General features: G+C 68.9%; 203 protein-coding genes, 3 tRNA genes, 1 pseudogene and 2 riboswitches (2 of these 209 only partly in view). Of the genes and pseudogenes, 107 read left to right on the top strand and 100 right to left on the bottom strand.

Annotated elements, in window-relative coordinates; all coding sequences use genetic code 11:
• Positions 1-2985: the 5' portion of a chromosome segregation protein SMC gene (gene smc, locus ACQY9S_RS06020; RefSeq protein WP_428423886.1), read on the bottom strand. The gene continues 543 nt to the left of window position 1, outside the view; the window shows 2985 of its 3528 coding nt (coding positions 1-2985); its start codon is at positions 2983-2985; its stop codon lies off the left edge, out of view.
• 240 nt (positions 2986-3225) lie between these two features.
• Here smc and queF point away from each other — a divergent pair, with 240 nt between their 5' ends.
• Positions 3226-3657 carry a preQ(1) synthase gene (gene queF / locus ACQY9S_RS06015; protein ID WP_428425600.1) on the top strand — a complete coding sequence of 144 codons (432 nt, stop codon included), beginning with the start codon at positions 3226-3228 and terminating at the stop codon, positions 3655-3657.
• A gap of 159 nt (positions 3658-3816) precedes the next feature.
• Here queF and ACQY9S_RS06010 read toward each other — a convergent pair whose 3' ends face one another.
• A complete protein-coding gene (locus tag ACQY9S_RS06010; RefSeq protein WP_428423884.1) occupies positions 3817-4296 on the bottom strand; it encodes a MarR family winged helix-turn-helix transcriptional regulator in 480 nt (159 codons plus the stop codon).
• 83 nt (positions 4297-4379) lie between these two features.
• Here ACQY9S_RS06010 and dapC point away from each other — a divergent pair, with 83 nt between their 5' ends.
• The 6 genes from dapC to ACQY9S_RS05980 are packed head-to-tail and all read left to right on the top strand — an operon-like array spanning position 4380 to position 11735.
• Positions 4380-5582: a succinyldiaminopimelate transaminase gene (gene dapC, locus ACQY9S_RS06005; RefSeq protein ID WP_428423883.1), complete on the top strand. Its 1203-nt coding sequence runs from the start codon at positions 4380-4382 to the stop codon at positions 5580-5582.
• Positions 5583-5587: 5 nt separating this feature from the next.
• Positions 5588-6415, top strand: coding sequence for a 2,3,4,5-tetrahydropyridine-2,6-dicarboxylate N-succinyltransferase (gene dapD / locus ACQY9S_RS06000; RefSeq protein WP_428423881.1), 828 nt, complete (start codon positions 5588-5590; stop codon positions 6413-6415).
• A 50-nt stretch (positions 6416-6465) separates the two neighbouring features.
• Entirely contained in the window at positions 6466-7644 is a 1179-nt protein-coding gene (locus ACQY9S_RS05995) for a PilT/PilU family type 4a pilus ATPase (protein ID WP_428423879.1), read from the top strand.
• A gap of 13 nt (positions 7645-7657) precedes the next feature.
• The gene (dapE, locus tag ACQY9S_RS05990) at positions 7658-8818 is read left to right on the top strand and encodes a succinyl-diaminopimelate desuccinylase (RefSeq protein WP_428423877.1); all 1161 of its coding nucleotides are present in this window, start codon (positions 7658-7660) and stop codon (positions 8816-8818) included.
• Positions 8815-9678, top strand: coding sequence for a 50S ribosomal protein L3 N(5)-glutamine methyltransferase (prmB, locus tag ACQY9S_RS05985; protein WP_428423875.1), 864 nt, complete (start codon positions 8815-8817; stop codon positions 9676-9678). The genes dapE and prmB overlap by 4 nt, the downstream gene beginning before the upstream one ends.
• Entirely contained in the window at positions 9675-11735 is a 2061-nt protein-coding gene (locus tag ACQY9S_RS05980) for an ABC-F family ATP-binding cassette domain-containing protein (RefSeq protein ID WP_428423873.1), read from the top strand. The genes prmB and ACQY9S_RS05980 overlap by 4 nt, the downstream gene beginning before the upstream one ends.
• A 41-nt stretch (positions 11736-11776) precedes the next feature.
• Here ACQY9S_RS05980 and ACQY9S_RS05975 read toward each other — a convergent pair whose 3' ends face one another.
• The 6 genes from ACQY9S_RS05975 to ACQY9S_RS05950 all read right to left on the bottom strand — a co-directional run bounded on the left by ACQY9S_RS05975 (position 11777) and on the right by ACQY9S_RS05950 (position 16017).
• On the bottom strand, positions 11777-12283 hold the full coding sequence (locus ACQY9S_RS05975; protein WP_428423871.1) for a RidA family protein: 507 nt from the start codon (positions 12281-12283) through the stop codon (positions 11777-11779).
• A gap of 75 nt (positions 12284-12358) precedes the next feature.
• Positions 12359-13222, bottom strand: a complete 864-nt coding sequence (locus ACQY9S_RS05970) for a YbgC/FadM family acyl-CoA thioesterase (protein WP_428423869.1) — start codon at positions 13220-13222, stop codon at positions 12359-12361.
• Complete coding sequence (locus ACQY9S_RS05965) at positions 13219-14133, bottom strand: alpha/beta hydrolase (RefSeq protein WP_428423867.1); 915 nt, start codon at positions 14131-14133, stop codon at positions 13219-13221. Before ACQY9S_RS05965 ends, ACQY9S_RS05970 begins: the two co-directional genes overlap by 4 nt.
• Before the next feature lie 75 nt (positions 14134-14208).
• Entirely contained in the window at positions 14209-14475 is a 267-nt protein-coding gene (locus ACQY9S_RS05960) for a hypothetical protein (protein ID WP_428423865.1), read from the bottom strand.
• Between the two features lie 141 nt (positions 14476-14616).
• Complete coding sequence (locus ACQY9S_RS05955) at positions 14617-14874, bottom strand: DUF1653 domain-containing protein (RefSeq protein ID WP_428423863.1); 258 nt, start codon at positions 14872-14874, stop codon at positions 14617-14619.
• Between the two features lie 33 nt (positions 14875-14907).
• Complete coding sequence (locus ACQY9S_RS05950) at positions 14908-16017, bottom strand: phospholipase (protein WP_428423862.1); 1110 nt, start codon at positions 16015-16017, stop codon at positions 14908-14910.
• Positions 16018-16212: 195 nt separating this feature from the next.
• On the opposite strand from ACQY9S_RS05950, the gene ACQY9S_RS05945 reads away from it, so the two are divergent.
• Positions 16213-17784: a glucan biosynthesis protein G gene (locus ACQY9S_RS05945; protein ID WP_428423860.1), complete on the top strand. Its 1572-nt coding sequence runs from the start codon at positions 16213-16215 to the stop codon at positions 17782-17784.
• 77 nt (positions 17785-17861) lie between these two features.
• Positions 17862-20012: a glucans biosynthesis glucosyltransferase MdoH gene (mdoH, locus tag ACQY9S_RS05940; RefSeq protein ID WP_428423858.1), complete on the top strand. Its 2151-nt coding sequence runs from the start codon at positions 17862-17864 to the stop codon at positions 20010-20012.
• A gap of 27 nt (positions 20013-20039) precedes the next feature.
• On the opposite strand, the gene ACQY9S_RS05935 is transcribed toward mdoH, so the two are convergent.
• Both ACQY9S_RS05935 and ACQY9S_RS05930 read right to left on the bottom strand, forming a co-directional pair.
• A complete protein-coding gene (locus tag ACQY9S_RS05935; RefSeq protein WP_428423856.1) occupies positions 20040-22433 on the bottom strand; it encodes a Tex family protein in 2394 nt (797 codons plus the stop codon).
• 87 nt (positions 22434-22520) lie between these two features.
• A complete protein-coding gene (locus ACQY9S_RS05930) occupies positions 22521-24098 on the bottom strand; it encodes a glucan biosynthesis protein (RefSeq protein ID WP_428423854.1) in 1578 nt (525 codons plus the stop codon).
• Positions 24099-24337: 239 nt separating this feature from the next.
• Here ACQY9S_RS05930 and ACQY9S_RS05925 point away from each other — a divergent pair, with 239 nt between their 5' ends.
• The gene (locus tag ACQY9S_RS05925) at positions 24338-24628 is read left to right on the top strand and encodes a GYD domain-containing protein (RefSeq protein WP_428423853.1); all 291 of its coding nucleotides are present in this window, start codon (positions 24338-24340) and stop codon (positions 24626-24628) included.
• 29 nt (positions 24629-24657) lie between these two features.
• On the opposite strand, the gene bioB is transcribed toward ACQY9S_RS05925, so the two are convergent.
• The 3 genes from bioB to ACQY9S_RS05910 are packed head-to-tail and all read right to left on the bottom strand — an operon-like array spanning position 24658 to position 28481.
• The gene (gene bioB, locus ACQY9S_RS05920; RefSeq protein WP_428423851.1) at positions 24658-25650 is read right to left on the bottom strand and encodes a biotin synthase BioB; all 993 of its coding nucleotides are present in this window, start codon (positions 25648-25650) and stop codon (positions 24658-24660) included.
• A gap of 35 nt (positions 25651-25685) precedes the next feature.
• Positions 25686-26954, bottom strand: a complete 1269-nt coding sequence (locus ACQY9S_RS05915; RefSeq protein WP_428423849.1) for a TIGR03862 family flavoprotein — start codon at positions 26952-26954, stop codon at positions 25686-25688.
• 27 nt (positions 26955-26981) lie between these two features.
• A complete protein-coding gene (locus ACQY9S_RS05910) occupies positions 26982-28481 on the bottom strand; it encodes a hypothetical protein (protein WP_428423847.1) in 1500 nt (499 codons plus the stop codon).
• A 208-nt stretch (positions 28482-28689) separates the two neighbouring features.
• On the opposite strand from ACQY9S_RS05910, the gene ACQY9S_RS05905 reads away from it, so the two are divergent.
• Positions 28690-29406 (top strand): DUF1223 domain-containing protein, encoded by a 717-nt coding sequence (locus ACQY9S_RS05905; RefSeq protein WP_428423845.1) that lies wholly within the window; start codon positions 28690-28692, stop codon positions 29404-29406.
• Between the two features lie 156 nt (positions 29407-29562).
• Here the strand turns inward: ACQY9S_RS05905 and ACQY9S_RS05900 are convergent, their stop codons facing one another.
• The 8 genes from ACQY9S_RS05900 to ACQY9S_RS05865 form a co-directional block, all read right to left on the bottom strand.
• Entirely contained in the window at positions 29563-30471 is a 909-nt protein-coding gene (locus tag ACQY9S_RS05900; RefSeq protein ID WP_428423843.1) for an SDR family oxidoreductase, read from the bottom strand.
• 26 nt (positions 30472-30497) lie between these two features.
• Positions 30498-32183, bottom strand: coding sequence for an isovaleryl-CoA dehydrogenase (locus ACQY9S_RS05895; protein ID WP_428423842.1), 1686 nt, complete (start codon positions 32181-32183; stop codon positions 30498-30500).
• Positions 32184-32196: 13 nt separating this feature from the next.
• Entirely contained in the window at positions 32197-33216 is a 1020-nt protein-coding gene (locus ACQY9S_RS05890; RefSeq protein ID WP_428423840.1) for an NADP-dependent oxidoreductase, read from the bottom strand.
• 27 nt (positions 33217-33243) lie between these two features.
• Positions 33244-33699, bottom strand: coding sequence for a PaaI family thioesterase (locus tag ACQY9S_RS05885; RefSeq protein ID WP_428423838.1), 456 nt, complete (start codon positions 33697-33699; stop codon positions 33244-33246).
• Between the two features lie 15 nt (positions 33700-33714).
• Entirely contained in the window at positions 33715-35694 is a 1980-nt protein-coding gene (locus ACQY9S_RS05880) for a M3 family metallopeptidase (protein WP_428423836.1), read from the bottom strand.
• Positions 35695-35776: 82 nt separating this feature from the next.
• Positions 35777-36061, bottom strand: coding sequence for a Dabb family protein (locus tag ACQY9S_RS05875; RefSeq protein WP_428423834.1), 285 nt, complete (start codon positions 36059-36061; stop codon positions 35777-35779).
• Positions 36058-36273: a hypothetical protein gene (locus ACQY9S_RS05870; RefSeq protein ID WP_428423832.1), complete on the bottom strand. Its 216-nt coding sequence runs from the start codon at positions 36271-36273 to the stop codon at positions 36058-36060. The genes ACQY9S_RS05875 and ACQY9S_RS05870 overlap by 4 nt, the downstream gene beginning before the upstream one ends.
• Positions 36274-36426: 153 nt before the next feature.
• The gene (locus ACQY9S_RS05865) at positions 36427-38061 is read right to left on the bottom strand and encodes a 3-(methylthio)propionyl-CoA ligase (RefSeq protein ID WP_428423831.1); all 1635 of its coding nucleotides are present in this window, start codon (positions 38059-38061) and stop codon (positions 36427-36429) included.
• Positions 38062-38181: 120 nt separating this feature from the next.
• Here ACQY9S_RS05865 and ACQY9S_RS05860 point away from each other — a divergent pair, with 120 nt between their 5' ends.
• The 5 genes from ACQY9S_RS05860 (at position 38182) to ACQY9S_RS05840 (ending at position 41988) form a co-directional block, all read left to right on the top strand.
• Complete coding sequence (locus ACQY9S_RS05860; protein WP_428423829.1) at positions 38182-39705, top strand: protein adenylyltransferase SelO; 1524 nt, start codon at positions 38182-38184, stop codon at positions 39703-39705.
• Complete coding sequence (gene msrB, locus ACQY9S_RS05855) at positions 39702-40118, top strand: peptide-methionine (R)-S-oxide reductase MsrB (protein WP_428423827.1); 417 nt, start codon at positions 39702-39704, stop codon at positions 40116-40118. The genes ACQY9S_RS05860 and msrB overlap by 4 nt, the downstream gene beginning before the upstream one ends.
• A gap of 67 nt (positions 40119-40185) precedes the next feature.
• Positions 40186-40809 (top strand): septation protein A, encoded by a 624-nt coding sequence (locus ACQY9S_RS05850; RefSeq protein WP_428423825.1) that lies wholly within the window; start codon positions 40186-40188, stop codon positions 40807-40809.
• Positions 40802-41113, top strand: a complete 312-nt coding sequence (locus ACQY9S_RS05845; RefSeq protein ID WP_428423823.1) for a BolA family protein — start codon at positions 40802-40804, stop codon at positions 41111-41113. Before ACQY9S_RS05850 ends, ACQY9S_RS05845 begins: the two co-directional genes overlap by 8 nt.
• 56 nt (positions 41114-41169) lie before the next feature.
• Positions 41170-41988 (top strand): peptidylprolyl isomerase, encoded by an 819-nt coding sequence (locus tag ACQY9S_RS05840; RefSeq protein ID WP_428423822.1) that lies wholly within the window; start codon positions 41170-41172, stop codon positions 41986-41988.
• Positions 41989-42064: 76 nt separating this feature from the next.
• Here the strand turns inward: ACQY9S_RS05840 and mdtD are convergent, their stop codons facing one another.
• From mdtD to purL, 3 genes are read right to left on the bottom strand one after another with little or no spacing between them, the layout of a single operon-like run.
• Entirely contained in the window at positions 42065-43486 is a 1422-nt protein-coding gene (mdtD, locus tag ACQY9S_RS05835) for a multidrug transporter subunit MdtD (RefSeq protein ID WP_428423820.1), read from the bottom strand.
• 13 nt (positions 43487-43499) lie between these two features.
• Complete coding sequence (locus ACQY9S_RS05830; RefSeq protein ID WP_428425598.1) at positions 43500-44231, bottom strand: DUF1624 domain-containing protein; 732 nt, start codon at positions 44229-44231, stop codon at positions 43500-43502.
• On the bottom strand, positions 44228-48241 hold the full coding sequence (gene purL / locus ACQY9S_RS05825; protein ID WP_428423818.1) for a phosphoribosylformylglycinamidine synthase: 4014 nt from the start codon (positions 48239-48241) through the stop codon (positions 44228-44230). The genes ACQY9S_RS05830 and purL overlap by 4 nt, the downstream gene beginning before the upstream one ends.
• Positions 48242-48342: 101 nt before the next feature.
• Between purL and map the strand changes: the two genes are divergently transcribed.
• The 7 genes from map (at position 48343) to ACQY9S_RS05790 (ending at position 54468) form a co-directional block, all read left to right on the top strand.
• Positions 48343-49146 (top strand): type I methionyl aminopeptidase, encoded by an 804-nt coding sequence (gene map, locus ACQY9S_RS05820; protein WP_428423816.1) that lies wholly within the window; start codon positions 48343-48345, stop codon positions 49144-49146.
• A 23-nt stretch (positions 49147-49169) separates the two neighbouring features.
• Positions 49170-51785 (top strand): [protein-PII] uridylyltransferase, encoded by a 2616-nt coding sequence (locus tag ACQY9S_RS05815; protein WP_428425596.1) that lies wholly within the window; start codon positions 49170-49172, stop codon positions 51783-51785.
• Positions 51786-51922: 137 nt separating this feature from the next.
• Positions 51923-52246: an ArsR/SmtB family transcription factor gene (locus ACQY9S_RS05810; protein ID WP_428423814.1), complete on the top strand. Its 324-nt coding sequence runs from the start codon at positions 51923-51925 to the stop codon at positions 52244-52246.
• A 14-nt stretch (positions 52247-52260) separates the two neighbouring features.
• Positions 52261-52740 (top strand): ArsI/CadI family heavy metal resistance metalloenzyme, encoded by a 480-nt coding sequence (locus ACQY9S_RS05805; protein ID WP_428423812.1) that lies wholly within the window; start codon positions 52261-52263, stop codon positions 52738-52740.
• Between the two features lie 7 nt (positions 52741-52747).
• Positions 52748-53245, top strand: a complete 498-nt coding sequence (locus ACQY9S_RS05800) for an arsenate reductase ArsC (RefSeq protein ID WP_428425594.1) — start codon at positions 52748-52750, stop codon at positions 53243-53245.
• A gap of 3 nt (positions 53246-53248) precedes the next feature.
• Positions 53249-53746, top strand: coding sequence for an arsenate reductase ArsC (locus ACQY9S_RS05795; protein WP_428423810.1), 498 nt, complete (start codon positions 53249-53251; stop codon positions 53744-53746).
• Positions 53743-54468 (top strand): aquaporin, encoded by a 726-nt coding sequence (locus ACQY9S_RS05790; protein WP_428423808.1) that lies wholly within the window; start codon positions 53743-53745, stop codon positions 54466-54468. The genes ACQY9S_RS05795 and ACQY9S_RS05790 overlap by 4 nt, the downstream gene beginning before the upstream one ends.
• Positions 54469-54476: 8 nt before the next feature.
• Here ACQY9S_RS05790 and ACQY9S_RS05785 read toward each other — a convergent pair whose 3' ends face one another.
• From ACQY9S_RS05785 to ACQY9S_RS05720, 14 genes are all read right to left on the bottom strand, one after another.
• Complete coding sequence (locus tag ACQY9S_RS05785; RefSeq protein WP_428423806.1) at positions 54477-55124, bottom strand: energy transducer TonB; 648 nt, start codon at positions 55122-55124, stop codon at positions 54477-54479.
• 57 nt (positions 55125-55181) lie between these two features.
• The gene (locus ACQY9S_RS05780; RefSeq protein ID WP_428423804.1) at positions 55182-55619 is read right to left on the bottom strand and encodes an ExbD/TolR family protein; all 438 of its coding nucleotides are present in this window, start codon (positions 55617-55619) and stop codon (positions 55182-55184) included.
• An 11-nt stretch (positions 55620-55630) separates the two neighbouring features.
• The gene (locus tag ACQY9S_RS05775; protein WP_428423802.1) at positions 55631-56062 is read right to left on the bottom strand and encodes an ExbD/TolR family protein; all 432 of its coding nucleotides are present in this window, start codon (positions 56060-56062) and stop codon (positions 55631-55633) included.
• A 3-nt stretch (positions 56063-56065) separates the two neighbouring features.
• Positions 56066-56917, bottom strand: coding sequence for a MotA/TolQ/ExbB proton channel family protein (locus tag ACQY9S_RS05770; protein ID WP_428423800.1), 852 nt, complete (start codon positions 56915-56917; stop codon positions 56066-56068).
• 244 nt (positions 56918-57161) lie between these two features.
• Positions 57162-59675 (bottom strand): TonB-dependent receptor plug domain-containing protein, encoded by a 2514-nt coding sequence (locus ACQY9S_RS05765; protein WP_428423798.1) that lies wholly within the window; start codon positions 59673-59675, stop codon positions 57162-57164.
• Between the two features lie 359 nt (positions 59676-60034).
• Positions 60035-61885, bottom strand: coding sequence for a dipeptide ABC transporter ATP-binding protein (locus tag ACQY9S_RS05760; RefSeq protein WP_428423796.1), 1851 nt, complete (start codon positions 61883-61885; stop codon positions 60035-60037).
• Positions 61882-63321: an ABC transporter permease gene (locus tag ACQY9S_RS05755; RefSeq protein ID WP_428423794.1), complete on the bottom strand. Its 1440-nt coding sequence runs from the start codon at positions 63319-63321 to the stop codon at positions 61882-61884. The genes ACQY9S_RS05760 and ACQY9S_RS05755 overlap by 4 nt, the downstream gene beginning before the upstream one ends.
• A 10-nt stretch (positions 63322-63331) precedes the next feature.
• Positions 63332-64315, bottom strand: a complete 984-nt coding sequence (locus ACQY9S_RS05750; RefSeq protein WP_428425592.1) for an ABC transporter permease — start codon at positions 64313-64315, stop codon at positions 63332-63334.
• A complete protein-coding gene (locus ACQY9S_RS05745) occupies positions 64315-66579 on the bottom strand; it encodes an ABC transporter substrate-binding protein (RefSeq protein ID WP_428423793.1) in 2265 nt (754 codons plus the stop codon). The genes ACQY9S_RS05750 and ACQY9S_RS05745 overlap by 1 nt, the downstream gene beginning before the upstream one ends.
• A gap of 63 nt (positions 66580-66642) precedes the next feature.
• Positions 66643-67608: an LD-carboxypeptidase gene (locus ACQY9S_RS05740; protein ID WP_428423791.1), complete on the bottom strand. Its 966-nt coding sequence runs from the start codon at positions 67606-67608 to the stop codon at positions 66643-66645.
• Entirely contained in the window at positions 67608-68231 is a 624-nt protein-coding gene (gene tadA, locus ACQY9S_RS05735) for a tRNA adenosine(34) deaminase TadA (RefSeq protein ID WP_428423789.1), read from the bottom strand. Before tadA ends, ACQY9S_RS05740 begins: the two co-directional genes overlap by 1 nt.
• A 31-nt stretch (positions 68232-68262) precedes the next feature.
• Entirely contained in the window at positions 68263-68511 is a 249-nt protein-coding gene (locus tag ACQY9S_RS05730) for a hypothetical protein (protein ID WP_428423787.1), read from the bottom strand.
• Between the two features lie 36 nt (positions 68512-68547).
• On the bottom strand, positions 68548-69531 hold the full coding sequence (locus ACQY9S_RS05725; protein ID WP_428423785.1) for an aldo/keto reductase: 984 nt from the start codon (positions 69529-69531) through the stop codon (positions 68548-68550).
• 230 nt (positions 69532-69761) lie between these two features.
• Positions 69762-71099 (bottom strand): MFS transporter, encoded by a 1338-nt coding sequence (locus tag ACQY9S_RS05720; RefSeq protein WP_428423783.1) that lies wholly within the window; start codon positions 71097-71099, stop codon positions 69762-69764.
• 188 nt (positions 71100-71287) lie between these two features.
• Between ACQY9S_RS05720 and cyoA the strand changes: the two genes are divergently transcribed.
• From cyoA to ACQY9S_RS05685, 7 genes are all read left to right on the top strand, one after another.
• Entirely contained in the window at positions 71288-72313 is a 1026-nt protein-coding gene (gene cyoA, locus ACQY9S_RS05715; RefSeq protein WP_428423781.1) for a ubiquinol oxidase subunit II, read from the top strand.
• A 75-nt stretch (positions 72314-72388) separates the two neighbouring features.
• On the top strand, positions 72389-74392 hold the full coding sequence (cyoB, locus tag ACQY9S_RS05710; protein WP_428423779.1) for a cytochrome o ubiquinol oxidase subunit I: 2004 nt from the start codon (positions 72389-72391) through the stop codon (positions 74390-74392).
• Positions 74385-75032: a cytochrome o ubiquinol oxidase subunit III gene (gene cyoC / locus ACQY9S_RS05705; RefSeq protein ID WP_428423777.1), complete on the top strand. Its 648-nt coding sequence runs from the start codon at positions 74385-74387 to the stop codon at positions 75030-75032. Before cyoB ends, cyoC begins: the two co-directional genes overlap by 8 nt.
• 56 nt (positions 75033-75088) lie before the next feature.
• Entirely contained in the window at positions 75089-75472 is a 384-nt protein-coding gene (gene cyoD / locus ACQY9S_RS05700) for a cytochrome o ubiquinol oxidase subunit IV (RefSeq protein ID WP_428425590.1), read from the top strand.
• Positions 75473-75495: 23 nt separating this feature from the next.
• Positions 75496-76341 (top strand): SURF1 family protein, encoded by an 846-nt coding sequence (locus ACQY9S_RS05695; protein WP_428423775.1) that lies wholly within the window; start codon positions 75496-75498, stop codon positions 76339-76341.
• 25 nt (positions 76342-76366) lie between these two features.
• Complete coding sequence (locus ACQY9S_RS05690; RefSeq protein WP_428425588.1) at positions 76367-77671, top strand: ATP-binding protein; 1305 nt, start codon at positions 76367-76369, stop codon at positions 77669-77671.
• Positions 77661-78197: a response regulator transcription factor gene (locus tag ACQY9S_RS05685; protein ID WP_428425586.1), complete on the top strand. Its 537-nt coding sequence runs from the start codon at positions 77661-77663 to the stop codon at positions 78195-78197. The genes ACQY9S_RS05690 and ACQY9S_RS05685 overlap by 11 nt, the downstream gene beginning before the upstream one ends.
• Here the strand turns inward: ACQY9S_RS05685 and ACQY9S_RS05680 are convergent.
• The gene (locus tag ACQY9S_RS05680; protein WP_428423773.1) at positions 78190-78807 is read right to left on the bottom strand and encodes a 2'-5' RNA ligase family protein; all 618 of its coding nucleotides are present in this window, start codon (positions 78805-78807) and stop codon (positions 78190-78192) included. The genes ACQY9S_RS05685 and ACQY9S_RS05680 overlap by 8 nt on opposite strands.
• A gap of 302 nt (positions 78808-79109) precedes the next feature.
• Here ACQY9S_RS05680 and ACQY9S_RS05675 point away from each other — a divergent pair.
• The 5 genes from ACQY9S_RS05675 (at position 79110) to ACQY9S_RS05655 (ending at position 83428) form a co-directional block, all read left to right on the top strand.
• A tRNA-Asn gene (locus ACQY9S_RS05675) sits at positions 79110-79214 on the top strand.
• A gap of 441 nt (positions 79215-79655) precedes the next feature.
• The gene (locus tag ACQY9S_RS05670) at positions 79656-81482 is read left to right on the top strand and encodes a carbamoyltransferase family protein (protein ID WP_428423771.1); all 1827 of its coding nucleotides are present in this window, start codon (positions 79656-79658) and stop codon (positions 81480-81482) included.
• A 10-nt stretch (positions 81483-81492) separates the two neighbouring features.
• Positions 81493-81828 (top strand): hypothetical protein, encoded by a 336-nt coding sequence (locus ACQY9S_RS05665; RefSeq protein ID WP_428423769.1) that lies wholly within the window; start codon positions 81493-81495, stop codon positions 81826-81828.
• 15 nt (positions 81829-81843) lie between these two features.
• Positions 81844-82395: a hypothetical protein gene (locus ACQY9S_RS05660; RefSeq protein WP_428423767.1), complete on the top strand. Its 552-nt coding sequence runs from the start codon at positions 81844-81846 to the stop codon at positions 82393-82395.
• 7 nt (positions 82396-82402) lie between these two features.
• Complete coding sequence (locus tag ACQY9S_RS05655) at positions 82403-83428, top strand: SGNH/GDSL hydrolase family protein (RefSeq protein ID WP_428423765.1); 1026 nt, start codon at positions 82403-82405, stop codon at positions 83426-83428.
• Between the two features lie 1044 nt (positions 83429-84472).
• On the opposite strand, the gene guaA is transcribed toward ACQY9S_RS05655, so the two are convergent.
• The 3 genes from guaA to guaB all read right to left on the bottom strand — a co-directional run bounded on the left by guaA (position 84473) and on the right by guaB (position 88875).
• Positions 84473-86053 carry a glutamine-hydrolyzing GMP synthase gene (guaA, locus tag ACQY9S_RS05650; RefSeq protein ID WP_428423763.1) on the bottom strand — a complete coding sequence of 527 codons (1581 nt, stop codon included), beginning with the start codon at positions 86051-86053 and terminating at the stop codon, positions 84473-84475.
• A gap of 20 nt (positions 86054-86073) precedes the next feature.
• Entirely contained in the window at positions 86074-87330 is a 1257-nt protein-coding gene (locus ACQY9S_RS05645; RefSeq protein ID WP_428423761.1) for an MFS transporter, read from the bottom strand.
• A 75-nt stretch (positions 87331-87405) separates the two neighbouring features.
• On the bottom strand, positions 87406-88875 hold the full coding sequence (guaB, locus tag ACQY9S_RS05640) for an IMP dehydrogenase (protein ID WP_428423759.1): 1470 nt from the start codon (positions 88873-88875) through the stop codon (positions 87406-87408).
• A 146-nt stretch (positions 88876-89021) separates the two neighbouring features.
• Here guaB and ACQY9S_RS05635 point away from each other — a divergent pair, with 146 nt between their 5' ends.
• Complete coding sequence (locus tag ACQY9S_RS05635; protein WP_428423757.1) at positions 89022-89516, top strand: DUF4124 domain-containing protein; 495 nt, start codon at positions 89022-89024, stop codon at positions 89514-89516.
• Between the two features lie 13 nt (positions 89517-89529).
• Here ACQY9S_RS05635 and ACQY9S_RS05630 read toward each other — a convergent pair whose 3' ends face one another.
• Together ACQY9S_RS05630 and ACQY9S_RS05625 are read right to left on the bottom strand one after the other, a co-directional pair.
• A complete protein-coding gene (locus ACQY9S_RS05630; RefSeq protein WP_428423755.1) occupies positions 89530-89859 on the bottom strand; it encodes an RnfH family protein in 330 nt (109 codons plus the stop codon).
• Complete coding sequence (locus ACQY9S_RS05625) at positions 89846-90307, bottom strand: type II toxin-antitoxin system RatA family toxin (protein ID WP_428423753.1); 462 nt, start codon at positions 90305-90307, stop codon at positions 89846-89848. The genes ACQY9S_RS05630 and ACQY9S_RS05625 overlap by 14 nt, the downstream gene beginning before the upstream one ends.
• Positions 90308-90336: 29 nt before the next feature.
• Between ACQY9S_RS05625 and smpB the strand changes: the two genes are divergently transcribed.
• A complete protein-coding gene (gene smpB / locus ACQY9S_RS05620) occupies positions 90337-90804 on the top strand; it encodes an SsrA-binding protein SmpB (protein WP_428423751.1) in 468 nt (155 codons plus the stop codon).
• 21 nt (positions 90805-90825) lie between these two features.
• Here the strand turns inward: smpB and ACQY9S_RS05615 are convergent, their stop codons facing one another.
• The 4 genes from ACQY9S_RS05615 to ACQY9S_RS05600 form a co-directional block, all read right to left on the bottom strand.
• Positions 90826-92013, bottom strand: a complete 1188-nt coding sequence (locus ACQY9S_RS05615; RefSeq protein WP_428423749.1) for a cystathionine beta-lyase — start codon at positions 92011-92013, stop codon at positions 90826-90828.
• 7 nt (positions 92014-92020) lie between these two features.
• Positions 92021-93436, bottom strand: a complete 1416-nt coding sequence (gene rimO, locus ACQY9S_RS05610; protein ID WP_428423747.1) for a 30S ribosomal protein S12 methylthiotransferase RimO — start codon at positions 93434-93436, stop codon at positions 92021-92023.
• Between the two features lie 64 nt (positions 93437-93500).
• Positions 93501-94091 carry a polyhydroxyalkanoate synthesis repressor PhaR gene (gene phaR, locus ACQY9S_RS05605; RefSeq protein WP_428423745.1) on the bottom strand — a complete coding sequence of 197 codons (591 nt, stop codon included), beginning with the start codon at positions 94089-94091 and terminating at the stop codon, positions 93501-93503.
• A gap of 93 nt (positions 94092-94184) precedes the next feature.
• Positions 94185-96185 (bottom strand): sigma-54-dependent Fis family transcriptional regulator, encoded by a 2001-nt coding sequence (locus ACQY9S_RS05600; protein ID WP_428423743.1) that lies wholly within the window; start codon positions 96183-96185, stop codon positions 94185-94187.
• A gap of 581 nt (positions 96186-96766) precedes the next feature.
• A riboswitch (TPP riboswitch) is annotated at positions 96767-96871 on the top strand.
• 73 nt (positions 96872-96944) lie between these two features.
• Between ACQY9S_RS05600 and thiC the strand changes: the two genes are divergently transcribed.
• From thiC to thiL, 14 genes are all read left to right on the top strand, one after another.
• The gene (thiC, locus tag ACQY9S_RS05595) at positions 96945-98831 is read left to right on the top strand and encodes a phosphomethylpyrimidine synthase ThiC (RefSeq protein ID WP_428423741.1); all 1887 of its coding nucleotides are present in this window, start codon (positions 96945-96947) and stop codon (positions 98829-98831) included.
• A 3-nt stretch (positions 98832-98834) separates the two neighbouring features.
• Positions 98835-99935 (top strand): FAD-dependent oxidoreductase, encoded by a 1101-nt coding sequence (locus ACQY9S_RS05590; RefSeq protein WP_428423739.1) that lies wholly within the window; start codon positions 98835-98837, stop codon positions 99933-99935.
• Positions 99932-100159 (top strand): sulfur carrier protein ThiS, encoded by a 228-nt coding sequence (gene thiS / locus ACQY9S_RS05585; protein WP_428423737.1) that lies wholly within the window; start codon positions 99932-99934, stop codon positions 100157-100159. Before ACQY9S_RS05590 ends, thiS begins: the two co-directional genes overlap by 4 nt.
• Before the next feature lie 33 nt (positions 100160-100192).
• Positions 100193-101083: a thiazole synthase gene (locus ACQY9S_RS05580; protein ID WP_428423735.1), complete on the top strand. Its 891-nt coding sequence runs from the start codon at positions 100193-100195 to the stop codon at positions 101081-101083.
• On the top strand, positions 101080-102669 hold the full coding sequence (gene thiD, locus ACQY9S_RS05575; protein WP_428423733.1) for a bifunctional hydroxymethylpyrimidine kinase/phosphomethylpyrimidine kinase: 1590 nt from the start codon (positions 101080-101082) through the stop codon (positions 102667-102669). Before ACQY9S_RS05580 ends, thiD begins: the two co-directional genes overlap by 4 nt.
• 711 nt (positions 102670-103380) lie before the next feature.
• Positions 103381-103869 (top strand): DUF1097 domain-containing protein, encoded by a 489-nt coding sequence (locus tag ACQY9S_RS05570; protein ID WP_428423731.1) that lies wholly within the window; start codon positions 103381-103383, stop codon positions 103867-103869.
• Positions 103870-103961: 92 nt separating this feature from the next.
• Entirely contained in the window at positions 103962-104471 is a 510-nt protein-coding gene (tpx, locus tag ACQY9S_RS05565; protein WP_428423729.1) for a thiol peroxidase, read from the top strand.
• 212 nt (positions 104472-104683) lie between these two features.
• Positions 104684-105739, top strand: coding sequence for an ATP-NAD kinase family protein (locus ACQY9S_RS05560; RefSeq protein ID WP_428423727.1), 1056 nt, complete (start codon positions 104684-104686; stop codon positions 105737-105739).
• 15 nt (positions 105740-105754) lie between these two features.
• A complete protein-coding gene (locus tag ACQY9S_RS05555) occupies positions 105755-106741 on the top strand; it encodes a thiamine pyrophosphate-dependent dehydrogenase E1 component subunit alpha (RefSeq protein ID WP_428423725.1) in 987 nt (328 codons plus the stop codon).
• Positions 106742-106788: 47 nt separating this feature from the next.
• Positions 106789-107802 (top strand): alpha-ketoacid dehydrogenase subunit beta, encoded by a 1014-nt coding sequence (locus tag ACQY9S_RS05550; RefSeq protein WP_428423723.1) that lies wholly within the window; start codon positions 106789-106791, stop codon positions 107800-107802.
• Positions 107802-108917 (top strand): acetoin dehydrogenase dihydrolipoyllysine-residue acetyltransferase subunit, encoded by a 1116-nt coding sequence (locus ACQY9S_RS05545; protein WP_428423721.1) that lies wholly within the window; start codon positions 107802-107804, stop codon positions 108915-108917. Before ACQY9S_RS05550 ends, ACQY9S_RS05545 begins: the two co-directional genes overlap by 1 nt.
• 19 nt (positions 108918-108936) lie before the next feature.
• Positions 108937-109680 (top strand): lipoyl protein ligase domain-containing protein, encoded by a 744-nt coding sequence (locus tag ACQY9S_RS05540; protein ID WP_428423719.1) that lies wholly within the window; start codon positions 108937-108939, stop codon positions 109678-109680.
• An 11-nt stretch (positions 109681-109691) separates the two neighbouring features.
• Entirely contained in the window at positions 109692-110681 is a 990-nt protein-coding gene (lipA, locus tag ACQY9S_RS05535) for a lipoyl synthase (RefSeq protein ID WP_428423717.1), read from the top strand.
• A 22-nt stretch (positions 110682-110703) separates the two neighbouring features.
• Positions 110704-111663 carry a thiamine-phosphate kinase gene (gene thiL / locus ACQY9S_RS05530; RefSeq protein WP_428423715.1) on the top strand — a complete coding sequence of 320 codons (960 nt, stop codon included), beginning with the start codon at positions 110704-110706 and terminating at the stop codon, positions 111661-111663.
• Here thiL and ACQY9S_RS05525 read toward each other — a convergent pair whose 3' ends face one another.
• Positions 111664-112077, bottom strand: coding sequence for a c-type cytochrome (locus tag ACQY9S_RS05525; protein WP_428423713.1), 414 nt, complete (start codon positions 112075-112077; stop codon positions 111664-111666).
• Between the two features lie 103 nt (positions 112078-112180).
• Complete coding sequence (locus tag ACQY9S_RS05520; protein WP_428423711.1) at positions 112181-113866, bottom strand: pyrroloquinoline quinone-dependent dehydrogenase; 1686 nt, start codon at positions 113864-113866, stop codon at positions 112181-112183.
• A gap of 725 nt (positions 113867-114591) precedes the next feature.
• Here ACQY9S_RS05520 and ACQY9S_RS05515 point away from each other — a divergent pair.
• From ACQY9S_RS05515 to ACQY9S_RS05500, 4 genes are all read left to right on the top strand, one after another.
• Complete coding sequence (locus tag ACQY9S_RS05515) at positions 114592-115743, top strand: porin (RefSeq protein ID WP_428423709.1); 1152 nt, start codon at positions 114592-114594, stop codon at positions 115741-115743.
• 137 nt (positions 115744-115880) lie between these two features.
• Positions 115881-117635, top strand: coding sequence for a methanol/ethanol family PQQ-dependent dehydrogenase (locus ACQY9S_RS05510; RefSeq protein WP_428423707.1), 1755 nt, complete (start codon positions 115881-115883; stop codon positions 117633-117635).
• A gap of 61 nt (positions 117636-117696) precedes the next feature.
• Positions 117697-118485, top strand: coding sequence for a substrate-binding periplasmic protein (locus tag ACQY9S_RS05505; RefSeq protein WP_428423705.1), 789 nt, complete (start codon positions 117697-117699; stop codon positions 118483-118485).
• 22 nt (positions 118486-118507) lie between these two features.
• On the top strand, positions 118508-118990 hold the full coding sequence (locus ACQY9S_RS05500; RefSeq protein WP_428423703.1) for a c-type cytochrome: 483 nt from the start codon (positions 118508-118510) through the stop codon (positions 118988-118990).
• 39 nt (positions 118991-119029) lie between these two features.
• Here the strand turns inward: ACQY9S_RS05500 and ACQY9S_RS05495 are convergent, their stop codons facing one another.
• Positions 119030-119533, bottom strand: a complete 504-nt coding sequence (locus ACQY9S_RS05495; RefSeq protein ID WP_428423701.1) for a GlcG/HbpS family heme-binding protein — start codon at positions 119531-119533, stop codon at positions 119030-119032.
• 360 nt (positions 119534-119893) lie between these two features.
• Here ACQY9S_RS05495 and ACQY9S_RS05490 point away from each other — a divergent pair, with 360 nt between their 5' ends.
• Both ACQY9S_RS05490 and ACQY9S_RS05485 read left to right on the top strand, forming a co-directional pair.
• On the top strand, positions 119894-121663 hold the full coding sequence (locus tag ACQY9S_RS05490; RefSeq protein ID WP_428423699.1) for an acetate/propionate family kinase: 1770 nt from the start codon (positions 119894-119896) through the stop codon (positions 121661-121663).
• Between the two features lie 45 nt (positions 121664-121708).
• Positions 121709-122580 (top strand): annotated as a pseudogene (locus ACQY9S_RS05485) (zinc-dependent alcohol dehydrogenase).
• A gap of 15 nt (positions 122581-122595) precedes the next feature.
• On the opposite strand, the gene ACQY9S_RS05480 reads toward ACQY9S_RS05485, so the two are convergent.
• The 6 genes from ACQY9S_RS05480 to ACQY9S_RS05455 all read right to left on the bottom strand — a co-directional run bounded on the left by ACQY9S_RS05480 (position 122596) and on the right by ACQY9S_RS05455 (position 130136).
• Positions 122596-124359, bottom strand: a complete 1764-nt coding sequence (locus ACQY9S_RS05480; RefSeq protein WP_428425585.1) for a PHA/PHB synthase family protein — start codon at positions 124357-124359, stop codon at positions 122596-122598.
• Positions 124360-124482: 123 nt separating this feature from the next.
• Positions 124483-125040, bottom strand: a complete 558-nt coding sequence (locus tag ACQY9S_RS05475; protein WP_428423697.1) for a YcbK family protein — start codon at positions 125038-125040, stop codon at positions 124483-124485.
• A 6-nt stretch (positions 125041-125046) separates the two neighbouring features.
• A complete protein-coding gene (locus ACQY9S_RS05470; RefSeq protein WP_428423695.1) occupies positions 125047-126624 on the bottom strand; it encodes a L,D-transpeptidase family protein in 1578 nt (525 codons plus the stop codon).
• 190 nt (positions 126625-126814) lie between these two features.
• A tRNA-Val gene (locus ACQY9S_RS05465) sits at positions 126815-126891 on the bottom strand.
• A 78-nt stretch (positions 126892-126969) separates the two neighbouring features.
• Positions 126970-129249, bottom strand: coding sequence for a RelA/SpoT family protein (locus ACQY9S_RS05460; protein WP_428423691.1), 2280 nt, complete (start codon positions 129247-129249; stop codon positions 126970-126972).
• Complete coding sequence (locus ACQY9S_RS05455; RefSeq protein ID WP_428423689.1) at positions 129246-130136, bottom strand: alpha/beta fold hydrolase; 891 nt, start codon at positions 130134-130136, stop codon at positions 129246-129248. Before ACQY9S_RS05455 ends, ACQY9S_RS05460 begins: the two co-directional genes overlap by 4 nt.
• A 50-nt stretch (positions 130137-130186) precedes the next feature.
• On the opposite strand from ACQY9S_RS05455, the gene ACQY9S_RS05450 reads away from it, so the two are divergent.
• Positions 130187-130969, top strand: coding sequence for a 3-hydroxybutyrate dehydrogenase (locus ACQY9S_RS05450; RefSeq protein WP_428423687.1), 783 nt, complete (start codon positions 130187-130189; stop codon positions 130967-130969).
• A gap of 90 nt (positions 130970-131059) precedes the next feature.
• Here ACQY9S_RS05450 and ACQY9S_RS05445 read toward each other — a convergent pair whose 3' ends face one another.
• On the bottom strand, positions 131060-131785 hold the full coding sequence (locus ACQY9S_RS05445; RefSeq protein ID WP_428423685.1) for an SIMPL domain-containing protein: 726 nt from the start codon (positions 131783-131785) through the stop codon (positions 131060-131062).
• A gap of 233 nt (positions 131786-132018) precedes the next feature.
• Between ACQY9S_RS05445 and ompR the strand changes: the two genes are divergently transcribed.
• The 3 genes from ompR (at position 132019) to ppk2 (ending at position 135299) form a co-directional block, all read left to right on the top strand.
• Positions 132019-132756 (top strand): two-component system response regulator OmpR, encoded by a 738-nt coding sequence (gene ompR / locus ACQY9S_RS05440; RefSeq protein WP_428423683.1) that lies wholly within the window; start codon positions 132019-132021, stop codon positions 132754-132756.
• 189 nt (positions 132757-132945) lie between these two features.
• Positions 132946-134250 (top strand): ATP-binding protein, encoded by a 1305-nt coding sequence (locus tag ACQY9S_RS05435; protein ID WP_428425584.1) that lies wholly within the window; start codon positions 132946-132948, stop codon positions 134248-134250.
• A 119-nt stretch (positions 134251-134369) separates the two neighbouring features.
• Positions 134370-135299 carry a polyphosphate kinase 2 gene (gene ppk2, locus ACQY9S_RS05430; RefSeq protein WP_428423681.1) on the top strand — a complete coding sequence of 310 codons (930 nt, stop codon included), beginning with the start codon at positions 134370-134372 and terminating at the stop codon, positions 135297-135299.
• A gap of 16 nt (positions 135300-135315) precedes the next feature.
• Here the strand turns inward: ppk2 and ispF are convergent, their stop codons facing one another.
• Together ispF and ispD are read right to left on the bottom strand one after the other, a co-directional pair.
• A complete protein-coding gene (ispF, locus tag ACQY9S_RS05425) occupies positions 135316-135804 on the bottom strand; it encodes a 2-C-methyl-D-erythritol 2,4-cyclodiphosphate synthase (RefSeq protein WP_428423679.1) in 489 nt (162 codons plus the stop codon).
• Positions 135801-136505 carry a 2-C-methyl-D-erythritol 4-phosphate cytidylyltransferase gene (ispD, locus tag ACQY9S_RS05420; protein ID WP_428423677.1) on the bottom strand — a complete coding sequence of 235 codons (705 nt, stop codon included), beginning with the start codon at positions 136503-136505 and terminating at the stop codon, positions 135801-135803. Before ispD ends, ispF begins: the two co-directional genes overlap by 4 nt.
• Positions 136506-136586: 81 nt before the next feature.
• On the opposite strand from ispD, the gene mfd reads away from it, so the two are divergent.
• The 3 genes from mfd (at position 136587) to ACQY9S_RS05405 (ending at position 141307) form a co-directional block, all read left to right on the top strand.
• Positions 136587-140063 carry a transcription-repair coupling factor gene (gene mfd, locus ACQY9S_RS05415; protein ID WP_428423675.1) on the top strand — a complete coding sequence of 1159 codons (3477 nt, stop codon included), beginning with the start codon at positions 136587-136589 and terminating at the stop codon, positions 140061-140063.
• On the top strand, positions 140060-140788 hold the full coding sequence (serB, locus tag ACQY9S_RS05410; RefSeq protein WP_428423673.1) for a phosphoserine phosphatase SerB: 729 nt from the start codon (positions 140060-140062) through the stop codon (positions 140786-140788). The genes mfd and serB overlap by 4 nt, the downstream gene beginning before the upstream one ends.
• A gap of 96 nt (positions 140789-140884) precedes the next feature.
• Positions 140885-141307 (top strand): cupin domain-containing protein, encoded by a 423-nt coding sequence (locus tag ACQY9S_RS05405; protein ID WP_428423671.1) that lies wholly within the window; start codon positions 140885-140887, stop codon positions 141305-141307.
• A gap of 55 nt (positions 141308-141362) precedes the next feature.
• Here ACQY9S_RS05405 and ACQY9S_RS05400 read toward each other — a convergent pair whose 3' ends face one another.
• The gene (locus ACQY9S_RS05400) at positions 141363-142019 is read right to left on the bottom strand and encodes a glutathione S-transferase family protein (RefSeq protein WP_428423669.1); all 657 of its coding nucleotides are present in this window, start codon (positions 142017-142019) and stop codon (positions 141363-141365) included.
• Between the two features lie 134 nt (positions 142020-142153).
• Here ACQY9S_RS05400 and ACQY9S_RS05395 point away from each other — a divergent pair, with 134 nt between their 5' ends.
• Positions 142154-143374, top strand: a complete 1221-nt coding sequence (locus ACQY9S_RS05395) for a polyhydroxyalkanoate depolymerase (RefSeq protein ID WP_428423667.1) — start codon at positions 142154-142156, stop codon at positions 143372-143374.
• 81 nt (positions 143375-143455) lie between these two features.
• Here the strand turns inward: ACQY9S_RS05395 and ACQY9S_RS05390 are convergent, their stop codons facing one another.
• On the bottom strand, positions 143456-144274 hold the full coding sequence (locus ACQY9S_RS05390; RefSeq protein ID WP_428423665.1) for a hypothetical protein: 819 nt from the start codon (positions 144272-144274) through the stop codon (positions 143456-143458).
• A 188-nt stretch (positions 144275-144462) separates the two neighbouring features.
• On the opposite strand from ACQY9S_RS05390, the gene ACQY9S_RS05385 reads away from it, so the two are divergent.
• The 15 genes from ACQY9S_RS05385 to ACQY9S_RS05315 all read left to right on the top strand — a co-directional run bounded on the left by ACQY9S_RS05385 (position 144463) and on the right by ACQY9S_RS05315 (position 159717).
• Positions 144463-145218, top strand: coding sequence for a LytTR family transcriptional regulator DNA-binding domain-containing protein (locus tag ACQY9S_RS05385; protein WP_428423663.1), 756 nt, complete (start codon positions 144463-144465; stop codon positions 145216-145218).
• Positions 145219-145433: 215 nt separating this feature from the next.
• Positions 145434-146036 carry an OmpW/AlkL family protein gene (locus tag ACQY9S_RS05380; protein WP_428423661.1) on the top strand — a complete coding sequence of 201 codons (603 nt, stop codon included), beginning with the start codon at positions 145434-145436 and terminating at the stop codon, positions 146034-146036.
• Positions 146037-146339: 303 nt separating this feature from the next.
• Positions 146340-147203, top strand: coding sequence for an FAD binding domain-containing protein (locus tag ACQY9S_RS05375; RefSeq protein WP_428423659.1), 864 nt, complete (start codon positions 146340-146342; stop codon positions 147201-147203).
• A gap of 22 nt (positions 147204-147225) precedes the next feature.
• Positions 147226-147717 carry a (2Fe-2S)-binding protein gene (locus ACQY9S_RS05370; protein ID WP_428423657.1) on the top strand — a complete coding sequence of 164 codons (492 nt, stop codon included), beginning with the start codon at positions 147226-147228 and terminating at the stop codon, positions 147715-147717.
• Positions 147714-150128: an aerobic carbon-monoxide dehydrogenase large subunit gene (locus ACQY9S_RS05365; protein ID WP_428423655.1), complete on the top strand. Its 2415-nt coding sequence runs from the start codon at positions 147714-147716 to the stop codon at positions 150126-150128. The genes ACQY9S_RS05370 and ACQY9S_RS05365 overlap by 4 nt, the downstream gene beginning before the upstream one ends.
• Positions 150128-150742 carry an SRPBCC family protein gene (locus ACQY9S_RS05360; RefSeq protein ID WP_428423653.1) on the top strand — a complete coding sequence of 205 codons (615 nt, stop codon included), beginning with the start codon at positions 150128-150130 and terminating at the stop codon, positions 150740-150742. The genes ACQY9S_RS05365 and ACQY9S_RS05360 overlap by 1 nt, the downstream gene beginning before the upstream one ends.
• A gap of 4 nt (positions 150743-150746) precedes the next feature.
• Entirely contained in the window at positions 150747-151652 is a 906-nt protein-coding gene (locus ACQY9S_RS05355; protein ID WP_428423651.1) for an AAA family ATPase, read from the top strand.
• Positions 151653-151747: 95 nt separating this feature from the next.
• Positions 151748-152899, top strand: coding sequence for a VWA domain-containing protein (locus ACQY9S_RS05350; RefSeq protein WP_428423649.1), 1152 nt, complete (start codon positions 151748-151750; stop codon positions 152897-152899).
• Between the two features lie 23 nt (positions 152900-152922).
• Positions 152923-153852: an XdhC family protein gene (locus ACQY9S_RS05345; RefSeq protein WP_428423647.1), complete on the top strand. Its 930-nt coding sequence runs from the start codon at positions 152923-152925 to the stop codon at positions 153850-153852.
• A 1-nt stretch (position 153853) separates the two neighbouring features.
• Positions 153854-154525 carry a nucleotidyltransferase family protein gene (locus tag ACQY9S_RS05340; protein ID WP_428423645.1) on the top strand — a complete coding sequence of 224 codons (672 nt, stop codon included), beginning with the start codon at positions 153854-153856 and terminating at the stop codon, positions 154523-154525.
• A 7-nt stretch (positions 154526-154532) separates the two neighbouring features.
• Positions 154533-155234, top strand: coding sequence for a putative 2OG-Fe(II) oxygenase (locus tag ACQY9S_RS05335; protein ID WP_428423643.1), 702 nt, complete (start codon positions 154533-154535; stop codon positions 155232-155234).
• Between the two features lie 43 nt (positions 155235-155277).
• Complete coding sequence (locus ACQY9S_RS05330) at positions 155278-156342, top strand: hypothetical protein (protein WP_428423641.1); 1065 nt, start codon at positions 155278-155280, stop codon at positions 156340-156342.
• Complete coding sequence (locus ACQY9S_RS05325) at positions 156339-157343, top strand: XdhC family protein (RefSeq protein WP_428423639.1); 1005 nt, start codon at positions 156339-156341, stop codon at positions 157341-157343. Before ACQY9S_RS05330 ends, ACQY9S_RS05325 begins: the two co-directional genes overlap by 4 nt.
• 206 nt (positions 157344-157549) lie before the next feature.
• Positions 157550-158284, top strand: a complete 735-nt coding sequence (locus ACQY9S_RS05320; RefSeq protein ID WP_428423637.1) for an MHYT domain-containing protein — start codon at positions 157550-157552, stop codon at positions 158282-158284.
• Positions 158281-159717, top strand: coding sequence for a methyl-accepting chemotaxis protein (locus ACQY9S_RS05315; RefSeq protein WP_428423635.1), 1437 nt, complete (start codon positions 158281-158283; stop codon positions 159715-159717). Before ACQY9S_RS05320 ends, ACQY9S_RS05315 begins: the two co-directional genes overlap by 4 nt.
• 96 nt (positions 159718-159813) lie before the next feature.
• Here the strand turns inward: ACQY9S_RS05315 and rraA are convergent, their stop codons facing one another.
• Positions 159814-160317: a ribonuclease E activity regulator RraA gene (rraA, locus tag ACQY9S_RS05310; RefSeq protein WP_428423633.1), complete on the bottom strand. Its 504-nt coding sequence runs from the start codon at positions 160315-160317 to the stop codon at positions 159814-159816.
• On the bottom strand, positions 160314-160805 hold the full coding sequence (locus tag ACQY9S_RS05305; protein ID WP_428423631.1) for an Lrp/AsnC family transcriptional regulator: 492 nt from the start codon (positions 160803-160805) through the stop codon (positions 160314-160316). Before ACQY9S_RS05305 ends, rraA begins: the two co-directional genes overlap by 4 nt.
• A gap of 103 nt (positions 160806-160908) precedes the next feature.
• Between ACQY9S_RS05305 and ACQY9S_RS05300 the strand changes: the two genes are divergently transcribed.
• Positions 160909-161829, top strand: coding sequence for an EamA family transporter (locus tag ACQY9S_RS05300; RefSeq protein WP_428423629.1), 921 nt, complete (start codon positions 160909-160911; stop codon positions 161827-161829).
• A gap of 16 nt (positions 161830-161845) precedes the next feature.
• Here the strand turns inward: ACQY9S_RS05300 and ACQY9S_RS05295 are convergent, their stop codons facing one another.
• The 3 genes from ACQY9S_RS05295 to ACQY9S_RS05285 all read right to left on the bottom strand — a co-directional run bounded on the left by ACQY9S_RS05295 (position 161846) and on the right by ACQY9S_RS05285 (position 165434).
• Positions 161846-162358, bottom strand: coding sequence for an META domain-containing protein (locus tag ACQY9S_RS05295; protein WP_428423627.1), 513 nt, complete (start codon positions 162356-162358; stop codon positions 161846-161848).
• Between the two features lie 22 nt (positions 162359-162380).
• A complete protein-coding gene (locus ACQY9S_RS05290) occupies positions 162381-164075 on the bottom strand; it encodes a thiamine pyrophosphate-binding protein (RefSeq protein WP_428423625.1) in 1695 nt (564 codons plus the stop codon).
• Positions 164076-164171: 96 nt separating this feature from the next.
• A complete protein-coding gene (locus tag ACQY9S_RS05285) occupies positions 164172-165434 on the bottom strand; it encodes an MFS transporter (RefSeq protein WP_428423623.1) in 1263 nt (420 codons plus the stop codon).
• Positions 165435-165498: 64 nt separating this feature from the next.
• On the opposite strand from ACQY9S_RS05285, the gene ACQY9S_RS05280 reads away from it, so the two are divergent.
• From ACQY9S_RS05280 to ACQY9S_RS05265, 4 genes are all read left to right on the top strand, one after another.
• A complete protein-coding gene (locus ACQY9S_RS05280) occupies positions 165499-166374 on the top strand; it encodes an AraC family transcriptional regulator (protein WP_428423621.1) in 876 nt (291 codons plus the stop codon).
• 67 nt (positions 166375-166441) lie between these two features.
• Positions 166442-167554 carry a quinolinate synthase NadA gene (gene nadA / locus ACQY9S_RS05275; protein WP_428423619.1) on the top strand — a complete coding sequence of 371 codons (1113 nt, stop codon included), beginning with the start codon at positions 166442-166444 and terminating at the stop codon, positions 167552-167554.
• 169 nt (positions 167555-167723) lie between these two features.
• The gene (gene nadC, locus ACQY9S_RS05270) at positions 167724-168596 is read left to right on the top strand and encodes a carboxylating nicotinate-nucleotide diphosphorylase (RefSeq protein WP_428423617.1); all 873 of its coding nucleotides are present in this window, start codon (positions 167724-167726) and stop codon (positions 168594-168596) included.
• A gap of 86 nt (positions 168597-168682) precedes the next feature.
• Entirely contained in the window at positions 168683-168967 is a 285-nt protein-coding gene (locus tag ACQY9S_RS05265) for a late competence development ComFB family protein (protein WP_428423615.1), read from the top strand.
• A gap of 19 nt (positions 168968-168986) precedes the next feature.
• Here ACQY9S_RS05265 and nadB read toward each other — a convergent pair whose 3' ends face one another.
• Positions 168987-170636, bottom strand: coding sequence for an L-aspartate oxidase (gene nadB / locus ACQY9S_RS05260; RefSeq protein WP_428423613.1), 1650 nt, complete (start codon positions 170634-170636; stop codon positions 168987-168989).
• Positions 170637-170805: 169 nt separating this feature from the next.
• Between nadB and ACQY9S_RS05255 the strand changes: the two genes are divergently transcribed.
• A complete protein-coding gene (locus tag ACQY9S_RS05255; RefSeq protein WP_428423611.1) occupies positions 170806-172098 on the top strand; it encodes a hypothetical protein in 1293 nt (430 codons plus the stop codon).
• A gap of 57 nt (positions 172099-172155) precedes the next feature.
• Here the strand turns inward: ACQY9S_RS05255 and clpB are convergent, their stop codons facing one another.
• The 10 genes from clpB to ACQY9S_RS05205 form a co-directional block, all read right to left on the bottom strand.
• Complete coding sequence (clpB, locus tag ACQY9S_RS05250) at positions 172156-174756, bottom strand: ATP-dependent chaperone ClpB (protein WP_428423609.1); 2601 nt, start codon at positions 174754-174756, stop codon at positions 172156-172158.
• 91 nt (positions 174757-174847) lie between these two features.
• The gene (crcB, locus tag ACQY9S_RS05245; RefSeq protein ID WP_428423607.1) at positions 174848-175237 is read right to left on the bottom strand and encodes a fluoride efflux transporter CrcB; all 390 of its coding nucleotides are present in this window, start codon (positions 175235-175237) and stop codon (positions 174848-174850) included.
• Positions 175238-175245: 8 nt separating this feature from the next.
• Positions 175246-175722 carry a molybdenum cofactor biosynthesis protein MoaE gene (locus ACQY9S_RS05240; protein ID WP_428425583.1) on the bottom strand — a complete coding sequence of 159 codons (477 nt, stop codon included), beginning with the start codon at positions 175720-175722 and terminating at the stop codon, positions 175246-175248.
• 52 nt (positions 175723-175774) lie between these two features.
• Positions 175775-177466 carry a serine/threonine protein kinase gene (locus ACQY9S_RS05235; protein WP_428423605.1) on the bottom strand — a complete coding sequence of 564 codons (1692 nt, stop codon included), beginning with the start codon at positions 177464-177466 and terminating at the stop codon, positions 175775-175777.
• A 130-nt stretch (positions 177467-177596) separates the two neighbouring features.
• The gene (locus ACQY9S_RS05230) at positions 177597-177851 is read right to left on the bottom strand and encodes a MoaD/ThiS family protein (protein WP_428423603.1); all 255 of its coding nucleotides are present in this window, start codon (positions 177849-177851) and stop codon (positions 177597-177599) included.
• Positions 177848-179059, bottom strand: coding sequence for a molybdopterin molybdotransferase MoeA (locus tag ACQY9S_RS05225; RefSeq protein ID WP_428423601.1), 1212 nt, complete (start codon positions 179057-179059; stop codon positions 177848-177850). The genes ACQY9S_RS05230 and ACQY9S_RS05225 overlap by 4 nt, the downstream gene beginning before the upstream one ends.
• Positions 179001-179663, bottom strand: a complete 663-nt coding sequence (mobB, locus tag ACQY9S_RS05220) for a molybdopterin-guanine dinucleotide biosynthesis protein B (protein WP_428423599.1) — start codon at positions 179661-179663, stop codon at positions 179001-179003. Before mobB ends, ACQY9S_RS05225 begins: the two co-directional genes overlap by 59 nt.
• Positions 179650-181071, bottom strand: coding sequence for a threonine synthase (gene thrC / locus ACQY9S_RS05215; RefSeq protein WP_428423597.1), 1422 nt, complete (start codon positions 181069-181071; stop codon positions 179650-179652). Before thrC ends, mobB begins: the two co-directional genes overlap by 14 nt.
• 129 nt (positions 181072-181200) lie before the next feature.
• Positions 181201-182517, bottom strand: a complete 1317-nt coding sequence (locus tag ACQY9S_RS05210) for a homoserine dehydrogenase (protein ID WP_428423595.1) — start codon at positions 182515-182517, stop codon at positions 181201-181203.
• Between the two features lie 19 nt (positions 182518-182536).
• Positions 182537-183808, bottom strand: coding sequence for a pyridoxal phosphate-dependent aminotransferase (locus ACQY9S_RS05205; protein ID WP_428423593.1), 1272 nt, complete (start codon positions 183806-183808; stop codon positions 182537-182539).
• Between the two features lie 70 nt (positions 183809-183878).
• Between ACQY9S_RS05205 and ACQY9S_RS05200 the strand changes: the two genes are divergently transcribed.
• The 4 genes from ACQY9S_RS05200 to ACQY9S_RS05185 all read left to right on the top strand — a co-directional run bounded on the left by ACQY9S_RS05200 (position 183879) and on the right by ACQY9S_RS05185 (position 187954).
• Complete coding sequence (locus ACQY9S_RS05200) at positions 183879-184256, top strand: Mth938-like domain-containing protein (protein ID WP_428423591.1); 378 nt, start codon at positions 183879-183881, stop codon at positions 184254-184256.
• A gap of 115 nt (positions 184257-184371) precedes the next feature.
• A complete protein-coding gene (locus ACQY9S_RS05195) occupies positions 184372-184848 on the top strand; it encodes a peroxiredoxin (protein WP_428423589.1) in 477 nt (158 codons plus the stop codon).
• A gap of 149 nt (positions 184849-184997) precedes the next feature.
• The gene (locus tag ACQY9S_RS05190; protein ID WP_428423587.1) at positions 184998-186689 is read left to right on the top strand and encodes a PhoH family protein; all 1692 of its coding nucleotides are present in this window, start codon (positions 184998-185000) and stop codon (positions 186687-186689) included.
• Between the two features lie 74 nt (positions 186690-186763).
• Complete coding sequence (locus ACQY9S_RS05185; protein ID WP_428423585.1) at positions 186764-187954, top strand: acetyl-CoA C-acyltransferase family protein; 1191 nt, start codon at positions 186764-186766, stop codon at positions 187952-187954.
• A gap of 103 nt (positions 187955-188057) precedes the next feature.
• Here ACQY9S_RS05185 and ACQY9S_RS05180 read toward each other — a convergent pair whose 3' ends face one another.
• On the bottom strand, positions 188058-188534 hold the full coding sequence (locus ACQY9S_RS05180) for a putative quinol monooxygenase (protein ID WP_428423584.1): 477 nt from the start codon (positions 188532-188534) through the stop codon (positions 188058-188060).
• 109 nt (positions 188535-188643) lie between these two features.
• Here ACQY9S_RS05180 and imuA point away from each other — a divergent pair, with 109 nt between their 5' ends.
• The 3 genes from imuA (at position 188644) to ACQY9S_RS05165 (ending at position 194262) form a co-directional block, all read left to right on the top strand.
• On the top strand, positions 188644-189441 hold the full coding sequence (gene imuA / locus ACQY9S_RS05175) for a translesion DNA synthesis-associated protein ImuA (protein ID WP_428423582.1): 798 nt from the start codon (positions 188644-188646) through the stop codon (positions 189439-189441).
• Positions 189371-190879 (top strand): Y-family DNA polymerase, encoded by a 1509-nt coding sequence (locus tag ACQY9S_RS05170; RefSeq protein WP_428423580.1) that lies wholly within the window; start codon positions 189371-189373, stop codon positions 190877-190879. Before imuA ends, ACQY9S_RS05170 begins: the two co-directional genes overlap by 71 nt.
• A 149-nt stretch (positions 190880-191028) precedes the next feature.
• Complete coding sequence (locus ACQY9S_RS05165; protein WP_428423578.1) at positions 191029-194262, top strand: error-prone DNA polymerase; 3234 nt, start codon at positions 191029-191031, stop codon at positions 194260-194262.
• Between the two features lie 29 nt (positions 194263-194291).
• On the opposite strand, the gene ACQY9S_RS05160 is transcribed toward ACQY9S_RS05165, so the two are convergent.
• The 12 genes from ACQY9S_RS05160 to ppsA all read right to left on the bottom strand — a co-directional run bounded on the left by ACQY9S_RS05160 (position 194292) and on the right by ppsA (position 204046).
• Positions 194292-194486: a hypothetical protein gene (locus tag ACQY9S_RS05160; RefSeq protein WP_428423576.1), complete on the bottom strand. Its 195-nt coding sequence runs from the start codon at positions 194484-194486 to the stop codon at positions 194292-194294.
• On the bottom strand, positions 194486-194806 hold the full coding sequence (locus ACQY9S_RS05155) for a hypothetical protein (RefSeq protein ID WP_428423574.1): 321 nt from the start codon (positions 194804-194806) through the stop codon (positions 194486-194488). Before ACQY9S_RS05155 ends, ACQY9S_RS05160 begins: the two co-directional genes overlap by 1 nt.
• Before the next feature lie 95 nt (positions 194807-194901).
• Positions 194902-196317: a replicative DNA helicase gene (gene dnaB, locus ACQY9S_RS05150; RefSeq protein WP_428423572.1), complete on the bottom strand. Its 1416-nt coding sequence runs from the start codon at positions 196315-196317 to the stop codon at positions 194902-194904.
• Positions 196318-196462: 145 nt separating this feature from the next.
• A complete protein-coding gene (rplI, locus tag ACQY9S_RS05145; protein ID WP_428423571.1) occupies positions 196463-196915 on the bottom strand; it encodes a 50S ribosomal protein L9 in 453 nt (150 codons plus the stop codon).
• Between the two features lie 10 nt (positions 196916-196925).
• Positions 196926-197216, bottom strand: a complete 291-nt coding sequence (gene rpsR / locus ACQY9S_RS05140; protein WP_428423569.1) for a 30S ribosomal protein S18 — start codon at positions 197214-197216, stop codon at positions 196926-196928.
• A 30-nt stretch (positions 197217-197246) separates the two neighbouring features.
• Positions 197247-197549 carry a primosomal replication protein N gene (priB, locus tag ACQY9S_RS05135; RefSeq protein ID WP_428423567.1) on the bottom strand — a complete coding sequence of 101 codons (303 nt, stop codon included), beginning with the start codon at positions 197547-197549 and terminating at the stop codon, positions 197247-197249.
• A gap of 33 nt (positions 197550-197582) precedes the next feature.
• Positions 197583-197951, bottom strand: a complete 369-nt coding sequence (gene rpsF / locus ACQY9S_RS05130) for a 30S ribosomal protein S6 (RefSeq protein ID WP_428423565.1) — start codon at positions 197949-197951, stop codon at positions 197583-197585.
• Positions 197952-198160: 209 nt separating this feature from the next.
• Positions 198161-200293 (bottom strand): sodium:solute symporter family protein, encoded by a 2133-nt coding sequence (locus tag ACQY9S_RS05125; protein WP_428423563.1) that lies wholly within the window; start codon positions 200291-200293, stop codon positions 198161-198163.
• A 1-nt stretch (position 200294) separates the two neighbouring features.
• Positions 200295-200552 carry a DUF4212 domain-containing protein gene (locus ACQY9S_RS05120; RefSeq protein WP_428423561.1) on the bottom strand — a complete coding sequence of 86 codons (258 nt, stop codon included), beginning with the start codon at positions 200550-200552 and terminating at the stop codon, positions 200295-200297.
• Positions 200553-200564: 12 nt separating this feature from the next.
• Complete coding sequence (locus tag ACQY9S_RS05115) at positions 200565-201176, bottom strand: tetratricopeptide repeat protein (RefSeq protein ID WP_428423559.1); 612 nt, start codon at positions 201174-201176, stop codon at positions 200565-200567.
• On the bottom strand, positions 201173-201472 hold the full coding sequence (locus tag ACQY9S_RS05110) for a hypothetical protein (protein ID WP_428423557.1): 300 nt from the start codon (positions 201470-201472) through the stop codon (positions 201173-201175). The genes ACQY9S_RS05115 and ACQY9S_RS05110 overlap by 4 nt, the downstream gene beginning before the upstream one ends.
• A gap of 168 nt (positions 201473-201640) precedes the next feature.
• Positions 201641-204046: a phosphoenolpyruvate synthase gene (ppsA, locus tag ACQY9S_RS05105; RefSeq protein WP_428423555.1), complete on the bottom strand. Its 2406-nt coding sequence runs from the start codon at positions 204044-204046 to the stop codon at positions 201641-201643.
• Between the two features lie 222 nt (positions 204047-204268).
• Between ppsA and ppsR the strand changes: the two genes are divergently transcribed.
• Positions 204269-205087: a posphoenolpyruvate synthetase regulatory kinase/phosphorylase PpsR gene (ppsR, locus tag ACQY9S_RS05100; protein ID WP_428423553.1), complete on the top strand. Its 819-nt coding sequence runs from the start codon at positions 204269-204271 to the stop codon at positions 205085-205087.
• Between the two features lie 49 nt (positions 205088-205136).
• On the opposite strand, the gene ACQY9S_RS05095 is transcribed toward ppsR, so the two are convergent.
• Genes ACQY9S_RS05095 through ACQY9S_RS05070 form a run of 6 tightly spaced genes read right to left on the bottom strand, consistent with a single transcriptional unit; the run spans position 205137 to position 212238 of the window.
• Positions 205137-206342 carry an MFS transporter gene (locus ACQY9S_RS05095; protein ID WP_428423551.1) on the bottom strand — a complete coding sequence of 402 codons (1206 nt, stop codon included), beginning with the start codon at positions 206340-206342 and terminating at the stop codon, positions 205137-205139.
• Positions 206329-207813, bottom strand: a complete 1485-nt coding sequence (rmuC, locus tag ACQY9S_RS05090) for a DNA recombination protein RmuC (RefSeq protein WP_428423550.1) — start codon at positions 207811-207813, stop codon at positions 206329-206331. Before rmuC ends, ACQY9S_RS05095 begins: the two co-directional genes overlap by 14 nt.
• Before the next feature lie 55 nt (positions 207814-207868).
• On the bottom strand, positions 207869-208858 hold the full coding sequence (locus ACQY9S_RS05085; RefSeq protein WP_428423548.1) for a 2-hydroxyacid dehydrogenase: 990 nt from the start codon (positions 208856-208858) through the stop codon (positions 207869-207871).
• A gap of 13 nt (positions 208859-208871) precedes the next feature.
• On the bottom strand, positions 208872-210311 hold the full coding sequence (locus tag ACQY9S_RS05080) for a sodium:proton antiporter (protein ID WP_428423546.1): 1440 nt from the start codon (positions 210309-210311) through the stop codon (positions 208872-208874).
• Positions 210308-211261 carry a delta(1)-pyrroline-2-carboxylate reductase family protein gene (locus ACQY9S_RS05075; protein ID WP_428423544.1) on the bottom strand — a complete coding sequence of 318 codons (954 nt, stop codon included), beginning with the start codon at positions 211259-211261 and terminating at the stop codon, positions 210308-210310. Before ACQY9S_RS05075 ends, ACQY9S_RS05080 begins: the two co-directional genes overlap by 4 nt.
• Positions 211262-211269: 8 nt before the next feature.
• Entirely contained in the window at positions 211270-212238 is a 969-nt protein-coding gene (locus tag ACQY9S_RS05070; protein ID WP_428423542.1) for a histone deacetylase family protein, read from the bottom strand.
• Positions 212239-212467: 229 nt separating this feature from the next.
• Here ACQY9S_RS05070 and phaP point away from each other — a divergent pair, with 229 nt between their 5' ends.
• Positions 212468-213013 carry a TIGR01841 family phasin gene (phaP, locus tag ACQY9S_RS05065; RefSeq protein WP_428423540.1) on the top strand — a complete coding sequence of 182 codons (546 nt, stop codon included), beginning with the start codon at positions 212468-212470 and terminating at the stop codon, positions 213011-213013.
• 230 nt (positions 213014-213243) lie between these two features.
• On the opposite strand, the gene ACQY9S_RS05060 is transcribed toward phaP, so the two are convergent.
• Positions 213244-214167, bottom strand: coding sequence for a patatin-like phospholipase family protein (locus tag ACQY9S_RS05060; protein WP_428423538.1), 924 nt, complete (start codon positions 214165-214167; stop codon positions 213244-213246).
• A gap of 131 nt (positions 214168-214298) precedes the next feature.
• Between ACQY9S_RS05060 and ACQY9S_RS05055 the strand changes: the two genes are divergently transcribed.
• From ACQY9S_RS05055 to ACQY9S_RS05005, 11 genes are all read left to right on the top strand, one after another.
• A complete protein-coding gene (locus tag ACQY9S_RS05055; RefSeq protein ID WP_428423536.1) occupies positions 214299-215066 on the top strand; it encodes a sulfite exporter TauE/SafE family protein in 768 nt (255 codons plus the stop codon).
• A gap of 22 nt (positions 215067-215088) precedes the next feature.
• Entirely contained in the window at positions 215089-216798 is a 1710-nt protein-coding gene (locus ACQY9S_RS05050) for a nitrite/sulfite reductase (protein ID WP_428423534.1), read from the top strand.
• Complete coding sequence (locus ACQY9S_RS05045) at positions 216795-217343, top strand: DUF934 domain-containing protein (protein WP_428423532.1); 549 nt, start codon at positions 216795-216797, stop codon at positions 217341-217343. Before ACQY9S_RS05050 ends, ACQY9S_RS05045 begins: the two co-directional genes overlap by 4 nt.
• On the top strand, positions 217340-218089 hold the full coding sequence (locus ACQY9S_RS05040) for a phosphoadenylyl-sulfate reductase (RefSeq protein ID WP_428423530.1): 750 nt from the start codon (positions 217340-217342) through the stop codon (positions 218087-218089). Before ACQY9S_RS05045 ends, ACQY9S_RS05040 begins: the two co-directional genes overlap by 4 nt.
• Positions 218086-219057 (top strand): sulfate adenylyltransferase subunit CysD, encoded by a 972-nt coding sequence (gene cysD, locus ACQY9S_RS05035; protein WP_428423528.1) that lies wholly within the window; start codon positions 218086-218088, stop codon positions 219055-219057. The genes ACQY9S_RS05040 and cysD overlap by 4 nt, the downstream gene beginning before the upstream one ends.
• 103 nt (positions 219058-219160) lie before the next feature.
• Complete coding sequence (locus ACQY9S_RS05030) at positions 219161-220447, top strand: sulfate adenylyltransferase subunit 1 (protein WP_428423526.1); 1287 nt, start codon at positions 219161-219163, stop codon at positions 220445-220447.
• A 13-nt stretch (positions 220448-220460) separates the two neighbouring features.
• Complete coding sequence (gene cobA / locus ACQY9S_RS05025) at positions 220461-221243, top strand: uroporphyrinogen-III C-methyltransferase (RefSeq protein WP_428423524.1); 783 nt, start codon at positions 220461-220463, stop codon at positions 221241-221243.
• A gap of 53 nt (positions 221244-221296) precedes the next feature.
• A complete protein-coding gene (fdxA, locus tag ACQY9S_RS05020; RefSeq protein WP_428423522.1) occupies positions 221297-221620 on the top strand; it encodes a ferredoxin FdxA in 324 nt (107 codons plus the stop codon).
• A gap of 20 nt (positions 221621-221640) precedes the next feature.
• Positions 221641-222741 carry an NAD(P)/FAD-dependent oxidoreductase gene (locus ACQY9S_RS05015; RefSeq protein WP_428423520.1) on the top strand — a complete coding sequence of 367 codons (1101 nt, stop codon included), beginning with the start codon at positions 221641-221643 and terminating at the stop codon, positions 222739-222741.
• Between the two features lie 104 nt (positions 222742-222845).
• Positions 222846-222959: riboswitch (TPP riboswitch) on the top strand.
• 66 nt (positions 222960-223025) lie between these two features.
• On the top strand, positions 223026-225191 hold the full coding sequence (locus ACQY9S_RS05010; protein ID WP_428423518.1) for a TonB-dependent siderophore receptor: 2166 nt from the start codon (positions 223026-223028) through the stop codon (positions 225189-225191).
• A gap of 36 nt (positions 225192-225227) precedes the next feature.
• Positions 225228-225303: transfer RNA gene (locus ACQY9S_RS05005), tRNA-Asn, on the top strand.
• Between the two features lie 425 nt (positions 225304-225728).
• Here ACQY9S_RS05005 and ACQY9S_RS05000 read toward each other — a convergent pair.
• Positions 225729-225881, bottom strand: coding sequence for a hypothetical protein (locus ACQY9S_RS05000; protein ID WP_428423516.1), 153 nt, complete (start codon positions 225879-225881; stop codon positions 225729-225731).
• A gap of 259 nt (positions 225882-226140) precedes the next feature.
• On the bottom strand, positions 226141-226338 hold the full coding sequence (locus ACQY9S_RS04995) for a ribbon-helix-helix protein, CopG family (protein ID WP_428423515.1): 198 nt from the start codon (positions 226336-226338) through the stop codon (positions 226141-226143).
• A 218-nt stretch (positions 226339-226556) separates the two neighbouring features.
• Here ACQY9S_RS04995 and ACQY9S_RS04990 point away from each other — a divergent pair, with 218 nt between their 5' ends.
• Positions 226557-226694: the start of a proton-conducting transporter membrane subunit gene (locus tag ACQY9S_RS04990; RefSeq protein WP_428423513.1), read on the top strand. Its footprint extends 1878 nt past the window's final position; the window shows 138 of its 2016 coding nt (coding positions 1-138); it begins with the start codon at positions 226557-226559; the stop codon falls past the right edge of the window.

Below are 226694 nucleotides of genomic sequence, written 5' to 3'. Positions count from 1 at the left end.
TTGCGCATCGAGAAAGGTCTTGCGCTCGCGCGACGCCGTCAGCTCGTCGAGCGCGGCGAGGTTCACCGCGCCCAGCGCCGCGACCTCGCGGTTGATGCGGTCGATCTCGCCCTGCAGGCCGTAGAGCTTGACGTTGTTGTCCTCGATGTTCCTGCCGAGCGCTTCGAGGTCGACCTGGGCCGCGGTCAGCTGCTCCAGGTATTGCGCACCACCGAGTTGCGCGGCCTGCTGCTCGAGCTGCAGCTTGCCGATCTTCTCGCGCAGTGGCTCGAGGCTGCGCTCGAAACCCAGGCGCTGTTCGTCGGCGTGCCGCAATTTGGCAGAGAGGTCGTCGTACTCGCTGCGCTGCGCGCCCAGCGCCTGCTCGCGCTCGAGCTTCAGCGCCAGCGCGGTCTGCAGGCCGGCCTGGGCGGCGGCATCGGTCAGCCGGCCGAGTTCTTCCTGCAGCTGGGCCGCACTCTGCTCGTTGGCCGCCACCTGCTGGGCAGCGGTCTCGATCGAGCGCTGCAGTTCGCCGCGCCGCGCCGCCAGGGCGCGCGAGCTGAACTGCGCCTCCTGGGCCTCTCGCTCGAGCGTGCGCAGCTGCTCGCGTGCGTCGGAGAGCTTGCGCTCGGCCTGGATCACCGCCTCTTCGAGTTCGGCATGGCGCTCCTGCTCGTTCGCGAGCTGCAGGTCCAGTTCCTCGAAGCGCGCCTCGCCGGTGACGCGGCGCTCCTGCAACTCCTCCAGGCCGGCATCGATCTCGGCCAGTTCGGCCTCGATCTGTTCGCGCCGCGCGCTGGTCTGCTGGCTGAGCTGGGTCAGGCGCAGCACGTCGACCTGCAGCTGGTGGGTGCGCGTCTGGCCCTCGGCGGCTTCGCGGCGCGCCGTGACAAGGCGCGCCGAGGCGTCGGTATAGGCGGCCTCGGCCCGCACCAGGCTTGCGCGCGACTCGTCGACGATCAGCGCCTGCGCGCGGGTCTGCTTTTCCAGGTTCTCGATCTCCTGCGCGCGCGCCAGCATGCCGGCCTGCTCGGAGTCAGGGGCGTAGAAGCTCACCGCGAACGGGCTGACCGCGTGGCCCGCCTTCGTCATGATCACTTCGCCGTGGGTCAGCTTGCCCCGGTTGGCCAACGCCTCGTCGAGCGAGGCGGCGGTGTAGACCCCTTCGAGCCAGTCGTTCAGCAGCGCCGTCAGCCCGACATCGCCGACCTGCCCGCCCAGGCGCAGCAGGTCCGACAGGCGCGGCAAGGTGGCATGCGTGTTGGCGATCGCGCCGGCGGGCGGCGTGTAGAAGGCCAGCTTGGCCGGCGGTGCGTCGGCCTCGAAGGCGCGCACCGTCTCCATGCGGCCGACCTCCAGCGCATTGATGCGCTCGCGCAGCGCCGCTTCCAGTGCCGTTTCCCAGCCGCTCTCGATGTGCAGCCGGGTCCACAGCCCACTGAGGCTGGCCAGCCCGTGCTTGGCGAGCCAGGGCTTGAGCTTGCCTTCCGTCTGCACCTTCTCCTGCAGCGCGCGCAGCGCGTCCAGGCGGGCCGTCAGGTCGGCCTGCTTGCCGGCCTCGGCATTGGCATTGGCCTGCTTGCCGCGGCGCTCCTCGTCGAGCGTGGGGACCGCCTCGGTCAGCTCCTCGGCGCGGGCATCGGCGACGGCCTGGCCCTCTTCGGCGCCGGCCAACTGGGCGCGCAGGCTCTCGAGCCGCGCTTCGTCCGGTGCCGCCAGCGTCTGCCGCTCGCCGTCCAGGCGCTCGCGGCGCTGAGCGAGCGTGCGGCCCTGCTCCTCGACGTTGCGCGACTCGGCCGCGAGCAGCTGGATCTGCTGCTGCACCTGGGCCGCCTTGCCGCGCTGCTCGTTCGCGCGGTTCTGCGCCGTGCGCACCGCATCCTCCGCATTCGGCAAGGCGCCGGACTGTTCTTCGGCCCGGGCGGCCAGCAACTCGGCCTGCTCGTCGGCCATCGCGATCTGCGCAGCGATCTCGTCGAGTTCGCCGACCGCCTGCTGGCGGCGCTCGTCCCAGCTCGCGTTCTGTCCGACCAGCTCGGCCAGGCGCTGCTCGACGCGCTGGCGGCCCTCGACCACGTAGCGGATGCGCTCTTCCAGCCGGCTCACCTCCAGCGCAGCCTCGGCCAGCGAGCCTTGCGAGACGTGCAGCGCGTCGCTCGCCGCGTAGTGCGCCTGGCGCACCGTCTCCAGCTCGGCCTCGACGTGGCGCAGCTCGGCCAGCCGGGACTCCAGCGAGTTGGCGGCTTCCAGCACCGCCGCATGCACGCGCGCCTCCTCGGCCGCCGCGTCGCGGTGCTTCAGGAACCACAGCTGCTGCAGCTTCAGCGTGCCAGCCTCCTGCAGGCTGCGGTACTGCGAGGCGACCTCGGCCTGCTTCTCGAGCTTGTCGAGGTTGGCATTGAGCTCGCGCAGGATGTCGTCGACGCGCTGCAGGTTCTCGCGCGTGTCCTTCAGGCGGTTCTCGGTCTCGCGGCGGCGCTCCTTGTACTTGGAGACGCCGGCGGCCTCTTCGAGAAAGAGCCGCAGTTCCTCGGGTTTCGATTCGATGATGCGCGAGATCGTGCCCTGGCCGATGATGGCGTAGGCGCGCGGCCCCAGGCCGGTGCCGAGGAAGACGTCCTGCACGTCGCGGCGGCGCACCGGCTGGTTGTTGATGTAGTAGCTGGAAGTGCCGTCACGCGTCAGCACGCGCTTGACGGCGATCTCGGCGAACTGGCTCCACGAGCCGCCGGCACGCGCGTCGGCGTTGTCGAACACCAGCTCGACGCTGGAGCGGCTGGCCGGCTTGCGAAGACCCGAGCCGTTGAAGATCACGTCCTGCATCGACTCGCCGCGCAGCTCGGAGGCCTTGCTTTCGCCCAGCACCCAGCGCACTGCGTCCATGATGTTGGACTTGCCGCAGCCGTTCGGGCCGACCACGCCGACGAGCTGGCCGGGCAGCAGGAAGTTGGTCGGCTCGGCGAAGGACTTGAAACCGGAGAGCTTGATCGAGTTGAGGCGCATCGCGGGCGGTTCGCAGGGCGCCGCGCCGGGCGTCTGCATTGCCCCGGGCCGCGCCGCTAACTCGTTGATTTGTAATGAGAAACCGGCGTTGACGCCGGCTCGAGAGTGCTCGGGATGATAGCATCGGGCCCTCCCCTGAACTGCAAGCAAACGTCGACTGCGCGGGATGTGCAGCGGCGTCGAACCATGGCCAAGACCGCCAAGAAATCCAGCCCGCGCACGCCGCCCCGGCAGCGCCCGATGCCGCCCAATCCGCCCACGTCGCCGAGCAAGGAACTGCACGTGTTCCCGAACCCGGCGCCCGAGCGCGACTACGTGATCCAGTTCCAGATCCCCGAGTTCACTTGCCTGTGCCCGCTGACCGGGCAGCCCGACTTCGCGCACTTCACGATCGACGTCGTTGCCGACAAGCTGTGCGTCGAGCTGAAGAGCCTGAAGATGTACATGTGGAGCTTCCGCAGCGAGGGTGCCTTCCACGAGAAGGTCACCAACGACATCCTGAGCAAGATCGTCGCGGTGACCGCGCCGCGTTTCGCCCGCATCACGGCCCGGTGGTATGTGCGCGGCGGCATCTACACCAACGTGGTGGCCGAGCATCGCAAGAAGGGCTGGAAGCCACAGCCGGTGGTGACGCTGCCGCAGCACGCCGGCGAGACCGGCCTGCCGGGCTAGCCGCCGGGCGCCCCACCGGCCCCGGGGTGTGCAGGGTGCGCGGCAGCCCCCATCGTCGGGGATGACGGACCTGACGCCGCCGAAGGCGGCTTGTGGGTGACGTCGGGTTTCTGGTCAAAACACGGGTTCCGATTCCTGTGAGCGCGGCAGCGCCGGTGGTCAGCCATCGGCGTGCGCCAGCAACGCCAGGCGCAGGTCCTGCAAGGCTTGCGTGAGCGCTTGGATTTCACGGTTGGAGCAGGCCGTCGCGCACGCCACCTGTTCGTGGATGGCGGTGGCGGCGTGGCTCAGGTCGCGGCCCGAGCGGGTCAGCGTGATCAGCACCTGGCGTTCGTCGGCGGCGCTGCGGGTGCGCTCGATCAGGCCCAGCGCCTGCATGCGCTTGAGCAAGGGCGTCAGGGTGCCCGAGTCGAGCGAGACGCGCTCGCCGAGCTCGCCGATGTTGAGGCCGTCGCATTCCCACAGCGCGAGCAGCACGACGTACTGCGGGTAGGTCAGGCCGATGCGTGCGAGCAGCGGCCGGTACACCTTGGTCATGGCCAGCGACGTGGAATACAGCGCGAAGCAGAGCTGGCTGTCGAGGGCCAGGTCCGAGGCATCGGCCGGGACGGGCGTGAGGGATCGGCGCGGTTGGCTCATGCGAAGCTTGGTTTGTCTGCAAGCATTTTGCACACAAACCAACAAGGCACTCAGGCTCGGGGCCCCAGGGATAATCCGGCGCCATGAACCCCTTGCTGTCGCGCCTGCAACCCTATCCCTTCGAGCGGCTGCGTGAACTGACCCGCGGCGCGACGCCGAACCCGGCCCTGCGGCCCATCAGCCTGGGCATCGGCGAGCCCAAGCACCCGACCCCCTCGTTCATCCGCGAGGCGCTCACCGCCGCGCTGGACGGCCTGGCCAGCTACCCGGCCACGGCCGGCGAGCCGGCGCTGCGCGAGGCCTGCGCGGCCTGGGTGCGGCGGCGCTACGGTGTGACGCTCGATCCGGCGACGCAGTTGCTGCCGGTGAACGGCTCCCGTGAGGCGCTGTTCGCGCTGGCGCAGACCGTCGTCGATGGCAGCCGGCCCGATGCCACGGTGGTCTGTCCGAATCCGTTCTATCAGATCTACGAAGGCGCAGCGCTGCTGGCCGGCGCGAGCACCGTGTTCGCCAACAGCGACCCGGCACGCAATTTCGCGATCGACTGGTCGGCCATCGACGAGGCCACGTGGTCCCGCACACAGCTGCTCTACGTCTGCTCGCCGGGCAACCCGACCGGTGCGGTGATGCCGCTCGACGAATGGCAGCGGCTGTTCGAGCTGTCCGATCGCCACGGCTTCGTGATCGCGTCCGACGAGTGCTACTCGGAGATCTATTTCCGCAACGAACCGCCGCTCGGCAGCTTGCAGGCGGCCCAGGCGCTGGGGCGTGGCGACTTCCGGCGCCTGATCGCATTCACCAGCCTGTCCAAGCGCAGCAACGTGCCCGGCCTGCGCTCGGGCTTCGTGGCCGGCGACGCCGAGATCCTGAAGGCCTTCCTGCTCTACCGGACCTACCATGGCGCCGCGATGGGCCCCGCGGTGCAGCGCGCCAGCATGGCCGCCTGGGGCGACGAGGCCCATGTCGAGGCGAATCGCGCCCTCTATCGCCAGAAGTTCGAGCGGGTGACCCCGATGCTCGCCGCCGTGCTGGACGTGGCACTGCCCGACGCAGGTTTCTACCTGTGGGCCCGGTTGCCGGCGGCGGCGTGCGGTGGCAGCGACACCCGCTTCGCCCGTGAGCTGCTCGCTCAATACAATGTCACGGTGTTGCCCGGCAGTTACCTGGCCCGCGAATCGCGGGGGGTGAACCCTGGCCAAGGCCGCATCCGCATGGCGCTCGTGGCCGGTGTCGACGAATGCGTCGAAGCCGCTGAACGCATCGTTTCCTTCCTCCAGTCCAGCTGACCTCCATGTCCCATACCCAACTGCAATCGACCATCGACGCCGCGTGGGAAGCCCGCGCCAGCATCACCGCGGCCAACGCCCCCGAAGTGCGCGAGGCGGTCGAAGAGGTCATCTCCGACCTGAACAAGGGCCGCCTGCGCGTGGCCGAGCGGCTGAGCGTCGGTCAGTGGCAGGTGAACCAGTGGATCAAGAAGGCCGTGCTGCTGAGCTTCCGGCTCACCGACAACAAGATCATGCGGGCCGGCGACCTGGGCTTCTTCGACAAGGTTCCGACCAAGTTCGCTCATCTCGACGAGGCCGCCATGCGCGCCACCGGGGTGCGCGTGGTGCCGCCCGCCGTGGCGCGGCGCGGCAGTTTCATCGCCAAGGGCGCGGTGCTGATGCCGAGCTACGTGAACATCGGCGCCTATGTCGACGAGAACACCATGGTCGACACCTGGGCCACCGTCGGCTCCTGCGCGCAGATCGGCAAGAACGTGCACCTGTCGGGTGGCGTCGGCATCGGCGGCGTGCTCGAGCCGCTGCAGGCCAATCCGACGATCATCGAGGACAACTGCTTCATCGGTGCCCGCTCCGAAGTGGTGGAAGGCGTGATCGTCGAGGAGAACTCCGTGATCAGCATGGGCGTCTACATCGGCCAGAGCACCAAGATCTACGACCGCGCGACCGGCGAGGTGAGTTACGGCCGCGTGCCGGCCGGCTCGGTCGTCGTTTCCGGTAATTTGCCCAGCGCGGACGGCAAGTACTCGTTGTACTGTGCGGTGATCGTGAAGAAGGTCGACGCGCAGACGCGCGCCAAGACCAGCATCAACGAACTGCTGCGCGGCGCCTGAGCGGCTGCCGGACGCAGCGACAAGAGCAACCAACGCGAAGGGTCGGTGCGATGAGCGGGAACATGGAGCGGGTGTTGCGGATGATGGCCGAGAAGCGGGCCTCGGACGTCTATCTCACGGCCAACGCGCCGATCCAGATCAAGATCAACGGCCAGTTGCTGCAGCTGTCCGACCAGTCGCTCACGCCCGAACAGCCGCGCCAGCTGCTGGCCGAACTGCTCACCCCCAAGCAGCTCGAGGAGCTCGAGGAGCTCGGCGAACTGAACATGGGCATCGGCCTTCCGGGGGTCGGCAGCTTCCGGCTCAGCGCCTTTCGCCAGCGCGGCTCGCTCGCTGCCGTGTTCCGCTGCATTCCGGTCGAGATCCCGACGCTCGATTCGCTGAAGCTGCCCCCGATCCTGAACACGCTGATCCTCGAGAAGCGCGGCCTGATCCTGCTGGCCGGTGCCACCGGCACCGGCAAGAGCACCACGCTCGCAGCGATGCTGGAGCACCGCAACCGCAACCTCGCCGGCCACATCCTGACCATCGAAGACCCGATCGAGTTCCTGTTCACCAACAAGAAGGCGATCGTCAACCAGCGCGAGGTCGGGCGCGACACGCAGTCGCTGCAGATCGGCCTGAAGAACGCGCTGCGCCAGGCCCCGGACTGCATCCTGATCGGCGAAATCCGCGACCGCGAGACGATGACAGCGGCGATCTCCTACGCGCTGTCGGGACACCTGGTGGTGTCGACGCTGCATGCGAACAACAGCTACCACGCGCTGGGCCGCATCCTGAGCTTCTACACGCCCGAGGCGCGACCGGCCTTGCTGGGCGACCTGTCCTCGGCGCTGAAGGCGGTGGTCTCGCAGCGGCTGGTCCGCTCGACCCTGGGCGGCCGGGTGCCGGCGGTCGAGGTGCTGCTGAACACCAAGCTGGTCGCCGACCTGATGGCGCAGGGCGATTTCGCCGGCGTCAAGGGGGCCATGGAGCAGTCGCTCGCCGAAGGCTCGCAGACCTTCGAGCAGGAGCTCGCCCGCCTGATCAACGACGGCGTCATCACCCGCGACGAAGGGCTGAGCTTTGCCGATTCGCCGACCAACCTGATGTGGCGCTTGCAGAACGACAGCCCCTCGCAGTCCAAGCTGATCCCGAAGAAGGAAGAAAAGGACGAAGGCCCGTCCTTCACCGACATCACGCTGGACGTGCGGCACGACGAGCGCCGCACGACCTTCGGCGCGCAGTGAGTCGCGCTCGCGGATGAGTGCCCTGCCCCCGAAGGCGCTGGCCCTGGCCGAGCAGCTGATCGCGCGCCGTTCCGTCACACCCGAAGATGCCGGTTGCCAGGCGCTGATCGGGCAGCGGCTCGCAGCGCTGGGCTTCGACTGCCACACGATCGCGAGCGGCCCGGCGGACTTTCGAGTCACCAACCTGTGGGCCATCCGGCGCGGCAGCGCCGACGGCGGCTTCACGCTCGCCTTTGCCGGCCACACCGACGTCGTGCCCACCGGCCCGCTCGACCGATGGACCAGCGATCCCTTCGTGCCGACTCACCGCGACGGCCGGCTCTATGGTCGCGGCGCGGCCGACATGAAGACCTCGATCGCCTGCATGGTGGTCGCGATCGAGGCCTTCGTGGCCGCCCATCCGCGGCACCAAGGCTCGATCGCACTGCTGATCACGAGCGACGAGGAAGGTCCGGCGCTCGATGGCACGACCCAGGTGGTGCGCTGGCTGCAGCAGCGCGGCCAGCGGCTCGACGCCTGCATCATCGGCGAGCCGACCTCGGTGCAGGCAGTCGGCGACATGATCAAGAACGGCCGCCGCGGCTCGCTGTCGGGCCGGCTCGTCGTCAGGGGTGTGCAGGGCCACATCGCCTACCCCCACCTCGCGAAGAACCCGATCCACCTGCTGGCCCCGGCGCTGGCCGAACTGGCGCAGGTTCAGTGGGACAGCGGCAACGAGCACTTCCCGCCGACCAGTTGGCAGGTATCGAGCCTGCACGCCGGCACCGGCGCGAGCAACGTGATCCCCGGCGAGGCGGTGGTCGATTTCAATTTCCGCTTCTCGACCGAATCGACGCCCGAGTCGCTGCAGCAGCGCCTCGCCGCCCTGCTCGACCGCCATGGCCTCGAGTACGCGCTGGACTGGACGCTCGGCGGGCGGCCCTTCCTGACCCGGGCCGGCAGCCTGACGGTGGCGCTGAGCGATGCGATCCGCGAGGTGACCGGCCGCAGCACGGAGCTGTCGACCACCGGCGGCACCTCGGACGGCCGCTTCATCGCGACGATCTGCCCGCAGGTGGTCGAGTGCGGGCCGGTGAACGCCAGCATCCACCAGATCGACGAGCATGTCGCCGTGGCCGACATCGAGCCGCTGACCGGGATCTACCGCAAGACGCTGGAGCGCCTGGTCGCATGACGCTGATCGAGCTGATCGAAACCCACGCCGCCCGCTTGCAAGGAGCGGGCGTTTCGTTTGGGCATGGCACGGGCAATGCCTTCGACGAGGCCGCCTGGCTGGTGCAATGGGCATTGGACCTGCCGCTGGACGGGCTCGACGAGCACGCCGAGCGAGCGGTCTCCGCCAGCGAGCGGCTGGTGGTCGACGCGCTGATCGACCGGCGCATCCGCCAACGCCTGCCGGCCGCCTACCTGACCAAGCAGGCCTGGCTGCAGGGCGTGGCCTTCTATGTCGACGAGCGGACCATCGTGCCGCGCAGCTTCATCGCCGAACTGCTGGCCGATGGCAGCATCGACCCCTGGCTGGCACCCCACACGCGCCGCGTGCTCGACCTGTGCACCGGCAACGGCAGCCTCGCGGTGCTGGCGGCGATGGCCTGGCCCGAGGTGCAGGTCGACGGCAGCGACCTCTGCGGGGACGCGCTCGAGGTGGCGAAGATCAATGTCGACCGGCACCGCCTCGGCGAGCGCATCACGCTGCTGCGCTCCGACGGCCTGGAGCAGGTGCGCGGGCCCTACGACCTGATCCTGTGCAACCCGCCCTATGTCAATGCCGGCGCGATGGCGGCCCTGCCGGCCGAGTACCAGGCCGAGCCCGCGCTGGCGCTGGCCGGCGGCGTCGACGGCATGGACTTCGTGCGCAAGCTGCTGCAAGACGCGCCGCGGCACATGACCGAGGATGCCGTGCTGGTGCTCGAGATCGGCAACGAGCGTGATCACTTCGGGCACGCCTTCCCCACCCTCGAAGCCGTCTGGCTCGAGACCAGCGCCGGCCACGACCAGGTGCTGCTGTTGACACTAGCGTCCCTCCTGCAATGATCGTTCTCAAGAATCTCACCCTGCGCCGCGGCCCGAAGATCGTGCTGCAAGCCACCAGCCTCACGCTGAACCCCGGCGAGAAGGTCGGCCTGGTCGGCCGCAACGGCGCCGGCAAGTCCTCGCTGTTCGCCTTGCTGACCCACCGGCTGCAGGCCGACGCCGGCGACTTCTCGATCCCGCCGCGCTGGCGCATGGCCGAGGTGGCGCAGAACATGCCAGAGACCGACCAGCCGGCCACCGCCTTCGTGCTGGAAGGCGACACCCGCCTGATGGAGGCGCAGGCCGCGCTGGCCGCCGCCGAGGCGGCCGACGACGGCAATGCCATCGGCGAGGCGCACGGCCTGCTGGCCGAGGTCGGCGCCTTCGACGCCTCGCCGCGTGCCCAGGCGCTGATGCTGGGCCTGGGCTTCAAGAGCGCGCAGCTCGACGCGCCGGTCAACAGCTTCTCCGGCGGCTGGCGCATGCGGCTGCAGCTCGCGCGCGCGCTGATGTGCCCGAGCGACCTGCTGCTGCTCGACGAACCCACCAACCACCTCGACCTCGACGCCCTGGTCTGGCTGGAGGCCTGGCTGCAGCGTTACGAGGGCACGATGCTGGTCATCAGCCACGACCGCGAGTTCCTCGACGCCATCACCAAGGTCACAGTCCACCTCGACGAAGCCCAGCTCATGCGCTACGGCGGCAACTACAGCGCCTTCGAGATGATGCGCGCCGAGCGCATGAGCCAGCAGCAGGCCGCGTTCGGCCGCCAGCAGGACAAGGTGGCGCAGCTGCAGCGCTTCATCGACCGCTTCAAGGCCAAGGCCAGCAAGGCCAAGCAGGCGCAGAGCCGCGTGAAGGCGCTGGAGCGCATGGAGAAGATCGCGCCGGTGCTGACCTCGGCCGACTTCAGCTTCGAGTTCCGCGAACCCGAGAACTTGCCCAACCCGATGCTCGCGATGCGCGACATGGAATGCGGCTACATGGCGCCCCCGGTCGCCGAAGTCGGCGACGCACCCCCCGCGGGGGGCGGCTCCGGCCTGGGGCGGCCCGGCGCCGGAGCCGCAGAGGCTGGCGGCCGGCCGATCGTGATCGTGCGCGACATCAACCGCTCGGTCATGCCGGGCCAGCGCATCGGCATCCTCGGCGCCAACGGCCAGGGCAAGTCGACGCTGGTGAAGACGCTGGCGCGCGCGCTGCCGGCGCTGGGCGGCAGCGTCACCGAGGGCAAGGGCCTGGCGATCGGCTATTTCGCGCAGCAGGAGATGGACGTGCTGACGCCCGACAGCGGCCCGATGGAGCACATGATCCGGCTGGCCAAGCAGGTCTCGCCGGGCGCGCGCGAGCAGGAATTGCGCAATTTCCTGGGCCAGTTCCGCTTCACCGGCGACATGGTCCACCAGCCCGTCGGCTCGCTCAGCGGCGGCGAGAAGGCGCGCCTGGTGCTGGCGATGATCGTCTGGCAGCGCCCCAACCTGCTGCTGCTCGACGAACCGACCAACCACCTCGACCTCACCACGCGCGAGGCGCTGTCGATGGCGCTCAACGAGTTCGAGGGCACGGTCATGCTGGTCAGCCACGACCGCGCGCTGCTGCGCGAGGTCTGCGACGAGTTCTGGCTCGTCACCGCCGGCGGTGTGCGCGAGTTCGACGGCGACCTCGACGACTACCAGCGCTGGCTGCTGGAGCAGTCGCGCGAGCAGGCGCGCGCCTATGCCCAGGCGGCGCGGGGCGCGGTGGCGGCGCCCGCCTTGGTCGAAGCCCCCGCGAAGCCATCGAAGGCCGACGAGCCCGTGGACCGTCGCGAGGACCGCAAGGCGCAGGCCCAGGCGCGCCAGCGGGCGGCCGAGCAGGCCCGACCGCTGAAGGCGGAGTTCGGCAAGCTCGAGGCGCGGCTGGCCACTGCGGTACCGGAGCGCGATACGCTGGCGGCCAGCCTGGCCGACCCGTCTTTGAGTGCGGCCGAACGCGCCGAGCGCGGCAAGCGACTGAAGCTGCTCAGCGAGCAGATCGAGACCTTCGAGACCCGCTGGCTGGAACTGGGTGAAGCCATCGAGGCGCTGAGCGCCACCGCCTGAGCCGCGCCGCCGCCCGACAGGGCACGGCCGACCCCGGCCGCTCAGAACGTGCTGCTGCCCGCCTCGCGGTCGCCCAGCGCGACGATCATGTCGATCTCGACCGCCGCGTTCTTGGGCAGCTGGGCCACGCCGACCGTGGTGCGGGTGTGTCCGCCGCCGGGCTGGAACACCGTGTAGAGGATGTCGGAGGCGGCGTCGGCCACCTCGCTGTGCTCGGTGAAGTTCGGCGCGCTCTGCACGTAGACCGTCATGCGCAGGATCTGTTTCACCCGGCTCAAGTCGCCGCCGGCGGCCTGGCGCACGATGGCCAGTGCCTTCACGACGCAGATGCGAGCCGCGTGGCGGGCCTCCTCGCGCGAGATTTCCGCGCCGACCCGCCCGGCCACCGCGACAGCGCCGCGGATGCGCGGGATCTGGCCGCTGACGTACAGGATGCCGTCATGCTCGACCGACACCTCGTAGTGCGGCACCGCGCGGATCTCCTCGGAGAACTCCACGCCCAGATCGTTGGCCAGTTTCTTGAACAGTGCGTCGCTTGCGGTGCTCATCGGGGCTGCCTCGTCATCATTCCGGCATGATGCCTCGCGCTGCCGGCCGCACCAAGCGCCGGCGATGCCGGCGCGCTACAGGCTGCGGCGCATCTCGACATGCGGAATGCCCGCATCGTCGAAGCCCGGCCCGCGCTGCGTGAAGCCGGCGCGGGCGTAGAAAGGCACGGCCGAGAGCTGGGCACTGAGCACGATCTCGCGGTCGCCGCGCCGGGCGGCCAGCGCGATCAGCGCCTCCAGCACCGAGCGCCCTGCCCGGCCGCCGCGCAGCGGCCGGCGCACCGCCATGCGGCCGATGCGGGCCACGCCGGGCGCCTGCACCACCAGCCGGCCGGTCGCCAGCGGGACACCGATGCGGTTGTAGGCCACCGCATGCATGGCACCGGCGTCAGCCTCGTCCCATTCCATGGCGGCCGGGATGCGCTGCTCCTCGACGAAGACCTCGGAGCGGATCGAACGCGCCGGCTCGCCCAGTGTCGCCCAGTCGCCGGTGCGGACCTCGAGCATGACCTGGCCGGCCTCGAAGCCCTCCAGCATCGCGCGCAGCGGTGCCGGCACCGGCCGGCTGGTCTGCGTGGCCGGGTCGGCGAACACATAGACCAGCTCGCCGCTGACCAGCAGTTCCTTGCCGCGCAGCACCACGCCGTGGAACAGCAGCGACGAGCTGCGGATGCGGGTGCAGCGGATGCCGATGTCGAGCACGTCGTCGTAGCGGGCCGAAGCCTGATAGTCCAGCGTCGCCTTGCGCAGGTACAGGTCGCCGCCGAAGTGCTGCATCGACTCGACATAGGGCAAGGCCAGCGCACGCCAGTAGTCGGCCAGCGCCGTGTCGAAGTACATCAGGTAGTGGGCGTTGAACACGATCTGCTGCATGTCCACCTCGGCCCAGCGCACCCTCAGTGCGTGAAGGTGGCGGAAATCGCTGCGCTGGAGCGTCATGGTGAGAAGGCCTCCTTCAGGGCCCGGCCGGCGGCGGCATGTGCGATCCGTGCCTCGGGCACGACCCGCCCCATCTTGATGAAATCGTGGACCACGCCGCGCCACAGCTCCAGCTGCACCGGCACGCCCGCGGCCCGCAGCACATCGCCGTAGGCGATGCCTTCGTCGACCAGCGGGTCGCATTCCGCCAGGCCAATCCAGGCCGGCGCCACCCCGGCGTGATCGGGCGCGAGCAGTGGCGCGAAACGCCAGTCCTCGCGTTGCCCGGGCGGGATGTAGTGGCCGAAGAACCAGTCGATCAGCGGCCGTGCGAGCAGCACGCCTTCGGCAAAGCGGCGGTGCGAATCGCTGTCCTGGCGGGCCGCCGTGCCCGGGTAGAACAGCAGTTGCAGCGCCAGCGGCAGCCGGGCGTCGCGCGCGAGCAGTGCGCACACCGCGGACAGGGTGCCGCCGGCGCTGTCGCCGCCGATCGCGAGGCGGGTGGCGTCGAGGCCCAGCGCCGCACTGCCCTCGCGCGCCAGCCACTGCAGGGCATCCCAGGCATCGTCGACCGCGGCCGGAAAGCGGTGCTCCGGTGCGAGCCGGTAGTCCAGGGAGAGCACCGCCGCGTCCCCTTGCAGCGCGAGCTGACGACACAGGCTGTCATGGGTGTCGAGGTTGCCGATCGTGAAGCCCCCGCCATGCAGGTACAGCAGCACCGGCAGGCGGGCCCGGCTCGGCGCGTACAGGCGCGCCGGCATGCGGCAGCCGTCGCGGGCGGGAAGTTGCAGGTCTTCGACCCGCTCCAGCGCGGCACGCGGCAGGTCGAGGATCTCGGCGCCGGCGCGGTAGGCCTCGCGCGCATCGCCGACGCTCAGCGTGTGCAACGGCGGGCGGCCGGCACGGCGCATGCGATCGAGCACGTCGCGCATCGTGGGGGTCAGCCCGTGCTGGGGCGGCTGAAGAGCGGCGTACATCGAGCGCGAGCATACCGGCAGCCGCCGAAACTACCGCGAGATGCTGGCCACCTCGATGTGAGTCGGCTGTGCTCCCGCAGCGCTGCCGTCTGCCGCCGCGGTCGTCGCAAAGGGCAATGCCTCGCCGACGCGGTAATAGCCTCGGTAGTAGGGCCCTGGGTACGGCCTGTGATAGCCCGGACCATAGACCGGTCGTGGAACCGGCACGACCGGTACGACATAGCAGCCGCCCAGCAAGGCAGGCGCCAGCAGCACCGCGAACCTGGCGTGGCGCAACAACAGACGAGGGCTCGGCATCGACGTTCTCCTGAGCGGCCCGAACAGGGACGCACCCTTCAGACAACGCGACGCGGCCGACTGCGTTGATTGCTGGCAGGTAAAGACAGGACAGCGGCCGCATCAAGCCGTCGACCGGCCCCGCCCGTCCTCGGGCGAGCTTCAGTCGATCGCGGTACCGCCATGCTCGAAGGCGAAGCGCGGACGCAGCGCACCGTCGACCGTCAACGTCTCGGTGAACATCGAGAACGGCCGCACCCACAGGCCGCGTTCACCGTACAGCGGCCGGTAGAGCACCAGCGGCTCCAGCGTTTCGCTGTGCCGCACGACGCCGAGGACTTCGTAGCGCGCCCCCTTGTAGTGGACATAAGTGCCCCGCACTATCTCGGGCAAGGCAGGCAGCGGGTCGTTCAGGGGCATGTCGCGATTGTGGCGCTCCACGCCCCGGCAGCGTCAGAGCGGCTCGACGGCGAGGCCCGGCCCGGCGGCCACCGCCGTGGCCAGTTCGTCGGCCAGCCGCTCGCTCTCGCTCACCGCGCGCCGCCACACCGCCATGCGCCCGGCCAGGTCGGTGGCGTAGTGCTTGAAATCGCTGCGGTCGGGCAGCTTGCCGTTGGGCAGCGTGCGCACCCAGGCCGGGTCGGGCGCCAGCACGACCACGTTGTCGAGAAAAGGCGTCGTGCGGTGGCGGTGCCGCAGAGCCTTGTCGAGCCAGCCGGGCACCACCGCCTTCTGGAAATGCGGGTAGACGACCAGCCCCATCGCGGCATCTTCTCCCGCCGTCGCGGCACGGTTGATCGACGGGTAGTTCCAGTGCAGGTGGTAGTCGGTGATGCCGCCGTCCCAGTAGGCCCCGGGGGGCGCACCGGGGATGTCGTGTACCGCCTTCAGCGCGAACGGGATCGAACACGAGGCGAGCAGCGCCGGCCGGAAGTTCTCCGCAGTCAGCTGAACCTGCCGGTGGCGCAGGTCGCTCAGGTCGACCGGCAAGACTTCGCCGGGCGCCGAGAACACCACTCGCTCGAGCCAGGCGCCGAGCGTGCGGCGGCTGAGCGCATTGCTCAGCAGCGCACCGGCGTAGCCCAGCGGCGTGCGCACCGCGCCCTCGCGCCCGAGCACGTGGCGCCCGCGCGACGTGACGATGTGCAGACGGTAGCGCGGGTGGGCCAGCAGCGCGTCGACCTGACCGTCGAAGAAGTCGCGCAGTTCCTGCTCGAACTCGCGGCTCACCTGGGCGGCCGTCGGCAGCGTGCGGCCCGGTTCGAGCTGGTAGCTCTGGCCGATGTAGTCGCGCGTCAGCCGCTCGAATCCGGCACACGGGTCGGCGAGTGCCGCCGTCGCCATGCGCCATGCACCGATCGAGGCGCCGGCCAGGTGGATGGTCTGGCGGCTGCCCGGCAGCCAGTGGCCGAACAGGTAGCGATCCAGCGCGCCCAGCACCAGCCCTTTCGGCCCGCCGGCGGCGCCAGCGATGACCCGCACGTCCCGAGGCCGCAGACCGTGCTCCGCCAGATGGGCACGGGCGCTGCGGCCTGCATAGACGCGCAAGGCGGGTGTCGGCATCGGCCGATACTACCCGGGGGTGTTCACCGTGTAGGCGCCGGCCTACAGGCGAAGCAGGCCGCGGCCGATGGTGCGGCTGGGAACGTGTCGCGAACATGTGCTGACAAGAAGTCGAGCCTGGGAACTGCAAGGTCGGGGCACTCCGCGCAACAATCCTGCCGCACCGCACCAATACTCAAGATCGACAAAAGCAAGGTGAGCTCTCTTTCTGCGTCCTGCCCCTCTCGTCACGCCGCGACCGGCTCCTGGGCGCGGTCATTGCTGATGGGCTTTGCCGCCGCGGGCCTGTGGGTCGGCGGCAAGGCGCATGCGGCCTTCGACCTCGACACGCTCGCCGAACGCGCCCGCGCGCTGGCCGCCACGCCATATCGCGCGCCCGAGACGAGCACGAACTCCCGGCTCGCCGCGCTGGGCTACGACGACTACCGCGCCATCCGCTTCCGACCGCAGGCTGCGTGGTGGCGTAAGGCCGGACTGCCGTTCGAGTTGCAGTTCTTCCACGTCGGTGGCGGCTACACCCGTGCGGTGCGGGTGAACGAACTGGTCCAGGGCCGCGAGCAGCCCTTGCTCGTGCCGACCAGCGCCTTCGACTACGGTGCCGCCGCCCCGGCCGTCGCCGGTCAGGTCCATGCCGAGGTGGCCGGTTTTCGCGTGCACTATGCGCTCAACCGGCCGGGCTACAAGGACGAGTTCATCGTCTTCCTGGGCGCCAGCTATCTGCGCGCGGTCGGCGCCGACCAGCACTACGGCACGTCGGCCCGCGGCGTGGCGATCGACACGGTCGGCGGCACCGGCGAGGAGTTCCCCGCCTTCGAGGCGTTCTGGATCGAACGGCCCGTCCGCGGCGCGCGAACGCTGACGGTCTATGCCTTGCTCAACGGCCCTCGGATCACCGGCGCCTACCGCTTCGTGCTCCAACCGGGCAGCGCCACCGAGATCTCGGTGCAGGCGAAGCTCTACCTGCGCGGTGCGGTCACGACGCTGGGCATCGCCCCGCTGACCAGCATGTTCCTCGGCGGCGAGAACCAGCCTCAGCCGCTGCAGGCGCTGGGCGACTTCCGGCCCGAGGTGCACGACGCCGACGGTCTGCAGATCGAAACCGGCGATGGCGAATGGCTCTGGCGCCCCCTGCTGAACCCGCCCCGGCCGTTCACGACCAGCTTCGCGGTGCAGCGGCTGCGCGGCTTCGGCCTGATGCAGCGCGACCGTGCCTTCGCCAGCTACGAAGACCCCGAGGCCCGTTACGACCACCGCCCGAGCGTGTGGATCAGGCCGCAGGGCGACTGGGGGCCGGGACGCGTCGAGCTGATGCAGTTCCACACGCCCGACGAGACCAACGACAACGTCGTGGCCTACTGGGTGCCAGCGCAGCTGCCGGCGGCGGGCCAGCCGCTCGCACTGGCCTACACGATGCACTGGCAGGGCCAGGCGCAGCAGCAGCCGCCGCACGGCCGGGTGCTGCAGTCGCGCCTGGGCCGCGGCCTCGAAAAGCCTCAGGCCGGCGAGTTGCAGTTCCACATCGACTACGCCGGCGGTGCGCTCGACGCGCTGTCCGCCGCAGCCGCTCCCCAGGCGTTTGTCACATCGAGTGACAACGCACGCGTCTTGCTAGCGAACGTCTACCGCAACCCGGCCACCAAGGGATGGCGGCTGAACCTGAAGGTTCAGCGTCTCGATGCCCAGCAGCCACTCGAGCTGCGAGCTCTCTTGAAGGACGGCGCCAACGTGCTCACCGAAACATGGACCTACGCCCTGCCCCCGGAATGAACACCACATCCCTCCCGACCGCTTCACGCCCCACGCCGGAGCGCACCGAAACAGCGCCCCCGGTCCGTCGCGGCAGCATGACGCCGGTGCCCTGGACCGGGATGCTGGCTGGCCTGGGTCGCCTGTTCACGGCACCGGGCCGGGGGGGTGCAGCAAGCCATGCAGTGCCCCCGTGGCTCGCCGCGGCGGGCGAGCGCCGGCGCCTGCTGCTTGCGCTGGTGATGGGCAGCGCCGGCCTGGCCACCGCGGTGCTCGACAGTGCATCCGGCCCCGGCAACACCGGCCCGTGGGCCCTGCTGCAGACGGCCTTGTTCGCGCTGCTGTTCGCCTGGGTGGCGGCCGGCTGCGTGACCGCCGTGATGGGCTACGTGAGCCTGCGCCGCGGCGACCGCCACGCCATGACGCCCGAGGCCGTGGCCGCCCACCCGATCGCCGAAGACGCGCGCACGGCCATCGTCATGCCGATCTGCAACGAGGACATCGCCACCGTCGTGGCCGGCCTGCGCGCCACCGTCGAGTCGTTGTCGCGCGCCGGCTCCTTCGACCGCTTCGACGTCTACATGCTGTCGGACACCGGCGACCTCGCCCTGCGCGACGCCGAGCTGGCCGCCTGGCGCGGCCTGCGCGATGCGCTGGCGGCCGACGGCTACGACAGCAGCCGCATCTTCTACCGCTGGCGCCAGCGTCGCACCAAGCGCAAGGCCGGCAACGTGGCCGACTTCTGCCGCCGCTGGGGCCGCGCCTACCGCTACATGGTGGTGCTCGACGCCGACAGCGTGATGAGCGGCGAAGCCCTGCTGACCCTGGTGCGGCTGATGGAGGCACAGCCCAAGGCCGGCATCATCCAGACCGCGCCGCGCTCCTGCGGCCATGACTCGCTGCACGCCCGCCTGCAGCAGTTCTCCGGCCGCGTGACCGGCCCGCTGTTCACGGCCGGCCTGCGCTACTGGCAGCTCGGCGAGTCGCACTACTGGGGCCACAACGCGATCCTGCGCGTCGAGCCCTTCATGAAGCACTGCGCGCTGGCCAAGCTGCCGGGCCGCGGCGGCCTGAGCGGCGAGATCCTGTCGCACGACTTCGTCGAGGCGGCGCTGATGCGCCGCGCCGGCTACGAAGTCTGGCTGTTGCCCGAGCTCGACGGCAGTTACGAGCAGGCGCCGCCGCACCTGATCGACGAGCTGACGCGCGACCGCCGCTGGTGCCAGGGCAATCTGCAGAACGCGCGGCTGGTGGCCGAGCCGGGCTTCGCCGGCGTGCACCGGGCGATGTTCGTGACCGGTGCGATGTCCTATGTGGCCTCCCCCATCTGGCTGGCCTTCGTGCTGCTCGGCGTGCTGCCATGGCTGGCCGGCGACGGGCTGCAGGCGGCCACCGACGGTGCCGGGCTGCCGCTCGCGCAGCTGCTGCTGTGGGGTGCGACGCTCGCGCTGCTGCTGCTGCCGCGGGTGCTGGCGGTGCTGCTGGTGTTCCAGCGCCGGCAGGAAGCGGGCTACGGCGGGCGCCAGATGCTGGTCGTTAGCGCCCTGCTCGAAGCGCTGATGTCGGCGCTGCAGGCGCCGGTGCGCATGGTGGCCCACTCGATCTTCGTGCTGGGCGCGCTGACGGGGCTCAAGCTGAACTGGAAATCGCCCTCGCGTGAAACCACGGCCGTGGGCTGGCGCGAGGCGGTCGGCCGTTTCGGCGTGACCGGCACGATCGTCGCTGCCGCCACCGCCTGGTGGCTCGCCGGCCAGCCCGGCGAAGCCTGGCGCGTCCTGCCGCTGGCGCTGCCGCTGATGCTGGCGGTGCCGCTGGCCGTGATGACCAGCCGCAGCGAGTTCGGGCAGGCGTGGCGCCGGCGTGGCTGGCTGCTGATTCCCGAAGAGACGCGGGCACCGGCGGTGCTGCAGGCCGCGTGGCGATACGCCGGTCTGCGCCCGATCAGCGTGCCGGCGCCGGCCCACACCGGGCACGGCGTGGTGCTCGCGGGCGGCGCGGCCGGTTGGCAACGCCGGGCGCTCGCCACGATCGGCCTGGCGGTGGCCACCGGCGTCGCGGTATTGCCGCAGACGGTGGCCACCGGCGGACTGTCCCACAGCGACCTGGCCGCGATACGCATCGTGATGCAGGCGTCGAGCCCGTCGGCAGCACCGCGCGTGCTCCGTCAGCTGCCGCTCAGACGGGTATCGACGACGTTGCCGGCCGACGGCGTGCGCTACCCCGTACAGCGCAGCGCGACGCGCACCTGACGGCGCGGCGCGGCTGCGGTCTCGACCTCAGCGCCGCGTCTGCAGCTTCGCGAAGGCGGCGGCCATCGCCCCGCCAGCCGCGGGCTGGGCCGGGCTGCTGCGCGGCGGCGCACTGCGGGCACGTTCGTCCCGCGCTGCCGGCCGCCAGCCGTTCTCGCTGCCCTCGCCACGCCCGTCGCAGCCCCGCGCCACGCTGGCATCGAGCTTCATCGTCAACGAGATGCGGCCGCGGGCCAGGTCGACCTCGAGCACCTTGACCTTGACGATGTCGCCGGTCTTCACGATCTCGCGCGCGTCGTTGACGAACTTGTTCGCGAGCTGGCTCACGTGCACCAGCCCGTCCTGGTGGACGCCGAGATCCACGAAGGCACCGAACTGGGCGACGTTGCTCACCGTGCCCTCCAGCGTCATGCCCGCCTGCAGGTCCTTGATGTCGTCGACACCGTCGTTGAAGCGCGCCACCTTGAAATCCGGCCGCGGATCGCGGCCCGGCTTCTCGAGCTCGGCCAGGATGTCCTTCACCGTGATCGCGCCGAAGCGCTCGTCGGCGTAGGCCTCGGGCCGCAGCTTGCGGATCACGTCGCTGTTGCCGACCAGCTCGCCGATCGGCCGGCCGACGGTCGCGATGATCTTCTCCACCACCGGATAGGTCTCGGGGTGGACCCCCGACTGGTCGAGCGGGTTGTCGCCGTCGCGGATGCGCAGGAAGCCCGCCGCCTGCTCGAAGGTCTTGTCGCCCAGGCCGGCAACCTCGCGCAGCTGGCGGCGGTTGCGGAAGGCGCCGTTGGCGTCGCGCCAGCGCACGACGGCGGCCGCGACCGCGCCCGACAACCCCGACACGCGCGACAGCAGCGGCGCCGATGCGGTGTTCAGGTCCACGCCCACGGCGTTGACGCAGTCCTCGACCACGGTATGCAGCGTGCGCGCCAGCTCGCTCTGGTTCACGTCGTGCTGGTACTGGCCGACGCCGATGCTCTTCGGGTCGATCTTCACCAGCTCGGCCAGCGGGTCCTGCAGGCGGCGCGCGATCGAGACCGCGCCGCGCAGGCTGACGTCGAGGTCCGGCAGTTCCTTGCTCGCGAACTCCGAGGCCGAGTAGACCGAGGCGCCGGCTTCGCTGACCACGACCTTTTCAATGCGCGCATCGACCCCGGACGAAGCCGCCAGCTGCTGGATGCGCTTGATCAGGTCCGCGGCCAGCTTGTCGGTCTCGCGGCTCGCGGTGCCGTTGCCGATCGCGATCAGGTTGACGCCGTGCGTCGCGGCAAGGCGTCCCAGCGTGTGGAGTGCGCCCTCCCAGTCGCGCCTGGGCTCGTGCGGATAGACCGTGGCGGTGTCGAGCACCTTGCCAGTGTCGCTGACCACGGCCACCTTCACGCCGGTGCGGATGCCCGGATCGAGGCCCATCACGACGCGCTTGCCGGCCGGGGCCGCCAGCAACAGGTCGCGCAGGTTCTCGGCAAACACCTTGATCGCGACCTTCTCCGCATCCTCGCGCAGGCGCGTGAACAAATCGCGCTCCAGGCTGAGGCTGAGCTTGACCTTCCAGGTCCAGGTGATGCTCTTGCGGATCAGCTCGTCGGCCGGCCGCCTGGCATGGCTCCAACCGAGGTGGATCGCGATGCGCCCCTCGGCGAGCGAGGGCTTGCCCGGCACCGCCTCCTCGTCGAGCACGAGCTTCGCGTCCAGGATCTCCAGCGTGCGGCCACGAAACACCGCAAGCGCGCGGTGGGAAGGCACGGTGCGGATCGGCTCGCCGTAGTCGAAGTAGTCGCGGAACTTCGCGATCTCCGCGTCCTGTTCGTTCTTGCCGTCCATCAGCTTCGAGCGGAGCACGCCTTCCTCCCACAGCCAGCCGCGCAGCGACTGCACCAGCACGGCGTCCTCGGCCCAGCGCTCGGACAGGATGTCGCGCACGCCGTCGAGCACCGCAGCGGCATCGGCGAATCCGGCCGCTGCCAGTGCCGCCGCGCCATCTTCGCAGGCGGCCATGAAGGCCGCTGCTTCGGCCTGCGGGTCCAGCGTCGGGTCGGCGAACAGCCGCTCGGCCAGCGGCTCGATGCCGGCCTCGCGCGCGATCATCCCCTTGGTGCGGCGCCGGGGCTTGTAGGGCAGGTAGAGGTCTTCGAGCTCCTGCTTGGTGGGTGCCGCCTCGAGCGCGGCCTGCAGTTCGGGCGTGAGCTTGCCCTGCTCGGCGATGCTCTTGAGCACGGCGGCCCGGCGCTCCTCCAGCTCGCGCAGATAGCCCAGCCGGGCCTCGAGCTCGCGCAGCTGGATGTCGTCGAGGTTGTCGGTCGCTTCCTTGCGGTAGCGGGCAATGAAAGGCACCGTGGCGCCACTGTCGAGCAACTCGACGGCGGCGTTCACTTGGGCCGGCCGAACCTTCAGTTCGGCGGCGATTTGCAGCAGGATCTTGTCCACAGGCTCATTCAGGGCCCACCGGGGGCCGCGGATCATCGGGAAGGCGCGCAGTGTAGCGACCGCGCTGCGGGCGCACGCAGGCGGCGATCAGCCCGGCTTGCGCTCGGCCAGCGGCGGCGGGCTCCACTGGTAGAGCCAGGTCTCGCTGAGCGGCTGGCCGTCGCAGCGCAGGAACACGCGCAGGTCGATCGGCTCGGTACCGGCCGGCGGCACGAGATCGAACATCGCCCGGTAGCCGGAGATGGCCGCCAGCGGTCGCGCCGAGGTGATCTCGACCTTGCCCCGCGAGGCGCTGATCACCGGCTCGACCTTGGCCTTCGGTCCGATCAGCGACAGGTCACCGCCGGCGAAGTCGATCGTGAAGCGCCATGAGAAGTACTTGCGCCGCTGCCCGATCACGCCCCCCGGGCCGGTGCGAGTGGCCAGGCAGTGGGCCAACGGCGGCCGTGCCGGCGCCTGAGCACCCCAGTACAGCCGGTAGGCGAACAGCAGTTCCTCGCCGGGCTGCGGCGGGCGGGCGGGATTCCAGAGCGCGACGATGTTGTCGAAGGTCTCGTCGGCCGTCGGGATCTCGACCAGCTGCAGCGAACCCGCGCCCCAGCCCGACTTCGGCTCCACCCACACACAGGGCCGCTTGTCGTAGAACACGCCGTCGTCCTGGTAGTGGTCGAAGTTGCGGTCGCGCTGCAGCAGGCCGAAGCCGCGCGGGTTCTCGTCCTGGTAGGCGTTGAAACGCAGGTTGGCCGGGTTGGTCAGCGGGCGCCAGATCCACTCGCCGCTGCCGGTCCACATCTGCAGGCCGTCGCTGTCGTGAACCTCGGGGCGCCAGTCGTTGGCCGCGCGGCGGTCGTTCTCGCCGTACTGGAACATGCTGGTCAGCGGCGCGATGCCGAGGCGCTCGATCGTCTTGCGCGGGTACAGCGCCGCATCGATGTCCATCACCTGCGTGTCGCCCGGCGTGATGACGAAGCGGTAGGCGCCGGCGATGCTGGGCGAGTCGAGCAGGGCATACACGGTGACGCTGCTCGATTGCCGCACCGGCTTCTCGAGCCAGAACGCGACGAAGTTCGGGAACTCCTCGGGCCGCGGCATGCCGGTGTCGATGGCCAGGCCCCGCGCCGACAGGCCGTACTGCCAGTCGCCGCCGACGGCGCGGAAGTAGCTCGCGCCGAGGAAGGCGGTGATGTCGCGTTCGAGGTCGGTGTGGAAGTTCAGCCGGAAGCCCGCGAAGCCCAGGTCGCCCGGCAGCTGGCTGCCCTGCACGCCGCTCTTGCCGTAGTCGAACATCTCGGGGTCGTAGGCCAGCTCGCGGGCGCGGCCGTTCACCAGTTCGTGAATGCGCACCGGCGACTTGAAGAACAGACCGAGGTGGAAGAACTGGACCCGAAAGCGCAGATCGTCGTCACCCCACAGCGCGTGGTCGGCCCGGAAGCGGATGGCCTGGTGGCGGTCCCAGTCGAGCGAGTCGATCGCTGCCGGCAGCGTCGAGCGAGGCGGCTGGTAGGGCCGCGCGGCGAGGTCGCGGGCGCGGCCCTTGAGCGTCGCGTAGTCGAAGGCTTCGGCCTGGCCGATCGCCTTGAGACCGGCCGCGGCCGCCTGGCCGCCCAGCAGGGCGTTGAGCGCAGCCGAAGCGGCCACGCCGCGTAGGAGCTGGCGTCTTTGCATGGAGGAGGAGGTCAAGAGAAAGGAAGCTGGCCTGCGTACGATAACGGAGGCTGCGGCAGGCCCATCGGGCCGGCTCGGAGGTGCGAAGCGCGCTTGCCTTTGGCCCGGGCAGCGCCGAAGCTAGTAGGCTGGTGCGATGTGCATGCGGTGCCGGAGTCGACGACGCCCCCTCCGGCACGCAGCGCCAGCGCGGCGGGGCCGTCGCGCCCGGGCAACCGGGCCTCACGAGGGGACACACCATGCCTGCCTTCATCACATTGGTGAACTTCACCGACCAGGGCGCTCGCACCATCAAGGACTCGCCGGAGCGCTTCGAGGCCTACAAGTCGCTGGCCGAAGGACTCGGCATCACGGTCAAGAGCGTTCACTGGACCCAGGGCGCCTACGATCTCGTGCTCATCACCGAAGGACCCGAGGACGCCTCGATGACCGCCGCGCTGAAGATGGCCCAGCTGGGCAACGTGAGGACGCAGACGATGCGCGGCTACTCGGCCGGCGAAATGCGCAAACTGGTCAGCAAGCTCGGCTGAAGGGCAGCCTGGGGGGGCGATCCGGCCTGTCAGACCGCCTTGAGTCCCAGTCGCTCGAACAGCGCCTCGTCGCGCCCGACATCCGGATTGCCGGTCGTCAGCAGCTTGTCGCCGTAGAAGATGGAGTTGGCGCCGGCCAGGAAACACAGCGCCTGCACCGCATCGCCCATCTCCTGGCGCCCGGCGGACAGCCGGACGTAGGCGGTGGGCATGGTGATGCGCGCCACGGCGATGGTGCGCACGAACTCGAAGGGGTCGAGCTTCTCGCTGCCCGCCAGCGGCGTGCCTTCGACCTGCACCAGTTCGTTGATCGGCACCGACTCGGGGTGCGGATCGAGGTTGGCGAGCTGGGCCACCAGCCCGGCACGTTCGCGACGGCTCTCACCCATGCCGACGATGCCGCCGCAGCACACGCTCATGCCAGCCTCGCGCACGTGCGCGAGCGTCTGCAGCCGCTCCTCGTAGACGCGGGTGCTGATGATGCGACCGTAGGCCTCGGGCGCGGTGTCGAGGTTGTGGTTGTAGTAGTCGACGCCGGCTTCCTTCAGCGCCTGGGCCTGCGGCTTGCTCAGCATGCCGAGCGTGCAGCAGGCTTCCAGTCCCAAGGACTTCACTTCGCGCACGAGTTCGGCGACCTTCTCGATGTCGCGGTCCTTGGGCTCGCGCCAGGCCGCACCCATGCAAAAGCGCGTGGCGCCGGCCGCGACCGCAGCCTGCGCGGCCTCGCGCACGGCCTTAACGTCCATCAGCTTGTCGGCCTCGACGCCGGTGTCGTGGTGCACCGACTGCGGGCAGTAGGCACAGTCTTCCGGGCAGCCGCCGGTCTTGATGGACAGCAGCGTCGAGCGCTGGACCGCGTTGGCATCGAAATGCTCGCGGTGCACCTGTTGGGCACGGAAGATCAGGTCGTTGAACGGCAGCGCGAACAGGGCCTCGATGGCTTCCACGCTCCAGCGCTCGCTGGACGGGTGCACATGGACGGGCGCCGGGCGCACGAGATGGACGGGCTGGGTGGCAGTCATGCCCGCCATTGTGCCTTCAGGCACCGGCGGCTCTCTTACGGACCGGGCGCCGCCTGCACATCGAGCCAGGCCAGCACGCCCCGCCCTGCCGCGCGCCCGCTGGCAAGGCAGGCATTGAGCAGGTAGCCGCCGGTCGGCGCCTCCCAGTCCAGCATCTCCCCGGCGCAGAACACACCGGGCAGCACGGTCAGCATCAGGCGCTCGTCGAGGGCGGCGAAGCGCACGCCGCCGGCGGTGCTGATGGCTTCTTCCAGCGGGCGGGCGGCGACCAGGCGCAGCGGCAGCGCCTTCAGTGCCGTGGCGAGGCGCGCTGCGTCGTGCATCTCCTCCTTGCCGAGCAGCTCGTGCAACAGGGCCGCCTTCACACCGTCGATGCCCAGCCGGCTCTTCAGATGGGTCGACAGCGAGCGCGGTCCGCGCGGGCGCGCCGCTTCGGCAAGCACGAAATCCGGGCTGCGATCGGGCAGCAGATCCAGCGTGATCGTCGCCTCGCCCTGCGCCGCGATCTCGTCGCGCAGCAGGGCCGACACGGCATAGACCAGGCTGCCCTCGATGCCCGAGGCGGTGACGACGAACTCGCCCTGGCGGTGGAAGTGGCCGCCGCCGTCGGCCGCCCGGAAATCCAGCGCCACCGGCTTCACGGGGGCGCCGGCGAAGCGCTCGCGCAGGTGGGCGCTCCAGCCCGGCAGCTGGCCGGGCCGGCCGACGTCGAAACCACAGTTCGACGGCTGCAGCGGCGCCACGTCGACGCCACGCGCCGCGAGCCACGGCAGCCAGGCGCCATCGGAGCCGAGCCTGGCCCAGCTCGCGCCGCCCAGCGCGAGCAGCACCGCATCGGCATGCCACGTCCGTTCGCCGGCCGGCGTGGCGAAGCGCAGCGCGCCGTCGTCGGTCCAGCCGAGCCAGCGGTGGCGCTGGTGGAACACCACGCCGGCCGCGCGCAGGCGCTGCAGCCAGGCCCGCAACAGCGGCGCGGCCTTCAGATCGCTCGGGAACACGCGCCCGGAGCTGCCGACGAAGGTCGCGATGCCCAGCCCTCGCGCCCACTGGCGCAGCGCGCCGGGGTCGAAGCGCGCCAGCAGCGGTGCGAGCTGCGGACTTCGAGCACCGTAGCGCGTCAGGAAGGTGTCGAAGGCTTCGCCGTGGGTCAGGTTGAGCCCGCCCTTGCCGGCGAGCAGGAACTTGCGGCCCACCGACGGCATGGCATCGAAGAGCTCGACCTGCACGCCGCCCGCGGCCAGTGCCTCGGCCGCCATCAGGCCGGCCGGTCCGCCGCCGATGACGGCGACCTGCGGCGCGTTCATCGGACTTGCCGGGCCGGCCGGCGCGTGTCAGCGGTAGCCACGGCTCGCCACGCCGAAGGTGTAGGCCAGCGACAGCTCGAACACCGGGCTGCTCAAGGGGCCGCGTACCGACTTGATGTAGCCGGCGCCGGCCCGCAGCGCCAGCCCGCGCGCCAGCTCGTAGCCCGCATAGGCCATCGGCTGCATCACCAGCCCGCCCGAGGTGTCGACGCCACCGCCGCCGGCCGCCCCGGCCAGCGCCTCGACGCCGGCGTGCCAGCGCGGGCCGAGCGAGGTGCGCACGCCCAGGCCGAGCAGGCCCACCGAGTAGCCGCCCGCGCCGCCGTCGAGCGCGCTGTGCGCCTGACCGCTGAGGTAGACGTTGGGCGCGATGTAGCGGTTCACGCGCAGCGAGACCGCCTGCAGATCGCGCTCGCTGCCGTCGCGCCGTGCCGCACGGTAGCGCTCGATGCCGCCGACCCATTCGGTGCGGGTGGTGCGCGAGGGCACGGCGCCACTGACCCGGTCGTCGAGGATCCAGTTGAGCGCCACCGATCCGTAAAGCGCCTTGAAGCTGCCTTGCGGCGCGTTCACCATGCCGCCTTCGAACGTGACGCCGAGGTCGCCCGCCACCCGCGAGATGCCGTAGACAGACGCCTTCATGAGCAGGCCGCCGCCGACATCGACGTCGCCGCCACCGCCCATGCCCAACGCCACGCGGGCCCCGACGGTCAGCTGATCGCCCCACAGCGCCGTCTCCGTGCCCAGCGTCGCGAGGTACTCGGCATAGCCGGCCACGCCGCCGCTGGCGGCACCGTTCGCCTCGATCCCCCAGTACGCCGTGTCGGTGAACGCCTGCTCGAGCCGTGCGCCGGCAAAGCCGATCGACGCCGGCAGCGGCGCGCCGGTGACGCGCCGCGCACCTGAACGAGGGCGGTAGACGCCAGCGACCGCCTGCACCCGGTCGAAGCCGATGCCCGAACGGGCGTGCGAAACGACCCGCCCACCGAGGCGTTCACTCGGCACGTGGCGGAAATCGGTATCGAAGCTCCACACCAGGCCGAGCTGGCGGCTGTCGATCTGCCCGTCGGCAAATCGCACCTGGGACAGCGACAGCCCGAAGCGGTGTTCGCCGGCTTGCCACAGCAGGTCGACGTGCGGCCTCAGCATCAGGCCGCTGCCGACCGGTGCGCTGCCGCCACCACCGCCGCCGGCGTAGTAGCCGAGCTCGATGCCCAGCGGCCCGACCAACTGATGCCGCCACGCGCCCTCGACGCCGACGGTGAACAAGCCACCGCGCTCGCCGGTGATCGCGCCATAGGCCGAAGGGCCGAACCACCATCCCGGCGCCACCTCGAGCAGGTAGGACGTGCCGGCCAGTCCCATCTTTTCGCCACCGGGCAGCTTCACACGCTCGAAGCCGAAGCGCACCTGCGCCGGGGTGCTGCTCAACACATCGGCGCTGGCAGGGCTGCTCTGGGCCAGCGCGCCGCCGGTCGCGAAGATCAGGGCCGCAAACAGCAGGCGGCAACGCCGGGCGGCGGTCATGCCGGGCAACGGCCCGGCGCGGTCACGGACGTCGAGGTCGGGCGACGAGCGGATGGCGGGAGCGCGAGGAGCGGGTTCATGGGCGGCGCAGTGTGCCACGAGGACCGCACCCCGGCGGCCAGCGGCCAGAGGCCGCACGCCGAACCCGCACGGGCACTGTCAGGTTTGCCCCGATGGATCGACTGCAGGACATACCACCTGGAACACCATGATGCGCAAAGCCCTGACCACCCTGCTGCTCGTCCCCTGCCTTGCCGTCGCCGCCGAACCGGTGTGCAGGGCGCGATCCGGCGCCGTGGCCCCCTTGGTCGTCGAGCTCTACACCTCCGAGGGCTGCAACTCCTGCCCGCCAGCCGACCGATGGCTGAGCACGCTCAAGGGGCGCAGCGACGTTGTCGCGCTGGCCTTCCATGTCGACTACTGGGACCGACTCGGCTGGACCGATCGCTTCGCCCGTCCCGAGTGGACGCGGCGTCAGAGCCAGGCCGGCCTCGTCAGCGGATCGAGCTTCGTCTACACGCCGCAGGTGCTGGTGAACGGCCGGGACTACCGGCGCTGGCCGGCGTTGCCGGACACTCCCTCGCCATCGCTGGTGTCGCTGGATCTGAGTCGCGAAGGCGCCGACTACGTGGTGCGCGTCACGCCGCAGGCCGGCGCGCCCCACGAACTGGCCGGCTACTGGGCCGTGACCGAGGACAACCACCGCACACAGGTACGCGCCGGCGAGAACGCCGGCGCCTTGCTGCAGCACGATGCGGTGGTGCGTGAACTGCAGCCGGTGGCAGCGGTCGGCGATGCCCCCCTGCACTTCAGGCCGCAAGCCGAACCGGACCGGCTCAGCGGGCCGCGGCCCCAGCGCGTGCAGTTCGTCGTCACGGCCGCCCGCACCGGGCTGCCGTTGCAGGCTGTCGCCCTGGGTTGCTGAGCCTCACGGCAGGAGGTCGGCCTCGTTTCCCGCTTTCCCGGCATCGGCACCGAAACACCCTGATAAAAATAAAAAACATTTCAATATCAATCAGTTAATGATTATTTCTAATGTAATTTATCACTTTAGAAATGCTGGCCAAACAGGCTGAATGACTCAATCCTGCGAACGCAGCGCCGCCCTCAACTGCGCCCCGAGTTCGGGTCTGCTGGCGAACGGGTCGCTCGGGTTGCGCGCCAGCACGATGTCTTCCAGCCGCGTCTGCACGCCGCCCAGGGCCTGCGGGTGGCTGTAGATGTAGAAGCGGTCCTGGCGCACGGCGTCGAAGACGAACTGCGCCACCTGGGCCGGGCCCACCCGGCCCGACTCGATCGCCTTGCCGATCATCGCGTGCGCGACCCGCTGGCTGTGCGTGGGCCGCTGCCCCCGCATCCCGGCCGGGCGGTTGCGGTGGCTTTCGCCGATCGCCGTGGGCACGAAGTACGGGCACAGCACCGAGGCGCCGATGCGGTCGGTGACCAGCCGCAGGTCCTGGTACAGCGTCTCGCTGAGCGCCACCACGGCGTGCTTGGTGACGTTGTAGACGCCCATGTTCGGCGCATTCAGCAGCCCGGCCATCGAGGCGGTGTTGACAATGTGGCCCTCGTAGGCCGGATCCTGTCGCGCGGCGTCCAGCATCATCGGCGTGAACACGCGCACGCCGTGCGCAACGCCCATCAGGTTAACGCCGACGACCCATTCCCAGTCCTTTGCCGTGTGCTCCCAGATCAGTCCGCCGGCGCCGACGCCGGCGTTGTTGAACACCAGGTGGGGCGCACCGAAGCGGGCGAGCGTCGCGGCACCGAGCGCCTCGACCTCGTCGGCCCGGGCCACGTCGAGGCGAAACGGCAGCACCTCGGCGCCCAGGCCCTCGATCTCGGCCACGGCGCGGTCGAGGGCGTCGGCCTGCACGTCGGCCATCACGATCTTCATGCCTTCGCGAGCGGCGATGCGCGAGGCCTCCAGGCCGAAGCCGGAGCCGGAGCCGGTGATGACCGCGGTGCGGCCGGGCAAGCGCGTGATCATGCGGCTCGATCCTCGTTCATCTGGAGTTACGGAGTGGTGCATTCGCGCGGCTCATCGGGCAGCGCGCGCTCGACGAGTGCCCCGGCGTCGATGCCGGCGGGCAGCAGGCCGAACACGGGCGCGCCCTCGCCCCCCAGGCGCGCACGACAGAACGCTGCGGCAACAACGGCGGGCGCATGGCGTTGCAGCAGCGCCGCCTGCACGGCCAGTGCCACGTCGCGCGCCAGCCGCCGGGCCTCGCTTTCCTCGTTCGCGGTGTCGATGCGATCCGGCAGCCCGTCGATCAGCCGGTCGAGCGCGGCGTCCTGGCCGCGCGCCGGCGCGAGTTCGGCGGCGAGCGCCGCCGCGATGGAACCGTCCCCGCTGCCGCGGCGCAGTGCCCGCAGCAGGTCCAGCGCCATGATGTTGCCGGCCCCTTCCCAGATCGAGTTCAGCGGCATCTCGCGGTAGATGCGCGCCATCACGCCCTCGCCGCCCTCCTCGACATAGCCGTTGCCGCCCAGGCACTCCATCGCTTCCTGCGCGAAGGCGCTGCCGCGCTTGCAGATCCAGAACTTCGCCACCGGCGTCAGCAGCCGGCGCATCGCCGCTTCGTGGGCATTGCCGGGGTCGGCGTCGAAGGCGTGTGCGAGGCGCAGCGCCAGTGCGGTGGCGGCTTCGCTTTCGAGGGCCAGGTCGGCCAGCACGTTGCGCATCAGCGGCTGCTCGACCAGCGGGCGGCCGAAGGCATGGCGCCAACGGCAGTGGTGCACCGCGAGCGCCAGCGCCTGGCGCATCAGTCCGGCCGTGCCGAGCGCACAGTCCAGCCGCGTCATCATGCCCATCTCCAGGATCTGCGACACGCCGCGCCCCGGCTCGCCGACCCCCCACGCGAGCGCGTCCTGGAACTCGACCTCGGCACTGGCGTTCGCCTTGTTCCCCAGCTTGTCCTTCAGGCGCTGCAACTGCACCGCATTGACGCTGCCGTCGGGCAGCCAGCGCGGCAGGAAGAAGCAGCTCGGGCCGGACCCGGTCTGCGCCAGCACCAGGAAGGCGTCGCACATCGGCGCCGAGAAGAACCACTTGTGGCCGACGAGGCGGTAACGCCGGCCCCAGGCGTCGTCGCCGTCGAAGGTGGCCTGTGTCGTGTTCGCGCGCACGTCGGAGCCGCCCTGCTTTTCAGTCATGCCCATGCCCATCGTCACGCCGGCCTTGCGCTCGAAGGGCAGGAAACGCGGGTCGTAGGCACGGTGCGTCAGCTTCGGGAACCAGTCGGCGAACAGCGCCGCGTTCGCGCGCAGCGCCGGCGCGGCCGCATAGCTCATCGAGACCGGGCACAGCACGGAGGGTTCCAGCTCGGTGAACAGCATGAAGCCGGCCGCTCTTGCCAGGTGCGCGTGCGCACCACCCGCCCACGGACTGCCGTGCAGTCCGGCCTCGCAGGCCGCCGTCATCAGCGCGTGGTAGCTCGGGTGGAACTCGACCTGGTCGATGCGGCGACCCTGGCGGTCGTGCGTCCGGAGTTGCGGCGCGTGCACGTTGGCGAGCCGTGCGTGGCCCTGCATCGCGGCACTGCCGGCCAGCCGGCCGAGCCGCTCGAGCGGTGCCGTGTCCAGCGCCGTGGCGTGCCGGGCGAGCGCCTCCCGCAGCGGCCGGTTCGACGCGAACAGATCGACGTCGCTGAACGCAGGCGGCTGGTTGTCGACCTCGTGTGTCTGCCAGTCCCCGTGCATCGCCTGCTCCGGATCAGACCAGCTTGACCAGCTGCTTGCCGAAATTGCGGCCCTTCAACAGGCCGAGGAAGGCTTCGGGCGCGCTGGCGAGGCCCTGTGCGACGGTCTCGCGGTATTTCAGTCGACCGCTCGCGACCTCCGTGCCCAGCTCCTGCAGCGCCTGGGGCCACAGCGCCATGTGTTCGCTGACGATGAAGCCCTGCAGCATCATCCGGTTCACGAGGATCAGCGAGGGGTTGTGCATCGGGATCGGCTCGCCGTTGTAGCCGGCAATCATCCCGCACAAGGCGACGCGGCTGAAGGCGTTGGCTCGCAGCATCACCGCGTCCAGGATCATCCCGCCGACGTTCTCGAAGTGGCCGTCGATGCCGTTCGGACAGGCGGCCTTCAGCGCCGCACCGAGCGACTTCAGATCCGGGTGCTGCCGGTAGTCGATGCAGGCGTCGAAGCCGAGCTCGCTGCTCACGTAGGCACATTTCTCGGGGCCGCCGGCCAGGCCCACCGCACGCGCACCGCGCGCCTTGGCGAGCTGCCCCACCACCGCGCCGACCGCGCCGCTCGCGGCACTCACCACCACCGTCTCGCCGGCACGCGGCGCGATGATCTGCGTGAGGCCGTACCAGGCGGTCACGCCCGGCATGCCCACTGCACCGAGGTAGGCCGACAGCGGGATGTGCGTCGTGTCGACCTTCTTCAGCACGCCGCGCTGGTTCGCATCGACGCGCTGGTACTGCTGCCAGCCGCCCATGCCGACGACCGCGTCGCCGACGGCGAAGTCCGGATGCCTGGATGCGATCACTTCGCCGGCCGTGCCGCCGATCATCACCTCGCCCAGGGGTTGCGGCTGGGCGTAGCTCCTGCCCTCGTTCATGCGGCCGCGCATGTAGGGGTCGAGCGAGAGGTAGTGGTGGCGCACCAGCACCTGGCCCTCGCCGAGGTCCGGCAGCGGCGTTTCGACGAGCTGGAAGTTGTCGACGGTCGGCTCGCCTTCGGGCCGGGAGACGAGCAGGATCTGCTGGTTGATCGGGTCCATGGCCGTTTCCCTTCGCGTGCTCGTCGGTCAGTCGGACCCGCTGCCACCGAGGCGGCGCTGCAGCGACCGGGGTTCGCGCCGGCCCGCCGGCAGGGCGCGCAGGTACTTGAAGGTGGCGGTGGCGTGGGCGCACAGCGAGCCGTCCTCCGTCAGCACGCGGCCCTCGCAGAAGGCCAGCGTCGCGGTGCGGTGCAGCAGGCGGCCGTGACAGCGCAGCTGGCCTTCCCCGGGGCGCAGGAAGCTGGTCTTCATCTCGACCGTCACGACCCCGGGACCGAGGCCCGCCTGCGCCCGGTTCACGCTGCGCGCGGCATGGGCCATCGTGACGTCGAGCAGCGTCATCGTCAGGCCGCCGTGCGCCACCTCGAAGGAATTCAGCAGGTCGTCGCGCACGCGGACCGTGAGCTCGGCTTCGCCGTCGGCCATGCGGAGCAGCTCGAAGCCGAGCCGCTCGACGAACGGGATGTGCACCGGAAAGTCCATCGCATCTCGCCTCGCTCAACGCTCGAGCCACTCGAAGAAGGCCGCGTTGTTCGGCGCACGGCCCAGAAAGCGCGCCACCAGCTCGGCCGGCGGCGCCTGGCCGCCGTTGGCGAGCACCGCCTCACGGTAGCGCTGGCCGACCTTCGCGTCCAGCGGGTTCGCAGCGAAGGCGGTGCGCAGGTCCTGCGCGATCGCCAGGCTCCAGAGATAGGCGTAGTAGCCCGCGCCATAGCCACCTGCCACGTGCGAGAAGCCGGCCGGGAACAGCGAGCCGGGCTCGTAGCCGAGCGGCGTCGCGCTCTCCATGCGGGCCCACAGCGCCATCGGTTCCGGTGCATCCTTGTCGTGCAGCGCGAGGTCGTAGCTCGCGTAGAGGTGCTGGCGCGCGAACTGCAGGCCCTTGGCGAAGCTGCGCGAGCGCACCGCGCGCTCCAGCAGGTCGGCGGGCACCGGCTCGCAGGTCGCGCAGACCTGCTGGAACAGCGCCAGCACCTGCGCGTCGTAGACCCATTCTTCGAGCATCTGCGACGGTGCCTCGACGAAGTCCAGCTTGACCGCGGTGCCGGCCTGCGCGGCGTAGCGCGTGTGCGACAGCGTCACGTGCAGCGCATGGCCGAACTCGTGCAGCAGGGTCTCCAGCTCATCGAGCGTCAGGCCCTGGCGATCGAAGTTGGTCACCAGCGCAGCGGTCGGCAGCTGCCCGCTCCAGGTCGAAGAGCCGCGCAGCGGCCACACGGCGGCATGGCCGTACTTGCCGGGCCGCGGGTAGAGGTCGAGGTAGAGCGTGGCGAGCGTGCGCTGGCTGGCGGCGTCGACCACGGCATAGGCCTTCACGTCGGGATGCCAGAGCGTCTGCTCGAGCGGCTTGAAGCCCACGCCGAACAGCCGGCCGGCGACCGCGAACACGAAGTCGACGCTGGCCTGCGGCGGGAAGTAGCGGCGAAAGCTGTTCTGGTCGAGCGCGAAGCGCTCGCGCTTGACGCGCTCGATGTAGTACGGCACGTCCCAGCGCTTCAGCGGCGTCGCCCCGGGCGCGGTCTGCAGTTCGGACGCCTTGGCCGCACGCAGTTCGACCAGGTCGCGCTCCTCGCGCTGGCCGAGCGCGCTTTTCACCTCTTCGAGAAAGGCCTGCACGTTGTCGACCCGCTGCGCCATGCGGCGGCGCAGCGTGAAGTCGGCGTAGCTCGCGAGACCGAACAGGCGCGCATAGCTGCGGCGCTTCTCGCCCAGCCGTGCCAGGGTCTTCAGGTTGGGCTGGCCGCCGCGGGCCTGGAAGGCGCGCCAGATGCGCTCGCGCGCCTCGGGGCTGCGGGCACCCTCGACGACCGGCGAGTAGGTCGGGTAGTCGAGGCCCAGCAGCACCCGCCCCTGCGGGTCGCGTGGCGCTGCGGCCCACACGCCGGCGGGCACGCCGTCCAGCTCGCTGTCGGTGAAGGCCACGCGGGTGTTGTCCTCACGCAGGCGGCGCTCGAAATCCTGCGACAGCCGGCCGAGCTCGTTGTTGAGCAGGCGCGCGCGCTCGCGCCGCTGCGCGGGAAGGCCGACGCCGGCGTCCTCGAAACTCGCCAGCAGGTCCGTGCGCATCTGGGTGTCGATCGCATCGCCCGCTCGCAAGCGCTGCAGGCGGGCGTAGATCTTCGCGTTCTGGTACAGCCGGCTGGTGAAGGCCTGGTAGCGCAGCTCGCAGGCTTCGGCGGCATCGCGCACCGCCTTGGTGGGGTGGACGTTGGACAGGAAGAAAACCGGACCCAGGTGGTCGTCGACGAGCTGCCCGAGGCGGTCGAGCTCGATCAGCACGCCGCCCTGGCCGGTGCCGGCAGCGATGCGCCGTGTCTGCGCCTGAACCTCCCGCAGCGTGGCATCGCACCGCGCCTTCACCGCGGCGGCGTCGCCGTAGCTCGGGAACACATCGGGGCCGGCATCGGCCGCAGGACTCGCAGCGCACAGCGACGACAGCACGGTGCAGCACAGCAAACGCAGGAGGGGCAAGTTCATGGGGCTGGTGAATTGAGGACGGGGACAGTGCAGCTCGCGAGTCGGGCGCCGGCACGCACCGCGCGCGGCGCCGGGCGCCGCCTCAGGCGCGCTCGAAATCGACCACGCGGCGCTCGCGGCGCATCGGGCCGAGCTGGGCGGCCACCGCCTGGTGGGCCGGGTGACGCTGGTAGGCGTCCAGCGCCGCGGCGTCGGCGAACGCGGAAATCAGCACCACGTCGGCATTGGCCTCCAGGCCCGGCGCGCGGATGCCGACCTCGAAGGCCAGCATGCCGGGCACCAGGTCGGCGCAGCTGTCGAGCAAGGCCTTGAAGCGCGGTGCGTCGGCCGGGTCCTCGAGGGTCCAGATGACGATGTGCCGGATCATGGCGGCCCCTTGTCGTCGTGGGCGGGACGGGCGGGCATCCGCGAGCGCACCCGGATCAGCAGCGCGCCGACCAGCACGACGCCGCCACCGCCCCAGGCGAGGCCGTGGCCGAGCACGGCGCTGCGATCGATCACCCACAGGCCGAGCATCAGCAGCGCCATGCCGCCGAAGATCAGAGCCCAGATCAGCTTGTCCAGTTTTTCGGTTTTCATTGTGAGAAGAAGGTGGTGTCGAGATCACGGCAGGTCGCGTCGCGCGTTTCGGCGCGTTCCGCCCACAGCGAGCCGGGCGTCGATCTTCGTCAGATCATCGCGGAAGAAGCAAGCCCGCTGCACGTGAGCTTGCCATGGTAGAGCGCCGCGGCCTCAGGCCGTGGGCAACCGGTGGTTCTTGAACTGCTCGCGCAGCCGCATCTTCTGGATCTTGCCGGTCGCGGTGTGGGGAATTTCGGCGACGAACGCCACGTCGTCCGGGATCTGCCACTTGGCGATGCGGCCGTCGTAGTGCGCCAGCATCTGCTCGCGCGTGAGCTCGACGCCGGGCTTCCTGACCACCACCAGCAGCGGCCGCTCGTCCCATTTCGGGTGTGCTGCCGCGACCACCGCCGCCTCGTGCACCGCCGGGTGCGACATCGCGATGTTCTCGAGCTCGATCGAGCTGATCCATTCGCCACCGGACTTGATGACGTCCTTGCTGCGGTCGGTGATCTGCATGTAGCCGTCGGCATCGATCGTCGCCACGTCGCCGGTCGGGAACCAGCCCTCGCGCAGCGGCGAGCCCTGCTGCTTGAAGTAGCGGTCGATCACCCAGTGCCCGCGCGCCAGCAGGTCGCCCGAGGTCTTGCCGTCCCAGGACAACAACGCCCCGTCGTCGCCGGCGATGGCCATGTCCACGCCGTAGAGCACCTTGCCCTGCTTCTCGAGCAGCTGGCGCTGCGCGTCCTTCGGCCAGCTCTCGTGCCGGGCCTTGAGCCGGGCCAGCGTGCCGAGCGGCGACAGTTCGGTCATGCCCCAGGCATGGACCACCTCGATGCCGAAGTCGTCTTCCAGCGTCTTCAGCATCGCCGGCGGGCAGGCCGCGCCGCCGATCACGGTGCGCTTGAAGGTCGAGAACTTCAGGCCGTTCTGCTTGACGTGGGTGAGGAGTCCGAGCCACACGGTGGGCACGCCGGCGCTGAAGCTGACGCGCTCGGACTCGAACAGCTCGTACAGCGACTTGCCGTCGAGATGAGGGCCGGGGAAGACCAGCCGGCAGCCCGTCAGCGCCGCCGAATACGGCAGGCCCCAGGCGTTGACGTGGAACATCGGCACCACGGGCAACACGGTGTCGCGCGCCGCCAGCGCCATGCCGTCGGGAAGCGCCGCGGCAAACGCGTGCAGCAGGCTCGATCGATGGCTGTAGACAGCGCCCTTGGGGTGGCCGGTCGTGCCGGAGGTGTAGCAGATGCTCGACGCGGCGTTCTCGTCGAAGCTCGGCCAGCCGTAGTCGCCGCGCTCGGCCTCGACCAGCTCCTCGTAGCACAGCAGCCCGGGCAGCGTGGTCTGCGCCGGCATGTGGGCGCGGGCTGTCATCGCGACGAAGTGCCGGACCGTGGGCAGTTGCGCCGCGAGCTTCTCGACCAGCGGCAGGAAGCTCAGGTCGAAGCACAGCACCCGGTCCTCGGCATCGTTGACGATCCAGGTGATCTGCTCCGGGAACAGGCGCGGGTTGACGGTGTGGCACACCAGCCCCGAGCCCGAGGTCGCGTAGTAGATCTCGAGATGGCGATAGCCGTTCCAGGCCAGCGTGCCGACACGGTCGCCGGCCTCGCATCCCAGCTTCGCCAGCGCCTGCGCCAGTTTGCGGGCGCGCAGTTCGGCGTCGGCCCAGGTGTAGCGGTGCAGATCGCCTTCGACACGCTTGGACACGATTTCGGTGTCGCCATGGTGACGCGCCGCGTGCGTGATCAGCGACGAGATCAGCAACGGCATCTGCATCATCTGCCCCATCAACAGTGCCATCGCGGGTCCTTCGAAAAATGCGATCGAGAGCCGATGATCATAGAAAGCGCCATGCAAGGCCCCTGCTGGGGTAAGCCCTAGACGGCAGCAGGCGCAGGTCGCGTCGCTAGACTGCGGGACATGCATGCCGACTCAAGTCCGGTGCTCGACCGGCCCCACTCGAAACCCGCCGCACTGCGCTGGCGCAACCGCTATGCAGCGCTCGGGCCGGCTTTCCACACCCGGCTGCCGGCGCAGGCGCTGCCACAGCCGCACTGGGTCGCCACCAGCGACAGCGCCGCGGCCCTGCTCGGCTGGCCGGCCGACTGGGCCGACCGTCCGGACTGGCACGCGCTCGAGGTCCTGTCCGGCGGCCCCCCTTGGGAGGACAGCGAGCCGCTGGCCACCGTGTACAGCGGCCACCAGTTCGGCGTCTGGGCCGGACAACTGGGGGATGGCCGGGCCCTGTTGCTCGGCGAGATCGACACCCCCAACGGGCCGATGGAATTGCAGATCAAGGGCGGTGGCCGCACGCCCTATTCGCGCATGGGCGACGGACGTGCGGTGCTGCGCTCCTCGATCCGCGAGTTCCTGTGTTCGGAGGCGATGCATCACCTGGGCATCCCGACCACGCGTGCGCTCGCCATCGTCGGATCAGCGCTGCCGGTGCGGCGCGAGACGATGGAAACGGCGGCGGTCGTGACGCGCGTCGCACCGAGCTTCGTGCGCTTCGGTCACTTCGAGCACTTCGCGCACCACGGCCTGCCCACCGAACTGCGCGCGCTCGCCGATTTCGTGATCGAGCACCACTACCCGGCCTGCCGCGACGCGACAAACCCCTATGCCGCGCTGCTCGAGGCGGTCGCGCGCCGCACCGCGGTGCTGATGGCCGACTGGCAGGCGGTGGGCTTCTGCCACGGCGTGATGAACACCGACAACCTGTCGATCCTCGGCCTGACGATCGATTACGGCCCGTTCGGCTTCCTCGACGGCTTCGACCCCGGCCACGTCTGCAACCACTCGGACCACCAGGGCCGCTACGCCTATGCGCGCCAGCCGGGCGTGGCGTTGTGGAACCTGCATGCGCTGGCGCAGGCGATGCTGCCGCTGATCGCGATGGGCGGCGAAGTCACCGAGGCCACCGGCGATCTGGCGCTCGAAGCCATCGAGCCCTACAAGGCGGTGTTCGCCGGCACGCTGGAGGCGCGGCTGCGCGGCAAGCTCGGCCTGGCCACGGCGCGCGACGACGACCGCCAGCTCGCCGACGACTGGCTCGCGCTGATGGCCGCCGAGCGGGCGGACTACACGATCACCTGGCGCCGTCTGGCGCGCCACTCGCCGGCCGACCCGGGCGCGGTGCGCGATCTCTTCCTCGACCGCCCGGCCTTCGACGCCTGGGCCGAGCGCTATGCGCGGCGGCTGGCGGCCGAAGGCAGCATCGACGCCGAGCGCGGCGAACGAATGAACCGCGTGAATCCGAAGTTCGTGCTGCGCAACCACCTGTGCGAGAACGCGATCCGCGCCGCGCAGGCCGGCGACTTCGGCGAGACAAGGCACCTGCTGAAAGTTCTGGAGCGCCCGTACGACGAACAGCCAGAGCACTCGGCCTGTGCCGAGTTTCCGCCCGACTGGGCGCAAACCCTGGAGGTGTCCTGTTCATCATGAGCCAGACCGACCACAAGGACCGCAAGGTCAAGAAGACCGAAGCCGAATGGCGCGCGCAGCTCGAGCCGATGCAGTTCGAGGTCACGCGCCACGGCGCCACCGAGCGCCCCTACACCGGCCAGTACGCCGACCACTGGCAGCAAGGCGTCTACCACTGCATCGGCTGCAACGCCCCGCTGTTCGACTCCGGCACCAAGTTCGACGCCGGCTGCGGCTGGCCGAGCTACTTCCAGCCGCTGCGCGGCGAGATCATCGACCGCGTGGTCGACCGCAGCCTCGGCATGGTGCGGGTTGAAGTGCGCTGCCAGGACTGTGGCGCCCACCTCGGCCACGTGTTCCCCGACGGCCCGGAGCCGACCGGGGAGCGCTTCTGCATCAATTCGGCTGCGCTCGGCTTCGAGCCCCGAAAATGAGGCCGGCCGGGGCCCGATTGCGCCGGCAACGCACAATCGGGTTTCCGCGCACCGACCGCCCTTGCCGATGAAGTTTCTGTTCGACCTGCTCCCCATCGTCCTGTTCTTCGTCGCCTTCAAGGTGACCGAAGGACAACCCGACGCGGCCGCGGCTTTCGCCAGCCAGTATTTCGGCTTCCTGGTCTCCGGCGGCGTGGTCGGGCCCAAGGAAGCGCCGGTGCTGCTCGCCACCTTGGTGGTGATCGCGGCCACCTTCGCGCAGATCGGCTGGCTGCTCGCGCGCGGCAGAAAGGTCGACACGATGCTGTGGGTGAGCCTCGGGCTCGTGACGGTGCTGGGCGGCGCGACCGTCTGGTTCCACAACGATACGTTCATCAAGTGGAAACCCAGCGTGTTGTACTGGGTCATGGGGACGGCGTTCTGGTTCAGCCACGCGGTGTTTCGCAAGAATCTGTTGCAGACACTGATGGGCGAGCAGCTGCAGCTGCCGCCCCCGGTGTGGCGCAATCTCAATTTCATGTGGATCGCCTTCTTCGCCTTCATGGGCCTGGCCAACCTGTACGTGGCCTACAGTTTCCCGACCGACGTGTGGGTCAACTTCAAGCTGTTCGGCGGCGTCGGCCTGATGCTGCTGTTCACGCTGGCCCAGGGCCTGTACCTGAGCCGGCACATCAAGACCGAAGATGAGTGAAATCCCCGCCGCCGCCACGGTCTCGCCGCCCACGGCGGCCGAACTGGAGGCTGCGCTGCAGGCCGCCCTGGCACCGCAATCGCTGCGCGTCAGCGACGACAGCCACCAGCATGCCGGCCATGCCGGCGCCCGTGAAGGGCGGCATTTCAGTGTCTACCTGGTCAGTCAGCGCTTTGACGGTTTGTCACGTCTGGCGCGGCATCGCCTTGTGTATGATGCCGTCGCCTTGTGGATGCCGCACGGCATCCACGCCCTGGCCCTGACCACGCTCACTCCCATCGAAGCGGCCCGAAGCAACCCGTGAAGCCGTCGCAACGCGACGTCTCCCGCCGCCCCTTCCCAACCGAGGTAGTTCATCGCATGAAGCCGTACACCCTTGCCGCTCGCGTGTCATCCATCGCCCTGGCGGCCGCCCTGCTCGCGCCGGCTCTGGCCGCCGCGCAGAACATTGCGATCGTCAATGGCAAGCCCGTGCCGAAGGCCCGCGCCGACGCGCTGCTGCAGCAGGTGACGCGTCAGGCGCAGAGCCAGGGTCAGCCGGTGCCGCCCGAGACCGAGCGCCAGGTCAAGGACGAAGTGGTGCTGCGCGAGATCTTCACGCAAGCAGCCGAGAAGCGCGGCGTGGCCGCCACCACCGAATACAAGCTGCAGATGGAGCTGGCGCGCCAGAGCATCCTGATCCGCGAGCTGTTCAACGACTACCAGAAGAAGAACCCCGTCACCGACGCCGAGATCCAGGCCGAGTACGACAAGTTCAAGGCGCAGGCCGGCGACAAGGAATACCGCGTGCGCCACATCCTCGTCGAGAAGGAAGACGAGGCCAAGGCGCTGATCGCCCAGATCAAGGGCGGCGCGAGCTTCGAGGAATCGGCCAAGAAGTCCAGCAAGGACCCGGGTTCGGCCCCGAACGGCGGCGACCTCGACTGGGCCGCGCCGGGCAGCTTCGTGCCCGAGTTCTCGCAGGCGATGGTGAAGCTGAGCAAGGGTCAGATGACCGAGGAGCCGGTGAAGAGCCAGTACGGCTTCCACATCCTGAAGCTCGAGGACGTGCGCGACGCGCAGTTCCCGCCGCTCGAGGAAGTCAAGCCGCAGATCCAGCAGCGCCTCGGCCAGCAGAAGATCGCGGCCTTCCGCGACGAACTCAAGAGCAAGGCCAAGACCGACTACAAGTTCGAGTGACGACGACGCATCGGCGGCACGTGAAAAGGCGCCCTTCGGGGCGCCTTTTTGCTGGCCTCGCGCGGGAGTGCGGAGCTCAATGTTCGTCGGGTACGTGGGGGATGCGCTGCGGTGCATCGCGCGGCTGCAACTGGCCGAAGATGAAGGCCGCGAAGACCGACAGCAGGCCGATGCAGACGAAGGTGGCCTGGAAGGTTTCCACCACGGCCGTCGAGCCCTGCGCCTGCGTGTGGCCGCCGAAGGCGATCAGCAACGCGGCGGCCGCGGCAACCCCCATGCTCATCGACACCTGCATCACGACCGACAGCAGGCTGTTGCCGGCGCTCGCGTCGACCCCTTCGAGGTCGCCGAGCGTCAGCGTGTTCATCGCGGTGAACTGCAGCGAGTTGACGATGCCGAACGCCGCGAGATGCAGCATCAGCGGCACGCGGCCGGTGTCGCGGTCGACCAGCGCGAAGCTGGCGATCATCAGGCCCAGCAGCACCGTGTTACCGACCAGCGTGGTGCGGTAGCCCAGGTGCCGGATCAGCGGTGCGGCGAAGGTCTTCGACAGCATCGCGCCGAGCGCCGTCGGAATCAGGCTCATGCCGGCAGCCGCCGGCGAATAGCCGAGCCCAACCTGCAGGAACAGCGGCATCAGGAACGGCAAGGCGCCGCTGCCCAGCCGGGCGAACAGATTGCCCAGCAGGCCGACCGCGAAGCTCGGGATCGAGAACAGGCGCAGGCTGAACAGCGGCTGTGCGCTGAGCGCCGCATGCAGCCAGTAGCCGCCGAACGCCGCCAGGCCGGCGAACAGCAGCAGCATCGAACTGGCGAAGCCGAGCGCGCGGTCGCCCAGACCCTGCAACGCGACCGAGACCATCACGATGCTGGCGCTGAACAGCACGTAGCCCCACAGGTCGAAGCGCCCCGCAGCACCGACGCGCAGCTCCGGCATGTGGCGCCGCGCGGCCAGCACGCCGAGCAGGCCGACCGGCAGGTTGATCAGGAACACCCAGTGCCAGCTGGCCACCTCGACCAGCCAGCCGCCCAGGCTCGGACCGATCAGTGGCCCGATCAGCCCCGGGATCGTGACGAAGGCGAGCGTGCGCAGCAGCTCTTCCTTCGGGAAGACGCGCAGGATGGCAAGCCGGCCGACCGGCAGCAGCAGCGCACCGCCCAGGCCCTGCAGCGCCCGGGCCGCGACGAGCTGGGCGAGCGAGGTCGACAGCGCGCAGGCCGCCGAGCCCCCACTGAACAAGACGATCGCGCCGATGAAGATGCGCCGCGTGCCGAAGCGGTCGGCCAGCCAGCCCGACACCGGGATCAGCAGCGCCACGGTCAGCATGTAGGCGATGACGACCAACTGCATGCGCAGCGGGCTCTCGTGCAGGTCGAGCGCCATGCCCGGCAGCGCGGTGTTGACGATGGTGCCGTCCAGCGTCTGCATGAAGAAGGCCACCGCCACCAGCCAGGGCAGCAGGCGGCGGCTGCGATCGTCGATCAGCGGCCGGTCCACGGCGAACGCCGTTTCAGCGCGCCCACCGCAGCCACAGCAGCAGCGCGCCGATCAGCACCGGCTGGTGCAGCATGTAGAAACTCAGGCTCCAGCGGCCGAGCAGGGCCAGCGGTCGTGCCGTCGCCGGCAGTGCACCGACCAGCCAGGCCGGTCGGTGGTCGATCAACCAGCGCCCGGCGGCCAGCCCCCACCACATCACGCCCAGCCAGGGCAGCAGCGGCACGTAGTCCTCGGTGACCGGCTTGTGCGTCACGAGGCCGACCCAGTTGGCGAGCCGGCTGTCGAACAGCGGGTGCTGCACGAACTGGGGCAACAGGACGGCCAGCAGGCCCAGCGGCCACAGCCACCGGCCCGCGCCGGCGCTGGCCCGGCAGACGATCAGCATCAGCGCGATGCCGTGCAGCACGCCGAAGCTGATCCAGCTGCGCGGGAACATCAGCGCACTGCCGGCGCTGACCAGCAGTGCGCAGCCCGCCACCTGCGCCCAGCGCCGCCAGAAGCGCGGCCAGCTCTGGCCGCCGTGCACCGCGACGGCCTGGCCGAGGCCGGCGCAGAACAGGAACAGGCTGACGATGGCGGTGCGCTGGTGAAGCCAGAACGGGTCGGCGTAGAAGTTCGCGCCGGTCAGCCTGAAGTGAGCGAGGTCGAAGCAGAAATGAAACGCCGCCATCCAGACGATGGCGAGACCGCGCAGCGCGTCGAGGCGGGCATGGCGATCCGCAGGGGAGCGCGCGAGCTCGCTCATCCCGCCCAGCGTCGCGCGTTGCGGAACATCCTCATCCACGGGCTGGCCACCGCCACGTCGCCGCCGGTCCAGCTCATCTGCACGTTGCGGAACACGCGCTCCGGGTGCGGCATCAGCGCCGTGAAACGGCCGTCCGGCGTGGTCACCGCGGTCAGGCCGCCCGGGCTGCCATTGGGATTGAAAGGGTAGGCCTCGGTGGGCTGCCCCGCGCGGTCGACGAAACGCATCGCCCGCTGCACGGCCTGGGGATCGCCACGCTGTGAAAAGTCGGCAAAGCCTTCGCCGTGCGCGACCGCGATCGGCAGCCGGCTGCCCGCCATGCCGGAGAAGAAGATCGACGGACTGTCCAGCACCTCGACCTGCGACAGCCGCGCCTCGAACTGTTCGCTGCGGTTGCGGGTGAACTTGGGCCAGGCCTGGGCGCCGGGGATGATCGGCGCCAGCGCCGCCATCATCTGGCAGCCGTTGCACACGCCGAGCGCGAAGCTGTCGCTGCGGCCGAAGAAGGCCGCGAACTGCTCCGCCAACTGCGGGTTGAAGAGGACCGAGCGCGCCCAGCCCTCGCCGGCACCCAGCGTGTCGCCGTAGCTGAAGCCGCCGCAGGCGACGAAGCCGCGGAACATGTCGAGCCGCGCCCGCCCGCTCTGCAGGTCGCTCATGTGCACGTCGTAGGTCTCGAAGCCGGCCTGCGCCATCGCATAGGCCATCTCGAGGTGCGAGTTGACGCCCTGCTCGCGCAGGATCGCGACCCGCGGCCGTGCGAGTTTCAGGAACGGCGCCGCCACGTCCTCGGCCGGATCGAAGCTCGGCTGCCAGTGCAGGCCGGTGGCCTCGGCCGCGCCCGCCGCGGCGTGCTCGGCATCGGCACAGGCCGGGTTGTCGCGCAGTGTCGCGATGCGCCAGCTCACGTCGTCCCAGGCCTGGTGCAGCTCGCGCAGCGGCGCGCTGAACACGGCCTTGGCGTCGCGCCAGACCTCGACGACGCCACGCTCGTTGGGCTTGCCGATCACGTGGCTGTGCGGGCTCAGGCCGGCCTCGCGCAGCACCTGCATGACCGCGCCGCGCTCGGCAGTGGCCACCTGGATCACGGCCCCCAGCTCCTCGGCGAACAGCGCTTTCAAGGTCAGCTCCTTGCGCCGTTCGCTCACCTGCCCGGCCCAGTTCTTGGCGTCGCCGCTGTCCATGCGGCTGTCGGACACGCCGTCGCCCTCGGTCACCAGCAGGTCGACGTTCAGCGACACGCCGCAGTGCCCGGCGAAGGCCATCTCGCACACCGCAGCCCACAGGCCGCCGTCGGAGCGGTCGTGATAGGCCAGCAGTCGGCCTTCGGCGCGCAGGCGGTTGATGGCGGCCACCAAGTTCTTCAGTAAAGCAGCATCGTCGAGATCGGGGGCGGCATCGCCCACCTGCCCCAGCGTCTGCGCGAGGATGGAGCCGCCCAGGCGGTTGCGCCCCTGCCCCAGGTCGATCAGGATCAGCGAGGTGTCGCCCGGCTGCAGTTGCGGCGTCAGCGTGCCGCGCACGTCGGCCAGGCTAGCGAAGGCGGTGACGATCAGCGAGACCGGCGCGGTCACCTGCCTGGGCTCGTCGCCTTCGCTCCAGCGCGTGCGCATCGACAGCGAATCCTTGCCGACCGGCACCGAGATGCCGAGCGCCGGGCACAGCTCCAGGCCGACCGCGCGCACCGTGTCGTACAGCGCGGCGTCCTCACCGGGTTCTCCGCAGGCGGCCATCCAGTTGCAGCTCAGCTTGACGCGCGGCAGTTCGATCGGCGCGGCCAGCAGGTTGGTGATGCTCTCGGCCACCGCCATGCGGCCGGCGGCCGGCGCATCGATCACGGCCAGCGGCGTGCGCTCGCCCAGCGCCATCGCTTCACCGTGGAAGCCGGCGTAGTCGGCCAGCGTCACTGCGCAGTCGGCCACCGGCACCTGCCACGGACCGACCATCTGGTCGCGGTGGGTCAGGCCGCCGACCGTGCGGTCGCCGATCGTGATCAGGAAGCGCTTGCTGGCCACCGTCGGGTGGCGCAGCACGTCGAAGGCGAGCGACTGCAACTCTGCCCCCGCCAGGTCGATCGGCGCGAAGCGGCGCTGCACGCGCCGGACCTGGCGGTGCAGCTTGGGCGGCTTGCCGAGCAGCACGTCCATCGGCATGTCGATCGGCGTGCCGTGCTCGCCCTGCCCCGCCGGGCCGTCTTCGAGCACCAGCTGCTGCACCTCGCTGGCGACGCCCACCACGGCGAACGGGCAGCGTTCGCGGGTCGCCATCGCCTCGAACAGCGGCAGGCTCTCGGGCGCAATGGCCAGCACGTAGCGCTCCTGGCTTTCGTTGCACCAGATCTCCTTCGGAGCCAGGCCGCTCTCCTCGAGCGGCACGCGCTTCAGATCGAAACGCGCGCCGCGGCCGGCGTCGTGCACCAGCTCGGGAAAGGCGTTGCTGATGCCGCCGGCGCCGACATCGTGCACCGCCAGGATGGGGTTGCTGGCGCCGAGCGCCCAGCAGTGGTTGATGACCTCCTGCGCGCGGCGCTGGATTTCCGGGTTGCCGCGCTGCACCGAGTCGAAGTCCAGCGCGGCCGTGTTGGCGCCGGCCGCCATCGAGCTGGCGGCGCCGCCACCCATGCCGATGCGCATGCCCGGGCCGCCGAGCTGGATCAGCAGGCTGCCGGCCGGGAACGGGATCTTGTGCGTCTGGCCGTCGCTGATCGTGCCCAGGCCCCCGGCGATCATGATGGGCTTGTGGTAGCCGCGGCGCACCTGCGCCGCTTCGCCCGCGCCGCCGGGCACGCTCTGTTCATAGACCCGGAAGTAGCCGCCGAGGTTGGGTCGGCCGAATTCGTTGTTGAAGGCCGCACCGCCCAGCGGGCCATCGATCATGATCTGCAGCGCACTCGCGATGTGCTCGGGCTTGCCGTAGCGCACCTTCTCCCAGGGCTCGTTCGTGCCCGGCAGATGCAGGTTCGAGACCGAGAAACCGGTCAGGCCGGCCTTCGGCCGCGCGCCGCGCCCGGTTGCGCCCTCGTCGCGGATCTCGCCGCCGGCGCCGGTGGAGGCGCCGGCGAACGGCGAGATCGCCGTCGGGTGGTTGTGCGTCTCGACCTTCATCAGCACGTGCGCTGTCTCGTGGCGCGCGCCGTAGACCGGCGCGTTGGTGTAGCCATGCGGCAGCCAGCGTTCGATCGCGCAGCCCTCCATCACCGCCGCGTTGTCGCTGTAGGCGACGATGGTGTGCTGCGGCGAGGTCTTGTGGGTGTGGCGGATCATCTGGAACATCGAGTGTTCCTGCGCCTCGCCGTCGATGCTGAACTGCGCGTTGAAGATCTTGTGGCGGCAGTGCTCGGAGTTGGCCTGCGCGAACATCATCAGCTCGACATCGGTCGGATTGCGCTGCAGCCCGGTGAAGGCGGTCACCAGGTAGTCGATCTCGTCGTCGCTGAGCGCGAGGCCGAAGTCGCGGTTCGCGAGTTCCAGCGCGCTGCGGCCCTGGCCGAGCACGTCGACCGTCTCCATCGGCTTGCCCGGCCGGGCGTCGAACAGGTGGGCGGCAGCGTCGTGCTCGAAGGCCACACTCTCGGTCATGCGGTCGTGCAGCAGCGCCGCCACTGCCGTTCGTTCCTCGTCGCTCAGCGGCTTGGCGCCGCCGAGCAGCCCGCTCTTCAGCGACAGCCGATACTCGGTGACGCGCTCGACGCGGCGTATGTCCAGGCCGCAGTTGTGGGCAATGTCGGTGGCCTTGCTGGCCCAGGGCGACACGGTACCGAGGCGCGGCATCACCAGAACCAGCACCCCTTGCGCCGGCCCTGCGTAGGCATCGCCGTAGCGCAGCAGACCGGCGAGCTTGTCCCGTGCGGCTGCGTCGAGGGCGGTCGCGGCGGCCACCCAATGCACATGGCGAGCATGGACAGCCGTGATGCGCGCAGCCGCGGCCTGCAACCGCGGCAACAGGGCCTGGGCACGGAACGCGGACAGCGCATTGCCGCCGTCGAAGGAGAGGATCGTGGGTTGGGTCATGGGGCGCGCGGAGATCGCGGGGGGCTGGAAGGCGTGCAGCACGAGGCAGGATGTCCCTCGCGAACCCTGGATTTTACGGGCCCGATGAGATAATCCCGGCCATGTCGATCACGATCAAAACTGCTGCCGATGCCGAAGGCATGCGCATCGCCGGAAGGCTCGCCTCCGAAGTGCTGGACATGCTGACACCGCATGTGAAACCCGGCGTCACCACCGAGGAGCTGGACCGCCTGGCACATGGGCACATCGTCGATGTGCAGGGGGGTATCCCTGCGCCGCTGAACTATGCGCCGCCCGGCTACACGCCCTACCCGAAGTCGGTCTGCACCTCGGTCAACCACCAGGTCTGCCACGGCATCCCGAACGAGAGGCCGCTGAAGAACGGTGACATCGTCAACATCGATGTCACGGTCATCAAGGACGGCTGGCATGGCGACACCAGCCGCATGTTCATCGTCGGCGAAGGTTCGATCGCGGCCCGGCGCCTGTGCACCCTGACCTACGAGGCGATGTGGCGCGGCATCGCGAAGGTCAAGCCGGGGGTGAGGCTGGGCGACATCGGTCACGCGATCCAGACCTTCACCGAACGCCAGGGCTTCTCGATCGTGCGCGAGTTCTGCGGGCACGGCATCGGCCGCAGGTTCCACGAGGAGCCTCAGGTCCTGCACTACGGCCGGCCCGGCACGCTGGAGGAGCTGGTGCCCGGCATGGTGTTCACGATCGAACCGATGGTCAACGCCGGACGACGCGAGATCAAGGAAACGGGCGACGGCTGGACCATCGTCACCAAGGACCGCTCGCTGTCGGCGCAATGGGAACACACGGTGCTCGTCACCGACACCGGCTACGAGGTGCTGACCGTGTCGGCCGGCAGCCCGCTGCCGCCCGAACTCACCGCGGCCTGATGCGCGTCGCGGTGAGCGCGGTGCTGAAACCTGTCTCCGTCGCGGCGCCGACCGTACCTGCATTGCGCGCGCGCCTGCGCGACGGCAAGGCCGCGCTGATCGAGCACTTCCGCGCCTCGCGCCCCACGGCACCGGCCGCCACGCGGCTGATCCGCGGCCTGGCGCGCCACGTCGACGCCACGCTGCTGCACCTGTGGCAACACGCGCTGATGCCCAAGGGTGCCGCGCTGGTGGCCGTGGGCGGCTATGGGCGCGGCGAACTGTTCCCGTACTCCGACGTCGACGTGCTCGTGCTGCTGCCCACCACGCAAGGCGACGAGCACGACAACGATGCGCTGAAATCCACCGTCAGCGGCTTCATCACCGCCTGCTGGGACATCGGCCTGGAGATCGGCTCGAGCGTGCGCACCGTGGCCGAATGCGTGGCCGAGGCCGAGCGCGACGTGACGGTGCAGACCGCGCTGCTCGAAGCGCGCTTCCTGTGCGGCGCGCGACGCGTGTTCGACGAGTTCCGGCGCAGCCACATGGCCGCGCTCGACCCCGCTGCCTTCCTGCGCGCGAAGACGCTGGAGATGCACCAGCGCCACACCAAGTACGAGGACACACCGTACTCGCTCGAGCCCAACTGCAAGGAGAGCCCCGGCGGCCTGCGCGACCTGCAGACCGTGATCTGGATCGCCCGCGCAGCCGGCCTGGGCAAGACGTGGGCGGCGCTCGCCGCCAACGGCATGGTCACGCCCTTCGAGGTCAAGCAGCTGCATCGCAACGAGGGCCTGCTCAAGCTCATCCGCGCACGCCTGCACATGGTGGCGGGCCGGCGCGAGGACCGCCTGGTGTTCGACCTGCAGACCGCCGTGGCCGAGAGCTTCGGCTACCAGAGCACGCGCGAGCGCCGTGCCTCCGAAGCACTGATGCGCCGCTACTACTGGGCCGCCAAGGCGGTGGCGCAGCTCAACCAGATCCTGATGCTCAACATCGAGGAGCAGATCCAGGGCACCGGCAAGGCGCCGATGCGCCCGATCAACGACAAGTTCCTCGACCGCGGCGGCATGCTCGAGGTTGTCAGCGACGACCTGTACCAGCGCGACCCGCACGCCGTCCTCGAGACCTTCGTGACCTACCAGCAGACGGTCGGCATGAAGGGCCTGTCGGCCCGCACGCTGCGCGCGCTCTACAACTCGCGCGACGTGATGAACGGCGCGTTCCGGCGCGATCCGGTGAACCGCGCGCTGTTCATGCAGATCCTCATCAACCCCTCGGGCCGCCAGACGCACGCCTTCCGGCTGATGAACGAGACCTCGGTGCTGGGTCGCCACCTGTGGGTGTTCCGCCGCATCGTCGGCCAGATGCAGCACGACCTGTTCCACGTCTACACCGTGGACCAGCACATCCTGATGGTGCTGCGCAACGTGCGGCGCTTCTTCATTGCCGAGCACGCCCACGAGTACCCGTTCTGCTCGCAGCTCGGCGCGCAGTTCGAGCGGCCCTGGGTGCTCTACGTGGCGGCGCTGTTCCACGACGTGGCCAAGGGCCGCGGCGGCGACCACTCCGACCTCGGCGGCATCGAGGTCCGGCGTTTCTGCCGTGACCACGGCGTCGCGCGCGAGGATGCGCAGCTGATCGAGTTCCTGGTCAGGGAGCACCTGACCATGAGCCGCCTCGCGCAAAAGGAAGACCTCAGCGACGCCGATGTCATCGAGACCTTCGCCGCCAAGGTGAAGGACCAGCGCACGCTGACCGCGCTCTACCTGCTGACCGTGGCCGACATCCGCGGCACCAGCCCCAAGGTCTGGAACGCCTGGAAGGGCAAGCTGCTCGAGGACCTGTACCGCGCCACGCTGCGGGCGCTGGGCGGGGCCAAGCCCAACGTCGCAGCCGAGCTCGAGGCGCGCAAGCAGGAAGCCGTGCATGTGCTCAACCTGTACTCGCTGCCGCCCGGCGTGCAGCAGCCGCTATGGGCCACGCTCGAGCTCAGCTACTTCGTGCGTCACGACGCCGCCGACATCGCTTGGCACGCACGCTCGCTCTACCGGCACGTCGAGACCCCCTCTCCCATCGTGCGAGCGCGCCTCTCCAGTGTCGGTGAAGGGCTGCAGGTGCTGGTCTATGCGCCGGGCCGTCCCGAGCTGTTCGCGCGCATCTGCGGCTACTTCGACAGCGCGGGCTTCAACATCCTCGACGCCAAGATCCACACCACCACGGCCGGCTACGCGCTCGACACCTTCCAGGTCATCTCGCAGCACATGGAGCAGTACTTCGACGTGGCCTACCGCGACCTGATCTCGCTGGTAGAGACCCAGCTGTCGCTGGCACTGGTGGCGGACGGGCCCCTGCCGGAGCCGAGCCGCGGCCGCCTGTCGCGCCGCGTCAAGTCCTTCCCCGTCACGCCGCGCGTGCTGCTCAAGCCCGACGAGCGTGCCCAGCGCTGGCTGCTCAGCGTGTCGGCCAGCGACCGCTCGGGCCTGCTCTATGCCATCGCGCGGGTGCTGGCGCGCCACCAGCTGAACCTGCAGCTCGCCAAGGTCACCACGCTCGGTGAGCGCGTCGAGGACACCTTCCTGATCAACGGCGCCTCGCTGCAGCAGAACCGCCAGCAGATCGCGATCGAGACCGAGCTGCTCGACGCGATCGCGCCGTGAGCCGCGGCTGACGCAGCCGCGTTTCCTGCGAGGGCCGGCCGCTGCGCTGCGCAGGGCGACAGGGCGAAGCCTGAAGAGAGGCGCTGCCCGGCAACTCCGGGCTTGCATGGTTGCTATATTTCGATTAAATTGGAAATATGGAAGAACAAGGCATCGTCCGCGCCCTCGGCGCCCTCGCCCACCCGCTGCGGCTGCAGGTGTTCCGCGCCCTGGTGGTCGCCGGGCCGGCCGGCCTGACGCCGGGTACCGTCAGCGAGGCACTGGGCGTGCCGGGTGCGACGCTGTCCTTCCACCTGAAAGAGTTGTCGAACGCCGGCCTGGTGAGCCAGGAGCGCGACGGGCGCTACCTCGTCTATCGCGCCGCCTACGAGCAGATGAACGCACTGCTCGGCTACCTCACCGCGAACTGCTGCGAAGGCAAGGCCTGTGCCGTCGAGACAGCCGCGGCCTGCAAATGTTGAAGAAGGAGACCCCGATGAAGCGATTTCATGTTCATCTGCATGTCGATGATCTCGGCACCAGCGTCGGCTTCTATTCGAAGCTGTTCGCCGCAGCGCCGGCGCGGCTCGAAGCCGACTACGCCAAATGGATGCTGACGGACCCGCCGGTGAACTTCGCGATCTCCACCCGCGGCGACCGGCCCGGCATCGACCATCTCGGCATCCAGACCGACAACCCCGAGGAACTGGCCGAGATGAAGCTGCGCGCCCAGGCCGCCGACATGGCGCTGCTCGATGAAGGCGAAACCACCTGCTGCTACGCGCGCAGCGAGAAGCACTGGGTCACGGACCCGCAGGGCCTCCCCTGGGAAGCCTTCCACACGCTCGAGAACATTCCGGTCTTCAACGAGCGCGCCGCCGCTGCCGCACCGGCCGCCGAAGCCGCCGCCTGCTGTGGCTCGGCCCCGCGCGGCAAGCCGATCGGCGTCGCGGTGAAAACTTCATCCTGCTGCTGAGGAGTGCATCGTGGCCGACAAGTCCTACAACGTCCTGTTCATTTGCACCGGCAACTCGGCGCGCTCCATCCTGGCCGAAGGCCTGATGACCCATCTGGGAGGCGAGCGCTTCAAGGCCTACTCGGCCGGCAGCCAGCCGAAGGGTGCAGTGAACCCGCTGGCTCTCCGGACCCTGGCAACCTGGCGCATTCCGACCGATGGGTTTCGCAGCAAGAGCTGGGAGGAATTCGCGCAGCCTGGTGCTCCTGCCCTCGATTTCGTCTTCACCGTCTGCGACAACGCGGCAGGCGAGGTCTGCCCGGTCTGGCCCGGTCAACCGATGACGGCGCACTGGGGCGTGCCCGACCCGGCCGGCGTCGAAGGCACGGACGAGCAAAAGACCAAGGCATTTCTCGACGCCGCGGTGACGCTCAAGCGCCGCATCGAACTGATGCTGGCCCTGCCGCTGACCGCGCTCGACAAGCTCGGCATCCAGCACGGAATCAAGGACATCGGGACCCGCTGAACCATGACGACGAACGTCCTCATCCTTTGCACGCACAACTCCGCTCGCAGTGTTCTGGCGGAAGGCATGCTGAATCACTGGGCCAAGAAGTTCAGGAAAGATGTTCACGCCTTCAGTGCCGGCAGCGCCCCCAGCGGCCGCATCAATCCCTTCGCGCTCGACGCGCTGAAGGAAGCCGGCGTCGACACGACGGGCTGCCGCAGCAAGAGTTGGGACGAGTTCGTCGGGCCGACTGCGCCGCAGATGCGCATCGTCATCACGGTCTGCGACAGTGCGGCAGCAGAAACATGTCCCTACTGGCCCGGCAGCCCGGTGCAGGTGCACTGGGGCTACCCGGACCCGTCGAACGCGCCCGAGGCGCAAAGAGCGCAAGCGTTCGAAATGACCCGACAGTCGATCTCCGACAGGATGATGCAGTTGCTGGAATTGCCGCTCGAGAAGATGAACGAGGCCGAACTCGAGCGGTCTTTGATGGACATCGCCGGGGCCGGACGACCATGACCGGCGCTCCCCGCAAAATTCTCGCGGAAGCGCTCGGCACGGCGCTTTTGCTGGCAGTGGTGATCGGTTCCGGCATCATGGCCGAGCGCCTGTCGGGCGGCAACGTCGCCATCGCGCTGCTGGCCAACACGCTCACGACGGTGGGCGGGCTCTATGTCCTCATCGAAGTGTTCGGGCCCGTGAGCGGTGCGCACTTCAACCCCGCCGTGTCGCTCGTGATGGCCTCACGGGGGGCCATGCCCCGTTCGCTGCTGGCACCCTATGTCGTCGCCCAGCTGGCCGGTGCAATGCTCGGTGCCTGGCTGGCGCATGCGATGTTCGACGCCACCATCCTGCAGCTCTCGACCAGGATTCGCAGCGGCTCCGGACAGTGGATTGCCGAGGCCGTGGCCACGGCGGGGCTGTTGCTGGTCGTCCTCCGGGCGCCTCCCGCTCGGGTGGCGGCGATGGTGGCCTGCTACATCGGGGCGGCGTACTGGTTCACCGCGTCCACCTCCTTTGCCAATCCCGCGGCAGCGTTCGGCCGGATGTTCAGCGACAGCTTTGCGGGCATCGCACCCGCCAGCGTTCCGGGCTTCATCGTGGCCCAGCTCGTCGGTGCCGGCATCGGCGTGGCCCTTCACGGAGCATTGAGTGCTCCCGATACCGACGCACAAGCCACCGCACGGCGCGACGCCACGGAGACCAGCATCGCTGTCAAGCATCCCGAGGTCATCGAGTAGGCCACTGTTCACTCGACCTTGAACTCGAACTCCTGCACGGCGGTCACGTCGTCGGCACTGCTCACGCACTTGTACTGCAGCATCGCGGCACGGACCGCCGCGTGAAAGATGCGCGGGCCCGACAGGATCGTGACCTCCTTGACGACGCCACCGCTGATGCGGGCCTGTGCGCGCACCACGCCCGAGACTCCTTCCTGCAAGGCGCGGCGCGGCAGTTCCGGCTTCACCTGCGTCGGGCAGACGACGGTGATGTCGCTGCGGCTCGGCGCCGGCGGTGCAGGAGGTGCCGGCGGTGGTGCGGGCGGCGGTGGCGGCTCGATCTTGTATTCGACCTTCGGAGGTTCGGGGGCCACGGTGATCGGCGGCGGTGCGACGGTGGGGGGCGGTGCGATCTCCGGCGGCGGCACGTACGGGGGAGGCGGCGCCTTCACCTTCGGCGGCGGGGCCGGCTTCTGGATTTCCTTCGGCGGCGGGGGCGGAGGCGGCGGTGGCAGCTCGGCGATGATCTTCGCTTCGAGCGGCTTGCGGACGACCTCGACGACGCTGCGGGCCAGGCCTGACACCAGCGCGTAGAAGATGAAGACGTGCAGCACCACCACGACGACGAAGCCGATGAGGCGCCTGGACGGCGGCTGCCGCTCGTAGCTCAGATCCATGACCCTGGACTCCGCGCGGGCCGGCACCGCGGCGCACGGTGGCCGCAGGGTCCCGCGCTACTCGATGAACTGTTCACTGCCGACGATGCCGAATTTGGTGAGCCCGAGCCGCTGCACCGCGGCCATCACGCCGGCCACGGTGCGGTACTGTGCTTGCTTGTCGGGCCGCAGGTGCAGCTCGGGCTGCGCGTCCAGCGGCAACGCGGCCATCTCGCGCAGCCGGCGCTCGACCTCCGGCAGGCCGCCGACCGGGATGGCGTTGAAGAAGATCGCATCGTGCGCATCGATGTCGATCTTCACCACCTGCGGCGGCGTCAGCTGCTGCGGCGGCGGGCCGACCGGCATGTCGATCTTGATCGCATGCAGCTGGATCGGGATGGTGATGATCAGCATGATCAGCAGCACCAGCATCACGTCGATCAAGGGCGTGGTGTTGATCTCCAGCATCAGCTCTGGCTCGTCGCCGGCCTGGCTGCTCATCGGGCTCATGGCCATGGCCTGCTCCTTCAGCCCCCGCGCGGCGGCGGCTCGGTGATGAACGACAGCTTGGTGATGCCGGCACGCTGGCAGGCATAGACCACCTTGCCGACCGAGTCGTAGCGCGCCGCGAGGTCGCCGCGCAGGTGCACCTCGGGCTGCGGCTTCATCACCGCCACCTTCTTGAGCCTGTCGACCAGCACGTTGGTGTTCGGCAGCTTGCTGTCGTACCAGTAGATGCCGCCACCGGCGTCGACGGAGATGATGACGCTCTCGGGCTTGCTTTCGCGAACCTCGATCGTCTCCTTGGGCAGCGTGACCGGGATCGACGTCGTGACGACCGGGATCGTGATCAGGAAGATGATCAGCAGCACCAGCATCACGTCGACCAGCGGCGTGGTGTTGATCGTCGACACGACCTCGTCTTCATCCCCGCCCGAGGGACCGACGCTCATTGCCATCGCTCAGGCCCTGGCGGGGGTCTGGCTCGTGGCCAGCAGCACCGAATGCAGGTCGTTGCCGAAGGCCCGCACCTCCTCCATCGAGCCCTTGTTGCGACGCACCAGCCAGTTGTAGCCCAGCACCGCCGGCACCGCGACCGCCAGACCGATGGCGGTCATGATCAGGGCCTCACCGACCGGACCGGCCACCTTGTCGATCGACGCCTGGCCCGCGACGCCGATCGCGGTGAGCGCGTGGTAGATGCCCCAGACGGTACCGAACAGGCCGACGAAGGGCGCGGTGGAGCCGACCGTGGCGAGAAAAGCCAGCCCGTCCTGCAGGCGGCTCTGCACGCGGTCCATCGCACGCTGAATCGACATCGTGACCCAGCTGTTCAGGTCCACGTGTTCGAACAGGCCGCTGTGCTTCTTGGTCGCCTCGAGGCCGGCCTCGGCAATGAAGCGGAACGGGCTGGCCGCCTCGAGCGTGTCGGCCCCCTGGCGCACGCTGCCGGCGCTCCAGAAGGTCTTGGCGGCGAGCTTGGCCTGGCGGTTGATCTTCGCCTGCTCGACCAGCTTGACGACGATGATGTACCAGCTGCCCATCGACATGATCAGCAGGATCAGCAGCACCGTCTTCGCGATGCCGTCGCTGGTTTTCCAGAGCGACTCCAGGCCGTAGGGGTTGTCGACCACCTGCGTCGACGCTGGCGGCGCGGCAACCGGGGGCAGCACACCCGCCGATGGGGCCGCACCGCTCGCTGCGGCCTGCGCCTGGGCCACCGAAGGGGCCAGGGCCGTGCCGCCGACCAGGACGATGAAGGCGAAAGCCGCCAGCAAGGCAGTGGCGGAACGAAGGGCGAAGCTGCGGACCATGAGAACTCCGACGGGGGCAAGCGAAGGGTTGGAAAAACCGCGGATCGGATCTCGATCCGGACAGCAACGGCGCCGGAGCCCGTTCAGTCGGGTCGCCTGGCCTGGGCGGTGCCTATGGGCCGGTAGGCCGGTGGGCGCGGCATCGCTGGGGTGGCCGTGATTATGCGGCCCGTCGAGCGGCCGCCCGGCCCGCAGACCGAGCGACTTTCCGTGCCTTGCGAGACCACCGGTCGGTGGCGCGGTCCTACTTGAACTGGTAGCTCGCATTGAGGAAGAAGAACCTTCCCCGGTTCGTGTACAGCTCGGCGAAGCCGAGTTGCGTGTAGCGGCCATCGGACGCGTTGGTGACGCTGAACGGCGGCATGCGGTCGAACAGGTTGCGGATGCCGAAGTCGATGCGCAGGTTCTTCAGGCCGCTGAAGCTGGAGACGGCGTCGACTTCGTGGTGCGAGGCGACCTTGCGCGTGCCGGCGGGCGCATCGGGCTCATCGGTGTCGTCGAAGCCGCTGGTGGACCGCAGTGCCAGCGTGTGGGCCCACGCCGCCCGCTCCCATGACACGCTGAAGACATTGCGCCACTTGGGGTAGAGATAGACGCCGTTGAAATCCTGCCACGGCTCGCCGGGTGCCGCCTGGCGCTCCTGCTTCAGGTAGTAGGTCGTGTCGTTGCGCAGCGTGAAGCTGCCGGCCGCGGCCGTGCCGATGCGCTGCTCGAGCTGCAGATCCAGCCCTTGCACGCGGGCCTGCGCGAAGTTCTGCAGATCGGTGTTGACGACGACGCGCCCCTGGCTGTCCTGCGCGAACTTGCCGGCGGCGATGGCCTGGTCGATCGTCGGGATGCTGATCTGATCGGTGATCCGGATCTGCCAGATGTCAAGCGTCCCGTTGAAGCCGCCGCCCGGCGACAGCACGAAACCCAGGTTGTAGGTCCTGCCCTTCTCCGGTTTCAGGTCGGGGTTGGCCCCGTTGACCGTCAGGCCGTTCGACAGCGTGCAGCCGGCCGCCTGGCCGAAGGCGGCACACAGCGTGTCGTTCGTGAAGTCGCTGGCGCCGCTCTCCCGCGTGCCGTAGAGCTGCTTCAGGCTCGGCATGCGGAAGCTCTGGCTGTAGGACGCGCGCGTGCTGAAGGCCGGCGAGAACAGGTAGCGCGCCGCGATCTTCGGGCTGGTCTTGCTCGCGTTCGGGTAGTGGTCGTAGCGCAGCGCCACCTGCCCTTCGAGCTTCGGCGTCACCGGCACGTTGAGTTCGGTGAAGAAGGCATAGGCCCGGCGCCGGGCATCGACCGCGGACTGCTGGATGCCGCCGGCGATCTCGTCGGCCTGCGACAGCGGGTCCGGTGTGTCCACGAGCGACTCCTTCCAGACCGAGCTGCCGACCGCATAGGCCAGCGGCCCGGCCGGCATCTGCATCAGTTCGCCGTTCAGCCTGCCGTTGGCGAAGGTGAGGGTCGACTCGCCCTGCCGGCGCGGGCTCACCCTCAGCGACTCGACCAATGCCGGATCGTTGCTCAACGAGGTCGCATCGATCTGTTCGATGCCGGTGTAGGTGAACGCGTTGCGGTCGTCGTTGACGACCCTGCTGCGGCCCCGGCCGGCATCGACCTTCCACTCGACTTCGCCGATCGTTCCTTCGAGTCCGGCGCTCAGGTGCAGGAGGTCGGACGTGCGCCGGGCGATGCGCGGCCCGCCCTGCATGAAGCGGCCGAGATAGGGCAAGCCGTTCGCATCGGCGAAGAAGGCGGGCGTGGGGTGGCCGACGAACTGGTCTCGCGAGTGCGACGCCAGCAGCTCGGCGAAGCCCTGGAGACCCGGCGCCAGCTGCACCGTGCCGAGCAGCAGGCCGCTCAGCCGGTCGGCGCCGTTGTAGGCCGTCAGCAGGCTCGCGTTGAAGTCGTAGCGGCAGATGCCGTCGGCATCGAGCAGCTCGCTCGGGCACGGGCGCACCTGGCCGCCATTGGGGAGCAGCAGGAAACTGTTCGGATCGACGTAGTTTCCGTAGGGCGAGGCGACGCTGCGCGCGTCCGGCCCGCCGAAGCGGCGGAAGTCCGCCGAGCTCGACATGTCGCGGTCGCTGCGCAGGATCGGGTCGCGCTTGAACAGGTCCACCCCGGCGAACACGTTGTAGCCGTCGGCCTCCAGGGTGCCGAAACCGGCCGAGAGACCGGCTTTGCGTTCCTCGCCGTCGCCGCGGCTGGAGATGCCGTAGCCGGCACGCAGCTCGAAGCCGGTGTAGCTCTTGCGGGTGATGAAGTTGACGACGCCGGCCACGGCATCGGCGCCGTAGATCGCCGAGCCGCCGTCCTTCAGGATCTCGATGCGCTCGATCGCGCTGAGCGGAATGGTGTTGACGTCGACCGCAGCGCCGGCCCCGGACGAGTCGTACAAGGCCCGCACAGGCAGGCGGCGGCCGTTCAACAGCACCAGCACATTGCTCTCGTCGAGCCCGCGCATGAAGACGGTTGCCGTGCCGGTGCCGACCGGCGAGCCCGTCGACAGCTCGCCGTCGTCGAAGATGTCGAGCGACATGATCGACTTCATCAGCTCATTGATCGTCGAGGCACCGGTGCGGTCGATGTCCTTGCGGGTCACGACCTGCACCGGCACCGGCCCTTCGACCTCGGTGCGCTTGATGGCCGAGCCGGTCACCTCGACGCGTTCGAGCTTCTGCACATCCTGGGCTTGCACACCGGCCCCCAGGGACAGGAGCACGCTTGCGACGAGCGCCGCGAGGCTCGCTGAAGGCCGGGTTCTCCGCGTCATCGAAGGGTTCTCCTGGAAGTCAAAGGCAAAACTGCGGCGATTGGAACATCTCGCCGAGTCCATCGGGCTTCGAGCGCCGCGTCCATCGGGCAGGCTAGGGCCTGTTGACGCTACCGGAGGGCACACGCCCGGGTTGCGCAGGCCGCAGGGGTAGGCGCGAAGGAGGCCGCGTGCTGTTGCACGCAACGACTGAGCAACGCCGCCCTGCGGCCTGTGCGACCCGGGCCCGAAGGGTGACCCATGAAACAAACGCCCTCGGCGTTGCAAAGGCTCGCCGGGGCCCGACCCCGGCTGCGCTTTGCGCCTTGATGGCCTTTGTTTCATGGGTCACGTGTGCCCTCCGGTAGCGTCAACAGGCCCTAGACACCAACCAGCCGCGGCACCGCCTCGAGCAGCCGCCGCGTGTAGGCACTGCGCGGTGCGTCCAGCACGCTGCCGACCGGGCCGCACTCCTCGATGCGGGCGCGGTACATCACCGCGACCTCGTCGGCGATGTACTCCACCACGCCGATGTTGTGCGTGATGAACAGGTAGGACACGCCGAGCTCGCGCTGCAATTCGCGCAGCAGGTTGAGGATCTGCGCCTGCACCGACACGTCGAGCGCCGAGGTCGGCTCGTCGCAGACCAGCAGCCTGGGCTCGACGGCCAGCGCCCGCGCGATCGCGATGCGCTGGCGCTGGCCGCCGGAAAATTCGTGCGGCCAGCGCTCGAGGGCATCGCGGCGCAGGCCGACACGCTCGACCAGGGTCTCGATCCGCACCCGGCGTGCGGCGCGGTCGAGTTCGGGCCGCAAGGCGATCAAGCCTTCCTCCAGCGCCTCGAACACGCGCATGCGCGGGTTGAGCGATGCGAACGGGTCCTGGAAGACGATCTGGATGTCGCGGCGCGCGCGCTGCAGCGCCTCGCCGTGCAGCGAGAACAGGTCCTCGCCCTGCCACAGCGCAAGCCCCTCGACGGCCGCTGTGCCCCGCAAGAGTTGCAGCAAGGCCTTGCCGATCGTGGTCTTGCCGCAGCCCGACTCACCCACCAGCGCCAGCGTGCGCCCGGTGTCGAGCCGCAGCGACACGTCGTCGACCGCGGTGACCTGCGACCGGACACGCTGCAGCAGCCCGCCGCGCACCGGAAAGCGCACGCTGAGGTGCTGCACGTCGAGCAGCGGTGCCCGCCCGGACGCAGGGGGCCGTGCCATCGGGGCGGCCGTCGCCGCGGGCGGGACCGACGGCGCGGCGCGGGCCCCCTCGGCATAGAGCAGGCAGCGCACCTCGTGGCCGGCCGCGGTCCGGATCAGCGGCGGCTCGGTGCCGCGGCAGCGGTCGAACACCCGGTCGCAGCGCTCGGCAAAGCGACAGCCCTCGAAGCGCTGCCACAGCGGCGGCACGCTGCCGGGAATGGCGGCCAGTTCGCCGCCGCGTTTGGTCGCGTCCGGCACGGCACGCAGCAGCAAGCGCGCATACGGGTGCTGCGCCCGCGTGAAGAAGTCGGCGGCGCTCGCCATCTCGACGATCTGGCCGGCATACATCAACGCCACCGTCTGCGCCATGCCGGCCACCACGCCGAGGTCGTGCGTGATCAGCAGCAGCCCCAGACCGCGCTCGCGCTGCAGTTCGCGCAGCAGGTCGAGGATCTGCTTCTGGATCGTGACGTCGAGCGCGGTGGTCGGCTCGTCGGCCACCAGGAACTCGGGCTCGGCGGCCAGCGCAACGGCGATCATCACGCGCTGCTTCTGCCCGCCGCTCAGGCGGAACGGGTAGTCGTCGATGCGCCGCTCGGGCTCGGGGATGCCGACGCGCTTCAGCCACTCGAGCGCCTTGGCGCGCGCCGCGGCGCCCCGCAGCGGCGTGTGCGTCTCGATCGCCTCGACGATCTGCGCGCCGACCCGCATGACCGGGTTCAGGCTGGTGGCCGGCTCCTGGAAGATCATGCCGATGCGCGCACCGCGCACCGCCCGCATGCGCGACTCCGGCAGGTCCAGCAGTTCCTCCGCGCCCAGCCGCACCGAACCGGCCGTGACACGGCCGTTTTCGGGCAGCAGCCGCATCAGCGCCAGCGCGGTCATGCTCTTGCCGCAGCCGGACTCGCCGACCAGCGCGAAGGTCTCGCCGCGCGAGAGGGCCAGGCTCAGCCCTTCGATCGCGCGCACCAGGCCGGCGTCGGCATCGAGCGCGACATGCAAGGCGTCGATGTCCAGGGTGTCCGCGGGACCGCTCATGACACTGCCTTGGCAGCCAGCAGCGCACGGGCGCGCAAGCTGCGCGAACGCGGGTCGAAGGCGTCGCGCACGCCGTCGGCGAACAGGTTGGCCGCCAGCACCAGCGTCACCATGAAGCCGAAGGCCGCCGCGAACGACCACCACACCACCGGGTCGCGGCTCATCTCGCTGCGCGCCAGGTTGATCATGCCGCCATAGCTGTTCATCGACGGGTCGACACCGACGCCGACATAGCTCAGCACCGCCTCGTAGAGGATCAGCGCCGAGAACTCCAGCACCGTCGTGATCAGCACCAAGTGCATCACGTTGGGCAGGATGTGCCGCGCCATGATGCGCAGCGGCCCGATGCCGAAGGCGGTGGCCGCCTGCACGTATTCGAGCTCGCGGACCTTCAGCGTCTCGGCGCGCAGCAGCCGGCACAGCGAGGCCCAGCCGGTCAGGCCGAGCACCAGGCACAGCAGCAGCAGGCGGATGTCGGCGCGCTCGGCACCGGTCTCGAACCACTCCGGGTGCTTGTCGATCGCCACCTGCACCATCAGCACGCAGGCCGCGATCAGCAGCACATTGGGCACCGAGGACAGCGTGGTGTAGAGGTACTGGATCAGGTCGTCGACCCAGCCGCGGAAGTAGCCGGCGACGACCCCGAACACGATCGCCAGCGGCAATGTGGCGATGGTCGCCAGCGTGCCGATCACGAACGCGGTGCGCACGCTCTTCAGGGCTTGCAGCAGCACGTCGTTGCCGGTGCGGTCGGTGCCGAACACGTGGTAGTGGCCCATCAGCGCGATCACCGGCCCGGCCAGCAGGGCCATCACCGCCAGCGTGAGCAGCGCCGCGCGCACCGGCAGGTCGGTCTCGTTGCGCAGCACCTCGCGCAGCGACTGCGAGAAAGGGCGTCGCCCTGCCCCGGCCCGCCAGCCGACAGCGGCCGCGCCCATCGCCAGTGCCGCCAATGCGCCCGCGGCCAGCCCGGCGAAAGTGCGCCGCGTCACGTCGCCGGCCCACTGCGTCGCCGGGTCCGCGAGGTGGGTGCCGGCGTGCTGCAGGCGCGGGTAGCCGCGCTCGGTGCGGCCATCGACCAGCAAGCTCTGCTTCGCGAAACCCTGCCAGGCCAGCGGTCGCGAGTAGGTGGCCTCGCGCATCTCGAACTGGCGTGCCAGCAGCGCATCGAGCACCGACTCGGCTCGCGGGCTGTAGGCCTGCGACTGGCCTTCGGCCGGCCCCAGCGCGCGGCGAAAGTGCAGCGAATCCAGCAGCGCCACGCTGCCGAAGGCCAGCAACACCAGCGCGGAGCACAGCGCCGGCGCTGCGCGCAAGGCCTTGCGCCAGGTCCGGCGCGACTCGGGGTTGCGCGCCACGCGCCAGGCGTACAGCAGGCCGCCGAGCACCAGCAGCAGCATGACGGCGTCGGTCCAGAGGAAGACGAACTTGGGCATCGATGGGTCCTCAGCCCAGCCGCACCCGGGGGTCGGCCCAGGTGTAGAGGATGTCGATCAGCACATAGGACGCGATGTAGAGCACCGAGCCCACGAAGACCATGCTGCGCACGATCGCGAAGTCCTGGCCGCTGATGGCGTCGATCACGTAGGCGCCCAGGCCCGGGATGTCGAAGAAGCGCTCGAACACCAGGCTGCCGAGGAAGACATAGGGCAGGTAGGCGCCGGCGCTGGTCATGATGGGCAGCAGCGCATTGCGCAGCACATGGCGCAGCAGCACCACGTGCTCGGCCAGGCCCTTGGCCTTGGCGGTGCGCACGTAGTCCTTGCCCAGCTCCTCCAGGAACATCGCGCGGTACAGCCGCGCCTCGCTGCCCAGGCGCGACAGCAACGACAGGAAGACCGGCAGCACCAGGAAACGCCAGGCGTCCCAGCCCGGCGAATAGCCCGAGATCGGCACCAGCCGGAACACGCGCGAGAACAGGTACTGGCCGACGATGATGTAGAACAGGCTGGAGATCGACAGCATCACCACGCACAGCACGACGCCCCAGAAGTCCAGCCGCGAGTGGCGGAAGAACACCAGCAGCAGCGCGAACAGCGTGCTCGCGATCACCTGCAGGACGAACAGCGGCAGCGCGAGCTGAAAGCTCGCCCCCATGCGGCTCTTGATCTGCGTGCCGATGTCGCCGGCCGACTCGGCGTCGGCGCGGCCGAAGTCGAGCTTGAACAGGCTGACCGAACGCTCCCAGAAGATGGTTTCGGTCACCCGCTCGCCGCCGCGCTTGCCAGTGTTCCAGTACAGCGGCTTGTCGTAGCCGCGTTCGGCCTTCCACTTGTCGATCTGCTCGGCGGTGACGCGCTTGCCGCCGATGTTCAGCCGCGCCATGTCGTCGGGCGTGTTGACCGTGAAGAACAGGAAGAAGGTGAACAGGTTGACGCCGAGCAGGATCAGCAGGCCGTAGCCCAGGCGCCGCAGCGTGTACGCGATCATCATGCGCTGCCCTCCCCGGCCGCAGCCTTGCCCCGGGCGGTGCTGCGCTCGCGCGCCATGAAGACGCGCCGCGCCAGCCAGGCCACCCCCAGCGCGGCCAGCGCCATCAGCACCAGCGGCCACCATTGCGGCCGGTTCCACTCGGCCTGCTTCGCCACGCGCAGGGCCGGGTCGAGCCGGTAGTAGCGCGCCATGTCGCGCACCATCACGCCGGGCTTGCCGTTGTGCACCCAGGGCTGGAAGGCGCTGGCCGAATAGGGGAAGAAGCCGAAGCTCCAGGGCGCGTCCTCGCGCAGCAGCGCCACCATCTCGTCGATCAGCTGCTGCTTCTGCGGGCCGTCGTCGAGCAGGCGCAGGCGCTCGTAGCGCCGGTCGTACTCGGCGTTGGCATAGTTGGCCGCGTTCTCGCCGTCGCCCGCGACCTTGGCATTCGGGCCGTACAGCAGGAACAGGAAGTTCTCGGCGTCCGGATAGTCGGCCAGCCAGCCCCACCAGAACACCTGCTGCTTGCCCTTGCGCATCTTGTCCTGGAACTGGTTGTAGTCGGTCGCACGGATCTCGAGCGTGACGCCGAGCTTCGCGAACTGCTTGACCATCCAGTCCATCTCGGCCTTGAGCTCCGGCGTCGGGATGCGCTGGTAGTCGTAGTTCAGCACCAGCGGCCGGCCGCTCTTCGCATCGCGCCCGCCGGGGTAGCCGGCCTCGGCGATCAGGCGTTCGGCGTCCACCAGCGGCCGCCGCCGGACCTCGCCGTTCACCATCCGGTGCGTGACCGGATTGAAGCCGGCCGGCGTGCCGTGGCGCGAGCCGAACATGCCGGCCGGCAGCGGGCCGTGCGCCGGCTCGCCGCCCTTGTTCGGGAACACGCGCACGTACTCCTCCCAGTCGATCGCGATCGACAGCGCCTGGCGCAGCTTGCGGTTCTTCGCCTGCTGCTCCGGCGTGTCGCCCTTGCCGATCACCGGGTCGAGCCAGTTGAAGCCGACATACCAGTTCGACACGTCGACCGCGCGCGGGAACGTGAAGCCGCGCTCGGCGAACAGCTGCCGGGTGGCTTCGGAGTCGTCGGCGTCCGCGTAGAACTCGATGCCCCATTCGGGGCGCTCGATCTCCGGCACGTCGGAGTAGCCCTGGATGAACTTCGACTTGATCGGCACCTTCTCCTTCTCGGAGCGGAACTCGATGCGGTCGATGAAGGGCATGGGTTTGCCGCAGTCGGCGAGCAGCTCCCGGGCATCGCCCGGCGCGGCCTCGCAAGGGTAGAAGTCGTCGCGCCGGTAGTTCGGGTTGCGTTCCAGCACGTGGCGGCGGTCCTGCTCGTAGACGGTCGCCATATAGGGGCCGGTGCCGACCGGCCAGGTTTCCAGGCTCATCCCCTTGGCCGCCATGCCGGGCTGCGCATAGAAGGCATCGGCCTCCCAGGGCACCGGCGCGAGGAAGGTCATCGCCATCCAGTAGGGCCACTGCGGGTACTTGCCGAGGATGCGGATGCGCAGCGTGTGCGGGTCCAGCGCCTCGGCGCCGGCCAGCGGGTATTTGCGCAGGTCGAGGAAAGGCTTGTCGAGCGCCGCCTCGGACAGGCCGGCGCGCAGCTTCCTGTCTTCTTCACGGATCAGCGCGCCATAGTCCTTCAGCCCGAGCACGTAGGCAGAGAACACCGCGAAGACCGGCGCCTGTACCCGCGTGCTCGCATGGCGCTTGATGGCATAGACGAAGTCGTCGGCCACCAGTTCACGCGTGCCCTGGTGCTCGAAGGCCAGTGGGGAGCGGCGGTCGCCGAGCTCCTCGCGCGTCAGCGCGTGGTCGCTGTGGTAGCGCAGGCGGCCTTGCTCGTCTTTCGCAAAGGCCGGGTGCGGCGCGTACAGCACGCCGTGCCTGAGCGGCACGTCGTAGACGCTCAGAGCGACCTGCTCGCCCGGCGCGTCGTCCGGCAGCGGCTGGCCGGCTCGGTCGAAATACTTCGGCGCCACGACGGCCGCCGCCACCTTGGGCACGAGCTGGTAGGGCCGCTTCAGGTAGTGGTAGCCGTAGAGCGGCTCGTAGACCTGGTAGGTGATCTTGGTCTCGTCGTTCGAGTACGACGCGGTCGGATCCAGGTGTCGCGGCGACTTCTCCTGGAAGCCGGTGAACAGCGTGTTGGTCGCCGCTTCACCGGCGGGCAGCGGGCTGTTGTTGCAGCCGGCGACGACGGCGGCGGTACACAGCAGCCACGGCAACAGCAGCCCGGACAGGCCGGGGAAGGAGCGGCTCGACGGTGGCGACACGGTGGGCGGCGGGTGGGCTCGGGGCGGGAGGGGCAGGCGCGATGGTAGCGAGCCGGCCAGCCCTCAGGCCCAGCCGATCATCGCGTCGCGCCCTTCGACCACCAGCGTCGCCCGCCGTCCGACCGGCAGGCAGACCTTGGTCGGCACATGGCCGAAGGGCAAGCCGGTCAGCAGCGGCGCGCTCGTGAGGCCGCGCAGGTGGGCGACCACGCTCTTGAGCGTGTAGCCGCGGTCCAGCGGCGACTTGCGGTAGTCGGTGAAGGCGCCCAGCACGATGGCCTTCTGGGCGTCCAGCACGCCGGCCTGGTGGAGCTGCAGCAGGCTGCGCTCGATGCGGTAAGGATGCTCGTTCACATCCTCCAGGAACAGGATGCCGCCCTTGACGCGTGGCCAGTGCGGCGTGCCCAGCAGCGACAGCAGCACGCACAGGTTGCCGCCCCACAGCGTGCCGCGCGCCTGCAGCCCGTCGTGGCCGGCCTCGGTGCGAAAGCCGATGGCTTCGAGCTCGCCGCGCATCGCCTCGGCGAAGCAGGCCTCGGTGATGTCGTCGACGCCGCCCTGCTCCGGCGTGCGGCCGAAGTCGTCGCAGGCCAGCGGGCCGGCCCAGGTGGGGCGCTTCGTGTGCGCCAGCACCGCGAGCTGGAAGGCGGTCTGGTCGCTTTGGCCGACCCAGCGCTTGCCGGCGTCGATCGACCGGGCGATCAGCGGGTAGTCGATGCGGTCGAGCAGCCGCGTCAGGCCGTAGCCGCCGCGCGAGGCCAGCGCGATGTCGCGACCGTCGCGGGCGACGCGGTGCAGCGCCGCGAGCCGCGTGTCGTCGTCGCCGGCGAAGCGCTGGGACCGTGCGCGCGCGGCTTCGTCGATCTGCGCGTCGAAGCCGAGCGAGCGCAGGTGGCGCTGCGCGCGCGTCAGCGCCGCGCCCTGCACGACCACGCCGGAGGGCGAGTGGATCGTCAGGCTGCACGCCGGTGCGTCATGGAGGGGGTCGTGGTCATGACCGTGGTGGTCGTGGGGGTGCGAAGCGTGCATCAAAGGTCCGTCAGGTCGCCAGGCATCGTGTCCTGCATCTCGATCACTTCGACGATGTTGTAGTCGGGTTCGGTGGAGCCTGCGGCCGGTGCCGCCGCCGCCGGGGCTGCAGCCGACTCGCTGCGTTCGCGGCGCGCCTGGGCCCGCCGCTCGGCGAAGAACTCGCGCAGCAGCTGGCCGCAGGCATCGGCCAGCACGCCGCCCTGCACCGCGGTGTGGTGGTTCAGCTGCGGCTGCGCGAACAGGTCGACCACCGAGCCGGCCGCGCCGGTCTTGGGGTCGGCCGTGCCGAACACCACGCGCTTGAAGCGGGCGTGCATCAGCGCCATCGCGCACATGGCGCAGGGCTCGAGCGTCACGTAGAGCTCGCAGTCGGGCAGCCGGTAGTTGCCGAGCAGCTGCGCGGCGTGGCGCAACGCGACGATCTCGGCGTGCGCCGTCGGGTCGTGGGTGGTGATCGGTCGGTTGTAGCCGGTCGCGACGAGCTGGTGCACGCCGTCGACCTCGCGCACGATCACCGCGCCGACCGGCACCTCGCCGACCAGCAAGGCGTTGTGCGCCTGGTCGAGCGCGAGCCGCATCGCGGCTTCGTCCTTGCGGGACTGTTCGCCGGAATCGTTCATGCGCCGCCACCACGGCCGGGGCTTGCGAGGCTCACGGCGTGCCGCCTTCGACACGGGCCGGGGCCTGCTGCATCAGCCGGTTCACGTCGTCGGCCACCTTGCGCTGGAGCTGCTGCGACTGCTGGGCCGGCGTGCCGCTCGGCGCCGGCAGGTCGACCCCGGCCGCGCTGGCCGCTACCGCCTGGGTGGGCATGCCCACCGCCTGCAACTGCCGCTTCGCCAACGAGCCCACGATGGCCAGCACGATCAGCAGCCCCAACGCTCCGAACACCAGACGCATGCTTCGCTCCCGTTCTGCCCGGTCAGTGACCCGGGCTCATTCGAATCCCGCGATCTCGTGCGCAATGTAAGGCGCCTGCAGGGCCGCCAGTTCGTCCGGACCGAGCGCCAGGGCCAGAGCCGCCACCGCGTCGTCCAGGTGCTGCGGCTTCGAGGCCCCGATGATCGGCGCCGTGACGCCGGCCTGCTGCGCCACCCACGCCAGCGCGACCTGGGCGCGGGGCACGCCCCGGGCCGCGGCGACCTCGGCCGCCGCTTCGACCACCCGCCGGTCGGCATCGGCCGTGCGAGCGAGGTAGAGCCGCTTGCCGACCTCGTCGGTGTCCATGCGGGCGCTGCTTTCGGCCCAGTCGCGGGTGAGCCGGCCGCGCGCGAGCGGACTCCAGGGCAGCACGCCGATGCCGGCGTCGCGGCACAGCGGCAGCATCTCGCGCTCCTCTTCGCGGTGGAGCAGGTTGAGGTGGTTCTGCATCGTCGCGAAGCGGGTCCAGCCGTGGCGTTCGGCGGTGTGCAGGGCCTTGGAGAACTGCCATGCGAACATCGAGGAGGCACCGATGTAGCGCGCCTTGCCGGCCTTGACCACGTCGTGCAGCACTTCCAGGGTTTCCTCGATCGGCGTGCCGTAGTCCCAGCGGTGGATCTGGTACAGGTCGACATGGTCGGTGCCCAGCCGGCGCAGGCTGTTGTCGATCTCCGCCAGGATGGCCTTGCGCGACAGGCCGCCGATGTTCGGCGCCGAACGGGACGGGAAGAACACCTTGGTGGCGATGACGATCTCGTCGCGCCGGGCAAAGTCGCGCAGCGCGCGGCCGACGATCTCTTCCGAGGTGCCGTCGGAGTAGCTGTTGGCGGTGTCGAAGAAGTTGATGCCCAGTTCGAGCGCACGGCGGATCAGCGGGCGGCTCCGGTCCTCGTCCAGCGTCCACGGGTGCGTGCCGCGCTCGGGCACCCCATAGGTCATGCAGCCCAGGCAGAGCCTGGACACCTTCAGCCCGGTCCGGCCGAGCGACACGTATTCCATCGAGAGTCCTTGAGCGCCGAGGCGGTGCTTCGGGCAGGCCGCCGTTCTACACCGCATTGTGATGCGGCGTCACGGGTGCGGCAAAGACCGCACCGGCTCGGGCCCTCGCTCGCAGAGGCCGGGCGCCACCGGCACCGGCAGACCACCACCGGCAAGGCGTCGGAACGGAGCCAGCGTGCACGGTGCACCGTGCCGCCCGCCGCGGCGGGCGGTGCGGCGACGGGCCGAACTCAGTCCCGGGTGCCCAAGGCGCGGTTCAGGCTGAGGGCCGCCAGCGTGCAGGCCGCGCCCGACAGCAGGTAGACGCTGACGTAGGCGAGCCCGAAGTTGGCCGACAGCCCCAGCGCCACCAGCGGCGCGAAGGCCGCGCCGACCAGCCAGGCCAGGTCCGCGGTCAGCGCTGCGCCCGTATAGCGGTACTTCGACGAGAAGTTCGAGGTCACCGCGCCGGCGGCCTGGCCGTACGACAGCCCGAGCAGCACGAAGCCCACCAGCATGAAGACGTCCTGTCCCAGCGTGCCGCCACCCAGCAGCGTGGGCGCGAAGCCGCTGAAGACGGCGATCAGCACCGCTGACGAGGCGAGCGTGCGGCGACGGCCCACGCGGTCCGCGATCCATCCCGAAGCGACGATGCCGCCGGCGGCCAGCAACGCGCCGAAGATCTGGATACCCAGGAATTCGGTGATCGACTGCTGCGAGTACAGCAGGATCCACGACAGCGGAAACACGGTCACCAGATGGAACAGCGCATAGCTGGCCAGCGCGGCGAAAGCGCCGATGACCAGGTTGTGCCCCTGCGTGCGCACCAGTTCGAGGACGCTCGTCGGCTCGAGCTCGCGCTCGTCGAGCAGCCGCTCGTACTCGTGCGTCACCACCAGCCGCAGCCGCGCGAACAACGCCACCACGTTGATCGCGAAGGCCACGAAGAACGGATAGCGCCAGCCCCAGGAGAGGAAATCGGCCGAGGACATGCTGGCGACGAGGAACGCAAACAGGCCGCTGGCGAGGACGAAACCCACCGGCGCACCGAGTTGCCCCAGCATCGCGTACCAGCCGCGGCGGTTCGGCGGGGCGTTGAGCGCGAGCAGCGAGGGCAGCCCGTCCCACGAGCCGCCGAGCGCCACGCCCTGCCCGATCCGGAACACCGACAGCAGCACGATCGAGGCGAAGCCGAGCGTCTCGTAGCCCGGCAGGAAGGCGATGCCGGCGGTCGACGTGCCGAGCAGGAAGAGGGCAATGGCCAGCTTGGTGCCTCGCCCCCAGCGGCGCTGGATGGCCATCGACACCACGGTGCCGATCGGGCGGGCGACGAAGGCGAAGGAAAAAACGACGAACGCGTACAGCGTGCCTTCGAGCCGCTCGGCGAACGGGAAGAACAGCGCCGGAAAGACCAGCACCGAGGCAATGCCGTAGACGAAGAAGTCGAAGTATTCGGAGGCGCGCCCGATGACGACGCCGACCGCGATCTCGCCCGGAGCGATCAGGGCGTGGTCGGCAGACACCTGCCGGGCATCGCGCTCGAGCGTGCTCGACGACGGGTGGGGATGGGTGTGACTGAGGCTGGACATCGGGCGGACGGCGGGCTCGGTGAGCCGGGAAGAGGCCAAGGCGGGACAGCTTCGCAGGTTCTCATTTCGCGGCGCGGACCGCCATAGGACAAAACGTCCAATCGCCGACGCCGGCCAACGCTTCTACATTCTGCCCCTCTGCAATGCGCGTCGTCTCGTCCCGCGGCGCGGATCTTCCCCGTCTCCGCATGCGCCCTCTCAAGACACTCAGCGGTTTGCTCTCGCTCGCCTCGGTCGCCCTGCTCGCAGGCTGCGACACCGTGCTGCTGAACCCCGCCGGCGACATCGCCGCGCAGCAGGGTCGCCTGATCATCGTCTCCACCGCGCTGATGCTGCTGATCATCGTGCCGGTGATCGCGCTGACGCTGCTGTTCGCATGGCGCTACCGGCAGTCGAACAAGGAAGCCACCTACGCGCCGGACTGGGACCACTCCACACAACTGGAGCTGGTGATCTGGGCCGCGCCGCTGCTGATCATCATCGCGCTCGGCGCGGTGACCTGGATCAGCACGCACACGCTCGATCCCTACCGGCCGCTGCAGCGGCTCGACGCGCAGCGCCCCGTCGCGCCCGACGCGAAGCCACTGACCGTCGAGGTCGTCGCGCTCGACTGGAAGTGGCTGTTCATCTACCCCGAGTACGGCATCGCCACCGTGAACGAACTGGCGGCGCCGGTGGACGTGCCGATCCGCTTCAAGATCACCGCCTCGTCGGTCATGAACTCGTTCTACATCCCGGCGCTCGCGGGCCAGATCTACGCGATGCCCGGCATGGAGACCAAGCTGCACGCCGTGATCAACAAGGTCGGCGAATACCACGGCTTCTCGGCCAACTACAGCGGCGCCGGCTTCTCCGGCATGCACTTCAAGTTCCACGGCCTGACGCCGTCCGGATTCGACCGCTGGGTGCAGTCGACGAAGGCCGCCGGCCAGTCGCTGAGCCGCGAGGCCTACCTGCAGCTCCAGAAGCCGAGCGAGCGCGAGCCGGTGCGGCGCTACGCGAACGTCGCACCCGACCTCTATGACGCCATCGTCGATCGTTGCGTCGAGAGCGGCACGCTGTGCATGAGGCAGATCATGGCCATCGACGCGCGCCGCGGCCGCGGGGACGCGCCGGCGGTCGACGCCCCCGATGCCTCCGACGCCATCTGCACCGTGGCCACAGCCGAGGCCGCGGCCTTCACCCCGACGGCACGGCCGATCTCCACGCCCTGACACCGCCCGCCCCGCGCACCCGACCGCCGACCTGCGCCCGGACGCACCGCCCCTTCCTGCCCTTTCGCACTCACGATGTTCGACCGCCCCGATACAACGAAACTCCTGTTCGGCCGTCTGAGCTGGGAGGCCATTCCGCTGCACGAGCCGATCCTGCTGGCGACCTTCGCCATGGTGCTGCTGGGCGGCCTCGCGGTCGCCGGCGGACTGACCTACTGCCGCGCCTGGGGCACGCTATGGCGCGACTGGATCACGAGCATCGACCACAAGAAGATCGGCATCATGTACATCATCTTGGGCCTGGTGATGCTGCTGCGCGGCTTCGCCGACGCGCTGATGATGCGGGCCCAGCAGGCGGTCGCCTTCCGCGACTCGGCGGGCTACCTGCCGCCGCACCACTACGACCAGATCTTCACGGCCCACGGCGTGATCATGATCTTCTTCGTGGCGATGCCGCTCGTCACCGGCCTGATGAACTTCGTCGTGCCGCTGCAGATCGGCGCACGCGACGTGGCCTTCCCCTTCCTGAACAACTTCAGCTTCTGGATGACCGCCTGCGGCGCCGGGCTGACGATGATGTCGCTGTTCGTCGGCGAATTCGCGCGCACCGGCTGGCTGGCCTACCCGCCGCTGTCGGGCATCGCCTACAGCCCCGACGTGGGGGTCGACTACTACATCTGGTCGCTGCAGATCGCCGGGGTCGGCACGCTGCTGTCGGGGGTCAACCTGATCGCCACCATCGTGAAGATGCGCGCGCCCGGCATGACGCTGATGAAGATGCCGGTCTTCACCTGGACCGCGCTGTGCACCAACGTGCTGATCGTCGCGGCCTTCCCGGTGCTGACCGCGGTGCTGGCGCTGCTCTCGCTGGACCGCTACGTCGGCACGAACTTCTTCACGAACGACCTCGGCGGCAACGCCATGATGTACGTGAACCTGATCTGGATCTGGGGCCACCCGGAGGTCTACATCCTGGTGCTGCCGGTGTTCGGCATCTTCTCCGAGGTGGTGTCCACCTTCTCGGGCAAGCGCCTGTTCGGCTACGCGTCGATGGTCTACGCCACGGTGGTCATCACCATCCTGTCCTACCTGGTCTGGCTGCACCACTTCTTCACGATGGGCTCGGGCGCCAGCGTCAACTCCTTCTTCGGGATCACGACGATGATCATCTCGATCCCGACCGGCGCGAAGATCTTCAATTGGCTGTTCACGATGTACCGCGGCCGCATCCGCTTCGAGGTGCCGATGCTGTGGACGGTGGGCTTCATGGTCACCTTCGTGATCGGCGGCATGACCGGCGTGCTGCTGGCGGTGCCGCCGGCCGACTTCGTGCTGCACAACAGCCTGTTCCTGATCGCGCACTTCCACAACGTGATCATCGGCGGCGTGCTGTTCGGGCTGCTGGCCGGCATCACCTACTGGTACCCGAAGGCCTTCGGCTACAAGCTCGATCCGTTCTGGGGCAAGTGCTCGTTCTGGTTCTGGCTGACGGGCTTCTACTTCGCCTTCATGCCGCTCTACGTGCTCGGGCTGATGGGCGTCACGCGCCGCCTGAGCCACTTCGAGGACCCGTCGCTGCAGATCTGGTTCCAGGTCGCCGCCTTCGGTGCGGTGCTGATCACGCTGGGCATCGCCTGCTTCGCGATCCAGCTCGTCGTGAGCTACCGCCGCCGCGAGGCCCTGCGCGACGTGACCGGCGATCCGTGGGACGGCCGCACGCTCGAGTGGTCGACCGCCTCGCCGCCGCCGGCCTACAACTTCGCGTTCACGCCGCTGGTGCACGACAACGACGCCTGGTACGACATGAAATCGCGCCAGTACACGCGGCCGCGCGAGGGCTTCATCCCGATCCACATGCCGAAGAACACCGGCGCCGGCTTCGTGATCGCGGCGATCAGCACGGTCTGTGCGTTCGCGCTGATCTGGCACATGTGGCTGGTCGCCGGCGTGAGCTTCGCGGTGCTGATGGTCGCGATCATCGTCCACACCTTCAACTACCAGCGCGACTTCCACATCCCGGCCGACGAGGTGATCCGCGTCGAAGGGGAGCGCACCCGCTTGCTCGCCGCCCATGTCTGATACCGCCTTCTTTGCCCCGGCGGCGGCGAGCGCCGTGAGCGCACCGACCGCGCCACGCTTCCATGTGGTCGGCGAGCATCACGCCGAGAACGGCACGCTGCTCGGCTTCTGGCTCTACCTGATGAGCGATTGCCTCGTCTTCGCCTGTCTGTTCGCGATGTATGGCGTGCTGGGGCGCAGCTACGCCGGCGGCCCCACGGGCGCCGAGCTGTTCGACCTGAAGCTGGTGGCCGTCAACACCTCGCTGCTGCTGCTCTCGTCGATCACCTATGGCTTCGCGATGCTGGAGATGCAGCGCAAGCGGCAGGGCGCGACGCTGCTGTGGCTGGCCATCACCGGCCTGTTCGGCGCCGGTTTCATCGGGCTGGAGCTGTACGAGTTCGCGCACCTGATCCACGAAGGGGCCGCGCCGCAGCGCAGCGCCTTCCTGTCGTCGTTCTTCACACTGGTCGGCACGCACGGCCTGCATGTGAGCTTCGGCCTGGTCTGGCTGGTCACGTTGATGCTGCAGGTCGGCCGACACGGGCTGATCGCCGAGAACCGGCGCCGGCTGATGTGCCTGTCGATGTTCTGGCACTTCCTGGACGTCGTCTGGATCGGCGTCTTCACCTTCGTCTACCTGATGGGAGTGCTGCCATGAGCACGCCGGGCCGTCCCAAGAGCGAATACCGGAGTGCATTGCACGGAGGAACCTCGATGAGCGCGCCGGTCGAAACGTCTCACCACGACGGCCACCATGACGACGATGCCGGGCACAGCACGCTGAAGGGCTACGTCGTTGGCTTCGTTCTGTCGCTGGTCCTGACCGCGATCCCGTTCTGGCTGGTCATGGGCAAGGTGCTCGCCACGTCCAGCCTCACGGCCGTCGCCATCCTCGCGTTCGCGGTCGTGCAGATCGTCGTGCACATGGTCTACTTCCTGCACATGAACGCAAAATCCGAAGGTGGATGGACGATCCTGGCGCTGATCTTCACGCTCGTGCTCGTGGTCATCACGCTGAGCGGCTCACTGTGGGTGATGTACCACCTCAACCACAACATGATGCCGGCGTCGATGCACGAAGTGCGCAACATGCCCTGAGGCCGGCAGGCCGCGCTTCGGCCGTGTCCCGCGTTGCTGCGCAGGCCCCGAGCGGCCGCGGTCCGCGCTCGGCGGGCGTCTTGGCGGCGCTCGCCCTCGCCGCCCTTCTCGCTTTTTCGACCTTGGTAGCGCTCGGCAGCTGGCAGGTCCAGCGGCGTGCCTGGAAAGCCGCGCTGATCACGCGCATCGAGCAGCGCGTCCATGCCCCGGCCGTCGAGGCGCCGGAGCGTGAACGCTGGCCGCTCGTCAGCGCCGAGGGCGACGAATACCGCCACGTGCGCGTGACCGGCCACTTCCTCCACGACCGGGAAACGCAGGTGCAGGCCGCCACCGTGCTCGGCGCCGGCCACTGGGTGCTGACACCGCTGCAACGGACCGACGGCACGGTGGTACTCGTCAACCGCGGTTTCGTGCCCCCCGGGCGGCGCGACCGGCCATCGCGCAGCGCCGCCGGGCCGGTCGACGAATCCACCGTGACCGGCCTGCTGCGGCCGAGCGAGCCGGGCGGCGGTTTCCTGCGTCGCAACGACGTGGCGGCCGAGCGCTGGACGTCACGCGACGTCGAGGCCATCGCCGCGGCGCGCGGGCTGGCGAATGTTGCGCCCTATTTCATCGATGCCGAGGCGGCCCCGGCGGTGGCTGGCAGCGGCAACCCGACCGAGGACGGCGCGCCGGTCGGCGGACTGACGGTGATCGCCTTCGCCGACAACCACCTGGCCTATGCATTCACCTGGTATGCGCTGGCATTGATGGTCGCCGGCGCCGCGTGGCTGGTCGGCCGCGACGAATGGCGACTGCGGCAGGGCCATCGCGGAGAACGGCGCCTCGACCCAGAAGCTGCAGGGGGCGGCGGTGCGGCGCGAAACTGACCCGGTGGTGCCTGGCAGCCGCGCGGTGCGCTCCAGCGCCGCGATCGTGGACACGTCCACGGGGCTCAACAACGTCCGGCAGCTCATCCAGCTGCGCTGGATCGCGGTGATGGGCCAGATCGCGACGATCGCGGTCGTGCATTTCGGCTTCGGCATCCAGCTGCCGCTCGGGCCGATGTCGGCCACGCTGGCCTGCCTGGTGGCTTTCAACATCGCGAGCCAGGCACGCTGGCGCACGCGACAGCGGGTCGCCAACCGCGAGCTGTTCGTTGCGCTGCTGGTCGACGTCGGCACGCTCACCGCCCAGCTCTACCTGAGCGGCGGTGCGACCAACCCCTTTGTCTTCCTCTACCTGCTGCAGGTCATTCTCGGTGCGGTGCTGCTCAAGCCGTGGTCCACCTGGACGCTGGTCGCGATCACCGGCGCGTGCTTCGCCGGTCTGACGCTGTTCTACCGCCCCTTGCCGCTGCCGCCAGATCACGGCAGCGGCCTCGCCAGCCCGTACATCCAGGGCCTGCTGATCTGCTTTGCGCTCAACGCGGCCCTGCTGGTGATCTTCGTCACGCGCATCGAGCGCAACCTGCGCAAGCGCGATGCCCGCCTGGCCGACCTGCGCCAGCGCGCGGCGGAGGAAGAGCACATCGTCCGCATGGGTCTGCTGGCTTCGGGTGCGGCCCACGAGCTGGGCACACCGCTGTCCACGCTGTCCGTCATCCTCGGGGACTGGCAGCATCTGCCGCACTTCAGCTCCGACCCGGAACTGCTTGCCGAAGTCTGCGAGATGCAGTCGCAGATCGAGCGCTGCAAGGCGATCGTGACCGGCATCCTGCTGTCGGCCGGCGAGGCACGCGGCGAGGCTCCGGTCGCAACGACGGTCGGCCGCTTCCTCGACGAGTTGGTGGAGGAATGGCGCGCGACGCGCCCGGCGGCGGGGACCTTCACCTACGCCAATCGCTTCGGCGAGGACCTGACGATCGTCTCCGACCCGGCGCTCAAGCAGACGATCCACAACGTGCTCGACAATGCGCTCGAGGCGTCACCGCGCTGGATCGGCCTGGAAGCCTCGCGCGATGGCGACATCCTGGTCTTGACGGTGCTCGACGCGGGCCCCGGATTTGCCCCGGAGATGCTGGCACAGTTCGGCAAGCCCTACCAGTCGAGCAAGGGGCGCCCCGGTGGCGGCCTGGGGCTCTTTCTGGTGGTCAACGTCGCGCGCACGCTGGGCGGCAGCGTGACGGCCGGCAACCGGCCCAACGGCGGCGGCGTCGTCGCGATCCGACTGCCGCTGTCGGCGATCACTTTCGATGAACCGCAAGACCATGGAGACTGAGCGCCTGCTGCTGATCGCCGAGGACGACGCCTCGTTCGCACGGACGCTGAGCCGCTCGTTCGAACGGCGTGGCTACACGGTGCTGCTGGCGGCGGACCTGGCGGCCGTCAGCACGCTGCTGCAGGGCCGTTCGCCCGGTTACGCGGTCGTGGACCTCAAGCTCGCCGGCGGCACGTCCGGACTGGCCTGCGTGCAGGCGCTGCACGCCCATGATCCCGACATGCTGATCGTGGTACTCACCGGCTACGCCAGCATCGCCACGGCGGTCGAGGCCATCAAGCTCGGCGCCTGTCACTACCTCGCGAAGCCGTCCAACACCGACGACATCGAGGCCGCCTTCAGCCGCGCCGAGGGCAATGCAGCGATCGGCCTGACCGAGCGACCCACGTCGATCAAGACGCTCGAATGGGAGCGCATCCACGAGACGCTGGCCGACACCGGCTTCAATATTTCCGAGACCGCCCGACGGCTCGGCATGCACCGGCGCACGCTGGCGCGCAAGCTCGAGAAGCAGCGCGTCAAGTGAGCGGCCAGCTGCCCAGCACCTCGTGCTGCGACAGGCCCACGTGGCTGACCACCAGATCGAACGAGCGGGCATGGAAGCCGACCGGCGGGATCGCATGGCGGGCCACGGCGCGGTGGTGGTCGTAGTGCAGGGTCATGTGGGGTTCGAAACGATGCTCCGGCCGGAACCCGGCATCCGCCATCGCGCACGCGAGCGCGAGACGCAGACCGCGCACCGGCTCGACACCCGTCCCGCCGAGCAGGACGTAGGGCCCGGCCGCCCCGAACGTCATCGCGTGGTCGAACACGACGTCGAACGCCGCGAAGCGCACGGTCGCCGCGGCATGGCGCGCCGCCGTGAGGGCCGTCTCGTCGACGTCGTGTCCGACCAGATCGAGCGTGACATGCAGTCGCCGAGCCGCGATCGAACGGCCGGTCAGCCCATGAGCAGCGGTCAGCTCGGCGGCGTGCGCCGCAATGCGCCGCGCATCGTCAGGTGCCGGCCGCAGCGCAAAGAAGCAGGTCAGGGTCGACGACGGTCCCGGGCCGGCCTGACCGGAGGCGCCGCCGCGCGGGCCGGACGGCGCCGGCGAGGCCGCCGGGGACTCGAAAAGCGAGGACTGCCGTTCCATGCGGTTTTATACCGCGCCGGATCGGCGCCCCGCGCTCATTCCCACTCAATTGTCAATGGTCGGTCGCGGCTCAGAGTGAAAACTCGCTGTGCGCCGTCCGAGAAATGGCACCGTACCGACAAATTTACCGTCGCGTTCGAGAGCGCCTCAGAGGGCTCTTTGCTCTCGATCTCACTCAGAGATGGTTCGCTACAGCGATTGGAGTGCGAAATGGGCATGTCCTGCAACGCAATGACGGTATCGACGGCTTGCTCCAGGGGGCGGAGACGGTATTCAAGAGCAGTCTGACGGTATCAGGACCTCCCCTGGTCGTGAGCCGAGCGCTTCACCGGTCGGTGGACCACGATGCATCCAGCTGCTGTCTGTTAATCCGTAGGTCCCTGGTTCGAGCCCAGGTCGGGGAGCCAAGAAAAGCCAGTCAGATCAAGGCCTTGCAGCGATGCAAGGCCTTTGTCTTAGTGGGTCACGTCCACGGATATTGGAAGAATATTGGAAGCGTTCCAATATCCAGCAGTTGAGGCGCCTACCGGTCTGATGCCTGATGGTGGAGGAAAACGGGGGAGCCACATGCGCCGTCACGTGAGGAGGCTCGCGCTTTGGCGTTCACGATTTCTGACCCACCCTTCCTCGCGCCGGGCGCCTGCTTGCTGACCAGCGCCGTCCACTCCCTTCTTGCTCCTCGCATCACGTCGACGCGATGTAACACAAGTCTGCACTGCGGACTGGGCTCCGGCCCCCTAAAAAGCGATACCGCGTTTACCCGCTCCCACAACTGCGTGCTACATCTTTTGCGTAGCAGATGCTACCTTTGGTTTCCGACGGGAACCCCTCTCTCTGAGAGCAAAAAGATGACGTACGTACTGGGCATTTCTGCCTTCTACCATGATGCGGCAGCCGTCTTGGTGCGAGACGGCGAGATCGTGGCGGCGGCGCAGGAAGAGCGCTTTTCGCGCAAGAAGCACGATCCGAGATTTCCCGCACGAGCGATCAATTACTGTCTTGGCGAAGCGTTCATCGATCCGGCCGAATTGGCTGCGGTCGCGTTTTACGACAATCCGCGGCTCACGTTTGATCGCGTGACCAAGAACGCGGTCACGGTCGCGCCGGCCGGACGCGACCAGTTCGTGGCCGCGTGCCGCACACTGCTGGGCACGAAGGCCTGTCTCGCCGACGCGCTCGAATCATGTCTCGGGCATGCCCCGCGGCTGCTCGTCACGCCGCATCACATGGCGCATGCCGCAAGCTGTTTTTATCCATCGTCCTTCGAGAACGCGACGATTCTGACGATCGACGGCGTTGGCGAATGGGCGACTTGCACGATCGGCGCGGGCACTGGATCCCACGTCGACCTGCTCGAGGAAATTCGCTATCCGCATTCCCTTGGCCTGCTTTACAGCGCATTCACCTACTACTGCGGCTTCAAGGTGAACTCCGGTGAATACAAGTTGATGGGACTTGCGCCGTATGGTGAACCGCGCTTTGCCCAGCGCATTCGCGACGAGTTGGTGGACGTCAAGGAAGACGGTTCGTTCCGACTGAACACCGAGGCGTTCGGCTATCTCGATTCACCCTTCATGACCAACGCGCGCTTCGATGAACTCTTCGGCGGACCGGCGCGCGCCGCGGACACCATGATCACGCGGCGCGAGATGGACCTCGCGGCGTCGATCCAGCAGGTGGCGGAAGAGATCGTGCTCAAGTTGGTTAAGCACGCCGTCGCGCTCACCGGCCATCGTTCGCTGGTCATGGCTGGCGGTGTCGCGCTCAACTGCGTTGCCAATGGACGAGTGTTGCGCGAATCGGGTCTAGACGGTTTGTTCGTACAGCCGGCCGCCGGTGATGCCGGCGGCGCGCTGGGCGCGGCATTGCTGGCTTCGCACGAGTTGTTCGGGGCGCCGCGTGTCGTCACTCCCCGCCGCGACTCACTCCGAGGCAGCTACCTCGGCCCCGCATTCTCGACCGACGAGGTCGAAGACTTCGTGGATCGCAACGAAGCGCCCAGCCACCATGTGCCGAATGCCGATGATCGGGCGCGGCGTGTTGCCGATGCGCTGGCGGACGGAAACGTCGTCGGGTTCTTCAGCGGGCGGATGGAATTCGGGCCGCGTTCGCTGGGGTCGCGTTCGATTCTGGGTGATCCGCGCAACCCCGACATGCAAAGCCGCATGAATCTCAAGATCAAGTTCCGTGAGAGCTTCCGGCCATTCGCTCCGGCCGTATTGGCCGAACACGCGGCCGACTACTTTGCAATCGACAGCAAGAGTCCGTACATGCTGGTGACGGCGCCGGTGAAATCCTCGCGGCAGCGGGCAATGGCGCACGCGGTTACCGAGGGCGACGACATGTTGTCGATCCTGAACCAGCCCCGCAGCGACATTCCAGCGGTCACCCACGTGGACTACAGCGCGCGCGTCCAGACGGTGGATGGCGACGCCGATCCCGGCTTCCGTCGACTGCTTACCGCATTCCACGAAAAGACCGGATGCGCAGTGCTCGTGAACACCTCGTTCAACGTGCGCGGTGAGCCGATCGTGTGCACGCCGCAGGATGCCTACCGCTGCTTCATGCGCACCGGCATGGATCTGCTGGTGCTCGAAGACCGGCTGCTGTGGAAACACGAGCAGCCTGCCTTGCCCACTGATGACAAATGGAAGAACGAGTATGAGCCAGACTGAATCCGCAAAATTGTCGGGCGCCCTTTTCGACGACGTGCTCGTTCCACTCGCCGAAGCACGACGCACCAGCGGAGCGCCGCCGTATTTCCCGCCGTGGAAGGACGCGACGGTGTCGAGCTACTTCGTGCGCTCGGAAGTCACCCGCTTGACGTCGACGGACTTCGAGTTTCCCGGTGATGGCTACGCCGAAGGGCTGGTCGATTCTCTCGAGGCCTGGTGGCGAGAACACGGCGACCGCGAACTGGCCGTCGCCGCGCCGCGTCTCAAGGCAGTGGCAAACGCGTTGCGCAGCGAAGCCGTCCAGGACGACGGCAGCGTCGACATCTTCTGCTACACGCTGTTCTGAGATCCGGGGCACAACATGGCGGCGCCCTATGACGAGATCGAAGCCGATATGTGGCGGTGGATGCGGGAATTCGTGTCGGTCAAGAACGAGTTCTACGGCGCCAAGTTTCCGCCCTGTCCATTCGCGCAGAAAGCCCTGCTCACACAAACGGTGGACGTCGCCGTCTGGCAGAGCGGCGACGTGCGGCGCTTTATCCGCGAATGTGCACTCGACATGCGCGACTCACCCAAGTTGACGACACGCGTGATGGCGTTCCCCCCGCGCGTCCAAATGGCGTGGGGCATCAACGATTTCGTTGAAGCGCTCAATCGCGAAGTCATCAAAGACAACGTGTTTCTGAATACGGGCGTCGCGAAGACCAGTATCAGCAAGTATCCTGGATCGGGCGGGCTACCCTATTTCATGGTCGTGGCCAACAGTCTCGAGCCGGTGCTCAAGGGCGCAGAAGCGCTGCAGAAAACGGACTACTACAAGGAATGGCCCGCCGGCCACTACGAAATAGTCGTCGAACGCCGCGAGCGCATGGCGAAGCGGTACGGCAAGCACACGGAGCCAGACCATCTCTAAGTCACTGATGCGATATCACCCGGGCATCGGCTATACCTACATGCCGAATGCGAAGTTGCGGGTGCAGGGGGCACACGGCGGCTATCTCGTACGGACGAACGCGGCTGGATATAGGTCCGAGCGCGAGTTCGTGCCCGACAAGCGCCCCGACGTCTTCCGGGTGATGCTGTTCGGCGATTCACAAACGGCGGGCGACGGCACGTCCAACGCGTTTCGCTATAGCGATCTGCTGGAGCGCGCGGTGCCGAATCTCGAGGTCTACAACTATGCGCTCTCCGGCACCGCCACCGATCAGCAGTTTCTCGCCTTCAAGGAAAATGCATCGGTCCAGCACGACCTGATCGTTATTGGGCTGTTCGTGGAGAATATTCGGCGCGTGTCTCGCCGCATTATCAAAGCGCGCGATGTAACTGGCGAGGAATACTTGCGCCCCAAGCCGTACTACGAGTTGGAGCACGACCAGTTGGTATTGCACAACGTGCCAGTGCCCCCGCAGACGTGGACCGAAGAGACGCTACCCAGAGAACTGCTGCCCCATGTCTACGCGTTTGGAGAGGAGAATTCATTCTTCAAAAGCCCGTCAACGCAGCATGCGTCGGTGATCAAGCGGCTGGTTCCGGCGGGTCCGGTGCGAAGCGCGCTGAAGGCATTGGTGTCACCTTTCCGGAAGTGGAACCCCTTGCCCGACTATGACTCGCCTCAAAAGCCAGGGTGGTTGCTGCTCCGCAAAATACTCGCGGCGTGGATCGCAGAGAGCAAGGTGCCTGTCCTGGTGGTACCGTTGCCGCACGACTCGTCGTTCACCGGCTTGAGCGATCCGAGCAGCTATCAGGCCCGTTTTCGCGAGCTGGCGCGGGACACCGGATGCCGCGTATTCGACCCCCTCCCGGACCTGATGAAACTCGACGATCCGGCTCGAGCTGCCTTGTGGTCAACCGACTACGGGCACTTCTCGGTACAGGGACACGAAGCGATAGCGCGCCTGCTGACCCCGGTGGTGCGGCAGTTCATGTCCGGACGTGCGCAGACGTGACGGTAGGTGTTGAGGTGCGCAAACCCTGGGAGTGGATGAACTGGGGGAGTCCGTTCAGAACGTTGAGAGCTCGGGTGACCTGAATCCCGGGAAGCGCTGCCGGAAGTGCTCCTCGAGTCGGCCATCTAGAAGTTCGACGCGGACCTGCAGCATGAAGTGCGCTGACTTGCGCCGCGAGTTCGGCCTCTAGCCGCGCTACTTCCGAGCGTCTTCTGCCTTCTTGGCATCGGTCCGGTAGCGCGCCCGCGGTCCCCACAGCCTCTTTCAGGGCCCGATCTCTACACAGCACGTGGAGTGTTTTGCGTGGCGGCGCCGGCACCGGCACGACTCATCGAGCGGGGCAAGTTCGGGATCTCGGTGTGGACCAGCGTGCTGCTGGATAAGTTTCTCTACGGCCGCCCGAGTCATTGCCTGCTGCAGGATCTGGGTGACCGTGGACTGCAGATGTCGCCGGCTGGCACGTGTTCAACTGTCGACGTTTATTCCGACAGCCTACGGTGAACAACACGCCGCTGCCGACAACATGAAACCCAACGCTTTTTCGCTTCCAATATCCAGCGGTTCGGATCATCCCTTCCCAGGCCTTGCTGAAGTGAAACGGACAAGAAATATTGGAAGCGCCACCCCCCGAAGTGAGCATTCATGCGGGTTGGCGGGCAGATCGAGCGGTAGCCTGTCAATCCGTAGGTCCCTGGTTCGAGCCCAGGTCGGGGAGCCAAGATAGACAAGAGTCAGCGGGTTTGCGCCTGCTGACTTTTTTGCTTTTTGGGATTGACTGGTGCCAGTCTGGTGCCAGTCTGGTGCCAGTTTTGCGGCGATTGAATCTTTGCCACTGCGGCAAGAGATGCATTGTGTGTGAACAGCGACGACATCCTTGAAAGACACTTGCTCGCCGCAGGCCTGCCAGCCTAGGCGTCCGGATACCGTCAGGACGCCTGGGGCGCCTCTGGATCGAGTGGAACGTCGTGGGACGCTAAATCCTTGTCCCTACAGCGAAATCGGGTTGTCTTGGGATGCTCGGAAACACCGTGGGACGATGTTGGCTCATTCCCACTCGATCGTTGCAGGCGGTTTCGACGAAACGTCGTAGGTCACGCGGTTGATGCCGCGCACCTCGTTGATGATGCGGCCCGACGTGCGCTTGAGCAGCGCATACGGCAGTTCGGCCCAGTCGGCGGTCATGAAGTCGCTGGTCTGCACCGCGCGCAGCGCCACCACGTAGTCGTAGGTGCGGCCGTCACCCATCACGCCCACGCTCTTGACCGGCAGGAAGACCACGAAGGCCTGGCTGGTGAGCGCGTACCAGGTCTTGCCGGTCGCCGGGTCGACGGTGTTGCGCAGTTCCTCGATGAAGATCGCGTCCGCGCGGCGCAGCAGGTCGGCGTAGTCCTTCCTGACCTCGCCGAGGATGCGCACGCCCAGGCCGGGGCCCGGGAACGGGTGGCGGTAGACCATGTCCGGCGGCAGGCCGAGTGCGACGCCGAGCTCGCGCACCTCGTCCTTGAACAGCTCGCGCAGCGGCTCGAGCAGCTTCAGGCCCAGCGTCTCGGGCAGGCCACCGACGTTGTGGTGGCTCTTGATGGTGGTGGCCTTCTTGCTCGCACCGCCCGACTCGATCACGTCGGGGTAGATCGTGCCCTGCGCCAGCCACTTGGCGGACTCGAGCTTCTTCGCCTCGGCCTGGAAGACCTCGACGAACTCGCGGCCGATGATCTTGCGCTTGGCCTCGGGGTCGCTGACGCCGGCCAGGTGGCCGAGGAACTGCTCTGCCGCGTCGACGTGCACGACCTTGGCATGCAGCCGGCCGGCGAACATCTCCATCACCATCGCGCCCTCGTTCAGGCGCAGCAGGCCGTGGTCGACGAACACGCAGGTGAGCTGGTCGCCGATCGCGCAGTGGATCAGCGCCGCTGCGACGCTGGAGTCGACGCCGCCGGACAACCCCAGGATCACCTCCTCGTCGCCCACCTGCTCGCGGATCCGCGCCACCGCCTCGGCGATGTAGTCCCTCATCACCCAGTCGGGCTTGGCCTTCGCGATCTCGAGCACGAAGCGCTCCAGCAGCGCGCGGCCCTGCACCGTGTGCGTGACCTCGGGGTGGAACTGCAGCGCGTAGTAGCCGCGCGACTCGTCGGCGATGCCGGCGATCGGGCAGCTCGGCGTGCTGGCCATCAGCTTGAAGCCGGGCGGCAGCTTGGTGACCTTGTCGCCGTGGCTCATCCACACCTTGAGCATGCCGTGGCCTTCGGCGGTGCTGAAGTCCTCGATGCCGTCGAGCAGCTTCGTGTGGCCGTGGGCCCGCACCTCGGCGTAGCCGAACTCGCGGTGCGCACTGGCTTCGACCTCGCCGCCCTGCTGCACCACCATCGTGAACATGCCGTAGCAGATGCCCAGCACCGGCACGCCCAGCTCCCACACCGCCTGCGGCGCGCGCAGGTCGTGTGCCTCGTAGGTGCTGGCGTGGCTGCCCGACAGGATGATGCCCCTGGGTGCGAACTCGCGGATGAACGCGTCCGACACGTCGTTCGGATGGATCTCGCAGTACACCTGCGCCTCGCGCACGCGCCGCGCGATCAGCTGCGTGACCTGGGAGCCGAAGTCGAGGATGAGGATCTTGTCGTGCATGGTGAAAGGCTCGAAACGGTTCAGACAGGAGACTCGGTCGCGATGGCCGCGGCGCGCCGGCTGCGCTGCGCGCGGAAATGCCGCAGCGCCAGCAGCATGGCCGTCGCCTGCAGCGCGGCGCAGAAGTAGTAGGGCGTGCCGATGCGCCAGTCGCCCTGCGGCAAATGCGACACCATGCCGAGCAGTGGTGCGCCGATCAGCGGCGCGACCACGGCCATCAGGCTGTTGAGCGAGGACACGGCCCCCATCGTCTGGCCTTGGGTGCGCGGATCGGCGGCATTCGAGACGATGCTCTGAAGACAGGCCGTGACACCGAAGCCGAGCACATTGCAGCCGATCACGGCATACATCATCCAGCCCTCGGTCGCCAGGCCCCAACACAGGTAGGCGAGGCTCGACGACACCAGCCCGGTCACCGCGAGCCGCTGGGCGCTGAAGCGCTTGAGCAGCCGGCCGAGCAGCATGCCCTGCACCAGCGCCGACATCATCCCCACGGCGAACAGCGACCAGCCGTTCTGCAGCGGCCCCCAGCCGAACTTGAAGGTCGTGTAGAGCACCCAGGTGATGTGCAGCATGAACTGCACCAGGCCCGACAAGGCCAGCACCGCCACCAGCGAACCGACGCCTTTCAGCTCGGCCAGCCCCTTCAGGGCGCTGAAGGGATTGGCGCGCCGCCAGTCGATCTCCCGGCGGCGCTCGGCGGGCAGCGACTCGGGCAACACGAACCAGCCGTACAGGCAGTTCAGCAGCGCCAGGCTGCCTGCCACGTAGAACGGCAGGCGCAGGTCGATGGCCCCGAGCAGGCCGCCGATCACCGGCCCGAGGATGAAGCCGAGGCCGAACATCGCGCCCAGCAGGCCGAAGCGCCGTGCACGCTGCTCGGGTGGCGTGATGTCGGCCACGTAGGCGTTGGCCACCGCGGCATTGGCCTGCATCGCCCCGCCGACCAGGCGCACCGCGATCAGCATCCACAGCGCCGTCGACAGCGCCGTGAAGAAGAAGTTGAGCGCCAGGCCGCAGAAGCCGATCAGCAACACCGGACGGCGGCCATAGCGGTCGGACAGCGCACCGAGGATCGGCGAGCCGAAGAAGTTCGCGAACGCGAAGGCAAAGGTGACCACGCCGAACCAGAACGCCGTGTCGACCTGCGAGCCGGTGAAACTGCCGACGAGCAAGGGCAGCACCGGGATGATCAGGCCGATCGACACCATGTCGATCAGCACCGTGATCAGGATGAAGGGCATGGCCGCTACACGGGCCCGCGGCGGGGAGGTCATCGGCTCGGTCTTTCCGGCCCGCCGCCAGGGCGGGCGCCACGGCACGGCGCGCCAGAGGCGAGCCGCGATGGCGGTTCAGTCGGCGCGGTAATTCGGCGCTTCCTTGGTGATCTGCACGTCGTGCACGTGACTTTCGCGGATGCCGGCCGAGGTGATCTCGACGAACTCGGCGCGCTCGTGCATCTCGTCCACCGTGGCGCAACCGCAGTAGCCCATCGAGGCGCGCAGGCCGCCGGCCATCTGGAACAGGATCGCGATCACCGAGCCCTTGTAAGGCACGCGGCCCTCGATGCCTTCGGGCACCAGCTTGTCGGCGTTCGGGTTGGCGCCGGTGTTGTCCTGGAAGTAGCGGTCGGCACTGCCTTCCTGCATGGCGCCGATCGAGCCCATGCCGCGGTAGCTCTTGTAGCTGCGCCCCTGGTACAGCACGATCTCGCCCGGCGACTCTTCGGTGCCGGCGAACATGCCGCCCATCATCACGGTGCTGGCCCCGGCGGCCAGGGCCTTGGCGATGTCGCCGGAGTAGCGGACGCCGCCGTCGGCGATCAGCGGCACGCCGCTGCCCTTCAGCGCGGTGGCGACATTGTCGATCGCGGTGATCTGCGGCACGCCGACGCCGGCGACGATGCGGGTGGTGCAGATCGACCCCGGCCCGATGCCGACCTTCACGCCATCGGCGCCGGCCTCGACCAGCGCCAGCGCCGCGCCGCCAGTGGCGATGTTGCCGCCGATCACGTCGACCTGCGGATAGTGGCTCTTGACCCAGCGCACCCGCTCGATCACGCCCTTGCTGTGGCCGTGGGCGGTGTCGACGACGATCACGTCGACACCGGCCTTCACCAGCGCCTCGACACGCTCCTCGGTGCCCTCGCCGACGCCGACCGCGGCACCGACGCGCAGCTTGCCCTGGGCGTCGCGCGCGGCGTTCGGGAAGTTGGTCTGCTTGGTGATGTCCTTGACGGTGAACAGACCGCGCAGTTCGTTGGCGGCATTCACCACCGCCACGCGCTCGAGCTTGTGGCGGTGCATCAGCGCCTTGGCTTCCTCGAGCGTCGCGCCCTCCTTCACCGAGATGAGCCGCTCGCGCGGCGTCATGATCTCGCGCACCGGCGCATCGAGCCGGGTCTCGAAGCGCAGGTCCCGGCCGGTGACGATGCCGACCACCTTGCCGTCATCGACCACCGGGAAGCCCGAAATGCCGTGCTGGCGGGACAGCTCGATCACGTCACGCACCCGCACGCCGGACGAGATGGTGATCGGGTCGCGCAACAGGCCCGACTCGTAGCGCTTGACGCGCGAGACTTCGGCGGCCTGCTGCTTGGGGCTGAGGTTCTTGTGGACGATGCCGATACCGCCCTCCTGCGCCAGCGCGATCGCGAGGCGGGCCTCGGTCACGGTGTCCATCGCGGCGGACGCCAGCGGCAGGTTCAGCGTGATGTTGCGAGACAGGCGCGTCGCCAGGCTGGTATCGCGTGGCAGGACCTGGGAGAAGGCGGGCACCAGCAACACATCGTCGAAGGTGAGTGCTTTGCCGAGAAGGCGCATGGGAAAAGCTCCAGTCGCAAAAGCAAATTATACGGAGGCAGGCGTCTGCGGCGCGCCGGCGTGCGGAATGCACGCTTGCCGCGGCTGCCTTGCCCGCAGCGCACCGCCGCGGCGGCCAACCACGAGGCGGCCGCTAAACTTGCGGCATGACCGCAAACTCCTCACGCTGGCTCGGTGCCTTGCTCAGCGCCTGCGCGCTCGTTGTCTGCCTGCCGGCCCAGGCGCAGTGGAAGTGGCGCGACACGCGCGGCCAGATCCAGTACAGCGACCTGCCGCCACCTGCCGGCACACCCGCGAAGGACATCCTGCAGCGGCCCTACGTCGCCGCCCCGATGGTCACCCAGGCCGCCAGTGCGGCCTCCGCGCCGGCCGCCGCGGCCAGCGCCACCGACCCGACGCTCGAAGCCAAGCGCAAGCAGGCCGAGCAGGAGGACGCCGCCAAACGCCACGCCGACGAGGCCCGCGTGGCACAGCAGAAGGCGCAAAACTGTGACCGGGCCAGAGCCTACATGCGCTCGCTCGACAGTGGCCAGCGCATCGCCCGCACCAACGACAAGGGCGAGCGCGAGATCCTCGACGATGCGGCGCGCGCCCACGAAGTCGAGCAGACCCGCCAGACCATGGCGAGCGAGTGCCGCTGAGCAGCCGCTCCGCTCAGCGAACGGGCTTGCGGGCTCCCTGTCGTTCGCTCTGGCGGCGGTAGCGCAGGCGCCGGGCTTCCTTCGGATCCACCGTCAGCGGACGGTACAGTTCGACGCGATCGCCATCGCGCAGCAGTTCACCCGGCGGGCACAAGCGCCCCCACAGGCCAAGCCGCTGCACCGTCAGATCGATCGCCGGGTAGCGCTGCAGCAAGCCGCTCGCCTGCAGGGCTTGCAAGGCGGTGCTGCCTTCGACCAGCGTCAACTCGACGCGGTCGACCGTCCGCCCGAGCGGGCTGTAGACAACCTCCACGCGCACCGGTCGGTCTTCAGCGGGGTCCATGCACCTGCTCTGCCCGCCTGACGAAGGAGTCCACCAGGGTGCCGGCGATGCGGTCGAACACCGGGCTGATCACGGCCTCGAGCGCCTTGCTGCTGAATGCGTAGCGCAGGTCGAACTCGACGCGGCAGGCTCGCGGTGCATCGCCGCCATCGGCCGGTGCGCCCAGGGTGACGAATTGCCAGATGCCCTCGAGCTGCGAGAACGGCCCGTCGACCAGCGAGACGACGACCGACTGGCCGGGTATGTGGGCGTTGCGCGTGGTGAACGCGTGGCGCACGCCGTGGTAGGCCAGGTGCAAGCGGGCTGTCATGCTCCCCTCCTGCGATTCGAGCACCTCGGTGCGTTCGCACCACGGCAGGAACTTCGGATAGTCGGGCACGGCGGTGACGAGGTCGTACATCTCGCGCGCCGAGTACCACAGCAGAACTGACTTTTTCACGTGCTTCATAGAATGATGAGATTCTATTGAGGGGCTTCATGGCCATCGCAGACAACAAGAAGGCCCGCTTCAACTACACCATCGAGGAGCAGTTCGAGGCCGGCATGGTGCTCGAAGGCTGGGAGGTCAAGGCCATCCGCGCCGGCCAGGTGCAGCTGACCGACGGCTACGTCGTCATCAAGGACGGCGAGCTGTTCCTGATCGGCTGCCGCATCAACCCGCTCAACACCGCATCGACCCACGTCCATCCGCAGGCCGACCGGACCAAGAAGCTGCTGATGAAGAAGGACGAGATCCGTCGTCTGGTCGGCAAGGTCGAGCAGAAGGGCTACACGCTCGTGCCGCTGAACCTGCACTACAAGGGCGGACGCGTGAAGGCCGACGTCGCCCTCGCCAAGGGCAAGGACCTGCACGACAAGCGCGAGACCGAGAAGAAGCGCGACTGGGAGCGGGAGAAAGGCCAGCTGATGCGGCACAAGATCAGCAGCCCCCGCAAGGACGCCTGAGCGCCGCGCACCGTCCAGGCCTCAGACCTGTAGCGCTGCCAGGGCCTGCTCCAGGTCGGCCTGCAGGTCCTCCACGGCCTCCAGCCCGACCGAGAAGCGCACCAGCGTGCCCTGCCCCGCCGCCGCGGGCCCGCGCAGCGCGGCCAGGTCGTAGGGCACCGCCAGGCTCATCGGGCCGCCCCACGAATAGCCGATCTTGAACAGCCGGAGCGCATCGACGAAGGCGTCGACCTGTGGCGCCGTGTAGCGCGCATCGAACACCACCGAGAACAGCCCCGCCGCGGCGCGGCAGCTGCCGGCCCAGTGCGCGTGGCCGGGCGCCCCGGCCAGCGCCGGGTGCAGCACCTGGGCGACCTCGGGCCGCGTCTGCCACCACGCCGCCAGGCGGCGCGCGGCAGCGTCGTGCGCGGCGTAGCGCAGCGCCAGCGTCGGCAGCGAGCGCAGCACGAACTCCACGTCGTTCGCGCCGACCCCCAGGCCCAGGCGCATGTGCGTCATCTTCAGGCGCTGGTGCAGGGCCTCGTCGCGCGTGGTCACCGAGCCCATCAGCAGGTCGGCGCCACCCGAGGGGTACTTGGTCAGCGCATGCATCGAAATGTCGACACCTTGCTCGAAGGGCGCGAAGGCGACGCCCGCGCCCCAGGTGTTGTCGAGCGCGGTCGTCACGCCGCGCGCCCGGCAGGCGGCCACCAGGCCGGCCAGGTCGGGGAACTCCATCGTCACCGAACCCGCCGCCTCGAGCCAGACGAGCCGCGTCTGCGGCCCGATCATCGCGGCCAATCCAGCGGCATCCAGCGGATCGTACAGCCGGTGCGTGACACCGAGGCGCGCCAGCTCCTGCCGCGCCAGCTCCTTGCCCGGGCCGTAGGCATTGGCCGGCAGCAGCACCTCGTCGCCCGCCTTCAGCAGGGCCAGGTCCACCAGCACGATCGCCGCGAGGCCACTGGGCGCCAGCAGGGTCTGCCGCCCGCCTTCGAGCGTCGCGATGCGTTCCTCGAGCATGAAGGTGGTCGGCGTGCCGTGCAGTCCGTAGGTGTAGCCGGTCTTCTCCTTCCAGCTGCGCGCGCGCAAGGCCGCCACGTTGCGGAAGATCACCGTCGAGGCCTTGTGCACCGCCGGCGGCACCGCGCTGAAGCCGGCCGGCGGCTCGTAAGGATGGTGGATCAGGCCTGTGGTGAGCGGATCGTCGCCGCGGCGCTCGTCGCTCATGCCGTACTCACGTCGGCTGCCCGACGAGATCGTGGCCCTGCGTGCCGACGATGCGCGCGCGGGTGAACTCGCCGACGCGCAGCTGCTTCGAGGCCTTCAGCGGCGCCAGCAGGTGCACGACGCCGTCGATCTCGGGCGCGTCGGCATAGCTGCGGCCGCGGCCGCCCTTCTTGCCGAGCGCCGGCGCGGCATCGATCAGCACCTGCATCTCGGCCCCGACGCGCTCGCGCAGCTTCTCGGCCGACACCGCCTCGGCCACCGCCATGAAGCGGGCCCGGCGCTCCTCGCGCACGGCCTCGGGCAAGGCACCGGCGAGTTCGTTCGCGCTGGCGCCTTCGACCGGGGAATAGGCAAAGCAACCGGCCCGGTCGATGCGGGCCTCGCGCATGAAGTCGAGCAGGTGCTCGAACTCGGATTCGGTCTCGCCGGGGAAGCCGGCGATGAAGGTGGAGCGCACCACGATCTGCGGGCAGGCCTCGCGCCAGCGCTGCAGGCGCTCCAGGTTCTTCTCGCCGTTGGCGGGGCGCTTCATGCGCTTGAGCACGTCGGGGTGGGCGTGCTGGAACGGCACGTCGAGGTAGGGCAGCACGCGGCCGGCCGCCATCAGCGGCAGGATCTCGTCGACATGCGGGTAGGGGTAGACGTAGTGCAGCCGCACCCAGGCGCCATGGGGTTCGGCGAGTTCGCCCAGGCGCTCGACCAGCTCGGTCATGCGCGTCTTGACCGGCTTGCCGTCCCAGAAGCCGGTGCGGTACTTCACGTCGACGCCGTAAGCCGAGGTGTCCTGGCTGATCACCAGCAGCTCCTTCACGCCCGACTCGAACAGCGCGCGCGCTTCGTTCAGCACATCGCCGATCGGCCGCGACACCAGGTCGCCGCGCATGCTGGGGATGATGCAGAAGCTGCAGCGGTGGTTGCAGCCCTCGCTGATCTTCAGGTAGGCGTAGTGCCTGGGCGTGAGCTTCACGCCGTAGGCCGGCACCAGGTCGACGAAGGGGTCGTGCGGCTTGGGCACGTGCACGTGCACCGCGTCCATCACCTCCTGCGTCGCGTGCGGCCCGGTCACGGCCAGCACGCTCGGGTGCATCTGGCGCACCAGGTTGCCGCCGCCTTCGCCCGCCTTGGCACCCAGGCAGCCAGTGACGATGACCCTGCCGTTCTCGGCCAGCGCCTCGCCGATGGTGTCGAGGCTCTCCTTCACCGCGTCGTCGATGAAGCCGCAGGTGTTGACGATCACCAGGTCGGCGCCGGCGAAACTCTTGGAAGTGTCGTAGCCCTCGGCGCGCAACTGCGTGAGGATGAGCTCCGAATCGGTCAGCGCCTTGGGGCAGCCGAGCGACACGAAGCCGATCTTGGGGATGTTGCGGGAGGCGGCATCGCCCACGGTCGGGGCGGTGGTGTCCACTACAGCAGTCTGGGTCATCGGCGGATTTTCGCCGATCCCGGCCGATCGCCCCGCGCGAAAGGCCGGAGCGGGCCTACCGGCCCTATTTCTTGGCGCCGGTGGTCGCCGAGAACAGGCTCTCGGTCTGCTTGTGCATCTGCTCCTGCATCTGCACGAACAGGTTCTTCGACTGGTCGAGGTAGCTGCTCATCAGGCCCTGCATCATCGGCGCCTGCACGCTCATGAACTGTGCCCACAGCTCGGGGCTGTAGGCCTTGCCTGCGCCCAGGCCGGTCTGTTCGGCAAAGCGGCTCTGCATCTCGGTGAAGGCCTGGATGTTCTTCTCGAGGTAGGAGCCGAGCAGGCCCTGCATGGTGTGGCCGTACAGGCGGATGATGTGGGCCAGCACCGGCGTCGTGAACATCGGCATGCCGCCGGTCTCGGCCTCCAGGATGATCTGCAGCAGGATGCTGCGCGTCAGGTCCTCGCCGGTTTTGGCGTCGCGCACGACGAAACTCTCGCTGTCGAGCACCATCTGCCGCACGTCGGCCAGCGTGATGTAGCCGCTGGTCTGGGTGTCGTACAAGCGGCGGTTCGGGTACTTCTTCAGAACCCGGATGCTGCCCGCTTCATCCGGGCCCTCGTCGGCCTTGGCCGGACTGCTGCGCGGAGACCGGACTTTCGCTTGCGTCATGGGAACCACTCCAGAGAAGGGCTCCCATTCTAGAAGCCGGGCGCCCTCTCCCCGAAGGGGTTTTCCCGCCGCACCGCCCGCAGCGGCCGGCGGCTACTGCTGGTTCGGCGGCGTGATCTTGAAGCGTTTCATCTGGCGGTAGACCGTCGCGCGACACATCTTCAGGTCCTGTGAAGCCAGCGTGATATTCCACTTGTTGCGCTTCAGGGAACTCAGCAGCCGCTCCGCATCGATGTCGTCGCTGCCTGCCACGACCGTGATGCCCTCATCGCCGTCGCGTGTCTGCAACTGCAGCGGCCGCCCATGCCCCAGGCGCTGCATGCCGATTTCCTGCGGCAGATCGTCAGGCGTCACCGGGCCGTCGCCGCTGATCGCCAGTGCGAATCGCAGCACATTGCGCAGTTCCCGGATATTGCCAGGCCACCGGTAGGTCAGCAGCAGTTCCATCGCCTCGGCGGAAATGCCTGCGTGGTCCATCAGGCCCTTGGCCTCGTCGTTGAAGACGGTCTCGATCAGATAGCGCTTGTCGGCGCGCTCGCGCAGCGCCGGCAGTGACATCGTCGCGCCGCACAGCCGGTAGTACAGGTCTTCGCGGAAGGTCCCCGCGGCCACCCGGTCGCGCAGATCGCGGTGGGTCGCGGCGACGACGGTGAAGTCGACCGGGATCGGCCGCTCGGCGCCCAGCGGCAGCACCTCGGACTCCGACAGCACGCGCAGGAAGCGCGTCTGCAGGTGCAGCGGCATGTCGCCGATCTCGTCGAGGAACAGCGTGCCGCCGTGGGCCTGCAGGATCAGTCCCTTCATGCCCTTGCTCTTGCCGCCGGTGAAGCTGCCCGGCGTGTAGCCGAACAGTTCGCTCTCGATCAGGGACTCGGGGATCGACGCGCAGTTGACGGCCACGAAAGGCATGCGGGCGCGCGAACTCGACTCGTGCAGCGCCTTCGCGAACACCTCCTTGCCGGAGCCGGTTTCGCCGTGGATCAGGATGTTGACCTTGCGGTCCACCAGCCGCTTGGCCTGCACCAGCAGGCGGTCCATCGCCGGGTCGCTGCCGGCCAGCCGGTCCAACGCCGGGAAACTGCCGGACGGCCGGGCTGCCGGCTGCAGCATCGCCGGGCGCTCCGCCATCACTGGCGTCACGGTCCCCTTCTCGCGCGGCGCGACCACCGTTGCATAGTAGTGTTCCCGCGGTTCGGAACACGTGACCGAGACGTCCAGACCAGTCCCGGCCCTGGCGATGCGCCAGATCGCTTCCATCGTCGTGGCGAAGACCTCCGAGAGGTTGCGACCCAGCAGTGAACTGCCGCGCTGGCCGCGCGACGAAGGCCACAGCTTGGCACGCGCCCCTGTGTTGGCCCCGACGATCAAGCCCTCGTCATCGAAGGCCAGCATCGTGTCGCCCGCGACGTCGACCAGGCCGCAGACCTTGCCCAGGCGCAGGATCCAGTTCTTCCTGAAGTGGCGCAGGAAGTTGGCATCCTCGATCATCTGCGCGTACATGGACGTGAGATGGAAGACGAGGTGCTGGCTGTCCTTGGCGCGGGGCGAGCGCAGCGCCGACACGTCGAACACCGCGAGCAGCTTGCCGTTGGGATCGAACAGCGGCGCCGTCGTGCAGGTCAGCGAGATGTGCGTGGCGTCGAAATGTTCGGCCTGGTGACAGGTGATCGGCGTCTGCTCGATGAGGCAGGTGCCAACGCCGCAGGTGCCGGCGTGTGCTTCGTTCCAGTCGGCACCGAGGTAGAGGCCGGCGCTCCGCAGCTCACTGTCCCAGGCCGGATTGCCGATGTAGTCGACCGTGATGCCGGCAGCATCGGTCAGCAACAGCATGTAGCCCAGATCCGCCACACGCCGGTACATGTCCTCCATGCCGGACCGTGCGACCCGCAGGAACTCCTCGATCTGCTGCTGGTGCTCACGCACCTCCTGCGAAGGCAGGATGCGCGCCGGGGTTGGCCGCGAGGGATCGAGCCCGTAGTCGTTCACGCAACGGGCCCACGACTTATAGACCCGGCTTTTCTCGGACGCCTCGTCAATGGGATTCGTGACAACGGAAACCACGTTGTCGATGTGCTGCGTTCGTTCAGAAACCATGCGTCACCTCCAATTGCTTCTGCCGTTTGCTCCCAATGGCTGAAGTCTTCTTCTTGTTTGATGATCCACCGAGCGGCTGGCCAACGCTACAGCGGAAACCCCCGGGGCTTTGCGGACGTGCAATCCCACGCGGCGAGGATGGAGCGGGCACCCCGGGGTTCGATGCGCGGACAGGCGACAGCGGCACCGCACCCGCGATCGGGTGGATGCCGCTCTGCGGCGCGGCGCGCGTGGCGTCTGGCGGTCAGCAACAGCACCCCGCCCATCGAGGTTTGCGCGACGAGCAGGCATAGCACGCCGCGTGCCCAGGTTGCGGGCCGGCCGCAGACCTTCGCCCGCCGGCGAGAAACGACGCATCGGCCCTGCGGGGCGACCCGGATCCGAAGGTGCATCGACATCGGCACGACGCGAACCATGAGCGACATCTGTCGCATCGAGGCTTCGGCGGATTGAACACATGTCGCATGCCGGTTCATCCCCACACCCGCATGTTGGCAAATCGCCACGGCATCCGTGCAGAAACGGTTTGAAAAATACGCACGGGCATGCATTGACACCGGCTTCGGCGCACTCACACAATGGGCCTTGCTCCGGGGTGCATGCAGGTCTGCGTGCTGAGACGGTGAATCCGAACCCGCGAACTTGAACCGGTTAGTACCGGCGGAAGAAGAGCTGTCACACCCTTGGCGTCGGTCCCTCGCGGACCGGTGCCGGCATGGGGCGACCTTCGGAGCAATCACCTCTCACGAAGGAGCCCGAATGAACGCCCCCGACAAGATCGCCGCCCTGCTCTCGCTGACGCGCGAGCCCTTCCCCGCCTCGCGCAAGACCTACCTGCAAGGCTCCCGCAGCGATCTGCGCGTGCCGATGCGCGAGGTGACGCTGACCAACGGCGAGACCGTCTCGCTGTACGACACCTCGGGCCCCTACACCGAGCCCGATGTGGCGATCGACGTGAAGCACGGCCTGCCCGGCGTGCGCACACCCTGGCTCGACGCCCGTGCCGACACCGAGCTCTATGCCGGCCGCCTGCACCAGGCCCTCGACGACGGCGCGAAGCACGAGGCCCGCGAGGCGCAGCGCATCGAGCAGCTGCGCCTTGACGCCGCCGCGCTGCAGCGCCGGCCGCGACGCGCGAAGTCCGGTGCCAACGTCACGCAGATGCACTATGCGCGCTTGGGCATCGTCACGCCGGAGATGGAGTACGTGGCGCTGCGCGAGAACGGCAAACGCGAGTGGATGCGCGAGTACCTGGGCGATGCGTCGCGCGAGCAACGCCTGCACGGCAACCCGATGGGCGCGCGGATCCCGGCCATCGTGACGCCCGAGTTCGTGCGCGACGAGGTGGCGCGCGGCCGCGCCATCATCCCGGCCAACATCAACCACCCCGAGGTGGAGCCGATGGCGATCGGCCGCAACTTCCTGGTGAAGATCAACGCCAACATCGGCAACTCGGCCGTCACGTCGAGCATCGAGGAAGAGGTGGAGAAGCTGGTGTGGGCGATCCGCTGGGGCGCCGACAACGTGATGGACCTGTCCACCGGCCGCAACATCCACACCACGCGCGACTGGATCGTGCGCAACTCGCCGGTGCCGATCGGCACGGTGCCGATTTACCAGGCGCTCGAGAAGGTCGGCGGCGTGGCCGAGGACCTTACCTGGGAGATCTTCCGCGACACGCTGATCGAGCAGGCCGAGCAGGGCGTCGACTACTTCACCATCCACGCCGGCGTGCGCCTGCCCTTCATCCACCTCACCGCGGACCGCCGCACCGGCATCGTCTCGCGCGGCGGCTCGATCATGGCCAAGTGGTGCATCTCGCACCACCGCGAGAGCTTCATCTACGAGCACTTCGAGGACATCTGCGACATCATGAAGGCCTACGACGTGAGCTTCTCGCTCGGCGATGGCCTGCGCCCCGGCTCGGCCGCCGACGCCAACGACGAGGCCCAGTTCGCCGAACTGCGCACGCTGGGCGAGCTGACCCAGGTGGCCTGGAAGCACGACGTGCAGACCATGATCGAAGGCCCGGGCCACGTGCCGATGCACATGATCCAGGCCAACATGGACGAGCAGTTGAAGCACTGCCACGAGGCGCCGTTCTACACGCTGGGGCCGCTGACGATCGACATCGCGCCCGGCTACGACCACATCGCCAGCGCGATCGGCGCGGCGATGATCGGCTGGTTCGGCACCGCGATGCTGTGCTACGTGACGCCCAAGGAGCACCTGGGCCTGCCCGATCGCGACGACGTCAAGCAGGGCATCATCGCCTACAAGATCGCCGCGCACGCGGCCGACGTCGCCAAGGGCCACCCCGGCGCCCGCGCCCGCGACGACGCGCTGTCCAAGGCACGCTTCGAGTTCCGCTGGATGGACCAGTTCAACCTCTCGCTGGACCCCGACACCGCGCGCGACTTCCACGACGAGACCCTGCCCAAGGACGCCAGCAAGGTGGCGCACTTCTGCTCGATGTGCGGGCCGAAGTTCTGCTCGATGAAGATCACGCAGGAGGTGCGCGAGTACGCAGCGCAGCGCGGCATCAGCGAAGCGCAGGCGCTGGACGCCGGCATGGCCGAGAAATCGAGCCAGTTCCGGCAGGCCGGCGGCGAGATCTACATCCCGCTCGTGGTCGACGAGGGCTGAGCCGTGCCCTCGCTCGACCTCGGCATCGCCGGCGCCGGCCTGCTGGGCCGGCTGCTGGCCTGGCAACTGGCCCATGCAGGCTACCGCGTCAGCGTGTTCGACCCGGCGCCCGGTCCGCAGCCGCGCTTCGACGGGCGCGGCGCGGCCGCGTTCACGGCCGCCGGCATGCTCAGCCCGCTGGCCGAGCTCGACAACGCCGGCCCGGAGATCGCGGCGCTCGGCTGGCGATCGATCGCGCTGTGGCGTGCGATCGTCGCCACGCTGCCCGATCCGCCGGCCTTCGAGGAGCGCGGCAGCCTGCTGCTCGCCCACCGCAGCGATCTCGCAGCGGCGCAACGGGTGCTGGCACGTCTGTCGGCCACGCCGGTGCCCGCACTCGCACCCGCCTCGGCACCGGTGGCCCTCAGCGCTGACCAGCTGGCCCATCTGGAGCCCGGGCTGCAGCCGCCCGGCCACGCCTGGCTGCTGTCCGGCGAGGCGCAGATCGAGCCGGTGCACACGATGTTCTCGCTGCACCGCGATGCGCCCGGCGTGAGCTGGCACTGGGGCTGCCAGGTCACCGAACTGCGCGCCGGCGCCCTGCTCGTCGACGGCCCGGTCAGCGGCTGGCAGCACTTCGATGCGGTGTTCGACGTGCGCGGCCTCGGCGCGCGGCCCGAGCTGCCGCTGCGCGGCGTGCGCGGCGAGACCGTGTGGCTGCACGCCGCCGGGCACGGCCTGACGCGGCCGGTGCGCCTGCTGCACCCGCGCCACCGCGTCTACCTGGTGCCGCGGCCCGGCGACATCGTGCTGCTCGGCGCCACCGAGATCGAGAGCGAGGACCGCTCGCCGATGTCGCTGCGCAGCGCAGTGGAGCTGATGGCCGCCGCGCACAGCGTGATGCCGTCTCTGGCCGAAGCGCGCATCCTGCGCCTCGACCGCAACCTGCGGCCGGCACTGCCCGACAACCGGCCGTACACCGAAATCACCGCGACGCTGGTGCGCATCAACGGCCTGTTCCGCCATGGCTGGCTGCTCGCGCCGGCCCTGGTGGAGGGCGTGCTCGCAGCGTGGTCTCGGCAGCGTGCCGACATCGCCGCAACGCTGCCGGAGGCTGCCCGATGAACAGTCCGACGAGCGCTGCAACCGTGACCGTGCGCCTCGAGGGCCGACCCTGCACGCACGCGCGCGGCAGCACGCTCGACGACCTGGTGCGTTCACTCGGCCATGCCCCGAACGCCGTCACGACGGCCGTCAATGGCGAGTTCGTCGCGCGCCCCCTGCGGGCCGGGCGCGTCCTGCTGGACGGCGACGACGTCCTGCTCTTCCAACCCATCGTCGGTGGCTGACCGCAACGGCCGCCCGCTCCACGAGGACCTCCCATGCTTCAACAGACCCTGTGCCCCACCCCGCCCGGCGACACGACCGACGACGACCGCAGCGACCCCTGGCAGGTGGGCAAAGTGCAGCTGCACAGCCGCTTCCTGCTCGGCACCGCGGGCTACCCCTCGCCCACGGTGTTGCTGAGCGCGCTGCAGACCGCGCGCACGCAGGTGGTCACGGTCGGGCTCAAGCGCACGCTCGCCGCGGCCGGCGACAACGGCTTCATCGCCTCGATCCGCCAGACGCTGCGGGACACCGGTGCGCACCTGCTGCCCAACACGGCCGGCTGCCGCACGGCGCGCGAGGCGGTGCAGCTCGCCCACATGGCCCGCGAGCTCTACGACACCCCCTGGCTCAAGCTCGAGGTGGTCGGCGACGAGTACACGCTGCAGCCCGACCCCTTCGAACTCGTGGCGGCGGCCACGCAGCTGGTGCGCGACGGCTTCACCGTGTTCCCGTACTGCACCGACGACCTCGTCACCTGCCGCCGCCTGCTCGACGCCGGCTGCCCGGTGCTGATGCCCTGGGGCGCGCCGATCGGCTCGGGCCAGGGCCTGCTCAACCCCTACGCGCTGCGCACGCTGCGCGAGCGCCTGCCGGACGCGACGCTGATCATCGACGCCGGCCTCGGCGCACCCTCTCACGCCGCCCAGGCGCTGGAGATGGGCTTCGATGCCGTGCTGCTGAACTCGGCCGTCGCGCAGGCGCGTGAGCCGGTCGCGATGGCACGCGCCTTCCGCCTGGCGATCGAGGGGGGCCGCGCCGCCTGGCGCGCGGGCGTCATGGCGCGGCAGGACTTCGCCGTCGCCAGCACGCCGGTCACAGGCCAGCCCTTCACGCTGTCCGACACCGTCGGCGGCCAGGCTTCCCTGCTGCCAGGCGCGCCATGACGGGGCCGTCCGAAGCGCGGCCCGTCATCTGGAGCATCGCCGGCACCGACAGCGGCGGCGGCGCCGGGCTCGGCGCCGACCAGCGTGCCGCCGACGCCTTCGGCGTGCACCTGTGCCCGGTGGTCGCCGCGGTCACGGCGCAGAACTCGCGCGCGGTGACCCGCGTCGAGCCGGTCTCCCCGCTCGTGCTCGAGGCCCAGTTGCAGGCGCTCGCCGAGGACATGCCGCCCCACGCCCTCAAGACCGGGCTGCTCGGCGGCGTCGAGCAGGTGCGCGTCGTCGCGCGCTGGGTCGACCGGCTGCGCCGCGACCGTCCGGTGGCGCTGGTGGTGGACCCGGTGCTGGCCTCCAGCACCGGAGCGGCCTTTGCCGACGCCGCCACCCTCGCCGCCTACCGCGAACTCCTGCTGCCGCGCGCCACGGTCGTCACGCCGAACCGCGCCGAGGCCGCCCACCTGCTGGCGCTGCGCGGTGTCGATGCGAGCGGGTTGCCGGCACTGGCACGGCAACTGCGCCGGCAGGGCGCAGGCGCCGTGTGCATCACCGGCGGCGACGCAGCCGACACCGACGGCCGCGTGCTCGACTGGCTATGCACCGGGCAGGCCGAGGGCTGGCTGGCCGCGCCCCGCATCGCCACCGACCACCGGCACGGCACCGGCTGCACCTTCGCGACCAGCACCGCGGCCGCGCTGGCGCTCGGCTTCGTGCCGGCCGACGCGCTGGTGCTGGCCAAGATGGCAACCGGCCACGCGCTGCACGGCGGCTACGCCGCCGGGTCCGGCAGCGGCCCGGTGCATGCCCGCGCCGGCTTCGCCGGCGATCCGGGCTCGCTGCCACTGCTGTCCTGGGGCGAAGCGCCGCGCTTCGCCGTGCCGCGCGCCGCGCCCGGCACCCGGCTGGACCTCTACGCCATCGTCGACAGCGAAACGCGCCTGGCGGGAGCGCTGGCCGCCGGCCTGCGCACGCTGCAGCTGCGCATCAAGACGCCGCCGGACGCAAGCGCGGCCTGGCACCGCGCGCTGCGCGAGGCACTGCACGGCAGCATCGCCGCCTGCCGCACCGCCGGCGCCACGCTGTTCGTCAACGACCACTGGCAACTCGCCGCCGAACTCGGCGCGCCGGGGGTGCACCTCGGGCAGGAAGACCTGCTCGCGCTCGGCGAGCTGGGGCGCGCCGAGCTGCAGGCAAGCGGCCTCGCGCTCGGCATCAGCTCGCACAGCCTGTGGGAACTCGCGCGCGCGAAGGCGCTGGCACCGCGTTACGTCGCCTGCGGGCCGGTGTGGCCCACGCTGACCAAGGCCATGCCCTGGCGGCCGCAAGGCCTGGACAACCTGGCGTGGTGGTGCGCCATGGCCGGTCTGCCGGTCGTGGCCATCGGTGGCGTCCTCACGGCCGAGCAAGTCGAGGCCGCGGCGCGCTGCGGTGCCGATGGCGTGTGCGCCGTGCGCGTGCTGGGCAACGAGCCGGCGCGGGTCGTTCCCGCGCTGCAGGAGGCGCTGCTGGCCGGCCGACGCGCTCGGCGCCTGCCCGCACCGCCCCTGCCGCACCCGACGCTCGCTTCGGACATCGCCAGCACGCAGGCCTGATAGCGCATTGCATTCGAACGCATCAGTTCGAAGGTCGAGCCAGGGCTCGTTGCGGCGTTCGGTGTTTTTTGTCCGGATAGCTGACCATCACATGTCAGCGGGGGCGCTGCGCCGGGTCGCTGTGTTGCGTTCATGTCCCCCGGCGTCGGCCTCACGGCCGCCCCCTCCTCCTTTACTTCACTCCACACAACGACCCGTCACAGCGATTCCACCACCGCGGCTTGCTAGGGTTTGAATACCTTCGCAGGCAGCGATGCCGAGTGCTGGCGAGGGCGTCGGGTGAGCGGCGCAGCGAAGTAGAGGAGGAGGGGTCGGCCCTCGGGCCGGCGCCGGGGGACATGAGCGGAGCCGCTCGCCCGGCGGCTTCGCCAGCACCGCGCGGTACGGGCAAGCGGCCGGCCGGCCGAGAGCGCGCCCCTCGGGGTTTGCCGCTCCGCCCGCCGACGACAGCCCGAGTGCGACGTGTGTCGCGGCGACACCTGTGCAAGCACCTGACGCAGCTGGTGCGCCTGCGGCGCCGCGCCCGGTCCGCCCTAGCGTCCGGGCCGCCTCGGTGTGGTGTGCCGACCACTGTCGGCGCACTTTTCGAGCGCTGTGTCGCGCCAAGGCCAATGGCATGGCGATTGCACCTCTGGCCCGCCTGCGCAGTCGGGTGCGACCCGCCGTCCGCTGCGGGCCGACGATGGAATCCACCAACAAGGAGACAAATCGATGAATGCTTTGAACGCCATCTCGCTCAGCGTCGGCCTCTGGGTCGGCATCTGGTGCTTCGCCACGCTGGGCTACCTGGAGCCCAAGGTGATGACCTGGATCACCTTCCTGACCTGGGCCTCGTTCTACGCCGCCGGCGGCGGCAAGGCCGGCCTGACGAAGGCCGTGGCCAGCGCCTTCGCCGGCACGCTGATCTCGGCCCTGATCTTCTGGCTGAACGGCCAGTTGGGCGGCGGCGTGCAGGGCATCGGCCTGCTGATCTTCAGCGCACTGCTGGCCGTGCTCGGCTGGGCGCTGTGCCAGCTCTCCAAGGTCGACCTGTTCAGCTTCATCCCCGGCGCCTTCATCGGCGCGGCGTCCTTCTTCGGCGCCGGCGCGCCGCTCGACGAGAAGCTGGGCTGGGTGCTGGTGTCCATCGTCTGCGGCGCGGTGATGGGCCTGATCTCAGAGCGTGTCGGGCAGGCGATGACCGCAAAGGCGAAGGCCTGAGGCCGGCGCAACCGCACCCCACCCCTGAAGACCCGCAGCGGCGGCGCGAAGCGCTCGCTGCTGCGGCGTCGTCGTTTCCACGGAGAACGCCCGTGACGCGCCTGACCCTGCAAGGCACCCCCGTCTACACCGAAGGCCACCTGCCCGCCGTGGGCCACGAGGCACCGAAATTCATCCTGACGGGCAAGAACCTCGACGACTTCGGCCTGGAGCAATTCGGCATGCAGCGCAAGCTGCTCAACATCGTCCCCAGCCTCGAGATGCCCAGCTGTGCGGCCTCGCTGCGTCGCTTCAACGACCACGCCCGCCAGCGGCCCGGCGTCGTCGTGCTGTCGATTTCGCACGACCTGCCGTTCTCCAGCCAGAGCCGCATCGATGCGTCCCAGCTCGACCGCGTCGTCGCCCTGTCCACCTTCCGCAGCCCCCACTTCGCACGCGCCTACGGCGTGGACATCGTCAGCGGACCGCTGAAGGGGCTGACCGCGCGTGCGGTGCTGGTGCTCGACGGACACAACCGCGTGCTGCACGGCCAACTGGTGCGCGAGATCACCGACGAGCCCGACTACGCCGCGGCCGTCGCGGCATTGGAAAAGGCCTGCTGAGCGAGCGTTGCTGCCGCGCGACGGCTGTCGCACCGGCGGTGTCACACCTGTCTCGCTGCGACGCCACTGCGGCGCCGGCACCCCTGCACGGATCGCGCTCGGTGCAGCGCGAACCCAGTGCCGGCGCGGGCCGCGGACCGATCAGGCCGCTCGCGTCGGCATGGCACGCAGCTTGCGCTGAAGACCGCCAACAACGAATTTGGAGACAAGGCATGTCCGCTCTCGGAGCGACCCCGGCGCCCTGCATCGGCATCATCGCGAATCCTGTGTCGGCACGCGATATCCGTCGCATCATCGCGAACGCCGGCAACCTGCAGATCACCGATCGCGTGAGCATCGTGATGCGGGTGATGAGCGCGGCCGGCGCCATGGGCGTGCAGAAGGTCCTGATGATGCCGGACAACGGCGGCATCCGCGCGATGCTCACGCGCAACCTCAAGCGCGAGCACGAGATGCATCACGGCTTTCCCGCGCTGGAGTTCCTGGCCATGGAACCGACGACCACGGTGAACGACACCTTCACCGCGGCGCGCATGATGCGCGAGGCCGGTGTCAAGGTGATCGTCGTGCTCGGCGGCGACGGCACGCACCGCGCGGTGGTGCGCGAGTGCGCCGACATCCCGATCGCCGGTCTGTCCACCGGCACCAACAACGCCTTCCCCGAGATGCGCGAGTCCACGATCACCGGCATCGCGGTCGGCCTCTTCGCGACCGGCCAGCTCAGTGCCGAGCAGGCGCTGGTGCCGAACAAGTTGCTCGAGGTCTCGATCAACGACGGCGAGCGCCGCGACATCGCGCTCGTCGACGCGGTCATCTCGACCGACCGCTACATCGGTGCCCGTGCGGTCTGGAAGACCGAGAGCCTGGCCGCCGCCTACCTGACCTTCGCCGAGCCGCAGGCGATCGGCCTGTCGGCCATCGGTGGCCTGCTGCAACCGGTCGGCCGGCGCGACCCGGGCGGCCTGGCCATCCAGCTCAGCGAGGACCCGGCGGTGCGCCGGCTCCAGCTGCTCGCGCCGATCGCGCCCGGCATGGTGCGCCCGGTCGGCATCGCCCACTGGGAGGCGATGCCGGCCGGCCAGCCCTTCACCGTGGCGCTCGACGCCGGCGTGGTCGCCCTCGACGGCGAGCGCGAATTGACTTTCGACACCGGCGATCGCGTGCAGATCACCTTGCGCGAAAACGCTTTCCCCACAGTGGACGTGGCTCGTTGCATGCAGCTCGCTGCAAGCGAAGGCCTGTTCCGCCTCACGACCCACCCAGCCTAGATAGGAGACAACACCATGGCAGGCAAGAACCCGTTCCCCTTGAGCAAGGAAGCACTGCTGAAGTGCTATCGCTCGATGCGCACGATCCGTGATTTCGAGGAACGACTGCACGTGGACTTCGGCCGCGGCGACATCCCCGGTTTCGTGCACCTGTATGCCGGTGAAGAGGCCGGTGGTGTCGGCATCATGAGTCACCTGAGCGACGGCGACCGCATCGCCTCGACCCACCGCGGTCACGGCCACTGCATCGCCAAGGGCGTGGACGTCGTCGCGATGATGAAGGAGATCTACGGCAGGAAGGGCGGCTGCGGCAACGGCAAGGGCGGCTCGATGCACATCGCCGACCTGTCCAAGGGCATGATGGGCGCCAACGGCATCCTCGGCGCGGGCGCACCGCTGATCTGCGGCGCCGCGCTGGCGGCCAAGTTCCGCAAGAAGAACGAGGTCGGCATCTGCTTCGTCGGCGATGGCGCCTCCAACCAGGGCACCTTCCTCGAGAGCCTGAACCTCGCGGCGGTGTGGAACCTGCCGGTGATCTTCGTCGTCGAGAACAACGGCTACGCCGAATCGACCTCGCGCGACTACGGCACCGCGGTGGACAGCTACGTCGACCGCGCCTCCGGCTTCGGCATGCCCGGCATCACGGTGGACGGCACCGACTTCTTCGCGGTCTACGAGGCCGCCGGCGAAGTGATCAAGCGCGCCCGTGAAGGCGGCGGCCCGTCGCTGCTCGAAGCCAAGATGGTCCGCTTCTACGGCCACTTCGAAGGCGACGCGCAGACCTACCGCGCGCCCGGCGAGCTCGACGACATCCGCACCAACCACGACTGTCTGCTGAAGTTCAAGGCGCACGTCACGAAGGCCGGCGTCATCACCGCCGCGGAGCTGGAAACGATCGACAAGGAAGTGGCGGCACTGATCGAGGACGCGGTGAAGCAGGCCAAGGCCGCCCCGCTGCCGACCGCGGCCGACCTGCTGACCGACGTGTACGTGTCGTACTGACGCGCACGTCCACCACAAGACACCGGAATAGAACCAGGAGACTTTTCATGGCCAGAAAAATCAGCATGAAGCAGGCGATCAACGAGGCGCTTGATCAGGAAATGACGCGCGACCCCACGGTGATCGTGCTGGGCGAGGACATCGTCGGCGGTGCCGGCGGCCAGGGCGAGATGGATGCGTGGGGCGGCGTGCTCGGCGTCACCAAGGGCCTGTACGCCAAGCACGGCGACCGCCTGATGGACACGCCGCTGTCCGAGAGCGCCTACGTCGGCGCGGCGGTCGGCGCGGCCGCCTGCGGCATGCGCCCGGTCGCCGAACTGATGTTCATCGACTTCATGGGCGTGTGCTTCGACCAGATCTTCAACCAGGCGGCCAAGTTCCGCTACATGTTCGGCGGCAAGGCCGAGACGCCGGTGGTGATCCGTGCGATGGTCGGCGCGGGCTTTCGCGCTGCGGCCCAGCACAGCCAGATGCTGACGCCGCTGTTCACGCACATCCCCGGCCTCAAGGTCGTGTGCCCGAGCACGCCGTACGACACCAAGGGCATGCTGATCCAGGCGATCCGCGACAACGACCCGGTGATCTTCTGCGAGCACAAGAACCTCTACGGCATGGAAGGCGAGGTGCCCGAGGCCTCGTACACCGTTCCGTTCGGCGAAGCGAACGTGGTTCGGGACGGCAAGCACTGCACCATCGTCACCTACGGGCTGATGGTGCACCGCTCGCTCGACGCCGCCGCCACGCTGGCCAAGGAAGGTGTCGAGGTCGAGATCGTCGACCTGCGCTCGCTGTCGCCGATCGACATGGACACGGTGCTGGACAGCGTCACCAAGACCGGCCGCCTGGTCTGCGTCGACGAGGCCAGCCCGCGCTGCAACATCGGCACCGACGTCGCGGCCCAGGTCGCGATGCAGGCCTTCGGCGCACTGAAGGCACAGATCGAGCTGGTGTCGCCGCCGCACGTGCCGGTGCCCTTCTCGCCGACGCTCGAAGACCTGTACATCCCGTCGGCCGCCCACGTGGCGGACGCGGTGCGACGCACGATCAAGGGGAAGCACTGATGGCTGGTATCACACCCATCGTCATGCCCAAGTGGGGCCTGTCGATGTCCGAAGGCACGGTCGTCGCCTGGCTGGTCGACGTCGGTGACGACATCGAGGTGGGCACGCCCATCCTCGATGTCGAGACCGACAAGATCGCCAACGCGGTCGAGGCGCCGGACCCCGGCGTGCTGCGCCGCAAGGTGGCCAACGACGGCGAGTTGCTGCCGGTGAAGGCGCTGCTCGGCGTGATGGGCGGCAGCGATGTCAGCGACGCCGACATCGACGCCTACATCGCCTCCTACGTCATGCCCGCTGCCGACGAGGACGACGACGCCAACGCCGGCCCGGCCTACCTGTATGCCGACGTCGACGGCACCCGCATCCGCTACGCCCGCAAGGGCGCGGAAGACGGCACGCCGGTGCTGTTCATCCACGGCTTCGGTGGCGATCTCGACAACTGGCTGTTCAACATCGACGCCGTCGGCGAGAAGAACCCGGTGATCGCGCTCGACCTGCCCGGCCACGGCCAGTCGGATGCCAAGCTGCCGGGCGCGAGCATCCAGGCGCTGGCGGACTTCGTTGCGCGCTTCATGGAGGTCATCGATGTCGCCCAGGCGCACCTCGTCGGCCACTCGATGGGCGGGGCGGTTGCCTCGCAGCTGGCGCTGTCGCATCCGAAGCGTGTCGCCTCGCTGAGCCTGATCGCCAGCGCCGGCCTCGGTGCGGAGATCAACACCGGCTACACCGAGGGCTTCGCCAATGCCGTGTCGCGGCGCGATCTCAAACCGGTGCTGGAGCAGCTGTTCAAGGACCCGGGGCTGGTGAGCCGCCAGATGGTCGACGACGTGCTGAAGTACAAGCGGCTCGACGGCGTCGGCGAGTTGCTCGTCGCGCTGAACCGTGGCCTGTTCGAGGGCGGACGCCAGGCGGCGCAGCCCGGCCTGGAGCTCGAATCGACCGGCAAGCCGGTGCTGGTGGTCTGGGGTCGCGACGACCAGGTGGTGCCGGCGGCGCATGCCGGCAACGCCCCTGCCGGTGCGACGGTCGAGGTGTTCGACGATGCCGGCCACATGGTCCAGATGGAACGGGCCAACGATGTCAACCGGCTGCTCAAGCAGCATGTGGGCGGCTGAGGCCCACCACGTCGCACCGATGGCCGAACCGTCGGTGCGACGGCAGTTCACCCTGCTCGACGGCGCGCCCGCCGACAGCGATGGCGTGGCCATCGAGCAGACACTGCTGCGGCGTGCGGCCGATGGCGTCGCCGTCGCGCACGTGTGGGAGGCCACGCCGGGCTTCATGGTGCCGGCCTCGTACCGCCGCTTCGAGCGCTTCGAAGCGGCCTGCGAAAGTTTCACCGACCAAGGCCTGCCGGTGCAGGTGCGCTGCTCCGGCGGCGGCCTGGTGCCGCAGGGGCCCGGCATGGTGAACCTCAGCCTCGCCTGGCGTACGCATGCCTCGATGGGAGCGGCCGCCGAGGCGGTCTATGTCGCGCTGTGCCGGCTGCTGCAGGCGAGCACCGCCACCTTCGGCATCGTTGCCGCGCCACAGGCCGTCTCGGGCTCGTTCTGCGATGGCCGCTACAACCTCGCGGTCAACGGCCGCAAGGTCGCGGGCACGGCGCAGTATTGGCGGCGCGCCAGCGCCTCGGAACAGATCGTGCTCGCCCATGCCTGTCTGCTGGTCGATGCCGATCTGGAGACGCTGACCCGGCACGCCAACGCCTTCGAGGCCGAGATCGGCAGTGGCCGCGTCTACCTCGTCGATGCCATCACCAATCTCGCGCGCGGGTCCGGTGGCCCGGTGCCGGCCGGCGGCACGCGCCGGCGCGTCACGCCGCCTCATGTCAAGCGACTGCTTCAGCAGATCGCGACCTCCAGCGCGGTGCCGTGCTGAAGCCCGCCGCCATGAACTCCACCGCCGCTGAGACCCCCTTCCCTGCGACGAGCCACGACCCGCTGACCAAGCAGAAGGCACAGGCCAAGACGGCGCGCATCCCGATCAAGGTGGTGGCCGCCGAGGTGCTGAAGAAGCCCGACTGGATCCGCGTCAAGGCCGGCAGCCCCAGCACCCGCTTCTACGAGATCAAGCAGATCCTGCGCGAGCACAAGCTCCACACCGTCTGCGAGGAGGCCAGCTGCCCCAACATCGGCGAATGCTTCGGCAAGGGCACCGCCACCTTCATGATCATGGGCGACAAGTGCACCCGGCGCTGCCCGTTCTGCGACGTCGGCCACGGCCGCCCCGACCCGCTCGACCCCGACGAGCCGCTGAACCTGGCCAAGACCATCGCCGCGCTCGGGCTCGGCTACGTCGTCATCACCAGCGTCGACCGCGATGACCTGCGCGACGGCGGCGCGGCCCACTTCGTCGAGTGCATCCGCCAGGTGCGGGCCCTCTCGCCGGCCACCCGCATCGAGATCCTCACGCCCGACTTCCGCGGCCGCGCCGACCGCGCGCTGGAGATCCTGAAAGCCGCCCCGCCGGACGTGATGAACCACAACCTCGAGACCGCCCCGCGCCTGTACAAGGAAGCCCGGCCCGGCTCGGACTACCAGTTCAGCCTCGAGCTGCTCCAGCGCTTCAAGGCCTTCGCCCCCGGCGTGCCGACCAAGAGCGGGATCATGGTCGGGCTGGGCGAGACGGACGAAGAGATCCTGCAGGTCATGCGCGACATGCGCGCGCACGACATCGACATGATCACCATCGGGCAGTACCTGGCGCCCAGCGGGCACCACCTGCCGGTGCGGCGCTATGTGACGCCGGAGGCCTTCAAGCGCTTCGAGGCCGAGGCCTATGCGATGGGCTTCAGCCACGCCGCCGTGGGCGCCATGGTGAGATCGAGCTACCACGCCGACCAGCAGGCGCAGGCCGCCGGCGTGACGTTCGGGGCTTGAGGCGCCGACCGGGGAATGCACCATGACGCTCGGTGAGTTCGAGCTGATCGACCGCTACTTCAAGCGGCCGGCACGGCGCGCAGCGCTCGGCGTCGGTGACGACTGCGCACTGCTGCGCGTCAAGCCGGGCATGCAGTTGGCGATCTCCACCGACATGCTGGTCGAAGGCCGCCACTTCCTGTCGACCGTGCGGCCCGAACGCCTCGGCCACAAGGCCCTGGCCGTCAACCTGTCCGATCTCGCAGCCTGCGGTGCGCGCCCGCTGGCGTTCACGCTGGCGCTGTCTTTGCCGAACGCGGACGCCGACTTTCTGGCCGACTTCTCGAGCGGCCTGTTCCGGCTCGCCGACGAGCACGACTGCGAGCTGATCGGCGGCGACACCACCGCCGGCCCACTGAACATCTGCATCACCGTGTTCGGCGAGGTGCCGGTCGGCTCGGCCCTGTTGCGCTCCGGCGCCCTTCCCGGTGACGACCTCTACGTCAGCGGTCAGCCCGGTCACGCGCGCATCGCGCTCGAGGTGTTTCGCGGTGCCCTGCAGGTCGACAGCGAGGTGTTCGAGCCGGCTCGCAGGGCGATGGAAATGCCGATCCCGCGCATCGAGCTCGGTCTTGCGCTGCGCGGCATCGCGACGAGCGCCGTCGACGTGTCCGACGGCCTGGTCGGCGACCTCGGCCATATCCTCGACAGCTCGGCGGTCGGCGCGACGATCGATGTCGACGCGCTGCCCGAATCCGAACTGCTGCTGAAGTTGCCGCAGGCGCTGCGGCGCGAGTTCGCACTGTCGGGCGGCGACGACTACGAGCTGCTGTTCACGGCCCGGCGCCAGGACCGGCAGCTGGTGGTCGAGGCGGCCTGGGCCGCACAGACCCCCGTCACGCGGATCGGCAGCATCCACGCATCGGCCGGTCTGCGCCTGGTCGATGGCAGAGGCTGCCCCGAGCGGGACGTCTACGCCCGCTTCGACCACTTCAGGATCTGATCATTGCTGCTTCGGCGGCTGGGTGGTCAGGAAGTTGATGTAAGCCACCAGCTCCCAGATCTGCTCGGGCGTGAAGCCATTGCCCCACGGCGGCATGATGTCCGTGCCGCGTCGCCCCTCGGTGATGGTCTTGAAGGCGATCTGCGGCGTCAAATCCTTGTTGCCCCTGAACGGCGGCGTCTTGCCGCCCTCGCCTTCGGCGCCATGGCAGTAGGCGGCGCAGGTCGAGTTGAAGCGCTTCTTGCCGATCTCGATGCGCGCGGCATCCGACAGGTCGAACGGTGGCGTGCCGGCAACGGCCGGGGGCGCCGCTGTCGCGGCTTCAGGCGGCGGCGCGGCGGCGGCCACCGGGCCCGCGGCAACAGCCCACAGGGCCGTGAGGGTTGCGACGCGGATACTTTGCAGGCTCTTCATCAGGCGGGGTTCTTTCTGGCTACACAAGGTCGAGGGGGAGGACGACCGCTAGGCATCCTCCCCGTCACGGCGCGAACGCCGCATTCAGATCACGCGACGAGTATCAGTCGACGGTGAACACGAGCAGCGCGGCGCCGCCCGGCAGGTTGCGGATCTGCGGGAAGGCCCCGGTCAGGAAACCCGGCGAATGCGAGCCGAGTCCGGTCGGGATCGCGATGTACTGCTTGCCGTTGACCGCATAGCTGATCGGGCCGCCACGGGCACCCGAGCCGGCGTTGAACTTCCACAGCTCCTTGCCATTGTCGGCATCGAAGGCGTAGAGACCCCCGAACATGTCGCCGGTGAACACCAGGCCGCCACCGGTGGCCAGCACATGGCTGAGCGGCGGCATTTCGAAGCGCACCTTCCAGGCCTGCTTGCCGGTGAGCGGATCGAAGGCGCCGAGCCAGCCGTCGGCCTTCTTGCCGGGAGGATTCGTCAGCGTGATCTCCGACAGACCGAGCGACAGGCCACCGATGCCAGGCACCGGGCCCTGCTTCGCACTGGTCACGGTGTTGCAGACCTCCATGCCCTGCGAGTACCAGAGCTTGGTCTTCGGGTTGTAGGCACCGGCGTTCCAGCTGCGTGCGCCCAGCAGGTTCGGGCAGTGCAGCTTCTGCTTGTCGGTTTCCGGATAGACCGGGTCGATCGGCAGACCGGTCTTCGGGTCGACGCCCTTGGACCAGTTCATGTTCTCGGTGTACTGCCAGACATTGCGCATCGCGCCGTTGTCCTTGTCCATCACGTACACGAAGCCGTTCTTGTTCAGGTGAACCAGCTGCGTCTTGCCGGTGGCGTCGGGCACCAGCAGCGCCTCGTAGGCGGAGTCGAAGTCCCAGGTGTCCTGCGGCACTTCCTGGCGGTGCCACTTGATCTTGCCGGTCTTCGGATCGAGCGCCAGCAGCGTCGCCGTGTAGAGGTTGTCGCCCTTGCGGTCCTCGTGGTTGAAGTCGGGCGCCGCGTTGCTGGTGCCGATGTAGATGGTGTCGGTCGTCGGATCGTAGGTGCCGGGCAGCCAGGCCGAGCCGCCACCGACCTTGCGGCTGTCGCCGGGCCAGCTCTTCGGGTCGTCCTTGGGCACTTCGAAGGTCCAGGTGCGCGCGCCGGTGTCGGCATTGACCGCGAAGATCTTGCCGATGATCGGCTGGTCACCACCGGTGGTGCCGCCGAACAGCGTGTCGCCGGCCAGCTGCGGCGGCGACGAGAACAGCGCGCCGTAGTCCTTCTTCATGTCCGAGAGCTGAGTCGACCACAGCTCCTTGCCGGTCTTCTGGTCGAGCGCGACGAAGCGGCCGTCCAGCGTGCCGACGAAGACCTTGCCGCGACCGACGGTGACGCCGCGGCTCGCCGAACCATAGAACACTTCCTTGACGATCGGGTCGAGCTTGGCGGTGTAGCGCCAGATGATCTTGCCCGTGGCGGCGTCGAGCGCGAACACGTTGTTGTCGGCGGCGATGGTGTACATCACGCCGTCGACGACGATCGGCGTGGCCTGCAGGCCGTGCGTGATGCTGCCGGGCTGGTGGATCCAGGCCACGTGCAGGTTCTTCACGTTGGTCTTGTTGATCTGCTCCAGCGGGCTGAAGCGCCAGGCGTTGTAGCTGCGGTGGTACTGCGGCCAGTTGTTCGGGTCGTCGTAGCCGGGGCCGCTGCCTGCAGCGCTGGCCGAGGCCGCGGCCAGCAGGCCGACGGTCATTGCAGCGACCAGCGCCGCCAGCTGTTTCTTGTTGCCGCTCGAAACGTGAGTCATATCGTCTCCTAGGTGGTTTTTCTGAGGTGCTTCTCGTGCGCAGACACAACGTCTCGCAAGAGCCCCGGTGTCCCGTAAGGCAGCTTCCGTGCCATGCGCTGCGACGAGCAGCCCCAGGGGCCGGCTTGCGTTTTCCAGGGCATTGCGCAGCGCCACGTGTCACTGCCCGACTGTCACTCGGCGACAACTGTCGCACGGCCTCATGCGCCACGGCGACTTCAACCCGAAGCGGGTCTGATGCAACGCACAAGAGACACCGGCACCGGCGCGGACAACAAAGGCCGCGGGCTTGCTGCACCGCCGCAGTCCGTTGCGCGAGCCGGAACCCGTGCATTTCGACTCGCGTCGCTGCGGCCCGGATGCAGGGTGCCGCGCACCGTGCCCGAAGACCTCGCCACACCCATGAAAACACCGTCTGCAGCCTGCCGAGCACAGCCGGTGACGATCACGGGCCGCGCAACGCACCCCACGTCGCAAGGTGCGGCGCCGCGATGTCTCGCTCGGTCGGGCGAAGCGACATGTGCTCTGTCGCATCTGTTGCAAAAAGCGACGCCTGCAAAGCCCTGCAGGCCTGCTGCCAGGGGCTGCGGCACGGCACATGTCGCTTGGCACAGATGCTGCAAAAGAGGCCTCACGGCGACATGGCAGGAAGTCGACCGTTCACGACAGGCGAGCCCCGCAATCAACGCGGGGAGTGCCCTTATCTAACAAAACTAGGAGACACAATGGACAAGAAAGCCACCCGCCTCTCGGCAAAGCAGCGGCGTCTCGCCGCCATTGCAGCAGTCCTCTCGCTGGCCTCCGGCTGGGCAGCAGCAGCCGACGCCTCGTCGGTACAGATCTTCGGCATCATCGACGCCGGCATCCTGACCCAATCGAAGTCCGCTGCCGGCGGCAAGCTCACGCGGCTCGAAACCAGCGGCCTGCGCCAGAGCGTGTGGGGCCTCAAGGGCACCGAGGATCTCGGCGGCGGCCTGAAGGCCTTCTTCAACCTCGAATCGCACTTCGACACCGACACCGGTGGCTTGCACGGCACGGGCGACAACGGCACGCCCGCCGTCGGCACCGTGCTCTTCCGTCGTCAGGCGAACGTCGGTCTCGCTGGCGACTGGGGCACGCTGATCCTGGGCCGCCAGTACGGCCCCGCACTGCTGGCGCACATCGGCACCGAGCCGCGCGCGTTCAAGGAGCAGTTCTCGAATCTGTACGCCTGGGCGTACAACCAGCTTGAACCGATCGCCGGCACCGGCTCCGTCAACAGCAACGACGACGTCGGCATCTTCATGAAGAACGCGATCCAGTATCGCAACACCTTCGGGCCGGTGACGGCGGGGATCCTGTACTCGCTGGGCGAGCAGGCGGGCAGCACCTCGAACAACACGATCCTCGCGCTGGGCCTGACCTACACCGGACCGGTGACGCTGTCGTTCTCCCACGAATACATGAAGGACCAGATCACCGGCGAGCAGGTCGTCAAGCACACCGGGCTCGGTGGTGCCGTGCCGTTCGGCGACTTCACCTTCAAGGCCAACTACCTGCGCGGCGAGAACAACAACGCCGACGGCACGACCAGCTCGAAGGTCAACGGCATCGGCGTCGGCGTGGACTGGAAGTGGCACCCGATGAACAACGCGACCCTCGCGTACTACGACAACAAGGACAAGGAAAACAAGTCCAACCACACGAAGAACCTCGTCATCAGCAACGACTACTTCATCTCCAAGCGCACGACGATCTACGCGCAGGCCGCGTTCGTCGACGCCGACATCGGTGCCACCGGGGCCGCCGCGCTCAAGACCAGCATCGTGGCCGACGGCAGCTTCAAGCCGGGCGCGAAGACGACCTTCGTCAACGTCGGCATCAACCACAACTTCTGAACCTGCGAACACCTTTCGTCGGTGTCTTGACGCCCGCGTTCCCGCGCAACCCCGGTTGCCGCTGGGCGCGGGCTTTTTTTCGTGCCGATGATCCGCCGGAAGGTTCTCCGGCATTCCCCAAAAAAGGAGACAAGACGATGATCCGCTTCACCCCTCCCCGCACCGCGCGGCTGCGTCCGCTGGTGGCCTGCATCGGCCTCGGCCTGGTCCTGACCTCGGTCTGTCGCGCCGAAGACCCCGAGCCGCCACTCGGCGTCAACGTGCTCGAGAACACCTTCAAATGGCGTCCGAACTACGTCAGCGACGACATGCTGCTGCACGCCGACAAGGATGCCAACAACTGGCTGCACTACGGCAAGGACTACCAGAACACGCGCTTCAGCGCGCTCACGCAGATCACCACCGACAACGTGCGCAAGCTCGTGCCGAAGTGGAACCTGTCGTTCGGTGTCAACGAGGCGCAGGACAGCCAGACCACGGTGATCAATGGCCGCGTGTTCGTGACGGCCAGCCAGAACAAGGTGTTCGCGCTCGATGGCGTCACCGGCAAGATGCTCTGGAAGTACGAGCGCTCGCTGCCGGGCGACCTCGGCCCCAAGCTGTGCTGCGATGCGGTGAACCGCGGTGTCGCGCTTTACAAGGACATGGTCTTCATGGCCACCCTCGACACCCACGTCGTCGCGCTGAACAGCACGACCGGCGCAGTGGTGTGGGAAAAGAAGATGGGCGACTACAAGACGGGCGAGATCTACACCTCGATGCCGCTGGTCGCCAAGGGCATGGTCATCGTCGGCAATTCGGGGGGTGACGTCGGCGGCAACGTCGGTCGCATCACCGCGCTGAACCCGGCGAACGGCGAAGTGATCTGGGAAACCAAGACGCGGCCGACCAGCGCCGACCATCCGCAGGCCAAGACCTGGGCCAACGATTCGTGGAAGACCGGCGGCGCCTCGGCGTGGCTGACCGGCACCTACGACGCGAAGACCGACACCGTGCTGTGGGGCGTGGGCAATCCGACGCCCGACTTCGACCCGAGCGTGCGCAAGGGCGACAACCTGTACAGCAATTCGACGCTCGCGCTCGATGCGAGCACCGGCAAGATCAAGTACCACTTCCAGTACACGCCGAACGATTCGTGGGACTACGACGGCAACAACGAAGTCATCATGGTTGACGACGAGAAGGGTCGCAAGGTCTGGGTGCACGGGGACCGCAACGGCCACCTGTATTCGATCGACCGCACCAACGGCAAGTGCAACTGGGTGGTGCCGATCGCACGCGTCAACTGGGTCACCGGTTTCGGCGACAACTGCCGCCCGATCGTCAATCCGGACAAGGTGCCGCGCTACGACAAGGTCGTGACTGACATCGCGCCGATCCTCGACGGCGGCAAGGAGTGGCACCCCGCCGCCTACAGCCCGCGGACCAAGATGGTCTACGTGCCTTTCATCGACAGCTCGATGGACATCCAGGCCAAGAAGACCGAGTGGAAGCACGGCGAGTGGTTCCTGTCGTCGCGGGTGCTGAAGGCCAATCCGTACACCGGTGGCGTGAAGGCCTTCAACGCGACCACCGGCGAGCAGGTGTGGACGCGTCCGCAGAGCACGCCAGCGACCAGCGGCTTGCTGGCCACCGCCGGCAAGCTGGTCTTCTCGGGCGATGCCGAGGGCTGGTTCAGCGCGATGAAGGACGACACTGGCGAAGAGATGTGGCGCTTCAACGTGGGCTCCGGCATCCACGGCAACCCGACGACCTTCACGGCCGACGGCAAGCAGTACGTCGCGATCGTCTACGGCCCGGGCGGCGGCAGCTTGTTGCCGCTGATCTACGACGAGCTGTTCAAGCGCAACAACCGCGGCGGCGGCCTGATGGTTTTCGGCCTGTCCGATTGATGGACTGATGCAGGGATCCGGGGTGCGGCGCAGGCCGCACCCCGTCCCGCCATCGACTCTCATGAGCAACTTCAAAAAATTCGCGTTCGCTGCCGGACTGCTGTTGTGTGCCCTCGGGGTTCGTGCCGCAGAGGCCGATGCGCCGGCCTACTTGAGCGTGTGTGTGGACGACGACAACGCGCCGTTTTCCTCCGAGGCCCGACCGGAGCGCGGCATCGATGTCGAAGTGGCGCAGGCCATCGCCGGCCAGCTCGGACGTCCGCTGAAACTGGTGTGGGCCCAGGTTCCCAATCGCGGTGGCATCGGCCGTGCGCTGCGACAGACGCTGGCCGCCGGCAAGTGCGACGCCTACCTCGGCATCCCGCAGGATCCCGACCTGGCCAAGGACCTGGCCGAGCGCAAGCTCGTCACGTCCGGCCCATATCTCGTGCTGGGCTATGTGCTTGTCGCTGCGCCGGGCAAACCGGCGCCGAGCGTCGCTGCGCTGCGCGGTGCACGCCGCATTGGCGCCGTCACGGCCACGCCGGCCGATCTCTACCTGTACCGCAAGCAGCTTGCTCGCGTGCCCTACCCAGGCAGCGCCGCCTTGATCGAGGCGCTGAAGGCGGGCGAGATCGATCTGGCACTGGTGTGGTCATCCGCACTGACCGGCGATGCCGGCAAGAGCGTCGTGGCGGCCACCGATGCCGTGGACGACGCCGACCTGTACACCGGAATGACCGTGGCGACGCGCAGCGCCGACACGGCGCTGTCGAACGACCTCGCCGCCGCAGTGGTTGCACTGCGCGCCGAAGGACGATTCGACGCGATTGCAGGACGCTATGGCTTGCCGCGCATCGCCCGACCCTGACCTCCCATTCCATCGACTCGACATGAAGCGACAACACCGCACCCCTCTGTCTCGCCGGCTCGCCGCTGTGCTGCTGGCCCTTCCCCTGTGCGGCGCTGCCGTGGCCTTCGGTCCGGCGCCAGCATCCACCTCGGGCGCTCCCGGCGTCACCGTGGCCCAGGCTGCCGAGCCGGCTGCGACACCCGCGCCTGCAGTGGCCTCGGACATCGAGAAGCAGGGAGAGGAACTGTTCGGGCGCAATTGCCAGCTGTGCCACAACTCGCGTGGCAAGGGCGGCAAGGCGCCCCAGCTGCTGCGGGGCGCCTGGGGCCCCGGAGGCGCCAACAGCGACGAGTTCATGTTCAACACCATCAAGAACGGCCGTCCGAACACGCAGATGGGCGGGTTCAACGGATCGCTCAGCGACACGGAGATTCGCGTCATCGTGGCCTTCCTCCGTGCCGAAGCGGTGCGGGTCAAGGCCGCCGACCGCAAGACGGTGGACGCCGATTACGTGCCCTGGTAGGGCCGCGACGGGTCGGTCGCTTCGATCGCCGAGCCGGCATCACTTCAGCAGATCCTTGATCGCCTCGAGCCCGGCCTTCGCGCACTGCTCGTCCTCTTCGGGCGCCGCGCCGCTGGCGCCGATGCCGCCGATGTGCACGGCGCCGGCCATGATCGGCAGGCCACCCCCATAGGTCACCACCCCGGGCGTCCACGCGAAGCCCGGCACGGGGGCGGGCTTGCCGTTCTTGTCGAGGCTCAGGTCGCCGACCGCACTGGTCGGAAACGGGAAGTTGGCCGAGGCCCTGGCCTTGCGAACCGCGATGTCGGCACTGCCGAGGAAGCTGCGGTCCATACGCTCGAACACGATGGTGTTCGCACCGCTGTCGACCACGGCGACCGCCATGCGCCAGTTCTTCTGCGCGGCCAACGCACGGCAGGCCGCCGCGGCCTTCTGCGCCACCTCGAGCGAGAGCACCGGCGTCTTCTCGAGCGCCTGGCCCGACGCGCCGCACAGCAGCAGGCCCCCCGTCAGGACGGCGACGGTGGTGATTCGGATTCTCATGAGGGGTCCTCGTGGATGGGTGGGGTGGGCCCGGTCTGTGCAATCCCCATGCCGCAAGGGCCGGCCGACCTGCGTCGTGCGGACCCGCCATCCCGGAACCCGCGAGAACAAAGGCCCGGGCCGCGGGCGGTGGCCTTTCGGGGCGGCGCGCGGCGGGCACCGGCGATGTCGCACCGACCGCGCCGGATGCAACACCTGTGACGCGGTGATGCGCAACACCGCTTGATCGGGATCAAGCCCTCGGGGGCGCGCCGTCCCTATCGTGAACATCCCCCCACTCGATCACGCCGCCGGCGCGACGCCATCGTCCATGAGCAGCACCACGAACACCGGCGGCAGGCCGTTGACCTGAGAACCGGCATGCACGTCCTCGTCTTCAACGCCGGCAGCTCGTCGCTCAAGTGCAGCGTGTTCGACACCGCGCTCGACCGCCAGCTGTTCAAGCTCGACCTGGACAGACTGGACAGCATCGAGGCCGGCGTGCGGCAGGTGCCGGCGCTGCTCGCGGCACAGGGCATTGCCGGCATCGACGCCGTGGGCCACCGCGTCGTGCACGGCGGCAACCGCTTCCACGATGCCTGCGTGATCGACGACAAGGTGCTCGACGCGATCGCCGCCTGCGCCGACCTGGCGCCGCTGCACCATCCGCCGGCGCTGGCCGGCATCCGCATCGCGCGCGAGTGCTGGCCGGCGCTGCCGCAGGTAGCGGTGTTCGATACCGCCTTCCACCACACCATCCCCGAGCGGGCCTTCACCTACGCCGTGCCCGAGGCCTGGCGCGCCACCGGCCTGCGCCGCTACGGCTTCCACGGCACCTCGCACAAGTACGTGATGCAGCACGTGGCCGCTGCGCTGCAGGCCGCGCCGCAGGACCTGCGCATCGTCAGCTGCCACCTGGGCAACGGCGCCAGCGTCTGCGCGATCGAGCGCGGCGTCTCGGTCGACACGTCGATGGGCATGACCACCCTCGAGGGCCTGGTGATGGGCACGCGCTCGGGCGACGTCGACCCCGGCCTGTTCGCCCACCTGCAGCGCACGCTGGGCCTGGACGTGGCCGAGATCGAGGACACGCTCTACCGCCGCAGCGGACTGGCCGCCCTGTCCGGTGCGGGCAACGACATGCGCGACATCGAACAGCGCGCCGCCGCCGGCGACCGCCGCGCGCAACTCGCGATCCAGGTCTACGCCTACCGCGTGCACAAGTACATCGGCGCCTATGCGGCGGTGATGGGCGGCGTCGACGCGATCGCCTTCACCGGCGGCATCGGCGAGAACTCGGCCCCGATGCGCAAGCGCATCTGCGAACGTTTCGACTTCCTCGGCCTGGCCTTCGACGACGATGCCAATGCGGGCGTGCGCCTGGCCGGCGACGAGGTGGTTCTGCTGCACCAGGCGCACTCGCGCGTCAAGGTGCTGGTGACCGCGACGCGCGAGCAATGGATGATCGCGCGCGAAAGCGAGCGGGTGCTGGCCGCGGCGAGTTCGGCACCGGCCGGCACGCGCACGGTACCGATCGCCGTGTCGGCCCGCCACGTGCACCTGACCGAGGCGGCCTGCGCCGCACTCTTCGGCGCCGGCCACGAGTTGCACGTGCACAAGCCGCTCTCCCAGCCCGGCCAGTGGGCGGCGCAGGAAACGGTGGACGTGGTCGGCCCGCGCGGCGAGTTGCACGGGCTGCGCGTCCTCGGCCCGTGCCGCGCGGCGAACCAGATCGAGATCTCCGAGACCGACGCCTTCGTGCTCGGCGTCGACGCGCCGCTGCGCCTGTCCGGCCACACCGGCAACACGCCGCTCGTGACGCTGCGCGGCCCGGCGGGCAGCTTGCGCAGCAACGGTGTCATCGTCGCGCAGCGCCACATCCACGCCCGGCCCGACGACGCCGCGGCACTCGGCCTGACCGACGGCGAACAGGTCGATGTCGAAGTGCACAGCGAGGGGCGCTCGCTGGTCTTCAGGGATGTCGCGGTGCGCGTCGGCGCCGAGTTCGCGACCGAGATGCACCTGGACACCGACGAGGCCAACGCGGCCCACATCGAACACGGCGGCCGCGGCGTGCTGATGCCCGCCGAAGGCGCATCGGCCCGCATCCAGCGGGGCCCGCGGCTCCCTGCCCCGACCGGCGCCGCCTGAGCGCCGCGCTTCGCATTCACTCCCCCCGATTCACCGGAGATCGCCATGAACATGATGAAAGCCGCCATCGTCCACACCTTCGGCCACCCCCTGCAGATCGAAGAAGTGCCCGTGCCCGAGGTCACGCCCGGCCAGGTGCTGGTGAGGTGATCGCCTCGGGCGTGTGCCACACCGACCTGCACGCCGCCGATGGCGACTGGCCGGTCAGGCCCACCTTGCCCTTCATCCCCGGCCACGAAGGCGTCGGCTTCGTGGCCGCGCTCGGCGCCGGCGTCAAGGGCGTCAAGGAGGGTGACCGCGTCGGTGTGCCCTGGCTGCACACCGCTTGCGGCCACTGCGAACATTGCATCACCGGCTGGGAGACGCTCTGCGACGAGCAGCAGATGACCGGCTACACCGTCTCCGGCATCGGCGGGCTCGGCCACTTCGCGGTGCAGTACGCCAAGGCCATGGGTTTTCACGTCATCGGGGTCGACGTCGACGATGCCAAGCTGGCGCTCGCGAAGCAGCTCGGCGCCGACATGGTGGTCAACGCGCGCACGCAGGACCCGGTGCAGGAGGTGCAGCGTGCGATCCGCGGCGCGCACGGCGTCCTGGTGACGGCGGTATCGCGCAGCGCCTTCTCCCAGGCCCTGGGCATGCTGCACAAGCGCGGCACGATGTCCCTGGTGGGCCTGCCGCCGGGCGATTTCGCGCTGCCGATCTTCGACGTGGTGCTCAACGCCAAGACCGTGCGCGGCTCGATCGTCGGCACGCGCAAGGACCTGCAGGAAGCGCTGGCCTTCGCGGGCGAAGGCCGGGTGCGCGGGATCTACACCGAAGACCGGATCGACAACATCAACACGGTGTTCGAGCGCATGAAACGCGGCGACATCGAGGGGCGCGTCGTGATGCACGTCGCCGACGAGACGGCCTGAGCGCCGCGAGAGCCTTCAGCGCTGCAGCACGTAGGTGCCCGGCGCGTCGCCCAGGGGTGCCCGCCCCGGCGCGGCGGCGCGCGGCGGCGCAACGCGCTTCCCGGCCGAATGCCGCACCAGCCAATGCTGCCAGGCCGGCCACCACGAGCCTTCGTGCAGCGGCGCGGCAGCCTGCCATTCGTCGGCGCCGAGGCAGGGGGCGGCGGCGGCCTTCTCCAGCAGGCGGTAGTGCCGGTGCGGATGGCCGGGCTCGTTGACGATGCCGGCGTTGTGGCCGCCGTTGGTCAGTGCAAACGTGACATCGGTGTCGGCCAGGTAGTGGATCTTGTAGACCGAGGGCCAGGGCGCGACGTGGTCGCGCTCGGTGCCGACCGCGAAGATCGGCACGCGGATGTTCTGCAGCGCCACCGGATGCCCGTCGACGAGGGTGCGGCCAGCGGCAAGGTCGTTGCCGAGGAACAGGCCGTGCAGGTACTCGGAGTGCATGCGGTACGGCATGCGCGTGCTGTCGGCGTTCCAGGCCATCAGGTCGATCATCGGCGCGCGCTCGCCCATCAGGTACTCGTGCACGACGCGCGACCAGACCAGGTCGTTCGACTGCAGCATCTGGAACGCGCCGGACATCTGTTCGGCGGTGAGGAAACCGCGCTGCCACATCATGCTGTCGAGCATGTGGACCTGGGCCGGGTCGATGAAGAGCTGCAGCTCGCCCGGCTCGGTGAAGTCGGTCTGCGCGGCCAGCAGCGTCACCGACGCGAGGCGGGTGTCGCCGGCGCGCGCCATCGCGGCGGCGGCCATGGCGAGCAGCGTGCCGCCGAGGCAGTAGCCGACCGCATGCACCTTGCGGCCGGGAACGATCGCACCGATCGCGTCGAGCGCCGCCATCGGCCCCAGGCGCCGGTAGTCGTCGAGCGACAGATCGCGGTCGTCGGCCGTGACGTTGCGCCACGACAGGCAGAACACCGTGTGCCCCTTCGAGACCAGCCAGCGCACCAGCGAGTTGTGCGGCGAAAGATCGAGGATGTAGTACTTCATGATCCAGGCCGGCACCAGCAGCACCGGCTCGGCGTACACGCTCGGCGTGGCCGGGCTGTACTGGATCAACTCGACCAGGTGGTTGCGCAGGACCACGCGGCCCGGCGTCACGGCGAGGTCGCGGCCGACGACGAAGGCCTCGCTGCCTTCGGGCGGCTGCCCGGCAGTGCGGCGCCAGACATCGTGCGCGAAGTTGATGCCGCCCTGCCACAGGTTGAGGCCGCCCTGGTTGAACGTGCGCTGCAGGACCTCGGGATTGCTCCAGGGCAGGTTCGAAGGCGCCACCATGTCCAGCCACTGGCGGGCAACGAACGAGACCACGTCCTCGTGATGCGGCTGTGTCCCCGGCACGTCGCGCGCGGCCTGCTGCCACCAGGCTTCGGTCAGCAGGAAGGCCTGGGCCCACAGGCGGTACGGCCAGCCCTGCCAGGCCGGCGCCGCGAAGCGCGGGTCGCCCGGGCACGCCGGCAGGGCCGCGGGTTCGTTGGCTCGGAGTGCGGTGCCCGCCAGGGCGGTCGCGGCCTGCGAGGCGCGCAGCGCGAGTTCGACGCGCTTGCCGGGTGCGCCGGCAAGGTGTGTGGCCCAGTCGGCCCAGGCCAGCGCCAGCGACTCCGGCGAGAACCCGCCGGTCGATCGCGCCAGGCCGGCCTCGCGCAGCCGGTCGAGGACGCGCATCGCCTCCGCGCCGTCATCGCGGGCCGGTGTCGCTGCCGGGAGAGTGGGAGGCGTGCCGGGGCGTGTCATCGAAGGGCAGTGTGAAATCTGACGGTAGCCACCATTGATGCACGACAGCGTCAGCGCCTGCTTGACGAGCGTCAATGGCGACTCGATCGCCGTCCCGGTGCAACGGCCCGCCAGGCGAGTCGCTCACCAGTTCCGCACGCGGCCGGTGTCGAGGTGCACGAACTGTTCGCCCGGGTAGAAGCCCACGCCGCCGAGGCGCAGCGACAGCGCCGCGTCGCGCAGATCGGCCAGCGGCACGCCGGGCAGGCGCACGTCGATCGCGCAGCCGTCCATGTGCAGGCTGTGCTTGGCCACGCCGCCGCCTCGTGTTTCACGCAGGTGGGCGTTGGTGGCAGGGCATCGATAGCCGGAGATCACCTCGAACGAGCGCTCGCTGCCCAGCACGGTCTGCACGCTGTGCAGGAGATCGAACACGCGCGGGTCGATCAGTCCGATGTCGCCGGTGTAATGGTCGCGCAGGAAGCAGTTCAGCGAACCCAGTGCATCGGGAACATACCGCTCGTCGAAGGCGTAGACCAGGGCAATCTGCTCGTGTGTGTGGGTGTGCACCATGGCCAGACTGCGTGCTCCCCGCAACGAGGCCCGGGCCGGTGCCACTCGTGCCAGCAGGGCACCGGCGGTCGCGAGGCGGGCGGTGTGCCGCAGGAACTGGCGGCGGTCGGGGACCGGTGTGTCGGTCATGGTCGGTCAGCTGATTGGTTTGCGACCTTGTGCGCGCCGTCGCAACGCGGCATCGAGCAGGCGGTCATGCCCGTAGATGTCTTCGAAGAAGTAGACACGACCTTCCTTCACGAGAGTGGTTCCGTAGGCTATCAGCACCGGCAGCGGCTCGGCCAGCCGCAGTGTGGCCGATTCGCCCTTGCCCATGGCCTCGCGGATGCGCTCCTCCGTCCACTCCGGCATCCCCTGCAGCACGAACTTCGCCAGCGCCACCGGCTCCTCGACCCGTATGCAGCCGTGACTGAGGTCACGACGGTCGCGCCCGAACAGCTGCGTCGCCGGCGTGTGGTGCAGGTAGATGTTGTCGCGGTTCGGAAACACGAACTTGATGTCACCGAGCGCATTCTGCGGCCCCGGCCGCTGGCGGATGCGCAGTTCGCCGGTGAGCACCGCGTCGAGCCTCGCGGACGAGAGTGCCGTGCTCACTCGACCGTCCGAAGCCACGAACTCGAAGCCCTGCTGCTCGAAATAGCCTGGTTCGCGGCGCAGCCGAGGCACCGTCTCGGCGCGCGCGATCGACGGTGGCACGTTCCAGTAGGGGCTGAACTCGATGAATCGGATGTCTTCATCGAACATCGGCGTGCGGGTGTCCAACGCCTTGCCGACAATGACTTTCATTTCCTGCATGACGCCGATGCGGCCATCGCGCACTTCGTAGGCACGGAGCACGAACTCGGGAATGTTGACGACGATCATGCGCCGCCCCTGCATCAGCGGGGTCCAGCGCAGCCGCTCGAGCGTCAGCTCGATCTGGCGCACCCGGGCAGCAGGCCCGACCTGCAGCTGTGCCAGCGTGGCCTTGCCGATCACACCGTCGGCGCCCAGGCCATGCCGCTGCTGGAAGGCTGCGACGGCGTCGACCAACGAGCCTTCGTAGCGCGGCAGCACGGGCGCGTCCGGGGCGAGGTCGCCGAGGGCAACGAGTCGCTGTGCGAGCGGCGCCAGGCCAGGGTAAGTCTGCCCAGGCTCCAACTTGCCTCCTCGGCCCGACCGACCGACCGCCAAAGGCGGCAGCGGCTGCCGCCAGGCCGGGTGATCGACCAACTCGCGATAGCGGGCCAGGGCCTCGCGAAGGCGCCCGTAGAGTGGCAGGCGTGGTGCCGCCTCGCGTTCGGCCTCAAGCAGTCGCCGCGCTGCCAGCGCAGTGCGCAGGTAGGCCGCCGGATCGAAGTCGTCGCGGCGCGGCGGGGTGAAGTTCTCGTGGATCTGTCGCGGGTCGATACGGCCCGCGTGCAAGTCCACCAGGTAGCTCTGCATCGCTGCGCTCAGCGCCTGCTCCAGTTGCGCGACGGTGGCCGGCTCCGGCGGTGGACCCTGCATGGCCTGTGTGACGGCCTGCAGCAGCGTGCCCGCGCCGTAGTCCTGCGGCTCCAGGCCGTGGCTGGCGGCCGCGGCAAGAAGCTCGACGGCCTGGCGGGCTTGAGGGCCGGGCCGCCCGCCTGCGAACCAGAGTGGCCCGTCTGCCGCCATCACAACGGTGCAGCCCAGGCAGAGCGCGAATGCCACACCGCGCACGAACCCAGAGACCGCGCCCGTCATTTGCATCGGAGCATTGTCGACGACAGGAAGGGCGAGCCGGCAGCATGCGGTGCAGCGGGCGCCACCAAGCAGGTGCAGCGGCGGGCGCTCCTCAACAAGAACCGGCCGGAGCCGATGAACTTGGCGGACCCATTTGCTACCGCCAAGAAAAAAGGACCTGGCGTCTCCGCCAAGCCCTTCATTTCACTACCGCATTTGGTAGGCGCGATTGGACTCGAACCAACGACCCCCACCATGTCAAGGTGGTGCTCTAACCAGCTGAGCTACGCGCCTGCGAAGCTCGCAGTTTAGCATGGCTCTCTTGCCTGTTGCCTGGCCTGCGACGGCACCCGACAGCGCAGGAGCGAGCGACTACCGGCGCCTCGCGCCGCGCACGCCATTGACCTGGCACACGGCGCCCAGCACCGCGTGCAGCCGCGCCGAATCGGAGACCTCCACGGTGAAGGTCATCCACGCGCTGCCCCGGACTGTCTGGGTGTGCACGCCGACGACGTTCATCTTCTCCTTCGCGAACAACTCCGAGATGTCGCGCAACAGGCCCTGGCGGTCGGTGGCCTCGACGCTCACGTCGACCGGGTAGACCGCCGGTGCGTCACCGCGCGGCCGGCCCCAGGCCACGCCGATCACACGCTCGGGCGAGCGCCCGGCCATCTGGCGGAAGTTCGAGCACCCGACGCGGTGGATGGCCACGCCCTTGCCGCGCGTCACGTAGCCGCCGATCACGTCGGGCGGTGCCGGCTTGCAGCAGCGCGCCAGCGTCGTCAGCAGCGACTCGACACCGACCACCAGCACGCCGCCCTTGGGCGTTGCCTCGCTGCTCGGTCCGCGGCTCAGTCGCTGCGCCAGCAGCTCGTCGGGGTCGGGCAGCGGCTCGGGCGGGCGCAGCAGGGTCTCGATGGTGCGCAGCGACAACTCGTCCTTGCCGACCACCTCGAACAGCGCGTCGGCATTGCGAAAGCCCAGCTGCGCGGCCAGCTCGTCGAGCTTGATCGCCGTGCGGCCTTCGCGTTGCAGCAGCTTCTCGACGGCCTCACGGCCGCGCGCCACGGTGTGCTGCTGCGTCAAGGCGTTGAACCAGGCGCGCACCTTGGTCTTGGCGCGCGAACTGCGCAGGTAGCCGAGCTCGCTGTTGAGCCAGTCGAGCGAGGGGCCGCCTTCCTTGACCGCGACGATCTCCACCGTTTGCCCGCTGGCGAGCGGCGTGTTCAGCGTCACCATCGCACCGTCGACCCGTGCGCCGCGGCAGCGGTGGCCGAGGTCGGTGTGCAGCGTGTAGGCGAAGTCGATCGCGGTGGCGCCGGCCGGCAGCTCGATGATCGCGGCCTGCGGCGTGAACACGTAGATGCGGTCGTCGAACAGCCCCTGCCCCGCCGCCGCGTCGCCGCCGGGCTCGACCAGTTCGCGCTCCCAGGCCAGCAGCTGGCGCAGCACGGCCTTGCGGGCCTGCGCCACCTGCTCCTCGAAGTCGCCGCCGGCGCTGACGCCGGCATAGCCGCGCGCGCCGGCCTCCTTGTAGGCCCAGTGGGCGGCAATGCCGCTCTCGGCATGTTCGTGCATCGCCGCCGTGCGGATCTGGATCTCGATCGGCCGGTCCTGCTCGTCCAGCACCACGGTGTGCAGCGACTGGTAGCCGTTCGCCTTGGGCCGGGCGATGTAGTCGTCGAACTCTTCGGGCAAGGCGTGCCACAGCTCGTGCACGCGGCCGAGCGCGGCGTAGCACGCCGGCACGTCGTCGACGATCACGCGCAGCGCCCGCACGTCGAGCACGCGCTCGAAGCCGAGCTGCTTGCCCTGCATCTTCTTCCAGATGCTGTAGAGGTGCTTGGGGCGCCCCTGCACCTCGGCGTGCACGCCGGCTTCCTTCAGCACGCGGCCGAGGTGCGCTCGTGCCCCCTCGATCACCTGCTCGCGCTCGACCCGCTTCTCGTCGAGCAGGCCTGCAACGCGCTTGTACTCGTCGGGTTGCAGGAAGCGGAAGGCCAGGTCCTCGATCTCCCACTTGATCTGCCAGATGCCGAGCCGGTTGGCCAGCGGGGCGAACACCTGCGCCGACTCGCGCGCCAGCGCCTGCGGACAGGGCTGCTTGCTGGCGGCGTAGTAGCGCAGCGTCTGCAGCCGCGAGGCCAGCCGCAGCAGCACCACGCGCAGGTCGCGCGAGAACGCCAGCAGCATCTTGCGCACGCGCTCCACCTGCGCGGCCTGCTGCGCGGCGTCGAGCGCGGCGTCGCCGAGCGCCTCGCGCGCGCTGCGCTGCACCTGCACCAGCTTGCGGGTGTGCGCGACCAGGCTCGCGTAGCTCTCGCCGTAGGCCTTGGCGATAACCTCCTCGGGCTTCGCAAGGTACTCGCCCGCGTAGACCAGGTAGGCCGCGGCCCGCATCGACGGCGCCGCGCCGATGGCCTGCAGGATCGCCGCCACGCCGTCGGCGTGCGCCAGCGCGTCCTCGCCGGTGTCGAAGCGCTCGCCCGCGAGCAAGGGTTCGGCGAAGGCGCGCGCGCGCACCAGCACCGAGTCCGGCACCGCGTTGTCCCCGGCGCCCGGCGGCGGCGCAGTGGCCGTCTCGCCGGCCACGTCGCCGGCGAGCATCACGATCGGCGCCGCGTCGACGGCGTCCGCGAGGCCGGTCTTCATGGCGAGGCGAGGAACTCCTGCACGAGCGCCACCTGGTCGGGGGCCACCAGCGTCGGCGCATGGCCGATCCCGGCCAGCTCGACCAGGCGCGCCTTCGGTCCGCGCTGCGTCATGGCCAACGCCGTCTCGTGCGACAGCAGGTCGGACTCGGCCCCGCGCAGCACCAGCGTCGGGCAGCGCAGGCTGTCGTAGCGCTGCCACAGCAGTGCCTCGCCGGCCGCGGCCAGTGCCGGCGTGACGGCCTTGAAGAGCAGGCCGATGCGCGGGTCGTAGTGCGAGACGAAGCCGTCGCCCTGCTCGTCATGCACCGTCTTGAGTTGAGGCGTCGTCAGCGCCAGCCACTGCTCGCGGCTGTGCGGCCCGAAGCCCTTGGAGATGCTCCACAGGTAGTCGGCCGCCTCATCGACGCTGGCGTAGCGCTTGGGCGCACCGACGTAGGTGCCGATGCGCTGGATGGCGTCGGCGCCCAGTGCCGGCCCCACGTCGTTGAGCAGCAGGCGGCGCACCAGCGAGCCGCCCGCGCTGTCGCGCAGCGAAGCCACACCCAGGCCGATCAGCCCGCCCATCGAGGTGCCCACCCAGTCGACCTGCGCCGCACCGAGGCGCGCCAGCAGCGCCACCATGTCGGACACATAGGCAGGCACCTGGTAGCCCATCGGGTCGGCCAGCCAGTCGGACCGCCCCCGCCCCGCGACGTCGGGGCAGACGACGCGGTAGTCGGGCGCCAGCGCCCGGGCCAGGGTGTCGAAATCGCGGCCCTGGCGTGTCAGCCCGTGCACGCAAACGACCACCCGCGGGTTGTCGCGCGCACCCCACTCCCAGTAGGCCATGCGGTGCAGGCCCTGGGTGTCCAGGCAATGAACATGGTCGAGTCGGGGGTCGGTCATAGGGTTTCCTCTCGATAATCATCCTACCCAACGCAAGGAGCACCCAGACCATGTTGAACAGCAAGACCGCACTCGTCACCGGCTCGACCAGCGGAATCGGCCTCGGCATCGCGCTCTGCCTGGCCCGCCAGGGCGCCAACATCATCCTCAACGGCTTCGGCAACAGCGAGGAGCCGCTGGCGGAGGTTCGCGCCGCCGGCCAGGCCCACGGCGCCCGGGTCGGCTACCACGGTGCCGACATGAGCAAGCCGGCCGAGATAGAGGCGATGATGGCCTATGCCGCGGCCGATTTCGGCGGCGTCGACATCCTGGTCAACAACGCCGGCATCCAGCACGTGGCGAACGTCGAGGACTTCCCCACGGCGAAGTGGGACGCGATCATCGCGATCAACCTGAGCTCGGCCTTCCACACGACGCGGCTGGCGATCCCGCAGATGCGCCAGAAGAACTGGGGCCGCGTCCTCAACATCGCCTCGGCCCACGGCCTGGTGGCCTCGGCCGGCAAGAGCGCCTACGTGGCGGCCAAGCACGGCCTCGTCGGCTTCACCAAGTCGATCGCGCTCGAGACGGCGACCACCGGCATCACGGTCAATGCCATCTGCCCCGGCTGGGTGCTGACGCCGCTGGTGCAAAAGCAGATCGACGACCGCTCGGCGAACGAAGGCATCGCCGTCGCTCAGGCCGAGAAGGAACTGCTCGGCGAAAAACAGCCCTCGCTGCAGTTCACCACGCCCGAGCAGCTCGGCGAGCTGGCGGTCTTCCTCTGCTCGCCGGCCGCCGCCAACGTCAAGGGCCAGGCCTGGGCGATGGACGGCGGCTGGACGGCGCAGTAGCCGGCACCGCCGGGCTGTCGCCCGCGGGCCCCTCACCCCGGCCCTCTCCCCGCCAACGGGGAGAGGGAGTCAATGCGATCAGCCGCGCGCTCAGCGTGTGAGCTGCACGCTCCCGCTCACCGTCGCGCTGATCGTGCCCTTGCCGGGCTCGACCGGCACCGGCGCATCCGAGGCGATCGACATCTCGTTCTTCGCACGGTAGAGCACCGGGCGGGGCCCGCCGCCGCTGTCGGCCATCTGCACATTCACCTCGCGCAGCGCGTAGCCGGCATAGCCGAACTGCTTCGCCAGCTCGGTGGCCTTGGCGCGGTACTTCTGGATCGCCTGACCGGTGACGTCGCTCTCGTGCTTCTCAGCCAGCTCGCGCGAGATGCTGTAGCCCACGCTGGTGATGTTCATGCCGCTCAGGCGGCCGGCGGTCTGCGCGACCCGCTCGCTGTCCTTGCCTTCCAGCACCAGCTCGGCCTGGCCCTGCCAGCCGCTGATGCGGCCGTCCTTGCCGTAGCGCGGGTAGAGCGAGAAGTTGCCGGTGCGCACCTCCAGCGCGCCGGCTTGGGCGGCCTTCTTCGCCTCGGTCAGCGCGGCATCGAGCAGCTTCTTCAGCTGCGCCTGCACGGCGGTTGCGTCGTTGCCGTCGCGCACCGCCTGCAGCGTGATGCCGAGCAGGTCTTTCGTGACCTCGATGCTGGCACTGGTCGTGAAGCTCACGAGGTTCTCGCGCGGCGCATCGGCCGCCTGCGCGGCCGGCAGCGAGGCCGCCAGCACGACGGCGACCAGCGACGGGCGCAGCCCGCGGGGCACAAGACGATGGATCACGGTGGTCCTTTCAAGATCTGAAGACATCCCCCGGGCCGCAACACACCCACGCGTTTTCACGCCGGCCGCCGGCGCCCGTGTCGACACTGTCGCACAGCGCCGCTTCGCCGCCGGCCAGCCCCGATTGCGCTGCCGGCGCCGCAAGGCGCAAGATATGTAACAGCGGGAAAGGCGCCCGGTTTGACCGATGTTCGGTGCGCACAATCGCCGCTGTTACAAATGCAGGAGTGCCCATGAACGCCACCGCCAACAGCCAGCGCCCGGACCGCATCGCCGTCGTCGACGACGACGCCCGCATCCGCGATCTGCTGCGCCGCTACCTCACGCAGGAGGGTTTCGAAGTGCTGCTGGCCGAGGACGCCAAGGCGCTGAACCGCGTGATGACGCGCGACACGGTCGACCTGATCGTGCTCGACCTGATGCTGCCCGGCGAAGACGGTCTGTCGATCTGCCGCCGGCTGCGCGCCAACAACGACACCACGCCGATCATCATGCTGACCGCCAAGGTCGAGGACGTGGACCGCATCGTCGGCCTCGAGGTCGGCGCCGACGACTACCTGCCCAAGCCCTTCAACCCGCGCGAGCTGCTGGCCCGCATCAACGCGGTGCTGCGCCGCCGCCCCACGCTGGAAGCGCCCGGCGCGCCGGCCAAGGAGGCCCAGACCGTCAGCTTCGGCCCGTTCGAGTTCGACCTCGCGCTGCGCCGCCTGACCAAGGACGGCGAGCAGATCGCGCTGACCACCGGCGAGTTCTCGATGCTCAAGGCGCTGGTGCGCCACCCGCGCCAGCCGCTGTCGCGCGACAAGCTCGCGCAGCTGGCACGCGGCCGCGAGTTCGAGCCCTTCGATCGCAGCCTCGACGTGCAGATCTCCCGCCTGCGCAAGATGATCGAGCCCGATCCGGCGCAGCCGCGCTACATCCAGACCGTCTGGGGCGTGGGCTACGTGTTCGTGCCGGACGGTGCCGCTTGAAGTGGCCGACCGGCCCGCTTGCAGCTTCATCGATGAGCGCCCTTCATGGTTGACCCCGGCCTCTCGAGCGAGCGGGTGCGGCGGGCCTCGCGCGGTACCGCCCGCCCGCCACAGCACCGCTCGCGTTCGGTATTGGAGCGTTCTGCCGACCTCGCCGAGGACGAATGGCATTTGCTGCCCCGGTTCGCCATGACCCTGTTCTGGCGCACCTTCATCCTGCTCGCGGTGCTGCTGTGCGGCGGCATCTTCGCCTGGATGCAGACCTTCCGCGCACTCGAATTCGAGCCGCGCGCGGTGCAGGCGGCCCGGCAGCTCGCGAGCCTGGTGAACCTGTCGCGCGCCGGCTTGCGCTACGCCGATGCGATCAACCGCGTGACGCTGGTCAAGACGATGAGCGACCAGGAGTCGGTCAAGATCGTGCCGCGCGAGCCCAACGACAAGTACGAGCCCTTCGAGGTCGACCGCTTCAGCCGGGCCGTCGGGCAGGAGTTGCGCTCCCGCCTGGGCCCCGACACGCTGGTGGCCAACAGCGTCAACGGCGTCTCGGGGCTGTGGGTCGGCTTCAACATCGAGCACGATCCATTCTGGCTGCAGGCCGACCCCAAGCGGGTGGAGGCCGTGGCCGGCAGCACCTATTTCGTCTGGACCAGCATCGCGCTGATCGCCACGCTGCTGGGCTCGGCGGTGATCGCCGGCCTGATCAACCGGCCGCTGAAGGAGCTGTCGTTCGCGGCCAGCCGCATCCGCGACGGCGAGTTCGAGTCGCGCCTGGACGAGCAGACCATGACCAGCGAGATCCGCGAGGTCAACATGGGCTTCAACCGCATGGCGCGGGAGCTGGCCAAGGTCGAGGAGGACCGCGCGGTGATGCTGGCCGGCATCAGCCACGACCTGCGCACGCCGCTGGCGCGCATGCGCCTGGAAACCGAGATGAGCGTCGTCGACGAGGAAGCCAAGCGCAACATGGCGGCCGACATCGACCAGCTCGACGCGATCATCGACAAGTTCATGGACTACGCGCGGCCCGGCGAGGTGAAGCTGGTGCCGGTGCACCTGAGCAGCGTGGTCGACCGCGAGCTTTCGGCCTTCCGTGATCCGGCGCAGATCCGCATCGAGTCGCGCGTGGCGATCGACACCCGCGTGATGGCCGACGACACCGAACTCGGCCGCGTGCTCGGCAACCTGTTCGAGAACGCGCGCCGCTACGGCCGCGGCATCGACGGCATCGCCCGCGTGGTGGTCAGCTATGCGCGCACCGGGCCCTGGGTCATCGTCAGCGTGCGTGACCATGGCCCCGGGGTGCCGCCGCAGAAGCTCAAGCAGCTGACCACGCCGTTCTTCCGCGGCGATGCGGCCCGCACCGCGGCCACCGGTGCCGGGCTGGGGCTGGCGATCGTCGAGAAGGCCGTGCAGCGCATGGGCGGCAGCTTCGAGATCGCCAACGCGAGCGACGGCGGCCTGGTCGCGCACATCCGGCTCAAGCGCGCCCCCTGAGACCCACTCGCGCTCCGCGGCGCCGCCCCGGGAGCGGTCCGTCATGAAACGGACACGGCGTTCGGGCACGCTCGATGAGGACGCACGCGTCCTCCCGCAACCCTCGAACGCCCGCCGACATGAGTCTCACCGCACGGACCGATCACGACGAACTGATGCAGCGCATCCACCGCGATCTCGTCGACAGCTACGACGAAGAGCTCGAGATGGAGATCGACGACCGCAGCCTCGACGCGCTGTCCGCCCCGCCGACCGAGGCCGAGAGCGAAGCGCGCCGGCTGGCGCGCAGCCGCTACTTCCGCGAACTGCTGCGCCTGCAGAGCGAGCTGGTGAAGCTGCAGGACTGGGTGGCCGCCACCAGGCACCGCGTCGTGATCCTGTTCGAGGGCCGCGACTCGGCCGGCAAGGGCGGCGCGATCAAGCGCATCACCCAGCGGCTCAACCCGCGCGTGTGCCGCGTCGTGGCGCTGCCGGCACCGAACGACCGCGAGCGCACGCAGTGGTACTTCCAGCGCTACATCTCGCACCTGCCGGCCGGCGGCGAGATCGTGCTGTTCGACCGCAGCTGGTACAACCGCGCCGGCGTCGAGAAGGTCATGGGCTTTTGCAGCGACGCCGAGGTCGAGGAGTTCTTCCGCTCGGTGCCCGAGTTCGAGAAGATGCTGGTGCGCTCGGGCATCCAGCTCATCAAGTACTGGTTCTCGATCACCGACGACGAGCAGCACCTGCGCTTCCTCGGTCGCATCCACGACCCGCTGAAACAGTGGAAGCTCAGCCCAATGGACCTGGAGTCGCGCCGCCGCTGGGAGGAGTACACCAAGGCCAAGGAAGCCATGCTGGAGCGCACCCACATCCCCGAAGCGCCCTGGTGGATCGTGCAGGCCGTGGACAAAAAGCGCGCGCGGCTCAACTGCATCGCGCACCTGCTGGAGCAGATGCCCTACCAGGAGATCGAGCGCCAGGCGGTCGCGCTGCCGGAGCGCGTGCGCCATGCGGACTACATCCGCCACCCGGTGCCGGCCGAGATGATCGTGCCGGAGATCTATTGAAGCCTTGAAGCGCGCCTCAGGCGCTCAGCAGCAGGCAGACGGCACGCGCCTCGATCGCCCGGCCTTCGCCGACCGGTCCCATCTTCTCCGCCGTCTTCGCCTTCACGTTGACCTGCGCCGGCGCCACGCCCAGGCAGGCCGCGATGCGCTCGACCATCGCCGGGATGTGCGGCGCCATCTTCGGTGCCTGCGCGACGATGGTCGCGTCGACGTTGCCCACCACCCAGCCAACCTCGCGCACGCGCTTCGCCACTTCGGCCAGCAGCAGGCCCGAGTCGGCCCCGGCGAAGCGCGGGTCGGTGTCGGGGAAATGGCGGCCGATGTCGCCGAGCCCGGCGGCACCGAGCAGCGCATCGGTGATCGCATGCAGCAGCGCATCGGCATCCGAATGGCCGAGCAGGCCGTGGCTGTGCGGGATCTCGACGCCGCCGAGGATCAGCTTGCGGCCGGTGACCAGGGCATGCGTGTCCCAGCCCTCGCCGATACGGAACGGGATGGTGCTCATGGGCGCGTCCTCAGCAGTCGTTCGGCCAGCGCGAAATCGGCCGGCCAGGTGAGCTTGAAGTTCTCCAGCGCGCCCGGCACCAGCTTCGGCGCATGGCCCAGCGCCTCGATCGCGCTGGCCTCGTCGGTCACCGTGTCGCCCGCCGCCGCGAGCGCCTGCCGCAGCAGGCCGAGCCGGAACATCTGCGGCGTCTGCGCCTGCCACATCGCGCGCCGCTCGACCGTCGCGGCCACGCGGCCCTCGCGCTCGCGCTTCAGGGTGTCGGCCACCGGCAGCGCGAGCAGGCCGCCGACGGCGTCGCCCTCGCAGGCGGTGATCAGGCGCTCGATGTCCTCAGGCTGCACTAGGCAGCGCGCCGCATCGTGGACCAGCACCCAGTCGTCGGGCGCGGCGCCGCGTTCGGCAAGCGAGCGCAGGCCGTTCAGCACACTGGCGGCGCGCGTCGCGCCACCGACACGGGCGAGCCAGGCCGCCGGCACCGAGGCATGCGCCTCGAAAGACCGGTCGTCCGGTGCGACGACGACCAGCGTGCCGGCCAGGCGCGGCACACGCGCCAGCGCCGCCAGCGTGTGCGCCACCACGGCACGGCCGGCGATCTCGCGGTACTGCTTGGGCCCGCTCGCGCCGGCCCGCTCGCCGACGCCGGCGCAGGGCACGAGCGCGTAGCACTGGGGCGGCGTGAGAGCGTTTTGCGGGGTCATCGGGTGCCGATTCTAGAATTCACGCCGTGGATCGCCCCGCCTGCTCCCGCGGCGGGGCGATCTGCATTGGCCTTTCACCCCATGCACCTCCCCGCCCTCGTTCCCGGAAAACGCTACGCCCTGCCCCGCCCGCTCGGCTCGGCCGATGCGCTGCTGCTCGCCCGCTTCGCCGAGCAGCGCGCCGCGCAGCAGCAGCTCACCGCCATCGTCAGCGCCGACCCGGCCGACACGCAGCGGCTGCAGGACGAGCTGGCCTTCTTCGCGCCGGGCCTGCGCATCGCCGTGTTTCCCGACTGGGAGACCCTGCCCTACGACAGCTTCTCGCCGCACCAGGACCTGATCTCGGAGCGGCTGGCCACGCTGTGGCGCATCCTGCATGCGCGCGGGGACGGCGCGATCGACGTGGTGCTGATGCCGGCCACCACGGCGCTGCTGCGGCTCGCGCCGCCGGCCTTCCTGGCCGCCTACACCTTCCAGTTCGCGCAGAAGCAGAAGCTCGACGAGGCCGCGCTGAAGGCCCAGCTCACGCTGGCCGGCTACCAGCACGTGAGCCAGGTGGTCTCGCCCGGCGAGTACGCGGTGCGCGGCGGGCTGATCGACCTGTTCCCGATGGGCTCGCCGGTGCCCTACCGGGTCGACCTGTTCGACAACGAGGTCGACTCGATCCGCACCTTCGATCCCGACAGCCAGCGCAGCCTCTACCCGGTGCCCGAGGTGCGGCTGCTGCCGGGCCGCGAGTTCCCGATGGACGAGGCCGCGCGCACCGCTTTCCGCGCCCGCTGGCGCGAGAAGATGGAGGGCGACCCGAGCCGCTCGCGCCTGTACAAGGACATGGGCACCGGCTTGGCCGGCCCCGGCATCGAGTTCTACCTGCCGCTGTTCTTCGACGAGACCGCGACGGTGTTCGACTACCTCGGCGCAGCAGCGCAATTGGTGCTGCATGGCGAGGTCGACACCGCGCTGCAGAAGTTCTGGGGCGAGACGCGCGAGCGCCACCGCTTCCTGCAGCACGATCCGGAGCGCCCGATCCTGCCGCCGCAGGAGATCTACCTGACGCCGGAGGCCTTCTTCGCACGCTGCAACGAGCATGCACAACTGTCGCTGCGCGGCAGCGATCCTGTCGAGTGGGTCCGCCCGCTGCCCGACCTCGCCGTCGAGCGCGGCACGCCCGATCCGCTGCGCAAGCTGGAGCAGCACCTCGCGAAGAACGCCGACGGCGGCCCGCGCGTGCTGCTGGTCGCCGAAAGTCAGGGCCGGCGAGAAAGCCTGCTCGAACTGCTGCGCGATCACAAGCTCGAGCCCGCGGTGGTCGAGTCGCTCGCGGCCTTCGAGGCCAGCGACCACCGTTATGCGATCACCGTCGCGCCGCTGGCGAGCGGCTTCTTCTGGGTCCGCGAGGAAGATGCGCCCGGCATCCAGTTCGTCACCGAGACCGAGCTGTTCGACGCCGCGCCCACGGTGCGCCGGCGCCGCAAGCAGGAACAGACCAGCGATGTCGACGCGCTGATCAAGGACCTGTCGGAGCTGAAGGTCGGCGACCCGGTGGTGCATGCCAACCACGGCATCGGCCGCTACGTCGGGCTGGTGAACATCGACATCGGCGACGGACCCAGCGAATTCCTGCACCTCGAGTACGCCGACAAGGCGACGCTCTACGTGCCGGTGGCGCAGCTGCAGCTGATCAGCCGCTACACCGGCGTCAGCGCCGAGGAGGCGCCGCTGCACCGGCTGGGCTCCGGCCAGTGGGAGAAAGCCAGGCGCAAGGCGGCCGAGCAGGTGCGCGACACCGCCGCCGAGCTGCTGAACCTGTACGCGCGCCGCGCCGCCCGCGAGGGCCATGCGTTCCGCTTCTCGCCGCAGGACTACGAGGCCTTCGCTGCCAGCTTCGGCTTCGAGGAGACGGCCGACCAGCGCGCCGCGATCCACGCGGTGATCCAGGACATGATCAGCCCCAAGCCGATGGACCGGCTGGTGTGCGGCGACGTCGGTTTCGGCAAGACCGAGGTGGCGCTGCGCGCCGCCTTCGTCGCCGTCACCGGCGGCAAGCAGGTGGCGCTGCTGGCGCCGACCACGCTGCTGGCCGAGCAGCACTACCAGAACATCGCCGACCGCTTTGCCAGGTGGCCGATCAAGGTGGCCGAGATGTCGCGCTTTCGCTCGGGCAAGGAGATCAAGGCCGCGATGGCGGGCCTGGCCGACGGCACGATCGACATCGTCGTCGGCACCCACAAGCTGCTGAGCCAGGACACCCGATTCGCGAACCTGGGCCTGCTGATCATCGACGAGGAGCACCGCTTCGGCGTGCGCCACAAGGAGGCGATGAAGGCGCTGCGCGCCGAGGTCGACGTGCTGACGCTGACCGCCACGCCGATCCCGCGCACGCTGGGCATGGCGCTCGAAGGCCTGCGCGACCTGAGCGTGATCGCCACCGCGCCGCAGCGCCGGCTGGCGATCAAGACCTTCGTGAGAACTGAAACGAACGGAACGATCCGCGAAGGGGTGCTGCGGGAATTGAAACGCGGCGGCCAGGTCTACTTCCTGCACAACGAGGTCGAGACGATCGAGAACCGGCGCCGCAACCTCGAGGAGCTGCTGCCCGAGGCCCGCGTCGCCGTCGCCCACGGCCAGATGCCCGAGCGCGAGCTCGAGCGCGTGATGCGCGAGTTCGTCGCGCAGAAGCACAACCTGCTGCTGTGCTCGACCATCATCGAGACCGGCATCGACGTGCCCACCGCCAACACCATCGTGATGAGCCGCGCCGACAAGTTCGGCCTGGCCCAGCTGCACCAGCTGCGCGGGCGCGTCGGCCGCTCGCACCACCAGGCCTACGCCTACCTGCTGGTGCCCGACGTCGAAGGCCTCAGCAAGCAGGCTGCGCAGCGCCTGCAGGCGATCCAGGACATGGAGGAGCTGGGCTCGGGCTTCTACCTCGCGATGCACGACCTGGAGATCCGCGGCGCCGGCGAGGTGCTGGGAGAGAACCAGAGCGGCAACATGATGGAGGTCGGCTTCCAGCTCTACAACGAGATGCTGGCCGCCGCCGTGCGCGAGATGAAGGCCGGCCGCAGCGCCGAGCTGAGCGACCTGCTGAACCCGGTCAACGCGGCGACCGAGGTCAACCTGCACGCCCCCGCGCTGCTGCCCGACGCCTACTGCGGCGACGTGCACGTGCGCCTGTCGCTCTACAAGCGCCTGGCCACCGCCGACAAGCTCGACAAGATCGACACCCTGCTCGAGGAGATCGTCGACCGCTTCGGGAAGCTGCCGGCGCAGGCCCAGACGCTGTTCGACGTGCACCGCCTGCGCGTGCAGGCGCGCGCCTACGGCGTCGTCAAGATCGACGCCGGCCCGCAGGCCATGAGCATCGGCTTTCGCAGCAACGCCCCGGTCGACGCGCTGCGCATCATCGAGCTGGTGCAGAAGAACCGCCACATCAAGCTGGCCGGCAACGACAAGCTGCGCATCGAAAAATCCCTGAGCGACCCCAAGGACCGCGCCCAGTTCATCCGCGACGTGCTGCGCTCGCTCGGCACGCCGACCCCCACCGTTCCTGCATGAGCACACCCTCCACCTCCGCCGCCTCCGGGTTCGCGCCGGGCCTCGCCATCAAGGGCTTCGCCCCGCCGCTGAGGCTGGCCGACTTCGGGCTGATCGCCTTCGACATGGACTCGACGCTGATCAACATCGAGTGCGTCGACGAGATCGCCGACGCCGCCGGCCGCAAGGCCGAGGTGGCGGCAATCACGGAGGCCGCGATGCGCGGCGAGATCGCCGACTACAAGGACAGCCTGCGCCGGCGCGTCGCGCTGCTCGAGGGTGTGCCGGTGGCCGCGATGCAGCAGGTGCTCGACGAGCGCCTGCAACTCAACCCGGGCGCCGAAGCCCTGGTGCGCGCCTGCCAGGCCGCCGGCCTGAGAACGCTGCTGGTCTCGGGCGGCTTCAGCTTCTTCACCGACCACGTGCGCGACCGGCTGGGCCTCGACTTCACCCGCAGCAACGTGCTCGAAGTGGCCGACGGTGCGCTCACCGGCCGCCTGGTCGACCAGGCCTGGGGCGACATCTGCGACGGCGAGGAAAAGAAGCGCATGCTGCTCGCCACCTGCCAGCGGCTCGGCATCGCCCCGTCCCGCGCGATCGCGATGGGCGACGGTGCCAACGACCTGCCGATGATGGGCGCCGCCGGGCTCTCGGTGGCCTACCACGCCAAGCCGGCAGTGCGCGCGCAGGCCATGGTCGCGATCGACGACGGCGGCCTCGACCGGCTGCTGCAGGTGTTCAACTGACCGCCTCGGCGCGCCCTTTCGCTGGGCACACCGAGGCGGTCGGGCAGGAACGGTTTGTGCATGGCAGCAAGCCATCGCAACCCCGGGAGGCCCGCCATGCTCGACCGCACTGCCACGAAGTTTTCCCATGTCAAACCGACCGACACCCGGTTTCGCAGCGACGGCCTGAGGGATTTTTTTCTATACCGCGATCTCGGCATCGCCGAGGCGACCAGCGGCAAGGTGATCGCGCAGCTCGTGATCGCCAACAATGCACCGGAGAAAGGCACGGGATGGCACCGCCATGAGGCGGAGTTCCACATCGTCCTCATGCTCAGGGGCTGGGCCAAGTTCATGTACGAGGACAAGGAAACCCTGGTGTCGGCCGGCGACTGCGTGCACCAGCGCCCCGGCGTGAGGCACTTCCTGTTCGACTACTCGCCCGACATGGAGTACCTGGAGGTGGTCGGGCCGGCGGACTTCACCACCATCGACGTCGACCCGGTCTGCGACATCCCGGCGCCCGAGTCCTGGGCCTGAGCAACGCCCTCCCCATGCTCCCGCCTGCGGCGGGAGCCGGCGGGCTGCCGGGTCTTCAGAACTCGACCTCGAGTTCCTCCATCGATTCCGGTTCCGCCTTCGCCGCGGCAATCCACTCCTGCATCTCGGGCATCGCCATCACACGCAGGCAGTACTCGATGCAGGCGCGGTCGCTGATGCGCACGTCGTAGGTCTTGAGCCGCGTCACCACCGGGGCATACATCGCGTCGGCGATGCTGCGCTCCCCGAACAGCCAGGGCCCGCCGTAGCGCTCGAGGCATTCCGACCAGATCTCGATCACCCGGTCGATGTCGGACTGGGCCCGGCTCCACACCTTGTAGCCCGGGAAGCTGCCCTTCAGGTTCATCGGCAGCGCCGAGCGCAGCGAGCTGAAGCCGGAGTGCATCTCGCCGCAGACGGCGCGGCAGTGCGCGCGGGCGATGCGGTCGGCCGGCAGCAGCCCGGCCTTGGGCTTGATCTCGTTCAGGTACTCGGCGATCGCCAGCGTGTCCCAGACCTCGGCCTTGTCGTGCGTCAGGCGCGGCACCAGGATCGACGGCGCGAGCAGCAGGATCTCGGCGCGCACGCCGGGGTCGTCGGGCGGCAGCACGTTCTCGTTGAAGTCCAGCCCCGCGAAGCGCGCGAGCAGCCAGCCGCGCAGCGACCACGACGAATAGTTCTTGCTGCTGATGGTGAGCGTGGCCTTGGCCATGGTGCGTGTCTCCTCCTGGTGCGATGACCCCCCGCAATCGCTGTGCCAGCTTGGGGCGGGTCGGCACGCATGGCCTGCAACTTGCCTGCATGAACGGGTAGAACCCTGCCCGTCGACAGGGGATGAGGCAGCCCATGATGTACGAGGCCTACCAAGCACACACCGACTTGATGGCACCGGTCCAGATGGCGGCGCGCACCGCGGCGTCCTACCTCAGCCACGAGTGGTTCGCCTTCAAGCAAATGCCGGCCGTGCGCAAACTCGCGGCCGCCTGCGAGGTCCTGACGCTCGCCAAGCTCACCCACCACCGGCCCGAATTCCGCATCGACTCCGTGCGGGTCGGCGAGCGCGAACTGAAGGTGCGTGAAGAGGTGGTGACCAGCACCCCCTTCGCGACGCTGCTGCGCTTCGTGCGCGAGGACGCCCCGGCGGACCAGCCGCGCGTGCTGATCGCGGCACCGCTGTCGGGCCACTTCGCCACGCTGCTGCGCGACACCGTGCGCACGATGATGGCCGACCACGACGTCTACATCACCGACTGGCACAACGCCCGCCACGTGCCGCTGGCCGAGGGCCCGTTCGGGCTGGACGAATACATCGAACACCTGATGCGTTTCCTGGAAGCCATGGGGCCGGGCTCGCACCTGATGGCGATCTGCCAGCCCTGCGTGCCGGCGCTCGCCGCGGTGGCGCTGATGGCCGAAGACGACAACCCGGCCCAGCCGCGCAGCATGTCGCTGATGGCCGGCCCGATCGACTGCCGCATCAACCCGACCGGGGTGAACGTGCTGGCCACCAGCAAGCCGATCGAGTGGTTCGAGAAGAACCTGGTGCACACCGTGCCGATGCGCTATGCCGGAGCGATGCGCCGCGTCTACCCCGGCTTCCTGCAGCTGACCGCCTTCATGAGCATGAACCCGGACCGGCACCGCAAGGCGTTCGCCGACCTCTACCACCACCTGGCCAACGGCGACATCGAAAAGGCCGAGGCCACGCGGCAGTTCTACGACGAGTACTTCGCCGTCAACGACCTGGCGGCCGAGTTCTACCTCGAGACCGTGAAGCTGGTGTTCCAGGACTACGCGCTGGCGCGCGGCGAGCTGAACTACCGCGGCCGCAAGGTCGACACGAAGGCGATCCGCCGCACCGCCCTCTTCACCGTCGAAGGCGAACGCGACGACATCTGCTCGATCGGCCAGACCGTCGCCGCGCACGACCTGTGCGGCGGCCTCGCGCCGTTCCGCAAGACCCACCACGTGCAGCTCGGCGTCGGCCACTACGGCGTGTTCAGCGGCCGGCGCTGGCAGCAGCAGATCTACCCGCGGGTGCGGGAGCTGATCCACGTGAGCCAGTGAGGCTCTCGCCGGCCGCGGCGCGCGCCATCCCGCCGCGTTGACGACCCCCGGGGCCGGCCAGGTGACCCTTGCGGGCCGGCGTCACGCCTCGTGGGTCACGTCGCCGGCGAGCCGGCCTCGCTGGAGCTTCAACACCCAGGCCGCCCAGGCGAGCGCCAGCAGCAGCACCAGCGCACCCAGCTTGTGGACCAGCGCGCCGATGAACTGCGCCTTGGGCAGCAGGCCCAGCGAGGAGAACAGGTAGATCCAGTCGTGGCCGCCCGCCTCTCCGGTGGCACCCGACAGCAGCACCAGCTGCGGCTGCAGCGCGTCGTACATGTACGGCGCCATGTCGAGCAGCGACACGCCCAGCAGCCACAGGCCGATGGCGGCACCGAAGGGGTCACGGTTCTTCAGCACGAAGGCGGCGACCAGCACGGCGGGCATGAGCAGCTGACCCAGCGTGCCGCCCAGGACCGCCACCCACTCGCCGAACAGCCTGAACAGCACGTGGCCGGCCTCGTGGAACACCAGCAGCGGCCCGTGAATGAACGACGAAGCCATCTCCCCGCTGCGGTAGTCGAGCGCGATCAGGCGCAGGCCCCAGATGGCAAAGCACGCGAGCAGCGCAAGCCGCAGCCAGAACCGCGTGACGTCGACGCGCGCAGGCACATGTAACAGCCAGCCGCGCAAGCCCGGCGCGTCGGCGGCGGCATCGCCTGCCACGCTCTCCGCGGCGGCCCAGAACGGGCGGCGATCACGGGTCGCAGCCGGAACACCGGCTGCCACCGGCCCGGGCGGCACCAGCTTGGCCAGGATCACGCCACACGCCGGGCACGCCGCCGGCAAGGCCTGCTCCAGCGGCAGTGGGTGGTGATGGCATTTGGGGCAGCGCTCGAACATGCGCGCCAGTCTATCCACGGGGCGCGGCCTGGCGCTCGCGGCAAGGTGGTCCGATCACGGCTTCAGGACAACCATGAGAGCTTGGCGGGAATATCGCTCTGGCGCCCGGACCGGCAGCCGGTGTGCGTGAATAACATTCAGGACAACCCTTGTCAGGCGCCACGAGAGAGCGTGATTCAATTGCACATCGACCTGCAGAGTCCTGAATGAATTCGCGCACGAATTTCGGCACCCCCCTCTACCACCTCGAGCGTTTCGATGTGGGCGTGGTGCAGTTGGACCGCGACCTGAAGGTCGTGGCGATGAACAGTCTGGCCCGCCGCGTGCTCCCGGTCGACGAGAAGCAGCCCTTCGACAAGATGGTGCTGTCCTTCCATCCGGAGCGCTCACAGTCGAAAGTGAAGTTCCTGCTCGATCAGGCCGAGTGCCCGGTCAGCAATCCTCCGCCGATGACCATGATCATCAACATCCCCGAGCGGGTGTTGCTCATCAAGGTCAGCAAGATGTCGGATCAGCGTGGCGATACGGTCAACCACTTGCTGATCTTCTACGACATCACCGACATGGTCAGTGGAGACGAGCCGACCACGCAGAAGCCACAGACCAAGCGGCAGCTGCGGAAGATCCCCACCGTGTCACAGAACCGGATTGTCCTCGTGGACGTCGAGGCGGTGATCTATATCCGCGCCGAAGGCCACTACACGTGGATCGGCACGGAGCACGGGACCAGCTTCTGCAATCTCAACATCAGCGACCTGGCCGAGCGGCTCGATGGCGTTTCGTTCCTGCGCATCCACCGCAGCTATCTCGCCAACCTGCAATTCGCTGAACAGCTCGTGCGCGACGACGGCAAGGTCAGCCTCAAGCTGCGCGGCAACGCATCCACGCTGCCGGTGTCACGTTCCAGCGTGCCGCTCCTGCTGGAGCGGCTGGGCATCGCCGAGACCGACAGCCCACGCTGAACCCGCCGGGGCTTGTCCGCCAGCCCCGACAAAGCACTGCACTTCGTGCGGCGTGTGCTGCATTTCGTGCATGCCTTCCCGGTGTTCGTGCATCCGCCGGGCCGGGCTCCGCCTTCGGACCTAAGTTCGCCGCCACTTGACGCAAGTCAAGTACCGCGGCGCGCCCGCGAAGGGCGCCGTACACCACATAAACATCATGAGACAGGAGTCCCACCATGAGGAAGATCCACCTTGCCCTGATTGCTGCCGTTGTTGGCGGTCTGGCCCCGCTGGCCCACGCCCAGGCCGCCGGCGACTGGTTGGTGCGCGTCCGCGCCGTGAATCTGGATCCGGCCAACAAGGACGACATCGCCATCACCGACGTGAGCATCAATAGCAAGGTGATCCCGGAGGTCGACATCAGCTACTTCTTCACGCCCAATATCGCGGCCGAACTGATCCTGACCTACCCGCAGAAGCACGACGTCAGCTCCACCGCGCACGGCGGCAAGATCGGTACCCTGAAGCACCTGCCCCCGGTGCTGACGGCCCAGTACCACTTCACCAACTTCGGCACCATCAAGCCTTACCTGGGCCTGGGCCTGAACTACACGCGCTTCTCCAACGTGGACCTGCCGGCGGGGTTCACCATCGACAAGAACAGTTTCGGTCTGGCGCTGCAGGCGGGTGTCGATTTCGCGCTGACCAAGGAATGGTCGCTGAACCTCGACATCAAGAAGGTGCAGCTGCGCACCGACCTGTTCGCGAACGGCACCAATCTCGGCACCATCAAGGTCGATCCGACCCTGATCGGCATCGGAGTCGGCTACAGGTTTTGAGCCGCTGGCTTTGACCTCGGCCGGTGCGGCGCTCGAGCGCGCCGCACCGGCCGCAGGGACCGGGCGTCGCCGAGACCGACAGCTAGCACTGACCTCGTAAAAACCCGCAATCGGGTTACTCCCAGGCACCCTGTGGTGAGCTGCATTTCGTGCAGTTCGCTCCGCATTTCGTGCGGGCCACGCCGGGGTTCGTGCAAGCGCCGAAGCGGGTTTCGTTCTGGAGCCTAAGGTCACCCCCGCTTGATCAATATCAAAGCAAGGGTCGCCCCGCGAAGGCGCCTTGCACCACAGGAGACAGTCACGATGATTCCACCCGGATTCGAGTACCACGCGCCACGCTCGGTCGCCGACGCGTTGAAGTTGTTGGGCCAGCTCGGCCCCGACGCCAAGCTGCTGGCCGGCGGGCACAGCCTGCTGCCGATGATGAAGCTGCGCTTTGCGCAGCCGGAGCACCTCATCGATCTGAACCGGATCGAGTCCTTGCGCGGCATCCGCGAAGAGAGTGGCACGGTGGTGATTGGTGCGATGACGGTCGAGAACGACCTGATCTCATCGAAGATTCTCCAGGCCAGGCTGCCGATCCTGCCCGAGGCGGCCCGACTGATCGCAGACCCGCAGGTGCGCAATCGCGGCACTATCGGCGGCGACATCGCCCACGGCGACCCGGGCAACGACCATCCGGCGATTGCCATTGCGCTGGACGCCACCCTGGTGCTCGAAGGGCCCAAGGGTCAGCGCATGGTCAAGGCCAACAGCTTCTTCCTCGGCACCTACATGACCGACATGGCCGAAGATGAAATCCTCACCGAGATCCGCGTGCCGGCTTTCGCCCCGAAAACTGGTTACGCCTACGAAAAGCTCAAGCGCAAGACGGGTGACTGGGCCACCGCCGGCGCGGCTGTCGTGATGCGAATGGACGGCGGCAAGGTCAGCGCGGTGCGCATTGCGCTCACGAACGTGGCGGCGACCGCACTGCGCGCAGGCGATGCCGAGACGGCGCTTCTCGGCAAGCCGCTGTCGGACGCAACGATTGTCGACGCTGCCGCCAAGGCGATGGCGATCTGCGATCCGGCCGAGGACCTGCGCGGTGACCGCGAATACAAGACCGCCATGGCCGGCGAGATGGTCAAGCGCGCGATCCGCAAGGCAGCCTCCCGCTGCCAGTGACAAAGAGAACGGAGACACCCTCATGGGCAAGAAACTCATTACCGTCAAATTGAACGGCCGCGCCGTGGAGAAAGCGGTCGAGCCGCGCACCCTGCTCATCCACTTCCTGCGCGAGGACTGCCAGTTGACCGGCGCGCACATCGGCTGCGATACCAGCCACTGCGGCGCCTGCACGGTCGACATCGACGGCCGTTCGGTCAAGAGCTGCACGCATCTCGCGATCCAGTGCGACGGCTCCGACGTGCAAACCGTCGAGGGTCTCGCGAACGCCGGTGTCCTGCACGCGGTGCAGGAAGGCTTCTACAAGGAGCACGGCCTGCAATGCGGCTTCTGCACGCCCGGCATGCTGATGCGCGCCTACCGCTTTCTGCAAGAGAACCCCGACCCCACCGAATCCGAGGTGCGGATGGGCATGAGCGGAAACCTCTGCCGCTGCACGGGCTACCAGAACATCGTCAAGGCCGTGCTGTACGCGGCCGCCAAGCTGCGCGAGACCCAAAAGGAGGCCGCATGAACGCACCTGCTGACCCGAAGCTGCTCGAGCGCAGCGCCGCCCTGCAAGGCATGGGCGAGAGCCGTCTGCGCAAGGAGGATGCCCGCTTCATCCAGGGCAAGGGCAACTATGTCGACGACATCAAGATGCCCGGCATGCTGCACATGGACATCGTGCGTTCGCCGATCGCGCACGGCCGCATCAAGAGCATCAACAAGGCGGCCGCGCTCGCCATCCCCGGTGTGCACGCGGTGCTGACTGCCGACGACCTCAAGCCGCTCAAGCTGCACTGGATGCCCACGCTGGCCGGTGACGTGGCCGCGGTGCTGGCCGACGAGAAGGTGCACTTCCAGATGCAGGAAGTGGCGATCGTGATCGCCGACGACCGCTACATCGCCGCGGATGCCGTCGAGGCGGTGGAGGTCGAGTACGAGGAATTGCCGGTCGTGATCGATCCATACAAGGCCCTCGATCCCGGCGCGCCGGTGCTGCGCGAAGACTTGGCAGGCAAGACCGAAGGCGCTCACGGCAAGCGCGATCACCACAACCACATCTTCACCTGGGAGGCCGGCGACAAAGCGGCGGTCGATGCTGCCTTCGCGAACGCGCCCGTCTCGGTGAGCGAGCGGATCGTCTACCCGCGCGTGCATCCCTGCCCGCTGGAAACCTGTGGCTGCGTGGCCAGCTTCGATCCGGTCCGCGGCGAGCTGACAACCTACATCACCTCGCAGGCGCCGCACGTGGTGCGCACGGTGGTCTCGCTGCTGTCGGGCATCCCGGAATCCAAGGTGCGCATCGTCAGCCCCGACATCGGCGGCGGCTTCGGCAACAAGGTCGGCATCTACCCGGGTTATGTCTGCGCCATCGTCGCGTCCATCGTGCTGGGCAAGCCGGTCAAGTGGGTCGAGGACCGAGTCGAGAACATCTCCACGACGGCGTTCGCCCGCGACTACCACATGGACGGCGAACTCGCCGCCACGCCGGACGGCAAGATCCTGGGCCTGCGCGTGCATGTCCTCGCGGACCACGGCGCCTTCGATGCCTGCGCCGACCCCACCAAGTTCCCTGCGGGCATGTTCCACATCTGCTCGGGTTCGTACGACATCGCGGCGGCCTTCTGCAGCGTCAAGGGGGTCTACACCAACAAGGCGCCGGGCGGCGTTTCCTACCGCTGCTCCTTCCGCGTGACGGAGGCGGTGTACCTGATCGAGCGCATGGTCGACGTGCTGGCGCAGAAGCTCGGCATGGACAAGGCCGAGATCCGCGCCAAGAACTTCATCCGCAAGGAGCAATTCCCTTACACCAGTGCCTTCGGCTTCGAATACGACTCGGGCGACTACCACACGGCGTTGAAGAAGGTGCTGGACGCGGTGGACTACAAGGGCCTGCGTGCTGAGCAAGCCGCCAAGCGTGCCGACCCCAAGAGTCCGACGCTGATGGGCATCGGCCTGGTCACGTTCACCGAAGTGGTGGGCGCAGGGCCCAGCAAGATGTGCGACATCCTGGGCGTGGGCATGTTCGACTCCTGCGAAATCCGCATCCACCCGACTGGCAGCGCGATCGCCCGCATGGGCACGATCACGCAGGGCCAGGGTCACCAGACCACCTACGCGCAGATCATCGCCACCGAATTGGGCATCCCGTCCGAGGTGATCCAGGTGGAAGAAGGAGACACGTCCACTGCGCCGTATGGCCTGGGTACCTATGGCTCGCGTTCCACGCCGGTGGCCGGTGCCGCGATCGCGCTGGCCGCGCGCAAGATCCACGCCAAGGCGCGCAAGATCGCTGCGCACCTGCTCGAGGTCGGTGAGAACGATCTGGACTGGGAGATCGACCGCTTCAAGGTCAAGGGCGACGACGCGAAGTTCAAGTCCATGAAGGACATCGCATGGGCCGCGTACAACCAGCCGCCTGCCGGACTGGAGCCGGGCCTGGAGGCCGTTCACTACTACGACCCGCCCAACTTCACCTTCCCCTTCGGCATCTACCTGTGCGTGGTCGACATCGACCGGAGCACCGGCGAGACCAAGATCCGCCGCTTCTACGCGCTGGACGACTGCGGCACCCGCATCAACCCGATGATCATCGAGGGCCAGATCCACGGCGGCCTGACCGAAGGATTCGCAGTGGCCATGGGCCAGCAGATGCCCTTCGACGCACAGGGCAACCTGCTGGGCAACACGCTGATGGACTACTACCTGCCCACCGCCGTCGAAACCCCGCATTGGGAGACCGACTACACGGTAACGCCGTCGCCGCACCATCCGATCGGCGCCAAGGGCGTGGCCGAGTCGCCGCACGTCGGCTCGATCCCGACCTTCACCTCGGCGGTGGTTGACGCCTTCGCGCACCTCGGTGTGACGCAGATGACCATGCCGCACAACAGCTACCGCGTGTGGCAGCAACTCAAGAAGTCCGGAGTGGCGCTGTAATGGAAGTCGAACTCAACAAACGCTACCCGCTGGCCGTGTCCAGCGAACAGGCGTGGGTCATCCTCTCGGACATCCGCGCGGTGGCCGGCTGTATGCCGGGGGCCCAGATCACCGATCAGCTGGATGCCACGCACTACAAGGGCATCGTCAAGAGCAAGGTCGGCCCCGCCGTGATGAGCTTCAACGGCGACATCGAGGTGCTGGGCCTCGACGCCTCGATACGCCGGCTGGAGATGCTGGGCAAGGGCGCCGACAAGGGCGGCTCGTCTGCGTCGATGAACCTCGTCGCTCACCTCGAAGCCGGCGAGTCGGCCGGCACTTCGGTACTGGTCGGTGTGGCGACCGTCACCGTCAGCGGCAAGTTGGCGCAGTTCGGCGGTCGGTTGCTGGTGCCGATCGCCGACGCCATGCTCGCGCAGTTCGCCGACAACTTCCGCACCGCTGCGGCGGCCGTTCCTGGTGCGGCTACGGCCGCCGCGCTCCGCGCGGTTGGCGCACATCCGATGCCCCCCACCAAGCCGCCTGCGGCTGCAAAGGAGCTCAACGCGCTGGGCTTGATGTGGATTGTCGTCAAGGGCTGGTTCTCCAACCTGTTCGGCAAGAAAGCGACCTGAGACGATGAACGACGATGCCTTGCGAACATCGCTGCACCAGGCCGGCTACATCGCCGACGAGACGCTGACCACCACACTGTGGCTGGCCGGCGAGTTGCAGCGCCCGCTGATGCTCGAAGGCGATGCCGGCGTCGGCAAGACCGCGCTGGCCGCCGCACTGGCCCGCGCGCGCGGCCAGCAACTGGTGCGCCTGCAATGCTACGAGGGGCTGGACCTGTCGCAGGCCGCGTACGAATGGAACTACGGACGCCAGTTGCTGGCGATCCGGCTGCATGAAACGCAGCCGGATCGCATGCAGGAAGCAGACCTGTTCGCACGCGACTACCTGCTCGAACGACCCTTGCTGCAGGCCATCTCCAGCGACGCGCCCTGCGTGTTGCTGATCGACGAGATCGACCGCGCCGACGAAGCCTTCGAGGCTTTCCTGCTCGAAGTACTGGCCGACTACCAGATCACCGTGCCCGAACTGGGCACGCTGCGCGCGCGGCACATCCCGCAGGTCGTCCTGACCAGCAACGGCACACGCGAACTGTCCGACGCCCTGCGCCGCCGCTGCCTGTACCACTACGTCGAGTACCCGACGCTGGCGCGCGAAATCGCGATCGTGCGTGCCACGTTGCCTGAGGCCGAGAGCGCGCTGACCGAGCAAGCAGTGGCCTTCGTGCAAAGCCTGCGCCGGGAAGACCTGGCCAAGAAGCCCGGCATCGCCGAGACGCTGGACTGGGTGCGTGCGCTGCACCGGCTCGACTGCAAGGCCCTGCCGGACGACCCGCAGGCACTGGCCGCTTCGCTGTCCTGCCTGCTGAAGACACGCGAAGACCGCTTCCAGTTCGACGCGGTTCGCGTGCGCCAGCTGGTCGAAGGCCGGCGCAGCGTGGGCGTGGCCGAGAAGGCGCCGCAGCCGTCATGAGCACTGGCAAACTTGCCGTTTCGCCGGCTTCCCGAGCGAGGCAAGGAGACTCGGGAGCGGCCGTTCGCTTCCTCGAGAACACGTCAGCGCAACCCTTGGAGGCCATCGCGGGGTTTGCCGCGCTGCTGCGTGACCACGGCCTGGCGGTCGGCGTCGCCGAACAGCAGGCGATGGTGCGCACCGCCTTGCGCCTGCCCATCGAACGCTACGCCGGACTCGATGCGGCCTGGCGCGCCATCGCCTGCCACGACGTGCGCGATTGGCGACGCTGGCCCGAGTTGTTCCAGCGCTACTGGTACCCGCAGCGTGTCAAGGGCAGCACGCGCGTCAGCGGCCAGACGCGATCCAGTCGCAACCTGCAGCAACTGGTGCAGAGCCTGCAAGAGAGCATGGCCCCCGGCGCGCCACGCGACACCTCGTCCAGAGGCCCGGCCGATGCCGCGCTGCAGCCGGTGTCCACTGCGTCCGACGAGCCTGGTCTGCCCCGCGCCCAGGGCGGCGCCAGCCGCACCGATGCCCTGCACGACCGAAGCTTGTCGCAATGGCTGCCGCAGGATCTGGCGCAACTGGAACGCCTGGCAGAGCAGATTGCGCAGGCGCTGCGCAAGCGGCTGACGCGCCGCTGGCATGACAGCCCCACCGGCCGACGCCTGGACCTGCGCCGCACGCTGCGCAACAGCCTGCGCACCGGGGGCCTGCCCTTGCACCCGGTGTGGCGCGCGCCGCGCAAAGAGCGGCCACGTCTGTTCATTCTGGTCGACGTCAGCCGCTCGATGGAGACCCATGCGCAGCTGTTCCTGCGAATCGCGCGCGCCTTCGTCTCGGCAATGGGCGCGCGGGTCTTCGTCTTTCACACGCGGCTGGCCGAGATCACTCCGCTCCTGCGCAGCGATTCGGCTGCGGTACAGGAGAAGGTCAATGCCGTCACCGCCGGCTTTGGCGGCGGCACACGCATCGCGACCAGCCTGGCCGACTTCCATAGCGCGCATGCCCGGGCGCAGCTGACGCGCCAGGCGCGGGTCTGGCTGCTGTCCGACGGTTTCGATGCCGATGAGCCTGCCCGTCTGTCGGAGGAGTTGGCCTGCGTGCGCCGGCGCGGCGCACGCATCGCCTGGTTCCACCCGTCCGAGCACCCACCGGTCTCGCAGGCTCTGCAGGCGGCGAACGCACAGCGCGGCCTGATCGAGCGCTTCCATCGTCTGAACAGTCTGCGTGACTTGGCCCAGCTCGCCAATCACCTGAGCTGAAGGCAATGCACGAGGAATTCATGATGAACACTGCCGAGACCGTCTTCGCTGCGGCCCAGCGCCTGCAGCACAGTGGCACCCCATACGCCCTGGTCAGCGTGATCCGTGCGCTGCCACCGGCGTCGGCCCGTCCCGGCGACAAGGCCGTGGTCACGGCCGATGGCCAGTTGCACGGCTGGGTCGGCGGTGGCTGCGCCCAGCCGGTGGTGATCCGCACCGTGCGTCAGGTGCTGGCCGAGGGGCGGGCGAAACTGATCCGCATCACGCCGGCGTCGGACGGCAGCGAAAGGGAGCTGGGCGACGTGCTCGAGTTCGGCATGAGCTGCCATTCCGGCGGCACGCTGGAGCTCTTCATCGACCCGGTGCTGCCGCGCGCCCAGCTGGTGGTGATCGGGACCTCGCCGGTGGCGCAGAGCCTCGTCCAGCTGGCTCCGCGCGTCGGTTTCGCGGTCACGCTGGTCGCGCACGAAGCCGACACGGCGGCCTATCCCGATGCGCAGCGGGTCATCGCGAATGACGATATCGCCGCCGTGATGCCCCAGGTCGCGTCCGGCGCCTGGGTCGTGGTCGCGACGCAGGGCCGGCGCGACCTGCAGGCACTGCGACTGGCGCTCGCACTTCAGGCACGGCAGGTGTCCTTCGTCGCGAGCGCCAAGAAGGCCCAGGTGCTGAAGGAATCGCTGGTGACGGCCGGCGCCGACGCGGCCGCGGTGGCGGCCATCGTCGCCCCCGCCGGTTATCCGATGGCGGCGAACACGCCGGAGGAGATCGCGCTGTCGGTCCTGGCGGCCGTGGTCTCGCACCGGCGGGGCGCGCCGGTCCCTGCGACGGCAGTGCCCGCGGCGGTGGCCGCGCTGCCGCAGACGGCCGCAGCGGTGGCCTCCTGTTGCGGCGGCCCGGTGGTCGAGTTGCCGCTGTTGCCCCTCGCCAAGCCCTCTTGCTGCGCAGACTGACATGGGATGCCTCCTCAAAGGTGGCGGCGGCCTCTACGCCCGTGTCGCGGTGGGGGCCGTGTTGCTGGCCGCCGGCGCGGGCAGCCGGCTGGGGCACCGGCCGAAGTCGCTGCTCGAACTGGGTGGCGTGCCGCTGATCCGCCGTCAATTGATTGCGTTGTCGGGCGCTGGCATCGACGAAGTGGTGGTCGTGCTGGGGCACCATGCCGATGCCATCGAGGCTGCGGTGCGCGACTTCCCCGTCACGCTGGTCCGCAACCCTTCGCCCGACGATGGCCAGGCCTCGTCGGTGCGCATCGGGCTGCAGGCGCTGGCGGGCAAGCTGGATGCCGTGATCGTCGCGCTGGCCGACCAGCCGCTGGTCAACGCGCAGGACATCAGCGCGCTGATCGGCGCCTTCAAGAAGCGCGGCACGGCGGCGATGGTGGTGCCGCGCGTGGGCGGCGAACCGGGCAACCCGGTGATTTTCGAGGCCGCCTTGCGCGATGAATGGCTGGCCGGCGACGTCAACGCCGCTTGCCGCCGCTGGCGTGGCGAACACCCGGAGCGGGTGCACTGGTTCGACACCGACAACACGCGCTACCGGATCGACATCGACACTCCCGAGGACCTGCAACGCTTCGTTGAGCGCACAGGGCACACGCTGCGCTGGCCCGTGGTGATGGCGCAATGAGGCCCTCATGAGCATGGGGATCGGTTTCCGTTCGCTCTGGCCCACGCCGCTGGGAATCCATCGCCACCCCAGTGCGGAGCAGCTCAACCCACTGCTGGTTCGCGTGTTCGGCGCCTTGCGCACCACCCAGTTGCACCGCCGCGGGCAGGCTCCGGCGGCGTTCTTTGCCAGCGACGACGATCTGCTCCATCGCGTGCAATTGCCGGAGTGGCAGGTCTTCGTGCGCTTTCTGGTCGAATGCCTTCGGGACACCGCCAAGTCGGCCAACCAGGGCGCCTGGCCGGCCGAAGGACTGGACTTGCAGGTGGCCATCGAGGGCATGTGGTTCCAGTGCGCCAACCGGGGCGCCTTCCACGACGTGCACACACACGGCAACTGCTCGTGGTCGGCGGTGTACGTGGTCCAGGTCGATGCCCCGTCCTCTCGGATCGCGCACCCCGTCTACGGCGCGGCCAATGGCGTGACGCGCTTCTACGGCCCACCGTTTGCTGCGCTGGGGGGGGCACATGTGGACCTCGGCAATGCGTACTTGCAGCCACCCCATGTGGACGTGGCACCCGTGCCGGGCCAGCTCGTCGTGTTCCCGTCCTGGCTGGCCCACCAGGCCATGCCCTACGACGGCGACGCGGAGCGCATCGTCGTGTCCTTCAACGCCAGCCTGCACGGCGCGCGCGGCAGCGATCGACTGCATGAATACAGTGCGCGTTAGCCCGGCCTTCCGCCTGGCAGTGGCGCGTGCGCTGGCCTGGGCAATGTTGTTCGGCGGCTGGTTGGAGCTGGGTGCGCTCGGGCGATGGGCCATGCCGCTGTGGGTCGAAGGGTTGGGTCCGGTGGCGCTGTGGCTGGCCTCGGCAGGTGCTGCACTCCAGCTCGGACGCCCGCTGTTGCTGTCCGGCCTGCGCTTGAGAGCAATAGTCGTCGTCACCGGGCTGATCACCGCAGCGGGCCTGCACGGAGCGGCCCATGGCGGTGGTGCCATCGCCGTGTGCATTGCTTCGCTTGCCTGGGGGGTGTTGCTGGTCGCCGCATCGCGCGCGGTGCGCATGATGCGGCCCTTTGCCCAACGGCCACCGTCTCCAGTCCTGCCGGCGGCGGCCGGCGCAGCCGTCGCTTGGGCGCTGGCTGGCGACCTGGCCGGGGTACCGACACCGGCGATGGTGTCGAGCGTGATCATCGCGTGCCTCGGCCTGTCGATGCTGCTGCCGCGCGGTGCCGCCGCACGCGGCTGCCGGACCGGCCTGTTCGACTGCGCACTATCGATGGGCTCGGGGTCGCTGTGGCGCACGACGGCGGGTTGGGCGCTGGGGGGTGCGCGATGGACCATGCTGCCGATGATGGCGTCGCTCACCCTCATGACCGATTGGTGCGCCGCGGGCGGGAACCAGCGTCCTTCGCAGATTGTCGGGCTGCACCTTGCCGCGATGCTGCTGCCGCCGCTGTTGCTGCACCTGTTTCGCACGCCATTGCGGAGCCCGTCCTGGGTGGCCCTCCCGATGGCCACGGGGCTGGTTCTGTTCCAAGGGATGCCGGGGGCCCAAGGCTGGATGGCGGTCTCGATCTGCCACGCAGCGGCCTGGGGCCTTGCCTGGTCCACCCAACTCTCGCGCGCGGCCGGACCGTGCCAGCCCGTGTTGAAGACAGGGTGGATGGCCGTGCTGGCACCAGCCGGCGTGGTGTACGTGCTGGGCGCGGCGTTGGCAGACCTGGGGCCTCAGGCATTGGGCTTCGTGCACCTCGGCTTGGGCTCGTTGTCGGTGATCGGCGCGCTGGTCTCGATGTCGAGGCCCCCTGCTTTGAGCAAGGAGAATGGATCTTGAACAGCATGGATGTGGAGGTGTTGCGCACCGCCATCGCATGGTTGCACCATGGACACCGCGTGGTGATGGGCACGGTCGTGCGCACCTGGGGCTCGTCGCCCAGGCCGCCGGGTTCGCTGATGATCATTCGCGACGATGGCCAAGTGGCAGGCTCGCTGTCGGGCGGCTGCATAGAGGACGACCTGATCGAGCGTGTGCGCCGCGCCGAACTCGCGCCGGCCCTGCCGCAGACCACGGTCTACGGCGCGAATGCCGAAGAGGCCCAACGTTTTGGCCTGCCATGCGGCGGCACGGTGCAGATCGTGCTGGAGCCGTTGGGGCCTTGGTCGGGGTTGGAGCCCTTGCTGAGCGCCGTCGAGCAGCACCGGGTGGTACAGCGGCGCCTGGAGATGAGCACCGGGACCGTCTGGCTCGAACCCGCGCAGGCGGGCGACATGATCCTGTTCGACGGACGCACGCTCCAGACCGTCCACGGCCCGCGCCTGCGACTCCTGATCATCGGCGGCGGCCAGCTTTCACGTTACCTCGCTGCCATGGCCGTGATGCTGGACTACCACGTGACGGTGTGCGATCCGCGCGAGGAATACCACGAAGGGTGGCAGCCGCTGGAAGGTGTGACGCTGTCGCGCCAGATGCCCGATGACCTCGTCCTTGCGATGAAGCTCGACGCCAGCTGCGCGGTCGTCGCCGTCACGCACGACCCGAAGCTCGACGACCTGGCCTTGATGGAGGCCTTGAAAACACCGGCTTTCTACGTGGGGGCTCTGGGTTCCCGGCGCAACAACGATGTTCGCCGGCGGCGTCTGCTCGAATTCGATGTTTCTGCTCCGCAAGTGAACACGCTGAGAGGCCCGGTGGGCCTGAACCTGGGCGGCAAGACACCTCCGGAGATATCCCTGTCGATCATGGCCGAGATGACGGCCGTTCGCCGCGGCATCGGCCTGGGTACTGCCTTGACGGATTGGAGTGGATCGATGACCGAGTGCAAGGCAGCGACATGACTCCATCATGAGATGTACTCGCAAATGACGACGACAACGGCACCAGCAGATACACGCAACGGCTCCGAAACCGGACCACGGGCTGCCATGGCGGACCACGGCCTGGAGCAGGCAGCCGAATCGGCGCTGTTCCGGCGTCCTGATCCCACGCACCTTGCCGCGGTCTCCCGGGACGGCCCTGTCGGCGTCTGTCCACGATTGCTGCCATGAATGCACTGGCTGTTGGCGCCACGGTCGGCTATCAATACGATCTGCGACTGGTCGTGTTGTCGTTTCTCATTTCCGTATTCGGGTCATATGTCGCCATGTGGCTTGCGTCGGGTCGCGAAAATTCGCAGGTGACGGTCTATGGCCCTGCAGTGGCCTTGGGCGGTTGCGCGATCTGGGCGATGCATTTCATTGGCATGGCTGCGTACAAGACGCAGCTTTATGTCTCGTATGCCGTCGTGCCGACCGTGCTGTCGCTTCTGATTGCAATAGTGTTCACGGCATTCGGTTTCCATCTGGCGCTCAAGGGGACCAAGCGCCTCTGGAATCTACTGCCCAGCGGCATAGTGATCGGCTCGGGCGCGGCCGCAATGCACTACCTCGGAATGTTCGGCATGGACCTTCGTGCGACGATCGATTGGGACCTGACGATGGTCGCGGTCTCGGTGGCGATTGCAATCGCCGCCGCCACTGTCGCGATCTGGCTCACCTTCCACGTGAAGACGGGCGGCCAACGGATATTTGCCGCGGTCATCATGGGCATCGCCGTGTGCGCAATGCACTATACGGGGATGGCGGCGGCCACTCTCGTCTGCGTGGCCCAGGCCAACCGGAGTGAACTGGGCTTCGAAGGTCCGTACCTTGCCTACTTGACGTTCGGCGTTGCCCTCATCGCGCTGGGAGCCAGCGTCGCATTCGGTCGCATCGATGTCACGGCGAGGCGGCTCCCATGACACGGGACTCCAACGCAGCACAGCAGTCGTTCGCGAGAACGGCGGATAGCGTGATCCTCCTTGCGCTTGTCGTTTCGGCATTTGCCGCCGGGGCAATAGGCTCCTACTACGGCGACTTGACAATCGGTGTCGTGGTGAGCGCCGCACTTCTCGCGGTGGGTGGACTCGTCTACTGCACCGCGCGCGGCACGGCGTTCTCGAGCGTGGCCCTGGCGCTGTGTCTCTCGGCAATGGTCGCCCTGCACATACAGCTGGGGCGCGGCACGATCGAGTTTCACTTCGGGGTATTCGTTGCGCTGGCCTTGTTGCTGGTCTATCGAGATTGGCGTCCCGTCCTGTCATCGGCCGCGTTCTTCGCAGTCCACCACGTCCTGTTCGACCGTCTGCAGGCCTTTGGCTACGGCGTCTATTGCATGCCTGCCGCGAATTTCCTGGCGACCGTGATGCATGCCTGCTATGTGCTGGTACAGACCAGTCTCGAGTTGTTCATGGCGATCTGGATGCGCAACTTGGCCACGAGCGGTCAGGAACTGGAAGAGCTGGTGCATGCAATAGACACGGAAGGTGCCGTATCCCTCGATGTCGACGAAGTCCATGTGCGGTCCGTCGTCGGGTTGGCACTCAAAGCAGCCATCACCCGGATGAACGCCGCCATGCTGCAAGTGCAAAGTTCCGCGGCATATATTCAGATCGCCAGCACGGAGATCGCAACAGGGACTGTCGATCTGTCGACGCGTACCGAACAGGCGGCATCCAATCTGCAGGAAGCCGTTTCGTCAATGGAGCAGTTGACGGGAACGGTCAAGCAGACCGCCGAGTCCGCTCGTCAGGCCAACAAGGTGGCCGAGTCCGCGACCGAGGCCGCCGTCCGAAGCGGAGCCGTGGTATCGCAGGCTGTCACGACGATGGAGGAAATCAACTCCAGTTCCAAGAGAATCGCCGACATCGTCGGCGTGATCGATGGAATCGCATTCCAGACGAACATCCTCGCATTGAATGCCGCCGTCGAGGCGGCGCGTGCCGGCGGGCATGGGCGCGGGTTCACCGCCGTGGCCAGCGAGGTTCGGGGGTTGGCGCAGCGCAGCGCTGAATCTGCCAAGGAGATATCGGAGCTCATCGGGACCAGCGTCGACCGAATCAAAAGTGGGGCGAAACTCGTCGGCGACGCCGGCGGCGCGATGTTGGAGATCGTCGAATCGATCCGGATGGTTTCGCAAAGCATTGGTGAGATCAATGCCGCCTCGCACGAGCAATCCGGGGGACTCTCTTCGGTCAACAGATCGGTCAGTCAACTCGAGAGAATGACGCAGCAGAATGCCGCACTCGTCGAGCAGAGCAGTGCTGCCGCACAAAGCCTTCGCCAGCAAGCCACGAGGTTGAACGACGTGATCCAAGGCTTCCGTTTGACTCAACATTCTGCGAGCGCCGGGTAGCTCGCCGCTCCTTGTGCACGTGCGACGGGTCCAGTGCGGGCCAGTCGATGCCGTTGTCGGAAACGAAGACTTCCAGGTTCGTCGATTGAAGGGTGTTCAGTCCGGGCCGGTCATCACCACGACGCCATCCTCGTCCGCATAGACCCACTCCCCCGCCCTCACCCACACCCCCTGCACCTGCACCGCCACGTCGCGCTGGCCCTCGTTGCGCTTCTCGGTCGGCAGCGGCATCAGGGCGAGCGCGCGGATGCCCACCTGGCTGGCCGCCAGTTCGGCGGCATCGCGCACGCAGCCGTTCACCAGCACGCCCGCCCAGCCGTTCTTCGCCGCCGCGGCGCCGATGTTGCCGCCCACCAGTGCGCGGCGCAGCGAGGCGCCACCGTCGACCACCAGCACGCGGCCCTGGCCGGGTTCGTCGAGCGCGAGCTTCACGAGGCTGTTGTCCTCGAAGCACTTCACCGTGCTCACCGGCCCGGCGAACTTCGCCACGCCGCCGTAGCTGTGGAACACCGGCGGCAGCACGCGAAAGGCGCCGTCGGTGTCGTTCTTGTGCGCGTCGCACAGATCGCAGGTCGAGAAGCCTTTGCTGTCGGTCGTCATGCGTTCTCCACTTTCCTGATCGGGGGTTTCACGTCCTCGCGGCGCGGCGGCAGCATCGGCTGGTGCTCGCGCGCGGGGTTGAGGATGATGGCGGTCGAGGTCTCGGTGAGGATGCAGAACTTGGTGACCACCGCGTCGAGGTGCGACACGTCGATCACCGCGATCTCCAGGATCCAGCTGTCCTCGCCGGTCACGTTGTAGGCATTGATGACCTCGGGTGTCTGCTGCACCAGCTTGACCACTTGCGCGTACTCGGCGCGGCCCACGCGGATCATCGCGCGGATGCCGTAGCCCAGCGCCTGCAGGTTGACCGTGGCGCGGTAGCCAGTGACGACGCCGGCCGCCTCGAGCTTGCGCACGCGCTCGGTCACCGCCGGTTGGCTCAGGTGCACGCGCCGGCCCAGCTCGGCCATGCTCAGGCGGGCCTCGGCCTGCAGTTCGGCGAGGATGCGCGTGTCGTAGGCGTCGAGGCTCATGGCAGCAGGCATGCTGAAGCCTAGCACGCGACTTTCCTGCAAATCGAAGGCGGCAACGCTGTCTTTCCTTGAATCGACGCTTCAATCCTCGGGGCTCGCGGCCTAGCATTTCGGCATGAGTTCGCTCGCCCCTCCACTGTCCTTGTCGCGCCCCGGCCTGTCGCCGCTGGTCGTCGCCTGTCTCGCCGCGACCTGGCTGGTCTGGGGCTCGACCTATCTTGCGATCAAGTTCGCGCTGATCGGCTTCCCGCCCTTCCTGCAGATGGGCTCGCGTTTCCTCGTCGCCGGCGCGCTGCTGGCCGCGTGGATGCGCTGGGTGAGGCAGGCGCCATGGCCGAGCGCCCGGCAGTGGCGCCACGCACTGCTGGTCGGCGCGCTGATGCTGGGCGGCGGCATGGGCGGCACCGCCTATGCCGAGCAGAGCGTGGGCTCGGGCCTGGTGGTCGCCTTCATCGCCGTGGTGCCGGTGATGATGGCGGCCGGCCTGGTGCTGTGGCGCGTGTTCCCCGGCCGGCTCGAGGCGGCCGGCATCGCCGTCGGCCTGGGCGGCGTGCTGATGCTGACGCAGGGCGCCGGTTTCCAGGCCTCGGCGACCGGGCTCGCGGCCATCGGGCTGGCCTGCCTGACGTGGACCGCCGGCAGCCTGCTGAGCCAGCGCAGGACGCCGCTGGCACCGGGCGCGATGGGCTTCGCGAGCGAGATGCTCTGCGGCGGCCTCGTGCTGCTGGCGATGGCCGCGGTCGACGGCGAGTACGCCACGTTCGCGCGGCAATGGCCACCCGCGCCGGTGGCCGTCGCGGCCTGGGCCTACCTGGTGGTGTTCGGCTCGCTGATCGCCTTCAACGCTTACATGCTGCTGCTCGCGCACGCGTCGCCGGGGCTGGCGTCGAGCTACTGCTTCGTCAACCCGGTGATCGCGCTGCTGCTCGGCGTTTCGCTCGGCGGCGAAGCCGTCAGCGGCTACGAGTGGGCCGCCGCCGTGGTGGTGCTGACCGGCGTGGTGCTGCTGCTCACCGGAAGGCGCCCGGCGACCTGACGCCGGCCGAGCGGTCTCAGCGCTGGGCGGGCAGGCGCGCAGCGCGCAGCAGCACGGCGCCGTCGGCATCGAACAGCGTCAGGTAGCCGGTCGGCGGCACGCGTGCGACAACGGCGCGCTCGAGCGCCGTGAGAACGCGATCCTCCTGCTCCATGGCGGCGGTTGCGCAGGCCCTGCGCGTGGTGACGACGGGCCCGAGTTCCAGCGCATTGCCGACCAGCGAGTAGCGGCCCCTCAGCACATTGCAGCTGCCGTTGCCGCTCAACTGGCCATCGGGGCCGAAGTTCAGGCGGGCCGCGCTGCGGTCGAGCAGCGGCTCGCTGCGCGCCTGTTCGATGCGCCACTCACCCAGCACCGCGGGATCGGGCGCCGCGGCGAAGGTCGGCGGCACGGGAATCGGGGTCGGGACCGGCGCCGACGCAGGCGGTGAAGGCGCCGGTGCCGGCGCGGGCATTGGCACGGGCACGGGCACCACGCAGGCGCTCAGCCACAGGCAGGCCACCGCGGCGAGGTTCGATCGGTACTGCATGGCGAATGCTTCCCCGGCTTGTTCAGGAATGATGCCGCTGCAGCGCGGTCGCGCGGATCGCGCCCAGCGTCGCACGCGTGGTGCTGATGTCGGTGTCGAGTATCAGGTGCAGCAGCGTCGGCTCGCTGCGCGCCAGCGCCGCGGCAAAGGCCGGCTCGAAGGCTTCGGTGCGATCGACCCGCTCGGCCGCCCAGCCGAAGGCGCGGCCGAACAGCACGAAGTCCGGGTTGCTCAGGTCGCTGCCGATCACGCGCCCCGGGTACTCGCGTTCCTGGTGCATGCGGATCGTGCCGTAGCTCGCGTTGTCGACCACGACGACGATGAGCCTGGCGCCGTAGGCCCGGGCGCTTGCGAGCTCCTGTCCAGTCATCAGGAAGTCGCCGTCGCCGGTGAAGGCGACGACACAGCGGCCCGGGCGCAGCAGGCTGGCCGCAATGCCCGCCGGCACGCCGTAGCCCATCGCGCCCGAGGTCGGCGCCAGCTGGGTGCCGAGGCCGCGGTAGCGCCAGTAGCGGTGCAGCCAGCCGCTGAAGTTGCCCGCGCCGTTGGTGACGATGGTGTCGGCCGGTGCCAGGCGCTGCACGGTCTTCACGACCTCGGCCATGTCGAGCGGCACGACCGGCAGCGCAACGAGGTTGGCTTCGTAGTCGGCGTGGGCCGCGGCGGCCCACGCCGACCACGGCAGGCTCGCCGGCGCGGCCAGCGTTTCCAGCGCACGGGCCGCGTGGTGCATCGAGGCCTGCAGCAGCAGGTCGGCCTCGTAGACGCGGCCCAGTTCCTCGGACCCGGCATGCACGTGGACCAGCGTCTGCCGCGGCCGCGGTGCCTCGAGCAGGGTGTAGCCGCCGGTGGTCATCTCGCCCAGGCGCGGGCCGACGGCGAGCACCAGGTCGGCCTCGCGCACCCGCTCGGCGAGCCGCGGGTTGATGCCGATGCCCACGTTGCCGGCGTACAGCGCATGGGTGTTGTCGAACAGGTCCTGGAAGCGGAACGCGCAGGCCACCGGCAGCTGCCAGTTCTCGGCAAAGCGCTGCAGCGCCTGCACCGCGCCCGCGTCCCAGCCGCTGCCGCCGGCGATGAGCACGGGCTGCCGCGCCGCGAGCAGCCGCGTGCGCACCTCGCGCAGCGCGCCCGGCGCCGGCCAGGCCTGGGCCGGCACGACGAAGGGCGCCACCGGTGCGGCGGTCGGCGTCCTCAGCATGTCTTCGGGCAAGGCCAGCACCACCGGCCCGGGGCGGCCCTGCATCGCGATGTGGAAGGCACGCGCCACGTACTCGGGCAGCCGGTCGGCGCTGGCCACCTCGCCGACCCACTTGGCGAAGCCGCCGCTGTTGGGCCCGAACACGGCGCGGTAATCGAGCTCCTGGAAGGCCTCGCGGTCGCGCACCTCGCTGCCCACCTGGCCGATGAACAGGACCATCGGCGTGCTGTCCTGGAAGGCGGTGTGCAGGCCGACGGCGGCGTTGGCGGCGCCCGGCCCGCGCGTCACGAAGCAGATGCCCGGGCGCCCGGTCAGCTTGCCCTGGGCCTCGGCCATGAAGGCCGCCCCGCCCTCCTGGCGGCAGCTGACGAAGCGGATGCGATCGTCATGCTCCAGGAAGCCGTCGAGCACCGCCAGGTAGCTCTCGCCCGGCACGCCGAAGCAGGTGGAGACGCCTTGTGCGATCAGCGCCTCGACCAGCGCGTGGCCGGCGGGGCGCGGTGCGTGGGTTTGCATGGGCGGCACTGTAGCCGCGGCGCGGCGGCCCGGCGGCCCGGCGCTGTCTCGAGGCTGGCCGGGCGATGGCGAGCCGGCCGGACCGGCTCCGCGGGCTCAGGTGGCGAGTGCGGCGGTGCGGCCGCGCGCGATGCGCACGCCGACCAGCGAGGCCGAGGCCACGCCCAGCGCCATCATCAGCGCCGCACCGTAGAACACGCCGTTCGGGCGGCCATGGTCGAGCAAGGCACCGAACAGCGGCGCCGCCAGCGCGAAGCCGATGTCGAGACCCGAATACACCATGCCGTACACCCGCCCGGTCGCCCCGGGCGGCGCGGCGCGCTTGATCAGCATGTCGCGCGAGGGCCCGGCCAGGCCGGTGCCGAAACCGGCCAGCGCGGCGACGCCGGCCGCCAGCAGGCCCGGCAGCCAGCCGGTGCCGGCCAGCGCCAGCAGGCCGGCGGCGGCGGCCATCGCGAAGCCGATCGTGCGCTCCAGCCGCTGCACCCTGGCCACCAGGAAGCCGCCGATCACCATGCCCGCCGCACCGCACAGCATGTAGCCGGTGACGACGAAGGCCGTCAGCGCGAGCGGCAGTCCGTACATCTGCTGCAGCGCCGGGCTGGCGAAGCTCTGGATCGCCGTCAGCGCCGCCGTGGTCCAGAAGAAGAAGGCGAAGCACAGCCAGACCGACGGCAGCCTCAGGAAGGCCAGCGGGTGTTCGTCGGCGACGCCGGCCGCGCCGGGCTTCTTGTCGTGGGCCCAGGAACCGAGCTTGTCGTCGATCGCGTCGCGGTTCAGGGCCAGCACCACCAGCACCGCCAGGGCCACCAGGCCGGCGCCGAGTGCGGCGATGCGCCATGAGCCGGTGGCGGCCGTGAGCCCCGCCATGAACACCGGCGCCACCGCCCAGCCGAGGTTGCCGGTGATGCCGTGCACCGAGAACGCATGGCCCAGGCGCGGCTGCGACACGCGCTTGTTCAGGATCGTGAAGTCGACCGGGTGAAACGGCGAGTTGCCCAGGCCGGCCAGCGCGGCGGCCAGCATCAAGCCCTCGTAGCCGTTCGCACTGGCGGCCGCGAACGCCGCCGCGGCAAACAGGCCCAGCGCCAGGAACAGCACCGGCCGCGCGCCGACGCGGTCGACCAAGAAGCCGGCCAGCGCCTGGCCGATGCCGGAGATCACGAAGAAAGTGGTGACCAGCAGGCCCAGCTCGGAATAGCTGAGGCCGAAATCGTGGATGAAGGCCGGGAACAGCGGCGGCAGCAGCATGTGGAAGAAATGCGAGGTGCCATGCGCCAGGCCGATCAGGCCGATGGTGCGGGCGTCCTGGCGCAGCGAGGCGCCGGCAGCCGCAGGAGCGGAAGTGGAAATCTGCATGACCCGATGCTAGGTGGGGTCGGCGCGGCGCGCTTACGATAGCGGGACAACTTCTATCGCGATCATGCCAAGACCCTCCATGGCGCGCGGCAAGCTGGCTGCAACCAGCGTGGGGCCGCTGACACCCCACCTCTTCACGCCGACGATCGAACGGCCGCTGCGCGCCAAGCAGCACACGCTGGCGACCGACACTCGCGTCGAGCCGCACAGCCACGCCTGGGCGCAGCTCGCCTGGTCGGCCACCGGCGTGATGCGGCTGACCGCCGAGCGCGGCACCTACCTCGTGCCGCCGTCGCGCGCGGTGTGGGTGCCGCCCGGCGTCGAGCATGCGATCACCGTGGTCGAGACGGCCGAGCTGCGCACGCTCTACCTGCACCAGCGCCCCGGCCGCTGCGGCCCCGGCTGCGGGCCGCAGCGCAGCGAGGCGGCGGTCGGCAGCGACTGGCAACACTGCCGCGTGCTCGAAGTCTCCGAGCTGCTGCGCGCGCTGATGCTGGCGCTGCCGACCGGACCCGACGGGCAGCCGCCGAGCGCGGTGGAACTGGCACGCGAAAAGCTGATCGCCACGCTGCTGGCCGACGAACTCAGGCGCGCCGCGCCGGTGCCCCTGGGCGTGGCGCTCCCGCAGGACAAGCGCCTGCGCGCGCTGTGCGAAGCGGTGCTCGACGACCCGACACGCCACGACACGCTGGCGGCCTGGTCGCGCGACATCGGCGCCAGCGAGCGCACCGTCGCGCGGCTGTTCCGCCAGGACCTGGGCACGAGCTTCGTGCAATGGCGCCAGCAGGTGCTGCTGGCGCGTGCGCTGTCGCTGGCCGCACGCGGCACACCGATGGGCCAGATCGCCGCCGAGCTGGGCTATGCCAGCCCCAGTGCCTTCAGCGCGATGGTGCGGCGCTCGGTAGGGGCGCCGCCGAGCCGCTTCTTCGCGTCGGCCTGAGATCGTGTGGTGAACACTCCCCGATGAAAGCTCGGCTACGATCCCGCTCCCTTCTACCGATCCCGCGATGAGCCAGATCCTCTACGACTTCACGAAGCAGGACGCCAGCGGCGCCAGCTGCACCGCACAGGCCTGGGCCAAGGTGCCCGAGCCGCTGACGCCGGCACGGCGCGACGAGCTGAAGGCGCGTGCCAAGCGTTTGCTCGCCGAGCGCAATGCCGTGCTGGTGGCGCACTACTACGTCGACGGCGACCTGCAGGACCTGGCGCTGGAGACCGGCGGTTGCGTCTCCGACTCGCTGGAGATGGCGCGCTTCGGCCGCGACCACGCGGCGCAGACCCTGGTGGTGGCCGGCGTGCGCTTCATGGGCGAAAGCGCCAAGATCCTGTCGCCCGAGAAGACGGTGCTGATGCCCGACCTCGACGCGACCTGCTCGCTCGACCTGGGCTGCCAGCCCGAGGACTTCGCCGCCTTCTGCGATGCGCACCCGGACCGCACGGTGGTGGTCTACGCCAACACCAGCGCGGCGGTGAAGGCGCGCGCCGACTGGATGGTGACCAGCTCCTGCGCGGTGGCGATCGTCGAGCACCTGCATGCGCAGGGCAAGAAGGTGCTGTGGGCGCCCGACCGGCACCTGGGCCGCTACATCGCCGAGCACACCGGCGCGGACATGCTGATGTGGCAGGGCGAGTGCATCGTGCACGACGAGTTCAAGGGCCTCGAGCTCGAGCTGATGAAGAAGGAGCACCCCGACGCGCTGGTGCTGGTGCACCCGGAATCGCCCCAGCGCGTGGTCGAGCTGGCCGACGTGGTGGGCTCGACCTCGCAGCTGCTCAACGCCGTGGTGCAGAGCGAGCGCCAGACCTTCATCGTCGCCACCGACAACGGCATCCTGCACCGCATGCGCCAGCTCGCGCCGGGCAAGACGCTGCTGGAAGCGCCGACCGCCGGCAACAGTGCCACCTGCAAGAGCTGCGCGCACTGCCCGTGGATGGCGATGAACGCGCTGCAGGGCGTGGTCGACTGCCTGGAGCGCGGCACCGGCGCCATCACAGTGCCCGAGCCGGTGCGCAGCCAGGCGCTGGGCTGCATCGAGCGCATGCTGGATTTCGTGAAGGCCAATCCCGGCGCGATCAGCCAGCCGGCGCGCGGCTTCGTTCCCAACATCGGTGCCGCGTGATGACGACCCCCCCGTTGCGGCTGCGCCGCTCCCCCGTGGCCCGGAAGGGACCACTGCGTGGCCCTTGGGGCGCCGCTGGCGGACCGACGGAGCCGGATCCGCGGCGGCTGCTCGGCAGGCCGCGGTCTGCGTTGACGCGCGCTGCATACACCTGATGGAGGCGCGAGGCATGCTCACTTTCGAAACCAACGAGACGCTCGACGAGGCCCGCGCGCGCAACGTGCGCGACGCGCTGTTCGAGGACATCGGCCGCGCCGACTGGACCGGCCGGCTGGTGCCCGAGGGTCGCCGGGTGCGCGCGCGCGTGCTGGTGCGCGAGGCGGCGGTGCTGTGCGGCCGGCACTGGTTCTTCGACTGCGTGGTCGCGCTCGATCCGCAGGCCGACGTGCAGTGGCACTACGCCGAGGGCGCGCGCATGGCCGCCGACACGCCGGTGTGCGAGATCGAAGCCGACGCGCGCGCGCTGCTCGCCGCCGAGCGGCCGGCGCTGAACTTCCTGCAGTTGCTGTCGGCGACCGCGACGCTGACGCGGCGCCACGTCGACGCGATCGCCGGCGCTTCGCCCCATCCGCGCGGCTGCGCCATCCTCGACACCCGCAAGACCCTGCCCGGCCTGCGCCAGGCGCAGAAGTACGCGGTGCGCACCGGCGGCGGCCAGAACCAGCGGCTGGCGCTGTGGCACGGCATCCTGATCAAGGAGAACCACATCGCGGCGGCCGGCGGCATTGCACAGGTGCTGGCGGCGGCGCGCGAGCTGAACGCCGGTGTCGACATCCAGATCGAGGTGGAGACCCTCGCGCAGCTGCGCGAGGCGCTGGACCACGGCGCCGTCAGCGTGCTGCTCGACAACTTCGACCTGCCGCAGATGCGCGAGGCGGTGGCGGTGAACGCGGGCCGCGCGCTGCTGGAGGTGTCGGGCGGCGTCGCGCTGGACCAGGTGCGCGACATCGCCGCCACCGGCGTGGACCGCATCTCGATCGGCCGGCTGACCAAGGACGTGACGGCGACCGACTACTCGATGCGCGTGCTCGGCAGCGCCTGAGCGCCGGCCGTCGCCCGGCGAAAAGCGGGCCCTCTGCCGCGCAATTCGGCAGTTGCCGGCGCCGCACGCTCGTGACAATCGGGCCCATGAGCTCTGAATTCGCGGGCATCCGCAACTACCAGGAACGCGCGGTGTTCGACGCCGTGCGCACATGGCGCGACCACTATCCGCTGATCAGCGAAGAGCTGCTGCCGGACGTGGCCTGCGTGGCGCTGAACCGCCTGCCCGCGCGCTACATCCGCCACGAGGTGGATCTGGTCTTCTACCAGAGCGAGAAGGAGCGGCTGCTGGCCGAGCGCCTGGTCGCCGGCGCGGTCGGCTTCGCGTTCGAGTTCGTGCAGGCGCGCACCGCGATGCGGGCGCGCGCCTGAAGCCCGGGCCGCGCGCGGCTCAGGCCGCCCAGGGAGCGGCCTTGCGCTTGGGCTTGCGCGTCAGGATGGTCGGGAAGCTGACCGGCAGCGTCTGCGGGAAATCGCGGCTGTAGTGCAGGCCCCGGCTCTCGTGGCGGCTGAGCGCCGAGCGCACGATGAGCTCCGCGCAGTCGACCAGGTTGCGCAGTTCCAGCAGGTCGCGCGTGACGCGGAAGTTGGCGTAGTAGTCGTCGATCTCGCTGCGCAGCAGCTTGATCCGGTGCAGTGCCCGTTCCAGGCGCTTGGTGGTGCGCACGATGCCGACGTAGTTCCACATCAGCAGCCGCAACTCGTCCCAGTTGTGCGAGATGACGACCTGCTCGTCGGCGTTCTCGACCTGGCTTTCGTCCCAGGCCGGCAGCGCGGGCCGACCGCTTTCGTGCTGCGAGAGGATGTGCTCGGCGCAGGTCTTGCCCAGCACCACGCACTCGAGCAGCGAGTTGCTGGCCAGCCGGTTGGCGCCGTGCAGGCCGGTGTAGGTGGTCTCGCCCACGGCATACAGCCCTGGCAGGTCGCTGCGGCCGTCGAGGTCGGTGACCACGCCGCCGCAGGTGTAGTGCGCGGCCGGCACCACCGGGATCGGCTGCTTCGAAATGTCGATGCCGAGCGCGAGGCAGCGCGCGAAGATGGTCGGGAAATGCGACTTCAGGAAGGCCTCGCCGAGGTGCGTGGCGTCGAGCCACACGTGGTCGAGGCCGTGCTTCTTCATCTCGAAGTCGATCGCGCGGGCGACCACGTCGCGCGGCGCGAGCTCGAGCCGCTCGTCGTGCGCCGCCATGAAGCGGATGCCGCCCGGAACACCCGGCCCGCCGCTGGGCAGCTTCAGGTGCGCCCCCTCGCCGCGCAGCGCCTCCGTGATCAGGAAGCTGCGCTCCTGCGGGTGGTACAGGCAGGTCGGGTGGAACTGGATGAACTCCATGTTGCCGACGCGGCAGCCGGCGCGGTAGGCCATCGCGATGCCGTCGCCGGTGGAGGTGTCGGGATTCGTCGTGTAGCGGTAGACCTTGCCGGCGCCGCCGGTGGCCAGCACCACCGCCGCGGCCGGCAGGGTCTCGACGCGCTGGCGGTCAATGTCGAGTGCGTAGACACCGTAGCAGCGTGGCGAACCATCGGCCTTGAGATGCCGCGAGGTGATCAGGTCGACCGCCATCCAGCGCTCGCGCAGTGTGATGTTGGGGTGGCGCCTGACCTCGTCGAGCAGCACATCGTGGATGGCCTTGCCGGTTGCGTCGGCGGCATGTGCGATGCGCCGCACGGCGTGGCCGCCCTCTCGCGTGAGGTGCAGGCCGAGCGGACCTTCCGGGTCCGCCGAGAACTGCACGCCGCGCTCGACCAGCCATTCGACGGCCTGTGCGCTGTGCTGGGCGATGAACCGCGCCGTGTGCTCGTCGACCAGGCCGGCGCCCGCATCCTGGGTGTCGCGCACATGGCTCTCGATGCTGTCGTCGCTGCCGAGCACGCCGACGATGCCGCCCTGCGCCCAGGCCGTGGCACCTTCGTCGAGGTTGCGCTTGGCCAGCACCACCACCGGGTGCGTGGGCGCGAGTTGCAGCGCGACGGTCAGGCCGGCGAGGCCGGCGCCGATGATCACCACGGGAGACGGGGTCACGGCTTCGTGGCGGGTCGGCATGTCGGGGGCTTCGGGACGTGGACGCGCCGCAACGGCACGACATCAGCAAAGATTCTATCGACGCCCCCACGCATCCCCCGCGGCACGGTCGATGCACCGCATCCGGGCTACCGCGCGCATTACACTTCGTGACATTCACGCCGGGTCGCTGTCCAGCAAGACGTCGTCCATGAGTTTCCCCCCCGACCGCAACAGCCGATCCAGCCGGCCCCCTTCGTCTGCCCACGATTGGGAAGCGACGCGCGTGCAGACGCAGATTTCCCCGCGCGCCAACAACGGCAACGGTGGCGGCCCCGACGAAGCCGCCGACGCGCAGGACATCGGTCGGGCGGTCGGCAACGGCGTGCGCGAGCTGTTCGTCGCCTGCGAGCCGGCCGACGCGCTGACCCAGCAGTTCGACCACCTGCAACCCGAGTTCGTCGCAGTACACGACCTGGGCACCTCGGCCTCGCGCAAGCTGCTCGGCGGCATCGCTGCGGCCAGTCAGCGCGCGGTGCAGCGGCTGGTGGTGCGGCGCAATGGCGCCGGCACGGTGCTGGCAACGATCGAGTACGTCGACTGCCCGGCCGCCAATGGCCGCAGCGTGCGGCTCTACAGCACCGAGGTCGATGCCGACACCCACACCCGCCAGTCGATGGCCCGCGTGTTGCTGGGCCGTGGCCGCTTGGGTATCGTGATGGTCGGCGATCTGCCTGCCCACGCGCTGACGAGTGCGCTGGCGCCCTGGCGCGAAGCGGTGCTGCGCGGCGGCTGGATCTGCCGGCGCCTGCTCTTCATGCCGCTGGCCGCCGGGGCCACGCTGCCGGCCGAAATCGCCAAGTTCCGCGCGGCCACCGCGATCGACGCCACGCCGACCGCGCAGGTCACGCGCCCTGCCGATGTCTGGAGCCAGTTGTGCCTGGCCTGGAATGCCCTGCAGCGCCAAACGAAGCCGGGGCAGGACGCGAACTCGCTGCCGCTGCTCGGCACGGCCCATGCAGCCGCCACGGTCACTGCGCCGAACCCGGCGACCACCGCAGCGCCACCGACGCCGATGCCGGTGGTCGGTGCGCCCTCACCGGCCCACGACGAGCCGCTCGAGCACTACCTGCACGAGCTGAGCCAGCTCGCCGGTGTCGTGAGCGCCTGCGCTTTCGACATCATGAGCGGCCGCCCGGTGGGTCACGCCGGCGCACGGCCGGGCCCGGACGACCTGGGCCGCCACGGCAGCGCCATGCTGGCCACGATGATGGGCGCGAGTCGCGCACTGGGGCTGGGCGCGGCGGTGCCGGACACCTCGATCACCCTCGGCCAGCACCACCTGCTGCTGCGCCCGCTGCCGGGGCACCCGGGCCTGGCGCTGCACGTCGTGCTCGACAAGCCTCACGTGACGCTGGCGCTGGTGCAGCTCCAGTTGCGCCGGTTCGACGACGCGCTGCTGCTGGCCGCCCGGCGTCCCAACGCGCCGCCGCCGCAGGCCTGAACCGCGCCCGCGGCGTTCGTCACCGGCGACCGGCCTCCTGAGCCGGCCGCCGGGCCGTCAGTGCACCACCCGCTCGAAGCTGAATTCGCCCGGCGAGCGGATCGGGTCGACGTCGACCGGCACCACGTCCTTCGGCGCGAACCGGCCCTCCAGCAGCAGCTTGGACAGCGGGTTCTCGATGCGCTGCTGGATCGCACGCTTGAGCGGCCGCGCGCCGAACACCGGGTCGAAGCCGACCTTGGCCAGCTCTGCCAGCGCCGCCGGCGACACGTCGAGCCGGATGTCGAGCTTGGCCAGCCGCGCCTCCAGCGCCTTCAGCTGGATGCCGGCGATCGTCTCGATGTGCTTCGCGTCGAGCGCGTGGAAGACCACGGTCTCGTCGATGCGGTTCAGGAACTCGGGGCGGAAGTGCTCCTTGACCTCGCCCCACACCGCCTCGCGGATCAGCTCCGGATCCTGCCCCGCCATCTGCATGATGAGGTGCGAGCCGAGGTTGCTGGTCATCACGATGACGGTGTTCTTGAAGTCCACCGTGCGGCCCTGGCCATCCGTCAGCCGCCCATCGTCGAGCACCTGCAGCAGCACGTTGAACACGTCGTGGTGGGCCTTCTCGACCTCGTCGAGCAGCAGCACGCTGTAGGGCTTGCGGCGCACCGCCTCGGTCAGGTAGCCGCCCTCCTCGTAGCCGACATAGCCGGGCGGCGCCCCGATCAGGCGCGCCACCGAATGCTTCTCCATGAACTCGCTCATGTCGATGCGGATCAGGTGGTCCTCGCTGTCGAACAGGAAGCCGGCCAGCGCCTTGCACAGCTCGGTCTTGCCGACGCCGGTGGGGCCGAGGAACAGGAAGCTGCCGGTCGGGCGGTTCGGGTCGGACAAGCCTGCACGCGAGCGGCGGATCGCGTTGGACACGGCGTGGATCGCCTCGTCCTGACCGACCACGCGCTCGTGCAGCTTGACCTCCATGTCGAGCAGCTTCTGGCGTTCACCCTGCATCAGCTTGGCGACCGGGATGCCGGTGGCGCGAGCCACGACCTCGGCGATTTCTTCCGCGCCCACCATCGTGCGCAGCAGCGTCGGCTTGCCGGCCGCGCCGGCACCCGCTTCCTTGGCCTGCGCGTCCTTCAGCTTCTTCTCGAGTTCGGGCAAGCGGCCGTACTGCAGCTCGGCGACCTTGTTGAAGTCGCCCTTGCGCTTGAATTCCTCGACCTGGGTGCGAAGGCGGTCCATCTCTTCCTTGAGATGCGCCGAGCCCTGTGCCGTGGCCTTTTCGGCTTTCCAGACTTCCTCGAAGTCGGCCGCCTCGCGCTCGAGCTTGGCGATGTCCTCCTCGATCAGGCCGAAGCGCTTCTGGGAGGCCTCGTCCTTCTCCTTGCGCACCGCCTCGCGCTCGATCTTCAGCTGGATCAGGCGGCGGTCGAGCTTGTCCATCACCTCCGGCTTGGAGTCGATCTCGATCTTGACCTTGGCCGCGGCCTCGTCGATCAGGTCGATGGCCTTGTCGGGCAGGAAGCGGTCGGTGATGTAGCGGTGGCTGAGCTCGGCCGCGGCGACGATCGCCGGGTCGGTGATCTCCACGCCATGGTGGACCTCGTACTTCTCCTGCAGGCCGCGCAGGATGGCGATGGTCGCCTCCACGCTCGGCTCGCCGACCAGCACCTTCTGGAAACGACGCTCGAGCGCGGCGTCCTTCTCGACATACTTGCGGTACTCGTCCAGCGTGGTCGCGCCGATGCAGTGCAGCTCGCCGCGCGCCAGCGCGGGCTTGAGCATGTTGCCGGCGTCGATCGCGCCCTCGGCCTTGCCGGCGCCCACCATGGTGTGGATCTCGTCGATGAAGACGATGGTCTGGCCCTCGTCGGCCGCCACTTCCTTCAGCACCGACTTCAGGCGCTCCTCGAACTCGCCGCGGTACTTGGCGCCGGCCAGCAGCAGCGCCATGTCGAGCACCAGCACGCGCTTGCTCTTGAGCGACTCGGGTACCTCGCCGGCAACGATGCGCTGCGCCAGGCCCTCGACGATGGCGGTCTTGCCGACGCCGGGCTCGCCGATCAGCACCGGGTTGTTCTTGGTGCGCCGCTGCAGCACCTGGATCGCGCGGCGGATCTCGTCGTCGCGGCCGATCACCGGGTCGAGCTTGCCGGCGCGGGCGCGCGCGGTCAGGTCGATCGTGTACTTCTTCAGCGCCTCGCGCTGGCCTTCGGCGTCGGCCGAGTCGACCTTCTGGCCGCCGCGCACCGCATCGATCGCGGTTTCCAGCGCCTTGCGGGTCAGGCCGTGACCACGCACGATGCCGCCGAGATCGGTCTTGGCATCGGTCAGCGCGAGCAGGAACATTTCGCTGGCGATGAACTGGTCACCGCGCTTGGCGGCGTCCTTCTCGGCGGCCTGCAGCAGCGTGACGAGGTCACGGCCTGGCTGCACGCCCTGCCCCCCCTGGACTTGCGGCAGTCCGTTGAGGGCGACTTCCATCGCCGTCTTCAACGCCGCAGTGTTCGCGCCGGCGCGGTCGAGCAGCGACTTCGGACCGTCGGGCTGCGCCAGCATCGCCGCCAGCACGTGAGCGGGCTCGATGTAGGGGTTGTCGCGCGTGACGGCAAGGCTCTGGGCATCGGCCAGCGCTTCCTGGAACTTGGTGGTGAATTTGTCGATACGCATGGGGAACAGTCCTCCGAATTCAACCGAAGATGGGTCCCGCAGCGTGGCTTTTCAAGCCGCGGCCGGCTTGATCTGCGTCAAGCCGGCTCGCTCAGCGAGCCGCCAACCAGGCCTGCGCCATGGCCCAGCCGACCGCGGCGCAGGCCAGCGAGGCCAGCACGTGCGCCAGCGTGTGCCCCACCGCCACGCCGAAGGCGCCGCGTTGCAGCAGCGTCAGCGACTCGAGCGAGAAGGCCGAGAAGGTCGTGAAGCCGCCGCACAGCCCGGTCATCAGCAGCAGTCGCAGTAGATCGTCGGGACGTTGCGACAACCAGGCCGCCGCCGCGCCGATGACCAGGCCGCCGGACGCATTGATCACCAGCGTGCCGAGCGGAAAACCGCTCCAGACCGGGTTCAGCCACAGACCCACCCGCCAGCGCAGCAATGCGCCCACGGCCGAGCCGGCGGCCACGCACAGCGCCTGCAGCAACGTCGGGGACATCGGTGCCGTCACGCGTTGCTCGCCGCAATGCCCCAGCGCTTCAGGGCATCGTCGTCGGCGACACGCGCATCGACCCAGCGGGCGCCCTCGGGCGTCTGCTCCTTCTTCCAGAACGGCGCCTGTGTCTTCAGGTAGTCCATCAGGAACTCGCAGGCCTGGAAAGCCTGGCCACGGTGCGCCGAGCTGACGGCCACCAGCACGATCTGCTCGCCCGCGTCGAGCGGGCCGACACGATGGATGACGCGCGCGCCCAGGAGGTCGAAGCGCTCGAAGGCCGCATCGATCATCGTCTCGATGGCACTTTCGGTCATGCCGGGATAGTGCTCGAGTTCCATGCGGCTGACGTCGGCCCCCTCATTGCGGTCGCGCACGGTGCCGATGAAACTGGCGACGGCACCGACGCCGCCATCGCCCGCCCGCAGCGCAGCGACTTCGACCGACAGGTCGAAGTCCTCGGTCTGGATCGTCACGCGGCCGGCCTTCATCGCCCAGGATTCTCGCACTGCCCACACGGCCATGCGAGCGGGCGGTGCACGCTCAAGAAGGCAGTTCGTCGCGTTGCCGCAGCCGGACACATTGCGGATGTGCGTAGAACCGGCTCTGCTCGCACTGGCCCTGCATGCACCGGTACAAGGCGAAGTTGGTGCGCGGCGTGCACGCTGCTGACGGACTGTCGGGCACGGCTTCACGCCGGGCCGCAACAGCGGCAGACGGTGGTGATGGCATCGCACCGGGTGCGGACGCCACACCCTGCGGACGTTCACTCGCTACCGGCGGCTTTGTGATGGCCTGGCCCTGGCGGACAGTCCCCGGATCCGGCTGACGAACCGCCTCCTGCGGCGCCACAGGCTGCAGAGGGACAAGTCCCGGGCTCGACGCCGGTGCCGCCGCCGCGGATGCTGCGGCCATGGGCACCGCCCCTGCGGCCGGCGGTTCCCGATCGATGGCCTGATCCAACGGCACGGCCGACGGCAAGCTCGCTGGCGCCGCGCGCGCGAGCTGCGGCTTCGGGTACGAACTCAGCTGGTACAGGGCCACAGCGGCAACCATCAGGACCGCCAGCACACCGGCAATTGCCCAGGGCCAGCGCCGCGGTGTTCGCGCCGGCACGTGGCGGCGCGGCGATCCACCATGGAACTTGGGCTCGGTCCGCGCCTCGGGCCGTTCGCTGCCGCGCTCGATGTCGATGGCGCCGCGCGCGGGCCACGTCAAGTCTCGATCGTGAAAGGGCGCGGTCAGCACCGGGATGTCCGAGAGCGCCAGCCCGCGGCGCTCGGGGACCACCGCTGCGGACTCGCGCAGCGCCGTCGGCCCCTGCAGTTGCTGCCTGAACGCGGCAGCCGACTGTGGCCGCTCCCGCGGATCGGGCGCCAACGCACGCTCGAAGGCAGCGACGAACCCGCTGGCGTACCGCCCTGCCGCGAGCGGCCCGGTCTGCTGCGGCACACCAGGCGTCCCCCCCGGTCCGTTCATGCAAAACCGTGCGACAGCCGCGAGCGAGTACAGGTCGGACCACGGCCCCGCCGCATGCTCGCCCGGAGGCTCCGTCAGTTCGGGCGGCCGGAAGTCGACCTGCGGCCACGCACCACGCTGCGGCATGCGCGAGCCGATGGCCGTTCGCACCGCCGCCGTGTCGAGCAGCATCGGCGCGCCGTCGGCCTGGACCAGGATCTGACCCGGACACACGTTGCCATGCACCCACCCCGCCTCGTGCAGGCTCTCGAGTGCATCGAGCAGGGGCATGAGCAGACGGCGCAGCCAGTCTTCGGTGGGCGGCTCGCTCATCGCCGCACAGAGCTCGGCCAGCGTGCGCCCTTCGACGCGTGGCCACAGGCGATAGGCCGTGCCCCGCAACTGCCACACCGCGCCGATGCGCACCAAGGCAGGGTGCAAGGGCCGGGCCAGCAGTTCCGACTCCTGGAGATAGGCCTGCAGTCCCTCTTCCCACAAGGCGGCATGCGCGGGCGAGCGGGGGTGCAGCGTGCCGGCCGCATCGCGCAGCGAAATGCCGGCCGGCGCGAACTCCTCGATCGTCACCTCCACGGCCGACGCGCTCGCGGTCGCCAGGTAGCGAAGGCTGAACTCGTCGTGCGCCTGCACTTTCTGCAGCACGAAACTGCCCACGGCCGTTCCGGCCGGCAGCCGCTGCGGCTCGACGACCGATGCGCGGGCAGCCGTGCCCGGCAAGGAGCCGCTCATCGGGTCGGAGTTGCGTGGAATCGGGATCATGGCGAAGTGGGCAGCGGGAATGGCAGCATAGACCGCTGCCCCCACCCGACTCGTAGCAAAGGGTATACCCGGTAACCGTGCTCAGGATCCGGGAGACCTCATTGTCTGTCCCACGCGGCGGCGCAGCGCCTCAACCGCCGGTAACCGGGGGAAAGAATGCGATCTCGGCGCCCTCGCCCACGGTCTGGGTTTCATCGCCCACCATCGCGTGGTTCATCGCCATGCGCAGGGCCCGACCGCGGCCCAGTGCATCGGCATGGTGACCACCGCGAGCGATCAGCCGGTCGCGCAAGTCGGACAGCCTCGCTCCCGTTTCGAGCTCCATGGTCTCGCCGGGCCCGAGTGCCTCCCGGACCGAAGCGAAGTAGCGCACCTGCACCTTCATGACAGCAGCTCCGCGAACGGAAGAAAACGAACCGTCTCGCCCCGCGCGATGGCCCGACCCGGCGGGTTGTCGATCAGGCCCTCGGCCCAGACCGCCGAGGTCAGCACGCCGGCGCTCTGGTTGTCGAACAGTTCGAGCCCTCCTGCAGCGTTGCGCCGGGCGCGCAGGAACTCGCGACGTATGTCAGGCCTGGGCCAGTCGAAATCGGCGCGCAACGACAGGCCGGGCGGCTCGGCATGCGGCATACCCTGCAGCGCCCGCAGCACCGGGCGCACGGCGACCAGAAAGGTCACGAAGCTCGACACCGGATTGCCCGGCAGGCCGATGAAGAGCGCCGCACGGCCCCCCCCGTCGCCACGGACCTCGCCGAAGGCCAGCGGCTTGCCGGGCTTGATCGCGATCTGCCACAGGTCGAGTCGGCCCTCGGCCTGCACCGCGGGCCTCAGGTGGTCTTCCTCGCCGACCGAAACACCGCCCGAGGTCAGGATCAGGTCGTGGCCCTTGGCCGCACGGCGCAGCGCATCGCGCGTGGCATCGAGCCGGTCGGGCACGATGCCGAGATCGCTGACATCGCAGCCGGCGGCCTGCAACAAGGCTCTCAAGGTGTAGCGATTGGAGTTGTAGATCGTGCCGGGCTTGAGCGGCTCGCCGGGCATCACGAGTTCATTGCCGGTCGAAAAGAGTGCCACGCGCGGCCGGCGCACCACGCAGAGCGTCGCCGCCCCGACAGAGGCAGCCAGGCCGAGCGCCTGCGGCGTCAGCCGCTCGCCGCGTGCCAGCACCACGCTGCCGGCACGCACGTCCTCGCCCTGGCGGCGCACCCATTGCCCCGGGGTCGGCTGCAGGTTCACGCGCACGCCCCCCTCGACCACGTCGCACTGCTCCTGCATCACGATCGCATCGGCGCCGACCGGCATCGGTGCGCCGGTGAAGATGCGCGCCGCGGTGCCGGGCACCAGCACCGCGCCGACCTGCCCGGCCGCGATGCGCTGGCTGACCGGCAGCAGCGTGCCGGGTGCGGGCACGTCAGCGGCGCACAGCGCATAGCCATCCATCGAGCTGTTGTCGTGCGGCGGCACGTCGAGCTGCGAGGCCACGTCAACCGCGAGCACGCGGCCGAGAGCCTCGAAGGTGGAGACCGTTTCGGTCTCAGCCAGTGCCGTCGTGCCGGCGAGCAGCCGCGCCAGCGCGTCGGGCAGGCTCAGCATCGGCCTCGGTGTCGGTGTCGGTGTCGACATAAGTGGCTTCGTTGTCGGCGTCGTCATAGGGGGAGCGGTACTCGTGGCGGGCGGCTTGGCCGAGCAAGTAGGCAGCGACTGCGTCGGCGTCGTTGAGATCGAGCACAGGCAGCTGGGTCGGCAGCGGCAAGGCCTCGGGGCTGTCGGTCGCGATCGCGACCACGAAGGGATCGTGCGGGTACTGGACACGTTGCCCGGTCTCGGCACGCCAGATCTCGATCTTCAGCAGGTCGGCGTGCTTGAAGCCCTCGACCAGCACCCAGTCGGCATCGGACAGCTCGGCGATCAGCTGGTGCGGATTCGGATCGGCCTCAACGTCGTATTCGCGGATCTTCGCAAGGCGCCGGTTGGAGGCGATCACCACCTCGTAGGCGCCAGCGGCGCGGTGGCGGTGCGAGTCCTTGCCGGGCTGGTCGATGTCGAAGTCGTGGTGGGCGTGCTTGACAACGCAGACGCGGTGCCCGGCCAGGCGCAGGCGCGCCACGAGCTGCTCGACCAGCGTGGTCTTGCCCGAGCCCGAGTACCCGCAGAAACCGACGACCTTCATCCGGCGACAGCCCTCATGTCGAGCCATTCTCGACGATGTAGGCCTGCACCGTCGATGCGCTGGCCGGCATGACCTTGAAGCGTCTGGGGAGCTGCTCCAGCCCGTCGAGCCCGGCCGGTCTCGGCGGCTCGTGGCCGAGTGCCTCGATGATGGTGGCGGCGAACTTGATCGGCAGTGCGGTTTCGAGCACCAGCAGGGGCGTGCCGGGCTTCGCGTGGGCGCGGCCCACCTTCAGGCCGTCGGCGGTGTGCGGATCGATGGTCACGCCGAAGCGCTGCTGCGTGTCACGGATCGTCGCCACGCGGTCGGCGTGGGTGCTCTTGCCGGACACGAAGCCGAACTCTCGCACCCGCGCGAACTCGGCGGGCGTCAGCGCAAAGCCGCCGTGCCGCGCGATGTCGTCGCCGAACAGCTGGCGGGTGCGCGCGGCCGCGTTCGAGTCATGGCCCAGCAGGTCGAACACGAAGCGCTCGAAGTTGCTGGCCTTGGAGATGTCCATCGACGGGCTGGAGGTCTCGTGCGTGTCGGCCGCGCCGCGCACGCGGTAGCTGCCGGTGCGGAAGAACTCGTCGAGCACGTCGTTCTCGTTCGTGGCGACCACCAGCTGATCGATCGGCAGGCCCATCATGCGCGCCACGTGACCGGCGCAGACGTTGCCGAAGTTGCCCGACGGCACCGCGAAGCTGACCCGCTCGTCGTTCGTCTTCGTGGCCTGAAAATAGCCGGCGAAGTAATAAACCACCTGGGCCAGCAGCCGCGCCCAGTTGATCGAGTTGACGGTGCCGATGCGCCAGCGGCGCTTGAACTCGAGGTCGTTCGAGACGGCCTTGACGATGTCCTGGCAGTCGTCGAACACGCCCTCGATCGCGAGGTTGTGGATGTTGGCGTCGGGCAGGCTGAACATCTGCGCCTGCTGGAACGGGCTCATGCGGCCGTGCGGGCTGAGCATGAAGACGCGCACGCCCTGCTTGCCGCGCATCGCGTACTCGGCCGCGCTGCCGGTGTCGCCGGAGGTCGCACCCAGGATGTTCAGCGTCTCGCCGCGGCGCGCCAGTTCGTACTCGAACAGGTTCCCCAGCAGTTGCATCGCCATGTCCTTGAAGGCCAGCGTCGGGCCGTTCGACAGCGCCTGCAGCGCGATGCCGGGCTCCAGCGGCTTGAGCGGCGTGATCTGCGTCGTGCCGAAGATCTCGCGCGTGTAGGTCTTGTGCACCAGCATGTGCAGGTCCGCGGCGGGGATGTCGGCGATGTACAGCGAGAGGATCTCGAAGGCCAGGTCGGCATACGACAGGCCGCGCCAGCGCGCCAGCGTGGCCGCGTCGACCCGCGGATAGCGCTCCGGCAGGTAGAGCCCGCCATCCGGCGCCAGGCCTTCGAGCAGGATGTCGCAAAAGCCGCGCGGCGTGGTGTCACCACGGGTGCTGAGGTAGTTCATGGACGATTCGGACTCACGACGATCATGCCGCCACGGCCCCTTCCAGCTGCCGCCGAGGCTCCGGCTTCGCCGGGCCGATGGTGGCGCCCCCTTGAGGGGGAGCGGCGAAGCCGCAACGGAGGTGGGTCATCAGGACAGTTCTTCCTTGCGAATGCGCACGATGGGCGCCAGCACGGTCGGCAGCGCCTGCATCTGCGCCAGCGCCGCGTTCATCTTGCCTTCGAGCGTGTCGTGGGTCAGGATGATCAGGTCGGTCTGGCTCTCGCCCTCGGCCGACTCGCGCTGCAGCACGGCATCGATCGAGATCGCATGATCGGCCAGGATGCGGGTGATGTTGGCCAGCACGCCGGCCTTGTCAGCCACCTGCAGACGCAGGTAGAAGGCCGTGATGGTCTGCTCGATCGGCAGGATCGGTGTGGCGGCCACTGAATCAGGATGGAAGGCCAGGTGCGGCACGCGGTGATCGGGGTCGGCCGTGATGAGCCGGGTCACGTCGACCAGGTCGGCGACCACGGCCGAGGCCGTGGGCTCGGCACCGGCGCCCTTGCCGTAGTAGAGCGTCGAGCCGACCGCGTCGCCCTGCACCACCACGGCATTCATCGCCCCTTCGACGTTGGCGATCAGGCGTGTGCCCGGGATCAGCGTGGGGTGCACGCGCAGCTCGATGCCTTGCGCGTCGTCGCGGCGCTTGGTGATGCCCAGCAGCTTGATGCGGTAGCCCAACTGTTCGGCATAGCGGATGTCGGCCGCCTGCAGCCTGGTGATGCCTTCGATGTAGGCGTGCTCGAACTGCACCGGCGTGCCGAAGGCGATCGCACTCATGATCGTGGCCTTGTGCGCGGCATCGATGCCCTCGATGTCGAACGTGGGGTCGGTCTCGGCATAACCCAGGCGCTGTGCCTCCTTCAGCACCGTGGCGAAGTCCAGACCCTTGGAGCGCATCTCCGACAGGATGAAGTTGGTGGTGCCGTTGATGATCCCGGCGATCCAGCCGATGCGGTTGGCCGTCAGGCCCTCGCGCAGTGCCTTGATGATCGGGATGCCGCCGGCCACCGCCGCCTCGAAGCCGACTGCCACGCCGCGCTCGCGCGCGGCGGCGAAGATCTCGGTGCCATGCACCGCCAGCAGCGCCTTGTTGGCCGTCACCACCGGCTTGCCGGCCGCGATGGCGGCCAGCACCAGTTCGCGCGCCCGGGTCGTGCCGCCGATCACCTCGACGATCACGTCGATGTCGGGGCGGCGCACCAGCGCGTCGAAATCCTCGGTCAGCACGACCTCGCTGCCGAGCGAGGCGCGCGCCTTGGTCACGTCACGCGCGGCCACCGCAGCGACCTCGATGCCGCGACCGGCACGACGCTGGATCTCCGCACGATTGCGCTGCAGCACCTGCACCACGCCGCTGGCCACCACACCTGCACCCAGCAGGCCCACTTGGATCGGTTTCATCTTCAATTCGGACACGGTGTCAGACGCTGTGGCGCTTGCGGTAGTGATCGAGGAAACGCGCGATGCGGCCGATCGCATCGCTCAGGTCGTCGGAGTTCGGCAGGAACACGACGCGGAAGTGGTCGGGACGGGGCCAGTTGAAGCCCGTGCCCTGCACGATCAGCACCTTCTCCTCGGCCAGCAACTCGTAGGCAAACTGCTGGTCGTCTTCGATCGGGTAGAGCTTCGGGTCGAGCCGAGGGAACATGTAGAGCGCGGCCTTGGGCTTCACCACGCTCACGCCGGGGATCGCACTCAGCAGCTCGTAGGCCACATCGCGCTGGTGCGCCAGCCGCCCGCCCGGACCCACCAGGTCCTTGATGCTCTGGTAGCCCCCGAGCGCGGTCTGGATTGCGAGCTGTCCCGGCGTGTTGGAACACAGGCGCATCGACGCCAGCATGTTCAGGCCGACGATGTAGTCCTGTGCCAGCTTCTTGTTGCCCGAGACGATCATCCAGCCAGCGCGGTAACCGCAGGAGCGGTAGTTCTTGCTGAGCCCGTTGAAGGTCACGAACAGCACGTCGTCGGCCAGCGAAGCGATGCTGGTGTGCGTGGCGCCGTCGTACAGCGTCTTGTCGTAGATCTCGTCGGCGAAGACGATCAGCTGGTGCTGGCGGGCCAGCTCGACGATCTCGCGCAGCAGGCTTTCCGGGTACAGCGCGCCGGTCGGGTTGTTCGGGTTGATGACGACGATGGCGCGCGTGTTCGGCGTGATCTTGCGGCGGATGTCGTCGATGTCGGGGTACCAGTCGCTTGCCTCGTCGCACAGGTAGTGCACCGGGTTGCCGCCCGACAGCGACACCGCCGCGGTCCACAGCGGGTAATCGGGCGCCGGCACCAGCACCTCGTCGCCGTTGTCGAGCAGCGCGTTGAGGCTCATCACGATCAGCTCGGAGGCGCCGTTGCCGAGGTAGACGTCGTCGACCGTGACGCCGGCGATCGACTTCTCCTGCGCGTAATGCACCACCGCCTTGCGCGGTGCGAACAGGCCCTTGCTGTCGGTGTAGCCGGCCGTCTGCGGCAGGTTGCGGATCATGTCCTGCACGATCTCGTCGGGCGGATCGAAGCCGAACACCGCCAGGTTGCCGATGTTGAGCTTGATGATCTTCTGGCCCTCTTCCTCCATGGCGCGGGCCTTGTCCAGCACCGGACCACGGATGTCGTAGCACACGTTGGCGAGCTTGCTGGACTTGGCAATGGGCTTGGACACGGGAACTCCTGAAATACACCGGGCGACAGACGGCAACGCCATCTGCACGGCAGCCTAAAATTAGACCACAGCGCCCGTCCGCGATCCCTCCCAGCCCCTCCCGCCGCGCCCCATGAAACTGCAGCCCGATCGCATAGCCGCCGCCAACGTGATCAGCGGCTACACCCGCCACAGCGTGCAGATCGGCGAACACACGTGGCACGACAGTCTGGTGCTTCCCTGGCAGGGCGACGTGACGCCGTGGCGCGATGCGCGCTTCGACACCTTGAGCCCGCTTCATTTCGAGACGCTCGCGGCATTGGGCCCGGAGCTGGTGCTGTTCGGCAGCGGCAGCACGCTGCGCTTTGCGCGCCCGGAATGGCTGCGCCCCCTGATCGAACGGCGCATCGGTATCGAGACCATGGACACCGCGGCCGCATGCCGTACCTACAACCTGCTGGTGGCCGAAGGCCGCACCGTCGTGGCGGCCCTGTTGATCGAAGGTGCCTGAGCGCCCAATGTGGCGCCACATGCCGCTGCTGTTTGTGGGGTGGTCGAGGTGCTTGACAGCGCCTTTATAATCAACAGTTAGCCTTACTCGAGGCGCCTACTCAGCAGCACCCTTCATGACGCCCGCCCTCAACAAAGCCCTCCCGGAATTTGAAGCGCAGGCCACCGGTGGCCTGAAGTTCACGCCCCAGGCCTATCTGGGTCAGACGGTCATCCTGTACTTCTACCCGAAGGACAATACCCCTGGTTGCACCACCGAAGCGATGCAGTTTCGCGATCGTCACAAGGACTTCGTGAAGGCCGGCGCGGTGGTGTTCGGTGTGTCGCGCGACAACATGGCCTCGCACGACAAGTTCAAGCAGAACCTCGAGCTGCCGTTCGAGCTGATCGCAGACACCGAGGAAAAACTCTGCCACATGTTCGGCGTGGTCAAGAACAAGATCATGTACGGCAAGAAGGTCAAGGGCATCGAACGCAGCACTTTCCTGATCGATCCCAACGGGGTGCTGGTCGAGGAGTGGCGCGGCATCAAGGTGGCCGGCCATGTCGACGAGGTGCTGAAGTCGGTCAAGGGGCTCAAGAAAGTCGCCTGAGCCGGCGTAACCGCGGCGTCACAAACCAGAGATTGAAGTCAGGCATGCGGTGTGCATAATGGGCCCATGCCTGTGAGTCATTCACCGCATCCGAGCAAGCCGCACAGGCGACTGTGCGGCTTTTTCACTTCTTAAGGCCCACGAAGTCCATGCCCCTGCCCAAACCGCCCGCCAAGAAAGCCTCCCTCCTCAGCGCCAGCGACTTCGATTCCCAGGCCGCACCCAAACCGGGCACCCGCGCCACCAAACAGGACAGCCCGGCCCCCGCGTTGCTCGACCTGTTCGATCCGCACCCCAAGACCCCGGCCGCCAAGGCACCGGCCCCGGCAGCACCGGCCGCCGCCCCGCGCACGGCCCAGGCGCCGGCCGCCGGCTTCCTGCCCGTCAAGGCGGTCAGCCGCGGCGCGGCCACCGAGCCGCGCCCGCGCAAGCCTCGCCCCAGCGGCCCGCCCAAGCTGTTCGTGCTCGACACCAACGTGCTGATGCACGACCCGATGTCGCTGTTCCGCTTCGACGAGCACGACATCTACCTGCCGATGATCACGCTCGAGGAGCTCGACGGCCACAAGAAGGGCATGAGCGAGGTCTCGCGCAACGTGCGCCAGGTCAGCCGCGAACTCGACGCGCTGGCCGGTGGTGCCGACAGCGCGAAGTTCGACCCGGCGACGGGCGTGCCGCTCGCGAAGACCGGCCACAAGGAGGCCGGCGGCACGCTCTTCTTCCAGACCACCTTCCTCGATGTCAAGCTGCCGGCCGGGCTGCCGCAAGGCAAGGCCGACAACCAGATCCTGGGTGTGGTGCAGAGCCTGCGCGAGCAGCATCCCAGCCGCGATGTGGTGCTGGTGTCGAAGGACATCAACATGCGCATCAAGGCCCGCGCGCTCGGCTTGCCGGCCGAGGACTACTTCAACGACAAGACGCTCGAGGACGGCGACCTGCTCTACACCGGCGTGCTGGCGCTGCCGGCCGACTTCTGGGAGCGCCACGGCAAGACGATGGAGAGCTGGCAGCAGGGCGGCTCCACCTTCTACCGCATCGCCGGCCCGCTGGTGCCGGTGCTGATGGTCAACCAGTTCGTCTACCTCGAGACTCCGGGCGCCGCGCCGCTCTACGCCAAGGTCACCGAGATCACCGGCAAGACCGCGGTGCTGAAGACGCTGAAGGACTACTCGCACGCCAAGAACGCGATCTGGGGCGTGACCGCGCGCAACCGCGAGCAGAACTTCGCGCTGAACCTGCTGATGGACCCGGACTGCGACTTCATCACCCTCACCGGCACCGCCGGCACCGGCAAGACGCTGATGACGCTGGCCGCCGGCCTGTCGCAGGTGATGGACGACCGCCGCTACAGCGAGATCATCGTGACCCGCGTGACCGTGCCGGTCGGCGAGGACATCGGTTTCCTGCCCGGCACCGAGGAGGAGAAGATGGGCCCGTGGATGGGCGCGCTCGACGACAACCTCGAGGTGCTGTCCAAGAACGATTCCGGCGCCGGCGAATGGGGCCGCGCGGCCACCAACGACCTGGTGCGCAGCAAGATCAAGATCAAGAGTCTGAACTTCATGCGCGGGCGCACCTTCCTGAACAAGTTCGTGCTGATCGACGAGGCCCAGAACCTCACGCCCAAGCAGATGAAGACGCTGATCACGCGGGCCGGGCCTGGCACCAAGATCGTCTGCCTGGGCAACCTGGCGCAGATCGACACGCCCTACCTCACCGAGGGCAGTTCGGGCCTCACCTTCGCGGTCGACCGCTTCAAGGGCTGGCCGCACAGCGGCCACGTGATGCTGGCGCGCGGCGAGCGCTCGCGGCTGGCCGATTACGCGTCGGACGTGTTGTAGGCCCACCTGCCCGGGCAGGTTCGAGCGAGCCGGGCAGGCGCACAATTGACGCCCTGCACACAAGGAGATCTGCGATGACCACTCCCCGAGACGTCTTCGTCGTCGGTGCCGCGCGCACCGCCATCGGCACCTACGGCGGCACCCTGAAGGACACGCCACTCGTCGACCTGGCCACCTTGGCGGTCAAGACCGCCCTCGAGCGCAGCAGCGCAGCGGCCGACCGTATCGGCCACCTGGCGATGGGCACCGTGATCCCGACCGAACCGCGCGACGCCTATCTGAGCCGCCTGGCCGCGGTCAACGCCGGCCTGCCGAAGGAAACCCCGGCCTTCAACGTGAACCGCTTGTGCGGCTCGGGCCTGCAGGCCATCATCTCCGCGGCCCAGTCGGTGATGCTCGGGGACTGCGAGATGGCCATCGGCGCAGGCGCCGAATCGATGTCGCGCGGCCCCTACCATGTGAGCACGGCCCGCTGGGGCGCGCGCCTGGGCGACACGGCGATGCTCGACTACACCGTCGGCGTGCTGCACGACCCCTTCCACAAGATCCACATGGGCCTCACGGCGGAGAACGTGGCCGAGCAGTTCGGCATCACCCGCACGATGATGGACGAGCTGGCGGCCGAGAGCCACCGCCGCGCCGCGAAGGCGATCGCCGAGGGCCGCTTCAAGAGCCAGATCGTGCCGGTCGAGATCGTCACCCGCAAGGGCACCGTGAGCTTCGACACCGACGAGCACGTGAAGGCCGACACCACCGTCGAGACGCTCGCCAAGATGAAGCCCGCCTTCAAGAAGGACGGCGGCACGGTCACCGCCGGCAATGCCTCGGGCATCAACGACGGCGCGGGCGCGGTGGTGCTGGCCAGCGCCGACGCTATCAAGGCTGCAGGCCTGAAGCCCCTGGCACGCTTGGTGGCGTATGCCCACGCCGGCGTGGAGCCGAAGATAATGGGGATCGGTCCGGTGCCGGCGACCCAGCTCGCGCTGAAGAAGGCCGGCCTCAGGATCCAGGATCTCGATGTCATCGAGTCCAATGAAGCTTTCGCTGCACAGGCCTGCGCCGTCGTGCGCGAGCTCGACCTCGATCCCGCCAAGGTCAACCCCAATGGTTCGGGCATCTCGCTCGGCCACCCGATCGGTGCCACCGGCGCCATCATCACCACCAAGGCGCTGTACGAACTGCAGCGCACCGGCGGGCGCTATGCGCTGGTGACGATGTGCATCGGCGGCGGCCAGGGCATCGCCGCGATCTTCGAGCGCGTCTGATCGATCACGCCGGTCGTGGCCCGAGCGGGCCGCGACCAGGGCTCCGGCATGCACCGTCGGAGCCCTCCACCCGTCGGGCCGAGCGCCCGCCGGGGCTGAGGCGTCAGCGGCGGAAACCGCCGCTTTGCAGCACGAAGAACTGCGGGTTCAGCCCCTTCAGCGGCTCGCGCAGCTGTTCGATGTCAGCGGCCGGGGCGTGCACTTCGAGCCGCATCACCTCGGCGATCTTCAGTGCCTCGCCCAGCAGCGCGCCGACATTCTCCAGGTGCGCGAGCACACCGGCGGCGCCGTCATAGCCCTCACGGCAGTGGACCACGTCGCCATCGGAGCTGAAGGCGTAGAAAACGCATTGGGGCTCGTTGCGGGTCTTCTCGATGAAGCGTGGAAACATGGCCTTGAATTCGTCCAGCTTGCCGGGAGCCACCTTGAAGTAAGGAACGAGGCTGCAGCAGGTGTCGGGGGTGCTCATCAATGTCTCCAGGAAGGATGTGGTGGTGCAAAGTGCAAACGCGAGCGTGCCGACCTCTTCCGTCGCCGCACACCGGATGAACCCGTAAGCAAACCCCTGGAGGTTGTCCACGCGACGGGAGGGCTCGAGCCGGAACGGCGCAGGCCCTGGGCCCGATCGAGCAGGCGCACATGGATACTGTATTTATGTACAGTCTCCATCTCCCACCCTGTTTCCTGCCATGTCGTCCTCCCCGGCCCCCGCTTTCCCCGCCACCACGCCGTCGGCGTCGACACGCGCGCTGGCGTCCTTCGCGGATCGCCCGGGGGCGTCCCTGTGGCGGGCCGGCGCGCTGGCGCAGCCCCCCACTGCGACCAGCTCCACCGGGTGGCCAGCGCTCGATGCCGAACTGCCTGGTGGCGGTTGGCCCTCGAGCGGCCTGACCGACCTGCTGACCGAGCCGGCGGGCGGCGAGCTGGCCTTGCTCGCACCCTGGCTGCAGACCCTGGGGCAGCGCCGGGAGGCGGCAAGAGAGCTGGTCTGGATCAACCCGCCGGGCAGGCCGTGCCTCAGTGCGCTGCAAGCCCTTGCCCTGGACTGGCCGCACCTGGTGTGCGTCACCCCGGCCACGCCGGCCGATGCCGCCTGGACGGCGGAGCAGGCCGTGCGCGCCGGCAGCTGCGCCGCCGTGCTGTGGTGGAGCGAACGGCCGGTGGCCCGCCCCACGCTGCGTCGCCTGCACCTGGCCGCGCAGGCCGGCACCACCCCCCTGATGGCCATGCAGGCGCCGGCCGCCCGCGCGCTGAGCAGCCCGGCACCGCTGCGCCTGGCCTGCCTGCCGCTGCCGGACCGCGTGCTGGCGGTCGACGTGTTCAAACGCCGTGGCCCGCCGATGCCCCACCCGCTGCAGCTGGAGCTGCCCTGGCCGGCCTCGGCACACCGCTTGCCGGCTCCTGAAAGGAACTGCGATGCTGTGGATCGCCCTGCACCTGCCCCAGCTGCCGCTGCAAGCCCTGCCCTGGTCGCGGCCCGGGCTTGAGGCGGCGCTGCCGGTGGCGGTGGCTGAGCAGCACACGCTGCTCGGTGCCAACCGCGCCGCGCGCGCGCTCGGCGTGCGCGCCGGGCAGAGCGTGGCCACGGCCTTGTCGCTGTTGCCACAGCTCAGCGTGATGCCGCGCGACGTGCCGCGCGAGGTTGCGACGGTCGGACGGCTGGCACTGGCGCTCGGCGCCCTCACGCCCCACCTCAGCCTTGCGCCTAGCGGCGTGCTGCTCGAGGTGCAGAGCACGTTGCGGCTGTTCGGTGGCATCCGCGCCCTGCTGCGCCGGGCGCGGGCCCTCGCACTCGCGGTGGATGTGCAGGCGCGGCTGGGCTGCGCGCCCACCGCGAGTGCCGCGTGGCTGTTCGCCACCAGCGGCCTCGTCCGGCGGCACGCGCTGCAGGCTCGCGGCTGCGCGCAGCGGCTGGACCGGCTGCCGGTGTCGAGCCTGTCGCAGCTGCTGCCGCTGACCCTGCACCAGACCGAGCTGCTGCAAGCGCTGGGGATCCGGGAATTCGGTGCACTGCGGGCCCTGCCGCGTGCCGGTTTGCAGCACCGGCTCGGCCGGGAACCGAGCCTCGCACTCGATCGCAGCTACGGCACCGCACCCGACCCCCGACGGTGGTTCACGCCGCCCGAGCGCTTCGTGGTGCGGCGCGAGCTGATGCAGCGGGCCGATGACGCCGCGGTACTGGTCGCAGCAGTCGAGGCCCTGCTGCCGGCCCTGCTCGGCTGGTTGCAGCTGCGCTGGCAAGCCGCCACCGTGCTGGCGCTGCGCTTGCGCCATGAACACGGCCGCGAGCCGCTACCCGACACCGTGCTGCGGCTGCAGCTGTCGGTGCCGAGCCGCGACATCGCCCAGCTCGCGCTGCTGTGGCGCGAGCGCCTGCAACGCCACGCACTCGCCGCGCCGGTGTACGAGATCGCGCTTGCACTGGAAGCCACGGCGCCCGACGGGGGCACGCCCGGCGAGTTGCTGTCCATCCCGGGGCGGCACGACGGCGAGCACGCGGCCTTGCTCGACCGGCTGGTCGCGCGGCTCGGGGTCGACCATGTGCAGCGCTGGGTGCCGGTGGCCGACCACCGGCCCGAGCATGCACAGCGCGCGCTGCCGGTCACTGAAACGCCGCCTGCCGTGGCCGCGATCACGACCGCGCCCCGGCCGACCTGGCTGCTGCCGACCCCGCTGCCCCTGGCGACCGATGCCGGGGGCCGGCCGCTGCACGGCGGGGTCTTGCGTCTGTGCTCGCGGGCCGAGCGCATCGAGGCCGGCTGGTTCGACGGCGCGCTGGTGCGGCGCGACTACCACGTCGCCGAAGGCCGCGATCACCGGCTGCGCTGGATCTATCGGGAGCACCGCTCCAGCACGTCGGCGGGTGCGTCGGCCGGAGTGTCCGCCGGTGCGGCCGGCTGGTTCCTGCACGGCTGGTTCGGATGAGTGGCGCCCCCGGCCGCGGCGTACCGCGCCCTCCCACGGGGGAGCTCAGCCGGCCTGGGACGGCCCGGCGCTCGGCTGAGGCGATGCCGCAACCGGCCCAACCGAAGACGCCGCTTCCGGCGTCACTTCCATTGCCTGCGCCGCAGGGGATGCGGCCGGGGCTGCCTGCCTACGCCGAGCTGCACTGTCGCTCGAACTTCAGCTTCCTGACCGGCGCCTCGCACCCGCAGGAACTGGTGGGGCGCGCAGCCCAGCTCGGCTACGCAGCGATCGCGATCACCGACGAGTGCTCGGTGGCCGGTGTGGTGCGGGCGCATGCGGCGCTGAAGGGGCTGGGGGAAACGCGCCCACCCCCCGGCCCCCTGCCCCGGCTGGTCATCGGCAGCGAGTTCACGCTCGCCGCCTCGCCCGCCGCGCCGGGCTGCCGGCTGGTGCTGCTGGCGATGAACCGTGAAGGCTATGCCCAGCTCTGCGGGCTCATCACGCTCGGCCGCGGCCGCAGCGCCAAGGGCAGCTATCAGTTGAGTGTCGATGACCTCGATGCGCCGCTGGCCGGCCAGGGCCACCCCGCCGGCGTGCCCGACTGCCTGGCGCTGCTGATCCCGCGCCGCGACGACGACCACGACCTGCTGCTCGCGCAGGCCCGCTGGCTGGCCACCCGCTGCGGCGAGCGCGCCTCGATCGCGATCGAATTGCTGCGGTGGGCCGACGACGAGCCCCTCGTCGAGCGGCTGCTCGCCGTCTCGGCCGCTTGCGGCCTGCCGCTGGCGGCCGCCGGCGACGTGCTGATGCACGTGCGCTCGCGCAAGCCCCTGCAGGACACGCTGACCGCGATCCGCCTGAAGCGCCGCGTCGCCGACTGCGGCTTCGCGCTGATTCGCAACGCCGAGCAGCACCTGCGGTCGCGACTGGCGCTGGCACGGCTCTACCGGCCCGAATGGCTGCAACGCAGCGTGGACCTCGCGCAGGCCTGCGACTTCTCGCTGAAGGAACTGAAGTACGAGTACCCGGACGAGATCGTGCCCGCCGGCGAGACGGCGACCAGCCACCTGCGTCGCATGACGGAGCGCGGCGCGCACGAGCGCTACCCGGCCGGGGTGCCTCGCAAGGTGGAAAAGCAAATCGAACGCGAACTCGAGTTGATCCTGAAGAAGCACTACGAAGCCTTCTTCCTCACCGTCTTCGACGTGGTCCGGTTCGCCCGCTCTCGGGGCATCCTGTGCCAGGGCCGCGGCTCGGCGGCCAACTCGGCGGTCTGCTATTGCCTGGGCATCACCGAAGTCGACCCGACGAGAACCACTTTGTTGTTCGAGCGCTTCATCAGCGACGAGCGCGACGAGTCGCCCGACATCGACGTCGACTTCGAGCACGAACGTCGCGAAGAAGTCATCCAGTACATCTACGGCAAGTACGGAACGCACCGCACCGCGCTGGCGGCGGCACTGGCGACCTACCGCGTGCGCAGCGCAGTGCGCGAAGTCGGCAAGGCGCTCGGGCTGGACGAGTCACGCACCGCCCGGCTCGCAAGAAGCCACCAGTGGTTCGACGAGCGCGAGAAGCTGCAGGAGCGGCTGCTCGAAGCCGGCTTCGACCCGGACGCGCCGGTCACGCAGCAGTGGCTGGAGCTGAGCTCGACGCTGATCGGCTTCCCCCGGCACCTGTCGCAGCACGTCGGCGGCTTCGTGATCGCGCGCGACGAGCTGTCACGCATGGTGCCGATCGAGAACGCCGCCATGGAAAACCGGCGTGTGATCCAGTGGGACAAGGACGATCTCGAATCGCTGGGGCTGCTGAAGGTCGATGTGCTGGCGCTGGGCATGCTGAGCGTTCTGAAACGCTCGCTCGACATGGTCACGCAATGGCGGGGCTTGCTGCCCGGCGCTGCCGGCCAACCGCGCCATGCATGGCGGATGGAGGACATCCCGCGCGAGGACGGCAGCACCTACGCCATGATCCAGGCGGCCGACACCGTGGGCGTGTTCCAGATCGAGAGCCGCGCCCAGCAGAGCATGCTGCCGCGGCTGAGGCCCGAGGCGTTCTACGACCTGGTGATCGAGGTCGCGATCGTGCGGCCCGGGCCGATCAGTGGCGGCATGGTGCATCCCTACCTGAAGCAGCGCGAGCTGCAGCGCCAGGGGAAGCGGCCGCCACCTCTCTATCCGGCCCTCGAAAAGGCTCTCGAGCGCACGCTGGGCATCCCGATCTTCCAGGAACAGGTCATGCAGATCTGCATGATCGCCGCCGACTTCACCGGCGGCGAGGCCGACGAGTTGCGCCGCGCGATGGCCGCCTGGAAACGCAAGGGCGGCGTGCACCACTTCCACGACCGCATCGTCGAGCGCATGGTGGCCAAACGCTATGACCGCGAGTTCGCAGAGCGCATCTTCGAGCAGATCAAGGGCTTCGGTGAGTACGGCTTCCCGGAAAGCCATGCCTTCAGCTTCGCGCTGCTGGCCTACCTGAGCGCCTGGCTCAAGTGCCACGAGCCGGCGATCTTCCTGGCCGCGCTGCTGAACTCGCAGCCGATGGGCTTCTACTCGCCATCGCAGCTGGTACAGGACGCACGGCGTCACGCGATCGAGGTGCGCCCGCTCGACGTGTGCCACAGTGCCTGGGACTGCACGCTCGAACCGGCCTTGCCCGGCAGTGCCCGGCCCGACGCGCGTGCGCCCCAACCGGCGGTTCGCCTGGGGCTGCGCTGGGTCTGCGGCTTCAACGAGGCCGCCTCGAAACGCCTGCTGGCTGCCCGCGGCGCGGCGGCGTTTGTCGGCATCGACGATCTGGCCCACCGAGCCGCACTCGACCCGCAGGAATTGCAAGTGCTGGCCCGCGCCGACGCGCTGCAGGGCCTGGCCGGCCACCGCCGCCAGCAGGTCTGGGCGGCGAGCGGCCAGCCGCGCCGCGCCGCGCTGCTGGCCGACACGCCCCATCGCGAGGACCCGCTCGCCCTGCCCGCCGCGCCCGAAGCCGAAGAGATCACCCTCGACTACGCGAGCACCCGCCTCAGCCTGCGCCGCCATCCGTTGGCGCTGCTGCGTCCGCGACTCGCGCAGCGCGGCTGGCGCAACGCGCACGAACTCGCCGCACTGAAGAACGGCAGCCGCACGTGGGCCTGCGGCATCGTCGTCGGCCGCCAGCAGCCCGAGACCGCCAAGGGCACGATCTTCGTCACGCTGGAGGACGAGACCGGCTCGGTCAACGTGATCGTCTGGAAAGGGGTGCGCGAGCGCTACCGCCAGGCGCTGCTCGCTTCACGGCTGCTCGCAGTGGCCGGCGAGTGGCAGAAGTCGCCCGAGGGGGTCATGCACCTGGTGGCCCGGCGGCTGGTCGACGTGACGCCCTGGCTGGGCCGGCTGGCGACGAGTTCGCGGGACTTTCATTGACGCCCCGCTCGTCGCCTCGAGCCGCTCGCTCACTCGCTCTTCAGTCGTTTCACCACGGCGGCCGTCGTGAGCAGTTCCAACTGGGCTTCGAGCCGGATCACCCGGCCTGTCAGGTCCTCGATCTTCTGCTGCTGCGACTTCATGGCATCGGACTGCCGGTTGACCTTGTCCTCGAGCTTGATCATCGAGGTCAGCGCACCCCAGACGCGGTCGGTGACGCCCATCAGGCGACCTTGCGCACCGGCGACCTGCTGGCAGACTTGATCGCCTTGGCCGCCTTCGCCTCCATCGCGGCGATGCGCTTGTTGCTCGCCTCGATGAAGCTCAGAGCGTCGTCGATGGCGGCGCCGGCACGATCGGCAGCATCCCGGGCGGCATCGGCCAGCACGCCCAGCTCCTGGTCCGCCTCCTTGGCTTCGTAGGCGAAGGCGCCGCGGCGCATCAGCTCCGACACGGGCAGGTCCAGTCGCTTCGCCTTGGCGGCGATCGCCTTCTTGTCCTGCGCGGTGGCCTGCACCACGATGCGTTCGACGGCTGCTGCCATGTCATTGCTCCGGGTCACGGGGAACTGGGTGCCCCTGTACATGGACAGTGTATGGACATGGCGGTGGCTGTCAAGAAGACCGCCCGGAGGGCTCGTCAGTAACCGCCGCTCCCGCCCCCCGGCGCCAGGTTGTCGAACTTGGTCAGCGGCTTCAGGAAGGTCAGCTTCACCTCGCCGGTCGGGCCATTGCGCTGCTTGCTGATGATGATCTCGGCAATCCCGGGCTCCTTGCTGTCCTTGTTGTAGTAGTCATCGCGGTAGATGAACATGATGACGTCGGCATCCTGCTCGATCGCACCGGATTCGCGCAGGTCGCTCATCATCGGCCGCTTGTCGGTGCGGCTCTCGACGCTGCGGTTGAGCTGCGACAGCGCGATCACCGGGCACTTCAGCTCCTTGGCCAGCGATTTCAGACCGCGCGAGATCTCGCCGATCACGGTCGCGCGGTTTTCCTCGTTGCCGCCCGAGCCGCTCATCAGCTGCAGGTAGTCGACCACGATCAACCCGAGCTGGCCGCACTGCCGCGCCTGACGCCGCGCGCGGGCACGCAGCTCGCTGGGGGTCAGCCCGGCACTCTCGTCGATGAAGATGCTGGCCTTGCCGAGCTTGTCGACCGCCTCGGTCAGTCGCGCCCATTCGTCATCGCGCAGGCGGCCGGTGCGCAAATTCTGCTGGTCGATGCGCCCGAGCGAGCCCACCATGCGCAGCGCCAGTTGCGAGGCGCCCATTTCCATCGAGAACACGACGACCGGCAGCCCTTCCTGCACCGCAACGTTCTCGGCGATGTTCAGCGCCAGCGCCGTCTTGCCCATCGACGGACGCGCCGCCAGCACGATCAGGTCGCCCGGCTGCAGGCCGGCGGTCATGCGGTCGAAGTCGTAGAAGCCGGAGCGCACGCCGGTCACTTCTTCCGCGCCGTTCTCGGCCAGCTCGGTCACGCGATCGATCAGCTGCACGACCAGCGTGTCCATGCCATGGAAGCCCTGCTTGGTGCGCGAGCCGGCTTCACCGATCTTGAAGATCTTGCCCTCGGCCTCGTCGAGGATCTCCGACACCGCACGGCCGCGCGGATTGAAGGCATTGGTCGCGATCTCGTCGCTGGTCGCCACCAGGTCGCGCAGGATCTTGCGCTCGCGCACGATCTCGGCGTAGCGGCGCAGGTTGGCGGCGCTCGGCACGCTCTGCGCGAGCTGGTTCAGGTAGGCCAGGCCACCCACCTCCTCGGCCTTGCCGAGCGATTGCAACTGCTCGTAGACCGTGATCACGTCGGCCGGCTTGCTGGCGTTGATCAGCTTGCCGATCGCTGCGTAGATCAGCTGGTGCTCGTAGCGATAGAAGTCGCTGTCGTTCAGCAGGTCGCCGGCGCGGTCCCAGGCGCCGTTGTCGATCAGCAAGCCGCCGAGCACGCTTTGCTCGGCCTCGATGGATTGCGGTGGGATGCGCAGGCGCGCGACTTCGTCGTCGCCGCGGGAATCGGGGCGTGCACCGCCCCCGGAGAAAATCGCTGACATCTTTGGATCTTATGCCGGTCACCGGCCCACGGCTGTGGGCAAGTGTGTGGAAATCCGGTGGGTGGCCTGGGGGTGGCGCTGTACAAGCGCCGCGCAAAAAAACAAAGGCCGGCGAATGCCGGCCTTTGCGCGGGTGGAGCGGAACTCAGTCGGTCTCGCCGACCACCGTCACGTTCACATCGACCACCACGTCGGTGTGCAAGGCCACCGTCACCGGATGCTCGCCCACGGTCTTGAGCGGACCGTTGGGCAGGCGCACCTGCGACTTCACGACCTTGAAGCCGGCCTTGTCCAGCGCTTCGGCGATGTCCTGGTTGGTGACCGAGCCGAACAGGCGGCCGTCGACGCCGGCCTTTTGCGTGATGCTGACGGTCTTGCCGCTCAGCTTCTCGCCATCGGCCTGGGACGCCACCAGCTTGGCGGCTGCGGCCTTCTCCAGTTCGATGCGCCTGGCTTCGAATTCCTTGACTGCCGCTTCGGTGGCACGACGTGCCGCACCGCTCGGGATCAGGAAATTGCGGGCGTAACCGTCCTTGACCCTGACGACCTCACCGAGGTTGCCGAGGTTGGTCACCTTTTCGAGCAGGATGATTTGCATGGCTGGCTCCTCAGGTCTTGTGCTGGTCGCTGTACGGCAGCAAGGCCAGGAAGCGCGCGCGCTTGATGCAGGTCGACAGCTGGCGCTGGAAGAACGAGCGTGTGCCCGTCAGGCGTGCGGGCGTGATCTTGCCGTTCTCGCCGATGAAGTCGCGCAGCGTATCGACATCCTTGTAATCGATCTCCGTGACACCGGTGACGGTGAAGCGGCAGAAACGCTTGCGACGGAACAGCAGCGATTGGGTGTTGCGCTTCGGGCGCTTGTCTTTGCCGAAACGGCCTTTACCACGGGGCGGGGGCATAGTGAACTCCTGAAATCTGAAACTGGGGACTCAAGGCGGAACAGAGGGCTTTGCATCGAATTCGGTGATGTGCAGCAAGACGCCCTTGCCGTTGCGGTTGGGCCCGAGAAATCCTGCAAACCCGGCGGTATCTCCTACCGCCAGCTTGCCGAGTTGCTCGGCCACCGCTCCGATTCCCACGGCCCGGATCTCCAAGGAGACCCGGCGAGGGAGTCCGGCTTCCGTCAGCTGCGACTCGTGCTTCAAGCTCAAGTCCAGCGCCGGCATGCCGGCGGGCGTGTATCGCATCACACCCCGCTCCACCAGCTGCGCCTGCAGAACCACACGGTTCATGAGGTCGCTTCGGCAAGCAGGGCTACACCGAAATCAGGCGGCGGCGGCTTCTTGCTGCGGGGCCTTGCGCGATTCCTCGCGCTCGACCGTCTTCATCATGATCGAGGGCGCGGTCTCGGCTTTGCTCTTGACCACCGTCAGATGACGCAGCACGGCGTCATTGAACTTGAAGCCGGTCTCGAGCTCGAGCAGCGCTTCCTTGCTGCACTCGATGTTGAGACACAGGTAGTGGGCCTTCGCGAGCTTGTTGATCAGGTAGGCCAGCTGGCGGCGCCCCCAATCCTCGACGCGGTGCACCTTGCCACCGGCAGCGGTGACCAGGCCCTTGTAGCGCTCCAGCATGGCCGGAACCTGCTCGCTTTGATCCGGATGGATCAGCAGGACAATTTCGTAGTGACGCATCTGAACTCCTTGTGGATGTCCGCCTCGCCGCCGTGCAAGCACGGCCGGGTCGGCGGGGAAGCCGCCCCCTAGCGTCAACAAGGGGTACGGCAAGGTGAGCCCGCGATTATAGCGGCCAACGCCGGTCGGCCGCCCCGGCTGCGGAGGGGAACCGGGGGAACGGCCGTGCGACCAGGAGCTCTCTGCTCCGTCCTGTCGCCCCGCTGAACTCAGGAAGGGCGCCGTCTGCTCGGGTCTTCGTGCAAGTCCGGGTAGCGCACATGCGCGATCAGCTCCTGCACCTTCTGGCCCGGCCGCGCGGTGAACAGGCTCACGACGACGATGACCGCAAAGCCGACCGGCACGCCGAACACCCCTGCCGAGATCGGTTGAATGCCGAACCACAGGCTGACCGGGTGGGTGATGCCGAACACACCGCGCAGCCAGACCTGGTTGTGCACCATGTAGTACATCGCGGTGCCCAGGCCGGCGATCATGCCCAGCATCGCACCCGCGCCGGAGGCACGCTTCCAGAAGATGCCCAGCACCAGCGCCGGGAAGAAGGCCGCTGCGGCGAACGAAAACGCCGCCGAGACCAGGAAAAGGATGTCGCCCGGCTTGTAGGCGGCCACGTAGGCCGCCACCAGCGCCACCACCAGCAGCAGGATCTTGGAGATCGTGACACGGCGCGAGGTCGACGCATTGGGATCGATCATCTTGTAGTAAAGGTCGTGCGACAGCGCATTGCCGATCGTCAGCAGCAGGCCATCGGCCGTCGACAGCGCCGAGGCCAGCCCGCCCGCCGCCACCATGCCCGAAATCACGTAGGGCAGACCGCCGATCTCCGGCGTGGCCAGCACGATGATGTCGCTGCCGATCTTCATTTCGCCCAGTTGCAGGATGCCGTCGTGGTTGATGTCGGTCACCGACATCAGTGTCGGCTCGACCTTCGCCCAGGTGGCGATCCAGGCTGGCAGCTGATCGAAGGGGGTACCGACGAGGTTGCTGAAAACTTCGTACTTGACCAGCACGGCGAGCGCCGGCGCCGTGAAGTAGAGCAGAAAGATGAAGAACAGCGACCACGTGACCGACTCGCGCGCCTGTTGCACCGAGGGCGTCGTGTAGTAGCGCATCAGGATGTGCGGCAGCGCGGCGGTCCCGACCATGAGGCAGAACACCAGCGCCAGGAAATTGCGGCGCGACTCGTCGAACAACCTTCTGCTGCGCTCGTCGCCGTTCGGGTCGCCGGCAAACTGCTGCGCGTGCGGCGACATGCCGGCCAAAGGTCTGGCGCGGGCCTCGTTGTAGCTCTTGGCCGCGAGGTAGGCCTTGCGTGCTTCGCTCTCGGTGTTGGGTTGAGCGGCGAGCGCCCTGGCCGCAGCCTGCACCAGCATCGGCGCGGCACCTTCGGCCCTGAGCTGGGCGAGTTTGTGCTTCGCAGCGGCCCGGTCGGCGGCCATCGCGGTCGGCACGTCATCGAGTTTCGCGGCGGCTTCATCGGCGCGCTGCTTGAATGCCGCGATCACCTCGATTTCCCTGGGATCGTTGACCAGGAGTTGCTCGCGGGCCGTGATCTTCTCGAGCTGCCAGCCGTAGATCGCCTGCGGCAGCGGCACGCCGGTCTGCTTGACCGACAGCCAGACCACCGGCACGAGGTAGGCGACGATCAGCACGATGTACTGCGCCACCTGCGTCCATGTCACCGCCCGCATGCCACCGAGAAAGGAGCACACCAGGATGCCGCCGAGCCCGATGAAGATGCCGATCTCGAACGCATAGCCCGTCAGGCGCGCAGTGATCAGGCCCACGCCGTAGATCTGCGCCACGACATAGGTGAATGAGCACAGGATCGCCGCGATAATCCCGAGCGTGCGTGCACCGTTGCCGTAGCGCTCGCCCAGGAAATCGGGAATCGTGAACTGCCCGAACTTGCGCAGGTAAGGCGCCAGCAGCATCGCGACCAGACAGTAACCCCCGGTCCAGCCGATGATGAAGGCCAGCCCGTCGAAGCCACTCGAATACAAGGTGCCGGCCAGGCCGATGAACGAGGCGGCACTCATCCAGTCGGCGCCGGTCGCCATGCCGTTGTACATCGCCGGCACACGCCGGCCGGCGACGTAGTACTCGACCTCGTCGGTGGTGCGGCTCGCAACGCCAATGGCGGCGTACACCCCCACGGTGGCGAGCAGGAAGATCACGCCGATCCAGCTGCGCGACAGGCCGATCTGCTCCAGCACACCGAGCGTGACGACAAAGCCGACGAAGGCAAAGGCGTACCAGGTGTAAGCCTTGTCGAGCCGGCGCTTGAAAGCAGCGCGCCCCGCGTTCGCGGCAGCGCCTGAGCCAGGTGTCACCGGGGCCACGTCAGGGCTCCTCGGCCAGACCGTGCTCCCGGTCCAGGCGATTCATGACGCGCGCGTAGTACCAGACGAGGAAAACGTAGATCACCAGCGAGCCCTGTGCGGCCATGTAGAAACTGAAGGGCCAACCGAAGAAGCGGAAGTTGAGATCGCGCGCAAAATAAGTCAACACGAAACTCACCACGAACCAAACCACCAGCAAGACCGAGGTGAGCTGGAGGTTCTTGCGCCAGTAGCGGGATTGGGACTCAGCCAAGGACATCGCCACGACCTCTCATAGCGCGATGGAGGGCTCGACCGCCAGACCGGTCTCGCGCTCCAACTGGGCCGCCACCTTGGGCTCGAAGCCTCTGAGATGGCGAATGATCCTCAGGGCCTCGTCGGCCTTTCCGAGCTCGACCTGGACCCGCGCCAGCTGGTACCAGCCGTGCGGACTCATCGGCTGCAGCTCGGTATTGCGCATCAGCGCAGCGGCCGCCTCGTCGTGGCGGTGCTGGCGGATCAGCACCAGGCCCAGGCCGTACCACGCGCGGTCCAGCCCGGGCTCGATCTCGACGGCACGTCGGAATGCCGCCTCCGCCGCGGCGGCCTCACCTTCTTGCTCGAGCAGGAAACCGAGGTTGAACCAGGCCGGGGCATCGCGCGGGTCGACGCGCAGGAGCGCACGCAGGTCCACCACCGCCGTCGAGCGGTTGCCGCCCTGCGCCCCCACATGGGCGCGGCTGGCCAGCGCATAGGTGTCCGTCGGACGCAATCGCAGCATGCGGTCGAAGGCGTCGAGCGCGACCCGTCGCAAGCCGAGCATCAGACTCGCTCGGGCACGCCACTTGAGCAGCAGGAACTGCCGGCGCATGCGGCCCCGTCCGGGGTGGACGACCGTGCTCATTGGCACAGGCTCTGCATGGGCGCGGCACGGCACAGTTGCACTTTCTCGATCAACGCGAACAGCCAGATCCAAACCAACGCAACGAAGGCAAGCAGCGGGATGTAGCGATCGACCACGCGCCGCGGCGTGATCGCGCGCATGCCCGTCGTGAACGGACGTGTCAGTGCCGTCAGCAGCTGATAGAAGAAATTCTGCTCGCGCCGTCCTCCGGCGAGGACTCCGAGCAAGAAGCGCCCGGCCAGCGCACACAGCGCTATCTCGGCGATGAGCTTGATCGACGTGACGAACAACAGCATAGGAGGGGGCACGCGTCGGCTTCGTCTCTCCGGGAAGCGGATCGGAAGCGATGCTAACGCGTGCGTCGACCCGGTGGCAGCTCCTGCACCCTTGGTAGGTGGCCGCCCCCGGGCACGAAAAAGGCCCCCGAAGGGGCCCGTCCGCAGCAAGTGTGCGACCCGCCGGCGTCAGCGCCGCGCCAGCCGCTGCCAGGTGTCGACCACCGTGTCGGGGTTCAGCGAGATCGACACGATGCCCTCGGCCGCCAGCCAGTCGGCGAAGTCGGGGTGGTCGCTCGGCCCCTGCCCGCAGATGCCGATGTACTTGCCAGTGGCCCGGCAGGCCGCAATGGCGCGCGAGATCATGGCCTTGACCGCCGGGTCGCGCTCGTCGAAATCGGCCGCCAGCAACTCGAGGCCGGAATCGCGGTCCAGGCCCAGCGTGAGCTGGGTCAGGTCGTTCGAGCCGATCGACATGCCGTCGAAGTGTTCGAGGAACTGCTCGGCCAGGATGGCGTTGCTCGGCACCTCGCACATCATGATGACCTTCAGCCCGTCGCTGCCGCCGGCCGCGGCGCGCTTGAGGCCCTGGTCGGCCAGCATGCCGACCACGCGCTCGGCCTGCTTGAGCGTGCGCACGAAGGGCACCATGATTTCGACGTTGCTCAGGCCCATGTCGTTGCGCACGCGCTTGAGCGCCTCGCATTCCATCGCGAAAGCCTCGCCGAACTCGGCGCTGATGTAGCGTGATGCACCGCGAAAGCCCAGCATCGGGTTCTCTTCCTCGGGCTCGTAGCGCGAACCGCCGATGAGCTTCTTGTACTCGTTGGACTTGAAGTCCGACAGGCGCACGATCACCGGCTTGGGCCAGAAGGCCGCGGCAATCGTCGCGATGCCTTCGGTCAGCTTGTCGACATAGAACGCACGCGGCGACGCATGTCCCCGCGCGACGCTCTCGACGGCCTTCTTCAGGTCGGCATCGATGTTCGGGTAGTCGAGGATCGCCTTCGGGTGCACGCCGATGTTGTTGTTGATGATGAACTCGAGCCGCGCCAGGCCGACGCCGGAGTTCGGCATCTGCGCGAAGTCGAAGGCCAGCTGCGGGTTGCCGACGTTCATCATGATCTTGATCGGGCAGTACGGCAGCTCGCCGCGCTGCACGTCGGTGATCTCGGTCTCCAGCAGGCCGTCGTAGATGTAGCCGGTGTCACCCTCCGAACAGGCCACGGTGACGAGCGCGCCCTCCTTCAGCACTTCGGTCGCGTCGCCGCAGCCCACCACGGCCGGGATGCCGAGCTCGCGCGCGATGATGGCCGCGTGGCAGGTGCGCCCCCCCCGGTTGGTGACGATCGCGCTCGCTCGCTTCATCACCGGCTCCCAGTTCGGGTCGGTCATGTCGGTGACGAGCACGTCGCCGGCCTGCACCTGGTCCATCTCGGCCAGGCTGTGCACGATGCGCACCGGGCCGGTCCCGATCTTCTGGCCGATCGCACGGCCTTCGGCCAGCACGGTGCCCGAGCCCTTGAGCTTGTAGCGCTGCTCGGCCTTGCCCTCGGCCTGGCTCTTCACGGTTTCGGGACGCGCCTGCAGGATGTAGAGCTGGCCGTCGCCGCCGTCCTTGCCCCATTCGATGTCCATCGGGCGGCCGTAGTGCTCCTCGATGATCAGCGCATACCTGGCGAGCTGGGTCACGTCGGCGTCGGTCAGCGAGAAGCGGTTGCGCTGCTCGGTCGCGGTGTCCACGGTCTTCACGAGCTTGCCGGTGGCCGCCTTCTCCTGCGGCGTAGCGAACTCCATCTTGATCAGCTTGGAGCCGAGGTTGCGGCGGATGACGGCCAGCTTGCCGGCCTTCAGCGCCGGCTTGTGCACATAGAACTCGTCCGGATTCACGGCGCCCTGCACCACCGTCTCGCCCAGGCCGTAGCTGGAGGTGATGAAGACCACGTCCTTGAAGCCGGACTCGGTGTCGATCGTGAACATCACGCCGGCCGAGCCGAGGTCGGAGCGCACCATGCGCTGCACGCCGGCCGACAGCGCCACGTCGGCGTGCGCGAAGCCCTTGTGCACGCGGTAGCTGATCGCGCGGTCGTTGTAGAGGCTGGCGAACACCTCCTTCATCTTGTGCAGCACGTCCTCGATGCCGACGACGTTCAGGAAGGTCTCCTGCTGGCCGGCGAAGCTGGCGTCGGGCAGGTCCTCGGCGGTGGCCGACGAACGCACCGCGAACGATGCGCCGGGATTGCCGGCGGTGAGCTGGGAGAACTCGGTCGCGATCGCGTCCTGCAGGTCGGCCGGAAACGGCTGGGCCTCGACCCAACCGCGGATCTCGGCACCGGCCTCGGCCAGCGCCCGCACGTCGTCGGTGTCCAGCGCCGACAGCCGCGCGTTGATCTTGTCGACCAGTCCGCCATGCTTCAGGAACTGCCGGAAGGCATGCGCGGTGGTCGCAAAGCCCCCGGGCACTCGCACACCGGAGGCAGCGAGCTGGCTGATCATTTCGCCGAGGCTGGCGTTCTTGCCGCCAACCGCGTCGACATCGGTCATTCTCAGTCGTTCGAACGGGACGACCAGGGCGGTCGCATCAAAGCTGGACATGGGAAAACTCCGTGATGTGATGAAACCGGGGCGCACGCGTGCGGCCACTGAGGCCTCCAGCCGGCCGCGCTCACGCCTGTTCGTCTTGTTCTCGGCGCGGGGCTCATGGCTGGGGTCAGGTTAAGAAAGGCCTGGTGCAAACTGGTTTAATTGTACGGCCCTCGTCTTGCTCGATCGCCTTGCCATCCACCCCCTAAAGCCGCGGCACAACGCCGCCCAGACATGCCAAATCGCACAGTGTTCTTCGTTTCGGATGGCACCGGCATCACCGCCGAAACCTTTGGTAACTCCATCCTGGCTCAGTTCTCGGCCAAGCCGCGCCACGTGCGCCGGCCCTTCATCGACACGCCCGACAAGGCCTACCAGGTGGTGCGCGAGATCAACGACACCGCCGGGCGCGAGGGCAAGCGCCCGATCGTCTTCATCACGCTGATCGACACCGAGGTGCGCGGCATCATCCGCAGTGCGCAGTGCCTGGTGCTGGACATGCTGGGCACCTTCGTCGAGCCGCTGGAGGCCGAATTCGGCATCAAGTCCAACCACCGGGTCGGTCGTTTCGACGACATCTCGAAGAGTCAGGAGTACACCGACCGCATCGAGGCGATCAATTTCTCGCTCGCCCACGACGACGGTCAATCGTCGAAGAACCTCGACATCGCCGACGTGATCCTGGTCGGCGTCAGCCGCTCCGGCAAGACGCCGACCTCGCTCTACCTGGCCATGCAGCACGGCATCAAGGCGGCCAACTACCCGCTGATCCCGGAGGACTTCGAGCGCGGCGCCCTGCCTTCGGCGCTGCTGCCGCACAAGAAGAAGTGTTTCGGGCTGACCATCGCGCCGGAGCGCCTGCGCGAGATCCGCCACGAGCGGCGGCCCAACAGCAAGTACGCCGCGCTGGAGAACTGTCGCTATGAAGTGTCGGCGGCCGAATCGATGATGGGCCGCGAGGGTATCGCCTGGCTCAGCTCGACCCACAAGTCGATCGAAGAGATCGCGACCACCATCCTGCGCGACATCCGCCCCGACCGGCTGGTGTACTGAGCACCCCGCGCGAGGGGTGACGGCGGTACGCCGCGCCCCGGGGCGCCACTCAGTGCGCCGTGGCGAGCCGGCGGGCCGGCCACGCCCCGGCGCCGACCATCGCGCCCATCAGCCAGAACACGCCGGTCGCGCCCAGACTCGCCCCGGCCACGCCGAAGCCCAGCGGCATCAGCGCGCTCGACAGGTTGATCGCCATCGAGCGCAATGCGATCGCCTCGCCGTGACGCGCCTGGGGCGTGATCTGGTGCAGCGTCGACATGATCATCGGCTGCACCGCGCCAAGCGCAAGCCCCAGCACGACGGCGCACGCGCCCATCGGCAGCGCGCTGTGCGCCAGCGGGTAAACCGCGAACACGGTGGCGGTCAGCAGCATGGCACCGGCCAGCACCGCACCTTCGCGCAAGCGGTGCGCCAGCAGCGGGATCGCGAGCCGCACGCCGGCCACCGACAGCGCGAAGGCTCCGAGGATCAGCCCGATCGACGAAGCGTTGAGGCCGCGCTCGTGGCCCAGCACCGGCACGATGAAGCTGTGCACGTCCCAACTGCTCGACAGCAGCCAGTTCACCAGCAGCAGCCGGCGCATCGGCGGCGCGGTCAGCAGATCCCACGAGGCGCGGCGGCCCGGCACGGTGGTGGCCGCAGGCGGCGGCGCCTCGTGCGCAACCCGGCGAGCCCAGACGAGGCCCGCGAGCGGCAGCAGGGCCAGCGCCGCGAACGCGGCGCCGAAGCCGGCCGCGTCGATCACCACACCGGCGATCACCGGTCCGACCATGTTGCTCACGGCCGGAGCCAGGCCGAGCCAGCTGAACACGCGCTTCAGACCGGTCGGGTCGCTGACCAGCCGCCCGGCGGTGCGCTGGATCGCGATCAGGCCGAAGTTCGCGCCGCCGCCGCACAGCACCGCTGCGACGCACAGCAGCGCGTAATGCCAGGCCGGCGGCAGCAGCGTCGCCAGCGCCGCGAGCGCGGCACCGCCGAAGGCCATCGCCACGGCCCAGCCCACCGGGCGGTGGTAGCCGTGGCGGTCGGCCATGCGGCCGGCCGGCAGCGCGAGCACGAACGGCGCCGCAGCGAACAAGGCCAGCAGAGCGCCGACCGCGACCGCGCTGTGGCCTTCGTGCAGTGCCAGCAGCGGTGCGGCCATGCGCAGGCCGGTCATCGCGGCATGCAGGCAGAGCTGGCCGCCGATCAGCGGCAGCAGCCGCGGCGCCAGTGACCGCGATCCGCCGGCCGCTGGCGGTTCAGCTCCGCCCATCGCGCCCGACGGCCTCGCGCTCGTCGTCCTCGGCCGGCTCGAAGCCGCCCGGCAGCAGGGCCTGCGCCTCGGCCCCCGGCACCGCCTCGACGTCCTTGAGTGCCTTGCTCATCTGCCGCGTTCGCACCTCGGCGTCGGTCAGCGTGTTGAGCATCGTTTGCGTCTGCCCCTTGACGCGTGCCAGCACACCACCGAACTTCTCGAACTCGGTCTTCACCGCGCCCAGCGTCTTCCACACCTCCGAGCTGCGCTTCTCCAGCGCCAGGGTGCGGAATCCCATCTGCAGGCTGTTGAGCATCGCCAGCAGCGTCGTCGGCCCGGCCAGCGTCACACGGTGCTGCCGCTGCAGCGCCTCCACCAGGCCGGGCCGCCGAAGCAGCTCGGCGTACAGGCCCTCGGTCGGCACGAACAACAAGGCGAAGTCGGTGGTGTGCGGCGGCGCGAGGTACTTGGTGGCGATCGTCTTGGCTTCGGCGCGGATGCGCAGCTCGAGTGCCTTGCCGGCCGCGTCCGCGGCCTCCTTGTCGGCGCGGTCCTGCGCGTCCAGCAGGCGCTCGTAGTCCTCGCGCGGGAACTTGGCGTCAATCGGCAGCCACAGCGGCGTGCCGTCGTCGTTGCGGCCCGGCAGGCGCAAGGCGAACTCGACGCGCTCGCTGCTGCCCGGCACGGTCGCCACATTGGTCGCGTACTGCTCGGGCGTGAACACCTGCTCGAGCAGGCCGGCCAGTTGCACCTCACCGAACACCCCCCGACTCTTGACGTTGCTCAGCACCCGCTTCAGGTCGCCCACGCCCTGCGCCAGCGTCTGCATCTCGCCGAGGCCGCGGTGCACCTGCTCCAGCCGGTCGGCGACCTGCTTGAAGCTCTCGCCGAGCCGCTGCTCCAGCGTCGCATGCAGCTTCTCGTCGACCGTCTGGCGCATCTGCTCGAGCTTCTTCTCGTTGTCGGCCTGCAGCGCGAGCAGGCGCGTCTCGACGGTACTGCGCACCTCGCCGAGGCGGCGCTCGTTGGCGTCCGACAGGGCCTTGAGCTGCTCGCCCAGCGTCTCGCCGAAGCGCCGCAGCGCGCCGTCCTGCGCCTCGCGCGCCGCGAGCGAGGCCTGCGTCAGCGCGCCAGTGCTCGCGCGCAGCGTGTCGGCCAGCGACTGCTGCGTGGCCGCGAGCTGGGTGCGGAAGGAGTCAATCTGTTCGTTCTGCGTGCGCGCCACGTCGCCGCCCTGCGCGAGCAGCGTCTGCTGGAACAGCGTCAAGGCCTGCGCCAGCTCCTGGCGGGTGCCGCGCGCGCTCTCCTGCACCTCGCCGCGCAGTTCGCGCTCCAGGCGCTCGGCGTCGGTGCGGGTGGTCTGCTGCAGCCGCTCGCCGACCTCACGCAGCGGCGCGTCGTCCGGGCGGCGCAAGGCCAGCCACAGCAGCAGGATGAAATTCAGCGCCAGCAGCGCGGGGACCAACCAACTCAACCAATCGGGGCGCATCGTGCCACGATTGTGTCAGCCCGGCCCGGCCGGCTGCGGCAGGGCAGCCGGCGCTTCAGCGCGGCAGCACTGCGGGATTCACCGGCGTCGGCGGCCGACCGGCCTGCGGCCCCCGGCCCAGCGCCGCGATCAGGTTGTCGACCGCCAGGCTGGCCATCGCGCGGCGCGTGGCGACGGAAGCGCTTGCGATGTGCGGCGTCAGCACGATGTTCGGCAGCTCGAGCAGCGCCGGGTTCAGCTTCGGTTCGCCCTCGTACACGTCGAGCCCGGCTGCAGCGATGCGGCGCGCCTTCAGCGCCTCGGCCAGCGCGGCGTCGTCGACCACGCCGCCGCGCGCGATGTTGGTGAGCGTCGCGGCCGGCTTCATCTGCGCCAGCTCGGCCGCGCCGATTGCATGGTGAGAGGCCGGTGAATACGGCAGCACCAGCATCAGGTGGTCGGACTCGCGCAGCAAGCTCGCCTTGTCGACATAGCGCGCCCTCAGGCCGGCCTCGATTTCCGGGGCCAGCCGCGAGCGGTTGTGATAGATCACCGGCATGCCGAAGCCGAGCGCACCGCGCCGAGCGATGGCCTGGCCGATGCGGCCCATGCCGAGGATGCCGAGCGTGGCGCCGTGCACGTCGGAGCCGACGAGCTGGTCGTAGTGCCACTTCGTCCATTCGCCGCGCCGCAGGTAGTGCTCCGACTCGGTGATGCGCCGCGCCGCGGCCATCATCAGCGCGAAGCCGAAGTCGGCCGTGGTCTCGGTCAGCACGTCGGGCGTGTTGGTGACGATCACGCCGCGCTCGGTGCAGGCCGCCAGGTCGATGTTGTTGTAGCCGACCGCCATGTTGCACACCGCGCGCAGCTGCGGACAGGCCGCGAGCACCTCGGCGTCGATGCGCTCGCTGCCGGTGGTGAAGGCGCCCGCCTTGCCCTGCAGCCGGGCGATCAGCTGCGCCTTGTCGAGCACCGTGTCGGCGGGGTTGTCGTCGACCTCGAAATGCGTGCGCAGGCGCTCGATGATGTCGGGGAAGGCGGCGCGTGCCACCAGGACCTTGTCCATGCGTTCGTACTCCTCAGCGCAACCAGATGAATGTCATGACCGCGAACAGCGGCAGCAGGATGCCGAGGCTCCAGGCCATGTAGCCGAAGAAGCCGGGCATGCGCAGCCCGCGGTCCTCGGCGATCGCCTTGACCATCAGGTTGGGCGCATTGCCGATGTAGCTGTTGGCGCCCATGAACACCGAGCCGGCCGAAATGGCCGCGAGCACCGGCGCCAGCGTCGTCATCAGCACCTGCGGTTCGCCGCCGGCAAGATTGAAGAACACCAGGTAGGTCGGTGCGTTGTCGAGAAAGCTCGACAGCAGGCCCGAGGCCCAGAAGTACATGGCCGGGATCGGCTGTCCGTCGGGCGCGGTCACCAGGCCGACGATCGGTGCGAACACACCCGCCGGGCCGGCCTTCAGCATCGCCAGCACCGGCGCGATGGTCAGGAAGATGCCGGCGAACAGCTTGCCCACCTCCAGCATCGGCGCCCAGTTGAACTGGTTGCTCTCGTGCACGCCGGCCGGCGTGAGTTTCAGTGACAGCAGGGCCACGAGAACCAGCATGACATCGCGCACCAGTTGCGGCAGGCCCACCGATGTGCCGAACACGACGAACTCGACGCCCGGCCGCCAGGTGCCGCTCATCAGCACCAGGGCGACGATCACCCCCAGGAGCAGCAGGTTGAACTGTCCCTCGATCGCGAAGCCCGGCGTGTCGGGCGTCGGATCCGTCGGGCCCGCGCCTTCCTTCGCGTAGTAGCGACTGTCGATGACATAGAAGAGAGCCAGCAGCGCACCGACCAGGAACAGCGTCTCGGGAAAGAGGTGCTTCACGGTCCAGAAGAAGTCCACGCCCTTCAGGAAACCGAGAAACAGCGGCGGGTCGCCCAGCGGCGTCAGCGAGCCGCCGGCGTTGGAGACGATGAAGATGAAGAAGATGATCACGTGCGCCGCGTGCTTGCGGTTGTCGTTGGCGCGGATCAGCGGACGGATCAGCAGCACCGACGCGCCGGTGGTGCCCATGAAACTGGCGAGCACCGCGCCGATGCTCATCAGCACCGCATTGAAGCCTGGGCTGCCATGGAAATTGCCGCGGATGTGGATGCCGCCGGCCACGGTGAACAGCGCCGTCAGCAGGATGATGAACGGGACGTACTCCGCCAGCGCCGCATGCACCAGCGCCGCACCCGCCGCGCCGACGCCGAACAGCGCCGCAAACGGCAGCACGAAGGCGAGCGCCCAGCCGAGCGCCACCTTGCCGTAGTGGTGGTGCCAGAAGCCCGGCGCCAGCAGAGGAATCAGCGCGATCGACAGCAGGAGGCCGGCGAAGGGCGTGGCCCACGCGGCACCCAGCGCGGCGCCGTCGATCGCGGCGGCACTGGCCACAGCCGGCAGGCCGCAGCCGAGCGCCACGAGCACGGCACGCGGTCGTGTGACGCCAGGTCCGACCGTTGCGCCTCGAGGATTCATGAGGTCGCGAGCATACGGTGCGCGACGTGGGCGGCGGCCAGGTCCCACGCGGCCTGGCCCACGGTCTTGAACACCGGTGCCGCCCCCGCCGGCGCCGGCTCATCGAGATGGTCCACCAGTTCGCTGACCTGCGACCAGTCGATCGCCGCCTGGATCAGATCGCCCGCCTCGCTGCGCGCACCCTCGAGCGCATCGACGATCACGCGCCGGGAGCGCAGCAGCGCGGGCGGCAACTCGGCCATCTGCGGCGTGAATGCACCGACGCCGACGACGAGCAGCGCGGCAGGCAGGTGCTCGGGCAGCACCGGCCGCAGGCTGGTGGTCAGCGTGACGACCGCCTGTGCCGCGTCGAGCGCACCGGCCAGCGTGGCGTGTGCCGTCAAGGTGACACCGCCCAGCTCGGCGCCGAGCGCCTCGGCACATGCCTCGGCCTGTGCCCTCGTGCGCCCGACGAGGTGCAGCGCACTCACCTCGCCCAGTTCAGCCAGCAGCCGCGCATGCTCCAGCGCCTGTGCGCCGGTGCCCAGCAGCGCCACCGAACGGACCGGCGACGCGCCCAGCACGCGCAGGCCCAGCGCGGTAACGGCCGCGGTGCGGCGCGCGGTGACCGTCGGGCCGTCCAGCAGCATCAGGGCGCGCCCGTCGCGTGCATCGGCGACGACGAGCTGGGCATGGATCGTCGGCAGACCGCGGGCCGGATTGGCCGGATGCACGGCCACCAGCTTCGTGATGGCCAGCTCGTCGTCGGCCGCCGGCATCACCAAATAGCGGCCACCACCCGGCAGCGACAGTGTCAGCCGCTCGGGCGCCGTGATCTTGCCGGCCCGGCGCGCGCGCATCGCGGCAGCCACGGCACTGACCAGCGCCGCGGCCGGCAGCAGGGTCCGGGTTGCCGGGGCGTCGAAAGTCTGCATCGCGGCACGCCGGTCCGAAGACGAGGGATCGGGCATGCGGACGACTATCGAAGGCCGGGCGCGACATCGCCAAACGCTGTGCGCGGCGCCTGCCAGGCCGCCCAGCCGGCGAGCGCCTCGCGGTAGGTCGCCAGCTGCACGGCGACCGTGTCCTCGATGTTCACCCCGTAGCCGCCACCCATCGTCACGACGACCGGGATGCGGCGTTCGGTGCAAGCTGCAAAGACGCGCCGGTCGCGCTCGGCCATGCCTGCCGTGCTGAGTCGAAGGCGCCCGAGCCGGTCGCCTTCGTGCGGATCGGCTCCGGCCAGGTAGAACACCAGGCCCGGCAGCGCCTCCCGATGGCGTGCCCAGAGCGTGGCCAGCGCAGCATCCAACGCGCCCAGGTAGGCAGCGTCGCGACAGCCATCGGGCAGCTCGACGTCGAGGTCGCTCGCCTCCTTGCGGAAGGGGAAGTTCTTCGCGCCGTGCAGCGACAGCGTGAACACGGTCGGGTCGTCAGCAAAAATCGCCGCCGTGCCGTTGCCCTGGTGCACGTCGAGATCGATCACCGCCACCCGCAGCAGCACGTGCCGGGTGCATTGCCACTCGGCCTGCATCAGCCGGGCAGCGACGGCAATGTCGTTGAAGACGCAGTAGCCCGACCCCTTGTCGGCGAAGGCATGGTGCGTGCCGCCGGCGAGGTTGGCTGCCACGCCCTCTTGCAGCGCCCGGCGGGCGGCCTCGATCGTCGCACCGACCGAGCGGCGCGAACGCTCGACCATGGGCTCGGACCATGGGAAGCCGATCTCGCGCTGCTGCGCCGCGCTCAGCGCGCCTTCAGCCACCGCATTCACCCAGGCCGGGTCGTGCACCCGCGCCAGTTCGTCGTCGCTCGCCGCCGGGGCTGCAGCGAGGTGCACCGCCGGCAACTCGGCGGCAATGCGGTCGCGCAGCATCCGGTACTTCGCCATCGGGAATCGGTGACCCTCGGGCAGCGGCAGGACGTAGTGGTCGCTGTAGTAGGCGTGCATGAGAGCGCGGATTGTGTCCCGCCCTTCTCGATCATGCCGGAGCTCCGGCCGCCCCCCAACCGCCGCGGCAGACGGGGGCATCGGCGCGGTGGCTTAGGGGAAGACTTCTAGATTGCTGCAACGCAACAAAAAAGACTTGAAAGCTGCTGCCACGTCCGTATACTTCCTTCCATGCTGCAGTGCATCAAACGTTGCAGCCTAACCCCCTGCAACCTCTGGAGACCCGAACATGCTGACCGCCGAACAAATCATTGCCGCCCACAAGGCCAACCTCGAGACCCTGTTCGGTCTCACCACCAAGGCTTTCGAAGGCGTCGAGAAGCTTGTCGAGCTGAACCTGCAAGTCGCGAAGTCCGGTCTGGGCGACGCCGCCGAACACGCCAAGGCCAGCCTGTCGGCCAAGGACGCGCAAGAGCTGTTGGCACTGCAAGCCACCCTGTTGCAGCCGGCAGCCGAGAAGGCCGCCGCCTACAGCCGCCTCGTCTACGACATCGCTTCGGGCACCAACGCCGAAGTGACCAAGATCGCCGAAAGCAAGATCAGCGAAGCACAGAAGAGCTTCCTGGCCGTGGTGGACACCGCCATCAAGAATGCGCCGGCCGGCACCGAGAACGCCGCCGCGCTGGTGAAGTCGGCTGTCGCCGCGGCCAACAACGCGCTCGAGAGCGTGACGAAGGCCGCCAAGCAGGCCCAGGAAGTGGCCGAAGCCAACTTCCAGGCGCTGAACACCAACGCGGTCAAGGCCACGCAAGCCGCGACCAAGACCCGTCGCTGAAGCACCCGAGCCTCACAAATATTTACGTGGGGCGCATTGAACTCGTGAGACTGCCCTCTATCTGATGACGGTGAGACGCTGCCCTGCTGGTGGCGCCTCCCCCCCCGTAAGGTTGTCTCCTCGGTACCCCGCGAACATTGGTTCCAGGTACCTTTCGGCCCGGACTTGTTCCGGGCCGTTTTTATTTCCGGCCGGGCTGGCGTTGCGGCAGTGCAAGTGCCGCCATGGTTTCAATGCGTCTTCGCAGCGATGCGGGCGCGCAGGTCGGCCAGCACCATCAATGCGGCCTCCCGTCCGGCGAGCACGGACAGCCGGCGAGCGCCGAAGTCCGCGCCCGAGACACCCTGCAGCTTCGGCCGCATCACCACGTCGGCGTCCCGCAACTGGTACTGCCCCAGATTGCGGCCCATGATCGCGAAGGTCTGCAGCAGCATCTTGAGCGCGTCGCCGGTCGGTTGACCCTCGGTCGCGGCAGAGATGTCGACCGCAATCACGAGCTCTGCGCCCATCTGCCGGGCAAACTGCACCGGCACCGGCGCCACCAGCCCGCCGTCGACGTACTCGCGGGTTCCGATCCGGACCGGCTCGAACAGGGCCGGCACCGCACTGGACGCCCGCACGGCAACGCCGGGATCGCCACGCCGGAACAGGATGGCCTCGCCGCTGCCCAGGTCGGTGGCGACGATGCCCAGCGGGATCTTCATCGCCTCGATCTGCCGGCCCTCGGTGTGCTGGCGCACATACCTGGCCAGGCCTTCTCCGCGCAGGACGCCGCGACCGGGGTACATCCAGTCGGTCAGCGCCGACTCGTCCATGCTGTCGGCCAGCGACCCGAGTTCGACCCCGCTCTTGCCCGAGGCCCACATCGCCGCCACGAGGCTGCCCGCCGAGGTGCCGACCACGAGGTCCGGGCGTATGCCCTGTTCTTCCAGCACCTGGATCACGCCGATGTGCGCGAAGCCCCGTGCGGCGCCACCGCCCAGCACCAGGCCGATGCGGGGAGGACGGGGCACGGGTTGGGGGAGCGCAGGCGCGGTGGGCACCTCGGTCACCGGCGGCCGGGGGGTCGTGCCACAGCCGGCCAGAACCAAGCCAGCACAGGCCGCGCCACGCAGGCAACGGCGGCGGGTCCAGATCGCTCGATTGTCAGACATTAAAATGGCTTTGTTGATTGCTCTTTATTCCACCGACAGATAAGCAATTCATTTATCTGTTGTTCGCATTTGCTCATGCGGTCCCTACAGTTCGACACTGACAAGCTTTTTGCGGCGGCGCAACACATCTCATGGACTTGATCGCGGTGCTCATCGGTTTCGGCGTTGGCGCCATTGTCGGCATGACCGGCGTGGGCGGCGGTTCGCTGATGACGCCGCTGATGCTGGGTGTGTTCGGTCTGCCGCCCGCGGTGGCGATCGGCACCGATCTGTGGTTTGCCGGGCTGACCAAGATCTCGGGCTCGGTGGCGCACTGGCGGCACCAGAACATCGACAACCGCATCCTGAAGCAACTGCTTGCAGGCAGCATACCGGCGGCCGTGGCGACGATTGCCCTGATGCACGCCACCGGCGTGACGAAGGCGTGGGCCAGCACGCTGACGCTGGCCCTCGGCATCGCCCTGCTGATCACCGCGGTGACCGTGGCCTACCGGCAGGCCTGGCACACGGTCGGGCTGAAGCTGGAGCGCTGGCTGCCGCCAGAGCGCAAGGCCGCCTGGACGGTCGCCTCCGGCGTGTTGCTGGGCGTGCTGGTGTCACTGAGTTCGATCGGCGCGGGCGCGATCGGCGCCACCCTGATCCTGTTGCTGCATCCGCGCATCGAGACGCGCCGCCTGGTCGGTACCGACATCGCCCACGCGGTGCCGCTGACCCTGGTGGCCGGGCTCGGTCATGCAACGCTGGGCCACGTGGACTGGCTGCTGCTGGCCGCGTTGCTGGCCGGCTCGATCCCCGGCATCTGGATCGGTGCGCAGCTCACGCGCAAGATGCCCGAGCGACTGGTGCGCGGCCTGCTGTGCACTGCCCTGGTGACCGCGGGCGTGAAGGTCATTTACTGATTGATGGTTTGACAGACGAGCGATGTACCAATACACCCATTTCGATCGCGCTTTCGTGCACCAGCGCGCCGCGCAGTACCGAGACCAGCTCGAGCGCAACCTCGCCGGCACGCTGGGTGACGATGAATTCCGCCCCCTGCGCCTGCAGAACGGCTGGTACATCCAGCGCCATGCGCCGATGCTGCGCGTGGCGGTGCCCTACGGAGAGCTGAACAGCCGCCAGCTGCGTCAACTGGCGAAGATCGGCCGCGAACACGACCGCGGCTACGCGCACTTCACGACCCGCCAGAACGTCCAGTTCAACTGGATCCCGCTCGACAAGAGCGCCGACGTGATGGACCTGCTGGCCGAGGTCGACCTGCACGGCATCCAGACCAGCGGCAACTGCATCCGCAACACGACCAGTGACGCGCTGGCCGGCGTGGCGCCGGACGAGCTGGTCGACCCGCGGCCCTACTGTGAGATCCTGCGGCAGTGGACCACGCTGCACCCGGAGTTCGCCTTCCTGCCGCGCAAGTTCAAGATCGCCGTCACCGGCGCTGTCGAAGACCGCGCCGCGACCGCCTGGCACGACATCGGCCTGCACCTGCACGAGAACGACGCTGGCGAGGTGGGCTTTCGCGTGCTGGTCGGCGGCGGCATGGGGCGCACGCCGATCCCGGGCACGGTGATCCGCGAGTTCCTGCCGTGGCAGCAGATCCTCGTGTTCATCGAAGCGATCGTGCGCGTCTACAACCGCTACGGCCGGCGCGACAACATGTACAAGGCGCGCATCAAGATCCTGGTCAAGGCCGAGGGCGAGCGCTTCATCGAGCAGGTGGCCCGGGAATTCGACGCCATCCTGAACCGCGACGTCGACGGCGACGCCCAGTTGATCCCGCAGGCCGAACTGGACCGTGTGGCCGCCTGCTTCCGCCTGCCGCAGGGCGTGGCCGCGCACGAGAGCACCGGTGACGGCGCACCGGCCGACGCGCCGCTCGCCTACCGCAAGTGGCTCGAGCGCAACGTGCATGGCCACCGCCTCGGCGGCTACCGTGCGGTGACGCTGTCGGTCAAGCGGGCCGGCCAGGCGCCCGGCGACGCGACCGACCGGCAATTCGACCTGGCCGCCGATCTCGCCGACCGCTATTCGAGCGGCGAAGCGCGGGTCACCCACGACCAGAACCTGCTGCTGCCCTGGGTCCGCGAAGAAGACCTGTATGCCCTGTGGCAAGCCGCTCGCGACGCCGGCTACGCGACGCCCAACATCGGCCTGCTGAGCGACATGATCGCCTGCCCCGGCGGCGACTTCTGCGCGCTCGCCAACGCACGATCGATCCCGGTCGCCGCGCAGATCACCGAGCGCTTCGAGGACATCGACGAGCTCTACGACATCGGCGACATCGACCTGCACATCAGCGGCTGCATCAACTCCTGCGGCCACCACCACAGCGGCCACATCGGCATCCTCGGCGTCGACAAGGACGGCATGGAGTGGTACCAGGTCTCGCTGGGCGGCTCGGACGGCTCGACGCTGAGCGGCGGGCTGGCTTCGGCCGTGCCCGGCAAGGTGATCGGCCCGTCGTTCGCGGCCGACGAGGTGGTCGATGCCATCGAAGCGGTGATCGAGACCTACCGCGGCCAGCGGGCGGCCAACGAGCGTTTCATCGACACGGTCCGGCGCATCGGCCTCGACCCGTTCAAGAGCGCCGCCAATGCAGTGCGACGCAGCACCGCGAAGGTGGCCGCATGAAGTTCATCGACATCCACCATGACACCTGGCACACCGTCGGCGGCGAAGACGGGCCGATAGTCACGATCACGCCCGCGGCCCATCGCCTGCTGACGCTGCTGCAGTGGCACAGCGTGCGCAGCCTGTGGCCCGCTGACCTGCCGGTCGGCGTGGTCCTGCCCAACGACGCCGACGTCGAGTCGCTCGAGAGCGACCTGCCCCGGCTCGCGCTGATCGCACTGCACTTCCCGAAATGGGTCGACGGCCGCGCCTACAGCCAGGCGCGGCTGCTGCGCTCGCGCTATCGCTTCAAGGGCGAGGTGCGCGCCACCGGCGACGTGCTGGTGGACATGATGCCCCTGCTCGCGCGCACCGGCTTCGACGCAGTGGCGCTGCGCGCCGACCAGTCGATCGAGGTGGCCCAGCGGGCGCTCGGTTTCTTCCGCGGTCACTACCAGGGCGACGCGCGAGACAACCACCCGCTGTTCGCGCTGACGCCGGACGCCATCGAGGCCTTGGCCAAGGAGCCGGCGCGCGAGTTCGTGAGCCAGGGGGCCGCGATATGAGCGCGATCGCTCTCTACGCCCGGGCCACCGACGGCTTCGACAGCCGCGTCGCGCACACGGTCGAGTTGCTGCGCAGCGCCGCGGCGGAGCACGCAGGCCGCATCGTGCAGGCCACCAGCCTTGGTGCGGAAGACATGGTGATCACGGACCTGGTCGCCCGCCATGCGCTGCCGATCGCGATCGGCACGCTCGAGACCGGCAAGCTGCACGCCGAGACGGTGGCGCTGATCGACCGCATCGAGCAGCACTACGGCCTGGCGGTCGAGGTCTACCGTCCGCAGCACGACGCCGTGATCGAATTCGTGCGCAGCCATGGCGAGGAGCCGATGTACAAGAGCATTGCGCTGCGCAAGGGCTGCTGCGGCATCCGCAAGCTCGAGCCCCTGTCGCGCATGCTTGGCCAACGCAGTGCCTGGGTCACCGGCCTGCGCCGCGAGCAGTCCGACGCGCGCGGCGAAGTGCCTTTCCGCGACCATGACGACGCCGGCCGCCTGAAGCTCAACGCGCTGGCCGACTGGAGCTGGGCCGACGTGTGGCACTACATCGACCAGAACCAGGTGCCCTACAACCCGCTGCACGACCAGTTCATGCCCAGCATCGGCTGTGCACCGTGCACCCGCGCCATCGCCGTCGGCGAACCCTTCCGCGCCGGACGCTGGTGGTGGGAGGACGAAGCCGCCAAGGAATGCGGTCTGCACGTGCACCAGGACGAGCCTGCCGTCTCCGCCCTCGGAGCCTCCCAATGAACGCGCCCCTCGCCATGAACCAACTGCTGCCCGAAGTCGACCACCGCCATCTCGACGCGCTGGAAGAGGAGGCGATCTTCATCCTGCGCGAGGTGGCCGGCACCTTCGAACGCCCGGCCTTGCTGTTCTCCGGCGGCAAGGACTCCTGCGTCGTGCTGCGCCTGGCCGAGAAGGCCTTCAAGATGCGCCAGCGCGACTCGACCGACCTCAACGAGTTCGAAGGCCGCCTGCCCTTCCCGCTGCTGCACGTCGACACCGGCCACAACTTCCCGGAAGTGATCGAGTTCCGCGACCGCCGCATCGAGGAGATGGGCGAGCGTCTCGTGGTCGGCCACCTCGAAGACTCCATCCGTCGCGGCACGATCCGCCTGTCGCACCCGCTCGAATCGCGCAACGGCCACCAGACGGTGGCGCTGCTCGAGGCGATCGAGGAGCACCGCTTCGACTGCCTGATCGGCGGTGCGCGCCGCGACGAGGAGAAGGCGCGCGCCAAGGAGCGCATCTTCAGCCACCGCGACAGCTTCGGCCAATGGCTGCCCAAGGAGCAGCGCCCCGAACTGTGGAGCCTGTTCAACACGCGCATCAGGCCGGGCGAGCATTTCCGCGCCTTCCCGATCAGCAACTGGACCGAGCTCGACGTCTGGCTCTACATCGCCCGCGAGAACATTCCGCTGCCCGGGCTGTACTTCGCACACCAGCGCGAAGTCATCCGCCGCAAGGGCCTGCTGGTGCCGCTGACCGACGTGACACCGCCCGAGGCGGGCGAAACCGTGGAGACGGCGCTGGTGCGCTTTCGCACCGTCGGCGACATGACCTGCACCTGCCCGGTCGAAAGCCCGGCGGCGAACGCCGCCGAGATCGTGGCCGAAACGCTGACGGTCACGGTCAGCGAGCGTGGCGCCACGCGCATGGACGACCGCACCTCGGACGCCTCGATGGAGCGCCGCAAGAAGGAAGGCTATTTCTGAAGCCCTGACCACCCCCACGCTCACTTCGTTCACTGCCCCCCGAGGGGGCGTGGGCCTTCCTTGGGGCGGCCCGGCGAAAGGCCCGGCTCTGCATCACACCACCATGAATGACGAACTCCAGCACCGCGCACTGCGCTTCCTGACCGCCGGCTCCGTCGACGACGGCAAGAGCACGCTGATCGGGCGCCTGCTCTACGACAGCCGCGCCATCCTCGCCGACCAGCTCGACGCGCTGGAGAAGCGCGCCGCGGGCAGCGCGATCGACCTGTCGCTGTTGACCGACGGCCTCGAGGCCGAGCGCGAGCAAGGCATCACGATCGACGTTGCCTACCGCTACTTCGCAACGCGCCAGCGCAAGTTCATCATCGCCGACGCACCGGGCCACGAGCAGTACACGCGCAACATGGTCACCGCGGCCGCCGGCAGCGATGCCGCGGTGGTGCTGGTCGACATCACCAAGCTGGACTGGCGCACGAAGCCCGTGCAGCTGCTCCCGCAAACGCGCCGCCACTCGCTGCTCGCCCAGTTGCTGCGCGTGCCGAGCATCGTGTTCGCGATCAACAAGCTCGACGCGGTCGACGCCGAGGCCGAGGCCGCCTTCTCGGCGGTGAGCGAGGCGCTGAGCCTCTTCGCCGCCCAGGCGGGCATCACGCCGGCCGGCATCGTGCCGGTGTCGGCACTGCGCGGCGACAACGTCACCGTGCGCTCCGACGTCTGGAACTGGTACACCGGGTCGACGCTGCTGGAACTGCTGCACACGCTGCCCGCGACCGACGAGCGCCATGACGGCGCGCTGCTGATCCCCGTGCAATACGTGGCCAAGCAGAGCGAACAGGGCACCGGCCACCAGCCGCGCACGATCTGGGGCCGCATCGCGCACGGCCGCGTGCGCGCCGGCGACGCGGTGCAGGTGTTCCCGAGCGGGCAGACGGCCATCGTGGCGCAAGTGCGTTGCGCCGGGGCGGTGGTGGACGGCTGCGAGGCCGGCCAGTCGGCCGGCCTGGTGCTCGACCGCCAGCTCGACGTCTCGCGCGGCGACTGGATCGCCAGCACCGCCCCGCTGCAGACCACCCAACGCTTCGCCGCCACGCTGGCCTGGCTCGACACCGAGCCGGCCCAGGTGGGCCGCAAGTACTGGGTGCGCCACGGCCACCGCTGGGTGCAGGCGCGCATCACGGCGATCGACAGCCGGCGCGACATCCACACGCTGGAAAACAGCGACGCGCACGAGCTCGCGGTCAACGAGATCGGCCAGGTGCAGATCGAAACGCAGTCACCGCTGCCGGTCGAAGCCTATGTGGCCAACCGCATCGGCGGTGCGCTGATCGTCGTCGACCCGACCAGCAACCGCACCAGCGGCGCATTGCTGGTGGCCGCCACTGCGGCGTGAGCCGGCGGGCACGATGAGCCACCCCGTCGTCTTCATCGGTGCCGGCCCGGGTGCAGCGGACCTGATCACCGTGCGCGGTGCCCGCCGGCTGGCCGAGGCCGAGGTCGTGCTGTTCGACGCCCTCACCGACCCGGGCTTGCGCGAACTCGCGCCGCGGGCGCGCTGGGTCGATGTCGGCAAGCGCGGCTTCTGCCACGCGACCGGCCAGACACGCATCAACGCGCTGCTGGTGAAGTTTGCGGCGCTCGGCCTGCGTGTCGTGCGCCTCAAGGGCGGCGACCCCAGCGTGTTCGGCCGGCTCGAGGAGGAACTGCAGGCGCTGGCCGCCGAAGGCCACACCGCAGAGATCGTGCCCGGCATCACGGCGGCGATCGCCGCGGCCGCCGCGACGCAACGCCCGCTCACCCGCCGGGGCAGCGGCCGCAGCGTCAGCCTCACCACCGCGATGACGCGCACCGGCGAGTTGCAGGCCACGCGCACCGCCGACACCGAGGTGTTCTACATGGCCGGGCGCCAGCTCGCTGCGCTGTCGCACCGTCTGCGCGGGGCCGGATGGGCACCGGACACGCCCGTGTGCGTGGTCTCGCGCGCCGGCTGTGTCGACCAGCTGAGCAGCGATCACAGCGTTGCCACGCTGATGGAAGCCAGCGTGCTTCACACCGGCCGGCCGGCGGTGGTGGCGGTCGGCGTGGGTGCACGTGCGCTCCCCGGTGCCACGCCCACCGCAAGGGCCGGGCTGCAAGCCCCCTGCCGCGTCGAGTCACCCGCCCGCCCGGTGAAAACCCCAAGCCCTTAAAATCGAGTGCTTTGCGTCGCGCGACGCAGTCCTCCACCCAGCCTGAACCCGCCATGACCCACGTCGTCACCGAAGCCTGCATCCGCTGCAAATACACCGACTGTGTCGATGTCTGTCCGGTGGATTGCTTCCGCGAGGGCCCGAACTTCCTGGTGATCGATCCGGACGAATGCATCGACTGCGCCGTTTGCATCCCGGAGTGCCCGGTCAATGCCATCCTGCCCGAAGAAGACGTGCCCGGCGACCAGCAGAAGTTCATCGCCATCAATGTCGAGCTGTCGAAGAACTGGCCCAGCATCACCAAGCGCAAGGCGCCACTGCCCGATGCCGACGACTGGAAAGACCGGACCGACAAGCTCGGCGAACTGATCCGCTGAATCCACTTTTGCCTTCTCACATGGACCCGCAAATCAACCCCGCCATCACCGCGACCGCAAACAGCCACGACGGCCCGATCGAAACCGACGCGGTCATCGTCGGCGCCGGCCCGGTGGGCCTGTTCCAGGTGTTCGAGCTCGGCCTGCTCGAGATCAAGGCCCACATCATCGACTCGCTCGCCTACCCGGGTGGCCAGTGCATCGAGCTCTACCCCGACAAGCCGATCTACGACATCCCGGCGGTGCCGGTGTGCACCGGCAAGGAGCTCACCGACAACCTGCTCAAGCAGATCGAGCCCTTCGGTGCGACCTTCCACCTGGGCCAGGAGGTCACGCGGGTGGCCAAGCGCGAGGACGGCCGCTTCGATCTCGAGACGAGCAAGGGCACGCGCTTCATCACCAAGACCGTCTTCATCGCCGGCGGCGTGGGCTCGTTCCAGCCGCGACTGCTGAAGGTCGACGGGCTCGACAAGTTCGACGGCAGCCAGCTGCATTACCGCGTGCGCAACCCGGCACAGTTCGCCGGCAAGAACCTGCTGATCGTCGGCGGCGGCGACTCGGCGCTCGACTGGACGCTGAACTTCGTGCAGGAAGGCCCGCACAGGGCCGAGAGCGTGATCCTCGTGCACCGCCGCGATGGCTTCAAGGCCGCGCCCGCCTCGGTCGCGAAGATGCGGGAGCTGTGCGACGCCTACGAGATGCAGTTCATCGTCGGCCAGGTCACCGGCTTCGAGGAGGCCGACGGCCGGCTCAGGAGCGTGAAGGTGACCGGCGGCGACGGCGTGACCCGCGTGGTGCCGCTCGACGTGCTGCTGGTGTTCTTCGGCCTGAGCCCGAAGCTCGGCCCGATCGCCGAGTGGGGCCTGAGCATCGAGCGCAAGCAGGTGGTCGTCGACACCGAGAAGTTCGAGACCAACGTGCCCGGCATCTTCGCGGTCGGTGACATCAACGTCTACCCGGGCAAGAAGAAGCTGATCCTCTCCGGCTTCCACGAAGCGGCGCTGGCGGCCTTCGGCGCGGCGCCCTACATCTTCCCGGACAAGCGCATCCACCTGCAATACACCACCACCAGCCCGAAGCTGCACAAGGTGCTGGGCGTGGAAACGCCGGTGTTCGACTGAAGTTCGACCGCCGCCGCGCGAAGAGCCCGCCGCCCGCGGGCTCTTTCGTTTTCGGTGTGCGCGCTGTCGCGCCATAATCGACACCGTGCCGCGCAACACCGCGCGGCACCTGCTAGGGGTGTTGACCCGCTCTCGCAAGAGACGGCGGGCTCGACTGAGAAAGTCCCTTCGAACCTGATTGAGGTAATCCTCGCGCAGGGAAGCGATCTTCGGTGTGACTCGTCCCGCTGTGCCGGGATGGCCGCCTTGCGGAACCGCCGCCCTGCCGTCGCACTGGAAGCACGATGGCAACACGACATTTCACCCTCACCCGCGTGGCGCTGGCCGCGATGGCATGCACCGCCGCGGCCCACGCTGCCGACGTGGCCGACGACGCGACCGCCTTGCCCACCGTCAGCATCACCGGGCCGCGCGAGACCAACAGCGCCGAACTCACCGGCTTTGGCAACATCCCGCTCACGCGCAGCCCGCTGCAGGCGCACGTGGTCACGGAGTCGCAACTCAAGGATGCCGGCGCGCAGAACCTGCGCGCGCTCACGCGCGTGGACGCCAGCGCCAGCGATGCCTACAACAGCGTGGGCTACTGGGACTCGCTGACCGTGCGCGGCTTCGTGCTCGACCAGCGCTACAACTACCGCCGCGACGGTCTGCCGATCAACGCCGAGAGCGCCATCCCGCTCGACAACAAGTCACGCCTCGAACTGCTGAAGGGCACCAGCGGCATCCAGGCCGGCATCAGCGCACCGGGCGGTCTGGTGAATCTGGTGGTCAAGCGCCCCGACATCGACGTGCGCAACGCCACGCTGGAATGGCGTGGGTCCAACAGCGTGCTCGGTGCGGTGGATCTCGCCACCCGCTTCGGCGCCGACCGCGCCTTCGGCCTGCGCGTCAACGCCGCCGTCGAGCACCTCGACCCGGAGCTGCGCAACGCCAAGGGCCGGCGCCACCTGTTTGCACTGGCCGGTGACTGGCGCCTCACACCCGACACCCTGCTCGAAGCCGAGTTCGAGACCAGCCACCGCTCGCAGCCCAGCCAGCCCGGCTTCAGCCTGCTCGGCAACCGCGTGCCCGACGCGCGCAGCGTCGACCCGCGCCTCAACCTCAACAACCAGCCGTGGTCGCTGCCGGTGGTGCTGGACGGCAACACCGCCAGCCTGCGCCTGCAGCAGCGGCTGAGCGCCGACTGGAGCGCCAAGGCGCACTACGCGACGCAGCAGCTCAGGACCGACGACCGCCTGGCGTTTCCGTTCGGCTGCGGCGCAGAGGGCAATTTCGACCGCTACTGCAGCGACGGTAGCTACGACCTCTACGACTTTCGCAGCGAGAACGAGCACCGCCGCACCGACGCGCTCGACCTGTCGCTGCAGGGCCGCTTCGCCACCGCCGGCCTGGCGCACCAGCTGACCACCGGCGTGTTGTTCACGCGCTTCAAGGCCCGCTTCGAAGGGCAGATCAACAACCGCTCGCTCGACATCAATGGCGACGAGCTGGGCAGCGGCAACATCGACGGCACGCAGGTGGCGTTTGCGAACACCGGCTTCGTGAGCGACAACACCCACCGTCGCGAGCGCAACGCCGAACTCTACGTTCGCGACGTGGTCCAGCTGACACCGGAACTCAGCACCTGGCTCGGCCTGCGCCACACGCGGCTGCACCGCGACACCATCACGACCTCCGGCCAGGAGCCCACCGACTACAGCCAGAACGTCACCACGCCCTGGATCGCACTGAACTACGAGTGGCAACCGGGCTTGATGACCTACGCCAGCTGGGGCCAGGGCATCGAGACCCAGGTAGTGCCGAACCGGCCGTCGACCTACAGCAATGCCGGGCAGGCGCTGCCCGCCCTCAAGAGCCGCCAGCTCGAGATCGGCGTCAAGGGCCGCGCCGACCTGTGGAACTGGAGCCTCGCCGCCTTCGAGATCGACCGGCCGACCTATGCCCTCGCCGCCGGCGCGCCCGCCCCCAGTCCGCTCGGCCCGGACGGCAGCGCGCGGCATCGCGGCATCGAAGCCGGCGTCGATGCCCGCACCGGCGCCTGGACCTGGGCGGCCAGCGCCATGCTGCTGCATGCCGAGCGCATCGGCAGCAGCGACGCCACCGTGAACGGCCAGCGCCCGCCCAACGTGCCGCAGCGGGTGCTCAAGCTGCAGGCGCAGTACCAGGTGGCCAGCGCGCCCGGCCTCAGCTTGCAAGGGGGTGTGGTGGCCGAGAGCGACCGCACGCTGCTGCCGAACGACGGCAACACGCGCATCCCAGGCTGGGCCCGCCTCGACCTGGGCGCGCGCTACGAGCACAAGCTCGAGGCACGCACACTGGTGTGGCGCGTGGGCGTCGACAACGCGACCGACCACCGCGCCTGGCAGGAATCGCCCTACCAGTTCGAGCACGTCTACCTCTACCCGATGGCGCCGCGCACCTGGCGCGTCTCGCTCAGCGCGGACTTGTGAGACCGCCCGCGAACTCGTTATAATTTATGGCTCAATTCCTCGATAGCTCAGTTGGTAGAGCGCCGGACTGTTAATCCGTAGGTCCCTGGTTCGAGCCCAGGTCGGGGAGCCACAGAAAACCGAAGAAGATCAAAGGCTTGCACGTGAGTGCAGGCCTTTTTTCTTGGCCAGACCGCGCCAAAACGGGTCTTTGCCACAAATCTGCCACAGCTGAAGACTGGTGACCACGCTCCACCCCGGAGATCGGTCACTTTGGCAAGCATCACGAAGCGCGGTCGCTACTGGCGAGCGCAGATCGTCAGGCGGGGCTACCCGCCTCAGTACCGCACGTTCGACAGCCGCCCGGAGGCTGAGGGCATGGGCGCGTGTGCTGGAATCCGAGATGGACCGGGGCATCTTCGTCTCCCGTGCGGAAGCGGAGCGCACCACCTTCGCCGAAGCCCTGAAGCGTTACGAGCGAGAGATCTCGGTCGGCAAGGCCCATCCCGCACAGGACCACCAGCGGATCCGTCACTGGCTGCGCCAACCCTTGGCGCATCACTTCCTTGCCAACCTCCGCGGCGCGAACTTCGCAAAGTACAGGGACGATCGCCTCGCCCTCGGACGGGCCAGCGCGCCCTTGCGTGTGGCGTCGTCGGACCGGTTCGCGAAGATGTCCAGGTCGTCGAGCGTTTCGCGGAGCGGGTTCATCGCATCACCTCCGTGGAGTGCACCTGCGGCAGGCGCCACACCGATGGTCGGACTAGCTCGGTGCGGCGGGCGCGCTGGATTCGGGGCTGAATCCAGCGCGCGAGGCCCTCGGGTTCCCACATGCGCACGGCAACACCGTCACACTGTGCCCACAAAGCAAGACATGCCGCATGGTCGCATGGTCATCAGCGCGCAGCGCGCGCGTGCGCACGGACCGCGCCAGACCCGCCAGGTTCGTCGACATGGGCATCCTGGGCGGTCAGCGCTTCACGGTGGCTTCTTCGTCTTCGTCCAATCCGCTCGGGACGAAGCTGACGCCGTGGTGCACCAGGTAGTCCCGTATCAGCCGCCGCACCACCTGCGATGGCGTCACGTCCTGGCGCGCGCACAGCGCCTCGAACGCCTTTTTCTTCGCGGGGTCCACCAGCACGGTCAAGCGCGCCGTTTTGAGTTCCATGCGTCCTCCGTGGGTCTTTCCATATGTCAATCACATTATCATCGTAGTATCATTCAGAGCAATTAGGATTGCACGGTCTACGCAGAAATTCCAGCCTCTGCGAGCTTCGTCCTGGAGCCGTTCCCTTTGTCTCGCTTCGATCACCCCCGCATTCGCCCGGTGGCTCTGCTGCCGGCGCCGATGGGCGCGCCAGTGATCGGGATGCAGCCTCGACACGCATGAGTTCGCTCATCGCAGCCGTGCTGGTCTTGCTGCTGGGCGCGGCGGGCTGTCTGTTGCCCCTGCACAACCGGACCCGCGCGGGCATCGGCGTGCTATCGCAGGTCGTCGCGACGGCGCTGGTCGTCTCTACGGTC

Origin of the sequence: Methylibium sp. (genome assembly GCF_965279545.1) — a bacterium.
Lineage (GTDB): Bacteria > Pseudomonadota > Gammaproteobacteria > Burkholderiales > Burkholderiaceae_C > Methylibium.
The sequence above is the reverse complement of the archived record's forward strand: the minus strand, read 5'-3'. Positions and strand labels throughout refer to the sequence as shown.

Coding starts and splice junctions, on each gene's coding strand:
- prmB (WP_428423875.1), top strand. CDS start 8,815: ATGACGCTGATCGAGCTGATCGAAACCCACGCCGCCCGCTTGCAAGGA.
- lipA (WP_428423717.1), top strand. CDS start 109,692: ATGAACTCCACCGCCGCTGAGACCCCCTTCCCTGCGACGAGCCACGAC.
- ACQY9S_RS05975 (WP_428423871.1), bottom strand. CDS start 12,283: ATGAGCACCGCAAGCGACGCACTGTTCAAGAAACTGGCCAACGATCTG.
- phaR (WP_428423745.1), bottom strand. CDS start 94,091: ATGACGCAAGCGAAAGTCCGGTCTCCGCGCAGCAGTCCGGCCAAGGCC.
- ACQY9S_RS05370 (WP_428423657.1), top strand. CDS start 147,226: ATGGGCAAGAAACTCATTACCGTCAAATTGAACGGCCGCGCCGTGGAG.
- ACQY9S_RS05550 (WP_428423723.1), top strand. CDS start 106,789: ATGGCCAGAAAAATCAGCATGAAGCAGGCGATCAACGAGGCGCTTGAT.
- ACQY9S_RS05435 (WP_428425584.1), top strand. CDS start 132,946: ATGACCCTGTTCTGGCGCACCTTCATCCTGCTCGCGGTGCTGCTGTGC.
- ACQY9S_RS05255 (WP_428423611.1), top strand. CDS start 170,806: ATGAGTTTCCCCCCCGACCGCAACAGCCGATCCAGCCGGCCCCCTTCG.
- serB (WP_428423673.1), top strand. CDS start 140,060: ATGAGCACACCCTCCACCTCCGCCGCCTCCGGGTTCGCGCCGGGCCTC.
- ACQY9S_RS05545 (WP_428423721.1), top strand. CDS start 107,802: ATGGCTGGTATCACACCCATCGTCATGCCCAAGTGGGGCCTGTCGATG.
- smpB (WP_428423751.1), top strand. CDS start 90,337: ATGGCCATCGCAGACAACAAGAAGGCCCGCTTCAACTACACCATCGAG.
- rmuC (WP_428423550.1), bottom strand. CDS start 207,813: ATGCGCCCCGATTGGTTGAGTTGGTTGGTCCCCGCGCTGCTGGCGCTG.
- ACQY9S_RS05685 (WP_428425586.1), top strand. CDS start 77,661: ATGGAGACTGAGCGCCTGCTGCTGATCGCCGAGGACGACGCCTCGTTC.
- ACQY9S_RS05505 (WP_428423705.1), top strand. CDS start 117,697: ATGAGCAACTTCAAAAAATTCGCGTTCGCTGCCGGACTGCTGTTGTGT.
- ACQY9S_RS05910 (WP_428423847.1), bottom strand. CDS start 28,481: ATGACCGCCGCCCGGCGTTGCCGCCTGCTGTTTGCGGCCCTGATCTTC.
- nadB (WP_428423613.1), bottom strand. CDS start 170,636: ATGCCGACCCGCCACGAAGCCGTGACCCCGTCTCCCGTGGTGATCATC.
- rimO (WP_428423747.1), bottom strand. CDS start 93,436: ATGACCCAGACTGCTGTAGTGGACACCACCGCCCCGACCGTGGGCGAT.
- ACQY9S_RS05335 (WP_428423643.1), top strand. CDS start 154,533: ATGAGCATGGGGATCGGTTTCCGTTCGCTCTGGCCCACGCCGCTGGGA.
- ACQY9S_RS06010 (WP_428423884.1), bottom strand. CDS start 4,296: ATGAGCCAACCGCGCCGATCCCTCACGCCCGTCCCGGCCGATGCCTCG.
- ACQY9S_RS05400 (WP_428423669.1), bottom strand. CDS start 142,019: ATGGCCAAGGCCACGCTCACCATCAGCAGCAAGAACTATTCGTCGTGG.
- ACQY9S_RS05365 (WP_428423655.1), top strand. CDS start 147,714: ATGAACGCACCTGCTGACCCGAAGCTGCTCGAGCGCAGCGCCGCCCTG.
- ACQY9S_RS05115 (WP_428423559.1), bottom strand. CDS start 201,176: ATGAGCACGGTCGTCCACCCCGGACGGGGCCGCATGCGCCGGCAGTTC.
- ACQY9S_RS05165 (WP_428423578.1), top strand. CDS start 191,029: ATGCGGCCGGGGCTGCCTGCCTACGCCGAGCTGCACTGTCGCTCGAAC.
- ACQY9S_RS05860 (WP_428423829.1), top strand. CDS start 38,182: ATGCATGCCGACTCAAGTCCGGTGCTCGACCGGCCCCACTCGAAACCC.
- ACQY9S_RS05600 (WP_428423743.1), bottom strand. CDS start 96,185: ATGGTTTCTGAACGAACGCAGCACATCGACAACGTGGTTTCCGTTGTC.
- ACQY9S_RS05750 (WP_428425592.1), bottom strand. CDS start 64,315: ATGATCGCGTACACGCTGCGGCGCCTGGGCTACGGCCTGCTGATCCTG.
- ACQY9S_RS05070 (WP_428423542.1), bottom strand. CDS start 212,238: ATGCACGCCTACTACAGCGACCACTACGTCCTGCCGCTGCCCGAGGGT.
- ACQY9S_RS05085 (WP_428423548.1), bottom strand. CDS start 208,858: ATGGACAAGGTCCTGGTGGCACGCGCCGCCTTCCCCGACATCATCGAG.
- ACQY9S_RS05015 (WP_428423520.1), top strand. CDS start 221,641: ATGGACCCGCAAATCAACCCCGCCATCACCGCGACCGCAAACAGCCAC.
- dapD (WP_428423881.1), top strand. CDS start 5,588: ATGTCCCATACCCAACTGCAATCGACCATCGACGCCGCGTGGGAAGCC.
- ACQY9S_RS05385 (WP_428423663.1), top strand. CDS start 144,463: ATGAATTCGCGCACGAATTTCGGCACCCCCCTCTACCACCTCGAGCGT.
- cysD (WP_428423528.1), top strand. CDS start 218,086: ATGAACGCGCCCCTCGCCATGAACCAACTGCTGCCCGAAGTCGACCAC.
- queF (WP_428425600.1), top strand. CDS start 3,226: ATGCCGCCCAATCCGCCCACGTCGCCGAGCAAGGAACTGCACGTGTTC.
- ACQY9S_RS05060 (WP_428423538.1), bottom strand. CDS start 214,167: ATGTCTGACAATCGAGCGATCTGGACCCGCCGCCGTTGCCTGCGTGGC.
- guaA (WP_428423763.1), bottom strand. CDS start 86,053: ATGCACGACAAGATCCTCATCCTCGACTTCGGCTCCCAGGTCACGCAG.
- fdxA (WP_428423522.1), top strand. CDS start 221,297: ATGACCCACGTCGTCACCGAAGCCTGCATCCGCTGCAAATACACCGAC.
- ACQY9S_RS05810 (WP_428423814.1), top strand. CDS start 51,923: ATGGAAGAACAAGGCATCGTCCGCGCCCTCGGCGCCCTCGCCCACCCG.
- ACQY9S_RS04995 (WP_428423515.1), bottom strand. CDS start 226,338: ATGGAACTCAAAACGGCGCGCTTGACCGTGCTGGTGGACCCCGCGAAG.
- ACQY9S_RS05340 (WP_428423645.1), top strand. CDS start 153,854: ATGGGATGCCTCCTCAAAGGTGGCGGCGGCCTCTACGCCCGTGTCGCG.
- ACQY9S_RS05770 (WP_428423800.1), bottom strand. CDS start 56,917: ATGGTCCGCAGCTTCGCCCTTCGTTCCGCCACTGCCTTGCTGGCGGCT.
- ACQY9S_RS05915 (WP_428423849.1), bottom strand. CDS start 26,954: ATGAACGCGCCGCAGGTCGCCGTCATCGGCGGCGGACCGGCCGGCCTG.
- cyoD (WP_428425590.1), top strand. CDS start 75,089: ATGAGCGCGCCGGTCGAAACGTCTCACCACGACGGCCACCATGACGAC.
- cyoC (WP_428423777.1), top strand. CDS start 74,385: ATGTCTGATACCGCCTTCTTTGCCCCGGCGGCGGCGAGCGCCGTGAGC.
- ACQY9S_RS05475 (WP_428423697.1), bottom strand. CDS start 125,040: ATGACCGACACACCGGTCCCCGACCGCCGCCAGTTCCTGCGGCACACC.
- ACQY9S_RS05865 (WP_428423831.1), bottom strand. CDS start 38,061: ATGGCACTGTTGATGGGGCAGATGATGCAGATGCCGTTGCTGATCTCG.
- ACQY9S_RS05210 (WP_428423595.1), bottom strand. CDS start 182,517: ATGAAACCGATCCAAGTGGGCCTGCTGGGTGCAGGTGTGGTGGCCAGC.
- ACQY9S_RS05950 (WP_428423862.1), bottom strand. CDS start 16,017: ATGCCGACACCCGCCTTGCGCGTCTATGCAGGCCGCAGCGCCCGTGCC.
- ACQY9S_RS05930 (WP_428423854.1), bottom strand. CDS start 24,098: ATGCAAAGACGCCAGCTCCTACGCGGCGTGGCCGCTTCGGCTGCGCTC.
- ACQY9S_RS05845 (WP_428423823.1), top strand. CDS start 40,802: ATGAGTGAAATCCCCGCCGCCGCCACGGTCTCGCCGCCCACGGCGGCC.
- ACQY9S_RS05960 (WP_428423865.1), bottom strand. CDS start 14,475: ATGCCGAGCCCTCGTCTGTTGTTGCGCCACGCCAGGTTCGCGGTGCTG.
- ACQY9S_RS05040 (WP_428423530.1), top strand. CDS start 217,340: ATGAGCGCGATCGCTCTCTACGCCCGGGCCACCGACGGCTTCGACAGC.
- ACQY9S_RS05725 (WP_428423785.1), bottom strand. CDS start 69,531: ATGGAATACGTGTCGCTCGGCCGGACCGGGCTGAAGGTGTCCAGGCTC.
- ACQY9S_RS05680 (WP_428423773.1), bottom strand. CDS start 78,807: ATGGAACGGCAGTCCTCGCTTTTCGAGTCCCCGGCGGCCTCGCCGGCG.
- ACQY9S_RS05330 (WP_428423641.1), top strand. CDS start 155,278: ATGTTGTTCGGCGGCTGGTTGGAGCTGGGTGCGCTCGGGCGATGGGCC.
- ACQY9S_RS05880 (WP_428423836.1), bottom strand. CDS start 35,694: ATGAACTTGCCCCTCCTGCGTTTGCTGTGCTGCACCGTGCTGTCGTCG.
- ACQY9S_RS05890 (WP_428423840.1), bottom strand. CDS start 33,216: ATGGACCCGATCAACCAGCAGATCCTGCTCGTCTCCCGGCCCGAAGGC.
- ACQY9S_RS05755 (WP_428423794.1), bottom strand. CDS start 63,321: ATGCCCAAGTTCGTCTTCCTCTGGACCGACGCCGTCATGCTGCTGCTG.
- ACQY9S_RS05615 (WP_428423749.1), bottom strand. CDS start 92,013: ATGAGCGACGAGCGCCGCGGCGACGATCCGCTCACCACAGGCCTGATC.
- ACQY9S_RS05195 (WP_428423589.1), top strand. CDS start 184,372: ATGACGCCCGCCCTCAACAAAGCCCTCCCGGAATTTGAAGCGCAGGCC.
- ACQY9S_RS05055 (WP_428423536.1), top strand. CDS start 214,299: ATGGACTTGATCGCGGTGCTCATCGGTTTCGGCGTTGGCGCCATTGTC.
- map (WP_428423816.1), top strand. CDS start 48,343: ATGTCGATCACGATCAAAACTGCTGCCGATGCCGAAGGCATGCGCATC.
- ACQY9S_RS05280 (WP_428423621.1), top strand. CDS start 165,499: ATGCCAAGACCCTCCATGGCGCGCGGCAAGCTGGCTGCAACCAGCGTG.
- ACQY9S_RS05775 (WP_428423802.1), bottom strand. CDS start 56,062: ATGGCAATGAGCGTCGGTCCCTCGGGCGGGGATGAAGACGAGGTCGTG.
- ACQY9S_RS05925 (WP_428423853.1), top strand. CDS start 24,338: ATGCCTGCCTTCATCACATTGGTGAACTTCACCGACCAGGGCGCTCGC.
- ACQY9S_RS05540 (WP_428423719.1), top strand. CDS start 108,937: ATGGCCGAACCGTCGGTGCGACGGCAGTTCACCCTGCTCGACGGCGCG.
- ACQY9S_RS05720 (WP_428423783.1), bottom strand. CDS start 71,099: ATGTCCAGCCTCAGTCACACCCATCCCCACCCGTCGTCGAGCACGCTC.
- ACQY9S_RS05580 (WP_428423735.1), top strand. CDS start 100,193: ATGCTTCAACAGACCCTGTGCCCCACCCCGCCCGGCGACACGACCGAC.
- mdoH (WP_428423858.1), top strand. CDS start 17,862: ATGACGCCGGTGCCCTGGACCGGGATGCTGGCTGGCCTGGGTCGCCTG.
- ACQY9S_RS05670 (WP_428423771.1), top strand. CDS start 79,656: ATGACGTACGTACTGGGCATTTCTGCCTTCTACCATGATGCGGCAGCC.
- thiL (WP_428423715.1), top strand. CDS start 110,704: ATGACGCTCGGTGAGTTCGAGCTGATCGACCGCTACTTCAAGCGGCCG.
- ACQY9S_RS05170 (WP_428423580.1), top strand. CDS start 189,371: ATGCTGTGGATCGCCCTGCACCTGCCCCAGCTGCCGCTGCAAGCCCTG.
- ACQY9S_RS05000 (WP_428423516.1), bottom strand. CDS start 225,881: ATGAACCCGCTCCGCGAAACGCTCGACGACCTGGACATCTTCGCGAAC.
- ACQY9S_RS05360 (WP_428423653.1), top strand. CDS start 150,128: ATGGAAGTCGAACTCAACAAACGCTACCCGCTGGCCGTGTCCAGCGAA.
- ACQY9S_RS05630 (WP_428423755.1), bottom strand. CDS start 89,859: ATGGACCCCGCTGAAGACCGACCGGTGCGCGTGGAGGTTGTCTACAGC.
- ACQY9S_RS05300 (WP_428423629.1), top strand. CDS start 160,909: ATGAGTTCGCTCGCCCCTCCACTGTCCTTGTCGCGCCCCGGCCTGTCG.
- rpsR (WP_428423569.1), bottom strand. CDS start 197,216: ATGCCCCCGCCCCGTGGTAAAGGCCGTTTCGGCAAAGACAAGCGCCCG.
- ACQY9S_RS05230 (WP_428423603.1), bottom strand. CDS start 177,851: ATGAAGGTGCAGGTGCGCTACTTCGCTTCGGTCCGGGAGGCACTCGGG.
- ACQY9S_RS05525 (WP_428423713.1), bottom strand. CDS start 112,077: ATGAAGAGCCTGCAAAGTATCCGCGTCGCAACCCTCACGGCCCTGTGG.
- ACQY9S_RS05760 (WP_428423796.1), bottom strand. CDS start 61,885: ATGAGCGGTCCCGCGGACACCCTGGACATCGACGCCTTGCATGTCGCG.
- ACQY9S_RS05490 (WP_428423699.1), top strand. CDS start 119,894: ATGCACGTCCTCGTCTTCAACGCCGGCAGCTCGTCGCTCAAGTGCAGC.
- ACQY9S_RS05660 (WP_428423767.1), top strand. CDS start 81,844: ATGGCGGCGCCCTATGACGAGATCGAAGCCGATATGTGGCGGTGGATG.
- ACQY9S_RS05830 (WP_428425598.1), bottom strand. CDS start 44,231: ATGAGCGAGCTCGCGCGCTCCCCTGCGGATCGCCATGCCCGCCTCGAC.
- thiC (WP_428423741.1), top strand. CDS start 96,945: ATGAACGCCCCCGACAAGATCGCCGCCCTGCTCTCGCTGACGCGCGAG.
- ACQY9S_RS05780 (WP_428423804.1), bottom strand. CDS start 55,619: ATGGCCATGAGCCCGATGAGCAGCCAGGCCGGCGACGAGCCAGAGCTG.
- nadC (WP_428423617.1), top strand. CDS start 167,724: ATGCTCACTTTCGAAACCAACGAGACGCTCGACGAGGCCCGCGCGCGC.
- ACQY9S_RS05500 (WP_428423703.1), top strand. CDS start 118,508: ATGAAGCGACAACACCGCACCCCTCTGTCTCGCCGGCTCGCCGCTGTG.
- ACQY9S_RS05625 (WP_428423753.1), bottom strand. CDS start 90,307: ATGAAGCACGTGAAAAAGTCAGTTCTGCTGTGGTACTCGGCGCGCGAG.
- ACQY9S_RS05045 (WP_428423532.1), top strand. CDS start 216,795: ATGAAGTTCATCGACATCCACCATGACACCTGGCACACCGTCGGCGGC.
- ACQY9S_RS05645 (WP_428423761.1), bottom strand. CDS start 87,330: ATGACCTCCCCGCCGCGGGCCCGTGTAGCGGCCATGCCCTTCATCCTG.
- crcB (WP_428423607.1), bottom strand. CDS start 175,237: ATGTCCCCGACGTTGCTGCAGGCGCTGTGCGTGGCCGCCGGCTCGGCC.
- ACQY9S_RS05285 (WP_428423623.1), bottom strand. CDS start 165,434: ATGCAGATTTCCACTTCCGCTCCTGCGGCTGCCGGCGCCTCGCTGCGC.
- ppsA (WP_428423555.1), bottom strand. CDS start 204,046: ATGTCCAGCTTTGATGCGACCGCCCTGGTCGTCCCGTTCGAACGACTG.
- ACQY9S_RS05840 (WP_428423822.1), top strand. CDS start 41,170: ATGAAGCCGTACACCCTTGCCGCTCGCGTGTCATCCATCGCCCTGGCG.
- ACQY9S_RS05320 (WP_428423637.1), top strand. CDS start 157,550: ATGAATGCACTGGCTGTTGGCGCCACGGTCGGCTATCAATACGATCTG.
- cyoA (WP_428423781.1), top strand. CDS start 71,288: ATGCGCCCTCTCAAGACACTCAGCGGTTTGCTCTCGCTCGCCTCGGTC.
- ACQY9S_RS05785 (WP_428423806.1), bottom strand. CDS start 55,124: ATGGATCTGAGCTACGAGCGGCAGCCGCCGTCCAGGCGCCTCATCGGC.
- ACQY9S_RS05740 (WP_428423791.1), bottom strand. CDS start 67,608: ATGCACGCTTCGCACCCCCACGACCACCACGGTCATGACCACGACCCC.
- ACQY9S_RS05030 (WP_428423526.1), top strand. CDS start 219,161: ATGAATGACGAACTCCAGCACCGCGCACTGCGCTTCCTGACCGCCGGC.
- tadA (WP_428423789.1), bottom strand. CDS start 68,231: ATGAACGATTCCGGCGAACAGTCCCGCAAGGACGAAGCCGCGATGCGG.
- ACQY9S_RS05190 (WP_428423587.1), top strand. CDS start 184,998: ATGCCCCTGCCCAAACCGCCCGCCAAGAAAGCCTCCCTCCTCAGCGCC.
- ispD (WP_428423677.1), bottom strand. CDS start 136,505: ATGACCCCGCAAAACGCTCTCACGCCGCCCCAGTGCTACGCGCTCGTG.
- thiD (WP_428423733.1), top strand. CDS start 101,080: ATGACGGGGCCGTCCGAAGCGCGGCCCGTCATCTGGAGCATCGCCGGC.
- ACQY9S_RS05095 (WP_428423551.1), bottom strand. CDS start 206,342: ATGGGCGGAGCTGAACCGCCAGCGGCCGGCGGATCGCGGTCACTGGCG.
- rraA (WP_428423633.1), bottom strand. CDS start 160,317: ATGACGACCGACAGCAAAGGCTTCTCGACCTGCGATCTGTGCGACGCG.
- ppk2 (WP_428423681.1), top strand. CDS start 134,370: ATGAGTCTCACCGCACGGACCGATCACGACGAACTGATGCAGCGCATC.
- purL (WP_428423818.1), bottom strand. CDS start 48,241: ATGACCCAACCCACGATCCTCTCCTTCGACGGCGGCAATGCGCTGTCC.
- ACQY9S_RS05850 (WP_428423825.1), top strand. CDS start 40,186: ATGAAGTTTCTGTTCGACCTGCTCCCCATCGTCCTGTTCTTCGTCGCC.
- ACQY9S_RS05080 (WP_428423546.1), bottom strand. CDS start 210,311: ATGAATCCTCGAGGCGCAACGGTCGGACCTGGCGTCACACGACCGCGT.
- ACQY9S_RS05200 (WP_428423591.1), top strand. CDS start 183,879: ATGAAACTGCAGCCCGATCGCATAGCCGCCGCCAACGTGATCAGCGGC.
- nadA (WP_428423619.1), top strand. CDS start 166,442: ATGAGCCAGATCCTCTACGACTTCACGAAGCAGGACGCCAGCGGCGCC.
- mfd (WP_428423675.1), top strand. CDS start 136,587: ATGCACCTCCCCGCCCTCGTTCCCGGAAAACGCTACGCCCTGCCCCGC.
- phaP (WP_428423540.1), top strand. CDS start 212,468: ATGCTGACCGCCGAACAAATCATTGCCGCCCACAAGGCCAACCTCGAG.
- ACQY9S_RS05205 (WP_428423593.1), bottom strand. CDS start 183,808: ATGGCGTTGCCGTCTGTCGCCCGGTGTATTTCAGGAGTTCCCGTGTCC.
- ACQY9S_RS05345 (WP_428423647.1), top strand. CDS start 152,923: ATGAACACTGCCGAGACCGTCTTCGCTGCGGCCCAGCGCCTGCAGCAC.
- ACQY9S_RS05875 (WP_428423834.1), bottom strand. CDS start 36,061: ATGATCCGGCACATCGTCATCTGGACCCTCGAGGACCCGGCCGACGCA.
- ACQY9S_RS05790 (WP_428423808.1), top strand. CDS start 53,743: ATGACCGGCGCTCCCCGCAAAATTCTCGCGGAAGCGCTCGGCACGGCG.
- ACQY9S_RS05885 (WP_428423838.1), bottom strand. CDS start 33,699: ATGGACTTTCCGGTGCACATCCCGTTCGTCGAGCGGCTCGGCTTCGAG.
- priB (WP_428423567.1), bottom strand. CDS start 197,549: ATGAACCGTGTGGTTCTGCAGGCGCAGCTGGTGGAGCGGGGTGTGATG.
- ACQY9S_RS05980 (WP_428423873.1), top strand. CDS start 9,675: ATGATCGTTCTCAAGAATCTCACCCTGCGCCGCGGCCCGAAGATCGTG.
- ACQY9S_RS05155 (WP_428423574.1), bottom strand. CDS start 194,806: ATGGCAGCAGCCGTCGAACGCATCGTGGTGCAGGCCACCGCGCAGGAC.
- ACQY9S_RS05355 (WP_428423651.1), top strand. CDS start 150,747: ATGAACGACGATGCCTTGCGAACATCGCTGCACCAGGCCGGCTACATC.
- ACQY9S_RS05010 (WP_428423518.1), top strand. CDS start 223,026: ATGGCAACACGACATTTCACCCTCACCCGCGTGGCGCTGGCCGCGATG.
- msrB (WP_428423827.1), top strand. CDS start 39,702: ATGAGCCAGACCGACCACAAGGACCGCAAGGTCAAGAAGACCGAAGCC.
- ACQY9S_RS05235 (WP_428423605.1), bottom strand. CDS start 177,466: ATGATCCCGATTCCACGCAACTCCGACCCGATGAGCGGCTCCTTGCCG.
- ACQY9S_RS05905 (WP_428423845.1), top strand. CDS start 28,690: ATGATGCGCAAAGCCCTGACCACCCTGCTGCTCGTCCCCTGCCTTGCC.
- ACQY9S_RS05895 (WP_428423842.1), bottom strand. CDS start 32,183: ATGCACGGGGACTGGCAGACACACGAGGTCGACAACCAGCCGCCTGCG.
- ACQY9S_RS05470 (WP_428423695.1), bottom strand. CDS start 126,624: ATGCAAATGACGGGCGCGGTCTCTGGGTTCGTGCGCGGTGTGGCATTC.
- ACQY9S_RS05900 (WP_428423843.1), bottom strand. CDS start 30,471: ATGATCACGCGCTTGCCCGGCCGCACCGCGGTCATCACCGGCTCCGGC.
- ACQY9S_RS05495 (WP_428423701.1), bottom strand. CDS start 119,533: ATGAGAATCCGAATCACCACCGTCGCCGTCCTGACGGGGGGCCTGCTG.
- ACQY9S_RS05380 (WP_428423661.1), top strand. CDS start 145,434: ATGAGGAAGATCCACCTTGCCCTGATTGCTGCCGTTGTTGGCGGTCTG.
- ACQY9S_RS05290 (WP_428423625.1), bottom strand. CDS start 164,075: ATGCAAACCCACGCACCGCGCCCCGCCGGCCACGCGCTGGTCGAGGCG.
- ACQY9S_RS05870 (WP_428423832.1), bottom strand. CDS start 36,273: ATGAAAACCGAAAAACTGGACAAGCTGATCTGGGCTCTGATCTTCGGC.
- bioB (WP_428423851.1), bottom strand. CDS start 25,650: ATGACTGCCACCCAGCCCGTCCATCTCGTGCGCCCGGCGCCCGTCCAT.
- thiS (WP_428423737.1), top strand. CDS start 99,932: ATGAACAGTCCGACGAGCGCTGCAACCGTGACCGTGCGCCTCGAGGGC.
- ACQY9S_RS05405 (WP_428423671.1), top strand. CDS start 140,885: ATGCTCGACCGCACTGCCACGAAGTTTTCCCATGTCAAACCGACCGAC.
- ACQY9S_RS05795 (WP_428423810.1), top strand. CDS start 53,249: ATGACGACGAACGTCCTCATCCTTTGCACGCACAACTCCGCTCGCAGT.
- ACQY9S_RS05805 (WP_428423812.1), top strand. CDS start 52,261: ATGAAGCGATTTCATGTTCATCTGCATGTCGATGATCTCGGCACCAGC.
- ACQY9S_RS05375 (WP_428423659.1), top strand. CDS start 146,340: ATGATTCCACCCGGATTCGAGTACCACGCGCCACGCTCGGTCGCCGAC.
- ACQY9S_RS05295 (WP_428423627.1), bottom strand. CDS start 162,358: ATGCAGTACCGATCGAACCTCGCCGCGGTGGCCTGCCTGTGGCTGAGC.
- ACQY9S_RS05160 (WP_428423576.1), bottom strand. CDS start 194,486: ATGGGCGTCACCGACCGCGTCTGGGGTGCGCTGACCTCGATGATCAAG.
- ACQY9S_RS05995 (WP_428423879.1), top strand. CDS start 6,466: ATGAGCGGGAACATGGAGCGGGTGTTGCGGATGATGGCCGAGAAGCGG.
- rpsF (WP_428423565.1), bottom strand. CDS start 197,951: ATGCGTCACTACGAAATTGTCCTGCTGATCCATCCGGATCAAAGCGAG.
- ACQY9S_RS05225 (WP_428423601.1), bottom strand. CDS start 179,059: ATGCTGAGCCTGCCCGACGCGCTGGCGCGGCTGCTCGCCGGCACGACG.
- mobB (WP_428423599.1), bottom strand. CDS start 179,663: ATGGCTCGACATGAGGGCTGTCGCCGGATGAAGGTCGTCGGTTTCTGC.
- ACQY9S_RS05075 (WP_428423544.1), bottom strand. CDS start 211,261: ATGCCCGATCCCTCGTCTTCGGACCGGCGTGCCGCGATGCAGACTTTC.
- ACQY9S_RS05510 (WP_428423707.1), top strand. CDS start 115,881: ATGATCCGCTTCACCCCTCCCCGCACCGCGCGGCTGCGTCCGCTGGTG.
- ACQY9S_RS05570 (WP_428423731.1), top strand. CDS start 103,381: ATGAATGCTTTGAACGCCATCTCGCTCAGCGTCGGCCTCTGGGTCGGC.
- ispF (WP_428423679.1), bottom strand. CDS start 135,804: ATGAGCACCATCCCGTTCCGTATCGGCGAGGGCTGGGACACGCATGCC.
- ACQY9S_RS05555 (WP_428423725.1), top strand. CDS start 105,755: ATGGCAGGCAAGAACCCGTTCCCCTTGAGCAAGGAAGCACTGCTGAAG.
- ACQY9S_RS05635 (WP_428423757.1), top strand. CDS start 89,022: ATGACCGCAAACTCCTCACGCTGGCTCGGTGCCTTGCTCAGCGCCTGC.
- rplI (WP_428423571.1), bottom strand. CDS start 196,915: ATGCAAATCATCCTGCTCGAAAAGGTGACCAACCTCGGCAACCTCGGT.
- cyoB (WP_428423779.1), top strand. CDS start 72,389: ATGTTCGACCGCCCCGATACAACGAAACTCCTGTTCGGCCGTCTGAGC.
- ACQY9S_RS05240 (WP_428425583.1), bottom strand. CDS start 175,722: ATGAAGGCCGGCCGCGTGACGATCCAGACCGAGGACTTCGACCTGTCG.
- dapE (WP_428423877.1), top strand. CDS start 7,658: ATGAGTGCCCTGCCCCCGAAGGCGCTGGCCCTGGCCGAGCAGCTGATC.
- ACQY9S_RS05455 (WP_428423689.1), bottom strand. CDS start 130,136: ATGACCGACCCCCGACTCGACCATGTTCATTGCCTGGACACCCAGGGC.
- ACQY9S_RS05970 (WP_428423869.1), bottom strand. CDS start 13,222: ATGACGCTCCAGCGCAGCGATTTCCGCCACCTTCACGCACTGAGGGTG.
- ACQY9S_RS05305 (WP_428423631.1), bottom strand. CDS start 160,805: ATGCCTGCTGCCATGAGCCTCGACGCCTACGACACGCGCATCCTCGCC.
- cobA (WP_428423524.1), top strand. CDS start 220,461: ATGAGCCACCCCGTCGTCTTCATCGGTGCCGGCCCGGGTGCAGCGGAC.
- ACQY9S_RS05560 (WP_428423727.1), top strand. CDS start 104,684: ATGTCCGCTCTCGGAGCGACCCCGGCGCCCTGCATCGGCATCATCGCG.
- clpB (WP_428423609.1), bottom strand. CDS start 174,756: ATGCGTATCGACAAATTCACCACCAAGTTCCAGGAAGCGCTGGCCGAT.
- dnaB (WP_428423572.1), bottom strand. CDS start 196,317: ATGTCAGCGATTTTCTCCGGGGGCGGTGCACGCCCCGATTCCCGCGGC.
- ACQY9S_RS05050 (WP_428423534.1), top strand. CDS start 215,089: ATGTACCAATACACCCATTTCGATCGCGCTTTCGTGCACCAGCGCGCC.
- ACQY9S_RS05395 (WP_428423667.1), top strand. CDS start 142,154: ATGATGTACGAGGCCTACCAAGCACACACCGACTTGATGGCACCGGTC.
- ACQY9S_RS05520 (WP_428423711.1), bottom strand. CDS start 113,866: ATGACTCACGTTTCGAGCGGCAACAAGAAACAGCTGGCGGCGCTGGTC.
- ACQY9S_RS05265 (WP_428423615.1), top strand. CDS start 168,683: ATGAGCTCTGAATTCGCGGGCATCCGCAACTACCAGGAACGCGCGGTG.
- ompR (WP_428423683.1), top strand. CDS start 132,019: ATGAACGCCACCGCCAACAGCCAGCGCCCGGACCGCATCGCCGTCGTC.
- ppsR (WP_428423553.1), top strand. CDS start 204,269: ATGCCAAATCGCACAGTGTTCTTCGTTTCGGATGGCACCGGCATCACC.
- dapC (WP_428423883.1), top strand. CDS start 4,380: ATGAACCCCTTGCTGTCGCGCCTGCAACCCTATCCCTTCGAGCGGCTG.
- thrC (WP_428423597.1), bottom strand. CDS start 181,071: ATGAACTACCTCAGCACCCGTGGTGACACCACGCCGCGCGGCTTTTGC.
- ACQY9S_RS05965 (WP_428423867.1), bottom strand. CDS start 14,133: ATGCGCGACGTGCTCGATCGCATGCGCCGTGCCGGCCGCCCGCCGTTG.
- ACQY9S_RS05765 (WP_428423798.1), bottom strand. CDS start 59,675: ATGACGCGGAGAACCCGGCCTTCAGCGAGCCTCGCGGCGCTCGTCGCA.
- ACQY9S_RS05450 (WP_428423687.1), top strand. CDS start 130,187: ATGTTGAACAGCAAGACCGCACTCGTCACCGGCTCGACCAGCGGAATC.
- ACQY9S_RS05955 (WP_428423863.1), bottom strand. CDS start 14,874: ATGCCCCTGAACGACCCGCTGCCTGCCTTGCCCGAGATAGTGCGGGGC.
- ACQY9S_RS05730 (WP_428423787.1), bottom strand. CDS start 68,511: ATGCGTCTGGTGTTCGGAGCGTTGGGGCTGCTGATCGTGCTGGCCATC.
- ACQY9S_RS05460 (WP_428423691.1), bottom strand. CDS start 129,249: ATGAAGACCGGCCTCGCGGACGCCGTCGACGCGGCGCCGATCGTGATG.
- ACQY9S_RS05110 (WP_428423557.1), bottom strand. CDS start 201,472: ATGCTGTTGTTCGTCACGTCGATCAAGCTCATCGCCGAGATAGCGCTG.
- ACQY9S_RS05515 (WP_428423709.1), top strand. CDS start 114,592: ATGGACAAGAAAGCCACCCGCCTCTCGGCAAAGCAGCGGCGTCTCGCC.
- ACQY9S_RS05315 (WP_428423635.1), top strand. CDS start 158,281: ATGACACGGGACTCCAACGCAGCACAGCAGTCGTTCGCGAGAACGGCG.
- ACQY9S_RS05120 (WP_428423561.1), bottom strand. CDS start 200,552: ATGTCCTTGGCTGAGTCCCAATCCCGCTACTGGCGCAAGAACCTCCAG.
- ACQY9S_RS05655 (WP_428423765.1), top strand. CDS start 82,403: ATGCGATATCACCCGGGCATCGGCTATACCTACATGCCGAATGCGAAG.
- ACQY9S_RS05185 (WP_428423585.1), top strand. CDS start 186,764: ATGACCACTCCCCGAGACGTCTTCGTCGTCGGTGCCGCGCGCACCGCC.
- ACQY9S_RS05480 (WP_428425585.1), bottom strand. CDS start 124,359: ATGACACGCCCCGGCACGCCTCCCACTCTCCCGGCAGCGACACCGGCC.
- imuA (WP_428423582.1), top strand. CDS start 188,644: ATGTCGTCCTCCCCGGCCCCCGCTTTCCCCGCCACCACGCCGTCGGCG.
- guaB (WP_428423759.1), bottom strand. CDS start 88,875: ATGCGCCTTCTCGGCAAAGCACTCACCTTCGACGATGTGTTGCTGGTG.